This is a genomic window from Citrobacter sp. RHBSTW-00671, assembly GCF_014103415.1.
GTDB lineage: Bacteria > Pseudomonadota > Gammaproteobacteria > Enterobacterales > Enterobacteriaceae > Citrobacter.
On record NZ_JABXPR010000001.1, the window covers coordinates 2,589,294 to 2,819,979 of the forward strand.

223 protein-coding genes, 2 tRNA genes, 1 other RNA gene, 9 pseudogenes and 2 riboswitches (1 of these 237 running past the window's edge) are annotated in these 230,686 nt (G+C 51.7%); of the genes and pseudogenes, 126 read left to right on the forward strand and 109 right to left on the reverse strand.

What is annotated here, in order from left to right; translation table 11 throughout:
* Positions 1-3 precede the first annotated feature (3 nt).
* The 3 genes from HV261_RS12425 to HV261_RS12430 all read left to right on the forward strand — a co-directional run bounded on the left by HV261_RS12425 (position 4) and on the right by HV261_RS12430 (position 1,128).
* Positions 4-177, forward strand: a complete 174-nt coding sequence (locus tag HV261_RS12425) for a GnsA/GnsB family addiction module toxin (protein WP_001100119.1) — start codon at positions 4-6, stop codon at positions 175-177.
* 441 nt (positions 178-618) lie between these two features.
* Positions 619-783 carry a YnfU family zinc-binding protein gene (locus tag HV261_RS27965; protein WP_213090494.1) on the forward strand — a complete coding sequence of 55 codons (165 nt, stop codon included), beginning with the start codon at positions 619-621 and terminating at the stop codon, positions 781-783.
* 117 nt (positions 784-900) lie between these two features.
* On the forward strand, positions 901-1,128 hold the full coding sequence (locus tag HV261_RS12430; protein ID WP_088902172.1) for a hypothetical protein: 228 nt from the start codon (positions 901-903) through the stop codon (positions 1,126-1,128).
* On the opposite strand, the gene HV261_RS12435 is transcribed toward HV261_RS12430, so the two are convergent.
* The gene (locus HV261_RS12435; protein WP_088902173.1) at positions 1,109-1,348 is read right to left on the reverse strand and encodes a DUF1883 domain-containing protein; all 240 of its coding nucleotides are present in this window, start codon (positions 1,346-1,348) and stop codon (positions 1,109-1,111) included. The genes HV261_RS12430 and HV261_RS12435 overlap by 20 nt on opposite strands.
* A gap of 177 nt (positions 1,349-1,525) precedes the next feature.
* Between HV261_RS12435 and HV261_RS12440 the strand changes: the two genes are divergently transcribed.
* A complete protein-coding gene (locus tag HV261_RS12440) occupies positions 1,526-2,164 on the forward strand; it encodes a hypothetical protein (protein WP_072667361.1) in 639 nt (212 codons plus the stop codon).
* Positions 2,165-2,174: 10 nt separating this feature from the next.
* Here the strand turns inward: HV261_RS12440 and HV261_RS12445 are convergent, their stop codons facing one another.
* On the reverse strand, positions 2,175-2,678 hold the full coding sequence (locus HV261_RS12445; RefSeq protein ID WP_032652440.1) for a hypothetical protein: 504 nt from the start codon (positions 2,676-2,678) through the stop codon (positions 2,175-2,177).
* Positions 2,679-2,968: 290 nt separating this feature from the next.
* Between HV261_RS12445 and HV261_RS12450 the strand changes: the two genes are divergently transcribed.
* From HV261_RS12450 to HV261_RS12565, 25 genes are all read left to right on the forward strand, one after another.
* Positions 2,969-3,538 (forward strand): hypothetical protein, encoded by a 570-nt coding sequence (locus HV261_RS12450; RefSeq protein WP_000210383.1) that lies wholly within the window; start codon positions 2,969-2,971, stop codon positions 3,536-3,538.
* The gene (locus HV261_RS12455) at positions 3,480-5,603 is read left to right on the forward strand and encodes a phage terminase large subunit family protein (protein WP_202038399.1); all 2,124 of its coding nucleotides are present in this window, start codon (positions 3,480-3,482) and stop codon (positions 5,601-5,603) included. The genes HV261_RS12450 and HV261_RS12455 overlap by 59 nt, the downstream gene beginning before the upstream one ends.
* Before the next feature lie 8 nt (positions 5,604-5,611).
* Positions 5,612-5,875: a gpW family head-tail joining protein gene (gene gpW, locus HV261_RS12460; RefSeq protein ID WP_202038400.1), complete on the forward strand. Its 264-nt coding sequence runs from the start codon at positions 5,612-5,614 to the stop codon at positions 5,873-5,875.
* Positions 5,875-7,512, forward strand: a complete 1,638-nt coding sequence (locus tag HV261_RS12465) for a phage portal protein (RefSeq protein ID WP_202038401.1) — start codon at positions 5,875-5,877, stop codon at positions 7,510-7,512. The genes gpW and HV261_RS12465 overlap by 1 nt, the downstream gene beginning before the upstream one ends.
* A complete protein-coding gene (locus tag HV261_RS12470) occupies positions 7,509-8,375 on the forward strand; it encodes a S49 family peptidase (protein ID WP_001052909.1) in 867 nt (288 codons plus the stop codon). The genes HV261_RS12465 and HV261_RS12470 overlap by 4 nt, the downstream gene beginning before the upstream one ends.
* A 1-nt stretch (position 8,376) precedes the next feature.
* Positions 8,377-8,967, forward strand: coding sequence for a hypothetical protein (locus HV261_RS12475; protein ID WP_171846107.1), 591 nt, complete (start codon positions 8,377-8,379; stop codon positions 8,965-8,967).
* Positions 8,967-9,371, forward strand: a complete 405-nt coding sequence (locus HV261_RS12480) for a head decoration protein (protein WP_001472189.1) — start codon at positions 8,967-8,969, stop codon at positions 9,369-9,371. The genes HV261_RS12475 and HV261_RS12480 overlap by 1 nt, the downstream gene beginning before the upstream one ends.
* A gap of 97 nt (positions 9,372-9,468) precedes the next feature.
* Entirely contained in the window at positions 9,469-10,518 is a 1,050-nt protein-coding gene (locus tag HV261_RS12485) for a major capsid protein (RefSeq protein ID WP_000427679.1), read from the forward strand.
* A gap of 1 nt (position 10,519) precedes the next feature.
* Entirely contained in the window at positions 10,520-10,900 is a 381-nt protein-coding gene (locus tag HV261_RS12490) for a hypothetical protein (protein ID WP_001118869.1), read from the forward strand.
* Positions 10,901-10,904: 4 nt separating this feature from the next.
* Positions 10,905-11,264 (forward strand): head-tail joining protein, encoded by a 360-nt coding sequence (locus HV261_RS12495; RefSeq protein ID WP_000537794.1) that lies wholly within the window; start codon positions 10,905-10,907, stop codon positions 11,262-11,264.
* Positions 11,261-11,806 (forward strand): hypothetical protein, encoded by a 546-nt coding sequence (locus tag HV261_RS12500; RefSeq protein WP_001083242.1) that lies wholly within the window; start codon positions 11,261-11,263, stop codon positions 11,804-11,806. Before HV261_RS12495 ends, HV261_RS12500 begins: the two co-directional genes overlap by 4 nt.
* Before the next feature lie 3 nt (positions 11,807-11,809).
* Positions 11,810-12,007, forward strand: a complete 198-nt coding sequence (locus tag HV261_RS12505; RefSeq protein ID WP_000497745.1) for a DUF2635 domain-containing protein — start codon at positions 11,810-11,812, stop codon at positions 12,005-12,007.
* The gene (locus tag HV261_RS12510; RefSeq protein WP_001568795.1) at positions 12,004-13,506 is read left to right on the forward strand and encodes a phage tail sheath subtilisin-like domain-containing protein; all 1,503 of its coding nucleotides are present in this window, start codon (positions 12,004-12,006) and stop codon (positions 13,504-13,506) included. Before HV261_RS12505 ends, HV261_RS12510 begins: the two co-directional genes overlap by 4 nt.
* Positions 13,507-13,509: 3 nt before the next feature.
* On the forward strand, positions 13,510-13,881 hold the full coding sequence (locus HV261_RS12515; protein WP_000896638.1) for a phage tail tube protein: 372 nt from the start codon (positions 13,510-13,512) through the stop codon (positions 13,879-13,881).
* 1 nt (position 13,882) lies between these two features.
* Positions 13,883-14,161, forward strand: a complete 279-nt coding sequence (locus tag HV261_RS12520) for a phage tail assembly protein (RefSeq protein ID WP_000807719.1) — start codon at positions 13,883-13,885, stop codon at positions 14,159-14,161.
* Between the two features lie 14 nt (positions 14,162-14,175).
* Positions 14,176-14,310 carry a hypothetical protein gene (locus HV261_RS27670; RefSeq protein ID WP_000718562.1) on the forward strand — a complete coding sequence of 45 codons (135 nt, stop codon included), beginning with the start codon at positions 14,176-14,178 and terminating at the stop codon, positions 14,308-14,310.
* On the forward strand, positions 14,303-16,240 hold the full coding sequence (locus tag HV261_RS12525) for a hypothetical protein (protein ID WP_202038402.1): 1,938 nt from the start codon (positions 14,303-14,305) through the stop codon (positions 16,238-16,240). The genes HV261_RS27670 and HV261_RS12525 overlap by 8 nt, the downstream gene beginning before the upstream one ends.
* A 67-nt stretch (positions 16,241-16,307) precedes the next feature.
* On the forward strand, positions 16,308-17,711 hold the full coding sequence (locus tag HV261_RS12530; protein WP_202038403.1) for a DNA circularization protein: 1,404 nt from the start codon (positions 16,308-16,310) through the stop codon (positions 17,709-17,711).
* A complete protein-coding gene (locus tag HV261_RS12535) occupies positions 17,708-18,793 on the forward strand; it encodes a phage baseplate assembly protein (RefSeq protein WP_202038404.1) in 1,086 nt (361 codons plus the stop codon). Before HV261_RS12530 ends, HV261_RS12535 begins: the two co-directional genes overlap by 4 nt.
* On the forward strand, positions 18,790-19,374 hold the full coding sequence (locus tag HV261_RS12540) for a phage baseplate assembly protein domain-containing protein (protein ID WP_023568807.1): 585 nt from the start codon (positions 18,790-18,792) through the stop codon (positions 19,372-19,374). The genes HV261_RS12535 and HV261_RS12540 overlap by 4 nt, the downstream gene beginning before the upstream one ends.
* Positions 19,371-19,808, forward strand: coding sequence for a phage GP46 family protein (locus HV261_RS12545; protein WP_001279799.1), 438 nt, complete (start codon positions 19,371-19,373; stop codon positions 19,806-19,808). Before HV261_RS12540 ends, HV261_RS12545 begins: the two co-directional genes overlap by 4 nt.
* Before the next feature lies 1 nt (position 19,809).
* The gene (locus HV261_RS12550; RefSeq protein ID WP_016237005.1) at positions 19,810-20,952 is read left to right on the forward strand and encodes a baseplate J/gp47 family protein; all 1,143 of its coding nucleotides are present in this window, start codon (positions 19,810-19,812) and stop codon (positions 20,950-20,952) included.
* A complete protein-coding gene (locus HV261_RS12555) occupies positions 20,949-21,542 on the forward strand; it encodes a YmfQ family protein (RefSeq protein ID WP_202038405.1) in 594 nt (197 codons plus the stop codon). The genes HV261_RS12550 and HV261_RS12555 overlap by 4 nt, the downstream gene beginning before the upstream one ends.
* Positions 21,543-21,593: 51 nt before the next feature.
* Positions 21,594-22,331: an integrase gene (locus HV261_RS12560; RefSeq protein WP_202038406.1), complete on the forward strand. Its 738-nt coding sequence runs from the start codon at positions 21,594-21,596 to the stop codon at positions 22,329-22,331.
* A complete protein-coding gene (locus HV261_RS12565; protein WP_202038407.1) occupies positions 22,331-22,924 on the forward strand; it encodes a tail fiber assembly protein in 594 nt (197 codons plus the stop codon). Before HV261_RS12560 ends, HV261_RS12565 begins: the two co-directional genes overlap by 1 nt.
* Positions 22,925-22,945: 21 nt before the next feature.
* Here the strand turns inward: HV261_RS12565 and HV261_RS12570 are convergent, their stop codons facing one another.
* Positions 22,946-23,188, reverse strand: coding sequence for a DinI family protein (locus HV261_RS12570; RefSeq protein ID WP_165712315.1), 243 nt, complete (start codon positions 23,186-23,188; stop codon positions 22,946-22,948).
* A gap of 78 nt (positions 23,189-23,266) precedes the next feature.
* Between HV261_RS12570 and HV261_RS12575 the strand changes: the two genes are divergently transcribed.
* Positions 23,267-23,656 carry a HumD family translesion DNA polymerase gene (locus HV261_RS12575; protein ID WP_202038408.1) on the forward strand — a complete coding sequence of 130 codons (390 nt, stop codon included), beginning with the start codon at positions 23,267-23,269 and terminating at the stop codon, positions 23,654-23,656.
* Positions 23,657-23,703: 47 nt separating this feature from the next.
* Here the strand turns inward: HV261_RS12575 and HV261_RS27970 are convergent, their stop codons facing one another.
* The 3 genes and pseudogenes from HV261_RS27970 to HV261_RS12580 all read right to left on the reverse strand — a co-directional run bounded on the left by HV261_RS27970 (position 23,704) and on the right by HV261_RS12580 (position 24,817).
* Complete coding sequence (locus HV261_RS27970; RefSeq protein WP_349813808.1) at positions 23,704-23,820, reverse strand: YnaM/YnfT family protein; 117 nt, start codon at positions 23,818-23,820, stop codon at positions 23,704-23,706.
* A 338-nt stretch (positions 23,821-24,158) separates the two neighbouring features.
* A pseudogene (locus HV261_RS27675) lies at positions 24,159-24,254 on the reverse strand (hypothetical protein); the annotation flags it as partial.
* Positions 24,251-24,817, reverse strand: a complete 567-nt coding sequence (locus tag HV261_RS12580; RefSeq protein ID WP_202038409.1) for a hydrolase — start codon at positions 24,815-24,817, stop codon at positions 24,251-24,253. The pseudogene HV261_RS27675 and the gene HV261_RS12580, both read right to left, overlap by 4 nt.
* A gap of 286 nt (positions 24,818-25,103) precedes the next feature.
* On the opposite strand from HV261_RS12580, the gene aspS reads away from it, so the two are divergent.
* From aspS to ruvB, 6 genes are all read left to right on the forward strand, one after another.
* Positions 25,104-26,876, forward strand: coding sequence for an aspartate--tRNA ligase (aspS, locus tag HV261_RS12585; protein WP_202038410.1), 1,773 nt, complete (start codon positions 25,104-25,106; stop codon positions 26,874-26,876).
* Position 26,877: 1 nt separating this feature from the next.
* Positions 26,878-27,321 (forward strand): dihydroneopterin triphosphate diphosphatase, encoded by a 444-nt coding sequence (nudB, locus tag HV261_RS12590; protein WP_137381568.1) that lies wholly within the window; start codon positions 26,878-26,880, stop codon positions 27,319-27,321.
* 28 nt (positions 27,322-27,349) lie between these two features.
* Positions 27,350-28,093: a YebC/PmpR family DNA-binding transcriptional regulator gene (locus HV261_RS12595; RefSeq protein WP_003833836.1), complete on the forward strand. Its 744-nt coding sequence runs from the start codon at positions 27,350-27,352 to the stop codon at positions 28,091-28,093.
* A 34-nt stretch (positions 28,094-28,127) separates the two neighbouring features.
* Positions 28,128-28,649, forward strand: coding sequence for a crossover junction endodeoxyribonuclease RuvC (ruvC, locus tag HV261_RS12600; RefSeq protein ID WP_003034867.1), 522 nt, complete (start codon positions 28,128-28,130; stop codon positions 28,647-28,649).
* 80 nt (positions 28,650-28,729) lie between these two features.
* Entirely contained in the window at positions 28,730-29,341 is a 612-nt protein-coding gene (ruvA, locus tag HV261_RS12605) for a Holliday junction branch migration protein RuvA (protein WP_137381569.1), read from the forward strand.
* Positions 29,342-29,349: 8 nt separating this feature from the next.
* Entirely contained in the window at positions 29,350-30,360 is a 1,011-nt protein-coding gene (ruvB, locus tag HV261_RS12610) for a Holliday junction branch migration DNA helicase RuvB (protein ID WP_137381570.1), read from the forward strand.
* A gap of 78 nt (positions 30,361-30,438) precedes the next feature.
* On the opposite strand, the gene znuB is transcribed toward ruvB, so the two are convergent.
* Together znuB and znuC are read right to left on the reverse strand one after the other, a co-directional pair.
* Entirely contained in the window at positions 30,439-31,224 is a 786-nt protein-coding gene (znuB, locus tag HV261_RS12615) for a zinc ABC transporter permease subunit ZnuB (RefSeq protein WP_202038411.1), read from the reverse strand.
* Positions 31,221-31,976: a zinc ABC transporter ATP-binding protein ZnuC gene (znuC, locus tag HV261_RS12620; RefSeq protein ID WP_040232396.1), complete on the reverse strand. Its 756-nt coding sequence runs from the start codon at positions 31,974-31,976 to the stop codon at positions 31,221-31,223. Before znuC ends, znuB begins: the two co-directional genes overlap by 4 nt.
* 78 nt (positions 31,977-32,054) lie before the next feature.
* Between znuC and znuA the strand changes: the two genes are divergently transcribed.
* From znuA to lpxM, 3 genes are all read left to right on the forward strand, one after another.
* Positions 32,055-32,999 carry a zinc ABC transporter substrate-binding protein ZnuA gene (znuA, locus tag HV261_RS12625; protein ID WP_005120703.1) on the forward strand — a complete coding sequence of 315 codons (945 nt, stop codon included), beginning with the start codon at positions 32,055-32,057 and terminating at the stop codon, positions 32,997-32,999.
* A 15-nt stretch (positions 33,000-33,014) separates the two neighbouring features.
* Positions 33,015-34,334, forward strand: a complete 1,320-nt coding sequence (gene mepM, locus HV261_RS12630) for a murein DD-endopeptidase MepM (RefSeq protein WP_071887356.1) — start codon at positions 33,015-33,017, stop codon at positions 34,332-34,334.
* A 121-nt stretch (positions 34,335-34,455) separates the two neighbouring features.
* Entirely contained in the window at positions 34,456-35,427 is a 972-nt protein-coding gene (lpxM, locus tag HV261_RS12635; protein ID WP_202038412.1) for a lauroyl-Kdo(2)-lipid IV(A) myristoyltransferase, read from the forward strand.
* 83 nt (positions 35,428-35,510) lie between these two features.
* Here the strand turns inward: lpxM and pyk are convergent, their stop codons facing one another.
* Positions 35,511-36,953: a pyruvate kinase gene (gene pyk / locus HV261_RS12640; protein WP_137381575.1), complete on the reverse strand. Its 1,443-nt coding sequence runs from the start codon at positions 36,951-36,953 to the stop codon at positions 35,511-35,513.
* A gap of 119 nt (positions 36,954-37,072) precedes the next feature.
* Complete coding sequence (locus HV261_RS12645) at positions 37,073-37,942, reverse strand: MurR/RpiR family transcriptional regulator (protein WP_137381864.1); 870 nt, start codon at positions 37,940-37,942, stop codon at positions 37,073-37,075.
* Positions 37,943-38,478: 536 nt separating this feature from the next.
* On the opposite strand from HV261_RS12645, the gene zwf reads away from it, so the two are divergent.
* The 3 genes from zwf to kdgA all read left to right on the forward strand — a co-directional run bounded on the left by zwf (position 38,479) and on the right by kdgA (position 42,676).
* Positions 38,479-39,954: a glucose-6-phosphate dehydrogenase gene (gene zwf, locus HV261_RS12650; protein ID WP_137381576.1), complete on the forward strand. Its 1,476-nt coding sequence runs from the start codon at positions 38,479-38,481 to the stop codon at positions 39,952-39,954.
* Positions 39,955-40,188: 234 nt separating this feature from the next.
* Positions 40,189-42,000, forward strand: a complete 1,812-nt coding sequence (gene edd / locus HV261_RS12655) for a phosphogluconate dehydratase (RefSeq protein ID WP_202038413.1) — start codon at positions 40,189-40,191, stop codon at positions 41,998-42,000.
* 34 nt (positions 42,001-42,034) lie between these two features.
* Positions 42,035-42,676, forward strand: coding sequence for a bifunctional 4-hydroxy-2-oxoglutarate aldolase/2-dehydro-3-deoxy-phosphogluconate aldolase (gene kdgA / locus HV261_RS12660; protein ID WP_005120716.1), 642 nt, complete (start codon positions 42,035-42,037; stop codon positions 42,674-42,676).
* A gap of 102 nt (positions 42,677-42,778) precedes the next feature.
* On the opposite strand, the gene purT is transcribed toward kdgA, so the two are convergent.
* Positions 42,779-43,957, reverse strand: coding sequence for a formate-dependent phosphoribosylglycinamide formyltransferase (purT, locus tag HV261_RS12665; protein WP_202038414.1), 1,179 nt, complete (start codon positions 43,955-43,957; stop codon positions 42,779-42,781).
* A gap of 132 nt (positions 43,958-44,089) precedes the next feature.
* Between purT and yebG the strand changes: the two genes are divergently transcribed.
* The 4 genes from yebG (at position 44,090) to ptrB (ending at position 47,770) form a co-directional block, all read left to right on the forward strand.
* Positions 44,090-44,380 carry a DNA damage-inducible protein YebG gene (yebG, locus tag HV261_RS12670; RefSeq protein WP_137381578.1) on the forward strand — a complete coding sequence of 97 codons (291 nt, stop codon included), beginning with the start codon at positions 44,090-44,092 and terminating at the stop codon, positions 44,378-44,380.
* A gap of 120 nt (positions 44,381-44,500) precedes the next feature.
* Positions 44,501-44,857 carry a protein YebF gene (yebF, locus tag HV261_RS12675; protein ID WP_202038415.1) on the forward strand — a complete coding sequence of 119 codons (357 nt, stop codon included), beginning with the start codon at positions 44,501-44,503 and terminating at the stop codon, positions 44,855-44,857.
* A 91-nt stretch (positions 44,858-44,948) separates the two neighbouring features.
* The gene (locus HV261_RS12680; RefSeq protein ID WP_202038416.1) at positions 44,949-45,608 is read left to right on the forward strand and encodes a tellurite resistance TerB family protein; all 660 of its coding nucleotides are present in this window, start codon (positions 44,949-44,951) and stop codon (positions 45,606-45,608) included.
* An 86-nt stretch (positions 45,609-45,694) separates the two neighbouring features.
* Positions 45,695-47,770 carry an oligopeptidase B gene (gene ptrB / locus HV261_RS12685; RefSeq protein ID WP_202038417.1) on the forward strand — a complete coding sequence of 692 codons (2,076 nt, stop codon included), beginning with the start codon at positions 45,695-45,697 and terminating at the stop codon, positions 47,768-47,770.
* On the opposite strand, the gene exoX is transcribed toward ptrB, so the two are convergent.
* The 3 genes from exoX to HV261_RS12700 form a co-directional block, all read right to left on the reverse strand.
* Positions 47,752-48,414 carry an exodeoxyribonuclease X gene (gene exoX / locus HV261_RS12690; protein ID WP_202038418.1) on the reverse strand — a complete coding sequence of 221 codons (663 nt, stop codon included), beginning with the start codon at positions 48,412-48,414 and terminating at the stop codon, positions 47,752-47,754. The two genes, ptrB and exoX, sit on opposite strands and share 19 nt — an antisense overlap.
* A 23-nt stretch (positions 48,415-48,437) precedes the next feature.
* Positions 48,438-49,094, reverse strand: a complete 657-nt coding sequence (locus tag HV261_RS12695) for a carbon-nitrogen hydrolase family protein (RefSeq protein WP_202038419.1) — start codon at positions 49,092-49,094, stop codon at positions 48,438-48,440.
* Positions 49,095-49,200: 106 nt separating this feature from the next.
* The gene (locus HV261_RS12700; RefSeq protein WP_005120732.1) at positions 49,201-49,431 is read right to left on the reverse strand and encodes a DNA polymerase III subunit theta; all 231 of its coding nucleotides are present in this window, start codon (positions 49,429-49,431) and stop codon (positions 49,201-49,203) included.
* A gap of 142 nt (positions 49,432-49,573) precedes the next feature.
* Here HV261_RS12700 and yobA point away from each other — a divergent pair, with 142 nt between their 5' ends.
* From yobA to pphA, 5 genes are all read left to right on the forward strand, one after another.
* The gene (gene yobA, locus HV261_RS12705; RefSeq protein ID WP_202038420.1) at positions 49,574-49,954 is read left to right on the forward strand and encodes a CopC domain-containing protein YobA; all 381 of its coding nucleotides are present in this window, start codon (positions 49,574-49,576) and stop codon (positions 49,952-49,954) included.
* 3 nt (positions 49,955-49,957) lie between these two features.
* A complete protein-coding gene (gene copD / locus HV261_RS12710) occupies positions 49,958-50,830 on the forward strand; it encodes a copper homeostasis membrane protein CopD (protein WP_202038421.1) in 873 nt (290 codons plus the stop codon).
* 16 nt (positions 50,831-50,846) lie between these two features.
* Entirely contained in the window at positions 50,847-51,185 is a 339-nt protein-coding gene (locus tag HV261_RS12715) for a YebY family protein (protein ID WP_040232386.1), read from the forward strand.
* 589 nt (positions 51,186-51,774) lie between these two features.
* Positions 51,775-52,557 carry an HNH endonuclease gene (locus HV261_RS12720; protein WP_202038422.1) on the forward strand — a complete coding sequence of 261 codons (783 nt, stop codon included), beginning with the start codon at positions 51,775-51,777 and terminating at the stop codon, positions 52,555-52,557.
* A 245-nt stretch (positions 52,558-52,802) separates the two neighbouring features.
* Positions 52,803-53,444 carry a protein-serine/threonine phosphatase gene (gene pphA, locus HV261_RS12725; protein ID WP_202038423.1) on the forward strand — a complete coding sequence of 214 codons (642 nt, stop codon included), beginning with the start codon at positions 52,803-52,805 and terminating at the stop codon, positions 53,442-53,444.
* On the opposite strand, the gene HV261_RS12730 is transcribed toward pphA, so the two are convergent.
* Both HV261_RS12730 and HV261_RS12735 read right to left on the reverse strand, forming a co-directional pair.
* Complete coding sequence (locus tag HV261_RS12730; RefSeq protein ID WP_005120744.1) at positions 53,445-53,636, reverse strand: YdfD/YebW family protein; 192 nt, start codon at positions 53,634-53,636, stop codon at positions 53,445-53,447.
* Positions 53,637-53,708: 72 nt separating this feature from the next.
* Positions 53,709-54,626, reverse strand: coding sequence for a LysR substrate-binding domain-containing protein (locus HV261_RS12735; RefSeq protein ID WP_202038424.1), 918 nt, complete (start codon positions 54,624-54,626; stop codon positions 53,709-53,711).
* A gap of 125 nt (positions 54,627-54,751) precedes the next feature.
* On the opposite strand from HV261_RS12735, the gene HV261_RS12740 reads away from it, so the two are divergent.
* Positions 54,752-55,933 (forward strand): MFS transporter, encoded by a 1,182-nt coding sequence (locus HV261_RS12740; RefSeq protein WP_202038425.1) that lies wholly within the window; start codon positions 54,752-54,754, stop codon positions 55,931-55,933.
* A gap of 27 nt (positions 55,934-55,960) precedes the next feature.
* On the opposite strand, the gene HV261_RS12745 is transcribed toward HV261_RS12740, so the two are convergent.
* The 4 genes from HV261_RS12745 to yebS all read right to left on the reverse strand — a co-directional run bounded on the left by HV261_RS12745 (position 55,961) and on the right by yebS (position 61,743).
* Entirely contained in the window at positions 55,961-56,197 is a 237-nt protein-coding gene (locus HV261_RS12745; protein WP_101742234.1) for a YebV family protein, read from the reverse strand.
* 100 nt (positions 56,198-56,297) lie between these two features.
* Positions 56,298-57,719 (reverse strand): 16S rRNA (cytosine(1407)-C(5))-methyltransferase RsmF, encoded by a 1,422-nt coding sequence (gene rsmF / locus HV261_RS12750; protein WP_326929143.1) that lies wholly within the window; start codon positions 57,717-57,719, stop codon positions 56,298-56,300.
* A gap of 138 nt (positions 57,720-57,857) precedes the next feature.
* On the reverse strand, positions 57,858-60,491 hold the full coding sequence (locus HV261_RS12755) for a PqiB family protein (protein ID WP_061068062.1): 2,634 nt from the start codon (positions 60,489-60,491) through the stop codon (positions 57,858-57,860).
* Positions 60,460-61,743: a membrane integrity lipid transport subunit YebS gene (gene yebS, locus HV261_RS12760; protein ID WP_121584744.1), complete on the reverse strand. Its 1,284-nt coding sequence runs from the start codon at positions 61,741-61,743 to the stop codon at positions 60,460-60,462. The genes HV261_RS12755 and yebS overlap by 32 nt, the downstream gene beginning before the upstream one ends.
* Before the next feature lie 128 nt (positions 61,744-61,871).
* Here yebS and msrC point away from each other — a divergent pair, with 128 nt between their 5' ends.
* The 4 genes from msrC to htpX all read left to right on the forward strand — a co-directional run bounded on the left by msrC (position 61,872) and on the right by htpX (position 66,294).
* Positions 61,872-62,369, forward strand: a complete 498-nt coding sequence (gene msrC / locus HV261_RS12765; protein ID WP_048211393.1) for a free L-methionine (R)-S-oxide reductase MsrC — start codon at positions 61,872-61,874, stop codon at positions 62,367-62,369.
* Between the two features lie 96 nt (positions 62,370-62,465).
* A complete protein-coding gene (proQ, locus tag HV261_RS12770; RefSeq protein ID WP_137381595.1) occupies positions 62,466-63,152 on the forward strand; it encodes an RNA chaperone ProQ in 687 nt (228 codons plus the stop codon).
* 19 nt (positions 63,153-63,171) lie between these two features.
* On the forward strand, positions 63,172-65,220 hold the full coding sequence (prc, locus tag HV261_RS12775) for a carboxy terminal-processing peptidase (protein WP_202038427.1): 2,049 nt from the start codon (positions 63,172-63,174) through the stop codon (positions 65,218-65,220).
* A 192-nt stretch (positions 65,221-65,412) separates the two neighbouring features.
* Positions 65,413-66,294 carry a protease HtpX gene (gene htpX / locus HV261_RS12780; RefSeq protein ID WP_202038428.1) on the forward strand — a complete coding sequence of 294 codons (882 nt, stop codon included), beginning with the start codon at positions 65,413-65,415 and terminating at the stop codon, positions 66,292-66,294.
* Positions 66,295-66,341: 47 nt separating this feature from the next.
* Here the strand turns inward: htpX and HV261_RS12785 are convergent, their stop codons facing one another.
* Positions 66,342-67,715 (reverse strand): MFS transporter, encoded by a 1,374-nt coding sequence (locus HV261_RS12785; RefSeq protein WP_202038429.1) that lies wholly within the window; start codon positions 67,713-67,715, stop codon positions 66,342-66,344.
* A gap of 168 nt (positions 67,716-67,883) precedes the next feature.
* Here HV261_RS12785 and HV261_RS27680 point away from each other — a divergent pair.
* Positions 67,884-67,991, forward strand: a pseudogene (locus HV261_RS27680) (hypothetical protein); the annotation flags it as partial.
* 474 nt (positions 67,992-68,465) lie between these two features.
* On the opposite strand, the gene HV261_RS12790 reads toward HV261_RS27680, so the two are convergent.
* Together HV261_RS12790 and HV261_RS12795 are read right to left on the reverse strand one after the other, a co-directional pair.
* A complete protein-coding gene (locus HV261_RS12790) occupies positions 68,466-68,873 on the reverse strand; it encodes a hypothetical protein (RefSeq protein WP_202038430.1) in 408 nt (135 codons plus the stop codon).
* A gap of 167 nt (positions 68,874-69,040) precedes the next feature.
* Positions 69,041-69,163: pseudogene (locus HV261_RS12795) on the reverse strand (hypothetical protein); the annotation flags it as partial.
* Positions 69,164-69,389: 226 nt separating this feature from the next.
* On the opposite strand from HV261_RS12795, the gene kdgR reads away from it, so the two are divergent.
* Positions 69,390-70,181 carry a DNA-binding transcriptional regulator KdgR gene (gene kdgR, locus HV261_RS12800; RefSeq protein WP_137381626.1) on the forward strand — a complete coding sequence of 264 codons (792 nt, stop codon included), beginning with the start codon at positions 69,390-69,392 and terminating at the stop codon, positions 70,179-70,181.
* Between the two features lie 105 nt (positions 70,182-70,286).
* Here the strand turns inward: kdgR and HV261_RS12805 are convergent, their stop codons facing one another.
* Positions 70,287-70,526, reverse strand: a complete 240-nt coding sequence (locus tag HV261_RS12805; RefSeq protein ID WP_061068061.1) for a YobH family protein — start codon at positions 70,524-70,526, stop codon at positions 70,287-70,289.
* A 164-nt stretch (positions 70,527-70,690) separates the two neighbouring features.
* On the opposite strand from HV261_RS12805, the gene mgrB reads away from it, so the two are divergent.
* From mgrB to rlmA, 6 genes are all read left to right on the forward strand, one after another.
* A complete protein-coding gene (mgrB, locus tag HV261_RS12810; RefSeq protein ID WP_202038431.1) occupies positions 70,691-70,834 on the forward strand; it encodes a PhoP/PhoQ regulatory lipoprotein MgrB in 144 nt (47 codons plus the stop codon).
* A gap of 74 nt (positions 70,835-70,908) precedes the next feature.
* Complete coding sequence (locus tag HV261_RS12815) at positions 70,909-71,193, forward strand: YebO family protein (RefSeq protein ID WP_202038432.1); 285 nt, start codon at positions 70,909-70,911, stop codon at positions 71,191-71,193.
* A 639-nt stretch (positions 71,194-71,832) separates the two neighbouring features.
* Positions 71,833-71,976: a DUF2627 domain-containing protein gene (locus HV261_RS12820; protein WP_003034983.1), complete on the forward strand. Its 144-nt coding sequence runs from the start codon at positions 71,833-71,835 to the stop codon at positions 71,974-71,976.
* Positions 71,977-71,988: 12 nt separating this feature from the next.
* Positions 71,989-72,198 (forward strand): transcription antiterminator/RNA stability regulator CspE, encoded by a 210-nt coding sequence (gene cspE, locus HV261_RS12825; RefSeq protein WP_001062678.1) that lies wholly within the window; start codon positions 71,989-71,991, stop codon positions 72,196-72,198.
* A 219-nt stretch (positions 72,199-72,417) separates the two neighbouring features.
* Positions 72,418-74,163: a peptidoglycan DD-transpeptidase FtsI2/PBP3(PARA) gene (ftsI2, locus tag HV261_RS12830; RefSeq protein WP_202038433.1), complete on the forward strand. Its 1,746-nt coding sequence runs from the start codon at positions 72,418-72,420 to the stop codon at positions 74,161-74,163.
* 63 nt (positions 74,164-74,226) lie between these two features.
* Positions 74,227-75,036, forward strand: coding sequence for a 23S rRNA (guanine(745)-N(1))-methyltransferase (rlmA, locus tag HV261_RS12835; protein WP_202038434.1), 810 nt, complete (start codon positions 74,227-74,229; stop codon positions 75,034-75,036).
* Here the strand turns inward: rlmA and mntP are convergent.
* From mntP to manX, 5 genes are all read right to left on the reverse strand, one after another.
* A complete protein-coding gene (gene mntP, locus HV261_RS12840; RefSeq protein WP_043016042.1) occupies positions 75,033-75,599 on the reverse strand; it encodes a manganese efflux pump MntP in 567 nt (188 codons plus the stop codon). The two genes, rlmA and mntP, sit on opposite strands and share 4 nt — an antisense overlap.
* A 131-nt stretch (positions 75,600-75,730) precedes the next feature.
* Positions 75,731-75,834, reverse strand: a riboswitch (yybP-ykoY riboswitch).
* A 196-nt stretch (positions 75,835-76,030) separates the two neighbouring features.
* A complete protein-coding gene (locus tag HV261_RS12845) occupies positions 76,031-76,489 on the reverse strand; it encodes a DUF986 family protein (RefSeq protein WP_202038435.1) in 459 nt (152 codons plus the stop codon).
* 60 nt (positions 76,490-76,549) lie between these two features.
* A complete protein-coding gene (locus tag HV261_RS12850) occupies positions 76,550-77,401 on the reverse strand; it encodes a PTS mannose transporter subunit IID (protein WP_003833769.1) in 852 nt (283 codons plus the stop codon).
* Positions 77,402-77,413: 12 nt separating this feature from the next.
* Positions 77,414-78,214 carry a PTS mannose/fructose/sorbose transporter subunit IIC gene (locus HV261_RS12855; RefSeq protein WP_005122174.1) on the reverse strand — a complete coding sequence of 267 codons (801 nt, stop codon included), beginning with the start codon at positions 78,212-78,214 and terminating at the stop codon, positions 77,414-77,416.
* Positions 78,215-78,272: 58 nt separating this feature from the next.
* Entirely contained in the window at positions 78,273-79,235 is a 963-nt protein-coding gene (gene manX / locus HV261_RS12860; protein WP_005122176.1) for a PTS mannose transporter subunit IIAB, read from the reverse strand.
* Between the two features lie 315 nt (positions 79,236-79,550).
* Between manX and HV261_RS27975 the strand changes: the two genes are divergently transcribed.
* On the forward strand, positions 79,551-79,709 hold the full coding sequence (locus HV261_RS27975) for a protein YoaL (RefSeq protein WP_442781045.1): 159 nt from the start codon (positions 79,551-79,553) through the stop codon (positions 79,707-79,709).
* Positions 79,697-81,256, forward strand: coding sequence for a CNNM family cation transport protein YoaE (yoaE, locus tag HV261_RS12865; RefSeq protein ID WP_202038436.1), 1,560 nt, complete (start codon positions 79,697-79,699; stop codon positions 81,254-81,256). The genes HV261_RS27975 and yoaE overlap by 13 nt, the downstream gene beginning before the upstream one ends.
* A 6-nt stretch (positions 81,257-81,262) precedes the next feature.
* Here yoaE and pdeD read toward each other — a convergent pair whose 3' ends face one another.
* The 4 genes from pdeD to pabB form a co-directional block, all read right to left on the reverse strand.
* A complete protein-coding gene (gene pdeD, locus HV261_RS12870) occupies positions 81,263-82,864 on the reverse strand; it encodes a cyclic di-3',5'-guanosine monophosphate phosphodiesterase PdeD (protein WP_202038437.1) in 1,602 nt (533 codons plus the stop codon).
* A 130-nt stretch (positions 82,865-82,994) separates the two neighbouring features.
* Positions 82,995-84,359: an L-serine ammonia-lyase gene (gene sdaA / locus HV261_RS12875; RefSeq protein ID WP_202038438.1), complete on the reverse strand. Its 1,365-nt coding sequence runs from the start codon at positions 84,357-84,359 to the stop codon at positions 82,995-82,997.
* 183 nt (positions 84,360-84,542) lie between these two features.
* Positions 84,543-85,121: a CoA pyrophosphatase gene (locus tag HV261_RS12880; RefSeq protein WP_137381634.1), complete on the reverse strand. Its 579-nt coding sequence runs from the start codon at positions 85,119-85,121 to the stop codon at positions 84,543-84,545.
* 3 nt (positions 85,122-85,124) lie between these two features.
* The gene (gene pabB, locus HV261_RS12885) at positions 85,125-86,486 is read right to left on the reverse strand and encodes an aminodeoxychorismate synthase component 1 (RefSeq protein ID WP_202038439.1); all 1,362 of its coding nucleotides are present in this window, start codon (positions 86,484-86,486) and stop codon (positions 85,125-85,127) included.
* 83 nt (positions 86,487-86,569) lie between these two features.
* Between pabB and HV261_RS12890 the strand changes: the two genes are divergently transcribed.
* Positions 86,570-86,749: a YoaH family protein gene (locus HV261_RS12890; protein ID WP_003020986.1), complete on the forward strand. Its 180-nt coding sequence runs from the start codon at positions 86,570-86,572 to the stop codon at positions 86,747-86,749.
* Positions 86,750-86,755: 6 nt separating this feature from the next.
* Here HV261_RS12890 and HV261_RS12895 read toward each other — a convergent pair whose 3' ends face one another.
* On the reverse strand, positions 86,756-87,100 hold the full coding sequence (locus tag HV261_RS12895) for a RidA family protein (RefSeq protein WP_042307863.1): 345 nt from the start codon (positions 87,098-87,100) through the stop codon (positions 86,756-86,758).
* Between the two features lie 141 nt (positions 87,101-87,241).
* Here HV261_RS12895 and yoaA point away from each other — a divergent pair, with 141 nt between their 5' ends.
* The 5 genes from yoaA (at position 87,242) to rnd (ending at position 93,676) form a co-directional block, all read left to right on the forward strand.
* Positions 87,242-89,152: a DNA repair helicase YoaA gene (gene yoaA / locus HV261_RS12900; RefSeq protein ID WP_202038440.1), complete on the forward strand. Its 1,911-nt coding sequence runs from the start codon at positions 87,242-87,244 to the stop codon at positions 89,150-89,152.
* Positions 89,153-89,210: 58 nt separating this feature from the next.
* Positions 89,211-89,906 carry a tRNA (adenosine(37)-N6)-threonylcarbamoyltransferase complex dimerization subunit type 1 TsaB gene (gene tsaB / locus HV261_RS12905; RefSeq protein WP_202038441.1) on the forward strand — a complete coding sequence of 232 codons (696 nt, stop codon included), beginning with the start codon at positions 89,211-89,213 and terminating at the stop codon, positions 89,904-89,906.
* 95 nt (positions 89,907-90,001) lie between these two features.
* A complete protein-coding gene (locus HV261_RS12910; protein WP_202038442.1) occupies positions 90,002-90,586 on the forward strand; it encodes a Slp family lipoprotein in 585 nt (194 codons plus the stop codon).
* Positions 90,587-90,790: 204 nt separating this feature from the next.
* Positions 90,791-92,476: a long-chain-fatty-acid--CoA ligase FadD gene (fadD, locus tag HV261_RS12915; protein ID WP_202038443.1), complete on the forward strand. Its 1,686-nt coding sequence runs from the start codon at positions 90,791-90,793 to the stop codon at positions 92,474-92,476.
* Positions 92,477-92,560: 84 nt separating this feature from the next.
* Positions 92,561-93,676 (forward strand): ribonuclease D, encoded by a 1,116-nt coding sequence (gene rnd / locus HV261_RS12920; RefSeq protein ID WP_202038444.1) that lies wholly within the window; start codon positions 92,561-92,563, stop codon positions 93,674-93,676.
* Positions 93,677-93,726: 50 nt separating this feature from the next.
* Here the strand turns inward: rnd and HV261_RS12925 are convergent, their stop codons facing one another.
* The 5 genes from HV261_RS12925 to HV261_RS12945 all read right to left on the reverse strand — a co-directional run bounded on the left by HV261_RS12925 (position 93,727) and on the right by HV261_RS12945 (position 100,330).
* Positions 93,727-94,692 carry a PDR/VanB family oxidoreductase gene (locus tag HV261_RS12925; RefSeq protein WP_202038445.1) on the reverse strand — a complete coding sequence of 322 codons (966 nt, stop codon included), beginning with the start codon at positions 94,690-94,692 and terminating at the stop codon, positions 93,727-93,729.
* A gap of 59 nt (positions 94,693-94,751) precedes the next feature.
* Positions 94,752-96,200, reverse strand: coding sequence for an NAD-dependent succinate-semialdehyde dehydrogenase (locus tag HV261_RS12930; protein WP_202038446.1), 1,449 nt, complete (start codon positions 96,198-96,200; stop codon positions 94,752-94,754).
* An 18-nt stretch (positions 96,201-96,218) separates the two neighbouring features.
* Positions 96,219-97,343, reverse strand: a complete 1,125-nt coding sequence (gene yeaW, locus HV261_RS12935; protein ID WP_061068052.1) for a carnitine monooxygenase, oxygenase subunit YeaW — start codon at positions 97,341-97,343, stop codon at positions 96,219-96,221.
* Positions 97,344-97,388: 45 nt separating this feature from the next.
* On the reverse strand, positions 97,389-98,990 hold the full coding sequence (locus tag HV261_RS12940) for a BCCT family transporter (RefSeq protein ID WP_202038447.1): 1,602 nt from the start codon (positions 98,988-98,990) through the stop codon (positions 97,389-97,391).
* Positions 98,991-99,247: 257 nt separating this feature from the next.
* Positions 99,248-100,330 carry a tartrate dehydrogenase gene (locus HV261_RS12945; protein ID WP_202038448.1) on the reverse strand — a complete coding sequence of 361 codons (1,083 nt, stop codon included), beginning with the start codon at positions 100,328-100,330 and terminating at the stop codon, positions 99,248-99,250.
* 103 nt (positions 100,331-100,433) lie between these two features.
* Here HV261_RS12945 and HV261_RS12950 point away from each other — a divergent pair, with 103 nt between their 5' ends.
* Positions 100,434-101,351, forward strand: coding sequence for a LysR family transcriptional regulator (locus HV261_RS12950; RefSeq protein ID WP_202038449.1), 918 nt, complete (start codon positions 100,434-100,436; stop codon positions 101,349-101,351).
* An 85-nt stretch (positions 101,352-101,436) separates the two neighbouring features.
* Here HV261_RS12950 and minE read toward each other — a convergent pair whose 3' ends face one another.
* Genes minE through minC form a run of 3 tightly spaced genes read right to left on the reverse strand, consistent with a single transcriptional unit; the run spans position 101,437 to position 103,250 of the window.
* Positions 101,437-101,703: a cell division topological specificity factor MinE gene (gene minE, locus HV261_RS12955; RefSeq protein ID WP_003833739.1), complete on the reverse strand. Its 267-nt coding sequence runs from the start codon at positions 101,701-101,703 to the stop codon at positions 101,437-101,439.
* 3 nt (positions 101,704-101,706) lie between these two features.
* The gene (gene minD, locus HV261_RS12960) at positions 101,707-102,519 is read right to left on the reverse strand and encodes a septum site-determining protein MinD (protein WP_005122235.1); all 813 of its coding nucleotides are present in this window, start codon (positions 102,517-102,519) and stop codon (positions 101,707-101,709) included.
* A 23-nt stretch (positions 102,520-102,542) separates the two neighbouring features.
* Positions 102,543-103,250: a septum site-determining protein MinC gene (gene minC, locus HV261_RS12965; RefSeq protein WP_202039692.1), complete on the reverse strand. Its 708-nt coding sequence runs from the start codon at positions 103,248-103,250 to the stop codon at positions 102,543-102,545.
* Positions 103,251-103,375: 125 nt separating this feature from the next.
* Here minC and HV261_RS12970 point away from each other — a divergent pair, with 125 nt between their 5' ends.
* The 3 genes from HV261_RS12970 (at position 103,376) to ycgN (ending at position 104,938) form a co-directional block, all read left to right on the forward strand.
* A complete protein-coding gene (locus tag HV261_RS12970; RefSeq protein WP_137381645.1) occupies positions 103,376-103,669 on the forward strand; it encodes a YcgL domain-containing protein in 294 nt (97 codons plus the stop codon).
* Positions 103,670-103,738: 69 nt separating this feature from the next.
* Positions 103,739-104,398: a fumarylacetoacetate hydrolase family protein gene (locus tag HV261_RS12975; RefSeq protein WP_048211422.1), complete on the forward strand. Its 660-nt coding sequence runs from the start codon at positions 103,739-103,741 to the stop codon at positions 104,396-104,398.
* Between the two features lie 93 nt (positions 104,399-104,491).
* Positions 104,492-104,938: a cysteine cluster protein YcgN gene (ycgN, locus tag HV261_RS12980; RefSeq protein ID WP_005122244.1), complete on the forward strand. Its 447-nt coding sequence runs from the start codon at positions 104,492-104,494 to the stop codon at positions 104,936-104,938.
* 26 nt (positions 104,939-104,964) lie between these two features.
* On the opposite strand, the pseudogene HV261_RS27980 reads toward ycgN, so the two are convergent.
* Positions 104,965-105,159 (reverse strand): annotated as a pseudogene (locus HV261_RS27980) (site-specific integrase); the annotation flags it as partial.
* The gene (locus HV261_RS27985; protein WP_220472505.1) at positions 105,160-105,336 is read right to left on the reverse strand and encodes a DNA methyltransferase; all 177 of its coding nucleotides are present in this window, start codon (positions 105,334-105,336) and stop codon (positions 105,160-105,162) included. It lies immediately after the preceding pseudogene.
* Positions 105,337-105,344: 8 nt separating this feature from the next.
* Here HV261_RS27985 and HV261_RS12990 point away from each other — a divergent pair.
* Positions 105,345-105,980: pseudogene (locus HV261_RS12990) on the forward strand (DNA transfer protein); the annotation flags it as partial.
* Positions 105,980-107,977: pseudogene (locus HV261_RS12995) on the forward strand (P22-gp16 family phage DNA ejection protein). The pseudogenes HV261_RS12990 and HV261_RS12995, both read left to right, overlap by 1 nt.
* Positions 107,978-108,107: 130 nt before the next feature.
* On the opposite strand, the pseudogene HV261_RS13000 reads toward HV261_RS12995, so the two are convergent.
* Positions 108,108-108,251: pseudogene (locus HV261_RS13000) on the reverse strand (phage tailspike protein); the annotation flags it as partial.
* Between the two features lie 20 nt (positions 108,252-108,271).
* Between HV261_RS13000 and HV261_RS27690 the strand changes: the two are divergent.
* Together HV261_RS27690 and HV261_RS13010 are read left to right on the forward strand one after the other, a co-directional pair.
* Positions 108,272-108,523 (forward strand): annotated as a pseudogene (locus HV261_RS27690) (phage tailspike protein); the annotation flags it as partial.
* Positions 108,524-109,006: 483 nt separating this feature from the next.
* Entirely contained in the window at positions 109,007-110,005 is a 999-nt protein-coding gene (locus HV261_RS13010) for a hypothetical protein (RefSeq protein WP_202038452.1), read from the forward strand.
* 34 nt (positions 110,006-110,039) lie between these two features.
* On the opposite strand, the gene HV261_RS13015 is transcribed toward HV261_RS13010, so the two are convergent.
* The 4 genes from HV261_RS13015 to nhaB all read right to left on the reverse strand — a co-directional run bounded on the left by HV261_RS13015 (position 110,040) and on the right by nhaB (position 114,442).
* On the reverse strand, positions 110,040-111,326 hold the full coding sequence (locus tag HV261_RS13015) for a hypothetical protein (RefSeq protein WP_326929144.1): 1,287 nt from the start codon (positions 111,324-111,326) through the stop codon (positions 110,040-110,042).
* A gap of 447 nt (positions 111,327-111,773) precedes the next feature.
* Positions 111,774-112,115 (reverse strand): TehB family protein, encoded by a 342-nt coding sequence (locus HV261_RS13020; protein WP_016153372.1) that lies wholly within the window; start codon positions 112,113-112,115, stop codon positions 111,774-111,776.
* A gap of 110 nt (positions 112,116-112,225) precedes the next feature.
* Positions 112,226-112,756, reverse strand: a complete 531-nt coding sequence (dsbB, locus tag HV261_RS13025) for a disulfide bond formation protein DsbB (RefSeq protein ID WP_005122248.1) — start codon at positions 112,754-112,756, stop codon at positions 112,226-112,228.
* A 141-nt stretch (positions 112,757-112,897) separates the two neighbouring features.
* Positions 112,898-114,442 carry a Na(+)/H(+) antiporter NhaB gene (nhaB, locus tag HV261_RS13030; protein WP_202038453.1) on the reverse strand — a complete coding sequence of 515 codons (1,545 nt, stop codon included), beginning with the start codon at positions 114,440-114,442 and terminating at the stop codon, positions 112,898-112,900.
* A 236-nt stretch (positions 114,443-114,678) separates the two neighbouring features.
* Here nhaB and fadR point away from each other — a divergent pair, with 236 nt between their 5' ends.
* The gene (gene fadR, locus HV261_RS13035) at positions 114,679-115,398 is read left to right on the forward strand and encodes a fatty acid metabolism transcriptional regulator FadR (RefSeq protein ID WP_137381648.1); all 720 of its coding nucleotides are present in this window, start codon (positions 114,679-114,681) and stop codon (positions 115,396-115,398) included.
* Positions 115,399-115,500: 102 nt separating this feature from the next.
* Here the strand turns inward: fadR and HV261_RS13040 are convergent, their stop codons facing one another.
* Positions 115,501-117,033: a SpoVR family protein gene (locus HV261_RS13040; protein WP_048211425.1), complete on the reverse strand. Its 1,533-nt coding sequence runs from the start codon at positions 117,031-117,033 to the stop codon at positions 115,501-115,503.
* A gap of 322 nt (positions 117,034-117,355) precedes the next feature.
* On the opposite strand from HV261_RS13040, the gene HV261_RS13045 reads away from it, so the two are divergent.
* Positions 117,356-118,654, forward strand: coding sequence for a D-amino acid dehydrogenase (locus tag HV261_RS13045; protein WP_005122256.1), 1,299 nt, complete (start codon positions 117,356-117,358; stop codon positions 118,652-118,654).
* 12 nt (positions 118,655-118,666) lie between these two features.
* The gene (gene dadX, locus HV261_RS13050) at positions 118,667-119,737 is read left to right on the forward strand and encodes a catabolic alanine racemase DadX (RefSeq protein WP_202038454.1); all 1,071 of its coding nucleotides are present in this window, start codon (positions 118,667-118,669) and stop codon (positions 119,735-119,737) included.
* Positions 119,738-119,840: 103 nt separating this feature from the next.
* Here dadX and HV261_RS13055 read toward each other — a convergent pair whose 3' ends face one another.
* Together HV261_RS13055 and ldcA are read right to left on the reverse strand one after the other, a co-directional pair.
* Positions 119,841-121,574 carry a potassium/proton antiporter gene (locus tag HV261_RS13055; protein WP_040232328.1) on the reverse strand — a complete coding sequence of 578 codons (1,734 nt, stop codon included), beginning with the start codon at positions 121,572-121,574 and terminating at the stop codon, positions 119,841-119,843.
* A gap of 97 nt (positions 121,575-121,671) precedes the next feature.
* The gene (gene ldcA, locus HV261_RS13060; protein WP_202038455.1) at positions 121,672-122,586 is read right to left on the reverse strand and encodes a muramoyltetrapeptide carboxypeptidase; all 915 of its coding nucleotides are present in this window, start codon (positions 122,584-122,586) and stop codon (positions 121,672-121,674) included.
* 98 nt (positions 122,587-122,684) lie between these two features.
* On the opposite strand from ldcA, the gene emtA reads away from it, so the two are divergent.
* On the forward strand, positions 122,685-123,296 hold the full coding sequence (gene emtA, locus HV261_RS13065) for a membrane-bound lytic murein transglycosylase EmtA (protein ID WP_040232326.1): 612 nt from the start codon (positions 122,685-122,687) through the stop codon (positions 123,294-123,296).
* Positions 123,297-123,307: 11 nt separating this feature from the next.
* On the opposite strand, the gene ycgR is transcribed toward emtA, so the two are convergent.
* Entirely contained in the window at positions 123,308-124,042 is a 735-nt protein-coding gene (gene ycgR, locus HV261_RS13070; RefSeq protein ID WP_202038456.1) for a flagellar brake protein YcgR, read from the reverse strand.
* Positions 124,043-124,243: 201 nt separating this feature from the next.
* On the opposite strand from ycgR, the gene HV261_RS13075 reads away from it, so the two are divergent.
* A complete protein-coding gene (locus HV261_RS13075; protein WP_114681720.1) occupies positions 124,244-124,498 on the forward strand; it encodes a GlsB/YeaQ/YmgE family stress response membrane protein in 255 nt (84 codons plus the stop codon).
* A gap of 772 nt (positions 124,499-125,270) precedes the next feature.
* Here the strand turns inward: HV261_RS13075 and HV261_RS13080 are convergent.
* The 17 genes from HV261_RS13080 to HV261_RS13160 all read right to left on the reverse strand — a co-directional run bounded on the left by HV261_RS13080 (position 125,271) and on the right by HV261_RS13160 (position 147,826).
* Entirely contained in the window at positions 125,271-127,241 is a 1,971-nt protein-coding gene (locus HV261_RS13080; protein ID WP_202038457.1) for a TonB-dependent receptor plug domain-containing protein, read from the reverse strand.
* 23 nt (positions 127,242-127,264) lie between these two features.
* Positions 127,265-128,122, reverse strand: a complete 858-nt coding sequence (gene modD, locus HV261_RS13085; protein WP_202038458.1) for a ModD protein — start codon at positions 128,120-128,122, stop codon at positions 127,265-127,267.
* The gene (locus HV261_RS13090) at positions 128,119-128,931 is read right to left on the reverse strand and encodes a class I SAM-dependent methyltransferase (protein ID WP_202038459.1); all 813 of its coding nucleotides are present in this window, start codon (positions 128,929-128,931) and stop codon (positions 128,119-128,121) included. Before HV261_RS13090 ends, modD begins: the two co-directional genes overlap by 4 nt.
* Positions 128,932-128,940: 9 nt before the next feature.
* Positions 128,941-129,702 (reverse strand): ABC transporter ATP-binding protein, encoded by a 762-nt coding sequence (locus HV261_RS13095; protein WP_202038460.1) that lies wholly within the window; start codon positions 129,700-129,702, stop codon positions 128,941-128,943.
* Positions 129,699-130,685 (reverse strand): FecCD family ABC transporter permease, encoded by a 987-nt coding sequence (locus tag HV261_RS13100; protein WP_202038461.1) that lies wholly within the window; start codon positions 130,683-130,685, stop codon positions 129,699-129,701. The genes HV261_RS13095 and HV261_RS13100 overlap by 4 nt, the downstream gene beginning before the upstream one ends.
* Complete coding sequence (locus HV261_RS13105; RefSeq protein WP_202038462.1) at positions 130,685-131,707, reverse strand: ABC transporter substrate-binding protein; 1,023 nt, start codon at positions 131,705-131,707, stop codon at positions 130,685-130,687. The genes HV261_RS13100 and HV261_RS13105 overlap by 1 nt, the downstream gene beginning before the upstream one ends.
* 208 nt (positions 131,708-131,915) lie before the next feature.
* Positions 131,916-133,628: an alpha,alpha-trehalase gene (gene treA, locus HV261_RS13110; protein WP_202038463.1), complete on the reverse strand. Its 1,713-nt coding sequence runs from the start codon at positions 133,626-133,628 to the stop codon at positions 131,916-131,918.
* 172 nt (positions 133,629-133,800) lie between these two features.
* Positions 133,801-135,231 carry a dihydroxyacetone kinase phosphoryl donor subunit DhaM gene (dhaM, locus tag HV261_RS13115; protein ID WP_202038464.1) on the reverse strand — a complete coding sequence of 477 codons (1,431 nt, stop codon included), beginning with the start codon at positions 135,229-135,231 and terminating at the stop codon, positions 133,801-133,803.
* Positions 135,232-135,241: 10 nt separating this feature from the next.
* A complete protein-coding gene (gene dhaL, locus HV261_RS13120) occupies positions 135,242-135,874 on the reverse strand; it encodes a dihydroxyacetone kinase subunit DhaL (RefSeq protein ID WP_202039694.1) in 633 nt (210 codons plus the stop codon).
* 11 nt (positions 135,875-135,885) lie between these two features.
* Positions 135,886-136,956, reverse strand: a complete 1,071-nt coding sequence (dhaK, locus tag HV261_RS13125) for a dihydroxyacetone kinase subunit DhaK (protein ID WP_137381659.1) — start codon at positions 136,954-136,956, stop codon at positions 135,886-135,888.
* Positions 136,957-137,232: 276 nt separating this feature from the next.
* Positions 137,233-139,344 (reverse strand): hypothetical protein, encoded by a 2,112-nt coding sequence (locus tag HV261_RS13130; RefSeq protein ID WP_202038465.1) that lies wholly within the window; start codon positions 139,342-139,344, stop codon positions 137,233-137,235.
* Between the two features lie 38 nt (positions 139,345-139,382).
* Positions 139,383-141,242 carry an STY4199 family HEPN domain-containing protein gene (locus HV261_RS13135; protein ID WP_202038466.1) on the reverse strand — a complete coding sequence of 620 codons (1,860 nt, stop codon included), beginning with the start codon at positions 141,240-141,242 and terminating at the stop codon, positions 139,383-139,385.
* 396 nt (positions 141,243-141,638) lie between these two features.
* On the reverse strand, positions 141,639-142,913 hold the full coding sequence (locus tag HV261_RS13140) for a Glu/Leu/Phe/Val family dehydrogenase (RefSeq protein ID WP_005122303.1): 1,275 nt from the start codon (positions 142,911-142,913) through the stop codon (positions 141,639-141,641).
* A 322-nt stretch (positions 142,914-143,235) separates the two neighbouring features.
* Positions 143,236-144,204, reverse strand: coding sequence for a Csu type fimbrial protein (locus tag HV261_RS13145; RefSeq protein WP_202038467.1), 969 nt, complete (start codon positions 144,202-144,204; stop codon positions 143,236-143,238).
* Positions 144,205-144,217: 13 nt separating this feature from the next.
* Positions 144,218-146,503, reverse strand: coding sequence for a fimbria/pilus outer membrane usher protein (locus tag HV261_RS13150; RefSeq protein WP_326929145.1), 2,286 nt, complete (start codon positions 146,501-146,503; stop codon positions 144,218-144,220).
* A 55-nt stretch (positions 146,504-146,558) separates the two neighbouring features.
* On the reverse strand, positions 146,559-147,281 hold the full coding sequence (locus HV261_RS13155; RefSeq protein WP_202038469.1) for a fimbrial biogenesis chaperone: 723 nt from the start codon (positions 147,279-147,281) through the stop codon (positions 146,559-146,561).
* Positions 147,282-147,295: 14 nt separating this feature from the next.
* Positions 147,296-147,826, reverse strand: a complete 531-nt coding sequence (locus HV261_RS13160) for a Csu type fimbrial protein (RefSeq protein WP_137381665.1) — start codon at positions 147,824-147,826, stop codon at positions 147,296-147,298.
* A gap of 330 nt (positions 147,827-148,156) precedes the next feature.
* Between HV261_RS13160 and hutC the strand changes: the two genes are divergently transcribed.
* The 9 genes from hutC to HV261_RS13205 all read left to right on the forward strand — a co-directional run bounded on the left by hutC (position 148,157) and on the right by HV261_RS13205 (position 158,968).
* A complete protein-coding gene (hutC, locus tag HV261_RS13165; RefSeq protein ID WP_413594841.1) occupies positions 148,157-148,888 on the forward strand; it encodes a histidine utilization transcriptional repressor HutC in 732 nt (243 codons plus the stop codon).
* The gene (locus tag HV261_RS13170; protein ID WP_202038470.1) at positions 148,885-149,484 is read left to right on the forward strand and encodes a HutD/Ves family protein; all 600 of its coding nucleotides are present in this window, start codon (positions 148,885-148,887) and stop codon (positions 149,482-149,484) included. The genes hutC and HV261_RS13170 overlap by 4 nt, the downstream gene beginning before the upstream one ends.
* 364 nt (positions 149,485-149,848) lie before the next feature.
* Complete coding sequence (hutU, locus tag HV261_RS13175) at positions 149,849-151,519, forward strand: urocanate hydratase (protein WP_202038471.1); 1,671 nt, start codon at positions 149,849-149,851, stop codon at positions 151,517-151,519.
* A 74-nt stretch (positions 151,520-151,593) separates the two neighbouring features.
* Positions 151,594-152,772, forward strand: a complete 1,179-nt coding sequence (locus tag HV261_RS13180) for a CaiB/BaiF CoA transferase family protein (protein ID WP_326929146.1) — start codon at positions 151,594-151,596, stop codon at positions 152,770-152,772.
* Positions 152,762-153,901: an acyl-CoA dehydrogenase family protein gene (locus tag HV261_RS13185; protein WP_202038473.1), complete on the forward strand. Its 1,140-nt coding sequence runs from the start codon at positions 152,762-152,764 to the stop codon at positions 153,899-153,901. The genes HV261_RS13180 and HV261_RS13185 overlap by 11 nt, the downstream gene beginning before the upstream one ends.
* 125 nt (positions 153,902-154,026) lie before the next feature.
* On the forward strand, positions 154,027-155,463 hold the full coding sequence (locus tag HV261_RS13190) for a purine-cytosine permease family protein (RefSeq protein WP_137381671.1): 1,437 nt from the start codon (positions 154,027-154,029) through the stop codon (positions 155,461-155,463).
* A 34-nt stretch (positions 155,464-155,497) separates the two neighbouring features.
* Positions 155,498-156,256, forward strand: coding sequence for an electron transfer flavoprotein subunit beta/FixA family protein (locus tag HV261_RS13195; protein WP_202038474.1), 759 nt, complete (start codon positions 155,498-155,500; stop codon positions 156,254-156,256).
* A gap of 18 nt (positions 156,257-156,274) precedes the next feature.
* Positions 156,275-157,228: an electron transfer flavoprotein subunit alpha/FixB family protein gene (locus tag HV261_RS13200; protein WP_202038475.1), complete on the forward strand. Its 954-nt coding sequence runs from the start codon at positions 156,275-156,277 to the stop codon at positions 157,226-157,228.
* A gap of 42 nt (positions 157,229-157,270) precedes the next feature.
* Positions 157,271-158,968, forward strand: a complete 1,698-nt coding sequence (locus HV261_RS13205) for an electron transfer flavoprotein-ubiquinone oxidoreductase (protein WP_326929147.1) — start codon at positions 157,271-157,273, stop codon at positions 158,966-158,968.
* Between the two features lie 111 nt (positions 158,969-159,079).
* On the opposite strand, the gene ychF is transcribed toward HV261_RS13205, so the two are convergent.
* Entirely contained in the window at positions 159,080-160,174 is a 1,095-nt protein-coding gene (gene ychF, locus HV261_RS13210; protein WP_005122324.1) for a redox-regulated ATPase YchF, read from the reverse strand.
* A gap of 115 nt (positions 160,175-160,289) precedes the next feature.
* Complete coding sequence (pth, locus tag HV261_RS13215; protein WP_003020814.1) at positions 160,290-160,874, reverse strand: aminoacyl-tRNA hydrolase; 585 nt, start codon at positions 160,872-160,874, stop codon at positions 160,290-160,292.
* A gap of 274 nt (positions 160,875-161,148) precedes the next feature.
* Here pth and ychH point away from each other — a divergent pair, with 274 nt between their 5' ends.
* Entirely contained in the window at positions 161,149-161,427 is a 279-nt protein-coding gene (gene ychH, locus HV261_RS13220) for a stress-induced protein YchH (protein WP_048211449.1), read from the forward strand.
* A 46-nt stretch (positions 161,428-161,473) separates the two neighbouring features.
* Here ychH and HV261_RS13225 read toward each other — a convergent pair whose 3' ends face one another.
* The 12 genes from HV261_RS13225 to lolB form a co-directional block, all read right to left on the reverse strand.
* Positions 161,474-162,283: a cytochrome c1 gene (locus HV261_RS13225; protein WP_202038476.1), complete on the reverse strand. Its 810-nt coding sequence runs from the start codon at positions 162,281-162,283 to the stop codon at positions 161,474-161,476.
* A 4-nt stretch (positions 162,284-162,287) separates the two neighbouring features.
* On the reverse strand, positions 162,288-163,460 hold the full coding sequence (locus HV261_RS13230; RefSeq protein WP_202038477.1) for a cytochrome b: 1,173 nt from the start codon (positions 163,458-163,460) through the stop codon (positions 162,288-162,290).
* A gap of 1 nt (position 163,461) precedes the next feature.
* Positions 163,462-164,013 (reverse strand): ubiquinol-cytochrome c reductase iron-sulfur subunit, encoded by a 552-nt coding sequence (gene petA / locus HV261_RS13235; RefSeq protein WP_202038478.1) that lies wholly within the window; start codon positions 164,011-164,013, stop codon positions 163,462-163,464.
* Positions 164,014-164,037: 24 nt separating this feature from the next.
* On the reverse strand, positions 164,038-164,478 hold the full coding sequence (locus HV261_RS13240) for a pseudoazurin (protein WP_202038479.1): 441 nt from the start codon (positions 164,476-164,478) through the stop codon (positions 164,038-164,040).
* 18 nt (positions 164,479-164,496) lie between these two features.
* A complete protein-coding gene (locus HV261_RS13245; RefSeq protein ID WP_202038480.1) occupies positions 164,497-165,276 on the reverse strand; it encodes an ABC transporter ATP-binding protein in 780 nt (259 codons plus the stop codon).
* A complete protein-coding gene (locus tag HV261_RS13250) occupies positions 165,273-166,337 on the reverse strand; it encodes a FecCD family ABC transporter permease (protein ID WP_202038481.1) in 1,065 nt (354 codons plus the stop codon). The genes HV261_RS13245 and HV261_RS13250 overlap by 4 nt, the downstream gene beginning before the upstream one ends.
* A gap of 65 nt (positions 166,338-166,402) precedes the next feature.
* Positions 166,403-167,455 (reverse strand): ABC transporter substrate-binding protein, encoded by a 1,053-nt coding sequence (locus HV261_RS13255; protein WP_202038482.1) that lies wholly within the window; start codon positions 167,453-167,455, stop codon positions 166,403-166,405.
* 211 nt (positions 167,456-167,666) lie between these two features.
* Positions 167,667-167,896, reverse strand: a riboswitch (cobalamin riboswitch).
* Positions 167,897-168,138: 242 nt separating this feature from the next.
* Complete coding sequence (locus HV261_RS13260) at positions 168,139-168,654, reverse strand: GNAT family N-acetyltransferase (protein ID WP_202038483.1); 516 nt, start codon at positions 168,652-168,654, stop codon at positions 168,139-168,141.
* A gap of 108 nt (positions 168,655-168,762) precedes the next feature.
* The gene (gene dauA / locus HV261_RS13265; protein ID WP_202038484.1) at positions 168,763-170,442 is read right to left on the reverse strand and encodes a C4-dicarboxylic acid transporter DauA; all 1,680 of its coding nucleotides are present in this window, start codon (positions 170,440-170,442) and stop codon (positions 168,763-168,765) included.
* A gap of 124 nt (positions 170,443-170,566) precedes the next feature.
* On the reverse strand, positions 170,567-171,514 hold the full coding sequence (gene prs, locus HV261_RS13270; protein ID WP_001518537.1) for a ribose-phosphate diphosphokinase: 948 nt from the start codon (positions 171,512-171,514) through the stop codon (positions 170,567-170,569).
* Between the two features lie 266 nt (positions 171,515-171,780).
* Positions 171,781-172,632 (reverse strand): 4-(cytidine 5'-diphospho)-2-C-methyl-D-erythritol kinase, encoded by an 852-nt coding sequence (gene ispE / locus HV261_RS13275; RefSeq protein WP_202038485.1) that lies wholly within the window; start codon positions 172,630-172,632, stop codon positions 171,781-171,783.
* The gene (lolB, locus tag HV261_RS13280; protein ID WP_202038486.1) at positions 172,629-173,252 is read right to left on the reverse strand and encodes a lipoprotein insertase outer membrane protein LolB; all 624 of its coding nucleotides are present in this window, start codon (positions 173,250-173,252) and stop codon (positions 172,629-172,631) included. Before lolB ends, ispE begins: the two co-directional genes overlap by 4 nt.
* Before the next feature lie 304 nt (positions 173,253-173,556).
* Here lolB and hemA point away from each other — a divergent pair, with 304 nt between their 5' ends.
* From hemA to kdsA, 6 genes are read left to right on the forward strand one after another with little or no spacing between them, the layout of a single operon-like run.
* Positions 173,557-174,813 carry a glutamyl-tRNA reductase gene (hemA, locus tag HV261_RS13285; protein ID WP_202038487.1) on the forward strand — a complete coding sequence of 419 codons (1,257 nt, stop codon included), beginning with the start codon at positions 173,557-173,559 and terminating at the stop codon, positions 174,811-174,813.
* 41 nt (positions 174,814-174,854) lie between these two features.
* The gene (gene prfA, locus HV261_RS13290) at positions 174,855-175,937 is read left to right on the forward strand and encodes a peptide chain release factor 1 (protein ID WP_061068026.1); all 1,083 of its coding nucleotides are present in this window, start codon (positions 174,855-174,857) and stop codon (positions 175,935-175,937) included.
* Complete coding sequence (prmC, locus tag HV261_RS13295; protein WP_202038488.1) at positions 175,937-176,770, forward strand: peptide chain release factor N(5)-glutamine methyltransferase; 834 nt, start codon at positions 175,937-175,939, stop codon at positions 176,768-176,770. The genes prfA and prmC overlap by 1 nt, the downstream gene beginning before the upstream one ends.
* A complete protein-coding gene (sirB2, locus tag HV261_RS13300; protein ID WP_202038489.1) occupies positions 176,767-177,159 on the forward strand; it encodes an invasion regulator SirB2 in 393 nt (130 codons plus the stop codon). Before prmC ends, sirB2 begins: the two co-directional genes overlap by 4 nt.
* A gap of 3 nt (positions 177,160-177,162) precedes the next feature.
* Positions 177,163-177,972 carry an invasion regulator SirB1 gene (sirB1, locus tag HV261_RS13305; RefSeq protein ID WP_202038490.1) on the forward strand — a complete coding sequence of 270 codons (810 nt, stop codon included), beginning with the start codon at positions 177,163-177,165 and terminating at the stop codon, positions 177,970-177,972.
* Between the two features lie 35 nt (positions 177,973-178,007).
* A complete protein-coding gene (gene kdsA, locus HV261_RS13310) occupies positions 178,008-178,862 on the forward strand; it encodes a 3-deoxy-8-phosphooctulonate synthase (RefSeq protein WP_048211463.1) in 855 nt (284 codons plus the stop codon).
* Between the two features lie 46 nt (positions 178,863-178,908).
* Here the strand turns inward: kdsA and bdcA are convergent, their stop codons facing one another.
* Positions 178,909-179,622, reverse strand: coding sequence for an SDR family oxidoreductase (gene bdcA, locus HV261_RS13315; protein ID WP_137381688.1), 714 nt, complete (start codon positions 179,620-179,622; stop codon positions 178,909-178,911).
* Between the two features lie 72 nt (positions 179,623-179,694).
* On the opposite strand from bdcA, the gene HV261_RS13320 reads away from it, so the two are divergent.
* Both HV261_RS13320 and HV261_RS13325 read left to right on the forward strand, forming a co-directional pair.
* Entirely contained in the window at positions 179,695-180,288 is a 594-nt protein-coding gene (locus HV261_RS13320) for a TetR/AcrR family transcriptional regulator (RefSeq protein WP_202038491.1), read from the forward strand.
* Between the two features lie 25 nt (positions 180,289-180,313).
* Positions 180,314-182,005, forward strand: coding sequence for an amidohydrolase (locus tag HV261_RS13325; protein WP_202038492.1), 1,692 nt, complete (start codon positions 180,314-180,316; stop codon positions 182,003-182,005).
* Positions 182,006-182,060: 55 nt separating this feature from the next.
* On the opposite strand, the gene chaA is transcribed toward HV261_RS13325, so the two are convergent.
* On the reverse strand, positions 182,061-183,161 hold the full coding sequence (gene chaA / locus HV261_RS13330) for a sodium-potassium/proton antiporter ChaA (RefSeq protein WP_202038493.1): 1,101 nt from the start codon (positions 183,159-183,161) through the stop codon (positions 182,061-182,063).
* A gap of 403 nt (positions 183,162-183,564) precedes the next feature.
* Here chaA and HV261_RS13335 point away from each other — a divergent pair, with 403 nt between their 5' ends.
* The gene (locus tag HV261_RS13335; protein ID WP_101743259.1) at positions 183,565-184,260 is read left to right on the forward strand and encodes a gamma-glutamylcyclotransferase; all 696 of its coding nucleotides are present in this window, start codon (positions 183,565-183,567) and stop codon (positions 184,258-184,260) included.
* 60 nt (positions 184,261-184,320) lie between these two features.
* On the opposite strand, the gene HV261_RS13340 is transcribed toward HV261_RS13335, so the two are convergent.
* Together HV261_RS13340 and HV261_RS13345 are read right to left on the reverse strand one after the other, a co-directional pair.
* Positions 184,321-184,566 carry a DUF1883 domain-containing protein gene (locus HV261_RS13340; RefSeq protein ID WP_042318612.1) on the reverse strand — a complete coding sequence of 82 codons (246 nt, stop codon included), beginning with the start codon at positions 184,564-184,566 and terminating at the stop codon, positions 184,321-184,323.
* 263 nt (positions 184,567-184,829) lie between these two features.
* Complete coding sequence (locus HV261_RS13345; protein WP_137381691.1) at positions 184,830-185,183, reverse strand: DsrE/DsrF/TusD sulfur relay family protein; 354 nt, start codon at positions 185,181-185,183, stop codon at positions 184,830-184,832.
* 223 nt (positions 185,184-185,406) lie between these two features.
* On the opposite strand from HV261_RS13345, the gene HV261_RS13350 reads away from it, so the two are divergent.
* Positions 185,407-186,792 carry a YchO/YchP family invasin gene (locus HV261_RS13350; protein ID WP_202038494.1) on the forward strand — a complete coding sequence of 462 codons (1,386 nt, stop codon included), beginning with the start codon at positions 185,407-185,409 and terminating at the stop codon, positions 186,790-186,792.
* An 11-nt stretch (positions 186,793-186,803) separates the two neighbouring features.
* Here the strand turns inward: HV261_RS13350 and narL are convergent, their stop codons facing one another.
* Positions 186,804-187,454, reverse strand: coding sequence for a two-component system response regulator NarL (gene narL / locus HV261_RS13355; RefSeq protein WP_061068018.1), 651 nt, complete (start codon positions 187,452-187,454; stop codon positions 186,804-186,806).
* Positions 187,447-189,243 carry a nitrate/nitrite two-component system sensor histidine kinase NarX gene (narX, locus tag HV261_RS13360; RefSeq protein ID WP_202038495.1) on the reverse strand — a complete coding sequence of 599 codons (1,797 nt, stop codon included), beginning with the start codon at positions 189,241-189,243 and terminating at the stop codon, positions 187,447-187,449. The genes narL and narX overlap by 8 nt, the downstream gene beginning before the upstream one ends.
* A gap of 339 nt (positions 189,244-189,582) precedes the next feature.
* Between narX and HV261_RS13365 the strand changes: the two genes are divergently transcribed.
* The 5 genes from HV261_RS13365 to narI all read left to right on the forward strand — a co-directional run bounded on the left by HV261_RS13365 (position 189,583) and on the right by narI (position 198,155).
* Entirely contained in the window at positions 189,583-190,974 is a 1,392-nt protein-coding gene (locus HV261_RS13365) for a NarK family nitrate/nitrite MFS transporter (RefSeq protein ID WP_137381694.1), read from the forward strand.
* 518 nt (positions 190,975-191,492) lie between these two features.
* Positions 191,493-195,236: a nitrate reductase subunit alpha gene (locus HV261_RS13370; protein WP_137381695.1), complete on the forward strand. Its 3,744-nt coding sequence runs from the start codon at positions 191,493-191,495 to the stop codon at positions 195,234-195,236.
* The gene (narH, locus tag HV261_RS13375) at positions 195,233-196,771 is read left to right on the forward strand and encodes a nitrate reductase subunit beta (protein ID WP_202038496.1); all 1,539 of its coding nucleotides are present in this window, start codon (positions 195,233-195,235) and stop codon (positions 196,769-196,771) included. Before HV261_RS13370 ends, narH begins: the two co-directional genes overlap by 4 nt.
* Positions 196,768-197,478 (forward strand): nitrate reductase molybdenum cofactor assembly chaperone, encoded by a 711-nt coding sequence (gene narJ / locus HV261_RS13380; protein ID WP_202038497.1) that lies wholly within the window; start codon positions 196,768-196,770, stop codon positions 197,476-197,478. The genes narH and narJ overlap by 4 nt, the downstream gene beginning before the upstream one ends.
* On the forward strand, positions 197,478-198,155 hold the full coding sequence (narI, locus tag HV261_RS13385) for a respiratory nitrate reductase subunit gamma (protein ID WP_045443634.1): 678 nt from the start codon (positions 197,478-197,480) through the stop codon (positions 198,153-198,155). The genes narJ and narI overlap by 1 nt, the downstream gene beginning before the upstream one ends.
* A 229-nt stretch (positions 198,156-198,384) precedes the next feature.
* Here the strand turns inward: narI and HV261_RS13390 are convergent.
* The 5 genes from HV261_RS13390 to HV261_RS13410 form a co-directional block, all read right to left on the reverse strand.
* Positions 198,385-198,515, reverse strand: a non-coding RNA gene (locus HV261_RS13390) — RtT sRNA.
* A 44-nt stretch (positions 198,516-198,559) separates the two neighbouring features.
* A tRNA-Tyr gene (locus tag HV261_RS13395) sits at positions 198,560-198,644 on the reverse strand.
* A 34-nt stretch (positions 198,645-198,678) separates the two neighbouring features.
* Positions 198,679-198,763, reverse strand: a tRNA-Tyr gene (locus HV261_RS13400).
* A 157-nt stretch (positions 198,764-198,920) separates the two neighbouring features.
* On the reverse strand, positions 198,921-199,763 hold the full coding sequence (gene purU, locus HV261_RS13405; protein ID WP_202038498.1) for a formyltetrahydrofolate deformylase: 843 nt from the start codon (positions 199,761-199,763) through the stop codon (positions 198,921-198,923).
* Between the two features lie 55 nt (positions 199,764-199,818).
* A complete protein-coding gene (locus HV261_RS13410; protein WP_202038499.1) occupies positions 199,819-200,274 on the reverse strand; it encodes a YchJ family protein in 456 nt (151 codons plus the stop codon).
* A 111-nt stretch (positions 200,275-200,385) separates the two neighbouring features.
* Between HV261_RS13410 and rssA the strand changes: the two genes are divergently transcribed.
* From rssA to galU, 3 genes are all read left to right on the forward strand, one after another.
* Positions 200,386-201,294 (forward strand): patatin-like phospholipase RssA, encoded by a 909-nt coding sequence (gene rssA, locus HV261_RS13415; protein ID WP_137381699.1) that lies wholly within the window; start codon positions 200,386-200,388, stop codon positions 201,292-201,294.
* A gap of 90 nt (positions 201,295-201,384) precedes the next feature.
* Positions 201,385-202,398 (forward strand): two-component system response regulator RssB, encoded by a 1,014-nt coding sequence (rssB, locus tag HV261_RS13420; RefSeq protein ID WP_202038500.1) that lies wholly within the window; start codon positions 201,385-201,387, stop codon positions 202,396-202,398.
* A gap of 204 nt (positions 202,399-202,602) precedes the next feature.
* Entirely contained in the window at positions 202,603-203,511 is a 909-nt protein-coding gene (gene galU / locus HV261_RS13425) for a UTP--glucose-1-phosphate uridylyltransferase GalU (RefSeq protein ID WP_045443617.1), read from the forward strand.
* A 137-nt stretch (positions 203,512-203,648) separates the two neighbouring features.
* On the opposite strand, the gene hns is transcribed toward galU, so the two are convergent.
* Entirely contained in the window at positions 203,649-204,062 is a 414-nt protein-coding gene (gene hns / locus HV261_RS13430; RefSeq protein ID WP_003020723.1) for a histone-like nucleoid-structuring protein H-NS, read from the reverse strand.
* 645 nt (positions 204,063-204,707) lie between these two features.
* On the opposite strand from hns, the gene tdk reads away from it, so the two are divergent.
* Positions 204,708-205,325, forward strand: a complete 618-nt coding sequence (tdk, locus tag HV261_RS13435; protein WP_005126397.1) for a thymidine kinase — start codon at positions 204,708-204,710, stop codon at positions 205,323-205,325.
* Positions 205,326-205,547: 222 nt separating this feature from the next.
* Here the strand turns inward: tdk and adhE are convergent, their stop codons facing one another.
* Positions 205,548-208,226, reverse strand: coding sequence for a bifunctional acetaldehyde-CoA/alcohol dehydrogenase (gene adhE / locus HV261_RS13440; RefSeq protein ID WP_202038501.1), 2,679 nt, complete (start codon positions 208,224-208,226; stop codon positions 205,548-205,550).
* 487 nt (positions 208,227-208,713) lie between these two features.
* Between adhE and ychE the strand changes: the two genes are divergently transcribed.
* The 7 genes from ychE to HV261_RS13475 all read left to right on the forward strand — a co-directional run bounded on the left by ychE (position 208,714) and on the right by HV261_RS13475 (position 216,752).
* On the forward strand, positions 208,714-209,361 hold the full coding sequence (gene ychE, locus HV261_RS13445; RefSeq protein ID WP_137381703.1) for an NAAT family transporter YchE: 648 nt from the start codon (positions 208,714-208,716) through the stop codon (positions 209,359-209,361).
* A 772-nt stretch (positions 209,362-210,133) separates the two neighbouring features.
* Positions 210,134-211,765: an oligopeptide ABC transporter substrate-binding protein OppA gene (gene oppA, locus HV261_RS13450; RefSeq protein ID WP_137381704.1), complete on the forward strand. Its 1,632-nt coding sequence runs from the start codon at positions 210,134-210,136 to the stop codon at positions 211,763-211,765.
* Between the two features lie 233 nt (positions 211,766-211,998).
* The gene (gene oppB, locus HV261_RS13455; RefSeq protein ID WP_005126405.1) at positions 211,999-212,919 is read left to right on the forward strand and encodes an oligopeptide ABC transporter permease OppB; all 921 of its coding nucleotides are present in this window, start codon (positions 211,999-212,001) and stop codon (positions 212,917-212,919) included.
* 14 nt (positions 212,920-212,933) lie between these two features.
* Positions 212,934-213,842, forward strand: coding sequence for an oligopeptide ABC transporter permease OppC (gene oppC / locus HV261_RS13460; protein WP_048211481.1), 909 nt, complete (start codon positions 212,934-212,936; stop codon positions 213,840-213,842).
* Between the two features lie 11 nt (positions 213,843-213,853).
* Positions 213,854-214,867, forward strand: a complete 1,014-nt coding sequence (gene oppD / locus HV261_RS13465) for a murein tripeptide/oligopeptide ABC transporter ATP-binding protein OppD (protein WP_005126407.1) — start codon at positions 213,854-213,856, stop codon at positions 214,865-214,867.
* Positions 214,864-215,868 carry a murein tripeptide/oligopeptide ABC transporter ATP-binding protein OppF gene (oppF, locus tag HV261_RS13470; RefSeq protein WP_048211482.1) on the forward strand — a complete coding sequence of 335 codons (1,005 nt, stop codon included), beginning with the start codon at positions 214,864-214,866 and terminating at the stop codon, positions 215,866-215,868. The genes oppD and oppF overlap by 4 nt, the downstream gene beginning before the upstream one ends.
* A 47-nt stretch (positions 215,869-215,915) precedes the next feature.
* Entirely contained in the window at positions 215,916-216,752 is an 837-nt protein-coding gene (locus tag HV261_RS13475) for an ion transporter (protein WP_202038502.1), read from the forward strand.
* Positions 216,753-216,789: 37 nt separating this feature from the next.
* On the opposite strand, the gene HV261_RS13480 is transcribed toward HV261_RS13475, so the two are convergent.
* Positions 216,790-217,119 carry an HI1450 family dsDNA-mimic protein gene (locus HV261_RS13480; protein WP_137381707.1) on the reverse strand — a complete coding sequence of 110 codons (330 nt, stop codon included), beginning with the start codon at positions 217,117-217,119 and terminating at the stop codon, positions 216,790-216,792.
* 34 nt (positions 217,120-217,153) lie between these two features.
* Positions 217,154-218,614, reverse strand: a complete 1,461-nt coding sequence (gene cls / locus HV261_RS13485) for a cardiolipin synthase (protein WP_048211484.1) — start codon at positions 218,612-218,614, stop codon at positions 217,154-217,156.
* A 142-nt stretch (positions 218,615-218,756) separates the two neighbouring features.
* Here cls and HV261_RS13490 point away from each other — a divergent pair, with 142 nt between their 5' ends.
* A complete protein-coding gene (locus HV261_RS13490; RefSeq protein ID WP_202038503.1) occupies positions 218,757-218,930 on the forward strand; it encodes a YciY family protein in 174 nt (57 codons plus the stop codon).
* A gap of 53 nt (positions 218,931-218,983) precedes the next feature.
* On the opposite strand, the gene HV261_RS13495 is transcribed toward HV261_RS13490, so the two are convergent.
* Entirely contained in the window at positions 218,984-219,280 is a 297-nt protein-coding gene (locus HV261_RS13495) for a YciI family protein (protein ID WP_048211485.1), read from the reverse strand.
* 215 nt (positions 219,281-219,495) lie between these two features.
* On the opposite strand from HV261_RS13495, the gene tonB reads away from it, so the two are divergent.
* Entirely contained in the window at positions 219,496-220,224 is a 729-nt protein-coding gene (tonB, locus tag HV261_RS13500) for a TonB system transport protein TonB (RefSeq protein ID WP_212734701.1), read from the forward strand.
* A 68-nt stretch (positions 220,225-220,292) separates the two neighbouring features.
* Here tonB and yciA read toward each other — a convergent pair whose 3' ends face one another.
* The 4 genes and pseudogenes from yciA to HV261_RS27695 all read right to left on the reverse strand — a co-directional run.
* Positions 220,293-220,694: an acyl-CoA thioester hydrolase YciA gene (yciA, locus tag HV261_RS13505; RefSeq protein ID WP_048211486.1), complete on the reverse strand. Its 402-nt coding sequence runs from the start codon at positions 220,692-220,694 to the stop codon at positions 220,293-220,295.
* A gap of 164 nt (positions 220,695-220,858) precedes the next feature.
* Entirely contained in the window at positions 220,859-221,398 is a 540-nt protein-coding gene (locus HV261_RS13510) for a septation protein A (protein ID WP_202038504.1), read from the reverse strand.
* Between the two features lie 56 nt (positions 221,399-221,454).
* Positions 221,455-222,198, reverse strand: a complete 744-nt coding sequence (locus HV261_RS13515; protein ID WP_202038505.1) for a YciC family protein — start codon at positions 222,196-222,198, stop codon at positions 221,455-221,457.
* A gap of 28 nt (positions 222,199-222,226) precedes the next feature.
* A pseudogene (locus tag HV261_RS27695) lies at positions 222,227-222,313 on the reverse strand (YkgJ family cysteine cluster protein); the annotation flags it as partial.
* 281 nt (positions 222,314-222,594) lie between these two features.
* Here HV261_RS27695 and ompW point away from each other — a divergent pair.
* The 3 genes from ompW to HV261_RS13530 all read left to right on the forward strand — a co-directional run bounded on the left by ompW (position 222,595) and on the right by HV261_RS13530 (position 225,303).
* Entirely contained in the window at positions 222,595-223,233 is a 639-nt protein-coding gene (gene ompW, locus HV261_RS13520) for an outer membrane protein OmpW (RefSeq protein ID WP_040233206.1), read from the forward strand.
* A gap of 130 nt (positions 223,234-223,363) precedes the next feature.
* Positions 223,364-223,639 (forward strand): hypothetical protein, encoded by a 276-nt coding sequence (locus HV261_RS13525; protein ID WP_202039696.1) that lies wholly within the window; start codon positions 223,364-223,366, stop codon positions 223,637-223,639.
* A 191-nt stretch (positions 223,640-223,830) separates the two neighbouring features.
* Positions 223,831-225,303 carry a GGDEF domain-containing protein gene (locus tag HV261_RS13530; RefSeq protein ID WP_202038506.1) on the forward strand — a complete coding sequence of 491 codons (1,473 nt, stop codon included), beginning with the start codon at positions 223,831-223,833 and terminating at the stop codon, positions 225,301-225,303.
* Between the two features lie 32 nt (positions 225,304-225,335).
* On the opposite strand, the gene trpA is transcribed toward HV261_RS13530, so the two are convergent.
* The 5 genes in view from trpA to HV261_RS13555 are tightly spaced (at most 10 nt apart) and all read right to left on the reverse strand, a layout consistent with a single transcriptional unit that may run on beyond the window.
* Positions 225,336-226,142 (reverse strand): tryptophan synthase subunit alpha, encoded by an 807-nt coding sequence (gene trpA, locus HV261_RS13535; protein ID WP_202038507.1) that lies wholly within the window; start codon positions 226,140-226,142, stop codon positions 225,336-225,338.
* Positions 226,142-227,335 (reverse strand): tryptophan synthase subunit beta, encoded by a 1,194-nt coding sequence (gene trpB, locus HV261_RS13540; protein ID WP_202038508.1) that lies wholly within the window; start codon positions 227,333-227,335, stop codon positions 226,142-226,144. The genes trpA and trpB overlap by 1 nt, the downstream gene beginning before the upstream one ends.
* A gap of 10 nt (positions 227,336-227,345) precedes the next feature.
* Positions 227,346-228,704: a bifunctional indole-3-glycerol-phosphate synthase TrpC/phosphoribosylanthranilate isomerase TrpF gene (trpCF, locus tag HV261_RS13545; protein WP_202039697.1), complete on the reverse strand. Its 1,359-nt coding sequence runs from the start codon at positions 228,702-228,704 to the stop codon at positions 227,346-227,348.
* Positions 228,705-228,707: 3 nt separating this feature from the next.
* Positions 228,708-230,303 carry a bifunctional anthranilate synthase glutamate amidotransferase component TrpG/anthranilate phosphoribosyltransferase TrpD gene (gene trpD / locus HV261_RS13550; RefSeq protein WP_202038509.1) on the reverse strand — a complete coding sequence of 532 codons (1,596 nt, stop codon included), beginning with the start codon at positions 230,301-230,303 and terminating at the stop codon, positions 228,708-228,710.
* Positions 230,303-230,686 carry the 3' end of an anthranilate synthase component 1 gene (locus HV261_RS13555; RefSeq protein ID WP_202038510.1) on the reverse strand. 1,179 nt of this gene lie beyond the right edge of the window, so the window shows 384 of its 1,563 coding nt (coding positions 1,180-1,563); its start codon lies beyond the right edge, outside the window; the stop codon is at positions 230,303-230,305. Before HV261_RS13555 ends, trpD begins: the two co-directional genes overlap by 1 nt.

Sequence of the window (230,686 nt, forward strand, 5' to 3'; positions counted from 1 at the left end):
ACAATGAACGTCGAAGATTTAAAAAGAAAAACTGAAGCGGATATTTCTGAATTCATCACAAAAAAAATTATTGAACTCAAAAAAAAGACAGGAAAAGAAGTTTCCGATATCCAGTTTAATGCTCGTGAAAAAATGACTGGGCTTGAAAGCTATGATATTAAAATCACATTAATCTAATTGTTATAAGACTCAGTTCGAGTGAAAAAGCATTATCTTGAAAGGTAATGCTTTTTTATTTCTGTCATAAAATTTAGAACGTTGTCAAAGCCTTCACTTCTAACCACAGATTTTCTGCTTACCTTTTAACGGGTCCTCCTTGACGATTCTGACCATCGAGGGGCAGCAGCGGCGCGGGATTTGGAGCATTTTTGATTCTTCACGCAACCATTTCAGCATTTGATGCTGATGACGGAACACTATCCCCGAATACACTGGGTTTGTTGCATTCTCTGATTCAAAAGAACACGGTGTGCTTCAACTTGGCTGAGCAGGCATTACAGCAGACATTCACTGAGTGCCTGCGACAAAGTTAAATGGCATCAAGCATGCGATGATGATTGATTAATAATTGAGCTATGCATGGTATAATAAGCCCCATTCATTGAAAGGTTAACCACCATGTCATTTTTCGATTATGCAATGCAGCGTGTTGGGCTTGCAGCCAATACGACTGTCATGTGCCCGATATGCGGACATAAATCCACACACTCGACCACGAAAGTACGCCAACAACAGGCGTTACTTTGCCCTAAATGTAAATCGCTGTTTGTCATTCACAGATAACATGCGACCTGCTGAATATAACCGCCTACGGGCGGTTTTTTATTGCCATCACAAAGGCCACTTTCGAGTGGCTTTTTTAATGGTCATCACGACGGGTATTACAGCAGGAATTACTGAGTGCCTGCGATAATGCTCAATATTTTTATCGGAGTGAATATGCCACCGCGCACACCGAAGGCCGGCCTGAAAGGGGCGATACAAAAAAGGGAAAAAATGAAAAGACATAAGCGAAATAAAAAAGCCACCACATCTGCAAATGTGATGGCTGGCATTCGGATTAATTCAGGTTGGCTGAATAAGTTAGCCGCAGATATTACTAAAATAATTAATGAAGCATGTCCCTAATCTCATCTGAGATATCTCTTGGCCCTGCAGGCTGAGGCGCAACCAACCGGGTCGGAAGTCTCTCGAAGAAACCACCACCACCATGATGATGAAAACCCCGGTTATTTTTATAACTATTGAAGTTACTGTCGGTAGTGAGAAGGATGTTGCACTGGTGCGAGCAGTCAACAACAACGACATCACCTGCATTCAGGTGCATTCGTTTGTGAAGAAATTGCATAAGTCTCCTTATCAAGAGGCAATCAGCACTCCTCTCAAGGCTGGTACGCCAACGTCCCACCGCTGACGGGCTGAGCCATTACCTTACCCAGACTCAACGATAAGTAACATCCTGATATTCAGACAGTAACTGTAATCGATAATGCTGAAGAATAGGCAGTAAATACAGGTGACTGATATGGCAACACTGAAGGATTTATCAAACCAGTTAAAGCAACTGCAAAAGCAAATCCCGTTTGCCACAGCTCAGGCGATGACAAAAGTTGTACGCCAGATTGAGTTGGCTCAGAAGACGGCATTCGAACGACATCTGGAGAGCCCCACGCCGTTTACCGTTAAATCAGTTGGTTCGGTGGCGGCAAGAAAGAACAATCTGACCGCAAAGGTTTTTGTCCGTGATACCGCTGCTGGTTATCTGGAACCATTCGAGTTTGGCGGAGAGCACAAGCTCAATAGCCAGGCTCTATTAAATCCCAAGAACGTTAAGCTAAACAAATACGGCAACATGCCGCGTAATAAGCTCTCACAGCTTAAAGCAAAGGAAAATGTATTCGTAGGTGAGGTTGATGGCGTTAACGCTGTCTGGCAGCGTAAGAAGCCGATGAAAGCTAAGAAGCGACGGGCCAAACGTTCCGCTAACGGGACGCGAAGACCGAAACGCAAACAGCGTTCTCCAAAGCTTTTGATCCGGTTTGGTGATGCGCTACCTGTGACTCCAGTGCTGGGGTATATGGATAGGGCCCGTACCATGGCGAACGCACTGCTACCGTCTGCTTTAAATCAGGCGATAGCAGAAGCCATCAGGACGGCAAAATAAAAGCAGTAACTTATAAGTTAATTTCGCAAGCTTTTATGAAGCTGTTTACTGCAGTTGTCGATCCAGAAACATTGGCTGACATGGAATGCTGGTTTCCGCCATCCTTTGTTTGCACACCAACTAACACTTTGGATTTCGCCCCCTGAAGCTGCTTAAGCACTGTTTTCAGTTGGTCCGTGTCATCCGATTGAATCTGGAGGCTCTGAACATTACGTCTTGAAAGGGTAGCATCGAGCTTCACTGCGGTATTCCCGTCGACCTTCATTATCAGGTCCATTGGTACCTCTGATAGTGATTCGGTGCTTTTATCCATTTCAACGTATGCCGCCGATAGCTTTTCTTTAGTGCAGTCAAACACAATGGCGCCATTGTCGGATGAAACCTCGCCAAGCATCATTGCTTTCTTACCACCAGAGAAAAGGTCATCTTCAGTATTAGTTACCCACTGGGCATGAGCAATTGGTGATGCCAGCACTGCGGCTACGAAAGTTATTTTGATTATATTGTTACCCATTACATTCTCCTTGTATTGAATAGGAATAATCATAGTCGGAGCGAATGGTCGAAGCCATTAAAAAAATGGGTCCTTCCTGAGACTTTTGTAAGGCACGGGCATTGCGCGCCGCGGTGTTTTCCTAGCTACAACTTTCAGATTTGTGTCCCATGTCCCACCTCTGGCGATCATTACGGACACCTCGCCAGCTCTGGCTATTCCAGTTTATTCCAGTGGGACATTCTGGTGGGACATGGCAAAAATGTCCCAGGCGAATGTCCCACCCCAGAAAATGTCCCAGGTGATGTCCCATGACCACGATGAACCAGAGTCAGTACGCACAACATTCAGGTGTGGATCGCAAAACAATTGGTCGGTGGATTAAAGCCGGGCGCTTCATTGTGATGGACGGAGACCTGATTGACGTAGAGGCCAGCGATGCGGCATTGAAGAAAAACCGCGATGGCAAAGACCCGCGCGCCTCGAACGCGAAGAAAAAGAAAACTCCCGTCGTTAGCGATAACGATGATGACGGTGATGAAATCAATAAAACTGTCCGCCAGATAATGCTCACTGAAGGGGCAGATCTTTCGAGAGAGGAAGCGGGACGTATCCGCGAGAATTACATGGCCCTGCAGGCAAAGCTGCAGTATGAAAAAGACAGCGGCCAGCTTATTGAGCTGACAGCAGCCGAGGAGGTTTTATTCAACGCCTTTCGCCAACAGCGTGATGCCTGGCTTAACTGGCCGTCCAGGGTGGCGCCGCTAATGGCTGCTGATCTGGATGTACCGGCGGACAGGATGACAGAGGTGCTGATTGAACATGTCCACAAACACATCTCAGTCCTCGGAGAGCCAGAGTTTAACCCGGCAGAAGATTGAGCGTCTTGAATTAAGCGTCCGCAAAGGCTGGACACCCCCGCCGCGTATCAGTGTGCCGCAGTGGGCAGATGACTATCGTAAGCTGGCAAAAGAGGCTGGGAGCACTTCGGGAAACTGGGAAACATCGACGGTAGAAATTGCCCGCGGACCGATGCTTGCCGCGACGGAGTCCGGGGTTCATATCATCACTGTAATGTGCTGTACCCAGTTGATGAAGACAGCACTGCTGGAAAACCTTTTTGGCTATTTTGCCCACCTCGATCCTTGTCCGATACTGCTGCTGCAGCCGAAAGAAGAAGCCGCTGAACAGTTTTCGAAAGAGCGTATTAGCCCGCTGGTAAGGGTGACGCCGGTACTGCGTAAAATCATCGGTGATTCGAAACAGAAAAGCTCGAAAGAAACCATTCTTTACAAGGCGTTCACTGGCGGATTTCTGGCGCTGGCGGGTGCTGGTAGCCCTGATAACCTTGCGCGTCGTCCGATTCGTGTCCTGCTGGCGGATGAAGTGGACAAGTACCCGATAACCCGCGAAGGCGATCCAATTGCGCTGGCCGAAGAGCGTACAGCGACATTTGGCCTGACCTGGCTGTCTGTACGCGCCTGTTCGCCGACGGTGGAGGATGAGAGCCGCATTGCTGACAGCTACGCCGACTCCGATCAGCGCCGGGCATCTGTGGTTTGCCCGCACTGTGGCCACCGCCAGTTCCCCGACTTTTTCAAACACGTTCAGTGGCCGAAAGAGGGAGATAAACACCTGACTAAATCGGCGATGCTCTATTGCGAATGCTGTGGTAGTGGCTGGTCCGAAGGACAGCGCCTCAGAGCTCTGCAAACTATTCGATGGCATCAGACGCGCCCATTTGAGTGCTGCGGGGAGCGGCACTCACCGCTGATGGATTATGACCTTGTTTGGCGGGCGGCAGACGAGGGCAGCGTTGAAAAGGTCTGGCAATGGTCAGAGTCGGAACGGCATGCGGTCTATCGCGCAATCTGCCCCTCCTGTGGAAAGGAGGCAGTCGATAACCACCACGTGGGGTACCAGGCATCCAAGCTTTTCAGCCCCTGGCAAAAAGATAAGCCGTCGGATATTGCGAAAAAATATATCGATGCGAAGGGCGATCCGGATAAGGAACAGGCGTGGTGGAATACCCAGATGGGGCTTCCGCACCGACCTAATCATGGGAAACAGCTCCCTGTTGATGTTCTGCTGGCGCGCCGGGAAATATTTCCGGCCCTCGTTCCGGACGGGGTGGCATTGTTAACAGCTGGAGTTGATACCCAGGACGATCGCTTCGAAATTACGATCACCGGCTGGGGGAGAGATGAAGAATCGTGGTCGGTCGCGCATGACGTTATTTATGGTGACCTTGAGACGGAAGAACCCTGGAAGCGACTGGATGCATACCTGAAACAGATCTGGCGACGTGGTGACGGGCGCGGCCTGAATATCATGGCAACGTGCATGGACTCCGGCGGCCACCATACGCAGAAGGTATACGAATTCGCCAAAGAGCGTCTTGGCCGTCGTGTCTGGGCAATTAAGGGGGAGTCTGCACAGGGAGGCAAACGCAATCCTGTCTGGCCGACCAAACGACCATCATCGAAAAGCAAAGCCAGTTTCCGCCCTGTCATTCTGGGGGTTAACTCAGCGAAAGACGTGATACGCGGTCGCCTGCATCTTGAGCCACCCAAACCTGGCGCCGCCGCTGCGGGTTATATGCATTTTCCTGACGATCGCGATCTCGGGTACTTCAATCAGCTGCTGGCGGAGCGACTGGTTTACAAAGTCATTTCCGGGCAGCGGTACAGTATCTGGGAAGCAATACCAGGACGAGCTAACGAAGCGCTTGACTGCCTCGTTTACAGCTATGCCGCGCTGTGCGGTCTCAAACATATGGGGTTAAAACTCAACGTCCGGGCCGCCAACCTCGAAGCCGATCCGGATAAGTTCCTGCCAGCGCCAGTTGGACAGGAAGAAAAAATCAATTACGAGCTGCCGGGTGCGGTTATTGAAGAACCAGCGCCGGTCAAACGTAAGCGAATATCGCAACTCCTGCCGAAATAAGGAAAATCATGTTCAACCGGAACACCAGCCTGCTTGCCGGCGCAATGACTAACGATCAGCTCAGGGATGCGCTTGCGAAAGCTCAGCAGGCGTACATTGATTTAGCAACCGGGAGCCACGGTGTTTCGTTTTCCTATACGCAGGGAGACGGGACGCGATCAGTGTCCTATCAGCAAAGCACCCTGGCTGATCTGCTGGCCCTGATTCAACTTCTGCAGGCGCAACTGGGGATTATCTCTCGTCCCCGGAAACCAGCGAGGTTTAGATTCTGATGAATAAAGTACAGATACTGGGCTCTGATGGGCAGCCGTTGCGACAGCAGCGTCCCTCTATGCTGGTGGGGGGGAGCCGCGTACCTTATGACGCAGCTGACTCTTTCAGCGATCAACTGGCGAACTGGCAACCCGCGCTGTGGTCCCCGGACAATGAAATTAACATTTACCGGGATCGCATCGTGTCCCGCGCACGCGATCTGGTCCGTAATGACGGCTGGGCAAACGGTGCGGTCACACGTCTGCTGGATAATGCGGTTGGTGCCAACTTCCGCCCCATCATGAAACCCGATTACCGTGTTCTCAGAATGATCACCGGAAACAAGGCGTTTGATGCGTCCTGGGCGGAAGAGTACGGAAAAGCACTGGACGGGCACTGGCGGACCTGGAGTAACGATCCTGGCCGGTATTGTGATGTTGAACGAAAACTCACCGTGTCGCAGATGTTACGCCTGGGATTTCGTCACAAGCTTATTGACGGGGATGCTCTGGCCATTCTCCAGTACAGAACTGACAGGCTTGGTCCCGGAAGAGGGCGTTACGCCACCACGGTACAGATTGTCGATCCTGACCGCCTCAGTAATCCTCAGCAGAATTTCGATATGCCAAATGTCCGTGGTGGCGTTGAAATTGATGCGGACGGTGCGCCGGTTGCTTACCACATCAGGGAGGCCCATATCGGTGACTGGTGGAGCGGGGCTAAAACCATGACGTGGCAGCGTATCCCGCGTGAAACTGACTGGGGCCGCCCGCATGTGGTTCACGATTTTGATCATGAGCGTGGCGCGCAGCACCGCGGTAACGGCATCCTGACTCCGGTTATTCAGCGTCTGAAAATGCTGGTGAAGTATGACCAGAGTGAGCTTGAGGCAGCAATTCTTAATGCCATATTTGCCGCTTACATTGAGTCACCCTATGACCCTGCGATGGTTCAGTCTGCCCTGGGCGAGACCTATGACGAGTCGGAGTTAGGCACTTATCAGGACGGGCGTGTTGAGTTCCATAACGATCGGCGTCTGACACTTCAGAATGGTGCCCGAATGCCCATTCTTTATCCTGGTGAGAAAATCACGACGGTTAACGCGGCGCGGCCCTACAGCAATTTTGAAGTCTTCGAATCTGCTGTTCTCCGTAATTTTTCTTCAGGAACAGGGTTGTCCCCACAGCAGGTCACCCAGGACTGGTCTGACGTTAACTACAGTTCTGCACGCTCCTCGTTGCTGGAGGCATGGAAAACACTGACTCGCCGCCGGGACGATTTTTCTACCGGCTTCGCTCAGCCCATTCTCACCGCCTTTGTTGAAGAAGTTCACGACAATGAGGATTTACCCCTGCCCGCAGGCGCACCTGATTTTGTTGACGCCAGAGCCGCGTATTCTCGCGCGCGCTGGATGGGGCCAGGGCGCGGCTGGGTGGATCCGGTTGCAGAGAAAAAAGGCGCCATTCTTGGTCTGGATGCCGGACTTTCCTCCCTCGAGATTGAGGTGGGTGAAAACGTCGGTGAAGACTGGGAAGAAGTGCTTGATCAGCGCCAGAGAGAAATTGAGTCATGTCTTAAACGCGGATTACCGCTTCCGAGCTGGGCACAGGCTGACCAGTTTGCGAGCCAGACCATTACCGATCCGGAGGAAAAGTGAATCTACCCCATCTGGCCCAGCGATTATTTAACACCCCGCTGGCGCTGCACCCGAGTAAAGCCGAAGTCATCATGGCATCCGTAATGGACCGATTTGGTATCAGTAAAATCGAATCTTCTCTTGCCATGGAGGATGACTGGTACGGATATGACGATAACCGGGGACGTGAATCCCGTAGTGATCCGGGTTATGACAATGTGCTGGGTGTCGCCGTCATCCCGATATGCGGAACGCTGGTGCAAAAACTGGGCAGTCTGCGTCCGTACAGTGGAATGACAGGGTATGACGGCATTCGTCAGGCGTTTCTTACTGCGATGGAAGATCCCGACATTTCGGGCATTTGCCTGGATATCGACTCACCCGGCGGCGAGGTCGCTGGATGCTTCGATCTGGTTGATGTCATTTACGGCTCCCGGGGGAAAAAGCCTATCCATGCCATTCTGACGGAAAGCGCTTATTCCGCTGCGTATGCCATTGCCAGTGCAGCGGACCGGATTTCTGTTCCGCGCACCGGCGGAGTGGGTTCTGTGGGTGTGATCACCATGCACCTTGACTGGACGCAGCGGATTAAAGATGACGGTCTTAAAGTTACGATCATCACCTATGGATCCCGCAAGGCTGAAGGTTCGCCGCTGAGAGAGTTGTCAGATGAAGCGCTGGCCGCCATCCAGCAGGACATTAACACCATGGGCGAATTGTTTGTGAACACTGTTGCCAGAAACCGGGGGATTAGCGCAAAGGTTATAAAAAGTACCCAGGCCGCCTGTTTTATGGCTGCTGATGGCGTTGAAATTGGACTGGCTGATGAGGTGTGTCCTCCTGACGCTGCGTTCAAAAACTTACTTGAAAAAACAGGAGCCTGAAATGGCAAAGAAAAAGACGTTTAGTTTTGCTCACCTCATTGGTCTTGGCCCTTCCGCTTCTGAGGAAGAAGAGGATAAAAAAGCCAAAAAAGCGAAAGCCCGTCGCGCGGAAGAGGACGAGCGCGAAGATGATGCCGATGATGATGAGCGCGACGACGACGCGGAAGAAGACGAACGCGACGATGATGCTGAAGATGACGGCGATGATCCGGATGCGTCAGAAGATGATGATTCTGAAGACGACGGCGACGACGATCGCAAAGAGAGTAAGGCGGTAAAAAATGCACGCGCTGCTGAGCGTAAACGCTGCGCCCGTATTTTCGGCAGTAAGCATGCAGCTGCGAATCCTTCACTGGCCGCGTCACTGGCTTTCAATACCGGGATGAGTTCTGCGGCAGCAATTAATGTCCTAGCCTCTTCGGCTCCGGCCGCAGCCGCATCTCAGCCATCCCGTAAACGCTCTCTCGATCAGCGTATGCAGGAAAGCCACCAGGTCCGGCTTAATCCGGATAGCGGACAGAAAGAGACCGGAAAGTCTGCGCTGGTAAGTAAAATGACCGTCCTCTACAACTCCACAAGAGGAGAGAAATAATGGATCAGTTTGGTCAGAATGCGTTTGCGCCTGGCATGAAGAGCGCGCTGTTTGTTCCGGATCAGCTTGTCGCTGGCACGCTCCAGCTGGTGACTGACACCGGGATCATTACGGGCGGTGCCTTTAAGCGTGGTACTGTCCTGGGCCTGGTGGCTGCCAGCGGGAAATACACGCAATGTGTGAAAACGGCTGAAGATGGCAGTCAGTTACCCGTTGCTATTCTGGTTGATGATGTTGATGCATCGTCTTCCGATCAGAACGGCGGCCTGTATCTGATGGGGGAATTCAACCAGCACCGAATTATTTTTGATAACTCCTGGACGACCGCTGACCTGAAAAAAGCGCTCCGACCGCTGGCTATCTTCCTGAAAGACAGTGACCAGGCACCTGTAACCACCTCCTGATTTCCCCCACGGCTCTCCTGACGAATGCTTTAACCGGCAGGGGCTGGCTCGTTTAAATTTTTTGCCAGCTGCGGCTGGCACTATCAAGAGACTGAATATGGAAAATATTTTTGATACCAGCGTGCTGGTGCAGGTTGTTCCTAACCTGAAAACCAGTCAGAACTGGCTGCTCGATCGCTTCTTCCCGAATGTCGTGACTTACGAGACTGAAGAAGTGGCGATTGATGTTGATGTCGGCCTGCGTCGTATGGCGCCGTTCGTCTCCCCGCTGGTGGAAGGTAAGCTGGTCGAATCCCGTAAATACCAGACCAATACCTTCAAACCGGCATACATCAAAGATAAGCGCGCGCCGGACCTGCGCAAACCTATCCGCCGCCAGATTGGTGAGCGTATTGGCGGGGAATATACCGCTGCCGAGCGCGAAATGCTGAACCTTCAGTTTGAAATGACTGACCAGATTGACATGATCAACCGTCGTCTGGAATGGATGGCGGCGAGTGCGCTGGTGTCCGGGACCGTAACCGTCGCCGGGGAGGGCTATGAAACTCAGGTGGTGGATTTCGGGCGTGCTTCGGATCTGACCATCACTCTTAGCGGCTCGGATAAATGGCCACTGACCGTTGCAGCTGGCGCTACCAATACCCAGCCATCAGATGACATTGAAATCTGGCAGACTACTTTCCTGAAAGAGTCCGGCTCTGTCGCCACGGATCTGGTCTTTACGAATAAGTCATGGCGTGCATTCCGACTGGATACCACCATCAAGGATAACGCCATTACATTCCCGGCGCTGAGCCCGTTTGGTAACCAGATTAACGCCGGCCCACAGGTAATGAAGGGCGCAATTTATAAAGGGCGCTGGGGTAACTTTGACCTCTGGTTATATAACGACTGGTTTATTGACCCGCTGGATAACGTCGAGAAGCCTATGATCCCCGATGGCGCTGTCATTATGAGTGGTGCCGATCTGATGGGTACCCGCGCCTTTGGCGTTATCCTGGACCCGGCTTTCAACTACGGTCCGCTGGCTTATGCGCCAAAATCCTGGGTGAAAGAAGATCCAGCCCAGCGTCTTATCCTGATGCAATCCTCCCCGCTGGTTATTCCGAGCCGGGTAAATGCATCCCTCTGCGCAACGGTGGTCTGATATGGCAAAACAACCTAATACCGGGCTGGCTGATGATCTGAATGCAGAAGGATCTGCCAAAGACGGCCTGAGCGTTGACGACCTGAATGCTGGCGATAACACCCAGGAAAAACAGCCTTTGAGCAAAACAGATGATGCCGAATTGTCTGTTGATGACGATGGTGGTGACGAAAAATCCGGAGACACTGAATCGCAGGAGTATGTGGTGTTGAAAGGGAATTGCATTCGTCATGACGGGGAGATGTACCGCGAAAATATGCGCATCCCTGTAACCGGCAAAGATGCTGAGCGTCTTCTGCAGTCCGGCGTTATTGCTGATGTTGATGTGCTTCGTAAGCGAGTTCTTGCTTCTCAGCCATCAGTTTCAGTTACGACAGGGTAATGACATGGGCGTGGACTGGGATTCTCATCTTCTGAGTCCGCTGCATGATGTCTTTGGCGATGAGCACGAGTACCGTCCACGTAACGGTACTCCTTTTACAATTAACGGGATTTTTGACCGTGGTTATGCGCAGGTTGCTGAAAACCTTGATGGCGATTCAGAAATTAACACCTCCAGCCCGATGTTGGGTGTGCGCGATGCTGAATTTCGCAAGCTGGGTAAATCGCAACCTGCTGTATCTGACCGGGTATTTATAAAGACGGTCGGTGGTCACATCATCAATCAGTTATTTGTTGTGTCAAACGTCGAACCCGACAGTCATGGCGGATCTCGTCTTGTCCTCAATGTGGTAAAACCGCGATGAATTCAGCAGCGATACGGCAAATGGTTGTCACTGCACTAACCGGGACAACCAGCGCGGGCGACCGCGTATTCTCTCCACGCGACTGGTCAACTTCACCAGATATGTATCCTGTGTTGTTGGTTCAGACGCCTTTTGAACAGAAAAAATCACAGGGGCGTAATACCCCTGCTTTTACCACCCTCACCACTGTCAGGATCACTGGGCGCGTTCAGGAGTATGACGGCGATACAGTGGATGATGGAGCCATGCGGGCAGAGCTGGCGCTTGAAAGCCTTCGCGAGCAGGTGGAGCGCGCGGTGATCAACAGCTACGAACTGACGCGGAATATTCAGAAATACGCGGAAGTTCGTTCAACCATCAATGTTGATTCAGAAGGAGAGGCCCATATGGGGCAGCTTCTTTTCGAGATCGACATAGAGCATTACCAGGGGCCGGAAGATTTTTATCCTGTCCAGTCGGTTCCCCTTGAGGGCATGGATATTGCGGTCGACATGCCAGACGGCACAGTTAAACCGGGTATCAGCCTCAATCTTCAGGAGTAATCCATGTTTGTTAAGCCGAACAACGGGCTCAGCGTTCGCTGCCCCGTCAAGGGCATCCCATTGCCTAAAGAGGGTGCTGAAGTACCTGACAATATTTTCTGGCGTCGCCGTCTGAGCGATGGGGACGTGATCCTCTCTAAAAAGGATGAGGGCGCGCCAGAGAAACAATCATTACCTAAAAAAGCGGGAGAAAATGAATGACCGTACCTTTCGCTCGTGTTCCCGATAACCTGCGGGTAGGGCTTTTCTTCGTTGAGTTTGATAACTCAATGGCGAATAACGCCACTGCCACGCAGCGCACCCTGCTTATCGGTGGGATGCTCAGTACCGGCTCAACCCTCCCTGGTATTCCGCAGCGAGTTTCCTCTTCGGATACCGTCGGTGAGCTGACAGGAAAAGGGGGAATTCTGCAGGCCATGATGGCGGCGTATCAGAAAAATGATACCGCAGCCGAAGTCTGGATCCTGCCGCTGGAGGAAGACTCCGATTCCATGGTGGCTGCAACCGGCACCATTAAAGTGAGCAGCGCACCGACGGCAACCGGAGTGATCTCCCTTTATATTGCTGGTGAGCGCATTCAGTTGACCGTTGTAGCAACAGATACGGTGGCAGCGATCGCCACCTCTCTGGCCGCGGCGATTAACGCAAAAACCACGCTACCTGTAACCGCCAGTGCGACTACGGATACCGTAACCCTGACCGCGAAGAATCTTGGTGCTACGGGTAATGGGATCGACATTCGCCTGAACTTCCTCGGCTTACCTGGAGGCGAGTCCACACCTGCAGGCCTGGAACTGACGATTACTGCTATGTCTAACGGAGTCGGGGCTCCGGATATTACCGGCGCGCTGGCAAACCTGCAGGATCGAACATTCGATTTCATCATCAACCCTTACGACGATACAACCTCGTTGAATGTGATGAAGGAGTTCCTGTCAGACACTGGCGGTCGCTGGGCATGGGACAAGCAGCTTTATGGCCATTCCTTTGGTACCACCACCGGGACTTACGCCCAGCTCGGTACCAAAGGTGAGCTGCGCAATAACCAGCATGAGACCCTGCTGGGCGTAAATAAATCGCCGTCCCCTTCCTGGGCATGGTCTGCAGCTTACACCGGCGCAGCTGCGGTGAGTCTGCGTAATGACCCCGGCCGCCCGCTACAGTCGCTCGCTGTTCAGGGGGTGCTTGCGCCAGAACTGCAGGATCGCTTTGAGCTGACCGAGCGTAACAATCTGCTGTACAGCGGCATTTCGACATTTACGGTCGATGACGATGGCACGGTGCGCATTGAAAACCTGATCACCACCTACCAGAAAAACAGCTATGGCGATGCAGATGACAGTTATCTGGAAGTGGAGACGCTGTTCAGCCTGATGTTTGTGACCCGCTACCTGCGCACAGCGGTGACCAGCAAGTTTGGCCGTATGAAGCTTGCTGCGGATGGAACCCGATTTGCACCTGGCGCGGCGATCGTCACGCCAAACATTATCAAGGCCGATCAGATTGCCGAGTACCAGACTCTGGTATGGAACGGTTATGCGCAGGATGCGGAGGCATTCGCAAAAAATATCATCGTCGAGCAGAACGCCAAAAATCCGAACCGCGTCGATGTGCTGTGGCCGGGAACCCTCATGAACCAGTTGCGCATTTTCGCGCTGCTCAATCAGTTCCGCACTCGGGCTGAATCAACAGGAGCTTAAACGATGGCAGGTGATACTACTAACCGCCTGGCGGGAACCGCCTATGTCACTGTTAACGGTGTGACGGTAATGGTGGAGGGCTCGTTTAAATACCAGGCTGCCACCGTAAACCGTACCACCCTGACAGGGATGGATGGTGTGCACGGATATAAGGAAAAACCTGTGGCGCCATACATTTCTGCCCGACTGCGTGACAGTGGCGGAACGAATGTGCAGGGCTTTAACCAGCAGACGAACGTCAACGTGATCGCCGAGCTGGCTAACGGGAAAACTATCATTGGCCGTTCACTCTGGACGGTCAACGTCCAGGAAGTGGAAAGCGAAGATGCAGTATTTGATGTTCGCTGGGAAGGCCGCGACGTAACGGAGAACTAAGATGGCTGAGATTGAACGCGTTAAAACCATTCCATTAACCGTAGCGCTGGATGATGCTGCGGAGAAGACCACTTATACGCAGCTGGAGCTGAAAGCACCCACGCTAAGCCAGGCTGAGCAGTTTTATGAGAAACAGGCTGCGTCAACGTCGCTCGCGGCGATGCGCCTGCTTATTGCGCTGGTTTCCGGTACGCGTGAAAGCGTACTGCAGCCGATGGATTTTCTCGACTTCCGTAAGTGTGAGGAGTATCTGCTCAGTTTTTTGACCTGGAAGCCCTGACAACCTGGCAGGAAATGGCCGCTGACGTCACCTTCTATTTCCGCTGGTCTGAGGACAGGGCGTGGGGAATGACCCGCGCCCGGCTGAAATGGTGGGTGGCGCAGGCATCCCGGATAAACAAGCTTAGGAAACCTGAAGACGATGAGTAATTCTTTTGATTTTGAGCTGGTGGCCAGCGACCAGGTTAGCGAGGCTATAGACCGCATTAATGAGGCTGTCCGTGACCTGGAGCCGAAGCTAGATAAAACTAAAGAAGGGCTCAAGTTAGGCGGTCAGGAAGCAGCCGACGGACTGAGCGGTTTTATTTCTCGCCTCGAGAATATGTCGAAGAGCGCGCGGGATAACGTGCAGTTTATTGGCGACATGGTTCCCCCACTGAAAATGGTGGGGGAGCTCACGGGGAAGATGGGGGCGCTGGGGTTAGCCGGTGCTGCCGGCTACGGACTGAAACAGGTCGCTTATGGATTTCGGGAGGCATCCCGTCAGGCCTATAATCTTGATGTCTCGGCAAAAAATGCGGGAATGCGCGTTGACGATTTTTCCCGTCTTGCTGGAGCGATGCGCATCCTTGGCGCTGATAGTGAAAGTGCCAATGCTTCTATCGATGGTATGGCGAAAACGCTGAAAGAAGCCGCCAGTGGCGCGAATGGGCAGGTACTTGGTGCGCTCGCACAGATCGGTGTTCAGATACAGAAAAATAATGATGGTTCTGTTGATACGCTAAAAACATTACAGGAGATTGCTCGTGTCTTCCCTTCGTTGCGGCCTGAGCAACAAAAGTCCGTAGCGGATGCTCTTGGGCTGACGCCAGAAATGTTGGCGTTAATGCGTGAAGGTGAGCGCATGAAAACGCTGCTGGCTAAATCTGATGAGTTTGGGCTAACAATTGATCCTGAACTTAATAAAGAACTAAGCGACATCAATGGAACGATGAATGAACTTAGCGCCTCCTGGGATGGGCTGTGGCAACGTTCAAAAAACAAGGCGCTTAAGACCATTCTATCGGATGGTTCAGTCAAAGACGGACTTGAAGGTGTTACCGATCTGTTCACTAATGGTGATTTTACTGGGCTGTCTCATGCTCTCGGTTTTATCAACAGCAATGATGCTGAGAAACTACGGCGCATTCAGAACGATAAGGAACTTTATAACAGCTTACCCCGCAGTGAACGTGGGCAGGTTGACGCGGGTTTCATGACTGATGCTGTAAGAAAGCGGTACGATGCGAATTACCGCGCGACCGATTCTGCGATTCAATTGCAGAATGACTTATCCGCTATCAGCCAGCCACAATCCAACGTTGCACGCGGCAATGTTCCTTACGGGGAAACAAGGAATAACGCAATTGGCTTCAGAAATAATAATCCCGGTAATTTGAGGGTTGCAGCAAACGCAACGGGTAAAAATGGCGGATTTTCTACTTTTGCGAATGATGCCGACGGAAGAACTGCAATGGCGAGACAGCTGATGTTGTATGGTGACAGGGGGAATAATACTCTGGATGGGATTATTCATACCTATGCTCCGCAATCAGAGAATAATACTCGTGCATATATTGACTCCGTCTCAAAAGCCACTGGATATGGAGCCAAAGAGCAAGTAAATCTGCACGATCCGGAAACATTAAAAACGATAATGGCAGCCATGATTAAACATGAGAATGGCGCACAACCTTATACTGAGGAACAACTGCTAAACGCCATCCAGACCGCCATTACTGATGATCGGTGGTCAGGGAAGAGAAATCCGGATGTGCTGGCCCAGCAGCGGTATGACATTATCTCTGGATCACGCGGCGTGGATCAAGAACCCACGATACTCAGAACACAACAAGGGAAAAGTGATGCTTTCCCTGACAGTCCGGTGAACGAACAATCCTCTGGAGACGGAATCATTCAGCCAGAGTTGCAGCGTTCGGGACCAGATAAGACCCTTACCGATAATATTACGCGCTCCTTCATGAGTGCGATGGCTGAGCAAAAATTGAAACTTGAGATCACCATGATCGACGGGAAGGGAGGGCGAAGGGAATACAGCGCCGAAGATGGCGGAAGAATAACGTTACCCATGTCTTACTGATCATTTTCAACTGTCATTGTATATACGGTAACCGCCAGGTGGCGGTTTTTTTATTTCCGGAGGCGTGATGCCGTCAATTATCCAGGACGCAATAACTTCTCTTTTGGGGGGAGATACCAGCGATGACTGGCAGGGGCAGTTACGGCCCAGCTCATTCAGAGGTGTGCCATTTGCAATTGTTGCTGAGGAAGGGAGCCACGGCCGACGCCAGGCGGTACATGAATATCCCTACCGTGATACAGCCTGGATAGAGGATATCGGGCGGGCAACACGGCGATTTGTTATTCGCGGTTTCTTGATCCAGAACAGCCAGGTTTACGGCGGCGGCGATGCTATCACGCAGCGCCAGTCACTGATTGAAGCCTGTGAACAAAAAGGTAGCGGTACGCTTGTCCATCCGACACTGGGCGAATTAACGGTTTCCATCCCTGAGAATGGTTTGCGTATTTCCGGTTCGATGGAGAACGGGCGAGTATTTGAATTTACCCTGATGGCAATTGAATCAGGGCTTAAAGTGTTTGCTGTCACGGGCAGTACCGTTGCAGGCGCCACGGTGAAAACCAACTATCTGAAACTGGTCAGCACTGCTGTGCTGAGCACGATTGCCAGGGTTAAGAGTGAAATCCGCGGTGTCACACAGGCTATAAACACCATCAGAGGCACGGTCACGTTCTGGACTAACATGGTTGACAGCACCATCAGTCAGGTCACGAATCTCAGCAATGTCCTGAACTCCACGTTCGGGAATACCCGGTACGGACGTTACAGTAAAGGCTCTGTGGGCGGTAGTTCCTCTGCTGTTGCTGGCAAATCGTCAGTTGCTGATGTGGATGATGAGAGAGCACTGGCTGACAAGGTAACAGCCCAGTCGGTAATGGACCGGAAAAATGTTACCGACAGGTCGAGCCAGCTTAGCAGCTCCAACACACCTGATGAGTTTGTCCAGGGCGTCGCCGACGTGGTAAACGCAATTCTTAACAGCGCCGGCAGCGTTAATGACCGAATCACAGCGCTGGAAAAACTGGCTAATTCAATCAGCACGGAGTACCAGCAGTCCGACAGCAGCAAAGCGATTTCGGCGACCATGAACACGCTGATTGTTGTGCTATGTACTGGTGCCATGACCAGTGCCGCTGCGGACTCCAGACCAGCCAGTACAGACGAGGCAGAAGAGTTAACTCAACGAGTTTCTGTGCAACTTGATACGGCGCTGGTTCTGGCTGGAGACCGCGCGGACGATGATATGTATAACGCGCTTCTCGCCGTCAGATCGGCATTCCTTTCTACGATGAGTGAGCGTGCTTCTGGTCTGAGCGAGCTTCTGCAGGTTACTACCGCTCAGCCGCTTCCGGCGCTGACGCTGGCAAACCGATTATACCAGGATGTCACCCGTGCAGATGAACTGGTACAGGAAGCGCGCGTACCGCATCCGGCGTTTATGCCGACAACCATGAAGGTACTGAGGCAATGAATGCAGACAGCGATCTGGATGTTGTTTCTTTGACGGTCGACGGCAAAATCATCGAGGGGTGGGATTCTGTCCGGGTAACGCGGGGTATTGAGCGTTTTCCCTCTGATTTCGATCTTGGGCTAATGGATTACTTCCCTGGCAACGAAGATCGTCAACTCGTTGAAGAGGGAATGTCTTGTGAAGTTCGTATCGGAGATGATCTGACACTGACGGGATATGTTGATGACTGGGAACCAGCGATATCACGCTCTCGGCATGAAGTAAGAGCCACGGGGCGCAGTAAATGTCAGGACCTTGTGGATTGTTCTGCGGAGTGGCCCAATAACGTTATTAATGCCAGTAATGCGCTTGAAATTGCTCAGCGCCTGGCATCGTACTATGACATTCAGGTTTCGACTGATGTCGATGACTTGATTAAGGTACCTCAATTCACAATTAACTGGGGTGAATCACCACAGGAAATTATTGAAAGGGTGGCCCGTTGGTCAGCATTGCTCTATTACGACCAGCCTGATGGAAATTTGCTTCTGACTCGTGTTGGTACACGACGGGCCGCAAGCGGTATTGCAGAAGGCGTAAATGTTGAACAGGCATACTATCGTAGGTCAATGGCGGATCGGTTCTCGGACTATGTTGGCGTGTCTATGGGAATATCACCGATAGCCGGATTTTCACCTGATACAGCATATGACGCGGTAACGCTGGCGACGGCAAGGGACCCTGAAGCTGCCAAAATGCGTTATAGAAAGCATATTTCTATTATCGAAAGTACGTTGATGGCCTCGCATCAGGCACAGCGTGCAATAGATTGGGAAATGAATCGTCGATATGGCCGCTCAAAACAATTATCTGTAACCATCGACTCCTGGCGGGACAGGGATGGGAAACTTTGGGAGCCCAATACTCTGATCCCGGTTGACCTTCCAACACTGCAACTTCCTGATACTGAATTACTCATTGCTGAAGTCACTTATATGCGAGACGACAACGGCACACATGCGCGTCTAGCGCTGATGCCGCCGGAAGCTTTCGCCGTTCAGCCATATGCCTTCTACCAGAACCTGGCGGGATTCAATACATGAAGCAACTATTTAAACATGCAGCGACTAGGATCGCCGGCATGCTGGGGATTGGCCGGATCACGGCTATGAAAGATGGTGGGGTGGTGCAGTCAATCCAGTACCAGACTCCGCTGGAGGTGGCCAGCGCACCGCGGATGGCTGAATTTGGTTTTTCATCCGGCCTGCCGTCAGGGACTGACGTGGTTCTGGCTTTTATTGGCGGTGATCGTTCCAGCGCGGTGGTAATTGCGTCCAACCATCAGGGGTTCCGTCATACAGGCCTGAAAGCGGGCGAAACGGTCATGTATAACCAGTGGGGTCTTAATATTCTCCTGACGGAGAAGGGGATCTTCCTGGATGCAAAGGGCCAGAATGTTGAGGTCAATAACGCCACTAACGTGACCATCAATGCCAGCCAGGGGATTCTTGCAAATACCCCGATCCTGAGGTGCACGGGTGACATTGTTGATAACTGTGAAACCAATACCCGAACACTGAAAGAGCTGCGGGATGCACATAATGACCATGATCATGTGGTTAAAAATGCCCAGAGTGGCAATGACAATATCCGCAGCCAAAAAACAGAGGATCAGGTGACATGAGTGACATCGCTTCATTCTGGAATGTGGATGAGATGTTTGCTGACTGGCAGAAAGGGCTGGGTGAACTCACCACGGGGAACGATTTACAGACTGCAATACTGGACAGCCTGTTTACCGACAGGCTGGCGCGCGCTGACGATGATTATGAGGATAGCGATCGCCGCGGCTGGTGGGGGGATTCCGGGGAGGAATCCCAACTGGGATCCCGGCTTTGGCTGCTACGGCGGAAAAAACTGACCCCGGATGTAGCAAAAAAAGCGGAGGAATACTCGAGTGAAGCGCTCAACTGGTTAAAGGTTGATGGCGTTGTCAGCGAGGTTATTCCTGTTGCAAGGATCGTCCTGCCTGACCGGCTCAATCTCATTATCCGCTATCAGGCACCGGGGAAGGACTGGCAGGAATTCAGGTTTTACTGGATATGGGAGCAACGTTAATATGCCGTTTAAACGACCGACGCTGAGCGAACTCCGCGACGGAAACCGGAAATTTATGCAGGCGGAGCTTGAGGATGTTGGTGCGCTCCTGCGCTTCGCGAACCTGAAGGTACTGGCTGACATGGATGCGGGGATGGGGCATCTGCATTACGCCTACCTTGACTATATTGCCCTGCAGACAAACCCGTTTACCTCTACCGATGAGTATCTCGCCGGGTGGATGGCCCTTAAGCAGGTATTCAGAAAACCAGCTGCAGCGGCGAAGTCGCCTGCGGTACAGGCTAGTGGCAGTGTTGACAGTATTATCCCTGTTGGCTCGATCATTAACCGCGGGGACGGATACCAGTACCGGACGGATGCAGATCTTAAAATTCAGGCAGATGGATTTGGTATCGTCGCGGTGACGGCCATCCTGCCGGATATTACCAGTGATGTAACGGGTGGAGGCGCGCGCGGTAACGCTGATGCCGGGACCATAATGACCCTGGACGCGAATATTGCTGGCGTGGATCCACAGGTAACGTTACTGTCCGCTGCGACCGGCGGAGCCGATATTGAAACGGAAGAGGACTTTCGCAGTCGTGGCTTGCTGGCATGGCAGAATCCGCCTCAGGGTGGAAGCGACGCCGATTATAAAAAATGGGCGCTTGAGGTTTCGGGCGTCACCCGCGCGTGGGTAAAGCGGCGTCTGAACGGGGCCGGGACCGTTGGCGTGTATATCATGTGTGATCGGAATGACAATGGTGGGTTTCCGGTCGGTACCGATGGAATATCCCAACTTGAGGACTGGGGGGCTGTTAAAGCCACCGGAGACCAGCTCGCTGTCGCCGACCACATCTATCCGCAGCAGACAGACACTGCCATTGTTTTCGTATGTTCCCCGATCAAGAAAGTCATCAATATTGAAATCTCTGGTATCAAAAATGCCGACAGCACCACAGTTCAGGGTATAAAAGACGCGCTGACGGCGCTGTTTTTTGATGAGGCTAACCCTGATGGTTCCGGGAAAGTTTACCTCTCTGATATTAACGGGAGTATCGGCGGTGTTAGTGGCACGACGGGCTATATCCTTAACTCTCCGATGGCCAATATCACCTTTGCTGTTGGCGAAATTCCGGTGCTTGGCGGGGTGAATTTTGTATGAGCCTCTTTTCAAAAAATGATTATGCCGGTGCGCTTGGCGCGTTGCTGCCGACGGGCAGGGCGTGGCCCAGATCGCAAAAAACGGTACAGGCTGCGGTATTACGGGCACTGGGCAGCGTGTTTCAGCGTTCTGACAACGATGCGCAAAGCCTGATTACTGGTGCTTTTCCCCCTACAGCGACGGTAATGTTGTCAGAATGGGAAAGCTCTCTGGGGTTACCAGATGATTGTGCGATTGGTGAATCCGGTGGCGTCAGCGATCGCCAGCGCGCCGTGGTGGCAAAGTTAATCAGCACCGGCGGCCTGAACCGCGATTATTACATCCGGGTGGCTGCAGCTCTTGGTTATACCATCACTATCACACAGTTCCGGCCCGCTATGAGTGGCATGTCAGTATGCGGTGATGCGCTTAACGGTGACGAGTGGCCATTTACCTGGCGGATAAATGCGCCACAAACAACGATCAAGTATTCGCTTGCTGGCGCGTCCTACTGCGGAGATCCGCTCGCATCGTGGGGCAATAAACAACTGGAGTGTTCAATCAACAAAATTGCCCCATCCCATCTGAACATCATTTTCAATTATTCATAACTGATATTTCCCCCTCTGATTTTATCGCTTAACACTAAGTGAGGATTAACTATGCTCCGAATCGGGCAAGTCGAAGCCACTGCAACGCAGGATGGCAAATATACTGATGGAAGTGTTGCTGGTGGTATTGCCGCAACGAGGCTGCGGGCAGCAGCGTTTAACGCCATGCAGGAAGAGTTAGCGCATATCGTAGAGTCAGCAGGATTGGCGCTCGACATTAACGATATGACTCAGGTTTTAAAAGCCATTCAAAAACTCACACTGAGCCGTGCAAACCCATTTGCCGATATCAAATCAGATGGTGCAGCGGCGATTTCTACGGCTCTCACAAACCTTGGTTTGGGAGCAGGCGCTCCCCCTATTGGAATCCCGTTTTACTGGTCATTGGCTGCAATGCCAAATACGGTCGTGCCGGAATGGTCAAACATGGTATTTCTGAAAACCAATAATACGTCGTTCTCTGCCGCCGAATATCCAAAACTGGCGCTGATGTGGCCGGGTCTGTTTATTCCTGATATGCGGGGGGATTTTATTCGTATTTTTGACGATGGGCGCGGCGTGAACCCGACACAGCCATTACTGGGGTGGGCGGACTCACGCCTCAAGGAGCATACGCATGTGTTACCAACAGGCAGGATGAATGTTGGCGTGGACAATTTCTCTTCTACCTGGGTCACGGTAGAAAATGATGTGGCCACGCCAAAAATATATACAAAAACGCAGAGCGGTGGCGCCGGTGAAACCGCACCACGCTCAATAGCATTTAACTGTCTGGTGAGGGCAAAATAATGAAACCTGTTTTTGATGAAAATGGACTGGCTATTGAGCCGGGGAATGTCGTCTGCTTTTACTATGATGCAGCCACGGGAGAATACTGCGGGCACTCTGATGAATTTATTCATCCAGGTGTCAGCATGCCAGGGTATTCAACGGATATCAATCCGGGAGAGAAACGGTCGGGATTTGTAGCTGTATTCAACGGTACTGGATGGGAGCAACAGCCAGACCATCGCGGCATTACGGTCTATTCAACTATGGACAGAACCACGGAGTTCGTTGATTACATAGGGGAGATTCGTTCAGGTTACACAACCGTTGCTCCATCCACTCAGTATGATAAATGGGATGGCAGCAAGTGGGTTACAGATGCTGACGCGCAGCGAAATGCGGCGATAGCCAGCGCCGAAAAACTGCGTAGTCAGTTGCTGGCCAGTGCCGATAAAGTAATGCTCGACTGGCGAACAGAGCTGATGCTGGGTGAAATAAGCGACGTCAATAAAGCTAAACTGTCGGCGTGGATGGGTTACAAAAACAAGGTTAAGGCGGTGGATGTGACAACCGATCCTGAGAATGTTAACTGGCCCGCTCTCCCGCCTGCGTAGGCTGTGCAGGATTGCAGAACATTATTCATTTGCCAGCCACATATCAGCCTCTTCAAACATTTCCTGAACAGTACGGCTTATTTGTTCTTTCTCATGCTTGCTGGCGTCAGTGTTGATCGCCGGCAGTGTCATCATCGGTTTTACCCGGACATCAGCATCCGGGAAAATCCGGTGAACTCTCTTACTCAGTTCGCCAAGAATGATGTCTTTTGCACCGGGCAGCCCATCAAAATTCCGTTTGTCATAAACGAGTTCCACGAACATTGCGCATTACCTCTTTACTGGATAGATATACACTATTTATACTGTATTTCTATCCGGCATTCAAGAGAGGGCACTGACATGGGATTCCCATCACCTGCGGCAGATTATGTTGAAACACGAATCTCCCTCGACCAGCAGTTTATTCGTCATCCATCAGCAACGTATTTTATGCGGGCTGCGGCTTCATATTATCGTGAAGGGATACTGAACGGTGCGCTGCTGGTTATCGACTCATCCTTATCGCCATGCGATGGTTCGTTGCTGATATGTGCGATGGATGGAGAATTCAGGATTAAGCGTTACCGGGCGCACCCGAAGCCGCACCTGATAAACCTGGAGAACGGGAGAAGGGAAGCGATACCAGCCGAAAAGGAAGGATACGGCACTTCGCTCCCGGTGTTCGGGGTGATCACGTACATCATTAATGATGCCAGGAATGCGGAGCTTGATGACTGCCCGGTGATGTGAGCACATCACTGTTAAGTGAAGTATGAAGTGTGGTTACGTGGTTGAGGTTAATTATCATTTCTGTCTGGATTGTTAGACAAACCAATCCCTACCTTTACGGTAGCGAACACCATGATACATAGAGTGACTATTACAGAAGATATCAATGAGAGGCTAGTGATCATAACGCTTCTTAATGTTAGATGGATTCGACTATTAGACTACTACATTGTGGAAAGGTTCCTGGTAATTCTCGCACACTCAATAAAGTAGGTATTGTCGACACGCCGGATGCAAGAATGTAACTCGGTGTGCTATGGATATAGACGACTTGAAGACGTGACTTGTGGGGCATACTTGGGGCAAAAATGTCTGCTTTGGGGCATTTTGGGGCATAATTGGGACGTTATAACACGTATGAACTTTGCCGAATTTCACATGATGTTAATTTTTAATGCGTTGAATATACTAAAGAAAACACATGCTCTTGGGCGTTCTTTAGTGATTTTTAAAATACCCGCGTCACGCAGTTGAAGTGGCGGGCATACTCTTCAAGGCTGGTGATCCCCAGACGCAGCCATTTCGGGTGTGACCACTGGGGTAAGCCGATATAGATCATAACGCTTGCAGGATCTCGTCAACGCGACGTATACGGGCAATGCGTGGGAAAATATGCGTCATGCTGCCCTGATGCTGGTCGGAGCTGGCGGCACTGCAGGCGTCTTCGGCAACGATCAGGCTAAAACCCAGCTCCCAGGCGTTACGCGCGGTGGATTCGACACCGATATTGGTGGAGATCCCGCAAAGGACGATGGTGTCGATACCACGACGGCGCAGCTGTAGTTCCAGGTCAGTACCGTAGAATGCTCCCCACTGGCGCTTGGTAACCTCCAGGTCTGTTGCACATTTTCCCAGCGCTTGCGGGTATTCCCACCAGTTGTCGGGTAATGCTTTGGCTGGCGCGGGGGCATCAACCGGTTGTTTTAGCGCTTCGGCATAATCCGCAGACCAGCCGACGCGAACCATCACCACTGGTGAACCGTGAGTACGGAATTTTTCCGCCAATTGTGCCGTACGGGCGACCACGTCGTTTGCCGAATGAGGCCCACCTGCGAAAGGCAGGATCCCTTCCTGTAGATCGATGACGACAAGCGCGGTTGTTTTTGCGTTCAGTTCCAGCATGGTGACTCCAGTAAAAAAGATTTCCGTTACACCTTAATCGCGAATCTGTGTGAAAGGGGCGACAATTTTTGTTATTTTTTGTGAGATTACGCAATACCCGCTTAGGAAACACGCGTACAGTCAGTACCGGACTGAGAGTCTACCCCAGTAGGCTCTTATCGTGCGGCAGAATTTCCAGTATAATAGCCGCCTTTTTTCATTCAGTTGTGACATTCAGCTAAAGCTGCGACTTCGTCATCTGCCGGGCAGGTGACAATCCGCCTGCGGCAAAGTTAAGGGATATCTCATGCGTACAGAATATTGCGGACAGCTACGTCTGTCCCACGAGGGGCAGCAGGTGACTCTGTGTGGTTGGGTCAACCGTCGTCGTGATCTTGGTAGCCTGATCTTTATCGATATGCGCGACCGCGAAGGTATCGTGCAGGTATTTTTCGATCCGGACCGTGCGGACGCGTTAAAGCTGGCCTCCGAACTGCGTAATGAGTTCTGCATTCAGGTAACGGGCACCGTGCGTGCGCGTGATGCGAAAAACGTCAACGCCGATATGGCGACGGGCGAAATTGAAGTGCTGGCATCCGATCTGGTCATTATCAACCGTTCAGATTCACTGCCGCTCGACTCTAACCATGTCAATACTGAAGAAGCTCGTCTGAAGTATCGCTACCTCGATCTGCGTCGTCCTGAAATGGCGCAGCGTCTGAAAACACGTGCCAAAATTACCAGCCTGGTGCGTCGTTTCATGGACGACCACGGCTTCCTCGACATCGAAACGCCGATGCTGACGAAAGCGACGCCAGAAGGTGCGCGTGACTACCTGGTACCGTCTCGCGTACATAAAGGTAAATTCTACGCGCTGCCTCAGTCTCCTCAGTTGTTCAAACAGCTGCTGATGATGTCTGGCTTCGACCGTTACTACCAGATCGTAAAATGCTTCCGTGACGAAGACTTACGTGCTGACCGCCAGCCTGAATTTACGCAGATCGATGTTGAGACCTCCTTCATGACCGCACCGCAGGTGCGTGAAGTGATGGAAGCGCTGGTGCGTAATCTGTGGCTGGAAGTAAAAGGTGTGGATCTGGGCGATTTCCCGATCATGACCTTTGCCGAAGCAGAGCGTCGTTACGGTTCCGATAAGCCGGATCTGCGTAACCCGATGGAGCTGGTAGACGTCGCTGATCTGCTGAAATCTGTTGAATTCGCCGTATTCTCTGGTCCGGCTAACGATCCGAAAGGGCGTGTAGCGGCTCTGCGCGTCCCTGGCGGCGCTGCACTGAGCCGTAAGCAGATCGACGATTACGGTAACTTCATTAAGATCTACGGCGCGAAAGGTTTGGCTTACATCAAAGTCACCGAGCGTGCGAAAGGCCTGGAAGGTATCACCAGCCCGGTTGCTAAGTTCCTGAATGCTGAAATCATTGAAGCCATTCTGGAACGTACTGGCGCACAAGACGGCGATATGATCTTCTTCGGTGCCGACAACAAGAAAGTGGTTGCCGATGCGATGGGCGCGCTGCGTCTGAAACTGGGTAAAGACCTGAGCATTACCGACGAAGCCAAATGGGCGCCGTTGTGGGTTATCGACTTCCCGATGTTTGAAGACGATGGTGAAGGCGGTCTGACCGCGATGCACCACCCGTTCACCGCGCCGAAAGACATGACGGCGGCTGAGCTGAAAGCTGCGCCGGAAGATGCGGTTGCCAATGCGTACGATATGGTTATCAACGGCTACGAAGTAGGCGGCGGTTCTGTACGTATCCATAACGGTGATATGCAGCAGACCGTATTCGGTATTCTGGGTATCAACGAACAAGAGCAGCGCGAGAAATTCGGCTTCCTGCTGGATGCGCTAAAATACGGTACACCGCCGCACGCGGGCCTGGCGTTTGGTCTGGATCGTCTGACCATGCTGCTGACCGGTACGGATAACATCCGTGACGTTATTGCTTTCCCGAAAACGACAGCTGCCGCATGTCTGATGACCGAAGCGCCGAGCTTTGCCAACGAAGCTGCGCTGGCGGAACTGAGCATTCAGGTTGTTAAGAAGGCCGAGAATAACTGATATGGCATATAAGCAGCCTGTCTCGGTGTTAGTCGTGATTTATGCAAAGGACACCGGGAGAGTGCTGATGTTACAGCGACGCGACGATCCTGATTTTTGGCAGTCGGTCACCGGCAGCCTTGAAGAAGGTGAAACCGCGTCGCAAGCCGCCCTGCGCGAAGTAAAGGAAGAGGTCGCCATTGATGTTGCGCGTGAGCAACTGACCTTAATTGACTGCCAGCGCACGGTGGAGTTTGAGATTTTTAGTCATTTACGTCATCGCTATGCGCCAGGAATTATACGTAATACGGAGTCCTGGTTTTGCCTGGCACTGCCCACTGAACGAGAGATCGTGTTCACCGAACATTTGACCTACCGTTGGGTTAATGCGCACGAGGCTGCACAGTTAACCAAGTCGTGGAGTAACCGGCAGGCGATTGAAGAGTTTGTAATTAACGTCGCCTGAGAAGGCGCGCTTTTTGGAGAGATTATTTATGGCAGGTCATAGTAAATGGGCCAACACCAGACATCGTAAAGCAGCGCAGGATGCTAAGCGCGGTAAGATCTTCACCAAAATCATTCGTGAGCTGGTAACGGCGGCTAAATTGGGTGGTGGCGATCCGGATGCTAACCCGCGTCTGCGTGCAGCGGTTGATAAAGCGCTGGCAAACAACATGACCCGTGACACCCTGAACCGTGCGATTGCGCGCGGTGTGGGTGGTGATGAAGATTCCAACATGGAAACCATCATCTATGAAGGTTACGGTCCTGGCGGTACAGCCGTGATGATTGAATGTCTGTCTGATAACCGTAACCGTACCGTTGCGGAAGTGCGCCACGCATTCACTAAAACAGGCGGCAACCTCGGTACCGACGGTTCCGTCGCATACCTGTTCAGCAAGAAAGGCGTGATCTCCTTTGAGCAAGGCGACGAAGACGCCATCATGGAAGCGGCACTGGAAGCCGGTGCTGAAGATGTTGTAACCTTCGACGACGGCGCGATTGACGTTTACACCGCGTGGGAAGAGATGGGGAAAGTTCGTGATGCGCTGGAAGCGGCAGGTCTGAAAGCGGACGCGGCTGAAGTTTCTATGATCCCATCCACCAAAGCGGATATGGATGCAGAAACAGCGCCGAAGCTGATGCGTCTGATCGATATGCTGGAAGATTGCGATGACGTGCAGGAAGTTTACCACAACGGCGAAATCTCCGATGAGGTTGCAGCTACGTTAGAATGATGTGGTTAAGCCATAAAATAACAGGAGATGCGTGATGTCTATCATTCTCGGCATTGATCCGGGGTCGCGCATTACCGGTTATGGCGTAATCCGTCAGGTCGGCAGACAGCTGACCTACCTCGGCAGTGGTTGTATTCGCACCAAAGTTGATGATCTCCCGTCACGCCTGAAATTGATATACGCGGGGGTGACGGAAATCATCACCCAGTTCCAGCCGGATTATTTTGCCATCGAGCAGGTCTTTATGGCGAAAAATGCCGATTCGGCGCTGAAGCTGGGACAGGCGCGCGGCGTAGCGATTGTTGCTGCGACCAATCAGGATCTTCCGGTGTTTGAGTATGCTGCCCGACAGGTTAAACAGACAGTCGTCGGTATCGGCAGCGCGGAAAAAAGCCAGGTACAGCACATGGTGCGTACGCTGCTCAAGCTCCCGGCTAACCCTCAGGCGGATGCTGCGGATGCGCTGGCGATTGCCATTACCCACTGCCATGTCAGCCAGAACGCTATGCAAATGAGTGAGTCGAGGTTGAATTTAGCACGCGGTAGGTTACGTTAGTGACAAATGAGGCTGGATATCTATCCAGCCTTTTTTTATGATAGCGCATTACCTTTTAGCCCTTAACGCAGGAGCGTCATGTGATAGGCAGACTCAGAGGCATCATTCTTGAAAAACAACCCCCACTGGTCCTTCTGGAAACGGGCGGGGTAGGCTATGAAGTACATATGCCGATGACCTGTTTCTACGAGCTGCCGGAAGCCGGGCAGGAAGCGATCATCTTCACGCATTTTGTGGTGCGCGAAGACGCACAGCTACTGTATGGCTTCAACAATAAGCAAGAACGCACGCTGTTTAAAGAGCTAATTAAAACCAACGGCGTGGGGCCAAAGCTGGCGCTGGCGATCCTCTCCGGCATGTCTGCGCAGCAGTTCGTGAATGCTGTTGAGCGCGAAGAGCTTGGCGCGTTAGTGAAATTACCGGGCATTGGTAAGAAAACCGCAGAGCGTTTGATTGTCGAAATGAAAGACCGCTTTAAAGGACTGCATGGCGATCTCTTTACGCCGGCTGCCGATCTGGTGCTGACATCACCTGCCGGTCCGGTAAGCGATGATGCCGAGCAGGAAGCGGTTGCTGCGCTGGTAGCGTTAGGCTATAAACCACAAGAAGCCAGCCGCATGGTAAGCAAAATTGCTCGCCCTGATGCCAGCAGTGAAACCCTGATTCGCGAAGCGCTTCGCGCGGCATTGTGAGGTAAAGGATGATTGAAGCAGATCGCCTGATTTCGGCTGCCAGCACTACCCCTGAAGACCTGGTGGATCGTGCGATCCGCCCCAGGCTGCTGGAAGAGTATATTGGCCAGCCTCAGGTACGTTCGCAGATGGAAATTTTTATCCAGGCGGCGAAGCTGCGCGGTGATGCCCTCGATCACCTGCTGATTTTTGGTCCTCCGGGTCTGGGTAAAACCACGCTTGCCAATATTGTTGCCAATGAAATGGGCGTCAACCTGCGCACTACATCCGGCCCGGTACTGGAAAAAGCAGGCGATCTGGCGGCCATGCTCACCAATCTCGAACCCCATGATGTGCTGTTTATTGATGAAATCCATCGCTTGTCACCGGTAGTGGAAGAGGTGTTGTATCCGGCAATGGAAGACTATCAGCTGGATATCATGATTGGCGAAGGCCCGGCAGCACGTTCAATTAAAATCGATCTGCCGCCGTTTACCCTGATTGGCGCTACAACGCGTGCGGGTTCGTTAACCTCTCCACTGCGTGATCGCTTTGGCATTGTGCAGCGCCTGGAGTTCTATCAGGTGGCTGATCTTCAGCACATTGTTGGACGCAGTGCCCGCTTTATGGGGCTGGAGATGAGTGACGAAGGGGCGCTGGAAGTAGCGCGCCGGGCACGCGGTACGCCGCGTATTGCCAACCGTTTACTGCGTCGTGTGCGTGATTTCGCCGAAGTGAAGCATGACGGCACCATCTCGGCGGATATCGCGGCCCAGGCGCTGGATATGCTCAATGTCGATGCTGAAGGCTTCGATTATATGGACCGCAAGCTGCTGCTGGCGGTGATCGATAAATTCTTTGGTGGTCCGGTCGGGTTGGATAACCTGGCGGCGGCAATCGGCGAAGAACGTGAAACTATTGAGGACGTGCTGGAACCGTATTTGATTCAGCAAGGTTTTCTACAACGTACCCCACGCGGACGTATGGCAACCGTGCGGGCGTGGAACCACTTTGGCATTACACCGCCACAGATGCCTTAGTGCCTGATGTCGCTACGCTCATCAGGCCTGGGCGATTTTGCAGGCCCGGTAAGCGTAGCGCCACCGGGCAACGCATGCTCAGCTCGCTTGCTTCTTCATCATACTGAAGATAAACAGCAGCGCAGCGCAAAGCACCACGGATGGCCCTGCCGGTGTGTCATAGAACGCTGAGAAGGTCAGTCCGCCTGTAACCGCTATCATTCCCACACCAACGGCAACCCCTGCCATCTGTTCCGGCGTACGGGCAAAGCGACGGGCGGTCGCCGCAGGGATAATAAGCAGTGAGGTGATAATCAGTGCCCCGACGAATTTCATCGCCACACCAATAGTGAGTGCTGTGACCAGCATCAGCAGCAGCTTCACGCGTTGCAGCTTCACGCCATCAACAAAGGCCAGATCCGGGCTGATAGTCATCGACAGCAGGTTACGCCACTGCCAGAACAGAATAGCCAGTACAACCACGACACCAATGGCAATAGCCACCAGATCTTCAGGCGTTACGGCGAGCAAATCACCAAACAGGTAAGCCATCAGATCCACACGAATATTCGACATCAGGCTGACAACCACCAGGCCTAATGACAGCGCGCTGTGTGCCATAATACCGAGCAGGGTATCAATCGCGAGATGCGGGCGTTTCTCCAGCCATACCAGGCCTGCGGCCAGCATCAGGGTGACGACGATAACAGCATAGAAGGGATTTACATCCAGCAGCAGACCAAACGCAACGCCCAGCAGTGATGCGTGCGCCAGCGTATCGCCAAAATAAGACATCCGACGCCAGACCACAAACGAGCCAAGCGGGCCAGCAGCGCAGGCCAGCATGATCCCGGCTAACCAGCCGGGTAATAATAATTCAATCATGAGTGACCATTTCCCCGGCGTAAAACAATGCGACCCTGTAAATCGTGGCGATGATTATGGTTGTGACGGTAAATTCCGAGTTGTTCAGCGCCGCGTTGCCCGAACATAGAGATGAATTCAGGGTGCATTGAAACCACCTCCGGCGTGCCGGAGCAGCAAATGTGGTGGTTCAGACACAGGACTTCGTCGGTTTTTGCCATGACCAGATGCAGGTCATGGGAGACCATCAGCACGGCGCAATCCAGTTCACGTCGCAACTGATCGATAAGATCGTACAGTGCAACCTGACCATTCACATCCACTCCCTGAGTCGGTTCATCGAGCACCAGGAGCTGTGGTTTATTTAGCAATGCTCGGGCCAGCAAGACACGCTGCGTTTCCCCGCCGGACAGTTTTTGCATCGGAGCATCCATCAGATGCCCGGCCTGAACACGTTTCAGCGCAGGGAGAATGTCGGCTTTCTTTGTGCCAGGACGTAAGCGCAAAAAGCGGCTCACCGTCAGCGGGAGTGTTGTATCGAGGTACAGTTTTTGCGGTACATAGCCAATCCGCAAATGCCCGTTGCGCTTGATCACCCCTTCATCAGCCGCTACCAGTCCCAATACAACGCGCACCAGCGTAGACTTTCCGGCCCCATTCGGGCCAAGAAGCGTTAAAATTTTGCCGGGTCGAAGTTCAAGCGATACGTCAGAAAGGACGCGGCGTTGACCATAAGAGACCGAGACATTTTCCAGTGAAACCAAAGTCGTCATATCAATTTTAGTCTTGCAGAAGTTATAGAATGTTATAATATCACATTTCTCACATTCGTTACGATGATTGGTCGCATTATGTTACATAAAAATACGCTTCTTTTCGCAGCATTATCCGCTGCTCTTTGGGGTAGTGCAACTCAGGCTGCAAATGCCGCTGTAGTGGCGTCACTTAAGCCGCTGGGCTTTATTGCCTCAGCGATTGCAGATGGGGTTACAGACACCCAGGTTCTGCTGCCTGACGGGGCTTCCGAACACGATTATTCGCTGCGCCCTTCCGATGTAAAACGCTTACAGAACGCGGACTTAGTCGTTTGGATCGGTCCGGAAATGGAGGCGTTTATGGAAAAGTCAGTCAAGAATATTCCTAACGCAAAACAGGTAACGATTGCGCAGCTCAATGACGTGAAACCGTTACTCATGAAAGGCGCTGACGATGATGATGACGATCATGGGCATAACGACGCTCACGGCGAAAAAAGTGACGAGCATCACCATCATGGTGATTACAACATGCATCTTTGGCTTTCCCCAGAGATAGCGCGGGCCTCAGCGGTTGCAATCCATGATAAATTAGTGGAACTTATGCCGCAAAGTCGAGCCAAACTTGACGCCAACCTGAAGGATTTTGAGGCACAATTAGCCGCAACCGATAAGCAGGTAGGTAACGAGCTCGCACCGCTCAAGGGTAAAGGGTATTTCGTTTTTCATGACGCCTATGGCTACTACGAAAAACACTACGGGCTAACACCGCTTGGTCACTTTACCGTGAACCCTGAGATTCAACCTGGTGCGCAGCGTTTACATGAAATAAGAACACAGTTGGTTGAGCAAAAAGCAACCTGCGTTTTTGCTGAGCCACAGTTCAGGCCAGCGGTCGTTGAAGCCGTAGCGAGAGGGACATCCGTTCGAATGGGAACGTTGGATCCCCTCGGAACGAATATCAAACTGGGTAAAACAAGCTATTCAGCGTTTCTGAACCAATTAGCCAACCAGTATGCGAGCTGCCTGAAAGGAGATTAATGAGGAAGTGAATACGTGCAACAGATAGCCCGCTCTGTCGCTCTGGCATTTAATAATTTGCCGCGACCCCATCGTGTAATGTTGGGGTCGCTTACTGTTCTGACATTGGCCGTCGCAGTCTGGCGGCCTTATGTATACCATCCCGACTCTGCACCTATCGTTAAAACCATTGAGCTGGAAAAAAGCGAGATCCGTTCACTGTTGCCAGAAGCCAGCGAACCTATCGATCAAGCCGCTCAGGAAGATGAAGCTATCCCTCAGGACGAACTCGATGACAAGACCTCTGGCGAAGCCGGGGTTCACGAGTATGTTGTCTCTACCGGCGATACGCTGAGCAGTATCCTGAACCAGTACGGCATTGATATGGGCGATATCAGCCAGCTTGCCGCATCTGATAAAGATCTACGTAATCTGAAAATTGGCCAGCAACTTTCCTGGACGCTGTCTTCGGAAGGTGATTTGCAGCGCCTGACCTGGGAAGTTTCCCGCCGTGAAACCCGTACTTATGATCGTACGGCAACGGGTTTCAAAATGAGCAGCGAAATGCAGCAGGGCGACTGGGTTAACAGCCGAATCAACGGTACGGTGGGCGGTAGTTTCGTCGCCAGTGCAAGAGATGCTGGCCTGACCAGCTCTGAAATCAGCGCGGTGATTAAAGCGATGCAATGGCAGATGGACTTTCGCAAGCTGAAGAAAGGCGATGAGTTCTCCGTTTTGATGTCTCGCGAGATGCTGGACGGTAAACGCGAACAAAGCCAACTGCTGGGCGTTCGTTTGCGCTCTGAAGGCAAAGATTATTACGCGATCCGTGCTGAAGACGGTAAATTCTATGACCGTAACGGGACCGGGCTAGCTAAAGGGTTTATGCGTTTCCCTACGGCGAAGCAGTTCCGTATTTCGTCAAACTTCAATCCACGTCGCCTGAATCCGGTAACCGGACGCGTTGCACCGCACAAAGGTGTCGACTTTGCGATGCCGCAAGGTACGCCGGTGCTGTCAGTCGGTGATGGTGAAGTGGTGGTCGCGAAACGGAGTGGCGCGGCCGGATACTATGTTGCTGTTCGTCACGGTCGCACTTACACCACCCGTTACATGCACCTGCGTAAGCTGCTGGTTAAACCGGGACAAAAAGTGAAACGTGGCGATCGTATTGCGCTGTCAGGTAACACCGGGCGTTCTACTGGCCCGCACCTGCACTACGAAGTATGGGTCAACCAGCAGGCTGTGAACCCGTTGACGGCAAAATTGCCGCGTACGGAAGGGCTGAGCGGTTCGGATCGTACCGAGTACCTGGCACAGGTGAAAGAGGTTCTGCCTCAGCTACGCTTCGATTAATAAATACACTGACAGAGCCGGTACGCTATGCGTGCCGGCTTTTTTTATTTTGTACGGGACACGGTGCGCCGCTACACTATCAGCAGATTTACTTTTTCGCGGCCCCCGATACTGGAAGAGCATGGAAACGAAAAAAAAGAGTATTGAGTATATCCCTGAGTTTCAAAAATCATTCCGTCACCCGCGCTACTGGGGCGCCTGGCTTGGCGTGGCAGCGATTGCAGGGATTGCATTAACACCCGCGTCATTTCGCGATCCCGTTCTGGCGAAACTGGGACGGCTTGCCGGACGGCTGGGGAAAAGTTCGCGTCGCAGAGCGCTTATCAATTTATCCCTCTGTTTTCCTGAGCGCAGCGAAGCCGAGCGCGAGGCCATCGTTGATGAGATGTTTGCGACTGCGCCTCAGGCGATGGTTATGATGGCAGAATTGGCCATGCGCGGTCCGGAGAAAATTCAGCACCGCGTTGACTGGCAGGGCCTGGAAATTATCGATGAGATGCGACGTAATGAGGAAAAGGTGATTTTTCTCGTCCCTCACGGCTGGGGTGTTGATATTCCGGCAATGCTGATGGCATCCCAAGGCCAGAAAATGGCAGCGATGTTCCATAACCAGGGCAATCCGGTATTTGACTATGTCTGGAACACGGTACGTCGACGTTTCGGCGGTCGTTTACATGCACGTAACGACGGTATTAAACCTTTTATTCAGTCGGTACGGCAGGGATACTGGGGATATTACTTACCGGATCAGGACCACGGCCCGGAGCACAGCGAATTTGTCGATTTCTTCGCGACCTATAAGGCAACGTTACCGGCAATTGGCCGCCTGATGAAGGTTTGTCATGCGCGCGTAGTACCGCTGTTCCCGGTGTACGATGGCAAAACGCATCGTCTGACGATTCAGGTACGCCCACCCATGGATGACATTCTGACGGCCGATGACCATACCATTGCCAGACGGATGAATGAAGAAGTGGAGATTTTTGTCACCCCGCATCTCGAACAATACACCTGGATTCTGAAACTGCTAAAGACCCGCAAACCCGGTGAAATTGAACCGTATAAACGCAAAGATCTTTATCCTAAGAAATAGAAAAAGCCTCTCGTTCGAGAGGCTTTTTTGTATCAGCTGACCCGTCCTGAATAGCGAGTAATATCAGGCAGTAAGCAGAGTCGTTATTCTACAGTCAGAATACGTGTGGTGTTGGTGGAACCGATGGTGCTCATGACATCACCCTGGGTCACAATCACCAGATCGCCTGACACCAGGTAACCTTTGTCGCGCAGCAGATTGACCGCTTCGTTGGCAGCCACGACACCGTCAGTTTCACTGTCAAAGTGAACCGGCGTAACGCCACGATACAGAGAGGTCAGGTTCAGCGTACGCTCATGACGAGACATCGCGAAAATCGGCAGGCCAGAACTGATGCGGGATGTCATCAGCGCAGTACGACCGGACTCGGTCATGGCGATGATAGCGGTAACGCCTTTCAGATGGTTCGCGGCATACATCGCTGACATGGCGATAGCTTCTTCGACATTATCAAACTGTACGTCCAGGCGGTGTTTAGAAACGTTGATGCTCGGGATTTTCTCTGCACCCAGACAGACGCGAGCCATCGCTGCGACGGTTTCCGCCGGGTACTGGCCTGCGGCAGTTTCGGCAGACAGCATGACGGCATCAGTCCCATCCAGCACGGCGTTTGCCACGTCCATGACTTCCGCACGGGTCGGCATTGGGTTAGTGATCATCGACTCCATCATCTGCGTTGCGGTAATTACCGCACGGTTCAGCTGACGTGCGCGACGGATCAACGCTTTCTGAATACCGACCAGCTCCGGGTCACCGATTTCCACGCCCAGGTCACCACGCGCAACCATTACCACGTCAGAGGCAAGGATGATGTCATCCATCGCATTCTGGTCGCAGACGGCTTCAGCACGCTCTACCTTGGCAACAATTTTCGCATCGCAGCCAGCGTCGCGCGCCAGGCGGCGGGCATAATTCAGATCTTCGCCGCAGCGAGGGAAGGAGACCGCCAGATAGTCAACGCTGATTTGCGCTGCAGTAATGATGTCTGCTTTGTCTTTTTCCGTCAGCGCTTCAGCAGAAAGGCCGCCGCCAAGTTTGTTGATGCCTTTGTTGTTGGAGAGCGGGCCACCGACAGTGACTTCGGTGAAGACTTTCATACCCTGAACTTCCAGCACTTTGAGCTGTACGCGACCATCATCCAGCAGCAGGATATCGCCCGGCACGACGTCAGCAGGCAGGCCTTTGTAATCGATGCCGACTTTTTCTTTGTCGCCTTCACCTTTACCGAGGTTGGCGTCTAACAGGAATTTGTCGCCAACATTGAGAAATACTTTGCCTTCTTTAAAGGTCGATACGCGGATTTTAGGTCCCTGCAGGTCACCCAAAATAGCTACATGACGTCCCAGTTTGGCGGCAATCTCACGGACTTTATCCGCCCGCATTTTGTGATCTTCTGGAGAGCCGTGCGAAAAGTTCATACGTACAACATTCGCCCCAGCGGCGATAATTTTTTCAAGGTTGTTATCGCGGTCAGTTGCCGGGCCTAACGTGGTAACGATTTTGGTTCTGCGAAGCCTTCTGGACATGTAATACTCCGTTGACTGAAACAACTAGGTGTTGCGTGAACATTGATCCGGCCGTTCTCGAACATAAACGGTAAAATGAACGACCCGGATGATAAAAGGGTAGAACATTGTTATTGCTTTTAGCGGTCATCACTCTTGATGAGTAATTCTTTATCAAAACGCGATTCCTTGAGCGCTTCCTTGACACGCTTCAAGTTATCTCTAAATTTTGCCCCACGGCGCAAAGTAAATCCCGTAGCCAGCACATCTATCACGGTAAGTTGAGCAAGTCGAGAGACCATGGGCATATAAATGTCAGTATCTTCCGGTACATCGAGGGTAATTGCCAGCGTTGCTTCACGTGCCAGCGGAGTACCAGGAGATGTCAGGGCAATCACCATGGCATCGTTTTCTCTTGCCAGTTGTGCCAGTTCCACCAGACTTTTGGTTCTTCCGGTGTGTGAAATGAGCACAATGACATCATCATCACTACAATTCATACAGCTCATGCGTTGCAGAACGATGTCGTCGGAATAGATAACCGGAACGTTAAAACGGAAAAATTTATTCATGGCGTCATGCGCCACCGCGGCGGAGGAACCGAGCCCAAAAAAGGCAATTTTCTTCGCCTGAGTGAGTAAATCAACCGCACGATTTACTGCCACGTTATCCAGAGACTGACGAACATGGTCAAGGCTCGCCATTGCAGACTCGAAGATTTTCCCCGTGTAGGATTCAACGCTGTCATCCTCATCCACATTGCGATTAACATATGGGGTACCATTTGCCAGGCTTTGCGCCAGATGCAGTTTAAAATCAGGAAAGCCACGCGTATCCATGCTGCGGCAGAAACGGTTAACGGTCGGTTCGCTGACATTGGCTTCCAGCGCCAGCGCAGCAATGCTCGAATGGATCGCCTGATCTGGTGAGGTAAGAATAACGTCAGCAACCTTACGTTCTGACTTGCTCAAATGTTCCAGTTTTAACTGGATTTTTTCCAGCATATTCATGATGTAGGTAGACTCATGGGTCATGGGCAAAAGCGATTTCAGCAATATGGGGAAATCGGCGCATAATTTTGTTATACACGTCATACGTCGAGCCGCAGGGGGGCTACGTTAAATCACCTGAATCGCTTACTTGAGTAAGCCCATCGGGATGAAATGAGAGACATCCTTCGGTTGGAAAGATTCGTTCCTGGCGAATTTGTCACTCGCTTGCCGCTTTCCTGCAACGCGAATTATTTTGTGTGTAGATACTACCCCTGAGAGTGAAGGAACGGGGCAAAATGGAGAGAATAGTTGTTGTTTTTTTTCATTACATGATCGAAGTCCGGTTTTCATACTTCTTCATGGGTACGAAAAAAAGCGACTTTTTTATCCATTTTGAGCCCGACTGGCGTCTGTTTAGCCGCTGTTTTCGGTAACAGCACGGCTGGATAAGCGTTTACGGTTCACGGAATCACGTAAAAGCAGTACAGTGCATTGTAATAAAATTACAACCAGTGTCTGGCAAAAGCACCAGGCACTCAATTGAGGAGAATGACATGGCGGTAACGCAAACAGCCCAGGCATGTGACCTGGTCATTTTCGGCGCGAAGGGCGACCTGGCGCGACGGAAATTGCTGCCTTCCCTGTATCAACTGGAAAAGGCCGGTCAGATTAACCCGGATACCCGCATCATTGGGGTAGGGCGTGCTGATTGGGACAAAGCTGCCTATACCAAGGTTGTACGCGAAGCGCTCGAAACTTTCATGAAAGAAAAAATTGATGAGAGTTTATGGGAAACCCTCAGCGGCCGTCTGGATTTTTGTAACCTGGACGTCAATGACACCGCCGCATTTAGCCGTCTGGGCGAGATGCTGGATCAAAAATCACGTACCACGATTAACTATTTCGCTATGCCGCCAAGCACCTTTGGCGCGATCTGCAAAGGTTTGGGTGAAGCAAAACTTAACGCGAAGCCTGCGCGTGTCGTGATGGAAAAACCGCTGGGTACTTCGCTCGCGACATCCCGTGAAATCAACGACCAGGTGGGGGAGTATTTCGAAGAATGCCAGGTTTACCGTATCGACCACTATCTTGGTAAAGAGACGGTTCTGAACCTGCTGGCGTTGCGTTTCGCTAACTCCCTGTTTGTAAATAACTGGGATAATCGCACTATCGACCACGTAGAAATTACGGTGGCGGAAGAAGTGGGTATTGAAGGGCGCTGGGGCTATTTTGACCAGGCAGGTCAAATGCGCGATATGATCCAGAACCACCTGCTGCAGATCCTATGCATGATCGCAATGTCCCCTCCGGCTGATCTGAGCGCCGACAGCATTCGCGATGAGAAAGTAAAGGTACTGAAATCGCTGCGTCGCATCGATCGCTCGAACGTGCGTGAAAAAACGGTGCGCGGTCAGTACACCACCGGTTTTGCCCAGGGTAAAAAGGTACCGGGTTACCTGGAAGAAGAGGGCGCGAATAAGAGCAGCAACACGGAAACGTTTGTGGCGATTCGCGTCGATATCGATAACTGGCGCTGGACGGGTGTACCGTTCTACCTGCGTACCGGTAAACGTTTACCAACCAAGTGCTCTGAAGTGGTGGTTTACTTCAAAACACCTGAGCTGAATCTGTTTAAAGAATCCTGGCAGGATCTGCCGCAGAACAAGTTGACTATTCGTTTGCAGCCTGATGAAGGGGTTGATATCCAGGTACTGAACAAAGTGCCAGGTCTGGACCACAAACATAATCTGCAAATCACTAAGCTGGATCTGAGCTACTCAGAAACCTTCAACCAAACGCACCTGGCCGACGCCTATGAGCGCCTGCTGTTGGAAACCATGCGCGGTATTCAGGCGCTGTTTGTGCGTCGCGATGAGGTCGAGGAAGCCTGGAAATGGGTGGATTCAATTACCGAAGCCTGGGCGATGGATAACGAGTCGCCGAAGCCTTATCAGGCAGGAACCTGGGGACCGGTTGCGTCTGTGGCCATGATCACCCGTGACGGTCGTTCCTGGAACGAATTCGAGTAAAAGATCATCTAGCCATTAGGTGTTATTTTACCGGTAACATGATCTAACACAGATTGTAGAATAATTTTTGCACTTTTAAACCTCGCGTGGATTCACCCGCGAGGTTTTTTTTATTACACTGCCTGAAACGATTTTGCCCCTGAGCTACGGCTAACAAGCGATTCAGCAATATTTAGTGATGCTGAGTAACACTGTTTACCCAACCGCTCTGACAGATAAATTTTAGGAGCCTCTATGAATCCGAATTTGTTACGCGTAACACAACGTATCGTCGAACGTTCCCGGGACACGCGTTCCGCCTACCTCGCTCGAATCGAACAGGCTAAAACGACTACCGTCCATCGTTCACAACTGGCGTGCGGTAATCTGGCGCATGGTTTTGCCGCCTGTCAGCCGGAGGACAAAGCCTCGCTAAAAAGCATGTTGCGTAACAATATCGCGATCATTACCTCCTATAACGACATGCTTTCCGCACACCAGCCGTATGAACACTATCCGGCCATTATTCGCAAAGCACTGCATGAAGCCAATGCGGTGGGCCAGGTTGCTGGTGGCGTACCAGCGATGTGCGACGGAGTGACCCAGGGTCAGGACGGCATGGAGCTTTCTCTGCTCAGTCGTGAAGTCATTGCGATGTCGGCGGCCGTGGGGCTCTCACACAATATGTTCGATGGTGCGCTGTTCCTAGGCGTATGTGACAAGATTGTCCCAGGCCTGGTCATGGCGGCGCTTTCCTTCGGCCATCTGCCTTCAATCTTCATCCCTTCTGGCCCGATGGCGAGCGGTCTGGCGAACAAAGAGAAAGTGCGTATTCGTCAACTGTATGCCGAAGGCAAAGTAGATCGTATGGCACTGCTCGAATCCGAGGCTGCGTCTTATCATGCACCGGGTACCTGTACGTTCTACGGCACCGCTAACACCAACCAGATGGTCGTGGAGTTTATGGGCATGCAGTTGCCAGGCTCCTCTTTTGTGCACCCGGATGCACCACTGCGCGAAGCATTGACCGCCGCGGCGGCCCGTCAGGTAACACGTCTGACCGGTAACGGTAACGAGTGGATGCCGATCGGTAAAATGATCGATGAAAAAGTGGTAGTGAACGGTATTGTGGCACTGCTGGCGACCGGCGGTTCAACCAACCATACGATGCACCTGGTCGCCATGGCGCGTGCAGCCGGTATTCTGATTAACTGGGATGACTTCTCCGACCTGTCAGATGTGGTCCCGCTGATGGCCCGACTCTACCCGAATGGCCCGGCAGACATTAACCATTTCCAGGCTGCTGGTGGTGTGCCTGTATTAATGCGTGAACTGCTGAACGCGGGTCTGTTACATGAAGATGTGAATACCGTGGCCGGATTCGGTTTATCGCGTTATACCCTGGAGCCGTGGCTGAATAACGGTGAACTGGACTGGCGCGAAGGCGCGGAAAAATCGCTGGACAGCAATGTGATTGCCGCCTTTGACCAGCCATTCTCCCATCATGGCGGCACTAAAGTACTGAGTGGCAATCTGGGGCGTGCGGTGATGAAAACCTCAGCTGTTCCAGTTGAAAATCAGGTGATTGAAGCGCCTGCCGTGGTCTTCGAAAGTCAACATGATGTGTTACCGGCGTTTGATGCGGGTCTGCTTGACCGGGATTGTGTGGTTGTTGTGCGTCATCAGGGACCAAAAGCGAACGGAATGCCAGAATTACATAAACTCATGCCACCACTTGGTGTATTATTGGACCGTTGTTTCAAAATTGCGTTAGTTACTGATGGACGACTTTCAGGTGCTTCAGGTAAAGTGCCTTCAGCAATCCATGTAACCCCAGAAGCCTACGATGGCGGGCTGCTGGCGAAAGTGCGCGATGGCGACATCATTCGTGTGAATGGACAGACAGGTGAATTGACGCTGCTGGTTGATGAAGAGGAACTTGCCTCTCGTCAGCCTCACATTCCTGACCTTAGCGCTTCGCGCGTGGGTACCGGGCGTGAAATGTTCAGCGCGTTGCGTGAAAAGCTGTCCGGTGCGGAGCAGGGCGCAACCTGTATCACTTTTTAAGACTTAATTTGTAATCAGGCGAGAGAAAACTCTGATGAAAAACTGGAAGACAAGTGCAGAAGCAATCCTGACCACTGGCCCGGTTGTACCGGTTATTGTGGTTAACAAACTGGAACACGCTGTGCCGATGGCAAAAGCGTTAGTTGCAGGGGGCGTGCGCGTTCTGGAAGTGACGTTACGTACCGCATGTGCGATGGATGCTATTCGTGCAATCGCGAAAGAAGTACCGGATGCTATCGTCGGTGCGGGTACTGTGCTGAATCCACAGCAACTGGCTGAAGTTACTGCGGCTGGTGCTCAGTTTGCGATTAGCCCGGGTCTGACCGAGCCGCTGTTGAAAGCAGCAACCGAAGGGACGATTCCGCTGATCCCTGGCATCAGCACCGTTTCTGAACTGATGCTGGGTATGGACTACGGTTTGAAAGAGTTCAAATTCTTCCCGGCTGAAGCGAACGGCGGTACGAAAGCACTGCAGGCAATCGCGGGTCCGTTCTCTCAGGTTCGTTTCTGCCCGACTGGCGGTATCTCCCCGGCGAACTACCGTGATTACCTGGCCCTGAAAAGCGTGCTGTGTATTGGCGGTTCCTGGCTGGTTCCGGCGGATGCGCTGGAAGCGGGTGATTACGATCGTATCACCAAACTGGCTCGCGAAGCGGTTGAAGGCGCGAAGCAGTAAGCTATCAATGTGTAAACCGAAGGCCCGATAATAGGCGTTAGCGCCGATATCGGGCTTTGCCGGATGGGGGGTTACTGCCTCATCCGGTCTACGGGTCCGGTTTTAACCTGCCACTTTTACCTGTGCAGCCGCGTTTTTCGCACGATCAACCGCTTCTTCAACACTTTCTGCCGTTGCCAGCACGACACCTAAACGACGCGTACCGTCGATCTCGGGTTTACCAAACAGACGTATCTGCAAACCCGCGCCAACGGCAGCATCCACATTATCAAAGGTAACGTTTTGACTGCTTAGCTGCGGCAGGATCACCGCTGACGCTGACGGACCATACTGGCGGATTGCGCCAACGGGAAGACCAAGGAATGCACGCACGTGCAGGGCAAACTCAGACAGATCCTGAGAAATCAGCGTCACCATACCCGTGTCGTGCGGGCGAGGGGAGACTTCGCTGAAAATGACGTCGTCACCGCAGACAAACAGCTCCACACCAAATAATCCGTGGCCGCCCAATGCCAGTACCACTTTCCGGGCAATCTCCTGCGCCCGGGCTAACGCCAGTTCGCTCATCTGCTGTGGCTGCCAGGATTCGCGATAGTCGCCGTCTTCCTGGCGATGACCTACCGGTGCGCAAAAATGTACGCCGTCAATGGCGCTGACGGTAAGCAGTGTGATTTCAAAATCGAAATTCACCACGCCTTCGACGATAACACGCCCGGCGCCCGCTCGCCCGCCCTGTTGGGCATAGTTCCAGGCTTCGGTTAGCTGTTCGGCGGAGCGGATAAAGCTCTGGCCTTTACCGGAAGAACTCATTACCGGTTTTACGATGCAGGGATAACCGATTTCGTCTACGGCCTCGCGAAAACGCATTTCACTGTCGGCGAAGCGAAAAGATGATGTCGGTAAAGATAACTCGTCGGCGGCGAGGCGACGGATGCCTTCCCGGTTCATGGTCAGTTGAGTCGCGCGTGCGCAAGGCACTACGTTCAGGCCTTCCTGCTCCAGTTTTACCAGCATATCTGTGGCGATGGCTTCAATTTCTGGCACGATAAAATGCGGTTTTTCATGCTCGACAACCTGGCGCAATGCATCGCCATCCAACATGTTGATGACGTAGGAGCGATGAGCAACGTGCATCGCTGGTGCGTCGGGGTAACGATCCACGGCAATGACTTCCACGCCCAGGCGTTGGCATTCAATCGCCACCTCTTTACCCAGTTCACCTGAACCTAATAACATCACACGCGTTGCTGCAGGACGCAGTGCTGTGCCTAATAACGTCATAAATTAATCCCCTGTTTTAACTGGGGGCAGTATATACGAAAACGTTTGCGTCTGTCTTTATTACCAGGTTGATTTCAGGGATGAAAAAGAATATGCTGTATATAAATACAGGTAATTTAAGAGGCTGCAAAAATGGCGGTTGAAGTTAAATACGTAGTCATTCGGGAAGGTGAGGAAAAAATGTCGTTTACCAGCAAAAAGGAAGCCGATGCGTATGACAAAATGCTCGATACAGCCGATCTGCTCGACACATGGCTGGAACAATCACCGGTAGCGCTGGAAGATGAGCAGCGTGAAGCGCTTTCTCTGTGGCTGGCTGAACAAAAAGAGGTGCTGAGCGCCATCCTGAAAAACGGCAAGCTGCCTTCTCCACAGGTGGTCGACAACAACGCATCTGCTGAGGATGATACCCAGGCGGCCTGAAGCGACTTGCGCTCCTGATATTTTGTACCATGCTTTTCCCTGAATCATTGTGCAATCTCTGACAGCCTTCACACCGCGGGTCTGCGGCCTGAAGGACGAAAGGGAGATAAGGAGAAAAGAATGTATAAAAAAAGAGCGTTGTTGAGCCTGCTGTTGTTATCTGCCAGCGTATCAGTATTTGCGGCGAATACGGAAAGTAAGTCAGTTCAGTTTCCAAACTGTGAAGGTCTGGACGCTGATGGCATTGCAGCCAGCGTCAAACGTGATTACCTGCAGAATCGCATTGTGCGCTGGGCCGACGATCAAAAGAAACTCGGTCAGCTTGACCCGGTAGCATGGGCCAATCCACAGGATATTGTCGGTAAAGACGGGCAGTGGACAGTCCCCCTGACCGTGCGCGGCAAAAGCAGCGACATTCACTATCAGGTAAAGCTTGATTGCAAAGCCGGCACAGCAGAGTATCAGGTGCGCCAGTAGCTGAATTTGCACATCTTTTGATGACCTGAACACTTCCTGACATCCCCTCGGGTACGCTTTGATAATTATTCGTCTGTACTTGAGGGGCAAAATGGCTAACTGGCTGAATCAACTACAATCTCTTCTTGGGCAAAAAGCATCATCTGCGTCATCTTCCGGTGAACAAGGGCTCAGCAAACTGCTGGTGCCTGGCGCGCTAGGCGGTCTGGCAGGATTACTGGTTGCCAACAAATCCTCACGTAAATTACTCAGTAAATACGGCACCAGCGCGCTTTTGGTTGGCGGTGGGGCGGTTGCCGGGACGGTGTTATGGAACAAGTACAAAGATAAGGTCCGTGCGGCGCATCAGGATGAACCACAATTTGGTGCGCAGAGCTCGCCGCTGGATCAGCGAACCGAGCGTCTGATCATGGCGCTGGTCTTTGCGGCGAAAAGCGATGGGCATATTGATGCTAAAGAGCGTGCTGCCATTGAACACCAACTCCGTGAAGCGGGAGTCGAAGAGCAGGGGCGTGTTCTGATTGAGCGTGCGATTGAACAACCACTCGACCCGCAGCGTCTGGCTCAGGGGGTCCGTAATGAAGAAGAAGCACTGGAAATCTACTTCCTGAGCTGTGCGGCAATTGATATCGACCACTTTATGGAGCGCAGTTATCTGAATGCGTTGGGTGATGCGTTGAAGATCCCGCAGGATGTTCGCGAAGGGATTGAGCAGGATCTTAAGCAACAAAAACAGGCACTGCCAGACTAAATAGTTACTGCTAAGGCGCATGTTTCGCTTGCATCATTGCTGACTTTTGCCACCCTTATAGAATGTTTAAGCAAAAGAACAATGACATGCTATCTAAAGCTCCTCGTATTCCTCACGCCATGACGCAGCATGGCGATACGCGTGTTGATAATTATTACTGGTTGCGAGATGACACCCGCTCGCAGCCAGAAGTACTGAATTACCTGCAACAAGAAAATGCGTATGGCCGCCAGGTGATGGCTTCGCAGCAAGCTTTGCAGGATCGTGTTCTGAAAGAGATTATCGACCGTATTCCCCCTCAGGATGTGTCCGCACCGTATGTGAAAAATGGGTACCGCTATCGCCATCTCTATGAACCGGGGTGTGAATATGCCATTTATCAGCGCCAGTCTGCTCTCAGTGAAGAGTGGGATGAATGGGATACCTTGCTGGATGGAAACCAGCGCGCAGCCCATAGCGAATTCTATACGTTAGGTGGTCTGGCAATATCACCGGACAATACCATTATGGCACTGGCGGAGGATTACCTTTCCCGTCGGCAATATGGTGTGCGCTTTCGCAACTTACAAACGGGCAACTGGTACCCGGAGGTACTTGAAAACGTCGAGCCGGAATTAGTCTGGGCCAACGACTCGCAGACTTTCTATTATGTCCGCAAGCATGAAACCACATTGCTGCCGTATCAGGTCTGGCGGCATACTGTCGGTTCACCATCCACTGATGATGAGCTGGTGTATGAAGAGGCTGATGATATGTTTTATGTCAGTCTGCATAAAACCACCTCACAGCACTATGTTGTTATTCATATTGCGAGTGCAACCACCAGTGAGGTTTTGCTCATTGATGCAGAACTGGCTGATGCCGAGCCACTGGTCTTTTTGGCGCGTCGAAAAGACCATGAATACAGTCTCGATCACTATCAACACGCCTTTTATCTGCGCTCAAACCGTCAGGGTAAAAACTTCAGCCTGTACCGTACCCGTGTACGAGATGAACACGCCTGGGAGACGCTAATCCCAGCGCGTGACAGTGTCATGCTGGAGGGTTTTACGCTGTTCACCGACTGGCTGGTGGTGGAAGAACGACAGCAGGGGTTAACCAGCCTGCGACAAATCAATCGCAAAACGCGTGAAGTAATCGGGATTGCCTTTGACGATCCCGCCTATGTGACGTGGCTGGCTTATAATCCTGAGCCGGAGACATCGCGCCTGCGCTATGGCTATTCCTCCATGACTACGCCGGACACGCTGTTCGAACTGGATATGGATACTGGCGAGCGCCGCGTACTTAAGCAGACTACTGTCCCCGGCTTCGACGCCGCAAATTACCGCAGTGAACATGTGTGGATAACCGCACGCGATGGGACAGAGGTACCTGTCTCGCTGGTCTACCACAAGCAGCATTTCCGTAAAGGGAAAAATCCATTATTGGTGTATGGCTATGGTTCATATGGCGCAAGCATGGACGCTGATTTCAGCAGCAGCCGCTTAAGCTTATTGGATCGCGGCTTTGTGTACGCGATCGCCCACGTGCGTGGTGGTGGTGAGTTGGGGCAGCAATGGTATGAAGAGGGTAAATTTCTGCGTAAGAAAAATACCTTCAATGACTATCTCGACGTCTGCGATGCACTGCTCAAACTCGGTTATGGCTCACCTTCATTGTGTTATGGGATGGGAGGAAGCGCCGGAGGGATGCTGATGGGTGTTGCCATCAACGAGCGTCCGACACTTTTTCACGGCGTTATTGCCCAGGTGCCGTTTGTCGATGTGGTGACCACCATGCTGGATGAGTCAATTCCGCTGACAACCGGTGAGTTTGAAGAGTGGGGCAATCCGCAGGACAAAGAGTATTACACCTACATGAAAAGCTACAGCCCATACGATAACGTCACCGCACAGGATTATCCGCATCTGTTGGTAACCACAGGGTTACACGATTCCCAGGTGCAATACTGGGAACCGGCGAAGTGGGTGGCGAAACTGCGTGAAATGAAAACAGACGATCATCTGCTGCTATTGTGTACGGATATGGACTCCGGACACGGTGGTAAATCCGGGCGCTATAAATCCTATGAAGGTGTGGCCCTCGAGTTCGCTTTTTTAATTGGTCTTGCGCAGGGAACACTGCCCGGTCAGGCGGCAACTCAGGCGTTATCCAGATAGTGTTTCAGCGTCAGGCGCAATTCCGGGCTCATATTGTCAAGGTTATTAAACAGCCAGCGCAAATAGCCCGGATCGCGTTCAGCGACTTCAGATACCGGTTTCCCGCGGTATTTACCGAAGGTAAAGGTAGTTAGCAGCGCAGGACGGCCGGTGACATCGGCCATTTGCTCCGGGGTCCAGCCGGACGTCTGCATGATGTCTATCAGCAGTGCCGCCGTGATGTAGCAATCATAAAGCGCGCGGTGGTGGTGCAGACCAGACGGCGTCTGGACGTTCAGCTTGCGGGACTTATAGAGCGCCATATTGCTGTATTTGATCCCCGGCCACAGGCGGCGGGAAAGCTTCATGGTGCAAATCCATTCCCCCGGCATTTCGGGCAGCACACGCCGATCAAAACTGGCGTTATGCGCCACGTACCACTCGCTGCCGTAATAGTGCGGGATGACATCTTCAATCCACGGTTTATCCGCTACCATCGCTTCAGTGATGTGATGGATAGCCATGGCTTGTGGGCTGATGGGACGGTCAGGACGCACCAGATGGCTCATGGGATTGACGATCGTTCCGTCAACGACATCGACCGATGCAATCTCAACAATGCCTCCCTGCAGACCACAGGTTTCTGTATCTATTATGCGCAACATGCCGGGCTCCGAGCCAAAAACGACTAGCGTAATGGAATGATATCACCTTGCCAACCCCGTGGCGTGCGTTGCCCGGTTAACAGTAATGAACCGCTGTCGGCGCGGACAATTAACCGACCACGTTCATCCCACAATGCGCTGCTGCCACGGGCATTGGCCATCAGTACCGCAATGGCGAATTTATGCGAAAAACTTTGCAGACGCGAAGCGGAAGAGAGCAGTTCTGGTTCTTTGACGGACTGACAGGTTGTGAACAGCGAAAATGTCGGGTCGATATCAATACCTTCCGGCTGGCTGTCGACCACGCTGATGGCATTTCGTTGCCTGGCGATACAGGCGCCATGGCTTTGATGAAACATTAACGGCGAGGTCATCCAGGGAGAGAAAAGCGCTATTCCCTTCACAAAGCGATCGTTATGCTCTACCGACAACCCGGCAATGATGGTCATACGATACGTGACTGCGGCGTGGGCGAGGGGTTGCAGTAACTCTTGATCGGGCGGGGCGGGGAGGGCGTCGTCTTCGTCCACACATCCCAACAGGGACAATGATGGAAAAACCAACAATTCGCATTGGCATTTAGCCGCTGCCTGAATGAACTGTAAATGATGGGCGACGTGTTCGCTTAATGATCTCTGAAGTGGTTCGTACTGCGCTGCAGCAATTTTCCAGTGTGACATAATGATTTCCTTTTCATAGTGTCTACAACCATCCTTAAATAGTAGGTTAAGAATGTACTTATACTGTAGCAGGCATCATGTAAGGAACTGTAACTTAATATAAGGTTTATTTAACTTTAGGCTCGTAAGGTAAACGTGAGAGGGAAACGGAAGCTAAACGGTGTGCGATCAGGCGTTCACGGAACCAGTCGCGTAAATGTGCAGGCTGTTCACGCTCGACAACTTCAGCAACGACAGGCATGTTGTAGCGCTCTTTAAATGCGACGCCTGCCGCAGCCAGATCGACGTTAACCTTATCCATTTCTGCTTGCTCAAGTTTGGCCAGATTAATATTCATACGTTTTTCCTCATCTCTCCATTGGCGCGCAAAAGTTACTAAGAGTGCGCATTAATGGCAAGCCTGAAATGATGATTCTCGACTCGATCATTGTAGAAGGTTATTCTCTACAGACTAGACATAACAAAAAGGAATAGTTGATATGGCTTCATCTGCATCTGCATCTTCACTTCGCTTTGCTCTCATCGCTCTTGCCGGCATACTGGCGACACCCGCGGCCCTGGCGCATGCGCATCTGACACAACAAAATCCCGCGGCTAATGCGCAAGTCACAGCATCACCCCAGGCATTGACGCTCAATTTTTCTGAAGGTGTCGAACCTGCATTCAGCGGGGCAACGCTGACAGGCCCGCAAAACGAACAGATCAAAACGGGTAAGGCAACGCGTAATGAGCAGGATAAAACGCAGCTGATTATTCCGCTCGCTCAGTCACTGGAAACAGGAAAATACACGGTCGATTGGCACGTTGTGTCAGTGGATGGGCACAAGACGAAAGGGCAATATAGCTTTAGCGTGAAATAACCGATGCTGGCGTTTACCTGGGTTGCACTGCGTTTTATCCATTTTACCACGCTGATGCTGGTGTTTGGCTGTGCGCTCTATGGCGCATGGCTGGCACCTGTTTCGCTCCGTCGTTTGATGATGCGTCGCTTCTTGCATCTACAACGCCACGCCGCGGCGTGGAGCTTTATCAGCGCGACGCTGATGCTGGCGGTTCAGGGGGGGTTAATGGGCGCGGGTTGGCAGGATGTCCTCTCCATCACTGTTTGGGGAGCCGTCCTGCAAACACAATTCGGGGGCGTCTGGCTGTGGCAGATTATCCTTGCGCTGGTCACACTGGCGGTGTCCATTATCGTACCGCGTAGTATGCCGCGACGACTGCTAATGCTGACGATTGCGCAGTTTATTCTGCTGGCGGGCGTTGGGCATGCGACACTGCACGATGGCGTAACCGGCACACTTCATCAGATTAACCATGCGCTGCATCTGATATGCGCTGCAGCGTGGTTTGGCGGCTTGCTGCCGGTGCTCTACTGTATGAAAATGGCGCAAGGACGCTGGCGCGATCAAGCCATCAGTACCATGATGCGTTTCTCCCGCTATGGGCATCTTTTTGTGATTGGCGTGTTGCTTACCGGCATCATGAATGCGCTGTTTATTGTCGGTTTCGCTGTTCCCTGGCATGCGGCTTATGGGAGACTGCTGTTGTTAAAATGTGCCCTGGTCATGCTAATGGTGGCGATTGCGCTGGTGAATCGGTATGTTCTTGTTCCACGTATGCAGCAGGATAACCGCTGCATGACCCTCTATTTTATTTGGATGACGAAGCTGGAATGGGGTATAGGCGCTGTTGTGCTGGCAATTGTCAGCCTGTTTGCGACCCTCGAACCGTTCTGATGGACTGGCAAAACGTATGAAAAAAATCATTATCTCTTTATTGCTACTGGCAAGTTCGGGAGCGGCACTGGCTGCGCCGCAGGTTATTACCGTCAGTCGTTTTGAGGTTGGCAAAGATAAATGGGCGTTTAATCGTGAAGAGGTGATGCTGACCTGCCGTCCGGGCAACGCGCTGTATGTCATCAACCCCAGTACGCTGGTGCAATACCCGCTGAATGATGTAGCCAGACAGCAGGTTGAGAGCGGTAAAACCACGGCAAAACCGATCGACATTATCCAGATTGACGATCCGGCTAAACCTGGCGAAAAAATGAGCCTTGCTCCGTTTATCGAGCGTGCAGAAAAACTCTGTTAATTGTCAGATGTAGTGCTCTGATTTCCAATAAAAAACCGCAAGGATCTCACAGGAGAACTTGCGGTTTTTACATTGTAGCGTGTGACAATCCCCCTTTTTTTCAGACCACTTTAGTCGCGGACTGGAAAACCTGGCGCTGTCATCTATTCTTAAATGGCAGGGTAACTTAGCCTGCATTAATGCCAACTTTTAGCGCACGGCTCTCTCCCAAGAGCCATTTCCCTGGACCGAATACAGGAATCGTATTCGGTCTCTTTTTATATCTTTGTTTTCTTATGGTGTTTTTCGATGCGGCCACGAAACACCACGAAAATTGCTCGAAATTTCCATATCCTGTCCAAACCATAACATATTCTGCACCGTGTGCGTCCAGCTATTTTTGGTTATTGTTAAATTTTTATACCCCAGCAATCTCCGAGCAAAATCCTCTGCGTGTTCTCTTTTCTGACGCGAAGACGTGAGACCATGCTTTCCTACTGACGGTCACCTGCAGCATGAAATAACAGTCCACTGTACCGTATTTATACGTTAAGTTTTCTCGCGGGATTGTCGATATTACTCTTTATTGGCTCTTCAAAAGGAATAAAAGATGAAATATTTCTATGCTTATCATGGACCCAAAAATACAAAAGATTTTGACTACAGTAATGGGTATGGGGTTGGGCAGGAATGGAAAACCCGTCAAGTGACTCCTGGTGACCGCCTTTTTGTGATTCAAAAACTCTCTGGAAAGCGAGACTTCCAGTTGTGTGGCGTGTTCGAAATTATTGATACTTTTGTGGACCCAAACAACGTTTATCCATATCGAGTTCAACTGAAAGACCTATCCACTCTTGATACTTTCCTTCCGATGGATGAATTGCTCGTTGGTGAACAACTCCCTCCCAGCAAGCGAAAAGAGGAGTGGACTAATTTTAAACGACATTTTTGTCATCAGGGAGCTTCATTTGAAGCACCTTTGTGCGAAGAAATTGTGTCGGTTCTCAGTTTATTGATTGCAATACCTGATTATCAAATAGGAACGCCTGCTCGCAGGGAAGACGGTCTACGCATGGTTAAAATTCGCCGGGAGCAGGCAAAATTTCGTAAAGCGGTGATGTCGAATTGGGGCAATAAATGCGCAATTACCGGCAGTACTTTGGCAGTTGAAGCTTGCCACATAATTAGCCACGCCAATAAAGGCTTACCGAGTGTAGAAAATGGCATCGCGCTTGCTGCTGATTTTCATAAGTTATTTGATAGTGACCATCTGAGCTTTCGGGATAATAGAGTTATTCTTTCAGAATCTGCCCGTCTCGAACCACGATATAAAGATTTTCATGGTACTGAATTGAGGAAGCCACTGAAACCCGTTGATCTATCAGTGAAATAACGGATGAACCAGGCAGAATAATAGTAACACTATTAAAAAGTGAAGAAGCCCTATCGCAAAGGCGACTTGTGGGCAGCATCAACAGCATAGTTATTCTGGGCGGCATGACATCGACGGCAGAGAGTTTGTCGTGATGTCAAATCGCACCCTGCGCAAATCATCGCGTGTCGTATGCGGTTTTCTCCTCGTCTCATGCCGCTATTGCTAAAGTTATAGGCAGGGAATATCCGAGTGCAGAAGGTCATATGGGGCAGCCTGATAACGTCTACCAGAGGGTAGAAGGAACAAACTGGCGTCACATCTGGGTCGTGGGGGATCTTCACGGCTGTTTTTCTATGCTGATGGATAAACTGCGCCAGTGTCGGTTTGATCCGTGGCGCGATTTGCTGGTTTCTGTCGGTGATGTTACCGATCGTGGGCCTGATAGTCTGCGCTGTCTACAGTTGCTGCGCCGGAACTGGATCGTGGCGGTCAGGGGGAATCACGAGCAGATGGCGCTGGATGCGCTGATGACGGGGGATCTGCAGTTGTGGTTTATGAATGGGGGTTCGTGGTTTGCACAGGCCGCACAACCCGCGGCAAGATTTGCTCTTGAAGCCTGTCAGCAATTACCGTGGATTCTGGAACTGCATTGTCAGAACGGCGTACACGTGATTGCCCACGCCGATTACCCGGATGATGATTATCTGTGGCGAAAAGAGGTCGATTTGCAACGGGTGTTGTGGGATCGTGCGCGATTAATGAACAAAGGCAGTGGAATTCATGGCGCAGATCACTTTTGGTTTGGCCATACGCCCCTGCGCCATCGGCTTGATCGCGATAATCTGCACTATATTGATACCGGCGCGGTATTTGGCGGTGAGCTAACGTTGGTGCAGTTACAATAATTAGAAATCGCTATATTCCTGAGCAGGACGCCAGAAGCTGTCGATATAGTCTTCGGCAGGCAAGCATCCGCCGTTGCGAATGCGCTGATCGTCCATCGAAATTAGGCACTGCTGTTCCGTATTGTAGACATCAACCACGATATCTTCACAACCGCCATCCAGGTAGCAAACAAAAAGAATCAGCGTGAACATTCCATCCTCAAATTGTGTTGCCGTATCAATAGTGTAGAAGAAATTGCAGTTAATGGGGCGGGGAGAAAGACGTTAACGCGTCACAGTGTGCTCACGAGTGAAGGGCTGAGGCGTTTCAGTGGGCAGTTCAAAAGATTGCAACCAGTGGGTAAATTTTCTTACGGCCTCATCTTGTCTGTCGTTCCACAGCAGAGAATAGGTTCCGCTATCGATAGTCAAATCGCCAAATGGCGCAACCAGCCTTCCTGTTTTCAGGTGTTTTTCACAGAATAAATAGGGCATCACGGCCAAGCCTAAACCATCTTCAGCCGCCTGCATTGCCGCAAACGTATGATCCAGCGTGATAATCTGGTTGCTTTCATGATGATCATTTGGGAAATGGCTATGCCAGCGTTTCCAGAGATCGTTACGCGCACGAATTTGAATTTTTATATGATCGTCCAGTTGACCTGGCGAGATCAGCGGTCGGCTGTGCAGGTACTGCTGGCTGCAAACCAGCAGGCTTGATTCGTGAAGAAATGGCACAGGTTTAAGTCCGGAAAAATGCGCCGGATCCCGGCGAATAGCGATATCAAAGGGAGAGGCAAAGCTAACGGGACCGATGCTGGTGGTGACATCGACGGTGAGTTCAGGGTGGATTTCATTCAGCTCAGCCAGTCTTGGCATTAGCCAGTGCATGGCGAATGTGGGTAAGCACTGGATGGTTAATCTTCCCGAAAAAACGTTAGCGTTGACCTCTTTTTCTGCCTGGGCAAGTTCATCGAGTAACCGTGTTGCGACACGGGAAAAGGTCTCTCCGGCACTCGTCAACCTGACAGATTTGTGTGCACGATAAAACAGTTGTACGCCCAGTTGTTCTTCCAGTGTGCGGATGTGTCGGCTGACTGCTCCTGTGGTGATAAACAGTTCATCAGCAGCCGCACTGAAGCTGCTTCTGCGTGCAGCAGCTTCGAATGCCGGCAAATGGGGGAGCGAGAGTAATCGTGTCATTGGTTGAGTCTAACTCAACCAATGGACGCAATAAAGATCGTTTGTCAGCGTCTCCCCCTTGCTCATAACATGGCCCGCAACGTTCTGATTCACTATTGATATCCACTTTTCTGCAGGCAATTTTAGTGAAAGCATTCAATTTGTTTTGCCTTGGCCGGGCGGGGACATGCCTGGGGACAATGGCTTTTGCTGGTGCACTTCCGGTAATACGCGATGAGTGGCATATCGACGCCGCCGCTGCGGGAACAGTACAGACGGTATTTAGTATTGCAAACGCCTGTGCCTTATTTGCTGCCTCCTGGCTGTGTGACTATCTGGGGGCGCGCAAGGTGTATCTCATTTTCTCGTGGTTAGGTGTGTGCGCTTTATTGCTTTTTGCCTGTGTTGCCCGCTCTTACTCTTCCGCTCTGGTCATGATGGCCTTTGTTGGATTGACCCAGGGTGGGGCCTACACGCCAGCGATGATGTTGGCGATGGGTATGAACAGCGTGTCCAAACGTGGACTTGCCGTTGGGATGATCCTGGCCGCAGGTTCGTTTGGCTACCTGCTGTCAGTATTTATCTCCGCCTGGGGAGCATTGCGCTGGGGAGCGTCCTTTGCGTTCTATTTATGTGCCGCAGGCGCATTGGTTGGCGCGGTATCCGGTTCAGTGGCGCTATCCAGCTATCAGGAAGACAAGCACAGGATGCGGAACCCGGGAGGAGCGGCAAAGAGCCATGCTCTGTCGGCCGGCGCAATACTGCTGATGGTGGGCTATATTGCGCATTGCTGGGAGTTACTGGGGAGCTGGGCATGGACCCCCAGCCTGGTGGCGAATGCGCTGCAAGTCTGGCAGATGGAGCCGATGACTACCGGGTTGATCGTCGCCTGTGCTGTACATTTATCGGGGATGTTCTCGACGCTGATTGTAGGGGCAATCTCCGATTATTTTAATCGCGCATCGGTGTTGATTTTTATGGGCGCTGCCGGCGCGTTGAGTTCACTCCTGATGGGATTATCGGTTTCCTGGGGGGCGGGGTGGACGTTGCTGTTTGCGTTTATGGGGAGTTTTTTCATTCTTGGCGATTCAGGCGTTTTATCTGCCGCGATTGCCGATAATGTGCCTCAGGCAAAGCTGGGGAGTGTGATGGGATTGCGGTCGCTGCTTGGATTTGGCGTAGGGTCTCTTGCACCGTTATCATTTGGTGTGGTGATGGATTCAACGCAAAGCTGGGAACTCGCTTATAGTGTGCTGGCTGCGGGGGGAACCATCGCTTTCTTCTGTGCCTGCGTACTTAGAGTCAATTGTTTTAACGCCAATAAATAACCCGTCTGGCGACGGGTTCTTTTTGAATCAGGCAAAACGCATGACCCAGGCATCTGACTTACGGTCGTAGTGCTCGCGGAATAGAACGGAATGTTCTCCATTGAGAAGGGCCGGGACGCTGGTATCGGCATCCCAGGCGTCCAGTTGCATGCATAAATCCGGATCGGATTTACAAGGAATGGTTAACGTTCGGTCCCCCGGCGATTCGCCATGTAACTCGGCGTCGTCGATTTCAAAAGCGCCAATGCGCACACTGGTTTTCATCATCGTGCTCTCCGTTGATTTGCGGGTTGTGGTACGACCAGTTAAGCCGTCCATTTTTCAGCGTAGTCAACGTGAGCAAAAGCGCCAGTAAAAACGTGCGTTATCCTGTAAAGAGTTTACCATCCCGGACAAGATCGCGTGGATAACTGTTCTTCAACCGTGATCCAATACGTTTTGCCAGTCCAAGCGGCTGACGCTGGAACGTGACCAGTACATCGTCGGCTGTTGGTGAGGTTTGTGGGTAGACATCTCTGCCGCGATACCACTCTTCCGCTTCTTCGAGCGTCAGTTCAAACGCATTGCGATGTTCTGGGTTAGCAAGGGCGATAACCGCCTCATGCTGCCAGCGATAACCCTTATTGTGGGTTTCAGCGAGTTTAATCCCGAGGCGGGAAAAACGAACTTTACCAATCAGCGGTTCAATATCTGTCGGGAATAACCAAATTTCTTTATCACGCTGCCAAAGGCGCAGATTGTCTTGCCACTGCAATCCACAGGCGGTAGCGGCCTGGGTGATTTGTGCGGCTTCCCTGCTTTTCAGCGGGCTGAAGGGGAAATTTCCCACCTTATATTTCGGCGCGGGCAGGGCAGGGATAGGGGCAGTTTTTCGCAAACGCGCGACAAAGAATCCTTCACAGTCATAAATTTGCGGGAAGACGTGCAGGAATCCTTCCGGTGTCAGGGCGCGTCCGGCCTCCGGAAATAAATCACCCAGTGGCAGAAATTCGACGGCGTCCGGGTAAGTCTCTATCAGCCACTGCATGATGGCTTCATTTTCATCACGGTTAAGTGTGCAGGTGGAATAGACCAATGTGCCGCCGGGACGCAGGGCGTGGAAGGCGCTGTCGAGCAGTTCGCGCTGGGTGGCGGCAATGTCCAGATTACTTTCTGGCGACCAGTTTTTCAGCGCATCGGGATCTTTACGCACGACGCCTTCACCGGAACATGGTGCGTCCAGCAAAATGGCATCAAAGGCTTCTGGCAACGCGGCGCCAAACACGCGGCCATCAAAATGAGTGAGTGCGACGTTCGCAATCCCGCAACGACTGATATTGGCATGCAGAACTTTGACGCGGCTGGCAGAAAATTCATTCGCCAGAATTGCACCCTGATTATTCATTTTGGCAGCAATTTGCGTGGTTTTAGAGCCAGGCGCGGCGGCAACATCCATCACCCGCTCCGGGATATTGCCATCGGCAAATAATGCAGCAACAGGCAACATCGAACTGGCTTCCTGAATATAAAACAGGCCGCTTAAATGCTCAGCAGTACTGCCGAGAGGTACAGACTCTTCATCGTTGCGCTCAATCCAAAAGCCTTCAGCACACCAGGGAACCGGAGTGAGTGACCAGCCATAAGGCGCGGTTAAGTCGATAAAATCAGCAACGGAGATTTTCAGCGTATTGATGCGGATACTGCGGCGTAATGGACGCTGGCAGGCTGCGAGAAAATCGTCAAAAGAGAGCGTGGAAGGCATTGCTTCACGCATTTGTGTCAGAAAGGCGTCAGGAAAATAAGCCACTTGGTACCACCGGCAAAAAAACAAGTGCGCAGTGTAGCATATACCCTCAATAATTCGAGTTACAGGGCAACAACGCACCTACGTGAAGTATGACGAGGCTAACCGCTCCAGCGCGAGTACGCCGGAGCGCGGGAAAGATTAGCGTGGCAGGGCGGTTCCCCATTGACGCCATTCTTTCGGTTCACTCTCCAGCAGCAGGAAGTGTTTACCCGCCTGCGCTTTCGGCGCCAGTGGCGTACCAGGTGGGGTGGCAAACGCGATACCACCGCGAATGAACTGATTGAAGGTCCCGGTTTTCACCACGCCGCCGGTGAGGCCGAAGTCGAGATTGTAGCCAGATGCCAGCCAGAACACAGAGTTGTTACGCACCAGGTGCTGATAGCGTTGACTGATGCGCATGGCCACCATCACGCGATCGGACAGTGAACCCAGCGTCAGACCCGTGACGGTCCCCACCTCAATACCTCTGAACAGAACCGGAGTACCGATATTCAGCGAACCAGCTTCTGGCGCTTCTACCACGATACTCAAACCATCAAGGTAACGTGAATCAGTAATTGTCGCTTCCTGCAGTTCAAAATCACGGCGCGGATTACCGCGTCCTGGTTCGACGTTAATATAGGGCTGTAAGATGGTATCCAGATGCTCTACACCTGCCGCTGAAATTTGCGGGGTAATCACCGAGAAACGTGTACCGCTGCGCGCAAAGGTCTGGACATACTCCGGATACAACACCGCTTTGGCCTGAACTTCGTTACGGCTGGTGAGCAGTTCAAGGGTCTGGATCTGACCTATATCGATCCCCAGGTAGCGAATGGGCATGCCTGCGGCGAGTTTCCCGGCGTCAAAGGCGTGCAGCGTAATCTGTCCACCTACCGCGCGTGCAGCGGTTTCTGAGGCGTACAAGATCCGCTTGTCCCCTTTGCGCTGGCTGGCGCTGGCACCGCTCAGGTTATCGAAGCTAATCGCCCCTTTTAGCGCCCGCGACAGGGGAGAGGCCTGTACGGTCAGGCCGCTGCCGTTAAGCTGAACTTTTGCGCCACCTTCAGCCCAGAACACGCTGTTGCTGGTTAGCAGATTGCGGTATTCCGGTTTGATATGCAGATCGATATCAAACGCATCGGCACGAGGGCGTACGCTAATGACTTCACCGACGTCGAATTTACGGTACAGCACCACCGACCCGGCCTGCACATCGGGTAGCGTCTCGGCACTCAGGCTGACGGTGGTGGTGGGCAGATCGCTCAGGCTGTTCTCAATGGCTTTTTCGAGGTTTGCATACAGCGGATAGCTTTTTTTCATTTCACCTTTGGTACCCGGCAAAATGCGAATACCGCCGCTTATCCATTCGCTGGCGCTGGCGCCAAGGAACTCAACGCCATCAATGCCCACTTTGACATCTACTCGACTATTAACCACGAATTTGCTGTCACCTTGCACCAGTGCACGATGCTGCGGTTCGATAGCCACGATAAATGAAACGCCATCGCTTGATAGCTTCCGCTCGATAACCTGACCGACCTGCACGCCATGAAGGATCAGCGGCTGGCCGGCATCGATACCGTAACTTTCCGGGGCGGTCAGCGTAAGCGTCATAACACCGGGATCATGAAGCAGGGACTGTTCACCGGGGATCACCACAAACTGGCTACGTGGTTCGCCTTCGCCGGGCACCAGTTCAAACGTTTTTCCTGTTAACAGCGAGCTCAGGCTCATATCGTTTAATGATAATTTAGGGCTTTGTAACTCAATGCGCGTGCCGTCGCGCAGTAGCGTTACAACGCTGGGGTCGACGGTCATTTCACCGGTGACTTTACCGCCTGGATTCAAATCCAGCCTGGTCAGTTGACCAACCTCCAGGCCCTGATACATCAGCGGGGTTGAACCAGCCTTCAGGCCATCGCCGCTGGGCAGCTCCAGTTTGACGATCACGCCACGTTGGCTGTGGGCGAGATCCTGATATAACCCAAACGTGTCATCGGCGGCGGCAGGTTGTGAATCCTCTGGGGAGTCAAAGGCGATGGCGCCATTGACCAGCGCGGCCAGACTTTCCAGTTTTACTTTTGCGCCGCTCAGGCTGACATCCGCATTCACCCCGGACACATTCCAGAAACGACTGCCTTTTTTCACCAGATTGGTAAAGCGACGCTCAATCAGGACATCGATGGTTACCCCCTGATGATTGGGGTTGATGGTATAGTCATAGACCCGGCCTACCGGGATCTTGCGGAAATAAACCAGTGAACCGCTGTTGAGAGAACCGAGGTCGGATGCTTGCAGATGCAACATCAAATCGCCATTATTCAGCCGATATTTTGGCTGCGTGTCGAGCGCGACGAAATGATCTTCCGGCTCGCCGGTGCCCGGCATCATGCCGATATAGTTCCCGCCAACCAGCGCATCGAGGCCAGAAACCCCCGCCAGTGATGCCTTCGGCGTCACCAGCCAGAATTGCGTGTCTTTGCGCAGGGCATCTTTCATGGTGGACTTGATGCTGACGCGAACTTCAATTTTGCGCAGATCTTTACTCAGGCTGATATCCTGCACGGTGCCAACTTCGACACCCTGATAGCGCACGGGAGTGCGGCCTGGGACAATACCGTCCGCGGACATAAAGTCGATGGTCACGGTATTGCCACGATCTTCATAGCTGCCCCAGATGAGCCATCCTGCAATCATCAGCGCGATGAACGGCAGCAGCCAGAACGGAGAGATACGGCGTTTTGTTTTAATCTGCGCTTCAATCTGCGAAGCGGGCGTTTCCTGACTCATGTGCATCCCAAAGTAAGCGGCTGTCCAGCCATTCCACTGCAAGAATAGTCAATATTACCGCTGCACCGAAATAAAACGCAGCCGGTCCCATAGTAAAAGCAAGTATCTGATCGCGATTTATCAGCGACATGGTTAAGGCGATAACAAACAGGTCCAGCATCGACCAGCGACCAATCCAGGTCACCATACGGAGTAGCAGGATGCGGGTGCGCAACCCTTGTTCACATTTAAACTGGATACTGAACAACAACGTAAACATCACTATCACTTTGGTGAAGGGCACCAGGATACTGGCGATAAAAACAATGGCTGCTACGCCAACGTTGCTGTTCGCCAGGGACATGATGCCGGTCAGAATTGTGTCTTCCTGACGGGCACCGTTAACGTAAATTACCGAGATAGGCAGCAGATTAGCAGGCAGCAACAGGACAATCGAGGCCAGCAGAGCTGCCCAGCACTTTTGGATGCTCTGATTTCTGCGCCAGCGTAATGGAATATGGCAACGGGGACAACGGCCTCGGGCATCAGGATAACCTGTAAAGTGACAGCCGAGGCAAACACGAAGCTGTCCGTCGGGGCGACGTGCGGGCCTTTGTGGATAAAAGCGTTCCCACAATTGCTCAACATTGAGGTGCGACAGCGTCAAAATGCTCAGGATCACCAGTGCGATAAAGGCATAGAGTCCCACTCCAGGCAGCAGAAAAGCATAGTCCTGCACTTTGATCGAGGCGACGCCGATACCAACAAGATAGATATCAAGCATGACCCACTCTTTAAGCCTTTCCAGCATCAATAATACCGGGCGCAGGTTCATACCGAGAATATTGCCAAACCACAGATAAGCGATTGATGACACGAGTATCACGGGAGCGCCAATGACGCAAAACATCACAAAGGATGCTGTCAGCGGATCGCCTTGCCGGGTCATCTGCCAGATGCCCTGTACTACATTCGCGTCAATGCGTATGCCTAATAAATAGATGTGCAGCAGCGGCTCTCCCCATGCAAAGGGCATCAGTAACAGCATGGTGAAAGCCATTGCCGCCAGTCGCGTTAACGACCAGTCACGGCCGTCACGAATTTTGGCCTGACAGCGTGGGCAGAATGCACTTTGGTGCGAACGCATTTTCGGCAAGCTAAACAGCAGGTCACATTCAGGGCATCGTTGGTAATGCGCACGGGGTAGCGCTTCACCAATGGACCTGATCGCTATTTTTTTAGTCGGCGTGATGCGTGGATGAGTAAGGGCCATGTATCGCGAATCAAAGTGTTGAAGTAATGTTATCTTAACCCATGATGGGAATGATCTTGAGCATTTACGCATTTAATGTTTATTTTAGTAGGCTGCAGTTTTAAGTAAGACAACTAAGTGATTACATAATGAACAAAATAGAGCTATACACGGATCTGAACCGTGATTTTCAGGCATTAATGGCAGGTGAAACCAGTTTTCTGGCAACGTTGGCGAATACCAGCGCGTTATTGTACGAACGTCTTGCAGAAGTGAACTGGGCGGGTTTTTACCTGCTTGAGAACACTACGCTGGTGCTCGGTCCCTTCCAGGGGAAAATTGCCTGCGTTCGCATCCCGGTAGGGCGCGGCGTGTGCGGTACTGCGGTGGCGCAGAACCAGGTTCAGCGTATAGAGGACGTGCATGCCTTTGATGGTCACATCGCTTGCGATGCCGCCAGCAATGCGGAAATCGTTCTGCCGATTACGGTTGAGAATCAAATTATCGGCGTGCTGGACATTGATAGCACGGCGTTTGGACGCTTTACTGAAGAAGATGAACAGGGTCTGCGGACGCTTGTGGCACAGCTTGAAACCGTGCTTGCAACGACGGATTACAAAAAATTCTTTGCGACCGTCGCAGGATAATCAACGGATAACGTAGCAATTACTGATGACGTCATTATAATGACGCCTGTTCATGCCTGCGCTTGTTGGCTACGTCCGTTGTAATCAGGAAATTTCATGGAAAATCAACCTAAGTTGAATAGCAGTAAAGAAGTCATCGCGTTTCTGGCCGAACGCTTCCCGCAGTGTTTTAGTGCGGAAGGCGAAGCGCGCCCGCTGAAAATTGGCATTTTTCAGGATTTGGTAGAGCGTGTTGAGGGCGAAATGAACCTCAGTAAAACACAGCTCCGTTCGGCCTTACGTCTCTATACTTCAAGCTGGCGTTATCTGTACGGCGTTAAGCTGGGCGCAACGCGTGTCGACCTCGACGGCAACCCATGTGGTGAGCTGGATGAGCAACACGTTGAACATGCGCGTAAACAGCTTGAAGAAGCTAAAGCCCGCGTTCAGGCGCAACGTGCAGAGCAACAGGCGAAAAAACGCGAAGCGGCGGCTGCTGCTGGTGAAAAAGAAGACGCACCGCGTCGTGAGCGCAAGCCGCGTCCTGCACCGCGTCGTAAAGAAAGTGCTGAGCGTAAACCTCGCGCTGAAAAACCAGTGGCAAAAGCACCGCGTGCTCCTCGTGAAGAACAGCATACCCCAGTATCTGATATTTCAGTGCTGACGGTAGGGCAGTCTCTGAAGGTGAAAGCAGGTAATAATGCGATGGATGCCACCGTATTAGAAATCACCAAAGATGGTGTCCGTGTACAGCTGAATTCGGGTATGTCTTTGATTGTACGCGCAGAACACCTGGTGTTCTGAAACGGAGGCCAGGCCTGGCATGAACACTTTTTTTAGGCTTACTGCGTTAGCTGGTCTGCTTGCATTTGCAGGCCAGGCACTCGCTGTGGAAGACATCACGCGAGCCGATCAAATCCCCGTTTTAAAGGAAGAAACCCAGCATGCGACGGTGAGTGAACGTGTGACATCACGCTTTACGCGTTCACATTATCGCCAGTTCGATCTGGATCAGGCGTTTTCGGCAAAAATTTTTGACCGCTATCTGAATCTGCTCGACTACAGCCATAACGTGCTGTTGGCGAGCGATATCGAGCAGTTTGCCAAAAAGAAAACCGTCCTCGGTGATGAACTGCGTTCGGGCAAGCTCGATGTCTTTTACGATCTCTATAATCTGGCGCAAAAGCGCCGGTTTGAACGCTACCAGTACGCATTAAGCGTACTGGCACGTCCAATGGATTTCACCGGTAACGACAACTTTAACCTCGATCGGAGTAAAGCGCCGTGGCCGAAAAGCGAAGCAGAGCTGAATGCGCTGTGGGACGGCAAGGTTAAATTTGACGAACTCAGCCTGAAGTTGGCTGGTAAAACCGACGCTGAAATCCGTGAAACGCTGACACGTCGTTACAAATTCGCCATCCGCCGTCTGGCGCAGACAAACAGTGAAGATGTGTTCTCACTGGCGATGACCGCGTTTGCACGTGAAATCGATCCACATACTAACTACCTGTCTCCACGTAATACTGAGCAGTTCAATACTGAAATGAGCCTGTCTCTGGAAGGTATTGGCGCGGTTCTGCAAATGGATGATGACTACACCGTCATTAATTCCATGGTTGCAGGTGGCCCGGCAGCGAAGAGCAAAGCGATAAGCGTTGGCGATCGTATTGTTGGCGTCGGTCAGACCGGTAAAGGCATGGTCGATGTGATTGGCTGGCGTCTGGATGATGTTGTCGCGCTGATCAAAGGACCAAAAGGCAGCAAAGTTCGCCTTGAGATCCTGCCTGCGGGTAAGGGCACCAAGACACGTACCGTTACGCTGACGCGTGAGCGTATTCGTCTGGAAGACCGTGCCGTTAAAATGTCGGTGAAAACCGTTGGCAAAGAAAAAGTCGGCGTACTGGATATTCCTGGTTTCTATGTTGGCCTGACGGATGACGTCAAAGTTCAGCTGCAGAAACTGGAAAAACAGAATGTCAGCAGCGTGATTATCGATCTGCGTACCAACGGTGGTGGCGCACTGACCGAAGCGGTCTCGCTTTCCGGTCTGTTTATCCCTTCTGGTCCGGTTGTCCAGGTTCGTGATAACAACGGCAAGGTGCGCGAAGACAGCGATACCGATGGCGTTGTTTACTACAAAGGTCCGCTGGTGGTGCTGGTTGACCGCTTCAGTGCCTCGGCATCAGAGATTTTTGCCGCGGCAATGCAGGATTACGGCCGTGCACTGATTGTTGGTGAACCGACGTTTGGTAAGGGCACCGTACAACAGTATCGCTCCCTGAACCGTATTTACGATCAGATGCTGCGCCCGGAATGGCCGGCACTGGGTTCTGTTCAGTACACCATTCAGAAGTTCTACCGCGTTAATGGTGGCAGTACGCAGCGTAAGGGCGTAACGCCGGACATCATCATGCCGACAGGTAATGAAGAAACCGAAACCGGTGAGAAGTTCGAAGATAACGCGCTGCCGTGGGACAGCATTGATGCTGCAACCTACACCAGGTCCGATAACCTGGCGCCGTTTGGACCGGAATTGCTGAAAGAGCACAATGCACGTATTGCCAACGATCCTGAGTTCCAGTACATCATGAAGGACATTGCGCGTTTCAACGCAATGAAGGATAAGCGCAACATCGCTTCTCTCAATTACGCCCAGCGTGAGAAAGAGAATAACGAAGATGACGCAATGCGTCTGGCGCGTATCAACGATCGGTTTAAGCGAGAAGGTAAACCGCCGCTGAAGAAACTGGACGATCTGCCGAAGGATTATCAGGAACCCGATCCGTACCTGGATGAAACGGTAAAAATTGCGCTCGACCTGGCGCATCTTGAAAAAGAAAAGCCAGCGGAACAGCCCGCGACCAGTCAATAACGTCAAACAGGCACAAGAAATTGTGCCTGTTTTTTTAACAAACGCATGAAGACGTCAGTCTGATACGATAAAATGTAAAGTTGTGTCTTTCTGGTGACTTAGCACCTATGGATGCTTGAAAATAGCCGTAAGACCCATACGATATGGGTAATCGCATAGTGCGTTTTGTTAAATTGAGGTTAAAAGAAAATTATGATGCGAATCGCGCTCTTCCTGCTGACGAACCTGGCTGTGATGGTCGTTTTCGGGCTGGTATTGAGCCTGACAGGGATTCAGTCAAGCAGCGTTCAAGGCTTGTTGATCATGGCACTGCTGTTTGGTTTTGGTGGTTCCTTCATTTCGCTGCTGATGTCCAAATGGATGGCATTAAAGTCCGTTGGCGGAGAAGTTATTGAGCAGCCGCGTAATGAGAGAGAACGCTGGCTGATGAATACGGTAGCGACTCAGGCCCGTCAGGCCGGTATCGCTATGCCGCAGGTTGCCATCTACCATGCGCCTGATATTAACGCGTTTGCTACCGGCGCACGCCGGGATGCTTCGCTGGTAGCGGTCAGTACTGGCCTGCTGCAAAACATGAGCCCGGACGAAGCCGAAGCGGTTATTGCGCATGAAATTAGCCACATTGCCAATGGCGATATGGTGACCATGACCCTCATTCAGGGGGTGGTGAACACCTTCGTTATCTTCATTTCACGTATTCTTGCGCAAATTGCCGCCGGATTTATGGGCGGGAACCGCGATGAGGGCGAGGGCAGCAACGGCAACCCATTAATCTATTTTGCCGTGGCGACGGTGCTGGAGCTGGTGTTCGGCATTCTGGCGAGCATTATTACCATGTGGTTCTCACGCCATCGTGAATTCCATGCGGATGCAGGTTCTGCAAAGCTGGTTGGTCGTGAGAAGATGATTGCCGCATTGCAGCGTCTGAAAACCAGTTATGAGCCGCAGGAAGCGACCAGCATGATGGCGTTCTGCATCAACGGTAAATCCAAATCGTTGAGTGAGCTGTTTATGACTCACCCACCGTTGGATAAACGTATTGAAGCGCTGCGCAGTGGTGAATACCTGAAGTAATCCGTGGTAAACGAAAAAGAGAAAGCGCGTCGAGAGACGCGCTTTTTTTATGCTTTGATCCGGGGCTGGGTAATGCGTAATCCGCTAACGATTGCCGCAACCGTTGCCAGAATGCCCGCAGTAATCAACGAGACGTGTGTTCCGCTGTCACCAAACTGATTGAGCATTAACGCCACCAGCGCCGCGCCGGTACTTTGCCCTAATAAACGCGCAGTCCCCAGCATCCCGCTCGCCCCGCCGCTGCGTTCACGCGGTGCGGAGGTGATGATGGTGTGGTTATTCGGTGACTGGAACAAGCCAAAACCCGCACCGCATAAAATCATCGGCCAGATGATATTAAAATCGGAGGGCGCAGAGGGGAGTAACACCAGTGCAAATAACCCGCTTGCCATGACGGCCATACCCAGCGCACCTAAAAGACCCGCATGAACGCGTTCAATCAGATAACCAGCCAGCGGTGCCATCACCATGGTGGCCAGTGGCCATGGGGTCAGTAGTAGTCCTGTTTCAACTTCGCTACGACCCAGTACGGTTTGCAAAAAGAAGGGCAGGGAAACCATCGCCAGCATTTGTGCACTAAATGAACAGATTGACGTGCAGATTGAGAGCGAAAACAGCGGAATGCGCAGCAGGTCAACCGGTAGTAATGGTACTGGCAGTGCGAGCTGACGGCGGATAAAGAAGAAACCGACCACGATGAGACCTACGAGCTCAGCACCAATTAACTTAAGCGATTGCCCTTGTGCAAAACCGCTAAGTGCGGTGATTAGCAAACCGAAGGTTAGCGCATTCATCACCGCGCTGGGTAGATCAAAACGTGGCTTATTGCTACGCGGTGTATTAGGTGGCAGGAAGCGCATGGCCAGCAGCAGCGCGATAATCCCCAGCGGGACGTTAATCAGAAACAACCATTTCCACGAGGCAATCGAGAGGATCGCTGCTGCAATAGTCGGGCCTGCTGCTGAGGAAACCGCCACGATAAAGGAGTTGATCCCCATGCCTCGCCCAAGCTGGCGCTGCGGATAAATCAGGCGAATGAGTGCGGTATTCACGCTCATCAAGGCCGCGCCGCCGAAACCCTGAGCCACTCGCGCCAGTGTGAGCATGTGCAGCGAATCGGAGAGGGCACAGAAGAGTGATGCGAGCAGAAATACCACCAGTCCGCACTTGTATATGCGTCGGTAGCCAAACATATCACCCAAAAATGAGAGAGACAGGAGTGATACGACAATCGCGATTTGGTAGGCGTTAACGACCCAGATTGAGCTGGCTGCGGAGGCCTGAAGATCGGTGGCAATCGTCGGCAGGGCAACGTTAGCAATTGCGCCGTCCAGTACTGCCATAGAGATGCCAATAACAATGGTTAAAATTGCACCATATCGCTGGGGCAATGGCAGGCCATCGGCCTGAATTTTTTCCATAGGAAGTCAATTTTGTCGGAAATTATGATGAGAATAATAATTTTAGCATTGATATTCAGGCGTTAGGTCGCAGATTTGTAACTAAGTGAGCAAAGACAGATTGCGACGGCTGGTACGTGAAATTATAATAAAAACCGGTTCTGATTTTTATAAAACACTCGCAATGAGGTGCTAAATAGCCATCGCGCTCAGGGTAAACAACCCGATTCTCTATCTTCCGTGCTGAAGGTTTTTGGCATCCTGCGGACGCAGGGTGAAGAGTGCGAAATGGGTATTCTTCCATGTGATAAAGAATAAACGCTCCTAAGCCGAAGATGTTACCAAAGAGGGATTGCTTTGTGCTCCGATAGGTGCGATATATCCACGGAAGTGGTTGTAGTTGCAGGCTCAGGTTACCAGTATGAAGCCTTGTGACATTCCTGATGGGTGTATGCCGTACATGTATAAAAAGAAAACCTCCTTGACCTCAGTTTCAACGCTGGAGTATTAGAGGTTTTTTCACATCTGCTCTCTGGTTAAATTTCTCTCTTAACCAGACAATACGATGATCGATGGATCGAGTGCTGGCGATGTTCTGCACCAACTTTGGAAGAATGAACGTGAGTCAGCCAGCGTTCGATTTCGCCTTTGTGTCAAATACACCATTAATGAAGACGGTCAGTCCTTCCTGTATCGCGTAGCCGTATTTCCCGAACAACGGAAACATCCTCTTCATTGGGATTGTCTGCACCTCGAGGGGACTTTCCTTCATTACTTCACTGCGGTGACAGCTGCACAGTTTTTGCTTACCCAAAACTGAGCAGCCATAGCTTGCCAGGACTCAGGTGCAAGAGGTAGGCCTTGTGCATTGATAGCTTTAAACATGTCATCTTCTGTATCTGACACTGACTGCTGGAAGAACAGCGCATAGTCAGTGGCCAGATCGCCAGGAGATGGGTTATAACCGCCAGGGCGCATTCTCGCTGTTATGTCTACATACTTTTTGAGTGACAACTCCATCACCTGAGCAGTGTTGTCAGCAATCATTGTGTTGGCAATATACCCACATTGCGCGATGTTCTGCACCTGCTGGTATTCACCATACTGCACACCCACTGCATGAGCAGCACCAGAGAACGAAGCCATCAATGCCATGACAGCCAAAATTTTAGTTTTCATCGTTTGGAACAACCTCAGAGTCCAGAACGTTGAAAGAGCTGTGTCCAGATAAGCCAACGTTCAAATAATAGTCGTGGAAGTGTGCGTTATGAACGCAGATACGATCTTGGTTAGCGTCAATAAACTGTTCTTTTAAAGTGTCAGCTTTGACAGAAATGACAGCGCTGATTAATGATCAGCCCGAAACTGGCCGCGGAGGCCTGAAGATTGGTGGTAATCGTCGGCAGGGCAACGTTAGCAATTGCGCCGTCCAGTACTGCCATAGAGATGCCAATAACAATGGTTAAAATTGCACCCTATCGCTGGGGCAATGGCAGGCCATCGGCCTGAATTTTTTCCATAGGAAGTCAATTTTGTCGGAAATTATGATGAGAATAATAATTTTAGCATTGATATTCAGGCGTTAGGTCGCAGATTTGTAACTAAGTGAGCAAAGACAGATTGCGACGGCTGGTACGTGAAATTATAATAAAAACCGGTTCTGATTTTTATAAAACACTCGCAATGAGGTGGTAAATGGCTATCGCAGATCTGGATAAACAACCCGATTCTGTATCTTCCGTGCTGAAGGTTTTTGGCATCCTGCAGGCGCTGGGTGAAGAGCGCGAAATTGGTATTACCGAATTGTCGCAACGCGTCATGATGTCGAAAAGCACCGTTTATCGCTTTTTGCAGACCATGAAAACGCTGGGTTATGTGGCACAAGAAGGCGAGTCTGAGAAGTATTCCCTGACCCTGAAATTATTTGAACTGGGCGCGCGTGCGTTACAGAACGTTGATCTGATCCGTAGCGCTGACATCCAGATGCGCGAACTTTCGCGTCTGACCAAAGAAACCGTACACCTCGGTGCGCTGGATGAAGACAGCATTGTCTACATCCATAAAATCGACTCGATGTACAATTTGCGCATGTATTCCCGCGTCGGTCGTCGTAATCCGCTGTACAGCACCGCCATTGGTAAAGTGCTGCTGGCATGGCGCGACCGCGAAGAAGTGAAGGAAATTCTTGACGGCATCGAGTACAAACGTAGTACAGATCGTACAATCACGAATACTGATGAATTGCTGGTACTGTTGGATAAAGTCCGTGAACAGGGCTATGGCGAAGACAACGAAGAGCAGGAAGAAGGCCTGCGCTGCATCGGGGTACCGGTGTTTGATCGTTTCGGCGTGGTTATTGCGGGTCTGAGCATCTCATTCCCGACGCTGCGTTTTTCTGAAGAACGTTTGCACGAATATGTCGAAATGCTGCACACCGCAGCGCGTAAGATTTCAGAGCAAATGGGTTATAACGATTACCCGTTCTGATTTTAACGTGTTGCGATACGCGAAAACCCGATACAGCGTATCGGGTTTTTTTATGACCTGTCGTCGTAGCCGGAGCAAATAACGTACTGACTTTTTGCTGCTATATTAACCGTTATCGATAACGACGGTGCTTTTCCTCAAAAGGGGACAATCTGACAGGCCAATGATGCCGCTGTTGGTATGGACGTATTGCGCGGTGCTGGTCCCGCGGGCAGTCAGATATTGACATTGCAGGCCCAGACCTGCTGCAGTCTCCTTACTTCCTATCAAAACGCCGTAGCCACTCAATAATAAACCGATCCAAACCAGAGCGAGCAACACAATAGCGCGGATAATCAGACGCATTACAACCTCTTATCTTTTCTCGTTATGAGTAGATTAGCCCGTACATGGGATGAAACAAGTGAATCATTCCTAAAAACATTTAATGCCGTTACAGTTAACTTAGGGTTTAGGTAACTCATGATAATTTATCAACATAAGCTGTAGGTTTGGAGAGTGGAGTTGGAGTGAAAAAAATTCGATGGGTGGTCCTGATAGTTGTCGTGCTGGTATGCATGCTGATGTGGGCGCAGGTGTTCAACATCATGTGCGATCAGGACGTACAATTTTTCAGCGGAATTTGCGCCATCAATAAATTTATTCCCTGGTAAGCGCATTTCAGTAACAGTTGATTACCTTCTCGTGCGGCAATGGTAAACTACGCTGTCTACATTGAGGTGGTGAAATGAACGAAGTTTTGAATTCTGGCGCGTTGAGTTTAGCGTCTTTAGCGGTATCGGTGGTGGTTCTGGTTGTCGGGCTTGTATTGTGGTTTTTCATCAATCGGGCAAGTTCGCGTACTAACGAGCAGATTGAACTGCTTGAGGCGTTGTTGGATCAGCAAAAACGACAGAACGCATTGCTCCGTCGTCTTTGTGAAGCTAACGAACCGGAAAAAGCAGAAGAGCCTGCTGCGGTGCCAACTCAGGATGAAGATGATGACATCATTCGCCTGGTAGCCGAACGGTAGTAAACAGAAAGACAGGGTGAGAGTCTGTAGATGCTATTCTCAGATGCTTCATCCTGTCGTCAACGATATCAGATTATTTTCTTCTGCAACAATCCGGCAATTACTGCGCTGCCACACGTGGAACCTGCGCTTTTCCAGATGCTCTGACCAATTAATATCTTATCTCTGGTTCGACATAAATATAATTATCCATAGATTAATAATATGATTGTGTCATTTTTGTGATACCGATCGTTTTATTATCAGCGAAACGTTTCTCTTACTTTTTTTTGTGCATTGTCATCATTCTTTCATTATTTTGGTGCAAAACCAGAATGCCGGTCTCATTTTTATGCTTGTGATATTTTATGCATTACTAAGCATAAAAAATGATATCCGGCAGAGGCTGTGACAGATAACCTGGAACAGTTCAACCTGATGAGCTATGGTAGAAAAGTCCCTGCTACGGCGCAGGCCAGCCGGGGGAAGGGGAGAGAGGCGAGGATATATCTCTACTTGGTCTGGCGCATAACTGTGCAGTTGTTGTTTGATGAACTGCGGGATTTGTGCGACCGATCGAGACACGTTTAAAAATGGCTTGCCATTATTAACGTTGTATGTGATAACACGGTTTGGGTTAAACGAGGTACAGTTCTGTTTATGTGTGGCATTTTCAGTAAAGAAGTCCTGAGTAAACACGTTGACGTTGAATACCGCTTCTCTGCCGAACCTTATATTAGTGCCTCAAGCAGTAATGTCTCAGTTTTATCTATGTTATGCCTGCGGGCGAAGAAAATACTCTAAGGAATTTTGCAAATGGCAAAGATTAAAGGTCAAGTTAAGTGGTTCAACGAGTCTAAAGGTTTTGGTTTCATTACTCCGGCTGATGGCAGCAAAGACGTGTTCGTACACTTCTCCGCTATCCAGGGTAACGGCTTCAAAACTCTGGCTGAAGGCCAGAACGTTGAGTTCGAAATTCAGGACGGCCAGAAAGGTCCGGCTGCTGTTAACGTAACAGCTATCTGATCGATACCACTGATTTGAAGCGCTCAGGCGCAACCAATTCAGATATAAAGCCTCGCTTATGCGGGGCTTTTTAATTCAAATTACGTCAAAATATTTCTGAATGCCTCTCCATTAGCGCTTTGTTGCAAAGGCGTGATGTTCGTAGCATTGTTTTCCCCGCTTTCTCCCGGCAATTCCCGTTAAATCAGTCACCTGAAAAACTATCTTGCTGGAGCCCCGGTGAAAAAGAAAAACGACGGCGATGCGCGCAGTTTTACTCCCGTACGTTTTGCCCTGCTTTGTGTGGCAATACTGTTGAGTCTGGGATTGTTGCTTGGTCGGGTTGCGTGGTTACAAATCGTCACCCCAACGAGTCTGGTCAAGCAGGAGGATATGCGTTCGTTACGTGAAGTCACAACCGCCTCACCACGCGGGATGATTACCGACAGAGAAGGACGTCCCCTCGCAGTAAGCGTGCCGGTGAATGCAGTTTGGGCCGATCCCAAGACCATTATTAGCAAGGGGGGCGTGGGTTATAACGAACGTTGGCAAGCACTGGCCAGAACCCTGCATCTGTCACTCAGTTCACTGGCGGAACGTGTAAACAGTAACCCTGCTGGACGTTTTATCTATCTGGCACGACAGATTTCTCCACAGCAGGCAGAGTGGGTTGATGATCTGAATCTCCCGGGGATCAATCTGCGCGAAGAATCCCGCCGTTTCTATCCCGCAGGTCATGTGGCGGCGAATCTCATCGGCTTTACCAACATTGATGGACAAGGTATTGAAGGCCTGGAGAAAAGTTTCAACAGCCAGTTGATGGGTAAACCCGGCTCTCGTCTTGTGCGCAAAGACAAGTTCGGGCATGTGATTGAAAATATCACGGAAGTGATGCCGGTCCCCGCGCACGAATTGCAGCTCAGTATTGATGAGCGTTTGCAGACGGTGACTGAAGATGCGCTGGACAATGCCGTGACATGGAATAAAGCGGATTCTGGTGCGGCGGTGCTGGTAAGTATTGCCACCGGTGAAATCCTGTCGATGGCGAGTTTTCCCGATTTTAACCCTAATAACCGTGAAGGCGCGGTACTGGATGATTTCCGCAACCGTGCAATAAGTGACACCTTTGAGCCTGGCTCAACCGTCAAACCATTAGTGATCATGACTGCTCTGCAGCAGGGGATTGTACAGCCTGACAGCGTGATTGATACCCACCCCTTTAATGTTGATGGCCATCGTATCCGCGACGTCGGGTTTTACCCTGAGCTATCGCTTACCGGTATTTTGCAGAAATCGAGCGATACCGGTGTGTCGCACCTTTCGCTGGCAATGCCGGTACAGAAACTGCTGGATACCTATAAAAGCTTTGGCTTTGGCGACCCAACCGGCTTGGGTCTCACCGGGGAAAGTAGCGGCTTAATGCCTCAGCGACGTTACTGGAGCGATTTGGACCGCGCGACCTTTGCATTCGGCTACGGGTTAATGGTGACACCGCTCCAACTGGCACATGTCTATGCCACTATCGGCAGTTTTGGCGTCTACCGACCGCTTTCAATTACCCGTATCGACCCACCGGTGATAGGAACTCGTGTAATGCCAGAAGCGCTGGTGCATCAGGTTGAACATATGATGGAGAGCGTTGCGCTACCCGGCGGCGGTGGGACCAAGGCTGCGGTGAGGGATTATCGTGTTGCGGTGAAAACCGGGACGGCAAAAAAAATAGGCGATGACGGTAAGTACGTCGATAAATACGTGGCGTATACGGCAGGGGTTGCCCCTGCCAGTGATCCGAAATTCGCGCTGGTGGTGGTGATAAATAACCCACAAAACGGCGCTTACTACGGCGGTGCGGTATCGGCCCCGGTGTTCAGCCAGATAATGGGCGATGTCCTGCGTCTGGAAAACGTGAAACCCGACGGGATGCCAGCCGATTCAGACCATCTGTTGGTGATGCACGGTAATAGCCTGGCCTCGCCGTCGCTGTAAGTTATTTTCGCGGGGCGCAAATCGCGTTACACTTGCGCCCTTAAATCACCAGCCGGAGTTGTCATGTCGTTTTCCTGTCCCCTTTGTCATCAGCCTCTTACTCAAGCGAATAACAGTTTTGTGTGCCCTGGACGGCATCAGTTTGACGTGGCGAAAGAGGGATATGTCAACCTGATGCCGGTTCAGCATAAGCGGTCGCGTGATCCGGGTGACAGTGCGGAAATGATGCAGGCTCGCCGGGCATTTCTGGATGCCGGGCACTATCAACCGCTGCGTGATGCGATTGTGAATGTACTCAGCGAGACGCTGGGAACAAACGAGGCGTCGATTCTGGATATCGGCTGTGGGGAAGGGTACTACACCCACGCTTTCGCGGATGCGATAGCGGGCTGTACAACGTTTGGCCTTGATGTCTCCAAAGTGGCAATTAAAGCCGCGGCACGGCGCTATCCGCAGGTAACCTTTTGCGTTGCCTCCAGCCATCGTCTGCCGTTTGCCGATGCGTCAATGGACGCCATTATCAGGATCTACGCCCCCTGCAAAGCGCAAGAGCTGGCTCGCGTGGTAAAACCGGGTGGATGGGTCATCACCGCCACGCCGGGTCCGCGTCATTTGCTGGAGCTGAAAGGGCTGATTTATGATGAGGTGCGTTTACATGCGCCACACACAGAGCAACTGGACGGTTTTGTTCTGCAACAGAGTATTGCGCTGGGGTATCAGATGCAGCTTAAGGGCAGCGAGGCCGTTGCGTTATTGCAAATGACGCCGTTCGCCTGGCGGGCAAAGCCGGAAGTGTGGGAAACGTTAGCAGGGGAAACGAAGTTTGACTGCCAGACTGACTTTAGTATTCATATCTGGCAGCGCCTGAATTAACCGTGGAAGTGTGCCCAGAGGATCTGGGCGCCGATACCAATCAGTACCACCCCGCCTAAAATTTCCGCACGTTTGCCCAGCATCGGGCCTATGAAACGACCGATCATCATCCCGAGAGTAGACATAATCAACGTGGCGCAGCCGATGGCCAGCGCAGTGGCAATAATGTTGACCTGCAGGAAAGCCAGACCGACCCCGACGGCCATCGCGTCCAGACTGGTCGCAATGGCGGTGGTGACCAGCAGCCAGAAACCGTGACGGCGCTGCGGCTCTTCATCTTCATCATCGTTGTCACGAAAGCCTTCGATTATCATTCGCCCACCGAGGAAAATCAGCAGAATGAAGGCGATCCAGTGGTTCCACTCCAGCACGAATTTGCTGGCAAGCATGCCCATTCCCCAGCCAATCAGTGGCGTAAGGGTCTCGACTGCGCCAAAGATAAGGCCGGTACGCAGAGCTTCAGAGAATTTAGGTTTATGTAAGGTGGCGCCTTTGCCAATTGATGCCGCGAAAGCATCCATCGACATGCCGAAAGCGAGAAGAACGGTAGCGGTGAGATTCATAACAGCGTCCTGACCGGGGTATTCCATAAAACACATCACTGCCCCCAGTAACCATGCACATAAGCTGGAATCACTGTAAATACAGCGCCGTTCAAATATGCATTGCAGTTGATGTGCCTATGGTCTCGCCTGACTAAACGTGATGTTCAGTCCGTACGTGCCACGTTTTTCAACGAGTATGTTGACACGTACATTTCCGGAGTCTGGAAATCGGCTACTCCCCAACGACGGGCGCAACCTTAACATATTTTTGGAATATAAAACAAGAAACGCAGAAATATTATTTGACTTCTAAATGAAAACAATTTTCATTTAGATTTATTTATAGATAAAACGTTAAATTAAATAACATGTGGGAGGGGGGATATAGCCTTAGCTATGTTTGTTTTTCACTGAGATATAAAAAACATAGTTCAGGCTATATTTGTAATCTATTGATTTGAAATGAGAAGTTTATATATCCTCTCCAGGTCGTCTATATTTCGTACGCGAATAAGCAATCGTCTCTGTTCTAATTGCATCACCAGTACACCATCTTCTGATAAATTCATCTCTTTAATCCGGTTATATTCAATCCAGACATTGGCGAAGAAAAAACCTTTTTGTTTGAAAATAATTTTGGGCGTACGGATCCAGAACAGATACAACCCCATTAACACCAGTGCACATAATAACCATGTGGTGAATTGTGCTCCGTGGCTGGTGATGTTGTTGTAGATCAGAATAACAATCAAACCGATGAAGATAACGCTGTCGACTCGACTGCGTGGAAGCAGGGCAACAGTCAGTAGAGTGGGGCCATTACGGCGGGGCATGATGAACTGATCGTAAATGGCATACGCCAGCAGCGATAAGATAAAAAGAACCAGCACCAGGTCCGTGATAGTCATGAATCCTCAACCCTCTAAATAGAAAAACCGGGGGCAAGCCCCCGGTGATGTACAACAGTCTTACAGGCCGAGCAGGCCGACAGCGTAGCCCGCGATACCGATGACGAAGAAGCCAACGATAATCCACAGCGGGTTCACTTTTTTACGCAGAAGCCACATGCAGGCGAAGGTCAGCAGCAGAGGAACCAGGCCCGGCATCAGCTGGTCAAGGATTGTCTGCACGGTGGTCACGCGTGTCTGGCCATCCTGACCGGTGATAGTGGAAACCACCAGCGGGATGTTTACGTGCGTCCACTTGTTAACCAAGGCCCCCATAACAAACAGGCCGAGGATTGACGCCCCCTCAGTCAGTTTCTGCAGGAAGCCGCCGCCCATATCTTTAACGATATCGACACCTTTACGGTAGCCGTAGGCCACACCGTAATAGCGGGTTGCCAGACGTACCAGGTTGAACAGGATAAAGAACAGCAGTGGCCCAAGCAGGCTACCGCTCATTGCGATACCCGCGCCGAGCGCGGCAAAAACCGGACGCACTGTACCCCAGAATATCGGGTCACCCACGCCTGCCAGCGGCCCCATCAGACCCACTTTGATACCGTTGATGGCACCATCGTCAATCTCTGCGCCGTTTGCACGCTGTTCTTCCATTGCCAGCGTAACGCCCAGAACCGGTGCCGCTACATAGGGATGGGTGTTAAAGAATTCCAGGTGACGCTTAATAGCCTGCTTACGTGCGTCGTTGTTTTCCGGGTACAAGCGGCGGATAGCCGGCACCATGGAGAAACAGAAACCCAGCGCCTGCATACGTTCGAAGTTCCATGAACCCTGAAACAGGTTAGAACGAATGAACACGCCACGAATGTCACTCGGAGTGAGTTTTTTCTCGGTGGTAGTTTTAGTCATATCAACCATTTCGCTCACCTGCTAGTCCAGTTCGTTATCAAGATCGTTGTTACCCGCCGCCTGTACTGGCGCACCGGCTACGCGGTTATATTTCGGGCTCAACTGAATGTAGAGGATGGCCATTACGGCACCAATCACACCCAGAGCAACCAGGTTGAAGTTAGTAAATGCCGCGGTGACGAAGCCAAGGTAGAAGAACGGCATCAGGTAGCCTGCGCGCATCATATTGATGACCATCGCATAACCGACCACGACGATCATGCCACCCGCAATATTCAGGCCGCCGGTAACGACTTCCGGAATCGCGTTCAGCATGCTCTGAACTTCACTGGTACCGACAGAAATCGCTACGATTACCGCTGGGATAGCAATACGCATAGCCTGCAGGAACAGGGAGGACACGTGCAGCCAGGAGAGCGCCGTCAGGTTGCCGTTTTCGGCCGCCTTATCCGCCGCGTGCTGGAAGGCTACGGTGATGGTACGAACGATAATGGTCAGAACCTGGCCTGCTGCTGCCAGCGGGATAGCCAGCGCGATACCAGCACCGATACTTTGGTGACCGGCAATAACCAGAACGGTAGAGATAATGGAAGCCAGCGCGGCATCAGGCGCAACCGCAGCACCGATGTTCATCCAGCCCAGAGCGATCATTTCCAGGGTACCACCGATGATAATACCGGTTTTCATATCCCCGAGAACGGCACCAATCAGCGTACAGGCCACCAATGGACGGTGGAACTGAAATTCATCGAGTACCGACTCCATACCCGCGATACATGCGACGATGAACACCAGCACAATCTGAAGAGTGGTAATCTCCATTGTACTTCTCCTATTGCTATACAGACTTAAGTGTGAAAACTAAGTAAATGCCAGGTGGTTATTTCGCCTTGGCAATCAAATCCATCATTTTCAGTTTCTGATCGGTAGAAACCTTACGGGCTTCGAGTTCAATACCGCGTTCGTTGAGTTTCTTGAAGGCTTCGATGTCTTTTTCATCCACCGAAATCGCGTTGTTTACCTGCGTTTTACCCTGGCGGAATGCCATGCCGCCAATGTTAACAGAGGTAATTTTTACGCCACCTTCAACGATGCGTTCTACATCGGTAGGGTTGGTGAACAGCAGCATTACACGCTCACCGGCGTATTTCGGGTTGTTATAGACGCGGATCATTTTCGCGACATCAACCACGTGTGCTGTAACGCCTGGCGGTGCGACCTGGGTCAGCAACGTTTTACGCACGGTATCAGCGGCGACTTCATCGCTGACGACAATAATGCGCGTTACGTTGGTTTCTTTGGTCCAGCGGGTTGCCACCTGACCGTGGATTAAACGGTCATCGATACGCGCGAGGCCGATCTGCATATAGTCGTTCGGGCCCATCGGTTTCGCGGGTGCCGCTGCCTTAGGTGCTGCGACGGGGGCAGGTGCGGCTTTTTCAACAGGTTTTGCTTTCAGCGCTTTTACGCCTTCGCTACCCGTTTCAACCGCCAGTGCGACTAATTCATCGAAGCTGGGGTTGTCGTCACGCGCCATGAAGGTTTCGACCAGCATGGGAATGTTCACGCCTGCGATAACTTCGTAATGCTCTTTATCGACGACAATGCGGCTCGCAGCGTTAAACGGGCTGCCTCCCCATGTGTCAACGAGAAACAGCACGCCTTTACTGGTATCCAGTTTTGCCAACTGAGCGTTATACTTTTCAATCAGCGTTTCGGCATTTTCGCCTGGAACGAAATCGATCCAGCCGACGTTTTCCTGCTCGCCTAACAACATCTCTGCTGTTTTAAGTAACTGCTCTGCAGCCCAACCATGTGTGCCTATTACAATAGCAATGGTCACTTGCTACCTCCTTTATTATCGTTAACACATCAACGTGAAGATGCATTTTGAATCGCTCGTCCGCAATCGAATCGATTCAGATAAGGGTTACAAAGAAAAACCTATGATTTTCGTGAATTATTTTAGATATCGAAAAAAATATTTTATGTGATGAAGATCCGTAATTTAACTTCCGATCATAAGAAATTTCGAAGGGTGAAATATCTCCGAAACAACTTATTGCAAAGGAAGGTAAATCTTTGCTAAAAACCGGTTGTCTCTGTTATGTTTAGCATCTGTTTAATTACTCAGGAGTATAGGGCAGTAGCCCACCATATGGATCGTCACCGACGTCATTTCACCTTCAGGCCGCTTTGCGCCTGTCAGATTGGCACTTTTTGCCACAAATTTTCTCTGCATATCGCTTTAACGCCTGAGATGTTCAGGGCGCAGTTTGGTCATTCCTTAAGCAGGAGCTTGTCATGGAACTCTTAATGGACCCGCAGATTTGGGTGGGTTTGCTCACGCTTGTCGTTCTCGAAATTGTTTTGGGTATCGATAACCTGGTCTTCATTGCGATCCTGGCTGATAAGCTGCCGCCGAAACAGCGAGATAAAGCGCGTTTAATCGGTTTGTCACTGGCACTGATTATGCGTCTGGGCTTGTTGTCCGTGATTTCGTGGATGGTAACGCTGACGAAACCGCTGTTTACGGTAATGGACTATGCGTTCTCAGGGCGCGATCTGATTATGCTGCTGGGGGGTATCTTCCTCTTGTTCAAGGCTACGACAGAGCTGCATGAGCGGCTGGAAAACCGTGAACATGATACCGGCCAGACAAAAGGCTATGCGAGTTTCTGGGTCGTGGTGACGCAGATTGTTATCCTCGATGCGGTGTTCTCGCTGGATGCGGTCATTACTGCAGTCGGTATGGTCAACCATCTGCCGGTGATGATGGCGGCGGTGGTTATTGCGATGGCGGTGATGCTGCTGGCGTCGAAGCCGCTGACGCGATTTGTGAACCAACATCCGACGGTGGTGGTGCTGTGTCTGAGCTTCCTGCTGATGATTGGTCTGAGCCTGGTTGCCGAAGGCTTTGGCTTCCATATTCCGAAAGGTTATCTGTACGCGGCGATTGGCTTCTCCATTATTATCGAACTGTTTAACCAGATTGCCCGTCGTAACTTTATTCGCCACCAGTCGACACTGCCGCTGCGTGCGCGTACTGCGGATGCAATCTTGCGTCTGATGGGCGGTAAACGTCAGGCCAGCGTGCAGATGGAATCTGACAATCAAGTGCCCGTACCGGTCCCGGAAGGCGCGTTTGTGGAAGAAGAGCGCTATATGATCAACGGTGTTCTCTCACTGGCATCCCGTTCATTACGCGGCATCATGACTCCTCGTGGTGAAATTAGCTGGGTTGACGCCGATCTGAGCGTAGCGGAAATTCGCGAACAGTTGCTTTCTTCTCCACACAGCCTGTTCCCGGTGTGTCGTGGCGAGCTTGATGAAATTATCGGTATCGTGCGTGCTAAAGAGCTGCTGGTGGCGCTGGAAGACGGTGTGGATGTTGCAGCGATTGCGTCTGCCTCGCCGGCAATTGTCGTCCCGGAAACGCTGGACCCGATTAATCTGTTAGGCGTACTGCGTCGTGCCCGCGGTAGTTTTGTCATCGTCACTAACGAATTTGGTGTGGTGCAGGGGCTGGTAACACCGCTGGACGTATTAGAAGCGATTGCGGGTGAGTTCCCGGATGCCGATGAAACCCCTGAAATCATTGCTGACGCCGGTGGCTGGTTGGTGAAAGGGGGAACCGACCTGCACGCGCTGCAACAGGCGCTGGACGTGGATACGCTGGTGGATGAGGACGAAGACATCGCCACCGTAGCAGGGCTGGTGATTGCGGCTAACGGTCACATCCCGCGTGTCGGTGATGTTATTGAGGTCGCACCGCTGAGCATTACGATTGTCGAAGCCAATGACTATCGTGTGGATTTAGTTCGCATTGTTAAAGAACAACCCGCTCACGACGAAGACGAGTAAACGGGGTTAGCGAAACGGCATAATGGGCATGATATGGCGCCCGTTATGCCTGGCGGGTGGTGGTGTACTGCCCGCCAGCCATTTGGGAAAATCGCGCAGCGGCATCGGCTTCGCATACAAAAAACCTTGCAATAAATGTACGCCATGACGGCGTAAATGCTGCGCCTGTGCCTGCGTTTCTACGCCTTCAGCCACCAGTTCGATATTCAGTCTTTTTCCCAGCGCGATAATGATGTCTGTGACGGTTGAATTCACGGCGTCGGTTCCGATCGCCGAAGTAAATGATTTATCAATTTTCAACACATCCGGGCGCAATTTTTCCAGCCAGGAGAGTGAACTGTTTCCGGTACCAAAATCGTCAATCGCCAGCTTAACGCCGAGGCGATTCAACTCGCGCACGATCCGATAATCCACATCCAGTAAGGCATCGCGTTCGGTCAATTCAATAACCAGTTGCTGGATGGGATGCTGGCTGAACCAGTACTGATTGAGGTCTTTTAACAGCGTACCGTGGCGGAAATGGCTGGCGGCAACATTGATACCGATATGAAACTGGCTACTCATCGGAAAAACGTGTCGTTGCTGAATGGTTTCTGCGATGACATGACGGGTAAGAGGGACAATCAGGTTGTGCTCTTCGGCGATAGGAATAAATACTTCCGGCGAAATCCAGCCCTGGCGTGGGTTGTTCCAGCGTAACAGAATTTCTACACCCATACATTGCTGGGTCTGCGCGTTCAGCAGTGGCTGACAAAACAACTCGAACTCGTGTGCCGCGAGAGCCAGATTAATCTCCCAGGAAAAACTCATCCTGCTGGCGGTTGCCAGCCAGGCAAGGTATCCCACCAACAGGCTCAGGATCACTGCCAGCGGTAGTTGTGTAGGCAGATGTTTCATCGCTAATTCACTGGCGCCTGGGCCGGTGACGCTGATCGTGAAGGGGAAATGTTGCGATGAAAGCTGATAACGTTTTTCATCGTTCAGTGCAGGCAAGGTCTCGACAACACCTTGTCCGTAGAGCAGGTGGCGGTTACCGACGGTTAAACTGGCGTTGGTGATTTGCGGTGGCTGGGGTTCCAGCAGCATGGTCGACAATAAATCAATATTGACGATTTCCAGCACCCCATTTTCGCCATCCGCGGAGGCCGGATACCACTGCGTCAGAATGGGGCTACCTTTAATCAGCGAATGGTCGGTGGACAACAGCAGTTGTGCCTCCCGGCTTGGTAATTCAGGTTGAATTTGGCGGATAGGCACATTGCGATAGCCAAAGATACTGGAGCAATAAAGAATCCCCCCCTGAATCAGACTGATGGAGCGCACTGTTTGTAGTCTGGCAGCATGCTTGCTCAAGGGTAAACGCGCCACCGAGCAGGGAAGACCAATCAACGGGAGCAGCATATCGCGCCCGGCCTGCAGTGGGAGCAGCACATCATCTAGTGCTTCAACGGCATGATTAGCAAAAGTGACGGTGTAACGGTGATTTATATTACGCTCCGAAATAAATCGGACCGTTAATGTGAGGATGAGCGTCAGTAGTGCACATATTGTGCAGACGATTAAGCGATTACGGCGATAGTTTTGAATGATCCGTTGTGCTGTTTGCATGCGGGCCGCCCGATAAGCCGTTGGTCCCAGAAGCCAACAGCAACAGAGCAAGTGTAGTGGGGAAAATTACAGTAGACGAGCGAGAAGGGGTAAATTCGCCCATCCGTCGCAGATGGGCGAAAATTAAGTATTAGTCACACTGGACTTTGATTGCCAGACCGCCGCGTGATGTTTCGCGGTATTTGGCGTTCATATCTTTGCCTGTTTCGTACATGGTTTCGATGACTTTATCCAGCGAGACGCGCGGTGCGCTGGTACGACGCATCGCCATACGTGCGGCGTTAATCGCCTTCACGGACGCAATAGCGTTACGTTCGATGCACGGAACCTGCACCTGTCCGGCAACCGGGTCGCAGGTTAAGCCCAGGTTGTGCTCCATACCGATTTCGGCAGCAATACACACCTGTTCAGGGCTCGCGCCTAACAGTTCTGCCAGACCTGCAGCAGCCATGGAACATGCCACGCCGACTTCACCCTGGCAGCCTACTTCGGCGCCAGAGATAGAGGCGTTCATCTTGTACAACGCACCAATTGCCCCCGCCGCCAGGAAATAACGGGTGTAGATATCCGGGCTGACAGATTCAATAAAGTGATCGTAGTAAGCCAGAACGGCAGGCACGATCCCGCAGGCACCGTTAGTAGGTGCTGTTACTACGCGGCCACCTGCAGCGTTTTCTTCGTTAACGGCCAGCGCAAACATGTTCACCCAGTCGATCACGTTCATCGGATCGTTGGAGAGCTTGTCGCTGGAGACCAACATACGACGCAGGGCGGAGGCACGACGAGGAACGCGCAGCGGTCCAGGCAGAACGCCTTCGGTGTTCATCCCACGATCGATACAGGCCTGCATGGTTTGCCAGACGTTGCCAAAGTACTCTTCAATCTCTTTCTTGCTGTGCAGTGCGAGTTCGTTCTGCATCACCATGCCAGAGAGAGACAGACCGGTGCTGTTGCAGTATTCCAGCATTTCGGTCGCGGATTTGAACGGATAAGGTACGCTGACCTCGTTCGCTGCATCCTGGCCAAAATGTTCTTCATCAACGATGAATCCACCGCCAATGGAATAGTACGTTTTGCTGTAAATGACGGTTTCGCCGTTGTACGCATGGATCTGCATCCCGTTTTCATGCAACGGCAAATTGCCGTTGTGAAAACGCATGCCGTCATTCTGTGGGAAATCCACTTCGTGTTGACCCTGCGCAAGCAGCAGGCGGCCACGCGCTTCTACATCGCGGATAAATCCGGGAATGCTGTCAATGTCCACGGTAGCAGGCTCATTGCCCGCCAGACCCATAATAATGGCGATATCGGTGTGGTGACCTTTACCCGTGAGCGACAGTGAACCATACACGTCGACGGCAACACGGGTAACGCTGTCCAGTAATCCTTTTTCGACCAGGTCATCGACGAACTGTTTACCCGCCTTCATAGGCCCTACGGTATGGGAAGATGAGGGACCAATCCCCACCTTAAACATGTCGAATAGACTAATCACGATAATACTCCTACAGGGCGACTGGGCTTTCCAGTAACGATGTTATAACTGCGCATAGTGTAAGAGGGAACGCGGCGATCGGCTTAACTATTCACATGAATTAAACTAATAGATAACCGCGATTTTACTAATGTTGTGACCTGAGTTTCAAGTTGTCTATGGCGTGCGTAAAGATAAGTATAGTCAGGGCTTCACGCCAATTTGCAGCGCCAGCTCACGAATTATTCCGGCGGTCATTCCCCAGACGAAATAGTGTTCATACCAGGAAAGCCACACACGATGTGAATCGCCACGACGGTAGATATCGAGGGGATGGTAACGACCTAAATGCAGGGCTTGCGCCAACGGCATTTCAAACACCGCTGAAACCTCATCTTCACTGGCTCGATACGGTAAATTGGGCGGGATGATGCCCACCACCGGTGTGACCTGGAACCCGGTCACACTATCGACCGGCGGCAGCACGCCAATGACCTCAACGGATGAAGGCGGAATTGCCACTTCTTCCTGGGCTTCGCGCAGTGCGGCGGCAATCAGCGAAGCATCGCTGCTGTCCACCGCGCCCCCAGGAAAGGCGACCTGCCCGGCATGTTTTCGCAAATGAACGGAGCGCTGAGTCAATAGCAACCCCGGCTGTGGACGACGGACGATAGGGATCAGTACGGCGGCCTGGCGTTGGTTTAGCGCATCATGATTTACCTGCGGGCGCAGGAGTTGAAAACGTGATAAAAAATCATCAAGCGTCAGGCTGCTGTTTTCCACGTGTCAGTTCTCCAGTTGATGCAAAATACGATTCACTTTATCAAATGTTTCCTGATATTCCGCGTCTTCCTGACTGTCCGCTACAATGCCGCCGCCAGCTGAACAGTACAACTGCCCGCCGGTCGCTGTCAGGGTGCGAATGGTGATACTGGTATCCATATTGCCGCAAAAGCTCAGATAACCGATGCTGCCGCACCAGGCGTTACGACGATGCGGCTCCAGCTCATCAATAATTTCCATTGCCCGCACTTTTGGTGCGCCCGTAATGGAGCCACCTGGGAAGGCGGCACGTAATAGATCGGTCGCGTGCAGCGTCTGCGGCAAACGTGCGGTGATGGTACTGACCAGATGATGTACGGCCGGGAAGGGTTCAACCACAAACAGTTCCGGAACCTTAACCGAGCCTGGAACGGCGACGCGTCCGATATCGTTACGCATCAAATCGACGATCATCAGGTTTTCCGCCCGATCCTTTGGCGAATTGGCCAGCGTGTCGGCTTGCTGGCGATCGGCATCAGGATCGTCCAGTCTGGGTAGCGTGCCTTTGATGGGGCGCGTCTGGATATGCTGATTTTCCAGTTGGATAAAGCGCTCCGGTGACAGGCTGAGGATCGCCCCGTCTTCCAGACGTATAAACGCACTGAATGGCGCGCGGTTGGCACGATTGAGCTGGACAAACGCTTGCCATTCATCGCCCTGATACTGCGCCTGAAAACGTTGGGCCAGGTTGACCTGATAGCAGTCCCCGCTGTGCAGATACTGCTGCACCTGACGAAACTTTTCGCCGTATTGCTCACGGCTCATATTCGAGCGCCATGCCGACGTTAATGTAAAGGGCTCGCGTACCGGCGGCAGTTGATTTTCAAGCCAGGCCAGACGGGCATGCACATCGCTATGGCTAAGTAGTGATATAGTCTGTAGCTGGTGATCGACAATCAACGCCCAGTCATAGATACCGACGGCCATATCCGGCAGGGCGATATCGCATTCGGCGATATTCGGCAGCGATTCAAAGCGGCGGCCCAGATCGTAGCCAAACAGGCCCAGTGCGCCGCCCTGGAACGGGAGGTCGGGATGATAATCGGGCTGAATAGCCAGGGCGGTTAGCGTTGACTGTAATACTGCCATCGGGTCATCAGGCGTGCGCAAAATGCCTTGCCTGTCCTTGACCACCGTCTCCAGAGCACGCGTGACCAGTGTCGCTAAGGGGTCGGCGACCAGAATATCAAAACGGTTATGCGGATGATCGGCATCACCTGAATGTAACAGCATCGCCCAAGGGAGATGGCTTAAGGTCGAAAAATAGCGTTCAGCGGCGTTTTGACACCAGGGTAATGTGATTACTGCGGGAGATAACGTCTTCATCAGTCCTGACTCGTTGCTACTCTACTGGCTAACTGCCCGGTAGCATGAAATAATTAGCGCAGACAATTTAGCAGGAGTTAACAATGTTTGCAGGTTTACCTTCACTCAGTCATGAGCAGCAGCAAAAAGCGGTAGAGCGTATTCAGGAACTGATGTCGCAGGGGATGAGCAGCGGACAAGCGATTGCTCTGGTTGCTGAAGAGCTACGCGCCAGCCATACCGGTGAACGGATCGTGGCGCGTTTTGAAGATGAAGACGAGTAACGTTGCTTAAACCGCAGCGATAATCTTGATCTCGACTTTGTATTTCGGGTTCATCAATCCGGCCTGTACCGTACAACGTACCGGCGCGTGACCGGCAACGACCCACGCATCCCAGGCTTTATTCATTGCGGCAAAATCACTTTTGTCTGCCAGAAAAAGGGTGGCATCAAGGATTCGTGACTTGTTGCTACCCTGTTTTTCCAGCACCGCATCAATTTGTGCCAGCGTATTTGCAGTTTGTTCAAAGGCATCTGCGTCCAGGTTCTCCGGTACGCCGGTGTAGTACAACGTGTTGTTATGGATAACCACGTCAGACCAACGTGCTTCGGCATCAATGCGCACAATCGTCATAAATCATTCCTTATTTACATTTTTCTTCATGGGCTTCAGATTGCGCCAAGACTGCCATAATGTTGCGCCTGCGTCACCTCTTCAACTGGCGAAAGACCCGCTGGCCTGACATAATCCCTGTTCAAATGAACAGGGGGCAGTGTGACGGACGATTTTGCAGCAGACGGTCAATTGGCTAAAGCGATACCGGGTTTTAAACCGCGTGAACCACAGCGACAGATGGCGATTGCTGTCAGTCATGCCATTGAAAAATCACAACCGCTTGTTGTAGAAGCCGGCACTGGCACAGGTAAAACCTACGCTTATCTCGCCCCGGCGCTTCGCGCTGGCAAGAAAGTGATCGTGTCGACGGGTTCAAAAGCGTTGCAGGATCAGCTTTACAGCCGCGACCTCCCGACCGTCGCAAAAGCCCTGAAGTTCACCGGTAAACTGGCGCTGCTAAAAGGGCGCTCCAACTACCTGTGTCTGGAACGCCTCGAACAGCAGGCGCTGGCGGGTGGCGATCTGCCGGTACAAACGTTAAGCGACGTCATCCTTCTGCGTTCATGGTCAAATCAAACCCTTGATGGCGACATCAGCACCTGCGTCAGCGTGGCGGAAGATTCACAGGCCTGGCCACTGGTGACCAGCACTAACGACAACTGTCTTGGCAGCGACTGCCCGCTGTATAAAGAGTGTTTCGTCGTCAAAGCCCGTAAAAAAGCGATGGATGCCGATGTGGTGGTGGTCAACCATCATCTGTTTCTCGCCGATATGGTGGTGAAAGAGAGTGGATTTGGTGAATTAATCCCCGAGGCAGATGTGATGATCTTCGATGAAGCCCATCAGCTACCGGATATCGCCAGCCAGTACTTTGGTCAATCACTCTCCAGCCGGCAACTACTCGATCTGGCGAAAGACATTACGATTGCGTATCGCACAGAATTGAAAGACACCCAGCAGCTACAAAAATGCGCCGATCGTCTGGCGCAAAGCGCACAGGACTTTCGCTTACAGCTCGGCGAGCCCGGCTATCGTGGAAACCTACGAGAACTGTTGGCTGACCAACGTGTGCAACGGGCGTTTCTACTGCTTGATGACACCCTGGAGCTGTGCTACGACGTGGCGAAATTGTCCCTTGGGCGTTCTGCGCTGCTGGATGCCGCGTTTGAGCGCGCCACGCTGTACCGTGCCCGATTAAAACGCCTGAAAGAGATCAACCAGCCAGGATTCAGCTACTGGTATGAATGTACCTCCCGGCATTTTACGCTCGCATTAACGCCGCTTACCGTGGCTGACAAATTCAAAGAAGTGATGGAACAAAAGCCGGGGTGCTGGATATTCACCTCCGCGACATTGTCGGTAAACGACGATCTCCACCATTTTACGGCGCGGTTGGGCATTGATGAAGCCGAGTCGATGCTGCTGCCGAGCCCCTTTGATTACACGCGTCAGGCACTGCTGTGCGTACCACGCAATCTGCCGCAAACCAACCAGCCTGGTGCGGCGCGTCAACTGGCTGCTATGTTGCGCCCTATTATTGAAGCGAACAACGGGCGCTGCTTTATGCTGTGTACCTCGCACGCGATGATGCGCGATTTGGCGGAGCAATTCCGCGCCACCATGACGCTTCCCGTACTTTTACAGGGCGAAACCAGTAAAGGGCAACTGCTACAGCAGTTTGTCAGCGCAGGGAATGCCTTGCTGGTTGCTACCAGTAGTTTCTGGGAAGGGGTGGACGTGCGTGGCGATACGCTGTCGCTGGTGATTATCGATAAATTGCCGTTTACCTCCCCGGACGATCCGCTGTTAAAAGCGCGGATGGAAGACTGCCGCCTGCGTGGCGGCGATCCTTTCGAAGAGGTTCAGCTCCCGGATGCGGTTATCACGCTGAAACAGGGGGTAGGGCGACTGATCCGTGATGCTGACGACCGTGGTGTGCTGGTGATTTGTGATAACCGTCTGGTGATGCGCCCTTATGGCGCGACCTTCCTGGCAAGCCTTCCGCCTGCGCCCCGTACGCGTGATATTGCGCGTGCTGTTCGCTTTCTTGCGATACCATCGGCTGAGTAATTTGTTACGGAGTGTGGTAAGATGCGCGCCAAATTTATTGATCTGATCACAAATACCCATGCGAATTCTGGCTATCGATACCGCCACAGAGGCGTGCTCTGTTGCCCTGTGGAATGACGGTACTATTAAGGCTCACTTCGAGCTTTGCCCACGAGAACATACCCAACGAATTTTGCCGATGGTCCAGGATATCCTGGCCGCTGGCGATTTAACGCTCACCGATATTGATGCCCTGGCATTTGGTCGCGGTCCCGGCAGTTTCACCGGTGTACGCATCGGTATTGGTATCGCTCAGGGGCTGGCGTTAGGGGCGAATTTACCGATGATCGGGGTTTCTACTCTGGCGACAATGGCACAGGGTGCCTGGCGTAAATCCGGTGCGACACGCGTGCTGGCAGCGATTGATGCGCGTATGGGTGAAGTGTACTGGGCTGAATATCAGCGTGATGAAGATGGTGTCTGGCGCGGCGAAGAGACAGAAGCGGTGTTAACGCCGGAGCAGGTACACGATCGCCTGCTGCAGCTTTCTGGCGACTGGGTAACCGTTGGCACGGGCTGGCCAGCCTGGCCTGAACTCGGCAAAGACAGTGGTCTGACGCTGAACGATGGCGACGTATTGCTGCCAGCGGCAGAAGATATGCTGCCTGTCGCGACGCAAATGCTGGCATGCGGCAAGACCGTGGCTGTTGAACATGCTGAACCGGTTTATTTACGTAACACCGTGGCGTGGAAGAAACTTCCTGGTAAAGAATGAATCTTAGTAGTAAATCCCCCGGTTAATACGAACAGCCGCCGATGTGCAGTTGTCTGAACGTGCCGGGGCAGGCGCTAAGAAAAGGGAGTCGCAACATGGTGGTCCAAAAGCAGTTAATGAAAGGTGTACTGGCAGGCGTATTAGCGTTATCGCTAAGCGGCTGTGTCACCATCCCGGATGCGATTAAAGGTTCGAGCCCGACACCGCAGCAGGATCTGGTGCGGGTGATGAATGCGCCGCAGTTGTACGTCGGACAAGAAGCACGTTTTGGCGATAAAGTGGTGGATATTCAAAACCAGCAAGGGAAATCCCGACTGGAGATCGCCACCATGCCGCTCGACAGCGGGGCACGACCGATTCTGGGCGAAGCGTCACGCGGGCGAATTTATGCCGATGTTAACGGCTTCCTCGACCCGGTAGATTTTCGTGGTCAACTGGTCACCGTAGTCGGACCGATTAGCGGAACAGTGGACGGAAAAATTGGTAGTACACCGTATAAGTTCATGCTGATGCAGGTAACCGGTTATAAACGCTGGCATATTACCCAGCAGATTGTGATGCCTCCGCAGCCGATTGACCCCTGGTTCTACGGTGCGCGTGGCTGGCCTTACGGTGGCTACGGCGGATGGGGATGGTACAATCCCGGTCCCGCACAGGTTCAGACCATAGTAACAGAGTAACTCATTGTTTTAATGGTAAAAGAAACAGCGGCTCGTCCGCTGTTTCTGCATTAACGTGGATATAAGAAAAATAAATAGTGACGTGCTTCGCAACCTTGTCGTTGTGTAATAAACAAACTGGTACGCTGAGTTAATATTATGTTAACAGTTTGTTTATTGCCTGGGGTTGTGATGACGACGAATACGCATTTTAGAGGTGATGTATTGAAAAAGGTTTGGCTTAACCGTTATCCCGCAGGTGTTCCCGCGGAGATCAATCCTGACCGTTATCAATCCCTGGTGGAACTCTTCGAACACTCAGTAAGGCGCTATGCCGATCAGCCTGCGTTTATGAACATGGGGGAGGTGATGACCTTTCGCAAGCTCGAAGAGCGCAGTCGGGCATTTGCGGCTTATTTGCAACAAGGACTTGGACTGAAAAAGGGCGATCGCGTGGCGCTGATGATGCCCAACCTGTTGCAATATCCCGTTGCACTGTTTGGGATTTTACGTGCCGGCATGATTGTGGTGAACGTTAACCCGCTGTACACGCCCCGCGAGCTGGAACATCAGCTCAACGATAGCGGTGCCTCGGCGATCGTCATCGTCTCTAACTTTGCTCACACGCTGGAGAAAGTGGTCGATAAGACCTCGGTTCAACACGTGATCCTCACGCGTATGGGCGATCAGTTGTCGACCGCGAAAGGGACGCTGGTTAACTTCGTCGTGAAGTATATCAAGCGTCTGGTGCCAAAATATCACCTGCCGGATGCCATCTCATTTCGCAGTGCGCTGCAAAACGGTTACCGCATGCAGTATGTGAAGCCGGAAGTCGTGTCTGAGGATTTGGCTTTCCTGCAGTATACCGGTGGTACCACCGGTGTGGCGAAAGGCGCAATGCTCACGCACCGTAACATGCTGGCTAACCTGGAACAGGTTAATGCCACATACGGACCGTTGCTGCATCCGGGTAAAGAGCTGGTGGTGACGGCGCTACCGCTGTACCACATTTTCGCGCTCACCATGAACTGCCTGCTGTTTATTGAACTGGGTGGACAAAACCTGCTGATCACTAACCCGCGTGATATTCCGGGGTTGGTGAAAGAGCTGGCAAAATACCCGTTTACCGCGATGACCGGCGTCAATACGTTGTTTAACGCATTGCTGAATAACAAGGAGTTCCAGCAACTGGACTTTTCGTCGTTGCACCTGTCTGCTGGGGGCGGTATGCCCGTTCAGCAGGCGGTGGCAGAACGCTGGGTGAAGCTGACCGGCCAATATCTGCTGGAAGGTTATGGTCTGACCGAGTGTGCTCCACTGGTAAGCGTTAACCCGCACGATATCGACTATCATAGCGGCAGTATCGGGTTACCGGTTCCGTCTACCGAGGTCAAACTGGTTGACGATGACGATAATGAAGTTCCGCCGGGAGAGCCGGGCGAACTGTGTGTTAAAGGGCCACAGGTGATGCTGGGCTACTGGCAGCGCCCGGATGCGACCGATGAAATTGTCAAAAATGGCTGGTTGCACACGGGTGATATCGCAGTGATGGACGACGAAGGCTTCCTGCGTATTGTCGATCGTAAGAAAGATATGATCCTGGTGTCGGGTTTTAACGTTTATCCGAACGAAATTGAAGATGTCGTCATGCAGCACCCCGGCGTTCAGGAAGTGGCTGCCGTCGGCGTACCGTCAGGCAGTAGCGGTGAGGCGGTAAAAATCTTTGTGGTGAAGAAGGATGCTTCGTTAACCGATGAAGCGCTGGTTACTTTTTGCCGTCGTCAACTGACGGGCTACAAAGTTCCGAAACTGGTGGAATTCCGTGATGAGTTGCCGAAATCTAACGTCGGTAAAATTTTGCGACGAGAATTACGTGACGAAGCCCGCGTCAAAGTGGACAATAAAGGCTGAGCGTTAAGACAGCCAGCAGAAAGCGCCGGATAATCCGGCGTTTTTTTTGGCGAAAACCTAAGAGAGCACGATTTGAATTATCAAATGATCACTACGGACGACGCGTTAGCCACGCTGTGCGAAGCCGTCCGTGAATTTCCGGCGATAGCCCTGGATACAGAATTTGTTCGCACGCGTACCTACTACCCGCAGTTGGGGCTGATCCAGCTGTTTGATGGCAAACACGTTGCTCTGATTGACCCGCTTGGGATCACCGACTGGTCGCCGCTGCGCGATATCCTGCGTGACACTACGATCACTAAATTTCTGCATGCCGGAAGTGAAGACCTGGAAGTGTTTCTCAACACGTTTGGTGAACTCCCGCAACCACTGATCGATACCCAGATTCTGGCCGCCTTTTGTGGACGCCCGCTGTCGTGGGGCTTTGCTGCGATGGTGGAAGAGTTCACCGGGGTGGCGCTGGATAAAAGTGAATCGCGCACCGACTGGCTGGCCAGACCGCTGACCGAGCGGCAGTGCGAGTATGCGGCGGCAGATGTCTGGTATTTATTACCGATCACCACAAAACTGATGGCAGAAACCGATGCGTCCGGCTGGTTGCCCGCTGCGCTGGACGAATGTCGTTTGATGCAACAGCGTCGTCAGGAAATTCTGGCGCCTGAAGATGCGTGGCGAGAAATTACCAATGCCTGGCAGTTGCGTACCCGTCAGCTCGCTTGCCTGCAACTCCTGGCCGACTGGCGGTTGCGCAAAGCGCGTGAGCGTGATTTGGCAGTGAACTTCGTGGTGCGCGAAGAACATCTGTGGGCGGTTGCCCGCTATATGCCGGGAAGTCTGGGGGAACTGGATAGTCTGGGTCTCTCAGGTAGTGAAATTCGTTTCCATGGCAAGACGCTGATTTCACTGGTCGAGAAAGCGCAGGCAATGCCGGAAGAAGCCTTGCCGCAACCGTTGCTGAATCTGATGGATATGCCGGGTTATCGCAAGGCATTCAAAGCCATTAAAGCCCTGGTGGCCGACGTGAGTGCGGAGCACAATCTTAGCGTGGAACTCCTTGCTTCGCGTCGTCAAATCAACCAGTTGCTCAACTGGCACTGGAAATTAAAGCCGCAGGCGTCCCTGCCGGAGCTGATTTCCGGTTGGCGTGGCGAACTGATGGCCGACCGCCTCAGGGCGCTGCTGCTGGACTATCCGCAGTAAGCGAGCAGGCCGACCGGGTATAGTCCATCGCTTATCCGGTCGGTTAAATTCTACAAATCAAGCACCAGGCGTTTGCCTTTGGCGCGTGAACAGCAGATAAGCATGCTCTGCTGACTGGCTTTTTCGTCGTCGCTAAAGTATTGATCGCGGTGATCCGCTTCCCCTTCAAGAATCGCCGTCTCACAGGTACCGCACACGCCTTCACGGCACAGACACTCGACTCTGGCAGCTTTGTTATTTTCGATAACCTGCAGAATAGTCATCTCTTGCGGAACGACAAACTCACGTCCGGAACGTGCCAGCACGAGGGTGAACGCATCACCGCTCTTATCCTCTAGCGCAAATTGCTCAAAATGCAGCGTATTGTTATCCAGACCGTGGCGGGCGGCCTCGCGTCTTACGGCATCGTTAAGCACGGCCGGGCCGCAGGTATAAATGTGGGTGCCGGGTTCTACATCGGCCAGCAGACGAGCCAGGTCGAGGCGAGTGCCTTCGCTCGAAAGATGCAGATGAATGCGATCGGCCTGGTGGTGCTGTTTCAGTTCATCATGAAACGCGCAGTTTTCCAGGCTGGGTGAACAGTAATGTAGCTGCCACTGTGCCTGGGCGTTTTCGAGTTCCGGGATCTGCGACAGGAAGGGCGTAATACCAATGCCGCCAGCAATTAACAGATGCTTTTGCGCCTGCGGTTCGAGGGCAAAAAGATTATTGGGCGTGGAAATCGTCAGCGTATCGCCGGGTTTGACCTGCTGATGCAGGTATCGTGAACCGCCTTTGGAATTCTCCTCCAGGCGCACAGCAATTTGCCAGGTGCGGGTATCCAACGGCGAGCTCATCAGCGAGTACGCGTTGCTATAGAGATTTTCGCCATCGCGCATTTGCACGATAATATGGCTGCCGCCCTGGAACGCAGGCAACAGATCGCCTGAGGCAGCCGTTAGGGTGAAGCGCTTTACATGCGCGGTAATCGTTTCAATCTGACTGACCTGAACTTCTCGCATTTGATATTCAGACATTGCGGCACTCCCTAAAAAATCTGTCCGGCGCGGGTTACCCTCCACGCCGGAATCTGTCGTTACAGCCCCTGGCAGAGATATTTCATTTCCAGGTAATCTTCGATACCGTGTTCGGAACCTTCTCGCCCCAGCCCTGATTGCTTCACACCACCGAACGGGGCGACTTCATTCGAGATCAGTCCGGTATTAATCCCGACCATGCCATACTCCAGTTGCTCAGAAACACGCCAGATGCGCGCGGCATCATTGCTGTAGAAGTAGGATGCCAGTCCATAAATGGTGTCATTTGCCTGGCGGATCACATCCTGTTCATCTTCAAACTTCACCAGCGCGGCGACCGGTCCGAATATCTCTTCCTGGAGCAACTGCGTGCCCGGCTGCACGTTGCCGATGACGGTGGGCGTAAAATAGTTTCCTCCCAGCGCATGGCGTTGCCCCCCGGTTAACAGCGTGGCGCCCCGCGTCAGCGCGTCGTCGAGAAGCGCTTGCACTTTGTCGACGGCAGCGGTATTGATCAGCGGACCGGTTTGTACGCCGGGTTGCTCACCGTTGCCGACTTTCAGCGTAGCGACCCGGGCCACGAATTTCTCACAAAACGCGTCATAAACAGCCTGATGAATGTAAAAACGGTTCACGCAAACGCAGGTTTGCCCGGCATTGCGGAATTTAGCCACCAGCGCGCCTTCAACGGCTTTGTCGAGATCCGCGTCCTCAAATACGATAAACGGCGCGTTGCCGCCCAGCTCCAGTGAGACCTTTTTGATAGAATCGGAACACTGACGCATCAGTACGCGCCCTACCTCGGTAGAGCCGGTAAACGACAGTTTGCGTACGCGATCGTCAGCGGTAAACATTGCACCAATTTCGCGAGACTTTCCGGTCACGACATTGATAACACCCGCCGGAATACCGGCCTGACGTGCGAGTTCTGCCAGCGCCAGCGCGGTAAACGGTGTTTCGTTGGCCGGTTTGACGACCATCGTACAACCTGCGGCCAGCGCGGGACCGGCTTTGCGGGTGATCATTGCCGCAGGGAAGTTCCATGGCGTAATTGCCGCGCAGACTCCGATACCCTGACGGATCACCATCAACCGCTTATCCGTCGTAGGCGAGGGGATTATCTCGCCATTAGTACGTTTAGCCTGCTCGGCAAACCACTCAATAAACGACGCGGCATAGACAATCTCTCCTTCCGCCTCAGCCAGCGGCTTGCCCTGCTCGGCGGTCATGATTTGCGCCAGCGCCGTTTTGTTGTCGAGAATTAAATGATGCCAGGCTTTAAGCAACGTGGAACGTTGGGCTGCGGTCATTGCCCGCCAGGCCGGTAGCGCCTGAGATGCGGCATCAATGGCGCGTTGCGCCTCTGACGTTCCCATGTTGGGAATTTGCCCCAGAACGGCCCCTGTTGCCGGGTTGCTGACTGACAACGTGTTACTGTCATCGGCATCACACCAGTGTCCGGCGATAAACGCCTGCTGGCGAAAAAGTGAAGTCTGAAAAACGGTCATGACGAACTCCTTCGCGGATTAATCCTGAAACACCTGAGCGACCAGATTATGGAAATGGGCAATGCCATGTTCGGAGATTCCGCTACCGCTGGTGTCGGCCATAATGCGTCCCTGTCCACGATAGCCACGTGATTTCAGACCTTTTTGTACGCTCTCAACCAGGCGTAAATCCTCAGGGCGGAAGACATTGCGATACCATTCGATCAGTGCTTTTTGCTCTTCGGTCAGCTCTTCATTAGTGAAATAGATGTCGTAGTTTTGCAGCGTGGTTTCTGCATCCACCGGGAATTCATAAATAACGGTCATCATGCCTTTGATTGGCGTGACGTTGAGCATGGTGCACGGCCACAACCAGAAGCCGTGGAACGCAGCATCAACACCTTCTTCGAACTTAAATGACTGTTCAGAGGGTTTGGCAAAACCGTATTGCAGCGTCCAGTTGCCGTGCATGGTATGCCAGTAACGGTCAACCTGTACTGAGTCGGAAAAACCAGGGTGGGCCGGACCGCAGTGGTAGCACTCCAGATAGTTATCAACGATATTTTTCCAGTTGGCCGGCGTGCGGGTAGTGAAACGCGCGGCGAGTTTCAGATCGTGCACGTCAGGGCAGGCCTCGACGACTTTGGCTGCCAGTCCCGGAAGCTGATCTTCAACGCTACCGGCGTTCGGGTCCATATTGATGAAGACAAAACCGGCATATTCTTCGAGTCGTACTGGTGTCAGATGCGCCTTTTCACTGTCAAAGTTGGCGACGTTTTCACAGTTACGCGCATGCGCCAGATTGCCATCAAGTTTGAACGCCCACGCGTGGTAGGGGCAGGTAATCACGTTTTTGGCTTTCCCTTCGCCGCTCAGCAGTTGATGACCACGATGCGGGCAGACGTTGTAGAATGCGCGCAGTACATTATCGCGACCACGCACCAGCACGATGTTCTCACCAATCACTTCACGCGTGACATAGTCATTTGGCTTTGCCAGTTCGCTGCTGTGGGCAACACAAATCCAGCTTTTGGCAAACACGTTCTCTTGTTCGTGTTCAAAAGCCTGCTGGTCGGTATAGAACCGTGCCGGGATAGTCCAGGCGTCCTGCGGATTAGCACAAAAATTTTGCGGCAGAATAAACTCAGGGCTCAGATTGCTCATTGGATTACCTTTAATTTGTGAGTAAGAGGATTCTTTTACTGGCGCTTAATTGCCGCCTTTGAGTAGTGTCCCAGCCGGTGGCGTGACAGGCGCGTCGACCGGTGCTTCGGGAAGATAACTTTCAATTTGGTGAGCAGGTACATGGGCATAGTCCTGACGTACCCAGCGCAGAAAACCGCCGACCTTCACCAACAGGATGGCGAGGAAGGGAAGGGCGGTCAGAACCACCGTGGTCTTCATTGTTTCCAGAGACGCACCGGTGAATAAAATGGATAATGGAATCAATGTGATGACTACACACCAGAACAAACGTAAGCTTCGTTCAGGATCTTCCCCTTCCTGTAGGTTACGTGTGCTGGTGGCTGCCATGGTGTAGGCCACGGCATCCATATGCGAGGCAAGGAAAATAATCATGATGGCCAGATACGCGACCAGGAACAGCTTCCCGGCAGGCAGTGACATCAGTACCTGCTGCACCGCCGTTTCGCCGCCCTGCGTTGCCATGATCTGCGGGATATCAATCACGCCATTGACAAACTGATGGATAGAGTAGCTCTCCATCACCCCGAAGAAGAACCAACAGCCGACGGTGCTGCCAAGGATTAACGCCCAGATAACCTCTTTGATTTTGCGCCCGCGAGAAACGCGCGTCACAAACATAGCAACACCCGGGGTGTAGGAGATCCACCACAGCCAGTAGAACACCGTCCAGTTGCGGGTAAACTCACCGTTACCGAGCGGGTCGGTAAACAGGCTCATCTGCAAAAAGTTTTGTGTCGTCAGGCCGATAGCGTTGATGATGTTATTGGTGATGAACTCGGTTGGGCCGACAATCAGTACCACCAAAGGCAGTAAAAATGCCCCCCAGCCCACCATCTTGCTCAGACGTTGCAGACCATTGTTGATGCCAATCCAGGAGCTGAGGCAGAAGATGCCGCCAGAGAACAGGATCACAAAGGCTTGTACCGTAAAGTTATCCGGTAAACCGGTAAGTGCTGATAAACCACGGGTGAAGGTTGCAGCGGTAACGACCAGGGAGATGGTTAACGCGCCGACGGTGGCGATCAGGAACATCAAATCGACCAGTCTTCCCCATACGCCCTGTGGATGAACGCCGGTGATAGCGGCAATTATCCCGGACAGGCTCAAACCTTTATTTTTACGCACATGGAAATGGTAGGCCATGGTTAACGAGGCCAGTGTGTAGGTCGCCCACGCGCTGATCCCCCAATGGAAAAAGGAGTAGGGCAGACTAAATTCCAGCGCTTTTTGTGAATGTGGGGCGATGTTCAGACCCGGCGTTTGGTAGTAATAGGCCCATTCAGCAACACCCCAGTAGAGGGTGGAGGAGCCTAATCCGGCGCAAATAAACATAAACAGCCAGGAAAGGGTACTGTATTCTGCTTTACCTTCACCGAGGCGAATATTGCCGTATTTGCTGGTGGCCAGCCAGACAACCAGCCCCATAGCCATGAGGACCAGGATCTGCACGGCGGAACCCAGCATGCGAGTGACGCCGTTAAAAATGGTATTCGCTACTTGTGCAGACTGCTGAGGGAAGAGACTGAGTGTGGCGGCGATAAAAAGAATAGCCACCAGGCTGATGGCTATCAGTGGCACATCTTTTTTCTTTACGTTGCTCAACATGGATGATCTCCTGGGCATAGTCGCCCGCGTTTGGCATTAGCCTGTCGTTGTTATCATGCTGTAGGGTAAGATTTTGTCGCTTCGTATTTAACAATTTTATTATTTGTTCTTTACATGAATTAAACAATTGCCTGATGCGTGAAGCAATAAAACACGGAACGGAAATAATAAAAAGTGAATTCACGCAGGTTATTTGACGCACAGGACACATAAAAAAACCGCGTCAGTGACGCGGTTCATATTTCGTGGTTTGACCTCTAACGTAGTGCCCGGCAGATAGCGTCACCTACCTGTTGCGTGGTGGCATTGCCTTTCATGTCCGGCGTTTTAGGGCCGCTGGCAATCACCTGTTCAATCGCAGCCAGAATGCCATCGTGGGCGGCCTGATAATTCGCATCGCCGTTGCCAAGGAAATCCAGCATCATCGCACCAGCCCAGATGGTGGCAATTGGGTTCGCAATATTCTTGCCGTAGATATCAGGGGCCGAACCGTGGACCGGTTCGAACAACGATGGGAAGGTTCGTTGCGGATTTAAGTTTGCCGAGGGGGCAATGCCAATCGTGCCAGTGCAGGCTGGCCCTAAATCGGACAGGATGTCGCCAAACAGGTTAGAGGCGACCACCACATCAAAACGCTCCGGTTGCATGACAAAACGGGCGCACAGAATATCGATATGCTGTTTATCCCAGCGGATTTCAGGGTACTGGGCGGCCATTGCTTCAACGCGTTCATCCCAGTAAGGCATGCTGATGGCCAGGCCGTTTGATTTAGTGGCCGAGGTCAGCGTTTTACGCGGACGGCTCTGTGCCAGTTCAAACGCGTAACGCAAAATGCGATCAACGCCACGACGCGTGAAGACCGACTCCTGAATGACCACTTCATGTTCGGTACCCTCGCTTACGCGCCCGCCCAGTGATGAATACTCGCCTTCGGTATTTTCACGCACAACGTAGAAATCAATGTCGCCGGGTTTCTTGCCCGCCAATGGGCAAGGAACACCAGGAAACAGGCGTACCGGACGCAGGTTGACGTATTGATCGAACTCACGACGAAACTTGAGTAACGAGCCCCATAGTGAGATGTGATCCGGTACAGTGTCCGGCCAGCCGACGGCACCAAAGTAGATAGCGTCGAAGGATTTCAACTGTTCATGCCAGTCATCCGGCATCATCTTGCCGTGATGCGTATAGTACTCGCAGCTGGCCCATTCCATTTGCTCAAAGCTGAGCGACAGGTCCCAGCGTTCGGCGGCTGCCTGTAACACATGAATGCCTTCAGGCAGGACTTCTTTACCAATGCCATCTCCGGGGATAGCGGCAATACGACAGGTTTTCTTCATAGCAGCTCTCACTTGTACGCCATCAAAATTGACTTTCCCCTTATCCTATAATTGACTGATTAATAGTTAATCCCTCCAACTGGTGAAACATAAAACACAGATCATGAATAATCTGCCGCTGTTAAATGATTTACGCGTCTTTATGCTGGTTGCCCGCCGCGCGGGTTTTGCCGCGGTTGCTGAGGAGCTAGGCGTTTCACCCGCTTTTATCAGCAAGCGTGTTGCGTTGCTGGAACAGACACTGAACGTGGTGTTGTTACACCGTACAACACGGCGTGTCACCATCACGGAGGAAGGGGAACGGATCTACGAATGGGCCCAGCGGATCCTGCAGGATGTGGATCAGATGATGGATGAGCTGTCTGATGTCCGGCAGATCCCGCAGGGGATGTTACGTATTATCAGCAGCTTTGGATTTGGTCGCCGTGTCGTGGCTCCAGCGTTGTCAGCGCTGGCAAAAGAGTATCCGCAGCTGGAGTTGCGGTTTGACGTTGAGGATCGGTTAGTCGATCTGGTTAATGAAGGTGTCGATCTTGATATTCGTATCGGGGATGATATTGCACCCAATTTGATTGCACGTAAGCTGGCGACCAATTATCGAATATTATGCGCATCACCCGAGTTTGTGGCGCAGCACGGTACACCGAAACAACTGAACGATCTGTCCACGTTGCCCTGCCTGGTGATTAAAGAGCGCGATCATCCATTTGGCATCTGGCAAATGCGTAACAAAGAGGGCGTGCACTCGATCAAGGTGACGGGGCCGCTCTCCTCCAATCATGGCGAAGTTGTTCACCAATGGTGTGTGGATGGTCAGGGGATTGCGCTACGTTCATGGTGGGATGTCTGCGATAACATCGCCAGTGGGCATCTGGTTCATATATTGCCTGACTATTATCAACCAGCAAATATTTGGGCTGTTTATGTGTCACGTCTGGCGACGTCAGCAAAGATCCGTATTACCGTGGAGTACTTACGTCGCTATTTTGCTGAGAACTACCCGAAGTTCGGTTTGGAATAAATGGGGCGCAGCCTGGACTACGATCAAAAATAAAAAAGGCAGAATAATCTGCCTTTTTTCAACCATGACTCATTTACAAAAGACGCTATTTAGACTCTTCTGCTTCAGGTAAAGTCACGTTAAGTTCGAGGATAGAAATATCGCCGTCTTTTTGTTCAAGCTGTACGGTGACCATTTCAGGATCAATTTGTACATACTTACAGATAACGTCGAGAATATCTTTCCTCAACTGCGGTAAATAATGCGGCTCTGCGTCACTACGACGACGTTCCGCAACAATAATCTGCAGTCGCTCTTTAGCGATGTTCGCTGTGCTCTTTTTCCGCGAGAGAAAAAAATCCAGTAATGCCATAACTTATCCTCCGAACAGGCGTTTGAGGAAACCTTTCTTCTCTTCTTCAATGAAGCGGAAAGGACGTTCTTCTCCCAACAGACGGTCTACGGTATCAGCATAGGCTTTGCCGGCATCAGCATTGATGTCGAGAATAACCGGCTCACCCTGGTTAGACGCGCGCAGGACTGACTGATCTTCAGGAATCACGCCAACCAGCTTGATTCGCAGAATTTCCAGTACGTCTTCCATGCTGAGCATGTCACCTTTATTTACGCGGCCAGGGTTATAGCGCGTAAGCAGCAGATGCTCTTTAATCGGATCTTCGCCATTTTCAGCGCGACGAGATTTCGACGCCAGAATACCCAGAATACGGTCAGAGTCACGTACAGAAGACACTTCCGGGTTGGTGGTAATAATGGCTTCGTCGGCAAAATACAGGGCCATCAGCGCGCCGGTCTCAATACCCGCCGGGGAGTCGCAGACGATGAAGTCAAAATCCATCGCTTTCAGATCGTCCAGAACTTTCGCGACGCCTTCACGGGTCAGCGCGTCTTTATCACGAGTCTGTGAGGCCGGAAGAATAAAGAGATTTTCGGTACGTTTATCTTTGATCAACGCCTGATTTAACGACGCATCGCCCTGAATAACGTTGACGAAGTCATAAACGACGCGACGTTCACAACCCATAATCAAATCAAGGTTACGCAGGCCGATATCAAAATCAATAACGACTGTTTTCTTTCCCTTCTGGGCCAAACCTGTAGCGATGGCCGCGCTGGAGGTGGTTTTGCCAACGCCCCCTTTACCCGAAGTAACAACAATAATGCGTGCCATAGAAATTCCTTGTTAAAAAGGGATCAATTCAACGGTTGAACTGTCAAAGCGTTCTCTGCCAATTGCAGACGTGCCGCTTTGCCATAAAATTCTGCTGGGATTTTATCACTCAGCCAATAAACACCTGCGATAGACACCAGTTCTGCCGTCAGGTGGGTACAGAAAATTTGCGCTTCCCGATCGCCGCTTGCGCCCGCCAGAGCACGGCCTCTCATCATGCCATAAACGTGAATATTGCCATCAGCGATAAGCTCTGCGCCCGCACTGACGTGACTTGTAACAATCAGATCACATTGTGGAGCATAAATGCGCTGACCGGAACGAACCGGTACATTTATTAATCGTGTTTTTGTGATGGGAGTAACGTTTTGCGGCGGTGCGGCAGGTGCCGGAGCTTCAACAGGTGCGGAACGAATGGCTTTTTCTTTACCTTCTGTCAGTAAAGGAAGCCCCATTTCGTCGATTTCTGCCTTAAGTTTTGCATCCTTGCATCCGCTAACACCAATAATGCGCAGACCCGTGGACGTGATGACTTTTTGCAGCGCCGACCAGTTTACCGGGCTTTCAAGGCCACTCACGTTGATCACCACGGGAGCATGTTTTAAAAATGCAGGTGCCTGCGCGATTTTGTCTTCCAACGCCTGACGAATAACCTCGGGTTCTGCTTCATGTAAGTGAACCACTGATAAGGTGAAGCTACTGCCTTTAAGCTCGATTGGCGTGTTTGACATCCTGGCCTTACTCAATTTGCTATTATCATCCCCAGTGCGGGGTGATATTCCGAAGACTATAAGGCATGTTATAGTCAGTATTATATTGAGGCAAGCCACCATTCCGTGAATTCAGAGTAAAAGATATGTTTTGTGTGATCTACCGAAGCAGCAAACGTGACCAGACCTATTTATATGTCGAAAAAAAAGACGATTTCTCGCGTGTTCCTGAAGAACTGATGAAAGGATTTGGTCAGCCAAAGCTGGCAATGATTTTACCGCTTGATGGTCGTAAAAAACTGGTTAATGCCGATCTTGAAAAAGTAAAACAGGCACTAACCGAGCAGGGCTATTATTTACAAATACCACCGCCGCCTGAGGATTTACTCAAACAGCATTTATCTGCGGTAAAACAAAATACACCAGACGCTAAACGTTAAACTGCATCCGGCAGCAGCATGTCTCATCGATGCAGTACCTGAAATCTATGACTACGTTAGGGGAAAGTAATGTATCAACATCACAACTGGCATGGTGCTCTGCTGGATTATCCGGTGAGCAAAGTGGTTTGCGTAGGTAGCAATTATGCAAACCATATTAAAGAGATGGGGGGAGCAACGCCGGAAGAGCCGGTGTTGTTTATTAAGCCTGAAACTGCGCTGTGTGATTTGCGCCAACCGCTGGTTATTCCGGCGGATATGGGTTCCGTTCATCACGAAGTTGAACTGGCCGTGCTGATCGGGGCAACCCTGCGCCAGGCGACAGAAGAGCATGTGCGCAAAGCCATCGCTGGCTATGGTGTGGCGCTGGACCTGACCCTGCGTGATATCCAGGGCAAAATGAAAAAAGCGGGTCAGCCGTGGGAAAAAGCGAAGGGTTTTGACAACTCTTGTCCGCTGTCCGGGTTTATTCCGGTCGCGGAATTTAACGGTGATCCGCAGGATACTCAGCTCGGATTAACGGTGAATGGCGAAGTACGCCAGCAGGGCACTACGGCGGATATGATCCATCATATTGTTCCATTGATTGCTTACATGAGCCGATTCTTCACGCTTAAAGCCGGTGATGTGGTATTGACCGGGACGCCAGCAGGCGTTGGGCCGTTACACAGCGGTGATGAACTGGCTATCAGTTTCCATGGTCAGACGCTAACCACCCGGGTGTTGTAATCTCTGCTTGCCGCCTATTTCGGGCGGCAAAACTTGCATCAACGTGCCAGACTGGTTATAAGGTGCAGCTTTAGTGAAATAGCGGATACCCTGATGAGCGACATACCTTTCTGGCAAAGTAAAACCCTTGATGAAATGACCGATGCCGAGTGGGAGTCATTATGTGATGGGTGCGGCCAATGCTGCCTGCATAAGCTGATGGATGAAGACACCGACGAAATCTACTTTACCAACGTCGCGTGCAAGCAACTCAATATCAAAACCTGCCAGTGCCGTAATTATGAACGTCGATTTGAATACGAGCCCGATTGCATCAAACTCACGCGTGATAACCTGCCAACCTTTGAATGGTTGCCGATGACCTGCGCCTATCGTTTATTAGCGGAAGGGAAAGGGTTACCGGACTGGCACCCATTGCTGACGGGGTCAAAGGCGGCAATGCACGGTGAGCGTATTTCAGTACGCCATATCGCGGTGAAGGAATCAGAAGTGCGTGACTGGCAGGACCATATTCTGAACAAACCTTCATGGGCGGACTAACGTCATGATGTTAAAGGAGTTTGTGTTTACTCGTTTTGGGCATGGGGCGCCTGTGGGGCATCACCTTCGAAATTAGCATTCAATATTGCCAGTTGATTGTCATTGTTGTCGGACATCCATTTACCGTAAATGCTGTAAACCATCTGTGCCGATGTATGCCCCATTTGAGCTGCAATGAAGTTGGGATTGACTCCGGCGCTTAATGCCCAACAAGCATAGCTTCATACGGCCTCCGTCGTCTTTTTGAAGGAGTGAGCTATTCGCGCCGATGCGATTGTCGCGTAGTCAGGATTCATGTCTATTCTGATGAAGCTGAAACCTTCTTCTATGGCTGCTCGACCCGTGCTCCCGCTACCCATCCATGGATCAAGAACGGTACCGCCATGCGGGGTAATCAACCTGCATAGGTAGCCGAGTAGTTCAGTTAGCTGACGGGCGCACTGTAAATATTGGAGGAAAGCTCCACGGAGCGGGTGCTAATGCATTCTATGAGGGCGTTGATGACTATGGGAATATGGTCAGAGTTCCTGCCAATGCCATCGCTGCACCTCCTACATCGGCCGCCAGTGCGCAAAATTACGGGATGAAGAAAGACCTTGATGCAATATTCAAAGCATCACCAGATCAATTGGGGTTTATGACGGGGATTACTGGAGGTAGTGGCACTCCATCATGGGATGCAGAAGCTAGAAGCCGGTGGAGTGGTGGTGACCAGCGCCAACTTTTCAATGCTACCAAGCGCATTCAGGGAAAAATGCAAAATCAGGGCATTGCCGCAGCTCGTGATATGGGCGCATCAGGCATCAACACCGTTGCAGAGGCGAAGATGTACTTTCAGGGCATGCCGCAGGTTGACTATTCAAGCCCTCAAGCTATGCAGAAGTCTATTCGAGAAATTAAGCAGTACACCGACAACTACAACCAGCAGTATCAGGTTGATGTTGGTAATGGTGGGCAGCGGCAACAGCAAACATCACTGACGGCAGCACAACAACCAACGCAATCGAAAACATCGGGTTACCAGTCTCTATGGGGTGATTAATGGCTAAGGCATGGAAAGACGTTATTGCCTCTCAACAGTACTAGGCATTAGCACCAGAGCAGAAAGCACAGGCGCAGGAGCAATACTTCAATGAAGTAGTCTCCCCACAAGCAGGAAGCGATGCAGAGCAGGCCAAGCAGGCTTTCTACGCTGCTTACCCGCCCCCAACAACTCAACAACCTGTACAGCAGACGCAGGAATCGGTTCAACCACAGCAAGAAGATGGATTCATGTCTGACCTTGGCAATGCTGCTGCAGAGACTGGGCGCGGATTGCTTCAGGCTGGCGTTAATCTGGCGAATATTCCGGCATCATGGCTGATGCAGTAGCCAGTGCCGGGGCATGGGCTGGTCAGAAGCTTGGTATAGGAGATGGAACTTATCAACCAGCTCCACGCGTCACGACCCAAGGGCTTGAGCAGGACTTCGGTTTGCAGCAGGGGGCGCTTACTCCTCAGACAACAGAAGGTAAAATCTTCTCAGAAGCGCTTCCATACCTGACTCCAGTAGGAGCAGAACGAATTGCAGCACAGGCTCCATCTATTGCAGGACGTGTTGCTCAGGGCGCATCACGTTTGCTTGCAGAGAACGCTGTTGGTTCTCTGGCTGCAAATAGTGAACGTGATAATCCTGAAGCTCTGGCAGCAGATCTAGGTACTGGTGTTGCACTTGGTGGGGCTATTAACCAGTTGGGCCGTGCCGCAGGGGCTGTCTATCGTGGAATCCGCGGTACGATAGCACCAGAAGCGCAACAGGCTATTCAGTTCGCTAATGCTGCTGACGTTCCTCTGCATACGACTGACGTTTTGCAGCCAAATTCCCGTGTCGGTCGCATGGCGCAAACCGCAGCTGAAAACATCCCGTTCGCCGGCACAAGCTCAATGCGAGCTGGACAGCAGGAAGCTCGCAGCCAGTTGGTAGATGAGTTTGCATCGCGATTTGGTGAGTATGAACCGTCGATTGTGGTTGGTAGCCTGAAGGCTAAATCATCTGGAATTCGCAGAGCTGCTGGAAATCGTCTGGAACAGGTACAGAACGCCATGGCAGGAGTTAACATCCAGCCAGGTCGTGCTATTCAGCAAATTGATAATGAAATCGCTGATTTGCAGAAGCTTGGAGGCGCTGCCGATAACGAAACCATCTCAAAGCTTAAAATATACAGGGACGAGTTATCTCGCAATGCCGGGGCAAGCGGACCAATGGCTATGGATCTGCAGCAACTAAGTGCATTGCGCAGCCAATTCAGACAGGACGTGAAGGGAGAGCGTCAGGCTCTAATTAACAGATCTGAGGCTGCAGTTTATCGAGTCTACAACGCAATTACCGGAGATATCGACAGCGCTATAGGGCAGAATCATTGGTAATGACAGCCTGCGTCGTTATAAGCAAGCTAACTCCATCTACGCTGACGAAGCCAACAAACTACAGAATACTCGCCTCAAGAATGTGATCATGAAAGGAGACCTAACTCCTGAAGTGGTAAACAACATGCTTTTCAGCAAGAACAAATCAGAGGTTCAGAATCTGTATCGGTCTGTCGGACAGGTGGGGCGAGCTCAAATGCGTAATGGCATCATCGGAAAGGCTATGGAGAAATCAGGTGGTTCTCCAGACCAATTCCTGCGCCAGGTTAACTTGATGTCAAACCAGACGGGAATCGCTTTTAAAGGACGAGATGCTGCATATCTGAAAGGACTGAAGAACTACCTTGAGTCAACCAAGCGAGCAGGTCAGGCCGGGGTAACAACGCCAACAGGTCAGCAGACAATCCCGTTCATTTTAGGTATCGGATCTGCAACGAACCCGGCACTCGTTGGGGTTGGTGGTGGTTATGGATTGCTGGCGAGAATGTATGAGAGTGAACCGGCACGTAACGCAATGCTTCGTCTTGCCAACACGCCTCGTGGATCTACGGCATTTGAGAAGGCGTTAGCAGATGTTGAGCAAGTTGTTAACTCTGTTGCTCAGGGCGCTAAGTCAGAAACGTTAAGCGAATAGCAACTTTCCTACAACAACACCGCAGAGTAACAAAGCAAAGTTCAGCAAATCACGTTCCATAAATCCTCCTGAATTTCAAATCATTATAATCCAAATTCACCGCAACGTTGCGCAAGTTTTAGCTTGTGCAGTTATCAGGATCAGTCATCTCACCAGGAGGTGTATCTATTTTTGAAATGTATATTTTGCCATTAAAGTTAGCTTTAAATGAGCGTGCCAAGGTAAACAATTGAGCTGGCATGCTTACAACAATATTGGCTGTAATGTCTGACATTTGCTATGCTCCGGGCGCAGCAAAACTATGTGCAGGTTTATCTGGAGAATGAGGATGGGTCACACGTCCCAGTTTCTCAGCCAATTATCATCAATGCAGGCGGATATCCTGTTTACAACGGACAGATTTCAAAGTTTGTTACCGTTGAAGGTTATGCAATGTCTGTATATGACGCCGCGGGTGTTCAGCAACACTACTTCCCAAACATACTGAAATACGCCCCGGATCAGTTAAGACAGGGTTTGGCTGGGCAAGGCGGTGCAGATTTAATTGGTATAGGTAATAGCACGGTAGCAGAAAGGCTCAACAACTCTATGATTCAGGCAGTGCACAATCTCTATGGTTTCACACCAGACAGGAAAGTAACTGTAAACGTGATATCAATGTTTGATGGATGGTCAGTTGATGCTACTGGAAATTACCGGCCATATGGAGGTGGGCATTTCGTTTTCGATCCTGACATGGAAAAGAGCAAGCATGATGGAGCATTCATAGTAAGCTCCACAGTACCTTGGGATGGCTCTCTGGCTGGTCGTGATGACTGGCTGGATAAAGTTGGTGAAACATCACCTACCGGGAAGGGTGCTTGGGTTCGTTGCGCTTCAGGAAGGAAGGTAAATATCCTATGATATGGTGCTACACGAGTTAATGCTGATGATAATACGAAGCCTATTAAAAAATTCGTAAACAAAATGCTGTCTGAGAACATGAATGGGTATGTTCCGAGAGGCAATTACCGATCTGTTGAGCGCATATTGTTTGATTTGAATATATCACCCACCAGAAACTTTGGTGAACTTTCTGGCGATGGAGCATATGAAAACATACTGTTCTCCAGTGCAACCGATGCCAATGCAATTCATTTTTACAATTCGAAAGGTGCTGAAGGACCAGACTGTTTCCAGGGTAAAATTAGCAGAATAGGGTTCTCAGCATCCCCTCTTTCTGGTGCTGCCATTATATTTGGACTTGAGGACTTCACTGATAACTTCGGAAACTGGAGTTTTGATCAGGTTCACTTCGCATCTGATACCAGAGTTGGAACTGTTACAGATGACAGGATCGTTCTGAAACTTAACTGGCTTTTTGATTGCACTTTTAATAACGTTGTTGTTACAGGATATCCTAACTATGGAAAATCTGTAGAAATGGATAAGGTTCAGTTCACAACATGGAATGGTGGCAGTATATCAAATGCTAAGTATGGGCTGTATTTTGGAGCGGTATCAGCAAATAACCACAGCATAGTGTTTACATCTCTGGACATGGAGAATATTCATTATGGTGTCTATAGCAGAGATATTCACCTCGAAAAGATTAGATTTATTTCTCCATTTGTCGATATTCGAGATCCCTATGCTGATGACGAACCGGCAGACAACTATGTAATAAATATTGAACAAGGTGACAGAAAGGCTGTTTTAATTGATGACATCAGGCTAGGTCGTGTTTATTCAAATCTTTATACTGGTAAATTTTTTGGACCAACGCATAGTCATGAAAAATTAATGGTTACTGGTTTTTATCCAGACCAACCAAATCCAGCGGTTCCCGCTACTGATATAGCCTGTCAAAACAAAACAGGTCAATTGCAGAGGGTTCTTGTTTACCTTGCGCTTGGCACTACCAGTATCTTCATCAATGGAGAGGACACAGGTTTTAAAAGTGGTGAGTTCACCATCGATGTTGGAGAGCAAATTGCCATTAGATATACGGAAACTGCTCCGGCGTGGAGATGGAAAGCCATTCGCTGAGTAATATGAAAAGCGGCCATCAGGCCGCTTTCAATCACTTCCAGTATCTTGGGTAATATTCAAGGTATTGGTTAAGACTGAACATTGATGCCAGAACGCAGATGATAGCAATAAGAATCAATGCAGACCTACCTGCTTTTTCCATTCTCATTGCCGACAACGCGAAAAGAAGTGCTATCAAAAACCCTATCTTAAGCCTGTCGAATGTGTAAATTATCGCGTGCTCAAACATGGCTACGTTCTCTATCAGCAGAATACCAACAACAGCAATAAGAATGTATGCAGTTATATAGTTATCTTTACTGAAAGAATCGCTTTTTTTGACAAAAAGTGATGCAACAACCATGAGGATTGATGATATCAACCATGGACCATATGACTGATAAACTGACAGCCACCAGTCATTCCATCCAACATACGCAACCTCTAATCCCCTGGATGCTGCTCTGTTAGAAAGCTCTTTGAAGTAAGGACCAAGTCCTACCATGAACGAGTAGTACCACAACAGAGTCAGACCGCCAAGAATGGCTATACCAGAATAGATAATGGTGTTTTTATAGCCAGATTTATTTTTTATATCGCTAATAAGCACCACAAAAAATACCGCTACGCACATCAGGTATGCTGTCCACTCAACCCAGCAAGCTACTGCAGACAACACCCCTAGCGCTATAACAGTTTTTCTGTTTATCCCGATAGCCAATAAAAGCAATGCCGCCGATGCAAATATCTGGAATGTTTGATGGGCCCACATTGATATCTGGTGTGAGTGCATTGGCTCTACAGCGTATATCATCGGAATGACTGAAAGAAAAGAAATTACAGCACTGTATTTTGATTTTTGTGTAAAAATAGAAATGGCAAAATACGTCAGGATTACTGAGATAATCCAGAACAGCATGTTAACCCATTGCAGCATCTCCCATGAAATAGGTATGCCAGACAATAATGATGCAGGTTTTATTACTCCATAAGCTATAATCATAGCTCCAGGTGGAAATGATGAGTATACGGCGTCATTATTTATTCTAGGTGATGGGATAATGGCTGACTCGTGTACTGATGGGCCTTTTGTTTCAACGCAAGGGGTGCTAAGAACAGTGCATGGGCGACCAACTGCAAAGTAATGTTTACTAAAAGGCAACGTATCATATCGCTTCAACGTGTTGAAAAAATGACTCGCTGCTTCATTGTTCTCCCACCGCAGGTTCCAGTGGCTCTTGTCTGATGGTGATCCGTAGTTGTAATTATATAAAGTTATTGCCGTTACCATCCATAGAGCAACAATGGCTATTGCTCCTATGATTGTAGACCTGCGCATCGTGCGTCCTTTTTCTTGCTAATACCCAGCGGTTGGAGGATATGATTTTGTTATAGAGGGTGTCGATTATACACTTTTTGATATAGGAGTATTCCTTGATTAGAGCCAATAGGTGATGTGATCAGGGATAAATGAAATTTATCAGAGCCAATAAATACAGATTTGGAAGTTTTTAATTGAGAAAAAGATGGATGCACAAAGCTTTGCATCGGTTTGCAAGGCTTTGCATGTTTTTCGAAGATGGGTGTGTGATGTGGCATGGATGGGGCAAAAAATTAGCGCAAAACAACTCAAAACCTCGGAAGGTGGTGATTCGTCTTGCGCTAACACTCTGCTTTACGACTGCTTTCTGCTCACTTCGACGCACTATAAATTAATAGTGCCGCCTATTCTGAACAAACCTTCATGGGCGGACTAAGCCGCCCATCGATTAACAGGCGTTAAGGATTAAGACTTTTTCGCCTGATACATCTCATCACTATGGTTGTCATCTTCAACCCAGAAATTAATGTTGAACTGCGCATCGTCGCTTAATTCAACGCGATGCCAGTACTGCGGTGGGCTGGTCGCGAACTGTCCGGCATTAATGACCACTTTTACTTCAGGTTCTTTTGCGTCTTCATTGGCAAAACCGTAATACGTTACAGTGCCTTCCATCACGCAGAGTTGTCCAAAAACGCCCGCTGCAGTGTTGTGGTGAGAAAGCAGAGCGGCCGGGACATTGTCTTTCGTAAAGAAGGGAGTGGAGCGTTTAACTTTCCAGTTTGCCGGGATGCGTAAATGGGACATAAGACATCTCCTTTGTGGGGCATCTATAAGATGTATTTAATATACATCTTATAGATGCCAGCAGGCAATGAATTTAAGGCAAAAAAAACGCTCCCGAAGGAGCGTCTCTGTTAGCGACCGAAGAGGTCACGTTTTTTCGGTTTGAACGGCTGTGCTATCAGCACCAACACGGCAACGACCAGATAGGCGGCAAAAATCCCCAGCAGCCACTGCGGCATCTCCAGGGTTAAAAATGACCACTGACGCTCAGCACAGTCACCGGAAGCCATAAATACCTGCGGCAGCCATTTATCCAGCGGTAACCAACTCGGGAAGCGCGCAGCAAAATCACAGGTCATGAACGGTGACGGGTGCAGCTGAATCATCGTGTGTTCATACGCTAACTGAAGTCCGCGCCAGGCGCTGTAAATCCAGATAAGCATCGCCACATAACGCAGCGGCGTTTTTGGGGCGATGGCGCCCACCAGACCAGCACCCATCACGCCAAATAATGCGCTACGTTCGTAAATACACAACACGCAAGGTTTAAGCAGCATGACATGCTGGAACCACAAGGCAACAAGTTCCAACGCCAGGGCGGTGAGCGCCAGCAATAACCATGCTCCACGCCCACGGGAGCACTGGTTTAAAAATCGCAACATAATAATTTCCCTGCAACATGCGTAGAGACCGCAGTTTAAACCAATTCAATTTATGCGCCACTAGCGGCAATTGAAATATTGTGTAATCGGATAATTATCATGCAAAAAGTCAAACCGGGCAGTGATTTACCCGGTTTATTGTTATGAAAGTGTAGCTAACCAGCCTGTTTGCATCATCCATTCGGTCACGGGGACCAGCGTGAACTCTACGCACAACAGACCCACCAGCGTCAGGACGATCGTATACGGCAATGCCATCCACACCATACGGCCATAGGAGAGGCGAATCAGTGGTGCCAGTGCGGAGGTAAGCAGGAACAAGAATGCCGCCTGACCATTTGGTGTCGCCACGGAAGGCAGGTTGGTTCCGGTATTAATCGCCACCGCTAACAGTTCATATTGATTCAGGCTAATCGTCCCGTGCTCCAGCGCCGCTTTCGCTTCGTTGATGTAAATTGTGCCAACAAAGACGTTGTCTGAAATTGACGACAGCAGGCCGTTGAAAAGATAGAACAGGGTCAGCTGTGCATGTTCAGAAGACTGCAAAACAAACTGAATAATCGGCGCAAAGAGTTGCTGATCGATAATCACCGCAACCACGGAGAAAAATACGGTAAGCAGCGCGGTGAAGGGCAGCGATTCGGTGAAGGCTTTACCAATAGCGTGTTCGTCAGTGACACCGGTTAACGAAGTCGCCAGAATAATCACCGAGAGGCCAATTAATCCGACTTCTGCCAGATGCAGCGCGAGGGCGACGACCAGCCATACGCCGATAACAGCCTGAATAATCAGCTTGATTTTATCCTGGCGGGTACGTTGTTGACGGCTTTCATCGTCAAACTGTTGCAGAACGCCACGGACCGCTTCCGGTAATGTTTCTCCGTAGCCAAACCAACGTAACTTTTCAACCAGCAGGCAGGTGAGCAGACCGCAAATCAACACCGGAACGGTGACCGGTGACATGCGCAGGAAAAAATCACCAAAATGCCAGCCAGCCGCTTTGGCGATAATCAGGTTCTGCGGTTCGCCAACCATGGTCATCACACCGCCTAACGCGGTGCCGACTCCCGCGTGCATCATCAGGCTGCGCAGAAAACCGCGGAACTGCTCGAGTACGGCTTTATTGTGCTGGTCGATATGGCTGTCATCCAGCAAATTGTTATCTTCCGGGCGGGACGAGGCGACGCGATGGTAGATACCGTAAAAACCGACCGCCACGCTGATCACGACCGCGACCACGGTCAGTGCGTCGAGGAACGCAGAAAGGAAGGCAGCAGCAACACAAAAGGCCAGCGACAGCAGCATCTTGGAGCGAATACTGAGCAGCAGTCGGGTAAAAATAAACAGCAGCAGTTGCTTCATAAAGTAGATGCCCGCCACCATAAACATCAGCAGCAAGAGCACTTCAAGGTTGGCGGCAACTTCTTCACGAACATGTGCGGCGCTGGTCATGCCGATGACGACTGCTTCGATGGCTAACAGCCCGCCCGGCAACAGTGGATAACATTTAAGCGCCATTGCCAGCGTAAAAATGAATTCGGCCACCAGCAACCAACCGGCGATAAAAGGGTTGATGAAAAAAATAATCGGGTTAACAACTAAGAAGACAAGCAGTGCAAGTTTGTACCAGTCTGGTGATTGACCTAAAAAATTGCGCCACATCGCGCGGCCCCATGATAGCTCCATGGTGATTTCCCTACCTTTAAAAATGAAATCATGTTTTTATGTTTGACCGCAAAGCTTAGCGGGAGGTGGGAGTACAGGCAAGCTATTCACGAGACTGGCAAGGTTGGCTGTACTGTAGCGTTATTTGGAAAATGAAGCCTTGATCCACTTTTTCTTCATTGCGTCAGCTATCAGCTAAGATACCCATCTGGTATGATGTGTATAACTATGTTTTGCTGTGTAATGGAATTTTTACTATGGTCATTAAGGCGCAAAGCCCGGCTGGGTTCGCGGAAGAGTACATCATTGAGAGTATCTGGAATAACCGCTTCCCACCTGGCACTATTTTGCCCGCTGAACGTGAACTCTCCGAACTTATTGGAGTAACACGTACCACGTTACGCGAAGTATTGCAGCGTCTGGCGCGGGACGGCTGGTTGACCATTCAACACGGCAAACCGACGAAAGTGAATAACTTCTGGGAAACCTCCGGACTGAATATTCTGGAAACGTTGGCGCGTCTCGATCACGAAAGCGTTCCGCAGTTGATTGATAATCTGCTGTCTGTGCGTACCAACATCTCGACGATCTTTATTCGCACCGCATTCCGCCAACATCCTGATAAAGCCCAGGACGTTTTGGCCACGGCGAATCAGGTTGCTGACCATGCTGACGCGTTTGCCGATCTGGACTACAACATTTTCCGCGGTCTGGCATTTGCGTCGGGCAATCCGATTTACGGTTTGATCCTCAACGGCATGAAAGGACTTTATACGCGTATTGGCCGTCATTACTTTGCCAACCCGGAAGCGCGCGGCCTGGCGCTGAACTTCTACCGTAAGCTGTCAGAGCTGTGTGAGCAGGGCGCTCATGATTCGGTCTATGAAACGGTGCGCCGTTATGGTCACGACAGTGGCGAGATTTGGCACCGTATGCAGAAGAATTTACCGGGCGATTTAGCTATTCAGGGACGCTAATCGCGCAATGCCGGATGGTGACGCCAAAGTGTCTTATCCGGCCTACAATGCGTCTGCGTCGTAGGCCGGATAAGGTGTTTACACCGCCTCCGGCAATCAGCTTTACAGGCCGTTCATCCTTGGCGGGCAACGCTCCAGCAGCTCAACGCTGCCGTCCTCATTTTGCTGCTCCAGCATCACATCAAATCCCCACAGCCGATGAACATGCTTCAACACTTCTTTGCGTCCTTTATCCAACGGCGCGCGGTTATGTGGGATGTAACGCAAGGTCAGTGAACGGTCGCCGCGCAGATCGACATTCCAGATTTGAATATTCGGCTCCAGGTTGCTCAGGTTATATTGCGATGATAGCCTGTTACGGATCTCGCGATACCCCTCCTCATTGTGAATCGCTGAAATTTCCAGGTAATTATGGCGGTCATCATCCAGCACCGTGAACAGGCGGAAATCACGCATCACTTTCGGTGACAGGAACTGGCTGATAAAGCTCTCATCTTTAAAATCGCGCATTGCGAAATGCAGCGTTTCCAGCCAGTCGGAACCCGCAATATTGGGGAACCAGTATTTGTCCTCCTCGGTGGGCGACTGACAAATACGTTTGATATCCTGGAACATAGCAAAACCCAGCGCATAAGGGTTTATCCCGCTATACCATGGACTGTTATACGGTGGCTGGAATACCACGTTGGTATGGCTATGCAGAAACTCCAGCATAAAGCGCTCGGTGACTTTGCCTTCATCATAAAGATGATTGAGGATAGTGTAGTGCCAGAAGGTTGCCCATCCCTCGTTCATCACCTGAGTCTGTTTCTGCGGATAAAAATACTGGCTTACCTTGCGCACAATACGCAGGACCTCTCGCTGCCAGGACTCAAGCAGTGGGGCGTTTTTCTCCATAAAATACAGCAGGTTTTCCTGCGGCTCAGAAGGATAACGCCGTGCGGTAGAGATGGTCTTCTCTTCCTCTTTCTTCGGCAACGTACGCCACAGCATATTCACCTGACTTTGCAGATACTCCTCACGGCTTTTCTGCCGGGCCTTCTCTTCCTGTAGTGAGATTTTTTGCGGGCGTTTATAGCGGTCAACGCCGTAATTCATCAGCGCATGGCAGGAGTCGAGGAGTTTCTCAACTTCATCAACACCGTAACGCTCTTCACACTGGGTAATGTAGTTTCGTGCGAAGATCAGGTAATCGACGATGGAGCTGGCGTCCGTCCAACTGCGGAACAGGTAGTTATTCTTGAAGAACGAGTTATGTCCATAGCAGGCATGCGCCATGACCAGTGCCTGCATGGTGATGGTGTTCTCTTCCATCAGGTACGCGATACACGGGTTGGAGTTAATAACAATCTCATAGGCCAGTCCTTGCTGACCGTGCTTGTACAGGCGTTCGGTTTCAATAAACTTTTTACCAAACGACCAGTGCGGATAGTTGATTGGCATCCCGACGCTGGAGTAGGCGTCCATCATTTGCTCAGAGGTGATCACCTCGATTTGGTGCGGGTAGGTATCCAGCCTGTAGAGTTTCGCCACGCGGTCTATCTCTGCCAGATAGACATCCAGCAGATCAAACGTCCAGTCGGGTCCATCGCTTAACCGTGTGCTGTCCTTGTTCATGGAATCAATCGTAGCCATTCGCGCACCCTCATTGTTGGCGGCACTCTCTGTCTGGAGTACCTCATTTCAAGCATAGATCATGGTGTTAAAAAGCGTGCTGCAGGAGAAGTTTTTTCTTTGCGATTTCACGTCAGCGAAGCGTCGAAAAACGTCGAGGTAATAAAATTTTATGCTGGATAAAATTTACGCGCAGCAGGAGATGCCAAAGCAGAGACTTCCCTGCAATCACTGCTATGTGTGAGATACATCACCATAAAAAAGCCATATGTTGAATAATATTTTCAACTGAGTTATCAAGATGTAATTAGAAGATTGTTCTTTTACTGTTAACGGAGTGGCTATGCGAGTTGTCATACTGGGAAGTGGCGTCGTTGGCGTGACCAGCGCCTGGTATTTAAGTCAGGCTGGACACGATGTCACCGTCATCGATCGTGAGCCGGGTCCGGCACTGGAAACCAGTGCGGCGAATGCCGGGCAAATCTCTCCTGGTTATGCCGCGCCGTGGGCGGCGCCAGGCGTACCGCTAAAAGCGATTAAATGGATGTTTCAGCGCCACGCGCCGTTGGCTGTACGCCTCGACGGCACGCAGTTCCAACTGAAGTGGATGTGGCAAATGCTGCGCAACTGCGACACCAGCCACTACATGGAAAACAAAGGGCGTATGGTGCGTCTGGCGGAATACAGCCGTGATTGTCTGAAGGCGCTGCGAGCCACCACGGGGATCGAGTATGAGGGTCGTCAGGGCGGTACGTTACAACTGTTTAGAACTGCTCAACAGTATGAGAACGCCACGCGTGATATTGCCGTGCTGGAAGATGCCGGTGTGCCGTACCAACTTCTGGAGGCAAATCGTCTGGCGGAAGTCGAACCTGCGCTGGCAGAGGTCGCGCACAAACTAACAGGCGGGTTACGGTTACCGAATGACGAAACCGGTGACTGTCAGCTGTTTACCCAGCGTCTGGCGCAAATGGCCGAGCAGGCGGGGGTAAAATTCCGTTTTAACACTCCTGTCGATAAGCTACTCAGCGAAGGCGAGCAAATATATGGTGTCCAGTGTGGCGACGAAGTTATCAAAGCCGATGCCTATGTTATGGCCTTTGGCTCGTACTCCACGGCGATGCTCAAAGGGATCGTTGATATTCCGGTGTATCCGCTTAAGGGCTACTCATTAACCATTCCGGTGGCAGAAGATGATGGTGCGCCGGTTTCCACTATTCTTGATGAAACCTACAAAATCGCCATTACCCGTTTTGATGAGCGTATTCGTGTTGGCGGTATGGCAGAGATTGTTGGTTTTAATACCGAGCTACTACAACCACGTCGTGAAACGCTGGAGATGGTGGTGCGCGATCTCTTTCCGCGCGGCGGTCATGTTGAACAAGCCACCTTCTGGACCGGGCTGCGTCCGATGACGCCAGACGGAACGCCAGTGGTGGGGCGTACCCGCTTTAAGAATCTGCTGCTCAATACGGGTCATGGCACATTGGGTTGGACAATGGCCTGTGGATCGGGTCAGTTACTGAGCGATATTCTCTCTGGTCGCACGCCAGCCATACCTTATGACGATCTGAGCGTGGCGCGTTACAGTCCGGGATTTACTCCGTCTCGCCCGCGGCATTTACACGGTGTACATAACTAATAAGGACGCGAGATGACCCGCCCGATACTGGCCAGCATTGACCTGCAGGCGTTGAAACAAAATCTGACCATTACGCGTCAGGCTGCGCCGGACTCCCGCGTCTGGTCGGTCGTAAAAGCCAATGCCTACGGACACGGTATAGAACGTGTCTGGAATGCACTGGGAGCGACCGATGGTTTCGCTATGCTCAATCTCGAGGAGGCGATCACCCTGCGGGAGCGGGGATGGAAAGGACCGATTTTAATGCTGGAGGGTTTTTTCCATGCCGCAGACCTGACGGTGTATGACACATATCGTCTGACCACCAGTGTCCACAGTAACTGGCAGCTCAAAGCGTTGCAAAATGCCCGCCTGAACGCGCCGCTGGATATTTACCTGAAGGTGAATAGCGGCATGAACCGGCTGGGTTTCTTACCAGAGAGAGTAGCGACCGTCTGGCAACAGTTGCGGGCAATGCCTAACGTGGGTGAGATGACGCTGATGTCGCATTTTGCTGATGCTGAACATCCGGATGGCATCAAGGACGCGATGGCGCGTATTGCGCAGGCAACGGAAGGGCTGGAGTGTCGACGTTCGCTGTCGAATTCGGCTGCGACGCTGTGGCACCCACAAGCGCATTATGACTGGGTTCGTCCGGGTATTATTCTGTACGGCGCGTCGCCGTCGGGACAATGGCGGGATATTGCCAACACCGGACTTAAGCCAGTGATGACGCTGAGCAGTGAGATTATCGGCGTGCAAACGCTGAAAGCGGGTGACCGGGTGGGTTACGGCGGTCGTTACACTGCCAGCGGTGAACAGCGCATAGGGATTGTGGCGACAGGCTATGCCGATGGTTATCCGCGCCATGCGCCAAGTGGGACACCGGTGCTGGTGGACGGTGTACGGACCGGGACGGTCGGCACGGTATCCATGGATATGCTGGCGGTAGACCTGACGCCATGCCCACAGGCGGGGATAGGAACGCCTGTGGAACTGTGGGGCAAAGAGATTAAAATCGACGATGTGGCGACAGCGGCGGGCACGGTGGGCTATGAATTAATGTGCTCGCTGGCGCTGCGCGTGCCGGTAGTGACGGTGTAACTTTTGTAGAGTTGCCTGATGGCGCGCAGCTTTCAGGCCTACAGAAGCAGTACATTTGTAGGCCGGGTAAGGCGCAGCCGCCACCCGGCAAAAAATATCCGCGTTATTCATCCTCATCTTCTGCTACGCGGACACCCACTTTCAGCACGGCATTATCTTCTTTCTCGGCGACCGTCCAGATCATACCGGCAAATTCCACCTGGTCACCGACGACCGGCGCAGCACCCAACAGCTGCTGAACAATTTCCCCCAGCGTTTGCTGCTTATCGCGATACCCGGTGCCATCTTCCAGACCATAAATCAGAGCCACATCGGCATATTTCGCGCTGGCTTCGAGAATAAAATCACCAAAGAAGCGCTGGTCTAACGACACTGGCGGCGACTGGCTGAACAGCTTGCCTAAGGCGGGCAGGTCGCGTTCGCGACCAATGACGCACAGCACATCGCCTTCACGCAGGCGGGTACTGCCTGAGGGGTGAAACAGCACGTTGTCACGAAACAGTGCGGCAATACGCGTTTCCTCAGGCATATGCAGGTCACGCAATGCGGCCCCTACGCACCATTTATCGGCACTCAACTGGTAAACGAACTGCTCCCAGGGATTATCCGGGTGAATATCAAGACCAATGCGCGACACCGGCCAGCCAACGGGAGGTACCACGACTTTGGCTTTTTTGGCGGCCCACGACAGCGACGTTCCCTGGAACAGCAGCGAGATCAGTACCACAAAGAATGCGACGTTAAAGAACAAACGCGCATTTTCCAGACCCGCCATCATCGGGAAGACGGCAAGGATAATGGGTACCGCGCCGCGCAAGCCAACCCAGCTAATGAAAATGCGCTCGCGCAGATTGAAACCACGAAATGGCAGCAATCCGGCGAACACCGACAACGGACGCGCGAAGAAAATCATCCAGGCAGACAAAATCAGCGCCGGAATCGCAATAGGCAACAGGTCAGACGGCGTCACCAGCAATCCCAGCACCAGGAACATGGCAATTTGCGCCAGCCAGGCCAGTCCGTCAAAGTTTTGCAGAATACCGAATCGGTTGCGGATGGGGCGATTACCCAGCAGGAAACCACACAGATAAACCGCCAGAATACCGCTGCCTTCAAGCGCGGTAGTTAGGGCAAAAATGAGGATACCGCCGCTTAAGGCCAGCAGCGGATACAGCCCGGCAGGCAGAGAAATACGGTTAATCATCTGCTGGAGCAGGTATCCACCGCCGAGACCGATAGCGATACCTAAGCCAAACTGCTGGATAATATGCACGGCGAACATCCAGCTTAAACCGGTCTCGTGGTTCTGGATCATTTCGATAAGCGTAATGGTCAGAAATACGGCCATCGGGTCATTACTACCTGACTCAATTTCCAGCGTCGAACCCACACGTTCGTTCAGCCCCTTCCCGCCGAGCAGCGAAAATACCGCTGCGGCATCGGTTGAGCCGACAATCGCGCCAATCAGCAGCCCTTCGATGAGATCCAGATGAAACAGCCATGCCGCCATCATGCCGGTTAAACCAGAGGTAATCAGTACGCCCACGGTCGCCAGCGATAATGCCGGGCCTAGCGCAACACGAAAGGAGCTGGCCTGAGTTCGCATCCCGCCGTCAAGCAGGATCACGGCCAACGCCAGGTTACTGACCATGTAGGCAAACGGGTAGTTATCAAAAGGAATGCCGCCAACACCGTCCACGCCCGCTAACATGCCAATAGCGAGGAAAATCACCAGAATCGGGATACCAAGACGTGATGAGAATGAACTAAGCAAGATACTGCAGGTGACGAGAACGGAACCCAAAATAAAAAGGCTAATGATTGCTGCGGCATCCAACGTTCGGTTACTCCTGAATTACGCTGTTTCGTATTAATAAACCCTAACATAATAACGACAGAAACAGCGTTTTACTTAGCCCTGAGGCAGGCTTTTTTTACGATTTAAGCACCGGATGTCCGGAGATTGTGAGTTGACTGCCGTTTTTATCATTTTTCAGCACGGCTTTGGCCCCTAAAGGTAAGGTGACGGTGCGTTGTTCATGGCCAAAATCGAGGCCGCTTAACAGTGGAACCGATAATTTGGCACGCAAAAACGCGCAGACTGAATCAAGACTATAACCGGCATCATAATCATTAGGTGCACTGCCGCTAAAACTGCCGAGAATGATGGCATTCTGGCGGGCGAGGACCCCAGCATGATAAAGTTGCAGCAGCATGCGCTCGATGCGAAACGGGTGCTCGTTGATGTCTTCCAGCACCAGAATACCGTTCTCAATGGCGGGCATCCACGGCGTCCCCATCAGCGAAATGAGCATCGCCAGATTTCCGCCCCACAGCGTGCCTTCGGTAGCGCAATCCGGGCCATGACCTTGCCAGTCGAGGGTAAATTCGGCATTGCGCAAAGCCTGCCAAAAATGATGCTCGGTAAAGGCGTTCATTTCCTCGGCACCGAAGTTAGCCGCCAGCATCGGGCCACTAAACGAGATGACATGACTCTTCGCCAGCAGCCCGCACTGAATAGCCGTGAAATCGCTGTGACCACACAGCAGGAGTGGGTTCTGTTGCTGGCGAACGGCCAGCGCCTGCCAGTCAATATCTGCCAGCAAACGGCTTGCACCGTAGCCGCCGCGCACCGCCATCACAATAGTATCAGGCGTTTTTAGCTCAACGAGTGAGTTCACATCCGCCAGACGCTCGGCTTCGGTACCGGCAAAACGCTGACAGCGACGGGCAATGACGACAGTGTTATCGACCTGATGACCGGCCTCGGTAAGACGCGCAAGCCCACGTAATGCTGCCTGCTGGTTGATACAGTAGCCCGACGGGGCAATTAAGTGAAACCGGGACATGGCATTTCCTTGCTACAACTAAAACCAAATGTATATCATGCCGCGTAGGTATGTCGTTGTCACCTCAGCGACAGGTTCCGGCTATAAGGATAGATGACGTGAAATTGAGATGGTTTGCTTTTTTGGTTGTAATACTTGCGGGCTGTAGTTCAAAACAGGATTACAAAAATCCGCCATGGAATGCAGAAGTTCCGGTTAAACGCGCGATGCAATGGATGCCTATCAGTGAAAAAGCCGGTGCGGCCTGGGGCGTTAGCCCACAATTGATTACGGCGATTATCGCTATTGAATCAGGGGGTAACCCCAATGCAGTCAGTAAATCTAATGCCATCGGTCTGATGCAGCTTAAAGCCTCTACCTCCGGGCGGGATGTGTATCGTCGCATGGGATGGAGCGGAGAGCCGTCGACCAGCGAGCTGAAAAATCCAGAGCGCAATATCTCCATGGGGGCGGCGTATCTGAGCATTCTTGAAACCGGTCCGCTGGCGGGAATTGAAGACCCACAGGTGATGCAATATGCGCTGGTGGTGTCATATGCGAACGGTGCCGGGGCGCTGCTGCGGACGTTCTCCTCTGACAGGAAAAAAGCCATCAGCAAAATCAACGATCTGAGTGCCGATGAGTTTTTTGAGCATGTTGTCGATAACCATCCTGCGCCGCAGGCTCCCCGTTATATCTGGAAGCTTCAGCGAGCGCTGGATGCGATGTAACGCACGTGATATTACTCGCGTACTTTATTCGACTTTTCCCGAGCCTCACGCTCAAGTGAAAAAATAATCCGCTGTAAATTCCGCTCCACCGCCGGGCCGACGTTGAGAAAACGAAAGCTCAGGCGGGGAGTGGTGATGGTCTCATTTTTCCCGTCGATCACTTTTCGCTCGGTAATCGAGATGAGCTGGGCATCAACGTGGTACACGCCCCATTGTTCCATATTCAGCTCAACCTGCGAGAAGCGTATACCTTCGACCAGCCCCTCCGGTGTAGCCCCTTCTAATAGCGCGCCCATGCCGCCAAGAGACAAATCGAATAAGCGGAAATGCAGGATACTGTTGTCCGGCATCTTCGCCTTGCAGTGATAGGGCGGATGTAACGGCGCACCGATGCGGAAGTATTCCCGGCGCTGGACGAACCACAGCGAAGGTGGCAACGATGAGACAAAGGCTGGCAATCGTTGATACTCGCCTTTTGTCAGTTGCGGGAGGGTAAACTCCACCTTGGCACCCTGTGTTTCGGCGATAATTGAGATCTGGCTGGCGCGTTGCACGGCCTGGTTTTCATACTCCTGACTGCCAAAATCCATGATCAATTCGTCCGGGCTGACAGCAAGAATTTTGCTGATGAACTGACCTCCCGACCAGGAGATACGCAGTGGAACCTGCTGTGAATTTAAGTCCCGGAGAACCCCTAATACTGCGAGCGGGTTTTGCTTCAGGAACTGCTCATTGTAGTTACTCACACCTAATGACTCCTGGATACCTGGCTTATCGTTGGGTTATCGGCATCGCGAGACGGAACTTAATACAAATGGATGAAATTTTTTACTCACGCCAATGAATTAAGTCTGAGTGCAAACAGCAGGTAGCGATGGCTTGCCTATACTTAACGTGCTGGCGCAGGAATGTCTTGCGTATGCGTTCACTGGAAAGAGGGCCTGAAAATGGGAATTATTACCTGGATTATTTTTGGTCTGATTGCGGGGGTTATCGCCAAGCTGATTATGCCGGGGCGTGATGGCGGCGGATTTATCCTGACCTGCATTCTCGGTATTGTCGGTGCTGTGGTCGGTGGGTGGTTGGCAACGATGTTTGGTATCGGCGGTGATGTCAGTGGGTTTAATCTCCACAGCTTCCTGGTGGCCGTGGTCGGCGCGATTGTGGTACTGGGTGTTTTCCGACTGGTACGACGAGATTAATCAAACGGCCCCCGAGCAGTAATGCCGTTCAGTTAAGCATGTCTGGTGAACATGTGATTCTTGCTCAGAGTTCCGTTCACCTTAGTTGTGTCATTTCTCTGAAGCGCAGATACCCGTGAACGTGCAAGGGAGGCTCACCGCCGCCTCCCTTGCATCCCAGGCTCCCGGCGGGAAAATCGTCGCTACGCGAGCTATTCGTCTTATGCCGTCTGCCTGTCGGGTCGGGGCCGAGCCTGCATCCATGCAGGCCGTCCCCTCTGTCCGCATCCCTGCGGACAGCCCCGGTCAGCCGTCAACGCCTCATCGATTTTCAGCCGGAACCAGAGTCATCGCTTCAACTCTCTGGCTTCCAGTTAAATCTGTTTTGCTGTTTAAACAAAAACGCAGAAGGTGAGGTGCGGGCTGGTCCGGCTGAAAATTGCCGACGTGTTTCCGTAAGGCCGGGAGAGCCAGCATGGATGCTGGCTCAGGGCGCGTTTTGCAGGGATGCTACCTCGCGCCCGACCCGGTAGCCTGAAGGAATAAGCGGAGGGTATTGCGCAGCAACAATTTTCCCGCCGGGAGCCGGGATTGTAAAGGGCGTGGCGGAGAACGCCCTTTACACGTTCACAGGAGCCGGCGTTTCAGAGAAGCGATGAACATGAGGTGAACGGAACCCTTTCTCTGAGAGTGCATATTCATAACTTCTACCCTCACAGGCGATACTTTCTGAAACTGAGGCGTTAACTGAACAGCATTACCCTGAACGGGGCCGTTTCTCTGCATCGCTATATCAGAATTGATACTCAACCCCGGCCCAGTAATTGCGACCTTCTTCGATAAACCCTTCGCTGTAGACGTACTGTGTATCAAACAGGTTGTTGACCGACGCGTTAACGCTAAAGCCATGTCCGATGGTGTAATCTGCCCGGAGGTGGGTAATGGCGAACCCGGCCGCTTTTTGTGAGCCATCAGAATTGCTATAGCTTGAAGAGCGGGCTTCTTCGGACAGCGTAATGCTGAGTGGGTCCCACGGTTTCAGCGTCATCCAGGCGGTCAGGGTTTGCGTTGGCAGGTCGGTAATCTTGCCGATGTCGCTGCGTTTAACGTCAGCATGGATAAGACCGTAGCTCAGCCCCATATCCAGCATGTCAAAGACCTTACCTTTGACGCCTGCATCCAGGCCGGTGTAATCCACCCGACCACTGTTTTGGTTCTGAATCGTGTCGGCATCAATATTGTGGGACAGAATCGCATCGGTAATGCGGTTGTAATACACGCTGGCTTCGAATCCCCAGTTCTGGGTGAACGAACCGTTCCACGTGAGATCGACGCTACGGGCGCGTTCCGGTTTTAGCTGCGGGTTGACCAGCGCTATCTGGTTATAAGCCGGTTTTGACGTGGTGTAGCGCTCTTTCAGCGTGGGGAAGCGCGTTCTGTCAGAGTAGGACAGCGCTAACGTGTCAGAATTTTCAAAGTGGTATTTGGTCATTACCTGCCAGTTAAAGGCGGACTGGTCGTTGTCATCATAATGGGTAACGCTGCCGTTTTTCTCGTGCTTCATCCCCTCTACGCTGTCACGCCAGTCGTAGCTGATACCTGCCACCACATCGACATTATCCGCAGCCGCCCATTGATATTCACTGGCGACAGACCAGGTACGATCTTCGTAGCGGTCATAAGCGGCATTCGGAGCCCCTTTTTCGCGATGAACGTCGTCTTTCCAGTTTACGGCGAAAGAGAGCAGGTCGTTTTCCCGCATATCAGCGGAAAGCTGCAGACCTGCGCCGTCGCTGTAGTCAGAATAATGGCTGTAGCTGCCTTTCTTATTTTTCAGATCGGCAAGGGAATTGTACATCATCAGCGTATTTTCAAAGGTGTCGCGATACAGGCGGCTTTTCAATGTAAAGCGATCGCCCAAATGCGTGGTGCCCTGATAGTAGTAACTTTCTTTATCATATTGCGGCCATTGCCAATAACGCGATTTCTGGCTGCTGGTTCCGGCATACGGCGGGTTATCTTTTTCGCCGTCCTGATTAATGTAGGTCAGAACATACTCATCATCGCCGCGTGGCGTGAACCCCAGTTTCACGATGCCGCGTTTATCATCGGCTGATGAGTTAATCATCTTGCCATTGCTGCCCGCTACCGGGTTATCAACACCATGAGGTAATCCGAGGAAATCCTGTTTTAGCTGGCTACCACTGAGCTGGATATAGCCGAGATCGTTGCTGGCACCGAACGACGCGTGCATATCATGGGCATTGTCTTTACTACGGCTCCAGCCCTGACGATACCCCAGAGAACCCTCAATCGGCTTGGTGGGCTTTTTGGTCGTGATGTTGATAGCGCCGCCCATCTGGTTCGGCCCCTGTAGCAAAGATGAGTAGCCTTTAGAGACTTCGACAGAAGCGATATCGGATGTCAGAAAACGGCCTAAATCAAGGTTGCCATCGTAGGGGATGTACACCGGAACACCGTCGAAAAAGGCCGGGACCTGACGGCTGTCAAAACCGCGGACCTTCACTTGTTGCTCATTACGGTTACCGGATTTTTGCAGCACGACGCCGGGAACGACGCTTAGCGCCTGCGCCACGTTTTGTTTATCCAGTTGCTGCATCGTTTCCTGGCCGAGAACCGTCGTGGTTGCGGCGGAGGCCGGACTAGACCAGACGGTCATGGTTTCGCTTTCCTGCCCAGCAAAAGCACCTTGCGCGAAAGCAAACGACAGGGCTGTGTAAAGACAACTTTTGTTGAAATTCATTATTTATAGTCCATTTATAAATGTTATATGCCACGTGCGTCCGGGCTCAGGCTAACTTTGATATCCGCCGGTGGGGCGTAGTAAGGCGCGGAGGTGATAAAGAGCCTGATGCCACAGTCGAGATAACTCGCCAGTGAGGCGAGGGTAATGCCGCCAGTCAGCGCCAGCGTGCAATGGGGGGCCAGAGAAGGAGCCAGGCGAGCGATGTCTGCTGCCTGCTCAGGGGTAAACTTATCGAGTTGCAGCACATCAGGGGCTGCATGTAGCGCGGCCAGCGCCTCATCGGGGGTATCGGCTTCGACGACAATCTTTTTTTCTGGCGCATGGGCGCGGAGTTGCGCGATTGCCGCAGCCCAGTCGTGCGGATCGGCAAGAAAACGGCGATGATTCGCAAACAGCAGCACGGTTTCGGCGCATCCTCCGCGATGGATAATGCCTCCGGCGGCAAGGATCGCCTGGGTCGCCAGCATACGGGTGCTAGGGATAGCTTTACGGGTGCAGGCAATCTGGCCATCCGGATAGCGCTGACGCAGGATGCTCAGCATCTCGTCGAGATAGCGCGAGACGCCGCAGCTCCATTCCAGTACGTTCTGTACCGCTTTCCAGCCCTGGTGTAACGCCGCCGCGTTACCGTGTGCGCGCAGAAGTAACTGTCCGCTGTTCGCCCGTTCGCCATCGGGCACAAGGTCGGTAACGGTCAAACCCAGTGATGTCAGCATTTGTCTGGCCACAGCGGTTCCGCTCACGCACCCGCCCTGGCGGTGATAAAAATCCATATTCCCCGGCTGTTCGCCGATACCTAACGCCCGGGTTGTTAAATCGCCGCCCTGAATATCCTCCAGCAGCAGCGCATCGACTTGCGCCTGTGAGACGTAGATCATTGCAGCGCCTCCCGCGGTACGCTGTCCCACCAGATAAGCGCCCAGTCGCGACTGGCGGGCGCGATGGTGCGAGGGTCCTGCTGATGGTACCAGTGTTCCAGACGCTCAATTTCGTCTGTGCTCAGTTCCCCCATGCTCCAGCGCACGTTCTCCAGAAAACGTGCCCAGGTGCTGTTGTCCTGCTGGCAGTTGGGTCCACGGATAAAATCAACATGTGCGTGAATGCCCATCTGATACAAAACATTCAGTGCATAGATATAGTTGGGAAGATCAATCACCTCGCGCCCCAACGCACGCTGAATCGTAGGTGATACAAATGAGGAACTGACGAGATGGGTGGTGTAAACCCGTAGCCGTGCCTGATTATTCAGTTTGGTCATGGCCTGGCGCATATCGGCAACCAGCGTCGAACGTGAGGCAACGGCAATATCACATTGGGGTAGGTCGTCCCAGTGTGCTTCCCATGCGCGCTGCACCCACTGTACGTGGCGCGCGCCCATCTGCCCGGCACGGCGAGCGGCAACGCTCAGCATTCCCTGGCTGTAGTCAACGCCGTAAACGATCGGCATTTTTTTGGCCAGCGCCAGCGCAACCGTTCCGGGGCCGCAACCCATATCAAACAGTGACTCCGCGCCTTTCAGGTCAATCTTGCTCAATAACTGGAGCAGGTAGCTGTCGGTTAATGAGGCGCAATTCTCTGCCATCTTTTCCGCGCGTTTGTCCCAGTGTTCTGGTTTTTTCTCGGTTCGCTTCGCCAGAAGTAACTGTTTGCGGTACAGGTCAGCAAAATCAATGTCGTCAATGAGCATCGTGATTCCTTAATCGTGTGAGCCAAAGAGGTGATGGGCTATTTGTGAGGGGGTGACCCGATACAGGGTGGCAAGACGTTCAGCAGCCAGTTGGTGTTCTGGCCCCCCCTGTGACACCAGACCGTCTGGCTCGACGCGCACCACGCTGTCGGCAATGGCACGCGCATGCAACGGATGGTGGGTCGACATCAGCAGCGCCATGCCAGAATCTTTTAGCGTGACCAGTGTGTCGAGCAGTCGGATCTGGTGACCAAAATCGAGGCTGGAAGCGGGTTCATCCAGCAGTAAAAGACGTGGACGTTGCGCCAGCGCACGGGCAATCAACACCAGTTGGCGTTCACCACCGCTAAGAGTGTTCCAGCGCCGTTGCGCGAGATGAGGGATTGCCAGCACGTCCAGTTGTTCAAGGGCGATGTCGCGTTCTTTGACGCCGGGAACGGCAAATGCCGCCATTTGCGGGGCCAGCCCCATCATCACCATGTCCAGAGCCGTGAAGGCAAACGCACCGTCATGTGCCTGAGGAACCCAGGCGATGGCGGCGGCGCGTTCACGGTCGCTGAGATGATTCACCGCGATACCGTCAAGCGTAATCTGGCCAGCAAGCGGTTGAAGAACGCCAAGAATGGTACGCATCAGGGTGGTTTTCCCGCTGCCATTGGCGCCAATCAGGCAACAGATTGACCCTGGCGCGACGCTAAACGAGACATCGCGCAAGACAGGGTGCCGGGAATGGTAGCCGAGAGACGCATGTTGTACGGTCAGCAGCGTCATTGTCGGCCTCCCCGGAGCAGAAGTAACAGGAAGAAGGGGGCACCAATAAATGCGGTCAGGATACCCAGCGGGATTTCCGTGCGGCTCAGGGTGCGGGCAAGGGTGTCTGTCAGCAGCAGTAAAATAGCGCCGATCCCCATTGAAACGGGCAGTAGCCGTTGGTGGTTGTTCCCACAAAGCAGTCTGCCAATGTGTGGCACCACCAGCCCAATCCAGCCAATGATTCCGGCAATCGCCACAGTACAGGCGGTGATAAGCGTGGCGCAGATAATCAGCCAGAGCCGCAGCCGGGATACGTTGATGCCCAGAGAACGGGCTTCATCATCCGAGAGGGTGAGCAAATTCATGCGCCAGCGTAGCAGCAACAGCGGCACCAAACCGGCCACAATCAGCGGTGCGGACAACCACAGGTCGTGGGCGGTGATGGTCGACAGACCACCGAGTAGCCAGAAGGTAATCGACGGTAGTTGGGTATACGGGTCAGCCAGCGTTTTGATGAGCGAAATCCCTGCGCCGCACACCGTACCCAGCGCAATGCCGACCAGTACAAGGGTGAGTACCGGATCGTGGCGTTTTACCCGCTGGGTAATGAGCCACACGCCCGCTACCACGAACAGACCGCCGACAAACGCATACAGTTGAATAAACAGGATCGGTAAACCCAGCAGGATGGCGGTACAGGCCCCTAAACCCGCCCCGGCCGCTACGCCGAGAATATCCGGCGACACCAGTGGGTTGCGGAACATACCCTGATAAGTGGTCCCTGCGCCCGCCAGTGCCGCACCCAGCAGCAATGCAGCCAGAATGCGCGGCAAGCGAATCTGCCAGAAGACGATTTTGTCCTGTGTCGGCACGTCTGGATGGCCAGCAATGAGGTTCATCACCTGCTGGGCATCCAGGCGGTATGCACCTGAAACCGTTGCGACGATGACACACGCGGCAATGGCTGCGATCATCAGGATACTCAGCGTTGTCATTCTCATCAGCGTGTCACCAGCTTCTGAAACTGTGCATCGCTTAATGAGGTGTGCCAGAACAACTCCGCGTAACGCTGCATATCGGTCTTAAAGTGGGTTTCAATTTGGGGGTCAAGCCAGGCGTGCAGGCGACGCAATCCCAGCAACCGGTTGATGCCCGGCGGGGCGTCCAGCCAGCCAAACGGCAGTCCGCTGAGAAACAGAATACGTTGCTCAGCAACGGCTTTGACCCCTTGCCAGACGGGATCGTCTCGCAGGTACTGTGCGGTAACTGCATCCTGAACCAGAATAATATCGGGCTGCCAGCTCAACAGATTTTCCATGGATACCTGGGTCAATCCATGTCGTCCCGGGATTTGCGCGACATTGTGTAATCCCAGTAACTCTGGTGCCTCGGTATGCAGTGAACCCTGCAAGCCGGTTTCCAGCCCTCTGGCACCGCGTGCGGCATAAAAGCGCAGTTTTGCTGCGGGGGAGTGCGAAAACGCATCTGCGTCATCAATAAACCGACGGGCCAGTGCGGCCTGTGCAGAGGCCCGTGTTGCCATACCCAGCGCGGCCCCTGCAGCTTGCAGTTGCGCCGGGGTTTGTCGGAGCTCGCCGTTAATCAGCAGCCACGGAACGCGCGTTTGCGCGTTGACCTGCCGGGCTTGAGAAAGCCAGGTTTCATCAGCATTGCCGCAGTCAACCACCAGATCGGGTTTCAGCGCTAACAAGGCCTCCAGTGACAGGGTGCTGGCGCGTCCTGCCAGTCTTCCCAACTTCGGTAACGCCAATATGTCATGATGGAATGGCACTGCGGCCTGGTGAGAAAAATCAAAGGATGAAAAGCCCACCAGTTTTTCCGGGGCGACAGCCAGCAATAGCATATCGGCAGGTGCTCCGGCACTGACGACGCGCTGGATTGTATCGGGGGACGGCGGCGAACCGACAGCAACGGTAAGCGGCGTTTGGGCAAGGGCCGGAAAATGGCGTAACAGCAGCGCAGATGCCACGAGCTGGGCAAACATCCTTCTTGTCAGTGGCATTATGTTGATCCTGAACAGTGATAAAATCGCTATATATTTACATATACAGCGAATAAAAACATGTTCAGAATCAATTTCACACGGATGAAAACAGGGGCTACCCCATAAGGGCTAGACGCAATGGATACACCTGAAATGGAGATCTATGGCACCAAAAAATCCGCGCCAAGGCGCGGGTTTAGAGGACGCTTAAGACATCAGAAGAAGATTAGGACGTCGGTTGAGTCTGCTTTTGGGCCTCGGAAGGCGTGTGACTGGCGGGGGCGGGGCGCGTTGCCGGTACGCTGTCGCAGGGGTTATCTTTAGCGCATATCAGATCGAGCATTTTTAACGTTACGCCGTTGGTCCAGCCGAAACCATCCTGTAGCGGGTACTCGCCACCACCGCCGCCGGTTCCTGTGCTGCTCACGTCATACTTCTCAACCAGTTTTTTCTCACGATCGTAGGTGTGCTGCACATTGGTGAGGAATCGCCAGGTGACATCCATGGCGACATCATTTTGGCCATAGTTCTGTAATCCCGATGCAGCGACCCACTGTAACGGCGCCCAGCCGTTGGGGGCATCCCACTGCTGGCCGCTTTTCACCGACGTGGTGGCAAGGCCGCCAGGTTGCAACAGATGCGCCTGAGTTGCTGCTGCCACCTTGCTGGCGCGATCTTTCGCTGCCGCATTCACAAATAAGGGGAACAGCGCGGCGGCAGTTAACTGATTACGGACTTTGTGGCTCTTCAGATCATAGTCGGCATACCAGCCTTCTTTGTCATTCCATAACCAGGTTTCAATCCCTTTTTGGCGGGCATTGGCAAAGCCCTCATACTGCGCGGCTTTGGCATCGTCACCTGCGGCTTTGCTGGCGAGAGCGATCATTTTCTCCATCTTGTATAACAATGCATTGAGATCGACGGGCACGATGCTGGTGGTGCGCAGGGTACTTAGCTGGTTGGGGTTATCCATCCAGCGTGAACTAAAGTCCCAGCCGGATGCGGCGGCTGAGCGCAGGTCGCGATAAATTTCAGTGGCAGGGCGGTTCGGGTTACTTTTCGCGGTGGCAATATCTTCAACCCAGGATTCAGGTCTTGGCGTATCTCTGTCATCCCAGTAGCGGTTTAAAAGGGTGCCATCAGCCAGTTTGACCACCCGTTTATGCTGTTGACCGGGCTGAAGCGCTTCGCCTCCTTCCATCCAGTAGCTGTACTCTTTTTGCATCTGCGGGAGATATTTTTTCAGCGCGTCGTTACCGTCATGCTGTGCCAGCAGTTCAACCATAAAGGCAAAGAACGGCGGCTGCGAACGGCTCAGGTAGTAGCTTCGGTTGCCGTTAGGAATGTGCCCCCACGAATCAATTTCGTAAGCGAAGTTGGCCACCATATCAGAGACCTTGTCCCAGCGATTGCTCTCGGCCAGCCCCAGCATAGTAAAATAGCTATCCCAGTAATAAATCTCACGAAAACGCCCACCCGGCACCACATAGGGTTCTGGTAGCGGCAGCAGAGAGTCCCATTTTTCGACATCGGTCGTTGAGCGAGTGAGTACCGGCCACAGTCCGTCAATATGCTCGCGGAGTGATTGCCCGGCCGGGGGGACGTATTTCTCTCCCTCTTTTCGCAACGTGAAATTCACTTCCACAAAATGGCGTAAATCAAAGCCGGACTGATTTTTCTGCATCCGATAATCAGCGAGGATCATCAGCGGATCGCTGTTAGGCACTGCGTCGGCAAAGGTTTTCTGATCGGGAAATAGCTTTGCTGTCTGTACATCATTGAACAATGGGCCAAGCAGAATATCAGGAGGAGAAGGCGTAGCGGCAGGTGAATCCTCGGCGTGCGCAGTAAAAGAGGCCAGAGCAAAAAAGGTGCTTGCGAGCGTCAGTTTTATCGCCACTGACAGCAGGCCTGGATGGCGAATGGCGGGCGTTATCATCGGTTAATCTCCTTAGCGGCGTGCCGAAGCTGCGGCATTTACCATGAGAAAACCTTAGTTCAGGATCGACCGTTGCGCGTGATCCGCCCCCCATTTTGCGATTAAACAGACATTTCCTGACGGAGGAAGTGAAATAGCCCACCTTTTACAGATAACGGGTGGGCTGCGGGTATCAGACTGCGAGGATCACCCGATTTGCTGCACCGTCCAGAGTCAGAGCGTCACCCATCTTGATAGCATCGAGGGTTTCGCCTTGTTGGCATACCCAGCACAAGCCCATCTCGCGGGCGATAATCGCCGAGTGCGAGGCTTCACTACCGGCTCGCAGGCAGATCCCTTTGATCGTGAGCGGGTCGAGTTGCAGCACGGTAGACGGATAGATGACATCGGCGACCAGAATGGTCGGTCGAATAAACGCGGGGATATGTGCACTTTCGCCGGTTAAATGTTGCAGCGTACGGGACAGCAAATCTTCAATATCAATGTATCGCGCCTGTAAATAAGGATCGTCGAGTTGCAGATACTGCTGACTCAGATCGCTCAGTACGTTATGCCAGGCATAGGCTGCGCTACACTGCTCTTCGCGCATCAAATCACAGGCCATATCGAAAAGCTCAGGATCGTCGAGCAGCGTGTGATGACCAGAGAAAATGGCGGCGATATCAGCGGAATATTTCTCCTCTGCCAGCGCGGTTAAATCACTCAGGTCGTCGAGTGTGCGTTGAATGGCCGCTTTTAGCCGCTGCTGCTCGTTCTGTACATCCGCGGTGGGTCGATGGGTGACTTCCGGTGAGAACGGCGTATAGCAAAAGGCCGTACCCGTTGCCAGCGCTGGCACCGGTACTACGACACTTTCAGCGCGTGCTTCTGCGACGGACTCGCCAAAATTCTCAGCCGCCAGCTGTTTAAACGCAGCCAGCGCCGCATCTGCCTGTTCACCTTTGGCAATCAGGCGCAGCGTGTCATTACAGCGCACCTGCAGCAGGGCTATCTGATTCAGGCTGTCAGGAACGACGCACTTGCCGTTTTTTTCCAGCCACATGTCGGCATTAAAGCCAGACAATGTGGAGACCAGCCGTGATGCCGGGCGAACATGTATACCGTTGGGGTTTTTTACGGTCACGGCAACCGAACGGGCATCCGCGTCGGGTGACAATTCAGCTGGTGTGGTCTTCGCGACAGAAGACGAAGGTAAACCCAGTTGCTCACGCTTGGCGTCGAGGGCATTCATGGCATCATTGATGACCCGATCGATATCCGCGCCCGCCGCAGCACTGACGGTTGCCGCCAGCGTACCTTCAACCAGCGGGGCGGCGCACAGACGCACCTTGGCGGCGATCGCCGGGTCGAGCAGATCCAACGCGGTTTCCGCACTCAGTAGCGCGCTGCCAATATCCATCATCACCAGCACGTGATCCGTGTCTGCCACTGACTCAATGGCCTCCATCACTTTGATGGGGTCGGTGCCAATGGGGTTCTCAGGATCGTCAATGCCTGCGGCAATAGCGAGTTTACAACCATCACCCATTAACATCTGTCGGGCTAACGCACCGACGCCTTCGCCCAGTTGGGCGCTGTGAGACACAATAACCAGGTTTACCATCGTTTTATCCTTACTCTCTGGAAGCCTGCGCCAACATTTGCATCATAAACATAACGGATGTTGCGCCGGGGTCCTGATGCCCAATGCTGCGCTCACCGAGGTAGCTGGCACGGCCTTTGCGCGCCTGCATGGTGATGGTACTTTGCGCCGCGGTTTCTGCCTGGGCGCTTGCCGCCTCCAGTGCGGCCTGTACGCTCAGCTTTTGCTCGCTGGACTGGCGCAAAGATTCGACGACGGGTACCCAAACGTCGCACATGGTTTTGTCACCCGGTTCGGCTTTACCACGACTAATGACACCTTCCGCGCCATCACGCATCATCTGATACAACTCGTCAACCGTCAGGCTTTGATGGGCCTGAGTGACCTGCGCGGCGCGGATGAAAAAGGTGCCGAACAGCGGGCCACTGGCGCCACCGACGCTTGAGAGCAGTACCATCCCGGTATTTTTCAAAATAAAACCGATGTCTTTATCCGCAATAGACGGGAGCTTTTCGACCACTTTACTGAAGCCGCGGTGCATATTCAGACCGTGGTCGGCATCGCCGATTTCCCGGTCAAGACCGGTAAGAAAATCGCTTTCGGTGGTGAATATTTCGCCGCAGCGATAGAGCCAGTTAACAATTTGTGTTCTGGTGAGGGACATCATGAATCTCCTTATTTACCCCAGTTAAGTGCAGGGGTGTGAACCGGTGCATCCCATAAGCTCAGCGTTTCGTCATCCACTTGTAGCAGGGTGATTGAGAAACCGGTCATGTCCAGAGAGGTGCAGTAAGAGCCAATCAGGTTACGCTCGATGACAATACCGGCATCCTGGCAACGGCTTTCAAGGCGGTTATACACGCCGAAGAGTTCAGACAGCGGTGTCGCACCGAGATTATTGACCAGCGCAATCACGCGATCGCCGCTTTGTAGCGCGCGTTTGCTTTCTTTCCCTTCCTGCCATGCGCCCTGAAGGTGATCCCAGTGACGCAGCGTACGACTGTAGTGGCCGTTTTCCAGCAGGGTGTCAAACATTTCATCGACAGTTTGATCAAGCGAAGAGAATGGACGGCGGTCAATGCCGGGTTCGCCGTGGATACCGACGCCAAACTCCATTTCGTTGTCCTGCAGGGTGAATGACGGTTGACCGGCCGCCGGCACGGTACAGGCGCCAATGGCAATCCCGATGGAATGGCCCTGGTTGTTCAACTGGCGTCCCAGCGCTGCGCAGGCATCCAGTGAGTCACCGCGTTCTGCGGCCGCACCGACCAGTTTTTCAATCAATACCGTATTTGCCACACCGCGACGACCGGCGGTGTACAGACTGTCTTTCACCGCCACGTCATCATCCACGACCATCGTGGTGACTTTGACGCCGCTTTCATGCAACAACTCGGTTGCCGTTTCGAAGTTAAGAATGTCGCCGGTGTAATTTTTGATTATCAGCAGTACGCCTTCGCCGCCGTCAATTTGCATGGCACATTCAAACATTTTATCCGGCGTTGGCGAGGTGAAAATTTCACCCGGACAGGCACCGGAGAGCATACCCTGGCCAATGTAGCCGCAGTGCATTGGCTCATGGCCGCTACCCCCGCCGGAAAGCAGCGCCACTTTGCCCATCACTGGCGCATCTGCGCGAGTCACGTACACCGGGTCCTGATGCAGTGCCAGAGAGGGGTAGGCTTTTGCCAGCCCGGCGAGTTGTTCGTTCAGTACGTCTTCAACACGGTTGATCAATTTTTTCATTGTTTATGCTCCGCAGACAGTCCTGAGATGGCTGCACATATCAGGCAGACATCTGATGTAGGGTATCGGTTTGTACAGCGTCACGGCGACCTCTCGCTGCCGATAAGGTAATTTTGCACACGGGTAGTCAAAAGAAAATTGATGTGATTGGCGTTTCAATAAGGAACATTAGCATCTGGTAATGTTCCGTATTGAAACGTATTGGTGCATAAAACAGCGGAAGTGAGAGATGCGGCAAGGTTTATGCTGACGGCATCGTGAATAAAACGTTATTTCTTACTCCTCCTTGCCATTAAAATCGAAAAACCAGAACAAGATAAAACCAATGAAACCAAAAATGAGCAGAATAGCCAGGGTATAGACTTCATATCGTGCGGCATCTGCAGCAATCGCCTGTAACGTGTCGATTGCCGGGGCTGGCTGCTCTTTGAATAGCATGAGTTGCCATTCATAAAGGTTTGTCGTTTTTATCTCTTTAATCGGTTCCCAAATATGGTTAGCCGCCGCGCCGAGTGCTAAAGCGGAAAACAGTGCGCCGTATACGCGTTGACGTTTTTCCTGACGCTGACTAATCGCCTGGCGCATGAGCTGATCCAATTGCTCTATCTGCGCCATGAGCTCCTGGCGTTGCTCAGACAATCCCCACTGCCGCGAGAGATCGTCACTCAGTTGGTTATGTAGGGCATCGTTGCCGACCAAAGCACCTTTATTCATGGCTTTTAGCGCCCGGGCCTTGGTTTCCAGCATCATTTCGGACCAGTCAGATAGACGACGAATTTTGCCCTTTCGGTTGTGCATTTGCTGCGATTCGAGCAGATCCTTGAGCCACTGTTCAATCTGTTGGCCAGAGTTCGCCAGAAAATTTTCATACTCATGGCTGACATCCGCGACTGAACTGGCCGCTTTAATCAGTATCGCCAGATGTTTATTCTCTTCTTCGCGACAGAAGAACGTGACGCCATGACGGTGAGCGACGACCAGAATATTGCTGTACCACTGGCTACTGTACTCGCTGGCGGGGGGCAGATCCGCAGGGCTACGGACGACGTGCGTGCTATCGCTCTGTGCTGCCAGCCAGGCATGGAAGGTGGGGGTATCGATCATACGCATCAGCGGTACTATCGTAATATCACCACCCTCCGGGATGCGATGCTGATAGACACGAATGCATTTGCCCTTTGTGCGGCAATCCAGTTCGGGTAAAACTATTGGCACAATGGCGTTATCAAGGTAACGGGTAAAATAATTTTCCCAGATTGCGGGCAAAACGTCTTGTTGCCAGGTCAGTTTCGAGCCGGGCTCTCCGGGTGCAAGCTGCTTCGGTGCCGCAATGAGCGTCATTCTGCCTTGATCGTCGTACCAGGGTTGGTTCGGTGCTCCAGGGATTAATTTATCGCTTCCGGCCAGGCGATAACTTTCGAGAAAACGCGGCCTATCGTGCGGGCGTAACCCTTGCCAGGCCGCATCTTCACGTTGTTCCAGAGCGGACCACAGGGCATCAAGGCGCGTCCCCTGAATGGGGTTGAGTGAAATAACGATATCATTGCCCGTGCCCACTTCTTGCGGGCGATAAATGGCCAGTAACCCAAATCCATTGTGCGTCCAACTGCGTTCTTTGTCGCAGCGTGCGAGAATTTTCAGCATCCCGGAAGGGAGCGTTTCGGTGATAAACAGTGCATCAACCACCGTTTGCCGCCGGCCTGTGCCGAGATCCAGCAGGAGCTGGCAGGTCACCGAGCGCTTGATCACGTGTTGGTAAATCTGTTGCTCATACGCCAGACTTGCGACCGCACTTGCATAACATTGCGTGTGCATGGGCATAATGCCTGCGGTGGGGTCTGGGTTGGCTATTATCATATCGCTCAACAGGCGCAGGCAGGCCAACATGTTGTGGCGAACAACGGCAGTATCATCCAGGGATTGCTCGCACAGGCTGCTATGCGCGAGTGCGGATAACAAGCACGCGGCAGAACGCGCCGTATCATCACCGTCCAGGTAAATACCGCTTTCCCATGCGGTGACGTATTCCAGCCACGGATGTGTTGATAGCGACAGCGAACCAGCGGCATCGAGATGGTTCAAAAACAGCAATAGCGTAAAACAGGTATCCAGAGAGAAATCTTCAATAACGACTCGTTGTATTCCCTGGACACTTGAGAGTTTGCTGCGCCATATAGTCCATTGACGATCGTCGGCATTTGCCACCAGTTCACTCACCGAATTGTAGTGACCTGCACGGTATCCTTTGTTATTGAGCGCGACACCCTTATGGCTTTCCGTATCATTGCCGTCGCCCAATCCGATCAGCAGGCTGCCTGCCGGTGCATCACGCTGTGACGGATTGAACTCGAAAGTAAACTGCGGCCATGCATTGTTGAATGCGAACATATAATTCTCTGTCGATGAATGTGTTGGTGTATCGCTCATTATTTGACTACGTTATAAATGACCCGTTGTGAGCGACTCCAGTTATCGCCAATCGCAATATTGGGTTCATGGTTTTCTTGTTTTACGCAGTAGTTCTTAACCAGGCTTTTTAACTCTGCCCCGTTGAGCGTGCCGAACATCAGACGCGTATTCAGTTCTTTCAATAACACATCGTGGAGTGAATAGGTGGTAGGTCTTTGCAGTGAAAACTGCGCCGCGTCAGCCAGTAAGTCACGCGCATTATCGGCCATCAAACGGCGTTCACAGCGACCCGCAGGTTCATTTTTGGCCATTTCTTCATCGTAAGCTTTCTTCTGGGCTTTCTCAAAATTAAGCGCGCTGTCCAGTTCCGCTTTAATACCCTGAACATCTCTGGCAGAAGAACAGAATGTTTTTAAATAACGAATCTGTATGGGGGTCAGCGTGCCATTGTGGTTCGCTTGCTGACGTAATTTACCGGCCATTCTGAGACAACCGTTTTTTTCATCCATCAACGATGCTGATTGTAATAGGGCATCCAACGTTTCCTGGCGATCTTCCTGTAATGCGGCTTCGGCATAATACAGTTTCCAGCGCATGCCTCCGGCAAGAAACAAATTGACAACCTGGGTATCACCGCGGTCGATAGCGGCGCGAAGATTTTTTTCATCCCAGGCTATGCCGATATTCGCCAGTTCTTTACGCGGATCGTTACTGGTTTCTTTTTTCGCACCGGCAACCGTTTTACCCACTTCCCCGAGATCGCTACGGATGGACTCCGTATTCACCAGCGTCTTGGTTGAGGTTCCGAAAGTCAGCACCGAGCCAATAATAAGGACGGCGATACCGCCCAGCACCCAGGCGACTCGATTGCGAATGATGCCCGTTTCAATTTTGATTTTACCAATATCCTGAGCCTGAGCCGCCAGGTCATCCTTTATTCCCTGAACGTCGCCGCCGAGATCTTCAATCTTTTGGGCGGTCCGTTCGAAATAACGAGCAACCTCAGCATTGCTGTCATCAAAAAAGCGATCAGGGTTAACTTTTACGCGGCCTTCATCGAAGGCCTCCTGTACCGGCTCAGTAATTTCTCGGTAATAGTAATTCACCAATGTTGTTTGGACGGAGGTTACCCGCTTATGATGTGCAAGACGGTTGCGAATTACGCGAATATCGTCAAGAAAGGTGTTCAGTGTTGTCCGTTTATCGTTAACAAAGCTGAGCAAAGGGGTATATTGATAAAGTGGAGAATAGTGGATGGGATATTCGTTTTTATCAATAAACAGTGAGGCGAGTTCACTGAAAAGGGTCCCACTCAATACGTCATCACGATCGGCAACGTTTAGCCATTTTTTTACCCGTTCCTGACCAAATAATTTGTTTAGGTGCTCAAGTAGAGCTTGTTGGTTATTGTACGCTTCATTAATTAAACTACGAATGGTCAGCTCTAATGCCCGTACCTGCTGCAAACTACGTAACTGCTTTTCTTCGCCTTCGTTATGCAGCGTCGTTGAATAAGTTAATTGAGGCTGTTTTTCTCGTAAATATTCGAGCTGCCACAAAAAACGCAACGCGGCAATGGTCAGATTTCTGTCCGCAGGCTGGCCATCTGTATTTCTGACGAGCCATTTTTTCAAGGTTCTAAGTGCCGCAAGAAAGCTCGCCATTTCCTGCTCGTTATAGTTAAATCGAGCCGCTACACTGTTCCAGTTGCCCAATTTCTCTCGGGCTTTATCAAGTGAATAATAAAACGTATCAGGCGAGAGCTGCGTGGGGGCTGGCATACCCAGCAGGGATAAGATTTGTGGAAATGCGCTGTCGAAAAGATACAGGCAACGAGTAAAATTGTTGTGCTCAGAAGCAGATGAATGATCGACCATTATATTCTCACGTGGTTATTCGCTGAGTTTTCCCGGCCCGATCTAATCGCACTGTGTCAGGCAACTTTCCCTGCAGCCAGAATGCCATAATTCGACAATTATTCGGGATTTTTAATCAGTTCGTCAATATATATGCGGGGCGTAATATTGGTAGTAGACATTGCAATCAATAATGCGTTGTCACGCGTTCTTAACGCAAATTATGGTTGCTGCTCTGGGATTTAATGTTTATTGGCTAACAAAATGCGCAGATATTGGGTAAGTAAAACGCAGAAAGCGGGGCGGATGAATCAGGCGACTATGCGCCAATAATGCCACAAATAATGCCGCATTATTGGCGTAACTCACGACTGGCGTTTATCGTCGGTCAAAAACGTTGGCGTATCGGCCTTCGTATTATCCCGGATAAATACCACGGTCTTTACGTGCCAGCAGGATACGCTCGCAGGCCACAATATAGGCGGCAGTGCGCAATGAGCAGGATTTCTCCGCCGCTTTCTCCCACACATGAACCATCGCATCGGTCATGATTTTATCCATGCGATTGTTGATCTCTTCTTCGCTCCAGAAGAAGCTGGCCATGTCCTGAACCCATTCGAAGTAGCTGACGGTGACGCCGCCTGCGTTACATACGACGTCAGGAACCACGATGATACCGCGGCTTGCCAGCATATCATCGGCATCCGGGTAAGTTGGGCCATTAGCGCCCTCAAGCACCAGTTTGCAGGTCAGTATTTCTGCGCGTTGACGGGTAATCTGTCCTTCCAGCGCGGCAGGGATCAGGATATCCATCTCCACGCTCCAGAAGGCTTCGCTGGCGATCGTTTCCGCCCCCGGGAAACCGGCAATCTGTTTGTGCTCCAACTGCCAGGCGGTCAACGCGGTCATGTCGATCCCGGTGGTGTTAAACAGGGTGGCAGTATGATCCTGAATGGCAACGACGCGTGCGCCCGCACTGGCGAACAGGCGAGCAGCTTCACTGCCGACATTACCAAAACCTTGTACCGCAACGCGCGCGCCTTCAACGTCGATGTTGGCACGACGAGCCACTTCCAGACCGCTGACGAACACGCCACGACCCGTTGCTTTATCACGACCCAACGAACCGCCAAGGTGGATAGGTTTACCGGTGACCACGCTGGTTACGGTGGTGCCGTGGTTCATGGAGTAGGTATCCATCATCCATGCCATCACTTTGCCGTTGGTGCCGACATCCGGCGCAGGAATATCTTTTTGCGGCCCAATGATAATGCCGATTTCGCTGGTATAGCGGCGGGTCAAACGCTCCAGTTCACCTTCAGACAGCGAGAATGGGTCGACGCGAACGCCACCTTTGGCACCGCCGTACGGCAGGTTCAGTGCGGCACATTTGATGGTCATCCAGGCGGAAAGGGCCATCACTTCATTAAGATCAACATCAGGATGATAACGCACACCGCCTTTTCCCGGGCCGCGGGAGAGGTTGTGCTGTACACGATATCCTTCGAAATGGCGAATAGTGCCGTCATCCATCTGCACCGGAATATCGACAATTAGGGCGCGTTTCGGGTGGCGCAGGGTATCCACCCAATGGGAAAGTTCGCCCAGGTAAGGGGCCACACGCTCGATTTGTTGCAGGTAGGTATTCCAGGCAGATGTGCTGCTATCTGAAGCGTAAGATAACTTATCCATGATAAACCTTAGTTATAAAAGTAATATGTTCTTAATTTGGCCGTGGTATACAGTGTATCTCACCATATAAACTTAAATTTAACATTTTTTTCAAGAAACGGCCTGCCCTCCAGCCCCTCAATAGCCATAGTAAAAACGTGTGAATTAAGCGGTAAGTGAATAATTATCTATTGATTTTGCGAATATTTGCAATCAAGTCGCGATTCAGGCATTTAATATGCATGGTGCATGAGAATGACTATTTGTCAGATTTATGATGCACCTCTAAAAGTAAACAATATGATAATTATTTGTGTTTTCTTGATTGCATTTTAGCGGCGCGTCAGTAGGTTACTGAGATAGTGACGGTGTCTGCATAGTTGTCGGGCGTGTAGTTCGCGCTGGGAACGGTGGCATACACCGAATATGGCGTAGCTGAGCCGGTGCCAGTGCCTGTAACGGTATTGAGCGGGGTGTTGCCCCACACGGTACCGGAAGGCCCTGGCGTTGAGCTGAGCTGATAAGGGACTTTATCGCTGTTTGCCCCCGTTCCGCTCATCACACCGCTGCCTGCCGTATTGCCGTTGGAGGGTTGTAGTCCAAGGGTATAAGGGGTGTTATTGGTGCATGCCACCCCGATGGTATTTGATGCTGTCGCATTGCGCTGAGTTGCCTTCACCGGGGTGAAACTAATGTTAGTGGCCGAGGTGATATTGCACTGTTTGCTGACAGTGGCTGATACGGTGAAGGGGAGTCTGGCGGCAACGGTATCACCACACGTGGTGGGCGGAATAACTAATCCAGGGTTGAGGGTGATAAGCGCCGTGGCTGCCGTATAGCTGTCCTGATAGCTTCCAGGGACTGCAGAGGTTTGCGGAGTGACGAGCTGAGCGGATACGGTCAGTGAACCGGTCACCGGGAGCAAATTGAGCAAGTTAAGTTGTACCATGGGAACCGAGGTTCCGCTCTGATACTGACTCCCCCAGATTTTACTGTGCCCGGCGTCCTGATATAGCTGGTAGCTCAACGTTCTGGCAGGTGTTCCGCTTAACGACATATTCCGTGTTGCCACCTGACCGCTGACGGCTGATGCGCCAATATTAAAACAGAGGTTAATCCCCGCCAGTACGTCGGTCACTTCTTTTGCACAGGTCCAGGTAAAGGTCATTGAGGTCGTTGCGCCTGATGATGACAACGGGTCCACTGTACCAAAACTGATGGGTTGGACGTTACTTACGGAGCAGGTTACCGCATGGCTTATCCCTGGACAGGCGAGGAGTGCAGCGATAAACAGCAACTGTCTTAATCTCATGAATGAACTCCTGCTATTGTGACCGACATTCCAGCGGGCCTATTTGTACGATCCCCTTTGCATTGGCGGGATAATCGAATTGTGCGTTACAGCTACCGGTATCTGTGTCAACGCGTAATCTGTTGTGCTGTTCCAGGGTGTCGAACCAGGCCATACCATCGAATCCGACCACGGATGACTGGCCCGTGCCGTTAGTGATAGATGCCATGCTGCCCTCGGAAATGGCCTTACCCTGTTCATTAACGAGAGTAACCTGCGCGGCGCGTACGGGAGTGATACCAAAACTGACCAGGGTTCCGGAGCGATCCGCCGGTGTCGCATTGGCTTCAACGCGGGCGATCCGCATATTGGCGGGGAGATCCATGGGGTCAATACTGATTTGATTGTTTTGATAGCTGTTGAGTGACGTGACCAGCAGCAGACCCTGATCGTCGCTGCGACCGACAAGGTTATTTTGCAGCTTGACGGGTACGTCCGGAATGCCGTCTGTAGATACGACGGCAAAACCATTGTTGATCTCCCGAGCCGCGAACAAACCTCCCCCCATCGCAACCAGGGAGCCGGTCGCGCCCGCATAACCGTAGTGGTTGTCGGGCAGGCGGCTAAATCCGGTGTAGGCTTTTCCGAAACGGCCCAAATACCCGACTTCCCCCTGGCCGCTTTGCCGGGAGGCTTGTTGGCTGGCAGCGACGTTCCATCCCCAGCCGCCGTCACCGGGTGGCGTTTGGCTGGCATTGATCTGGTAGCCGGTTTCATTATTGGTACGTTGCACGGTGCTGCTGGCGCTCAGATTACCGCTGGTGGTGACCGTCACCATCAGGTAAACGCTGCGATCGCGGGTGTCGTCAATATTCTGGTTAAAGCCGGCATTGAGTGAAACGTTATCGGTGACGGATTTGAACCAACTGGCGTTGGCGTAGCGCACCGCGCTATCGTGCGGATAGCGAAACTGCAGGTAGCTCAGGCTGACATTGCCGGCAGACGGCATTGCATAACCTATCACCGTATTGCTGCTCAGCGAGGGCGGCGGCTCACCATAATGGGTCGCGACATCCCGGTAGTCACCCGACGTCGCCGTTGTGCTGGTGCTGAAATTAAACTGTTCACCTGACCAACGATAACCCACACTGTACAAAAATCCGCTTTTCCCTGCGTCCGTACTGGCTGCCAATGCGGTGGATACTGTGCCGCTGCGTGGGCCGGGAACCCAGTCATTGCTGAAACCTGCGTTGATCAGCCCATCGCTGGTTTCCGCGTGCGTACCTGCAGTAAAGGTATTACTGAATCCCCGACGCCAGGTCCCGCTAAACACAGGGGCGCTGGCATAATCAAATGAGGCGTAACCGTAATTCTCTCTTACTGCGCCTAATTCCGCTGACCAGGCTGTTAGCCCTTCGCGCAGCAGTTGCTGATCGTTGTAGAACGCGAAATTTTGTACTGTCGTTCTGCCCAGCGCGTCGGTCATCATCACCTGACCAGTCCCTGCGCCACTGATATTCGGCATGGTGTTGATTTGAAAACTCCCGGCCGGAACCTCCCCGTTGTAGTACTTAACCCCATTGACGTACAACTCAACGTTTGAAGGAAGCGTGGCAGAACCAAGATAGGAGGGCAGCGGGGTGGTTGGCATATACGGCTGTAAACCAAAATCGGTTCCTATCTGGATGCCGCCAATGCGGGTCGGTCGGGACCAGGTGAGCGAGCTTGTCAGGGTATCGCCAACGTTTATCGCCACCATATTATCCGGAAATGACGTGCGCCAACGGGTGTCCATGCGGTAGAAGGCATTATCTGCGTTGGGCGCGGTGGAATATTGCGTCAGTTGGGTTGTGCTTAATACCCCCAGGCTATTAAACATGCGCAACTCGCTAAATGTGTTGGCGCTGGTTTCATCTCCCTGCTGAGCATAGACATCGTAATTGAGTAGCGCCCCACGTGAGTTTGATGCTATTGGCGTCGCTTCGCCGGTCGGGTTCACCTGCGTGGTGACAAGATCAAGGGAACTGAGCGGCACAGTAAGCGCCAGGGTTTGTTGTTCGACGTTGTAGTCAAGGCTCAGTTGGGCAATATCGTTCAGGCTGACGGTGGCAGCCGTATTTTGCGGTAAGCGAAAGCCCAACTGGCGTAGGGTATTTGCGCCAGCATAGAGTTTTTCATTCTGATAGCCAAAATGAACCAATCCGACAGGGTTTCCATTCAGGGTCACGTCGAGATATAAATCGATACCCGCAAGAGGTGTTGCGTCATCAATAATTCCACTGTTTGTCGGGTTATTATTGTTCTCGTGAGCTGAAACCATTCCAGATAATAATGCTCCATTGAGTAAGCAACATTTCACCAGAAGCCAGGATCTCTTAGAGATCTTGTACTGTTTTTTGGCCATTAATTGTTACTTCAACTTTACCGCCATAATGGGTATCGCTGGCGGACGGGGATAATATCCACCGCATTGTTGAGCCCGGAAGAACGTAGCCTAATAGTCCCGGCGTAATGACCTTTTTCGCGCCATTATGGTTTATAAAGGTTGCCGCTGATAATTGCGCATGACCATTTCCCTGATTACTGACTTCAAGAAATTTTTTGCCGTCAAGTTGCTGTAATTTCCATTGCAATTTGGCCTGAGTTTCAACCTGCGCCGTGGGTTGAATAAACACAGGTACGGAATAATGCAGCACAAACTGAAGTTTATTTTTTTGTAACTTTGCTGGCGGTAATTCGTCAATTGATAACCGATATGCATCTTCGGTATGTGTCGAGGGCGGGCCGGTGCGAATAACACGAATCAGCTGGCGTTCACCAGGGGCTAGCGCCAGCATCGGCGGGCTGATAACCAGTCCCTGAGAGGGAGACAGCTTGTCGCCGTAAGCGCTTTGGCTCCAGCGAAAGACCCGAACCTGGGCATTCAGCACGTTTTCTCCGGCATTGCTTAGCCAGATCCCATCGGCATTTTGCGACGCTTGCAGCGTTAATGTGACTGGGGCAACCTGCAATCCGCTGGCTGTCGCCGGATTTACGCTCACAGCCGCGCCTAACAGGCATGCGCAGGCATACTGCGGTACAGGCAGTTTTACTGTCATCTGTGTTCCTGAATTTAGTAGTTAACGTTTACCGTTACGGTGTCGGCATAGTCGTCAGGTGTGAAGTTCGCGCTTGGCGCGGTGGCATAAACGGTAAAACTCTGTAGAAGCCCAGTTCCCTGAGATGCAACGCCATTTCCTACCGTGGTGGCGGTGGCCGTATTCCCCCAGACCGGTCCTGTTGCTGATGTTTGGTTCAGCTGGTAAGGCACTTTATCGGTATTGTTTGCTGCATTTGCGACAGAGGACATGGCGCCGGACCCCGTGGGTGTCCCGCCGTTGGCCGCTGAGGGTGCCAGGCCAATAAAGTAGGGGGTGGTTTTTGAGCAATTAATTGAAATTGTGTTGCTTGCGCTGGTATTTGTCGCAGTGGTATTCACGGGACCGAGAGTAATATTTGAAGCCGACCCCGCAGTGACGGTACACGCTTTTTGTATCGTCATTAGTACCTGAAATGTCCCGCTGGTGGACGCTGCATTTGCCGCCGGAATTATGGAAAAGGCGTAGCAAAAAAGAATTAAGCGTTTGTCGAAGACTAGAGCCATATCCTTCACCTTTTTCAAATAACCACATTTTTTGCTTTAAAAAAACAATAATGTGACACAAGAAGACATGATTTAACCCTAGAATAAGTATTAGACGTACGCCAGTTGATCTCATGAATTTTACTTAGAGAAAAGGTGATGCCGTCGACAAAAAAATAATACCAACGGGTGAGTATGTCGTTTCTTTTTTGTGCTACCCAAAAGTATGCCCAGGGGCTTCAGGACGGAATTAAAAACGACGTGGGCTATACAGTGTGCATAACTCTCTCTAAGATTGAGGGTAAGTCGCTCTCTTTTTGCCAGATAAAGGAAATTCAGGTAATGACGTTGATGTCGCATAAACTTGCAGTTGAGCACTCCGTTCCGCTCCCACTGTATGCCAAAGTCAAGGCGATGGTCGCGGATAGAATCAACAGCGGTGAGTGGCGGCCCAACGATCGTGTTCCTTCGGAATCTGAACTGGTTCAATTGCTCGGCTTTAGTCGAATGACGATTAATCGCGCCCTGCGGGAACTGACAGCAGAAGGGTTATTGGTCAGATTGCAGGGGGTCGGAACATTTGTGGCTGAACCGAAAAGGCAGTCAGCGCTGTTCGAGATCCAGAATATTGCCGATGAGATACAGGCGAGAAATCATCAGCATCGTAGCTCTGTGATGCTGTTGCAGACAGTGAGTGCCACGAGAGAGCAGGCGATGGCACTAAATATGCAGCCGGGAAGTGAAATCTTTCACTCTTCGATCATTCACTATGAAAATGATGTCCCTATTCAGATTGAAGATCGTTTTGTTAATCCCGACGTAGCGCCGGAGTACCTTCAGCAGGATTTCACGCAGTTAACACCGAATATTTACCTGAACAGGCTGGCACCGCTTACTGAAGGGGAGCATGTTGTTGAAGCTGTGTCGGCCACTGCGCTGCAAAGCAAGTGGCTTCAGCTGGCGCCTCATGAGCCTTGCCTGCTTATTTGCCGCCGGACCTGGTCACAACAGGTTAATGTCAGCTATGCCCGACTGCTGTATCCGGGAACTCGCCATCGTTTAAAAGGACATTTCACGTCATGAATGGATGGCACGTGCTGCGTTACGACGATTACAGGCTGATGCCGTGGAAAAACGGGGCCGGAATGACCCGGGAAATTCAGCGTTTTCCGCCAGAAGATGACAATTTTCAGTGGCGACTTTCAATGGCGGAGGTGGCACAGGCCGGTGAGTTTTCACGCTATCAGGGATACCAGCGGCTGCTGTCGGTACTGCGTGGCCGTGGGATGACATTGCACATTGATGCGGCTTTCGGCGTGACGCTTTATGCTTTCGACACCGGGGCATTCTCCGGTAATAGCCGCGTGGACAGCGAACTGGTGGATGGGCCGATTCTGGATTTTAATCTTATTTATCAGCCAGAACGTTTTGATGCAACGCTAAGTTGGCAGACGGTCGACACGCAAGCGCAATACCGGCTCCGTCCCGGCGTTACGACACTCATTTTCTGTGCCGCGTCGAATTTGATCCTCTCTTCAAGCGCAATGCAGCCATTACAACTGCATTGTTATGATTGCGCAGTGCTTCCACCTCAACCTCAACACTCTGACGTTCTGGACCTTGGCATTCATGGTTCCGGTTACTGGGCATTCATCGAGTTGCGCAGTATCGAAGAGTGATCCTCATCCTGCTTCACCCCCCCCCCTGAAAATGTTAATTAATTGTGTTTTTTGTTTGTGACTGATGCCGCAAATTTAATCAGTAGTTTGTGGCTATTTTGTGAACAAGATCAACGCCATTCATCTCCCCATTCTTTTTTACTTTAACTTAACGTATTGTATTTGTTGATTTAAATCGCATTTTTGTTTTTTTCTGTTTTGCAAATCCATCTTGTTTTTGTGAATAAATATTTTATTGAGTGTACATGTATATACAAGTATATATTGATCACATGTTACTCATGTTGCGTAAATGTTGAGCGATATGGGTTGGGCCAACCAGATGTTGATGACCTTATTCATCCGAACACTCAAGGATATCGCTATGACCGCTGAAAATCGTATTCGTCATGTTGATGTACGCGCCTCCCGGGGGACTAAACTCACGGCAAAGAGCTGGCTAACCGAGGCTCCGCTACGGATGCTGATGAATAACCTCGACCCGGAGGTGGCTGAAAATCCTCATGAACTCGTGGTTTATGGCGGAATTGGGCGTGCGGCACGTAACTGGGCGTGCTATGACAAAATCGTAGAAACCCTGACTCAGCTAAACGATGATGAGACGCTGCTGATCCAGTCCGGCAAGCCTGTGGGTGTGTTTAAAACCCACAGCCATGCGCCACGGGTCCTGATCGCCAACTCCAACATTGTTCCGCATTGGGCGAACTGGGAATACTTTAACGAACTTGATGCGAAGGGCCTGGCGATGTACGGCCAGATGACTGCGGGTAGTTGGATCTACATCGGTAGTCAGGGCATCGTTCAGGGCACCTATGAAACCTTCGTTGAAGCCGCTCGCCAGCATTACAACGGTAGCCTTAAGGGGCGCTGGGTCCTCACCGCGGGCCTGGGGGGGATGGGAGGAGCGCAACCGCTGGCGGCAACGCTTGCGGGTGCTTGTTCTCTGAACATTGAGTGCCAGCAAAGCCGCATCGATTTCCGCCTTAAGACGCGCTATGTCGATGAACAGGCGACCTCGCTTGACGATGCGTTGGCACGCATCAAACGTTACACCGAACAGGGCAAAGCAATTTCTATCGCGCTGTGTGCTAACGCCGCCGACATTCTTCCTGAACTGGTTCGTCGTAACGTGCGTCCGGATTTAGTCACCGACCAGACCAGCGCACATGACCCATTGAATGGCTATTTACCACAGGGGTGGCAGTGGTCCGATTATGTCGCACGTGCGAAAACTGAACCTTCCGTTGTTGTTCAGGCAGCCAAACGCTCAATGGCTGAACATGTCAATGCGATGCTGGCGTTCCAGCAACAAGGGATTCCTGTTTTTGACTATGGCAACAACATCCGCCAGATGGCGCTGGAGATGGGGGTGAATAACGCGTTTGATTTCCCTGGATTTGTCCCTGCCTATATTCGTCCGCTGTTCTGCCGCGGAATTGGTCCCTTCCGCTGGGTGGCGCTCTCTGGCGACCCGGAAGACATTTACAAAACCGACGCCATGGTCAAAGAACTCATCCCGGATGACGAGCATCTGCACCGGTGGCTGGATATGGCTCGCGAACGTATCAGCTTCCAGGGCTTACCGTCACGTATCTGCTGGGTTGGCCTCGGACAGCGCGCCAAATTAGGTCTGGCATTCAATGAAATGGTGCGCAGTGGTGCGCTTTCTGCGCCTATCGTCATCGGCCGCGATCACCTGGACTCAGGTTCCGTTGCCAGCCCAAACCGTGAAACGGAAGCCATGAAGGATGGTTCTGATGCGGTATCCGACTGGCCGCTACTCAACGCGCTGTTGAATACAGCCAGTGGCGCGACCTGGGTTTCTTTGCATCATGGCGGCGGCGTCGGCATGGGCTTCTCGCAACATTCAGGCATGGTGATTGTGTGTGACGGCACAGACGAAGCGGCTGAGCGTATTGCGCGGGTTCTGCACAACGATCCGGCTACGGGCGTGATGCGCCATGCTGATGCCGGCTACGAAATAGCGCAACGCTGCGCCCGTGAGCAGGGGCTGAACCTGCCAATGGAAAAATAGTGACGTATTTCCCGGTCTGGGCGGAAGTATAAAACGTCCGTTGGAAGCCTCTAACCCATAGGATGCACAGTGATATGAGCAAACAAACACATTATCAGCCGTTATGCGGTGTTCGTGTTCTCGACCTGAGTCGGGTACTGGCTGGCCCTTATTGTACGGCGATGCTGGCCGATCTCGGCGCTGAGGTGATTAAAATTGAAGCACCTGGACACGGTGACGATAGCCGCCACCTTGGCCCCTTTGTGAAGGGTGAAAGCGTCTATTACGGCCTGATTAACCGCGGCAAGCGCAGTATTGAGCTGGATTTTAAATGTCCGGAGCACCGGCAGCATTTCTATCAACTGGTCGAAGAAGCGGACGTGGTGGTGGAGAACTTTCGTCCAAGCGTAACACAGCGCCTTGGGATCGATTTTGACACGCTCAAAAAGTATAACGACCGGCTGATCTACGCCAGTATTTCAGGTTTTGGCCAGCACAGCCCGTTGGCCAAACATCCTGCTTACGACATTGTCGCCCAGGCGATGTCCGGCTTGATGAGCGTGACGGGATTTGCGCAAAGCGGCCCCACACGCAGTGGTGAATCTCTCGGTGATGTCTGTGCCGGGATCTACGCCGCCTGGGCCGTCAGCAGCGCGTTATTTGCCCGCGAGCGGCATCATCCCGAGGCGCAATACATCGATGTTGCCATGCTGGACGTGTTGGTCAGCATGCAGGTAACAGGGCTATCGAATTTGTTTGCCCACGGGAAAGCGCCGGGATTGATTGGCAATCGCCATCCTGTTTCCACGCCGTTTGATACCTATCGAGCCGCAGATGGGCTGGTGGTGATCGCGGTAGCCAGTCAGCGTCTTTATGCGCGGTTGTGCGAATGCATGGGGCAACCCGCGTTGGCAACGGATAGCCGCTTCATTGATGACATGAGCCGTACGCGAAATGAGCAGCAATTAAAAGCAGCCATTGAGCGCTGGAGCATGACGTTTAGCGTAGACGAACTTTGCGATCTCCTGCTGGAGGCCGGTGTTCCGGCTTCGCCGATTCATAACCTGGAGCAGGTGACACAAAGCGAACATGCACAGGCTCGCCAGTTACTGATACAGCCATCTGATGAGAGCAACCCTTTAGTTGTGCAGCCGGTGTTCTTCAATGGCCATAAACCCCATGCGATCGATAGGGCTCCTGCATTAGGAGAAGCCAACGCGCTCTATGGCGTAGATACCCACTCATTACCAACAGGAGCAGTGCATGAGCTTTGAAATTAATGAAACTGAGCGCGCGATTGTCGACGCGGTGACAAGCGTCGCCCGGGATGTCCTGCAACCACGCGCCCAGCACTATGATGAAACGGAGGCTTTCTGCCAGGAGAGTCTTACTGCGCTGGGCGAACTCGGCTGCATGGGCATTAACTTACCCGAAGCTTATGGCGGCTTCGGGGTGGGTAGCGTCGCCATGAGCCAGGCGGTAGAAGCGATTGCTGGCGCCTGTGCCTCCACCGCTTCTGCGCTGACCGCCCATTTCCTGGCCACCGACTCTATTCTGATTGGCGGAACCGAAGAACAAAAGCTGCACTGGCTCCCACGGGCAGCCAGTGGGGAATTGTTGGGGGCGTTTGCGCTAACGGAACCTGCCGCTGGCTCAAACCCCGCCGATATGCGAACGGTTGCAAAGCGTGAGGCTGATGGATGGCGAATCCAGGGCAATAAACACTACATCACGAATGCCCGGGAAGCAGACTTCATTGTGCTGTATGCGAAAACGGCTCCGGCAGAGGGGCATAACGGTATCAGCGCGTTCATTATCCCTAAAGACACCGGCGGCGTCGTGTTCTCCAGCCCGGAAAAAACCATGGGGCTACGTGGCAGCACTATTTATGAACTGTCCTTAGATTGCTGGCTTCCTCAGTCCGCGCTGCTGGGTAAAGAAGGCCAGGGATTCGCAACGGCGATGGAAGTGCTTGATCGTGGGCGTGTTGAAGTTGCTGCAATGTCACTGGGTATTGCCAGCGCGGCAATGGAGAGTTGTTTGCAGTGGGTGCATGACCGACAGATTGGTCCGAAACCATTGATGGCCTATCAGGGAACGCAATGGCGACTGGCGGATATGCATACCCAGTTACAGGCCGCACGGATGCTGACCTGGCAAGCGGCGGAAAAGCGCGATAGCGGGCAACGTTTTAGCCTTGATTCAGCGACCGCCAAATTGTTTGCCGCAGAATGTGCCGGTTTTGTCACGGATGCCGCACTGCAGTTACACGGTGGCTATGGCTACATCCGCGATCTTCCCCTGGAACGTTATGTCCGGGATGCCCGCATCCTGCGCATCTTCGAAGGCACGTCGGAAATACAAAAAATCATTATCTCAAGAAGCTTGCTGAACAACCGTTAGGCATGACCAAACGGTAGAGCAAAGTGCGTGCGGGATTGCATGCTCCAGGCTGTTCCCGGCCTGGAAATTCGATGGGTAAAAGCACCATTTCCAGGTTCGTTCTATAACGTGAGGAAGCATGCATCATGAACATTGACGACAGTACACAACAACATGTAAAGCCTGCAGCCGTGGCTCCGTTAATTGAGTCACGCTCTATTGACTACATTCCTGAGGCTGAACGACACGGCAGTTTGTTCAGTCAGTTTACGCTGTGGTTTGGCGCCAACCTGCAAATTACAGCAATTGTTACCGGCGCATTGGCCGTGGTGTTGGGCGGTGATGTGTTCTGGTCGCTGATTGGATTATTCGTCGGACAGGTACTCGGTGGCGCAGTGATGGCGCTCCATGCTGCGCAGGGACCTAAACTGGGTCTTCCACAGATGATATCGAGCCGGGTACAGTTTGGCGTATACGGTGCAGTGTTGCCGATAATCCTGGTCTGCATGATGTACGTGGGTTTTTCCGCGGGGGGGACGGTACTCGCTGGCCAGGCCATCGCGCAGCTCGTCAACGTGAGTGACTGGTTTGGTATTCTGATATTTGGTGTCGTGATTATCACCATTACGGTTTGCGGTTACCGCGTGATCCACGGGCTGGGTAAACTGGCGAGTGTGGTGGGTATCGTCATCTTCTTTTACCTCTTTTTTAAAATTCTCTATGGCTATGATGTTCAGACGTTGCTGGAAAATCGCCACTTTACACTGACCAATTTCTTGCTGGCTATGTCCCTTTCAGCATCATGGCAGATAGCGTTTGGTCCCTATGTTGCCGACTATTCGCGCTATTTACCGAGCAACACGTCTACCGCAAAAGCATTTTTCGCTGTCGGACTGGGTAGCGTCGTGGGGACTCAGGCATCCATGGTGCTGGGGGTTTTTGCTGCCGCAATCGCAGGGAAACAGTTTGCGGGTCATGAAGTTGCCTACATCGTCGGCCTGGGCAGTACAGGGGTTATTGCCGGTCTGTTATTCCTCGGCATCTTCTTTGGTAAGGTCACCATTACTGCACTGAATGCCTATGGCAGTTTTATGTCACTCGCCACTATTGTCAGCGGCTTCCGTGGAAAACATAGCGTATCACCCGGTATGCGTCTGTTTTTCATCATTCTCATGGTGGGGTTCTCTACGCTGATCGGTTTGTTAGGACAGCATGAATTTCTGAAGTTGTTTACCGCATTCTTATTGTTTTTATTGGCCTTCTTCACCCCGTGGAGTGCGATTAACCTGGTGGATTACTACCTCGTCACCAAAGGGCGCTATGACTTGCCCGCACTCTCTGATCCTAACGGGCGCTATGGTCGCTGGAACATGACCGGCATCCTCACTTATCTGTTCGGTATTGTCGTCCAGTTACCGTTTATCGCGACCAGCTTTTATACCGGCTCACTCGTTGAAAGCCTGGGCGGGACTGATATCTCCTGGATTGTTGGCCTGCTGGCAACCGGGGTGGTCTATTTTGTGGCAACGCGGTTCTGGCCGCCCTCTATCGCACCGGCACTGATTTTGCCTGAAGAGCGCTAGTTTTCTCGCTCATACAAAACAGAAGGAATACGAAATGAAAATCTTAGTGGGCGTGAAACGTGTTATCGACCATAACGTCAAAATACGCATCAAAGCTGATGGAACCGGTGCTGAGCTGGAAAACGTCAAAATGTCGATGAACCCTTTTGACGAAATTGCACTGGAGGAGGCGGTGCGTCTGAAAGAAGCCGGCGTGGCAAGTGAAGTCGTTGTTGTTTCAGTCGGGGATAATTCCTCTCAGGAAACGCTACGCAATGCGCTGGCCCGCGGCGCTGACAAGGCGCTGTTGGTGGAAACCGAACAGGGGGCAGCATTCGGGTCATTGGACATCGCGAAAATACTCCAGCGACTTGTCGCCCAGCTAGAACCTCAGCTCATCCTGCTGGGCAAGCAAGCGATTGATAATGACGCCAACCAGACCGGGCAAATGCTGGCCGGATTGCTGGCGTGCAGTCAGGCAACCTTTGCATCGGCGCTGGATGTGACCGATGACGGTCGTATTACGGTTACCCGGGAAATTGACGGCGGTTTAGAGGTGCTCTCCCTGGCACTACCTGCGGTGGTAACTGCCGATTTGCGCCTGAATCAACCTCGTTACCCGAGCCTGCCGAATATTTTGAAAGCGAAGAATAAACCTCTGGAGATTATCTCATTGGCATCTATGGGTTTTCTACCCTCGAAGCAGTTAACCACCCTCAATATCACCGAGCCGAAAAAACGCAATACCCGCTGTCAGTGGCTGGAAAATGCGGCCCAACTGGTTGCGGTGCTGAAAGAACACAAAGCCATTTAATTCTCAGAGGATGCCGAAATGAGTCAGACATTAATTCTTGTTATTGCCGAACACGATAATCAGACGCTGAAAAGCAGTACCCTGACTACCCTCACTGCGGCGCAGCACATTGCTGCCGGCGGCGAGGGGAGGGTTCACTTGCTGATTGTGGGCCATCAGTGCCAACAAGTTGTGGATGCCGCGCGAAATCTCAGTGGGATCACGGAAATACTGGTTTGTGATGCACCTCATTACGCCAGCCTTCTGGCGGAAGAGGTGTGCGCAGCGGTTGTTCCCCTGGTGACTGATTTCACCCATGTACTTTTACCGGCGACCGGATACGGCAAAAATATCGCACCGCGGTTGGCGGCAATGCTGGATGTCGCACAAATTTCTGATATCACCGAAGTCTGTGATGCAAATACGTTTGTGCGTCCAATTTATGCAGGTAATGCCCTGGAAACGGTGCGCAATAATGGCGGACAACTGGTCATTACCGTGCGCGGTTCAGCCTTCACGCCATCACAACATACCGGGAACGACGTACGGGTAACGCCGGTTCAACCAACCGCCGCGCTGGCATTGTCACGCCATGTGAGCCAATCACTTACGCCGTTTTCTCGTCCGGAACTGAGTACCTCAAAAATCGTCATTTCGGGGGGGCGCGGACTGAGTGCGAAAGAGAATTTTCAACTTATTGAGACCATTGCCGACAAGCTTGGCGCAGCAATTGGCGCATCCCGTGCAGCCGTTGACGCCGGTTTTGTGCCTAATGATTATCAGGTTGGGCAGACCGGTAAAATTATTGCCCCCGACCTCTATATCGCCGTAGGTATTTCCGGTGCGATACAACATTTGGCGGGCATGAAAGAAAGCAAATTGATTGTCGCCATTAATAAAGATAAAGAGGCGCCGATTTTCCAGATTGCAGATTACGGTATCGAAGGCGATCTGTTCCAGATTTTACCCGAGCTGGAGAAAGCGCTGGCGTAACCCGCCAGACCCCATAACGTTTTTTCTTTCTCAGGAGGACATATGCATCCAGACAGGTCAGCGCTCGACACCCAAAAGAACCGTGAGGCAATGGAGTTTGATGTCCTGATTGTAGGGGGCGGTCCATCGGGGCTGGCGGCGGCGATTCATCTGCAGCAACTGGCGGGACAGCGCCAGCAAACGCTTTCCGTTTGCCTGATCGACAAAGGAGCCAGCATTGGTGCACATATATTGTCCGGAGCGGTCATCGATCCTGTTGGATTGAATGAACTGCTGCCGGGCTGGCAACAAAAGCTGTCATTACCGCTAACGCCAGTGACGGAAGATCGTTTTTTGTTTTTGGGTGCCCAAAAGCAGATTCGTGTACCGCAAGCATTGTTACCTGAATGCTTTAAAAATCATGGCAATGTGATTGGGAGCCTTGGCCTGGTGTGCCAGACCCTTGCCCAGCAGGCAGAACAACTGGGCGTCGAAGTCTTTGCCGGATTTACGGGGACTGAAGTGCTTTATGATGAACAGGGTGCAGTAATCGGTGTCGCTACCGGTGATAGGGGGCTGGATAAATCAGGCCAGCCAACCGCGCAGTATCAGCAAGGGATCAACCTGCTCGCCAGAACCACGCTTTTTGCTGAAGGATGCCGCGGACAGCTAGGAAAAACAGTAATTGAGCAGTTCGCACTGGACCGGGATAGCGCCCCCCAGACCTACGGACTGGGGTTGAAAGAAGTGTGGCAAGTTCCCCCAGAACAGCATCAACCGGGGCTGGTGGTGCATTGTGCCGGTTGGCCGTTGGGCACTGCAACCTACGGCGGTGGCTTTGTCTACCATTATGGCGAGAACCTGGTCGCGGTGGGATTGGTTGTTGGGCTGAATTACAGTAATCCGTGGTTGTCACCGTTTGAAGAGTTTCAACGTTTGAAAACGCATCCGGCCATTTCTGCGCATCTGCAACAGGGGAAGCGCCTCAGCTATGGCGCCAGAACGATGGTTGCGGGAGGATTGTCATCACTGCCGATACTGAGCTTTAAAGGGGGGGCGCTTCTCGGTGATAACGCTGGGTTTTTAAACGCCGCACGAATCAAAGGCAGCCACTGCGCGATTAAAAGTGGAATGCTGGCTGCCCGGGCGACTCTCGAGGCTTTAGATATCGCGCAGGTTCAGGGGCAGTATCTGGCAGATGAAGCGACTCTGACCGCGGTTTATCAGCAGGGCTTCCAGGACAGTTGGCTGTACCGCGAACTATACCAAACGCGTAATTTTAAACCCTATATGAAGAAGGGGCTGTATACAGGCTCTCTCTTATTTGGTGCGGAACAACTGTTATTGAAAGGCCATACACCGTGGACGTTAACACTGAAACAAAGCGATCATCAGGCACTCAAATCCGCTTCCAGCGAAGCGAAGATTAACTATCCAAAGCCTGACGGCGTGCTGACATTCGACCGCTCTTCATCGGTGTTTTTGTCGAATACTAACCATGAAGAAGATCAGCCCTGTCATTTGAGGTTGAAAGATGAGCGTATCCCGCTCACGGTCAATCTGCCGTTGTACGCGGCCCCGGAGACACGTTACTGTCCGGCGGGTGTCTATGAAATTGTTGAGCTTGAGCAGCAACCTCATCTGCAAATTAATGCGCAGAACTGCCTGCACTGTAAGGCCTGTGATATTAAAGACCCAACGCAAAATATCACCTGGACGGCTCCTCAGGGAGGCGAAGGTCCTTTGTATCAGGGAATGTAATACGGCTGTTCTGAGTAAACCAGAGAGACAAAAAAACCACGCAATCGCGTGGTTTTTTGTCTCTCTGGACTGATGAGGTTCGATGGAGCCTCATCAGACAACAGAAATGATTTAGACGTTAAACAGGAAGTTCATCACATCGCCATCTTTAACGATGTAATCTTTACCTTCTGCACGCATCTTGCCGGCTTCTTTCGCGCCTTGCTCACCTTTATAGGTGATGAAGTCTTCAAACGCGATAGTTTGTGCACGGATAAAGCCTTTTTCGAAGTCAGTGTGGATCTTACCGGCTGCCTGCGGAGCGGTTGCGCCGACAGGGATGGTCCACGCACGGACTTCTTTCACGCCCGCGGTGAAGTAGGTCTGCAGGTTCAGCAGTTCGTAGCCTGCGCGGATAACGCGGTTCAGGCCAGGCTCTTCCAGACCCAGTTCAGCCATAAATTCGTCACGGTCAGCATCGTCGAGTTCAGCGATGTCCGCTTCAACAGCGGCACAAACGGCAACCACGACAGAACCTTCTGCGTCGGCGATTTCGCGAACTTTATCGAGGTACGGGTTGTTTTCAAAACCGTCTTCGTTCACGTTGGCGATATACATGGTTGGCTTCAGAGTCAGGAAGCTCAGGTATTTGATGGCTGCCTTGTCTTCGTCAGTAAGGTTTTTCAGCGCACGCAGCATACCGGCGTTTTCCAACTGCGGCAGGCATTTTTCCAGTGCAGCCAGTTCAGCTTTAGCGTCTTTATCACCGCCTTTGGCTTTCTTCTGTACGCGGTGGATAGCACGCTCGCAGGTGTCGAGGTCGGACAGCGCCAGTTCGGTGTTGATAACGTCGATGTCGTCAGCCGGGTCCACTTTGTTGTTCACGTGGATGATGTTGTCGTTTTCGAAGCAGCGAACAACGTGACCGATAGCTTCGGTTTCACGAATGTTGGTCAGGAACTGGTTACCCAGACCTTCACCTTTGGATGCGCCTTTTACCAGGCCCGCGATATCCACAAATTCCATTGTGGTTGGCAGGATACGCTGTGGTTTGACGATTTCGGCCAGTTGATCCAAGCGAGGATCGGGCATCGGGACAACACCCGTGTTCGGCTCGATAGTACAGAACGGGAAGTTTGCCGCTTCAATACCCGCTTTTGTGAGCGCGTTGAACAGGGTGGATTTGCCTACGTTTGGCAAACCGACGATACCGCATTTGAATCCCATGTTTAAATCACCTTAATCTTTTGATATTCAACCTGTTATGGAAAACAGATTGTAGAAATGTAAATAACTCTGCCTATTATACACAGCACGCGAGAAAAATGCCGCACATCGCTGCTTATTGCGCTTTAAAGGTGTGTAACCGGCTCGTTGCTTTGGTCAGTCCATCTTTGAATAAAATCTCGGTACAACGTGCCGCTTCGTCAATGGCTTCATCAATTAACTTCTGTTCTGAAACAGGCGGTTTGCCTAAAACAAAACCGACAACTTTATTTTTATCGCCCGGATGGCCGATTCCAACGCGTAAACGATGAAAGTTAGGGTTATTGCCTAACTTGCTTATGATGTCTTTCAGGCCGTTATGTCCGCCATGGCCGCCGCCGAGCTTAAATTTGGCGACGCCGGGCGGCAGATCTAATTCATCGTGGGCGACCAGAATTTCATCAGGGTTAATGCGATAAAAGCTGGCCATCGCGCCAACGGCTTTACCGCTCAGATTCATAAATGTGGTCGGTACCAGCAAGCGGACATCTTCACCTTCGAGCGTGACTCTGGAGGTGTAACCGAAGAATTTCGGCTCATCGCGCAGGGGGGCCCGGAGTCTCTCTGCCAGTAAATCGACGTACCATGCGCCTGCATTATGTCGCGTTGCCGCATACTCTGCGCCGGGATTCGCCAGGCCGACAATCAATTTAATCGCCACGTAATTTGTCCTGAGTGTGTCTATAACCGGCGTGTAGTTTACTGTTTGCCGACGCGCTTGACAAAAAACTGCGAGGGGCGCACCGAAAACAGAATAATTGCGGGAATGGACTATTAGAAATCGAGGGTGTTCAGTAGCTTATTTGTAAAGTTTTGTTGCGTTGGTGTTTGTATTTGTGATCACAGGCGCACTTGCGAATGGCAGTGTTGTCTATACTTTACACATAAGGATTAGGGGTATTCCCTGTAACAACCCAAAGTTCCGGAGGTGACACATGAAACGCAAAAACGCTTCGTTACTCGGTAACGTGCTCATGGCTTTAGGGTTGGTGGTGATGGTCGGCGGTGTTGGTTACTCTATTTTAAACCAGTTACCGCAATTTAATCTGCCACAGTTTTTCGCACATGGTGCCGTGCTCAGTATTTTTGTTGGCGGCGTCCTCTGGCTGGCGGGTGCCCGCGTCGGGGGACATGAGCAAATCAGTGACCGCTACTGGTGGGTTCGCCATTACGACAAACGCTGCCGTCGTAATGATAGCCAACGCCACAGCTAAGAGCTGACATAACCTGCAGACCAGCCAGCGTTTCGCTGACTGGTCGTTAGTTTTTCTCGTTGCTGCGCGAGCGGGATCGCCTGCGCTGTAACAGTGCTAATAACGCCAGCATACTCGCCAGATATCCCATAACGACCGCTCCCTGATGTTTTCTACTTTCAAGTTGCGGGTCAGCGGCCCACGCCAGAAACGCGGTGACATCTCGTGCGTACTGTTCTTCCGTTTGGGGAACATGCGTTTGCATAGCCCAGGTGATGTCATTGTCAGCCAACGGTTTGGGCATATTAATCATCCCGCCAGGGAAAAAACGGTTGGTTTTCATCTCAGGGTCATCGGTTGTATACCCGGTCAGCAGCGCATAAACGTAATCAGCGCCTTGCTCGGTGTAGGGGGTGAACGCATCCAGTAAAAATCGCGGAAACCCGCGGTCGTAGGTCCGTGCTCGAACGATATAGCTCAGGTCAACCGGCAGCGCGCCATTATTAAGGTATTTTGCTTCCTGTTCATTCAGATAAGGTGACGCGAAAACATCGTTCAGATTGCCTTCCCGTTCGCCGGGTTGACCGTCGTCTTCAATTGTCGCAAAGACGTAGCCGCTGGCCAGTGTTTTGGCCTCCGCCTCACTGAGTTGTGGCCCTCCAGCTTTAGTTAACGTTTTGAAAGTGAGATATTTCATACCGTGGCAGGCCCGGCATTTCTCTTCATAGACCTGCAGCCCGCGTCGCAGTTGTTCGCTATCGTGTTTACCGTTCATGCCGCTAAACGACCATGTCTGCGCGGTGGGTAGCTGTGCACAAATCGCGTTGCTCAAGAAAAGAGCCAGAGTCAGAGTTACAGTGGTTAGAAATCGCGCCATGATGTCAGTCCTGTCGTTCCAGTAAACGTCGGCACGGCAGCACAAGCAGAAACCATGCAAAATAAATAACTGTTGAAAGCTGAGACGCCGCGCGTGTCCAGCCATCGTCATCGCTAAAACCCTCAACTAAGTCCGGCCCAACCAATGCTTTTGAACCCAACCAACCCAAAAAGAGCGCATTGGCGACCCAAAGCCAAAAAAAGGTTTTAACCAGCCGACTGTTATTGCGAAACCGCGCGTGTGACGTATCCAGCCAGGGGAGAAAATAGAAAATCAGTACCGCAGCGCACATCGCAGTGATGCCTGCCAGTTCATTGGGGAAGCAGCGCAAAATGGAGAAGAAAGGCAGGAAGTACCATTCAGGTGCGACGATAGCCGGTGTGAGTGTCGGGTCTGCTGGAATAAAGTTATCGGCGCTGCTGAGATAGTGCGGCGCGAAAAACAGAAACCAGGCGAACAGCATTAAAAAGAGGGTGAGTTTGATAGCATCGCTTTCGGTGATGCGAAAATCGAACAACAAACTCTGAGACTCTTTGGGCGAAAATGTTTTCTTCCGCGCGTGGGCAAACGCCGACTGGACGGTACGGATGTGCCATATCGTGACCACGACAATGGCGAAGGGAATGATAAAGTGAAGGACATAAAAACGGCCTAATGTCGGCGTGCCGGGCATATAGCCACCGACTAAAAAGGTATATAGCGTATCGCCAATAAACGGTATCGCCCGGGCGAAACTGGTGATGACCGTAGCGGCCCAGTAGCTTTTTTGCCCCCAAATCAGGCTATAGCCGAGAAATGCAGTGATCATCAACAGCACATACAGCGTCACGCTGATTGCCCACATCTTCAGATAGGGTTTGCGGTAAACGTTGTAATACATTGCCCGGAAAATATGCAGATAACAGGCGAAGAAAAAAAGCGATGCGCCAATAGCATGCAGATTGCGCACCAGCTCACCGTGTCTGACCGCGCGCAGAATATGAACAATAGAGTCAAAAGCGGATCCCGCTGTAGGCACATAGAACATAGCCAGCACGATACCGGAGAGCATTTGCACGCCCAGCATGACCAGCAATATGAGACCGATAGCAAAGATCCACACGCCAGCGACCGAGCGGGGGACGGGAAGACGAAACTGCAGGTGATACCAGGGGGGTGACGGATAAGCGGATTTCATCTCAGGCATCCTTCGTACCAATTCGCAGACTCAGGCCGTCAGCTGACACGCTAAAGTCAGGGATGGCCAGATTCGCCGTCGCCGGGCCTCGCGTTACGCGCCCGGAGGTATCGAACTCGGAACCATGACACGGGCAGACCCAGCCTTGTCCGTTGGGGTTGGAATTGGGTACACAACCAGCGTGGGGGCAGTAACCTTGTACTACCAGCCACTGGGGATGTGCCGCTGCCACCCGCTCGCTATCCGCCTGTGGATCGGCCAGTAGACGCAGGTCAGCTTGCCGCGCCGCGGCGATCTCCTCCGCCGTGCGGTGGCGAATCAGGATCAGTTTTCCCTGCCAGATACGCTTCACCGTCTGGCCTGCTGTTACGCCAGCGAGGGAGACATCAACAGGTTCATTTTCCGCCACCGTTTTATCATCCGGACCCAGCGCGGAAATGAGTGGCCAGACGGCGGCGGTCACGCCCGCTGCGCCGACAAATTTCGTCAGCTTGCACAGGCAATCGCGTCGCTGAGTTTGGATTGTTTCGCTAAGCGTTTTTTTATCCACCACCGTTATTCTCCCTTTATGACCGCGTTACTGTTTATCGAGGCGGGTATAAATTTCCTGAAAACGCTTATCGGCAAGACCAGGGGCTTTGAACGCGCGGTAGCTGTCGGGTAACACGGCGTCGCCGACTTTAATCAGCATGATCATGCCCTGCGCGTAGTGCGGTGAACATTTGATGCCGTAGAAACCAGCGTTGTCGTATTTCACTTCAATCTCTTCATCGATTTTGCCGATAAAACCGGGGTATCCGGCGGGAGAGAGTTCGGCAATCGACGCGGCATTGTGGCTCTTATGTTTGCGGATAAACTTCACGCTATCACCAGGCTGGATAGCCAGATAGTCAGGCTCATAAACCATCGGGCCGCCTGTACCGCGGTTTTTCATCAGCACTTCGTAGGTTTGTGCAAAAGCCGTCGAGGTGAAGGCTAACAGGCATAAGATTTGCAAACTTTGCTTAACACGTTTCATTGCGGTTCCTTTCAGTGTTTACGCGGGGCGTTGGTAACGGATAAAACAGCTCGTGTCGTCGGGGGCGTGTTCGATAATCGCGTCGATGCCAAACCAGCTGTTAAGATTTTCACGGGTAAAAATGGCGGCAGGACGCCCCTGCATCGCCAGTTGTCCAGCCTTCATCACCATGATGCGGTCGCAGAACATCGCCGCATGATTCAGGTCGTGTAGGGCGGCGATGACGGTGAGTTTTTCACGTTTAACCAGATTGAGCAGACCAATCTGATGCTGGATATCAAGATGGTTTGTCGGCTCATCCATCAGCAGTACCTGCGGCTGCTGTGCCAGCGCTCTGGCGATGTGCAGACGTTGACGCTCTCCGCCGGAGAAGGTATGCCAGCAGCGATGCTGCATGTTTTGTAGGGAGACTTTTTCCAGCATCGTCTGCACAATATCGTCGTCTTTCCTCGACCACGGCGACAGCAGGCTCAGCCATGGCGTGCGACCAAGCGAAACCGCCTGAATGGCGGTAAGACGCTCGCTGGTTTCAGCCTGTTGTTCAACCAGTGCCACCTTTTGCGCCAGATGGCGGCGTGAATAGCGACGAATATCCTGGTGATTTAGCGTAACGTGCCCGGAAGACGGTTTCAGTAAACCCGCCAGGAGCGAAATCAGCGACGTTTTCCCGGAACCATTGGGGCCGATAATACCGACAAACTCACCGTGCGAGACCTGAAAAGAGACATCATTGACGATGGCTTTGCCTTTGACCTCCCAGTACAGATGCTGGGCGTTTACCACAGGATTAGCGGTCATTTCCCCGGATTCCCTCGTATCAAAATGATGGCAAATGCAGGTGCGCCGACCAGTGCGGTAATCACGCCGATCGGCAAGACCTGTCCTGGAAGCAAGGTGCGTGAAATAACATCCGCGACGATAAGGAAAATGGCGCCAATAAGAGCGCTGATGGGCAATAGGCGATGGTGCTGATTTCCCACCAGTAACCGCGCAGCATGGGGAATGACCAGTCCGACAAAGCCAATGGCGCCGACGATTGACACCATGATGGCCGTCATCCCTGTCACGGCGGCAATCAGTACGCCACGGGTGCGTTTAACGGGAATGCCCAGCGATGCCGCCGATTCTGCGCCAAACGAGAAAGCATCCAGATGGCGGGCGTAGCAAAAGCAAACGACGACGCCAATCAGCGCAGTAGGGATGGCCAGTACGACATCCGGCCAGCGTACCCCGCTGAGATTGCCCAGCAGCCAGAACATGATGCCCCGAGCTTGTTCGGCATTGGCTGAACGCGTAATGATGAGCGAAGTAATGGCATTGAACAGCTGCGAACTGGCAATCCCGGCGAGAATGATTTGCGTGGTGGCCGAGCCGCTTTTGCCCCTTGCCGCCATGGCTAGTAGCGCGACAAACAGAAATGCCGTCAGCGCGCCAATAAACGCGCCAAGCGACATGGAAATGATCCCTGCGCCAAGTCCGGTCAGAGCAATGAGCACCGCGCCTGTTGAGGCTCCGGCAGAAATACCCAGCAGGTAAGGTTCGGCCAGCGCATTGCGCAGCAGCGACTGGAGAACCACGCCTGAAACCGCCAGACAGGCTCCGCAGCAGGCGGAAACCAGCGCACGGGTCAGGCGGTAGTTCCAGATAATCCCGGCATCAAGCGCATCCACCGTATACTGTGTATCAAACAAGCGGTTTGCCAGCGTATGGCTGACATGCCGCCATGGGATAACCGTCTCACCGATTGAAATGCCCGCCAGAAGGACGCCGCACATCACCATGCTGACCCACAGCGTGTGGAACAGCGTCCGGCCAGCAAGCTGGCTCATGGCATGGCGCGTCCTGCGTAATTCGCTCATTATTTACGACTTCCCGGGATACGAAAGGGCGCTATGCCCGCATAAGGCATAGCGCGCGACGAGAGTTAGTGAGTCGCCTGAGGGTGCGCAAGGCCATATTGCACCAGCGCATCAGAGAGTTTTTCCAGCCCGTCAATGGTTCTGATACCCGCGTTCATGGTCTGCACGTCGATCACCGGCAGGTGGTTTTCTTTCACTGCCGGGATCAGCCGGGTAACAGGATCGGATGTGAGGTATTCCATTTTGACTTTCCAGTCATCGGCCGGGAAGCGGCGGCGGCCCATCTCGCCGAGGACGATGACCGATGGGTTGGCTTTGGCGATGGTTTCCCAACCTACCGTTGGCCACTCCTCAGCGGAATCAATGACATTTTTCACCCCAAGAGATTGCGCTATCCACGCCGCGGGGCCAAATTTCCCGGCGACATAGGGGTCAAGCTGCAGGTCGGCGCTGGAGAACCAAAAGACGGCAGATACGTTGTTGTCCATACCGGCAATCTTCGCTTTCGCGGCGGCTTCACGTGCTTTCAGGCTGGCAATTAGCTCATCGCCTTTATCCTGTACATCAAAAATTTTCGCCAGGTCGGCAATTTCCTGATAGACCATGGCGATATCAAACATGCTCTTACGCACGCCGTCACCGCCGTCTTCGTTGTCTTTGGCGCAATCGGCTGGGGCGGTATAAACCGGAACGTGTAATTCGCTAAATTGTTCGTAAGAGGCAACTGTGCCCGCAGGGCCAATCTGCCATTCAAACTGACTGGCCACCAGATCCGGTTTTTTCGCAATAATCCCTTCGAAACTCGGGATGTTTTGCGCAATGACCGCAATCTTGTCATTCGCCGCTTTGTACTGTTCAGGTACCGGACCAAACCACAGTGATGTCCCAACAACACGATCGGCAAGACCCAGGGAATAGAGGATTTCAGTACTGTTTTGTCCAACGGTAGTCACGCGTTTTGGCGCATGATTAAACGTAATATCCCTACCACAGTTTTTGATCGTCAGTGGATATTCTGTTTTAGCCGCAGAAGCCATATTGCTGGTCAGGAAGAGTGCTGCGCCAGTCAGTGCCAGAAGTGAAAGTTTGCAATAAGCAGAAGTTATTTTTGCGTGCATTAGTGTTGTCCCGTTCATGCCAGAATCTGAACGTCTGGTCATGGTTCATTTCGTTCCATAAATTCGGGACAGGCACATGACGATAGATGACATCTAATCGTGAACTGCGGGCAAGATAATATGAAAATAAAGCATATTGTTGCCAATTTGTTCAGACATTATATTATACATTCGTCAAATAAATCACCCCATGGACCATCCCGTCCACTCAATGTATACAACCTTGACAGCAGGTCTCCTGGCTCGCGGCAATCTGAATATCGGCCTTCCCATAAATGCGTTCTTTACAGTGACCTGTCGTGGATAATCCACGACACAGTGATATTCAGTTTCCGCTTACAGTTGCGGGGGCAGCTATGGCATAAGATTAAAATAATCCGCACCATATTCCGTTTCAAAATAATCAATAGATTCTGAAATACTGTCGGTGGGGACTTTATCGGTATCGAATAGCCCCGTCAACCGCTTGAATAAGTAGGGTTGATATCACTTTTAGTTTTTAATTCAATAAAATCAATGCGTTGATTTTATGCTTGTGACATTAATTATGTGGAAAGCACAAATGTCGATAAACTAAATGAGAATTGTTTGATGTTGATCAATTAATATTTTCTTTGCCGAGAAGACAACGATTAATAACGAAATTAATTGTGGTATTTAATTATTTGCGCGGCGTCACATTTTTATTGGTATTTTTCCATGTGCACGATTTGCTGTTCGCCACCTTCATCAAAATAGACGGTAAAGTGATTTCGTAACCAAAATTGATAGCCGCCAGGTAAAAAATGATGGGTGTGCAGATAGCGTGTTTTATATTGTTGTCGGTCGCAAAATTGTTCCGCCAGCAGAACAAGTTGGCTGCCTATGCCTTGCCGACGATATTCCTGTGCGACATAGCAGCGACAAATTTCAGCGGTTGAGGATAATTGATAGCGTCCACGCAGTGCCGGTATTCGGTCATCGTACTGGCAGACCGCCAGCGTAGCGATAAGTTGCTGTCGGTTATTCCATGCACCGATCAACAGATTTCGCGGTTGATGGAGGTAGTGTGAGCGCAGATTCAATACATCTGTATGCGGTTCAGGTGCCGGTCGGTTAGCGTTAAAATAGAGATTTAAATGGTGGATAATAAACGACTGAACGGCCGAAATATCAGCCTCGGTTATCTCACGGAATATAAATGTAGTATCAGCGTTCATCGTTGCAGATATCATCAGAACCAGGGAAACTGGATAATAGCAACTCAGACACGTTTACAGAAGAGAAGTGTTACCGGCAAGCCTGCGCAAGCCGGTAACATAGTATGATTAAATATCTGCCAGCGCGGCATCACGGTTCGGGAAGAACGTCAGACGACCAGGGATGGGTTGGATACCCGCGCGCGCCATGGTGCGTAGCGGCTGGAACTCCAGGTTACTGATACGCAGCTCACAACCTTCCGGCAGGCGTTTAACAAAACGCTGGAAGGCGTCCAGACCGCCGGCATCCAGCACCGGTACCGCGTCCCACTTCAGCACTACAATGCGTTTGCCTGCAATACGCGTTTCGAGATCGGTAAACAATCCCTCTGCGGCGGCAAAGAACAGCGGGCCAATAACGCGTAGTACCAGTACATCGTTTGGTACGTCTACGTTGACCGGTGCCAGACGCGTCATGCGCGCAATACGGCGCATAAACAGCAGCGAAGCGAGAACAATACCGACGCTGATGGCGATAACCATATCGAACAGCACCGTCAAAGACATACACATCAGCATGACGATGATGTCGTCTTTTGGCGCGTGGCGCAGCAGATCCACCACTTTATGCGCTTCGCTCATGTTCCATGCCACCATTAGCAGCAGAGCAGCCATCGCCGAAAGAGGGAGCCAGGAGAGCAGCGGGGCCAGCACCAGCAGTGCGAGGATCACCAGAATCGCGTGAATAACCGCAGAAATTGGCGACGTTGCGCCGGCACGAACGTTAGCCGCTGAACGGGCAATCGCGGCGGTGGCGGTAATACCACCAAAGAACGGGGCGACAATATTACCCAGGCCCTGACCAATCAGTTCGCTATTGGCTTTATGCTTCGTACCGGTCATTCCATCGAGCACGACGGCACACAGCAGGGATTCAATCGCCCCCAGCATCGCCATCGAGAAGGCGGCAGGTAGCAGCGCCTGCAGTGAACTCCAGCTCAGCGTAAAGTTTGATTCCGGCATATTCCACGGCAATACCAGTTGGGGTAGCAACTGTGGAATACCGTTGCCTTGCGAACCATCAGCCAGAATGTAGTGGAACTGGGAACCGATAGTGGCGACATGCCCACCGCTCAGGTTAACAATCCCCATTACCGCACAGCCTGCCAGCAGCGCCGGAAGGTGGCCTGGCAGACGGATCCCCAGCCGCGGCCAGAAAATCAGGATACCCAGCGTGACCACGCCAATGGCGGCATCGCCAACGTTAATGGTTGGCAGAGCCATAAACAGCGCGCCGACCTTCTGCAGGTAGTGCTCCGGGACATGAGCCATTTGCAGGCCAAGAAAATCTTTAATCTGCATGGTACCGATGGTGATACCAATACCCGATGTAAAGCCTAACGTAACGGACACCGGGATATATTCGATCAGGCGGCCAAAGCGAGCGAGGCCGAAAAGGATCAGGAATATTCCCGACATTAGCGTGGCGACCAGCAGGCCTGCCAGCCCAAACTGTTGCGACACCGGATACAAAATCACCACGAAGGCAGCGGTAGGGCCTGATACGCTAAAGCGTGAGCCCCCGGTGAGGGCGATAACAATCCCAGCCACGGCCGAGGTGTACAGGCCGTACTGTGGTGCAACGCCACTGCCGATTGCCAGCGCCATTGCCAGCGGAATCGCAATGATCCCAACGGTAATCCCGGCTATCAGGTCACGTGTAAAACGTGAGGCGGTATACTTTTCTTTCCAACAAGCGTCGATGAGGGCGCGGAAAGGCATCACATGTGAGGAAAATAGTCTGTTCACAATAATGTTTCATCCATGAGCGCATCATCTATCTAAAAAACGATAGTTGAAGTTGGCATAAATCATACAAATAAATAAAACGGATAAAAAAACCCGCCGCAGCGGGTTTTTGAGCCGGGCTCGATTAATGCTCGAACATAGCAGAGATGGATTCTTCGTTGCTGATACGACGAATCGCTTCGGCCAGCATACCCGACAGAGTCAACGTACGCACGTTTGGCAGTGCTTTGATTTCGTCGGTCAGTGGAATGGTGTCACAGACAACGACTTCATCAATTACTGAGTTGCGCAGGTTGTTTGCCGCATTACCTGAGAAGATCGGGTGCGTTGCATAAGCAAATACGCGTTTGGCACCACGTTCTTTCAGCGCTTCAGCTGCTTTACACAGCGTACCGCCAGTATCGATCATGTCATCAACCAGCACGCAGTCACGGCCCGCAACGTCACCAATGATGTGCATCACCTGAGAAACGTTCGCACGTGGGCGACGTTTATCGATGATAGCCATATCGGTATCGTTCAGCAGTTTAGCGATAGCGCGGGCACGCACGACGCCACCGATGTCTGGAGAAACCACAATCGGGTTGTCCAGATTCAACTGCAGCATGTCTTCTAACAGAATCGGGCTACCGAATACGTTATCAACCGGCACATCAAAGAAGCCCTGGATCTGTTCAGCATGCAGGTCAACGGTGAGGACGCGGTCAACGCCAACGCTGGACAGGAAGTCCGCGACGACTTTAGCGGTAATCGGAACACGAGCAGAACGTACGCGACGATCCTGACGTGCATAGCCGAAGTAAGGGATAACTGCGGTGATACGGCCTGCGGAAGCACGGCGCAGCGCATCAACCATAACGACCAATTCCATCAGGTTGTCGTTAGTCGGGGCACAAGTGGACTGGATGATGAAAATATCACCACCGCGTACATTTTCATTAATTTGTACGCTGACTTCGCCGTCGCTAAAGCGACCTACAGCGGCGTCGCCGAGTGAAGTGTACAGGCGGTTGGCAATACGTTGTGCTAGTTCCGGGGTGGCGTTACCAGCAAAAAGCTTCATATCAGGCACGAGAAGAACCTCAGGCATGCGTCCATTGGTGGAAAGAATCTGCCGAAAACTGTGCGGGCCAGGCAGTATCCTCTCCAGGCGGTGTATTAAAGAGCGCGATGCAACGTCTGGAACAGGGTGACGTTGTCACCGCAACTCAGCTTGCCCGGCTTACTCGTCATCATTCACGTTTCATTTGTGCTGGCATCAATTTCCCACCCCAGTCACATACTTTTGTATATGTCTGGCGATTCGTCATCTCGCCATCTTCCTGAAACCCAAATGATTTAGAGTAGCGCTCTGTGCAATGGGGAGAGGTTTACACCTTTCGCCACAAAGCCTTTGAGCCAATCCGGGGCTTGCTCAAGCACCTGGCGAGCACGGGACTCTGTGTCAAATTCAGCAAAGACACAAGCCCCTGTACCAGTCAGGCGCGACGGCGCGTATTCTAACAGCCAGGAAAGCGCTGCATCAACCTCGCGAAAACGTTTTCTTGCGATAACCTCGCAATCATTGCCGAATTCACATTTTAGTAACGTTTCTATTGACCTTTTTGGCGTGTTACGCGGGAGGTCAGGATCGTTAAAAATCAGCGGCGTTGGAATACTGACTCCCGGATGGGCGACCAGGTACCACTTTTCTGCTGGATTGACCGGCGTCAGGATTTCTCCTACGCCTTCAGCAAAGGCTGCGTGACCGCGTACGAATACCGGTACGTCAGCACCCAGCGTTAAGCCCATTATTGCCAGTTCATCTACAGATAACCCACACTGCCACAGATGATTCAGTGCCACTAAAACGGTGGCGGCATTCGATGAGCCACCGCCCAGACCACCGCCCATCGGCAGACGCTTGAGAATGCTGATGTCTGCGCCGCTGCCGGCAGGCAGGCGACCGCGTTCCGCGGCGGTTTTCATGAGCAGACGGGCGGCGCGCACAATCAGGTTGTCTTCATGCTCAACGCCATCAACGGGCGTTAACAGGTGAATTTCACCGTCGCTGCGTACGTTGATACTCATCTCGTCGCCATAATCGAGAAACTGGAACAGCGTTTGAAGCGTGTGATAACCATCCGCACGTTGTCCGGTGATGTATAAAAACAGATTCAGTTTCGCCGGAGAGGGCCAGTGGGTCATCATTTCACAATCCAGTTATCCATTTTCAGCTTAATGCGCTGGTCGCCGTCGGACAGCTCCATATTTGCCGGCATCGCTGGCTGCGTTTTACTGTCGTAGGCGCTGTACACGACTTTCCAGCTTTTACCGTCTTTACTGTAATTCACTTCGCTCAGGCGGTATTGATCGTCGAGTTTGTAATCGGTGGCGTCACCCGGCAGACCAAGGATCCACTGGCGCAGGCTGTTCAGCGGGATGGGCATCCCGGTCAGTTTGCCGATCATTTCTTCAGCGTCGTCAGCGGTGTAGTGCTTCCCTTTGTTGTCGACGAGTTCCACGTTGCCGGGTTGCGCGTTCAGTTCCAGTTCGGTACTACCCAACGGATTGGTCAGCAGAAGACGATAGCGATCCTGGCCAGTTTGCTGCCAGAAAAAGCGGGCATACACTTTCTGCTGGTCGGAAATATAGGCAAACGCACCGCGTGTCTGATATTGGTTCAGTGCGCGCACTTCCTGCTGGTGCTGACGCCACTGCGGCGAGTCGGGGCTTTTGCCGGGACCTTTCGGCGCGTTGAGCGTACAGGCGGTAAGAACCAGGGCCGCCAGCGGCAGCAGACGGATCAGGCGAAAATCAGGCAGGGTCATAATGATGACAAATCCTTGTAATACGGTGCATTAATTGCCTGATGGCGCGGCGCTTATCAGGCCTACAAACTGAATCCGCAGGTCGGAAAAGACGCGTTTTTCGCCATCCGGAAAAATAATGCCAGCGGTTGCAGTTATAACCCTTAATGCTAGCGCCGACCGTGAATATCGTCTACGGTCACGTTATCTTAATTTAAACCGTAAGCTATTACTCCAAAAGGGGGCAGTCTCTTTTATTGGCCGCACGCATCCTGTATGATGCACGCAGTCTAACCTTATCAACGCTGGTACTATTCCCGCACACATGACCCTTTTAGCGCTTGGTATTAACCATAAAACGGCACCTGTATCGCTGCGAGAACGCGTAACGTTTTCGCCGGACACGCTCGATCAGGCGCTGGACAGCCTGCTTGCGCAGCCAATGGTGCAGGGCGGGGTAGTGCTGTCGACGTGTAACCGCACGGAGCTGTATCTTAGCGTTGAAGAGCAGGATAACCTGCAGGAAGCGCTGGTTCGCTGGCTGTGTGAATACCATAACCTCAATGAAGAAGACCTGCGCAGTAGCCTGTACTGGCACCAGGACAACGATGCCGTCAGCCATCTGATGCGCGTTGCCAGTGGTCTGGATTCACTGGTGCTCGGTGAACCACAAATTCTGGGGCAGGTGAAAAAAGCGTTTGCGGATTCGCAAAAAGGTCACCTGAATGCCAGTGCGCTGGAGCGTATGTTCCAGAAATCATTCTCCGTTGCGAAACGTGTACGCACAGAAACGGATATCGGCGCCAGCGCGGTGTCCGTCGCCTTTGCTGCCTGTACGCTGGCGCGTCAGATCTTTGAATCCCTTTCCACGGTAACCGTGCTGTTAGTGGGTGCCGGCGAGACCATCGAGCTGGTGGCTCGACATCTGCGTGAACACAAAGTGAAGAAGATGATCATCGCTAACCGCACACGTGAGCGTGCGCAGGTGTTGGCCGATGAAGTCGGCGCCGAGGTGATTTCTCTGAGCGATATTGATGCCCGCTTACAGGATGCCGATATTATTATCAGTTCTACCGCCAGCCCGCTGCCTATTATTGGCAAGGGGATGGTCGAACGTGCGCTAAAAAATCGCCGTAATCAGCCTATGCTGCTGGTCGATATTGCGGTACCACGCGACGTTGAACCGGAAGTGGGCAAACTGTCCAACGCCTATTTGTACAGTGTTGACGACCTGCAAAGCATCATTTCGCATAACCTGGCGCAGCGCAAAGCGGCCGCCGTGGAAGCGGAAACCATCGTGGCGCAGGAAACCAGCGAGTTTATGGCCTGGCTGCGAGCACAAAGCGCAAGCGAGACCATCCGCGATTATCGCAGTCAGTCTGAACAAATCCGTGATGAACTGACCGCCAAAGCGTTGGCTGCTCTGGAACAGGGCGGTGATGCGCAAGCCATTATGCAGGACCTGGCGTGGAAACTGACTAACCGCCTGATCCACGCACCAACCAAATCACTTCAACAGGCCGCCCGTGACGGGGACAGTGAACGCCTGAATATTCTGCGCGACAGCCTCGGGCTGGAGTAGCGGTACACCAATCTCATTTTTTACAGGGTGCATTTACGCCTATGAAGCCTTCTATCGTTGCCAAACTGGAAGCCCTGCATGAACGCCATGAAGAAGTTCAGGCGCTGCTCGGTGATGCGGGAACTATCGCAGACCAGGAACGTTTTCGTGCATTGTCGCGCGAATATGCGCAATTAAGTGATGTTTCCCGTTGTTTTACGGACTGGCAACAGGTTCAGGAAGATATCGAAACGGCACAGATGATGCTCGACGATCCTGAAATGCGTGAAATGGCGCAGGATGAACTGCGCGAAGCAAAAGAAAAATGTGAACAACTGGAACAGCATCTGCAGGTTTTGCTGCTGCCAACCGATCCTGATGATGAACGTAACGCCTTCCTCGAAGTGCGTGCGGGAACCGGTGGTGATGAAGCTGCCCTGTTTGCGGGCGATTTGTTCCGCATGTACAGCCGTTACGCTGAATCGCGTCGCTGGCGGGTAGAGATCATGAGCGCCAACGAAGGCGAACATGGTGGCTACAAAGAAATTATTGCCAAAGTCAGCGGTGATGGCGTGTATGGTCGACTGAAATTCGAGTCCGGCGGTCATCGCGTGCAGCGTGTGCCGGCGACCGAATCTCAGGGACGTATCCATACTTCGGCCTGTACGGTCGCGGTAATGCCGGAACTGCCGGAAGCAGAACTGCCGGATATCAACCCAGCCGATCTGCGTATTGATACTTTCCGGTCATCGGGGGCAGGGGGTCAGCACGTTAACACCACCGACTCCGCAATCCGTATCACCCACTTGCCAACCGGTATCGTGGTGGAGTGTCAGGACGAACGTTCGCAGCATAAAAACAAAGCGAAAGCGATGTCGGTGCTGGGCGCGCGTATTCGTGCCGCCGAAGTGGCCAGACGTCAGCAGGCGGAAGCCTCTGAGCGTCGCAACCTGTTGGGCAGCGGCGATCGTAGCGATCGCAACCGTACCTATAACTTCCCGCAGGGGCGTGTGACCGATCACCGCATCAACCTGACGCTTTACCGTCTGGATGAAGCGATGGAAGGTAAACTGGATATGCTTATTGAGCCGATTGTCCAGGAATACCAGGCCGACCAGTTGGCGGCGTTGTCCGAGCAAGATTAATGGACTATCAGCACTGGCTGCGTGAAGCCATCAGCCAATTACAGGCAAGCGAAAGCCCGCGCCGTGATGCCGAGATCATACTTGAGTTTGTCACAGGCAAAGGGCGAACCTATATTCTGGCTTTTGGCGAAACGCAATTAACCGACGAGCAGTGTGAACAGCTGAACGCGTTGGTGGTACGCCGTCAGCGGGGGGAGCCCGTCGCGCACTTAACCGGTGTTCGTGAATTCTGGTCGCTGCCGCTGTTTGTTTCACCCGCCACGCTCATTCCGCGTCCGGATACCGAGTGCCTGGTTGAACAGGCACTGGCGCGTTTGCCTGCTTCGCCGTGCCGTATTCTTGACCTGGGCACTGGTACTGGCGCCATCGCGCTGGCGCTGGCGTCTGAGCGTCCGGATTGCACGGTGACAGCAGTTGACCGCATGCCGGATGCCGTCGACCTGGCAAACCGCAATCGACTGAATCTGGCCATCGACAATGTGCGTGTGTTGCAAAGCAACTGGTTCAGCGCCTTGTCGGGGCAACAGTTTGAGATGATCGTCAGTAATCCGCCGTACATCGATGAGCAGGACCCGCATCTGGCGCAGGGCGATGTGCGCTTTGAGCCACTGTCGGCGCTGGTCGCGGGCGCGAGCGGTCTGGCGGATATCATACTTATCATCGATCAGTCCCGCCGTGTGTTGAGTGCGGGCGGTTATCTGTTGCTGGAACATGGCTGGCAGCAGGGTGAGGCGGTGCGCGATGCGTTTACCCGCGCAGGTTACCAGGCGGTTGAAACCTGTCGTGACTATGGCGGCAACGAGCGGGTTACGCTCGGGCGCATCCCATCATGAATACGTTCAGCACGCTACTCACTATTCATCTCGTTAGCATCGTGCTTTCTGTCGGGCTATTCACGTTGCGTTTTTGGTGGCGTTCTACCAATGCACGCCTTGCATCGGCGCGCTGGACGCGTATTCTGCCACCGATCATTGATACCGTTTTACTGCTCAGCGGCGTGGCGTTGATCGCTAAAACGCACATCCTGCCATTCACCGAACAGGGGACATGGCTGACTGAAAAGCTGTTTGGGGTTATCATTTACATCGTTTTGGGTTTTATTGCGCTCGATTACCGTCGGGCGCGCAGCCAGCAGGCGCGACTAATCGCATTTCCGCTGGCGCTGGTGGTGCTGTACATCATCATTAAACTCGCCACCACAAAAATACCGTTACTGGGGTAAGTCATGAGGTCGTTAGCTGATTTCGAATTTAATAAAGCGCCGTTGTGTGATGGGATGATCCTGGCGTCGGAGTCAATCCGTCTGGATTTTCCAACACAAACTGTCTACGACGAACTGGAACGTCTGGTGAGTCAGGCGCAAGAAGAAATTAGCCAGCTCCTGTCTCAGGATGAGCAACTGGAAAAACTGCTGGCACTTTTTTATGGCGAATGGGGGTTTACGGACACCCACGGCGTCTACCGTCTTTCTGATGCACTATGGCTCGACCAGGTCCTGAAAAATCGTCAGGGCAGTGCGGTTTCACTCGGTGCCATCTTGTTGTGGATTGCTAACCGACTGGATCTGCCGTTGGTTCCGGTGATTTTCCCGACGCAGCTGATCCTGCGTATTGAATCGCTGGAAGGTGAAATGTGGTTGATCAACCCGTTCAATGGCGAAACGTTAAATGAACACACGCTGGAAGTGTGGCTGAAGGGTAACATTAGCCCGGTTGCCGAACTGTTCAACGAGGACCTTGACGAAGCGGATAACGCGGAAGTGATCCGCAAACTGCTCGACACGCTGAAATCTTCGCTAATGGAAGAGCGGCAAATGGAACTGGCGCTGCGAGCCAGCGAAGCATTACTGCAGTTTAATCCTGAGGATCCGTATGAAATACGCGATCGCGGATTGATTTACGCGCAACTGGAATGTGAACATGTTGCGCTGACAGATTTAAGTTATTTCGTTGAGCAGTGTCCGGAAGACCCGATCAGCGAAATGATCCGTGCGCAGATTAATACTATTTCGCACAAGCAAATTGTATTGCATTGATTAATAACACTTTACCTACCGTTTAAGGCGATCCTATGAAACAAAAAGTGGTTAGCATTGGCGACATCAACGTGGCAAATGACCTGCCGTTCGTGCTGTTTGGCGGAATGAACGTGCTGGAATCCCGCGATCTGGCGATGCGCATTTGTGAGCACTACGTAACCGTTACTCAAAAACTGGGTATCCCTTACGTGTTCAAAGCCTCCTTTGATAAAGCCAACCGTTCTTCCATCCACTCTTACCGTGGGCCAGGCCTTGAAGAAGGGATGAAAATCTTCCAGGAACTGAAGCAGACGTTTGGCGTAAAAGTGATCACCGACGTTCATGAAGCCAGCCAGGCACAGCCTGTTGCCGATGTGGTGGATGTGATTCAGCTTCCGGCATTCCTTGCGCGTCAGACCGATCTGGTCGAAGCGATGGCGAAAACGGGCGCTGTTATTAACGTGAAAAAACCGCAATTCGTGAGCCCGGGCCAGATGGGCAATATCGTGGATAAATTCCATGAAGGCGGTAACGACAAGGTTATCCTGTGCGACCGTGGTGCGAACTTTGGTTATGACAACCTGGTCGTCGATATGCTGGGCTTTAGCGTGATGAAGAAAGTTTCCGGTAACTCTCCGGTGATTTTTGACGTCACCCACGCGCTGCAGTGCCGCGATCCGTTTGGCGCAGCAAGCGGCGGTCGTCGTGCACAGGTTACCGAACTGGCTCGCGCCGGTATGGCGGTAGGCCTGGCGGGTCTGTTTATTGAAGCGCACCCGGATCCAGCCCATGCCAAATGCGACGGTCCGTCCGCGCTGCCGTTGGCGAAACTGGAACAGTTCCTCACGCAGATTAAAGCAATCGATGATCTGGTGAAAAGCTTCGATGAGCTGGACACTGAAAACTAAGAGCGTTGAACAGGCCGGGGGGTATTCCTCCGGCCTGTTATTCCCGTCAGGCGCCAAACGCGCCGTCAATAGTATGCATTGCGCCTGTCACAAACCCTGCTTCAGGGCCAGCAAGCCAGGCAACCATTCCGGCAACTTCTTCCGGTCGCCCATGTCGTTTTAGCGCCATAAAGCTGTGCATCAGCTCTTTCAACGGACCTTCTGCCGGATTGGCATCGGTATCAATTGGGCCGGGTTGTACAACGTTCACCGTAATACCACGTGGACCAAAATCACGAGCCAACCCTCTTGCCATTCCTTGTAGTGCCGACTTGCTTAACGCATAAGAAGCCATACCGGCGATGGGCATACGGTCACCGTTTACTGAACCGATAATGATGATTCGTCCACCCTCAGGCATCTGGCGTGCAGCCTCCACCGCGGCGTAGTAGGGGGCGTGAATATTAATGCGGAAAAGACGTTCAACTTCATCAGGGTCCTGATCCAGCGCGTCGCCGAACAGGATAATTCCAGCGTTAACGACCAGCACATCTAACGGGCCACTTTCCCGCACTCGTGCGATAACGTCCTCGCGTCTGGCACTGTCGGTTTGCGCCGTGCGGGTGCCAGTCTCATCGGCCAGCGCTTTGGCGGCGTCAGGAGAGCCGGAATATGTGAAGGTGACGGATGCCCCCTCCGCGGCAAAGCGGCGTACAATTGCCGCGCCGATCCCACGACTACCACCGAGAACCAGCACCGATTTACCCTTGAATGAAGACATCAGATACTCCTTGAACAATTATGTAGTGATCGATATATAATAGCCGCATGGTTTTCTGTCAATGGATTTATAATGATCACTACAGAATGTTCGCGTGCGCCGGGGCGACCGCGTAATTTTGACCCGGAACAGGCGGTTGCGACGGTGCAACGATTATTTCACGCCCACGGCTACGATACCGTTAGCGTGGCGGATGTCACTCAGGTTCTGGGTATCAAACCTCCCAGTTTCTACGCGGCTTTCGGGAATAAACTCGGCCTTTATCAGCGAGTATTGAGGCGTTACGTGCAAACCGACGCGATCCCTTTTGACGATATTTTACGTGCCGACAGGCCCGTTGCTGACTGTCTGGCTACGCTGCTTGAGGAGGCGGCTCGTCATTACGCTGCCGATCCTGATGCGACAGGATGTTTAGTGCTGGAAGGAACACATTGCAATGATCCACAGGCACGCAATGCCGCCCGCGCGTTCTACTCGATTGCTGAAAATAAGATCCATAACTTTATTGCCCAGCGTTACCCCGCAGAGGCGAAAAGTATGACCGATTACGTCTGTACCACGATGCTGGGTTTGTCAGGAAAAGCGCGTTGCGGACACTCGCTTGAACGACTGGTATCCAGCGCGCAACTTGCCAGCCTTGCGTTTCGGCACAGGTTTCCTGATTAGTTTTGCACACAAAAGGAAGATAAACATGATGAGTAAAATGGGCCTTTGCTTCAAAACGCCCCCTCCTGCGATGCGTAACATGGCACTGGCTGTAATGCTGATGGGGACATCCTCTTTGGCTTCTGCACAGGATAAGGCTGATGTTATTTTGTATAACGGCCAGCTTATTACCATGGACGAACAACAGCCAAATGCGCAGGCTCTGGCGGTAAAAGGGCAACACATTATTGCTGTCGGAAATAATGAAGAGATTAAAAAATGGTCGGGACAGAATACGCGAGAAATTAATCTTGCGGGTAAAACGGTGATCCCAGGATTAATTGATGCGCATCTGCATGGTATTCGCGCAGGAAGGACGTTCTCATTCGAAACCTACTGGTTTGATGCCAAAACGTTACCTGATGCCCTGCGCAAACTGTCGCAATCGGCAGAAGAGAAAAACGCGGCGCAGTGGGTGGCCGTGGTGGGATCATGGATACCTGAACAATTTGCCGAAAAGCGAGATCCAACCCTTCAGGAACTTAATCAGGCGCTGCCTGCAAACCCTGCATATGTTCAGAGCCTTTATGATTATGCGTTGTTAAATCAACATGCTATTGATGCTCTCAAGCTGAACAGCCCTACGCCAGCTATCCCCGCCGGGATAGTTATAGAGCGTAACGATAAAGGTTTTGCCACGGGGAAATTACGCGGCACCATTGGCAGTTTTAACCAACTTTTCGCTCAGATCAGTCAGGATAATAATGTAGGAGAAAACCTCAACGCCTTTATTCACTATTTAAATAAACGGGGCGTCGTGGGTTTTATTGACCCTTCAGCTGGGCAAGAACAGGCCTATCGCGATTTCTTTAAATTACAGCAACAGCAGCCAATGAGGATGCGTGTCGGGTATCGCTTATCTGCACCGCCCGGTAATGAGGCCGAGTGGTTTAAACAGCGTCTGGCGTTTCGTCCGGCAGTGCATGATGATGGGAAAATATCCTTCTTAGGTTTTGGTGAAAGCCTGGTGCTGGAAATGAATGATGGCGTGCGGATGTCATCCGGATTTAGTTCATCGCCAGATGCCAAAAATGAACAATATAAGGTGTTACAGCTGGCGGCGCAGGAAGGTGTCCCCGTTGAAATACATGCTTATACCGATAATAGCGCAGACGCGATTTTGGATGTCATTAGCGAGGTGGCGAAATCGCATGATATTACCCAGCTTCGCTGGTCAATTGCCCATTTAAATACCGGTACGGCAGAGACGATAGCCCGGATGAAGCAATTAGGTTTAGCCTATTCCGTGCAGATGGGGCCGTATTTTGAATCTCCCGCCATTGAACGCGCTAATGGTAAAACCGTTGCAGCGCAGTCATCCCCCATTCAACTCGCACTGGAGCAAGGCGTGATCGTTGCCGGGGGGACGGATGCGACAAGAATAGGCGTTGCGGGTGTGTGGCATGCCATTGAATACCATGTGACGGGGAAAGCACTCGACGGCTCTGTGCGTGATGAGGAACGCCGGGTCAGCCGGGAAGATGCGTTAAAAATGTATACGCTAAATGCCGCCTGGCTGGCATTTGCCGAACAGCAAAGAGGGAGTTTACGCGCTGGTAAGCTCGCTGATTTTGCCGTTCTGGATCAGGATATTCTGACCGTTGCGGCAGATAAACTGCACCAGACACAAGCACTATTAACGTTTGTGGATGGTCAACAGGTCTACCCAGAGCAATAAGCATGGATAAAAAAACGGCCCTGCAAAGGGCCGTGGGTTGCACCTGAGTTGATTATCAGGCGAATATCGTCATCAGGTAGGCGATAAACAGTGCCAGATGCGCTGCACCGTTGAGCACATTGGTGCGTCCGGTGGAGAAGGAGATATGGCACAGCACCAGCGAAGAAACCATGACAATCATCTCTGGTGCGCCCAGCGCGAATACCAGGTCATTCCCTGTTGCCCACGCAATCAGTGTGACGACGGGTACGGTCAGTGAGATGGTGGCAAGTACGGAGCCGAAGAATAAATTCATCGCTCGCTGCACCTGATTGTTCAGTACCGCTTTCAATGCACCTAAACCCTCTGGGGAGAGAATAAGCAACGCCACCAGGAAACCGGTAAATGCCACGGGTGCATTCAGCTCAGTGAGTAACGTCTCCAGCGGATTGGCGTTCATTTTGGTGACGGCAATAACGGCAATCAAATGGATCACAAGCCAGGCGGCGTGCCACAGATTGCTGTGCGCTGAAGGTTTACCGTGATGTGGGTCGTCGCCGTCCCCCTCATCTTCATGCTCGTAAATGAACAGGCTCTGGTGTGTTTTGGTCTGGATCAGCAAAAATACACCGTACATTGCTGCTGAAATTAAGGCTACCAGCAGTGCCTGCGCGGTGGTGAAATTCGCTCCCGGTAATGCCATCGGGAATACCAGCACGATAATGGCCAGCGGGAATAGCGCAATTAAATACTGCTTAATACCGAACAGGTTCATATACTGGGTAGCAAATTTGCGGCCACCCAACAGTAATGAAAACCCGACCAGCCCACCGGTGACGATCATAATGATGGAATAGAGCGTATCGCGCATTAGCGTGGGCGCGGCGTCACCGGTTGCCATTAATGCGGAAATTAAACTGACTTCGAGAATAACCACCGAAAGGCTGAGAATCAGCGAGCCATAGGGTTCACCAAGTCGGTGAGCTAATACGTCTGCATGACGGACAACGCTGAATGCGCTACTTAATATACCAATAAGGGCTAGTGCGTTAATGCCGATGACCACTGGTAGTGACTGACTGCTCCCCCAAAAGAACAGTACTACCAGCGCCAAAATCGGAAAGGTGAGTGAGGTCTCCTTGTGGCGGGTTTTTACCGCCTCATGTGCATGTGTCATGTCATTAATTCTCCATCTCTGCAGGTGCTTATAATTATAAATGTATTAAAGAATGTAAAAAATAACAGATCTTTCGGTATTTCCGATCTGATTTTACGTAATTTTACGGCATGGACCATTTTTTGCATCAAAGCGAACAAAATGATGTGTCTTGTTTAGAGAGCATTTAAATAACAAGATGTTAGGTTTCTGAATCAATCAAAATATCACACGATGATATGCTAACAGTCGCGCCATACCGGGACATAAAAAGAGGATATAAAGTGCCGTTGAGCCTTTGTTGCCTTGCATGCAGTCGGTGAATTGCCTATTGTCCTGGTATTGGTTTCAAAATGAGCAGTAAAAAAGCCTGGAAGGCGTCAAAAAAGTTGTCGCAGGGAAGTCGCAGTGGCGGAGGTGTAAGGTGTTAACGCGTGATTTTTTATTGAATGCTGACTGTAAGACGGCATTTGGTGATATTGAAGAATCACTACTCTGGTCGGCGGAACAACGGGCAGCCTCACTGGCCGCCACGCTTGCCTGCCGTCCAGATGATGGACCGGTGTGGATCTTTGGTTATGGATCGTTGATGTGGAACCCGGCGTTAGAGTTTGAAGAGTCCTGTACCGGGACGTTAGTCGGCTGGCATCGCGCATTTTGTTTGCGCCTGACGGCAGGGCGAGGAACGGCGTGTCAGCCGGGACGGATGTTGGCCCTGAAAGAGGGGGGGCGCACTACGGGTGTGGCATACCGTTTACCGGATGCATCGCTGGAGCAAGAGCTGTCCCTGCTGTGGAAGCGTGAAATGATCACCGGATGTTATCTTCCAACCTGGTGTCAGCTCACGCTGGATGATGGCCGAACGGTGAGTGCGCTGGTTTTTATTATGGATCCGCGACATCCATTGTTTGAGTCCGATACCCGTGCTCAGGTTATCGCGCCGCTTATTGCTTCTGCCAGTGGGCCATTGGGAACCAACGCGCAATATCTGTTCTCGCTGGAACAGGAACTGGTGAAGTTGGGAATGCAGGATGACTGTCTTAACGATCTGGTGATTACGGTCAAAAGATTGTTGGGAGAGAACCTGCCGGAAGGCGTCATGCGACCCGGATTTGCCTAAGCGTTGCCGGATTATCTGTTGTGTGCCCGATAAGCGTAGCTGCTTTCGGGCATTACATCATCAGGCTGCAATATAACTGATTGAATGCTCCAGAGACTGGCTGTGGCTGTCGATCAGCACGTTCCAGACGCCGGTATAGGGTACGGTCAGCCATGCATTATCACGATTCTGCACGCTTAAAATGTCGGTCTGCGTGTCTTTGACGTGATTTTTCTCGCTCATCAGATGGATGTGACAACGCTCCGAACAGCGTACCACCACCGTATCGCCACCAAATAATTTCAAACTTGCCTTCACTAATGCCATTTTTCACCCCGTTCTTGAAAACAACGTACTTTCTGTCGAAAGTGCTGCGTGATGTTGTTCACATTTCACTCATTGCATAACACCAAAGGGGAGGGGGCAGGATGCTGATTTTGATCAAAAAATGGCATAACGGTTAAACAAAAATGACAAAATCCCTTAAAAGGGTTGAAAGGGCGAGCTTACGTTTAACGAAACCGCGCCCATCTGAGATTAAATCGGGAAATTTCCGGCACTTTCAGTACGCTTGCCTGAAAGGGTTGGCATCAGAAGGTCAAAACCTTATCTGCTGCCAGCGTCCACTGAGCCAGTTCCACCAGCGTACCGACTTCAACGCCATCAATTAACGGCAGTGCGGTGATCCCGCGGCCATCGGTACAGGTTTTGCAGAGTTTTACCGGAACGTTTTGTGCTGTCAGGATTTCCAGCATTTGCTGAATATTATAACCTTCTGCGGGTTTCTGCCCGCGCAGCCCTGCAGTGACGGCATCCGACATTAAAAACAGACGCAGGTCGAGGCTGCCCTCCTGCTCGCGCAGAGCGATGGCCAGACGCAGACTGTTGAATAACGACTCGCTTCCATAGGCTGCACCGTTCGCGATGATCACTATCTTTTGCATTTTGACTCCTGTTGTCGAATGGGAGGGATAATTACCAGCGGCTATGTTACTCCGTGTTGTCTGCTGTGGAAAATGACGGAGGGGTAAATCGGTAAGTACCCCTTTTTTTCCGGGTCAGAATAGCCTGAAAACGGGGAAAAGGGCTGTAAATCAGGGCTGAAGGCGTTATGGTTTAGGTTAAGTACTACGCCATAATTTATTGATGTAAGAAACAACTGACGATTTGAGCCGTTATTATCACGCTTTTTGTGCTGTATTCACACTCTTGCTGCTGGCAGGAGGTACTGCCAGTGCGCAGTCTTCCTTCATGCAGCGCGCTGAAAACCCTTTCGATAACAACAATGATGGCTTGCCAGACCTCGGTATGGCGCCAGAATCCCGCGCGGGCGAAAAACAGTTTGCTGAAGTGGTCAAAGCCTTTGGTGAAGCTAGCATGATCGATAACGGACTTGATACTGGCGAGCAAGCCAAACAGTTTGCATTTGGTCAGGTTCGCGACACGGTCAGTGAGCAGGTAAATCAACAGATTGAATCCTGGCTTTCTCCGTGGGGGAATGCCAGCGTTGGGCTGCAGGTGGATAATGAAGGCAGCTTTACCGGCAGTCGGGGAAGCTGGTTTATTCCGTGGCAGGATAATCAACGCTTTCTGACCTGGAGTCAGTTGGGGCTTACGCAACGTGACGAAGGGTTGGTGAGTAATGCGGGGATTGGACAACGCTGGGTACGCGACGGTTGGTTGCTGGGCTACAACACCTTTTACGATAACCTGCTGGATGAGAATCTGCCGCGCGGCGGGTTTGGCGCCGAGGCGTGGGGAGAGTATCTGCGGCTATCTGCGAACTACTACCAGCCGTTTTCCTCGTGGCAGAATCATTCTTCAACACAGGAACAAAGGATGGCGCGGGGCTACGACCTTACCGCGTTGATGCGGCTACCCTTTTATGAGCATCTCAATACCAGCGTCAGCGTCGAGCAATATTTTGGCGATCGGGTAGACCTTTTCCACTCGGGAACGGGCTACCGCAACCCGGTAGCGGTAAATCTGGGACTAAGCTATACGCCAGTGCCGTTGATTACGGTGACCGCGCAGCATAAACAGGGCGAAAGCGGGATAAGCCAGAATAATCTGGGATTGACCCTCAATTATCGTTTTGGCGTTCCGCTAAAAAAACAGTTAATGGTGAGTGAAGTCGCAAGCAGCCGATCGCTGCGCGGGAGTCGTTATGACGATCCTCAACGTAATAGCGTGCCAACGCTGGAGTATCGCCAGCGTAAAACCTTATCTGTATTTCTGACGACACCGCCGTGGGATCTGAAACCCGGCGAGACGGTAGCGCTGAAATTACAGGTGCGTAGTCAGTACGGCATTCGTCATCTGACATGGCAGGGAGACACGCAAGCATTGAGTTTAACGGCCGGGAGTCATCCTCGCAGTGCGCAGGGCTGGACGATTATTATGCCGAAGTGGGATAGCAGTGAAGGAGCAACCAACCGTTGGCGGCTCTCCGTCGTTGTGGAAGACGAGCAGGGCCAGCGTGTCTCTTCCAATGAGATCACGCTATCACTGGCCGAACCGTTTAATGCCGTTTCGGGAAATGATCCTCGTTAATACTCGCGTTATCAGAAGATGCGTTCCTGGTGCACCCATACCGCGGCTTCAACGCGTGATTTAAGCTTCATTTTCTTCAGCATATGCTTCACATGCACTTTTACCGTGCTTTCGGTGATGTCGAGGCGGCGCGCAATCATCTTGTTAGGCAGACCCTGCGCGATGAGCTTAAGAATATCGCGTTCACGTGGCGTCAACTGAGTCACATCACGATCGGAGGTCGCACGGTTTGCACGCAGGCTGGCGGCCAGAACCGGGGTTAATGCTTCACTCAGTACCATTTCGCCGGCGGCAGCCTGTTGCAACGCTTTCAGTAGATCTTCTGGCTCCATGTCTTTCAACAGATAGCCGTCAGCACCGCGTTTCAGGGCGGTCACTACGTCTTCTTCATGGTTGGAAACACTGAAAACGACGATGCGTCCGGACAGCGATTTCTCGCGAAGCTTATCAAGCGTTTCCAGACCGTTCATACCCGGCATGTTGAGATCTAACAGGATCAGATCGGGATCAAGGGATTCAGCCAGCTCGATACCCTGCTCGCCATTACTGGCTTCGCCGACCACGGTGATATCGGACGCCATGCTGACAAGCTGTTTTACACCGGTGCGCAGCATCGGATGATCGTCGATCAACAGGATGGTTGCCGGTTCCAGATTACTCATGGGTATCTCCTTGGACTTCTGTGAAGTTTGTTTCGGGAATAAAAGTGACAGCAACTTCGGTACCGCCTGTCTCTCGACGGCGTACACGGCAATCGCCGCGCAAGCTCTGCGCACGGTCGCGCATTATAATCATGCCGTAGTGGTTACTGCGTTCGGCGTTTTCCGGTACGCCGCAGCCGTTATCTTGAACGGTCAATTTGACCTGTCTGCCATTTTGCACCACCGTCACGATCACTTCATTGGCCTGAGAGTGTTTAAGCGCATTACTTAGGGCCTCACGGGCAATCTGCAACAGGTGGATCGCCTGATGTGAAGGGACCAGGCGCGGCGGCAGCTGATAATCCAGCTTCACCGTAAAACCAAAGCGAGCGCTGTATTCCTGGCAACTGGCTTCCAGCGCAGGCCGCAACCCAGGCTCAGTCAACTGCAAACGGAAGGTCGTCAACAATTCACGTAGCTGTGCCCAGGAGGCGTTCAGCTCGTTACGAATCTGACTTAGCAACTCACGACTGTTTTCCGGGAGCGCGTCGCCCTGCATCTGCAAACAGCTGACCTGCATCTTCATACAGGAGAGCGATTGTGCAATAGAATCATGGAGTTCGCGAGCAATGGTGGCACGCTCTTCCATCACGATCAACTGCTGCTGACGTTCCTGGTGTCTGTCCAGCGCCAGTGTTGCGGTGAGTTGTTCAACCAGAGTATCGACCAGTTGCTGCTGATCGTGACTGAGATGGCGCCCGTATGGCAAGGTGGCGAGCAGAATACCGTACTGGGTATGCGCATCGGTCAGCCGCCATTTCAGCGTAATGCCACCTTCAATGGCGGGCAGCGTGCCTCGTGGGCACAGATGACAACCTTTTTCATCGCAACTGGCATTCGACTGACAGGTAAATTCCTGATGATTGTCTTCATCTTCCAGGTCATAAACCCGCAACTCAATATCGTGGAGCAGCGTTAAATTTTGCAACCCATTGAGTACCGGTGAAAGCCGCTCACACAACGGTATCTGTGAGTGCAGACGGCGGTTGGCTTGCCACAGGAAAGAGAGGATCTGGTTTTTATGTTCCAGACCTGCCGTTTTTTCCTGCACCCGCTGTTCCAGTACGGCGTAACTTTCGGCCAGTTCTTCGGACATATTGTTCAGCGCCGAACCCAGTGCCGCCATCTCATTACGCCCGCTTATACGCGCACGTTGCGTAAAATCACGCTGGCTGACGGCGCGCGCCATCGCCAGCAGTTGTTTCCACGGCTGCAGCAGACGTACGCGCAGCCAGATAATCGTAAAGACCAGCAGCAGAGCCATAAATACTGCCATCAGGCGATGCAGCATAACGACGCGTTCAATACGCAACTCCGTGGTATGGTCAAAGGCGGTAACCAGCTTATCCAGTCCGGTCACAAAGCGTGAAACGTCGTCGGCGACCGCATCACCCGTTTGTGCATGTTTAAGCCCTGGTGCCAGTTCGGTGTGCCAGTAATCCTGCAATGCCTTTAACTGGGCCTGCTGGCCGTCGCGTTTTGCGGCACGAGTCAGTTCAGGGCTAAACGCTGTTTGTTCCATTTCATCCAGCAGCGGTTGATCGCTGGCATCCAGCGGTACGGCAGCCAGCAAACGGTAGCTCTGCATACGTAGCGAGCCGGCTTTATTGATTGCGTGAGCGCTACCCTGAATGCCTTGTACCAGCCAACCGGAGACAGCCATACCCGCCACGCCAAGCGCGGTAGACAGTAAAACAATCAGCGCCACCTGGTTAACCAGCGTAAGCGGGGAAAGACAACGTTTAAACATGTGACTTCTTCCTTCGGGTTTTCAGTGCGCAGAAAACCTTATTGAATGACGATTCTGCTGCAGGCAGTGCCGCTATTCTCAGCGATACACTGGAGTATACCCATACCTCAAACGGGCTACCCCTTAATTGCCGACGGGGGGAGAGATCCCGAACGTCGGGGAGTAGGGTGCGACAGAAGCGTGAAAAACCACATCTTTTTTACCGAAGTTATGTACTCATTTAGGGTAATGATAAATTTTAGGCGTTAATAATGACACCTTTTCCTTTGATTTATATCAACTTACCCCCGGCTGTAAACCCTAATGTTGCAGGCATCGAAACAAGTATCAGAGGTGTCTATGAGTCACTCATCTGCCCCGGAAAGGGCATCTGGATCTGTAATTACAGAATGGCGGCCGGAAGATCCCGCCTTTTGGCAACAAAGAGGTCATCGTATTGCCAGCCGCAACCTGTGGATTTCCGTCCCTTGTCTGCTGCTGGCATTTTGCGTATGGATGTTATTTAGCGCCGTGGCGGTGAACTTACCGAAGGTTGGCTTCAACTTTACCACTGAGCAGCTGTTTATGCTGACGGCATTGCCTTCAGTTTCCGGCGCACTGCTGCGCGTACCGTACTCCTTTATGGTTCCCCTGTTTGGTGGACGTCGCTGGACGGCATTCAGCACCGGTATCCTGATAATCCCCTGCGTGTGGTTAGGCTTTGCGGTGCAGGATACCACCACGCCGTTCAGTACCTTTATTATCATCTCTTTGCTGTGTGGTTTTGCCGGGGCAAACTTTGCCTCCAGTATGGCGAACATCAGTTTCTTCTTCCCGAAACAGAAACAGGGCGGTGCGCTGGGCCTGAACGGTGGTTTGGGTAACATGGGCGTCAGCGTGATGCAGTTGGTTGCGCCGCTGGTGGTCTCTTTGTCCATCTTCGCCGCTTTTGGCAGCCACGGCGTTGAACAACCGGATGGCTCGCAGCTGTATCTGGCCAACGCGGCGTGGATTTGGGTGCCGTTCCTGGCGGTGATGACGCTGGCCGCGTGGTTTGGTATGAACGAACTGGCGACATCTAAAGCGTCGCTGAAAGAGCAGTTACCGGTGCTGAAACGCGGGCATCTGTGGATTATGAGCCTGCTGTATCTGGCAACCTTCGGCTCCTTTATCGGCTTCTCCGCAGGTTTCGCGATGCTGTCAAAAACGCAGTTCCCGGACGTGCAGATCCTGCATTATGCCTTCTTTGGCCCGCTGATTGGCGCACTGGCGCGTTCTGCCGGGGGAGCAATCTCCGACCGTCTGGGCGGGACACGCGTGACATTGGTTAACTTCGTGTTGATGGCCGTCTTCAGCGCCTTACTGTTCCTGACCCTGCCAACCGATGGGGTAGGTGGTAACTTTATTGCCTTCTTCGCGGTATTCCTGGCACTGTTCCTGACGGCTGGTCTGGGTAGTGGCTCAACCTTCCAGATGATCTCTGTCATCTTCCGTAAGCTGACAATGGACAGGGTGAAAGCGGAAGGCGGTTCTGAAGAGAAAGCGATGCGTGAGGCAGCGACTGACACAGCAGCGGCGCTGGGCTTTATTTCAGCGATTGGCGCGATTGGCGGCTTCTTTATTCCGAAAGCGTTTGGTACGTCTTTGGCATTAACGGGCTCGCCGGTTGATGCGATGAAAGTGTTCCTGATCTTCTATGTCGCCTGCGTGGTTATCACCTGGGTGGTATACGGACGTCATTCTAAAAAATAAAAAAGTTGTATACACAAAATCCTTCGAGCTGCATCAAGGCAGGCAAGTGAGAAATCCCCAGGCGCTAACTGAAAAGTGAGTGACTGGGGAGAACGAGCGCAGCCAACGCAGAAGCAGTTTAAAGGATGAAGTGTAGGTTGATTATCCATTGCGCGGTGTTAGACCGCGCTTTTTTTTGCCTTGAATTAGTTACAACATACTTTTGTATTGTGACATGACAACAGCCTGTGAGAACGGTGCTCACAATATGCTAAGCAGGGGGGATACCCCTTAATACCCACTTGTAAAGAATTTAACATTTGCACGAGAAGTTGTTTTGGAAATCTATATATAAATCAATAAATTATATTTAATATCAGTATCATACTTAAGGGGTATACGGAAATTAACCACCTATTTTCATCCCTGTCTGCCTTGATCGTTATCAATTATCACGCCCTTTCAGAGCGTTACCTTCACTCCCAATCAAGCAATGTCGATTTATCAGAGAGCCGTCAGGCTCCTACAGGAGAAAACCGATGAGTAAATTCCTGGACCGGTTTCGCTACTTCAAACAGAAGGGCGAAACCTTTGCCGATGGGCACGGCCAGCTTCTCAACACCAACAGGGACTGGGAGGATGGATACCGCCAGCGTTGGCAGCATGACAAAGTCGTGCGTTCAACCCACGGCGTAAACTGCACCGGCTCATGCAGCTGGAAAATCTACGTGAAAAATGGTCTGGTAACCTGGGAAACCCAGCAAACTGACTACCCGCGTACTCGTCCTGATCTGCCAAACCACGAACCTCGCGGCTGCCCGCGTGGCGCGAGCTATTCCTGGTATCTCTACAGCGCTAACCGCCTCAAATATCCGCTGATGCGCAAACGTCTGATGAAGATGTGGCGTGAAGCGAAAAGACTGCACAGCGATCCCGTTGACGCCTGGGCCTCCATCATCGAAGACGCCGATAAAGCAAAAAGCTTCAAACAAGCGCGTGGTCGTGGCGGGTTTGTCCGTTCTTCCTGGCAGGAAGTCAACGAACTGATTGCAGCATCTAACGTCTATACCGTGAAAACCTATGGTCCTGACCGCGTGGCGGGTTTCTCTCCGATCCCGGCAATGTCGATGGTTTCTTATGCTTCCGGTGCTCGTTACCTGTCACTGATTGGCGGTACCTGCCTGAGCTTCTACGACTGGTACTGCGACCTGCCGCCTGCCTCTCCGCAGACCTGGGGCGAGCAGACTGACGTACCGGAATCTGCTGACTGGTACAACTCCAGCTACATCATCGCCTGGGGTTCTAACGTACCGCAGACCCGTACACCGGATGCGCACTTCTTCACAGAAGTTCGCTACAAAGGGACCAAAACTGTCGCGATTACGCCGGACTATGCAGAAATCGCCAAGCTTTGCGACCTGTGGCTGGCACCGAAGCAGGGGACTGATGCCGCGATGGCGCTGGCGATGGGCCACGTTATGCTGCGTGAGTTCCATCTCGACAACCCAAGCCAGTATTTTACCGACTACGTGCGTCGTTACACCGACTTCCCGATGCTGGTGATGCTCGAAGAGCGTGACGGGTATTATGCGGCGGGTCGTATGCTGCGTGCGGCGGATTTGGTCGATTCTCTGGGCCAGGAAAACAACCCGGAATGGAAAACTGTCGCGATTAACAGCAACGGCGAGATGGTTGCGCCGAACGGTTCAATCGGTTTCCGCTGGGGCGAAAAAGGTAAATGGAACCTGGAGCAGCGCGACGGTACGTCTGGTGCCGAAACTGAACTGCAACTTAGCCTGCTGGGTAGCCAGGATGACATCGCGGAAGTCGGTTTCCCGTACTTCGGTGGCGAAGGAACTGAACACTTCAATAAAGTCGAACTGGAAAACGTTCTGCTGCATAAACTGCCGGTTAAACGACTGCAGTTGGCCGATGGCTCTACGGCGCTGGTGACCACCGTTTACGATCTGACTATGGCTAACTACGGCCTTGAGCGTGGTCTGAATGATGAAAACTGCGCGACCAGCTACGATGACGTAAAAGCGTATACCCCTGCGTGGGCAGAAAAAATCACCGGTGTTTCACGTTCTCAAATTGTGCGTATTGCCCGTGAATTTGCTGATAACGCCGATAAAACCCACGGACGTTCGATGATCATCGTCGGTGCGGGTCTGAACCACTGGTATCACCTCGATATGAACTATCGCGGCCTGATCAACATGCTAATTTTCTGCGGCTGTGTCGGTCAGAGCGGCGGCGGCTGGGCACACTATGTGGGCCAGGAAAAACTGCGTCCACAGACCGGCTGGCAGCCACTGGCGTTTGCACTTGACTGGCAGCGTCCTGCGCGTCACATGAACAGTACGTCCTACTTCTATAACCACTCCAGCCAGTGGCGCTATGAGACGGTAACAGCGCAAGAATTGCTGTCGCCGATGGCGGATAAATCCCGCTATAGCGGTCATCTGATCGACTTCAACGTGCGCGCCGAGCGTATGGGCTGGTTGCCGTCCGCACCGCAGTTGGGGACTAACCCGCTGTACATTGCGCGTGAGGCGGAAAAAGCGGGGATGACACCCGTCGATTACACCGTTAAATCTCTGAAAGACGGTTCTATTCGCTTTGCGGCAGAACAACCAGAAAACGGTAAAAACCATCCACGTAACCTGTTTATCTGGCGCTCTAATCTGCTGGGTTCATCCGGTAAAGGCCATGAATACATGCTGAAGTATCTGCTGGGTACTGAGCACGGTATTCAGGGACTGGATCTGGGTAAACAGGGCGGCGTGAAACCAGAAGAAGTGGAATGGCAGGATAATGGTCTTGACGGCAAGCTGGATCTGGTGGTGACGCTGGACTTCCGTCTGTCGAGCACCTGCCTGTATTCCGACATCGTGCTGCCAACGGCCACCTGGTATGAAAAAGACGACATGAATACCTCGGATATGCATCCGTTTATTCATCCGCTGTCTGCTGCTGTTGACCCGGCCTGGGAATCGAAAAGCGACTGGGAAATCTACAAAGCTATCGCTAAGAAATTCTCTGAAGTTTGTGTCGGTCACCTTGGTAAAGAAACCGACGTGGTGACACTGCCTATCCAGCACGACTCTGCTGCTGAACTGGCGCAGCCGCTGGACGTGAAAGACTGGAAAAAAGGCGAATGCGACCTGATCCCTGGCGTCACCGCACCGCACATCATGACCGTTGAGCGTGATTATCCGGCAACTTACGAGCGCTTCACCTCTATCGGCCCGTTGATGGACAAAGTCGGTAACGGTGGTAAAGGGATTGCCTGGAATACCCAGAGCGAGATGGATCTGCTGCGTAAGCTCAATTACACCAAGGCAGAAGGTCCGGCGAAAGGCCAACCTTGTCTTAATACAGCCATTGATGCCGCTGAGATGATCCTGACGCTGGCACCGGAAACGAATGGCCAGGTCGCCGTCAAAGCCTGGGCTGCGCTGAGTGAATTTACCGGCCGTGACCATACGCATCTGGCACTGAACAAAGAAGACGAGAAAATTCGCTTCCGTGATATTCAGGCGCAACCGCGCAAAATCATCTCCAGCCCGACCTGGTCAGGTCTGGAAGATGAACACGTTTCTTATAACGCCGGTTACACCAACGTTCATGAGCTAATCCCATGGCGCACGCTGTCTGGTCGCCAGCAGTTGTATCAGGATCACCAGTGGATGCGTGACTTCGGCGAAAGCCTGCTGGTCTATCGTCCGCCAATCGACACCCGTTCGGTGAAAGAGGTGATGGGCGAGAAGTCTAATGGCAACCCAGAAAAAGCGCTCAACTTCCTGACGCCACACCAGAAGTGGGGTATCCACTCTACCTACAGTGACAACCTGCTGATGCTGACGTTAGGTCGCGGCGGTCCGATTGTGTGGATGAGTGAAGCCGATGCGAAAGATTTGGGCATCGAAGATAACGACTGGATCGAAGTTTTCAACAGCAACGGTGCCTTAACTGCCCGTGCCGTTGTCAGCCAACGTGTGCCGGCCGGGATGACCATGATGTACCACGCGCAGGAACGTATTGTGAACCTGCCTGGTTCAGAAATTACCCAGCAGCGTGGTGGGATCCATAACTCGGTAACGCGTATTACGCCGAAACCGACCCACATGATCGGTGGCTATGCACATCTGGCCTACGGCTTTAACTACTACGGCACCGTAGGGTCGAACCGTGATGAGTTCGTTGTGGTACGTAAGATGAAGAACATTGACTGGTTGGATGGTGAAGGCAATGACCAGGTACAGGAGAGCGTAAAATGAAAATTCGTTCACAAGTCGGCATGGTGCTGAATCTCGATAAGTGCATCGGTTGCCACACCTGTTCAGTAACCTGCAAAAACGTCTGGACCAGCCGTGAAGGTGCCGAATATGCCTGGTTCAACAACGTTGAAACGAAGCCAGGAACGGGCTTCCCGACTGACTGGGAAAACCAGGAAAAATGGAAGGGCGGTTGGGTCCGTAAAATCAACGGCAAGCTGGTGCCGCGCATGGGTAACAAAGCGCTGCTGCTGGGTAAAATCTTTGCTAACCCGCATCTGCCGGGCATTGATGATTACTACGAGCCGTTTGATTTCGACTACCAGACACTGCACAACGCGCCCGCAGATAGCAAGGCGCAGCCGATCGCCCGTCCGCGCTCGCTGATTACCGGTCAGCGTATGGACAAAATCACCAAAGGTCCGAACTGGGAAGATGACCTGGGCGGTGAGTTTGAGAAGCTGGCGAAAGACCAGAACTTCGAAAATATGCAGAAGGCGATGTACGGGCAGTTTGAAAATACCTTCATGATGTATCTGCCCCGTCTGTGCGAGCACTGTCTGAACCCGGCGTGCGTGGCGACCTGCCCAAGTGGTGCCATCTACAAACGTGAAGAAGATGGCATCGTGCTGATTGACCAGGACAAGTGCCGCGGCTGGCGTATGTGCATCACCGGGTGTCCGTACAAGAAGATCTACTTCAACTGGAAGAGCGGTAAATCTGAGAAGTGCATCTTCTGCTATCCGCGTATCGAAGCGGGCCAACCGACGGTATGTTCTGAAACCTGTGTTGGTCGTATTCGTTACCTCGGCGTGTTGCTGTATGACGCCGATGCTATCGAAAGCGCTGCCAGCACCGAGAACGAGAAAGATCTGTATCAGAGTCAGCTGGACGTATTCCTCGATCCAAACGATCCGGCGGTGATTGAACAGGCACTGAAAGATGGCATTCCGCTGAGCGTAATCGACGCGGCCCAGCAGTCGCCGGTATACAAAATGGCGATGGACTGGAAGCTGGCGCTGCCGCTGCACCCGGAATACCGCACGTTGCCGATGGTCTGGTATGTTCCGCCTTTGTCACCAATTCAGTCTGCGGCTGACGCAGGTGAGCTGGGTAGCAACGGTATTCTGCCAGACGTGGACAGCCTGCGTATCCCGGTTCAGTACCTGGCGAACCTGCTGACTGCGGGTGATACCCAGCCGGTACTGCGGGCGCTGAAACGTATGCTGGCGATGCGTCACTACAAACGCGCAGAAACCGTAGACGGTAAAGTTGATACCCGTGCGCTGGAAGAGGTCGGGCTGACCGAAGCTCAGGCGCAAGAGATGTATCGTTACCTGGCGATTGCTAACTATGAAGATCGTTTTGTGATCCCGAGCAGCCATCGCGAACTGGCGCGTGAAGCATTCCCGGAGAAAAGTGGTTGTGGTTTCACCTTCGGTGATGGTTGCCACGGTTCTGATACGAAATTCAATCTGTTCAACAGTCGCCGCATCGATGCTGTCGATGTGACCAGCAAAACGGAGCCGCACCAATGATTGAACTCGTCATTGTTTCGCGTCTGCTCGAGTACCCGGATGCTGCCTTGTGGCAGCATCAGCAGGAACTTTTCGATGCACTCGCGTCATCTGAAAACCTGGACAAAGAGGATGCCCAGACGCTGGGCGTTTTCCTGCGCGATTTAACTGCGCAGGACATGCTGGATGCGCAGGCAAGCTATAGCGAACTGTTTGACCGTGGCCGTGCGACGTCGCTGCTGCTGTTTGAACATGTTCACGGTGAATCCCGCGATCGCGGCCAGGCGATGGTTGATCTGATGGCCCAGTATGAGCAGCACGGACTACAACTGGATAGCCGCGAATTGCCTGACCACTTGCCGCTGTATCTGGAGTACCTTGCACAGTTGCCAAAAAGCGAAGCGTTAGGTGGCTTGCAGGATATCGCTCCGATTCTGGCGCTGCTCAGTGCACGTCTGCAACAGCGCGAAAGCCGTTACGCGGTGCTGTTCGATCTGCTGTTAAAACTGGCGAATACCGCTATTGACAGTGACAAAGTGGCCGAAAAAATTGCGGATGAAGTTCGTGATGACACGCCGCAGGCATTGGATGCTGTTTGGGAAGAAGAGCAGGTGAAATTCTTTGCCGACCAGGGATGTGGTGAGTCTGAAATTTCTGCTCACCAGCGTCGTTTTGCCGGGGCCGTTGCGCCGCAGTACCTGAACATCACCACCGGAGGACAGAACTAATGCACTTCCTGAATACGTTCTTCTTTGACATCTATCCGTATATTGCGGGTTCTGTCTTTCTGATTGGCAGCTGGTTACGCTACGACTACGGTCAGTATACCTGGCGTGCGGCTTCCAGCCAGATGCTGGATCGCAAAGGGATGAACCTTGCGTCAAACCTGTTTCACATTGGGATCCTCGGCATCTTCGCGGGTCATTTCCTGGGGATGCTGACGCCGCACTGGATGTACGAAGCGTGGTTACCGCTTGAAGTGAAGCAAAAGATGGCGATGTTTGCCGGTGGTGCCAGTGGGGTGATGTGCCTGGTGGGGGGCGTGCTGCTGCTGAAACGTCGTCTGTTCAGTCCGCGCGTGCGTGCAACGACCACGGGTGCCGACATTCTGGTGCTGTCTGTTCTGGTTATCCAGTGTGCGCTGGGCCTGCTGACCATTCCGTTCTCGGCTCAGCATATGGACGGTAGCGAAATGATGAAGCTGGTGAACTGGGCGCAATCAGTGGTGACCTTCCACGGCGGGGCGTCTCAGTATCTGGATGGCGTGGCATTCATTTTCCGCATGCACCTGGTATTAGGCATGACGCTGTTCCTGCTGTTCCCGTTCTCGCGTCTGGTACATATCTGGAGCGTGCCAGTCGAGTATCTGACACGTAAATATCAGATTGTGCGCGCCCGTCATTAATATCGCATTGCAACGCACCAAACCCCGCTTCGGCGGGGTTTTTTTATGCCAGTTCGCCGGATGGCAGCGTAACCGCCTTATCCGGCCTACGCGGACACCAGCTCTCTGTCGGCCTGATAAGCGAATTGCACCGCAGATGTCAGTGATGTTTGTAGGCCTGATAAGCGTAGCGCATCAGGCAAATAAAGGGCATTGCAGTTGGATTGTGTGTTGATTCTTTATGAAATGATGGTGGTGGGGGAAGGATGACTCAGCGCTACGCGCTTCGCCCTTCGGGTCGTTGCCTGCGGCAACGCTTTCTCGCTATGCTCGAATCGAACCTTAGTCGAAGCTTCTCATCCTTCCCGCATGGGTAGAATATGGAGCATTGCGTATTGATTGGGATGTAGTGCTTTATGAAGTGATGGTGGTGGGGGAAGGATTCGAACCTTCGAAGTCGATGACGGCAGATTTACAGTCTGCTCCCTTTGGCCGCTCGGGAACCCCACCAGGGGTAATTCAAATTGTAGGCAGTGCTTGAAGATGGTGGTGGGGGAAGGATTCGAACCTTCGAAGTCGATGACGGCAGATTTACAGTCTGCTCCCTTTGGCCGCTCGGGAACCCCACCACGGGGTAATGCTATGTTACTGGCCTGCTTCCTTGGGAAGCGGGGCGCATCATATCAAATGACGCGCCGCTGTAAAGCATTCCTTTGCTTAACGTGGATCGTTTGCGTACTTTTCATCCGTAACGCAGTAAAGCTAATCAATTCATATTATTGGTGATTACAGAATAATCGTTCGGTTACCGTAAACGAAAACTCGCTGGGCCAGAACCTGATACAGCGCACGGCTTAATACGTTTTTCTCAACGTCACGGCCGGCACGCATCATATCCTCTGCGGTATAGGTATGATCCACATGAATCACGTCCTGCATGATGATCGGACCTTCGTCGAGATTGTCATTTACATAGTGGGCTGTCGCTCCGATGATCTTCACGCCGCGCTCATACGCCTGATGGTACGGGCGTGCGCCAATAAAGGCGGGCAGGAATGAGTGGTGAATGTTGATGATCTTATTTGGGAAGCGAGAAACAAATGTCGGCGTCAGGACACGCATATATTTTGCCAGTACGACATAGTCTGGCTGATGTGCGTCGATAGCGTCCGCCATTTTTTGGTCATGCTCGTCACGCGTTAATCCTTCGTGGCTGACCAGCTCAAAAGGAATGTCAAAACGCTCAACCAGGGAACGTAGCGTGTCGTGGTTGCCGATAACCGCGGCAATTTCAACATCCAGTCCGCCGTAATTGGCCTTCATTAACAGATCGCCCAAACAGTGGGCTTCTTTGGTGACTAAAATAACGATGCGGCGGCGTCCCGCTGGCGTAAGCTCGCGAATGGAACCTTCTGGTAGCGCGCTGTCCAGATCGGCCAGCAGTGTGACATCGTTAAAAATACCTTCCAGTTCGGTACGCATGAAAAAACGGCCGGTACGGTGGTCTACGAACTCATTGTTCTGCACGATGTTCAGTTCGTGCTTGTAACAGATGTTAGTAATGCGCGCGATCAGACCTTTTTGGTCCGGGCAAATAGTACGCAGCACTTTTCGTTGTAATGAATGCATTTGCAGCGGAGATCCTGTTGAGAATGTTTGCATAATTGATACTGTCGGGCGTTGATTAGCCGCAGCACTTTTTAAATTTTTTACCGGAGCCACAAGGGCAGGTATCGTTTCGTCCAATTTGCGGGCGTGTACCATCGATATAGTACCACTGACCGTTTTCTTTTAAAAAACGAGAGCGTTCGATAATTGCGCCTGTTTTTCCCTGTTCAGAAAACCGTGCGACAAAACTGACATAACCGATAGCGTCGGTTTCTGCCGTCTGCTGTTCAAAAACGGTCAGCCCCAGCCATTCGGTATGGGTAAATCCTGCAATAATGTCATCCCGGAAATCGGCGGCATGGCAATCTGGGTGCCAGGTTTTGATGAGGTAATCTGCGTCTTTCATCACAAAAGCACAGTAACGAGAACGCATGAGGTGTGACGGCGTAGGTGCTACTTGTGCACCGGACACATAACGGTAGCAACATAGGCTATACTCGACAGCGCTACCACAGGGACAAAGCTGAGACACAAAGTACTCCCTGGAATAAAAAAACGGCGTAAAAACGCCAGGGTGGCACTATGTTAACTGAGCCGTGGCGATGTTGCTACGTCTGCAAGCCAGGGGAAGTCTGTAGGTATAATGAGAAAAATAAAAATTGGGCTGGCGCTAGGTTCCGGCGCAGCACGCGGCTGGTCGCATATTGGTGTGATCAAAGCCCTGAAACACATGGGCATTGATATTGATATTGTGGCAGGGTGTTCCATTGGCTCACTGGTCGGCGCCGCCTACGCATGTAACAAACTCCCCGCGCTTGAACAGTGGGTTTGCTCCTTCAGTTACTGGGATGTTTTACGTCTGATGGATCTCTCGTGGCGCAGGGGCGGATTATTGCGCGGCGAACGGGTATTCAATCAGTATCGGAATGTCATGCCGGTAGAATCTATCGAACAATGCTCACGTCGTTTTGCCACTGTCGCAACCAATCTCAGTACGGGCCGTGAACTCTGGTTTACCGAAGGTGATTTGCACCTTGCCGTCCGTGCCTCCTGCAGTATTCCTGGCCTGATGTCACCTGTGGCACATAATGGTTATTGGTTGGTTGATGGTGCGGTGGTGAACCCTGTACCCGTCTCTCTGACGCGTGCGTTGGGGGCCGATATCGTTATTGCGGTCGACCTGCAACATGATGCGCACCTGATGCAACAGGACCTGCTCTCCTTCAACGTCAATAGTGAAACCGAAGCGAACGATGATGATGAGCTGTCATGGCATGCCCGCCTGAAAGAGCGCTTGAGCAACATTACGGCCCGGCGAGCAGTCACGGCACCTACGGCGATGGAGATCATGACGACCTCGATTCAGGTTCTGGAAAACCGACTCAAGCGCAACCGTATGGCTGGGGACCCGCCTGATATTCTGATTCAGCCGTTTTGTCCGCAAATATCCACGCTGGATTTCCATCGCGCCAGTGCAGCAATTGCTGCCGGGCAGTTAGCGGTCGAGAAGAAAATGGATGAGCTTCTGCCCCTGGTAAAAACCAACGTTTAACGCATTTTTTATCAACACTTAAGCAAATTCTGACAGGCGTGAGTTGCAATAGCATGCCACTATTTACTAAAGCCAGTCAGGGGGGAGAATATGACGCAGCCATTGGTCGGAAAACAGATTCTTATCGTTGAAGATGAGCCAGTATTTCGCTCGCTTCTGGATTCATGGTTTTCCTCTTTGGGAGCGACAACAGCAGTAGCGGAAGACGGGCTTGATGCGCTGGAGTTACTGGGGCGCTTCACCCCCGACCTGATGATTTGCGATCTCGCTATGCCGCGAATGAACGGCCTTAAACTGGTTGAGTATCTGCGTAATCGTGGCGATCAGACGCCTATTTTGGTGATCTCCGCAACGGAAAATATGGCCGATATTGCCAAAGCATTACGACTCGGTGTGGATGATGTTCTTTTAAAGCCCGTGAAGGACCTTAACCGCCTGCGAGAAACCGTTTTTGCGTGTCTTTATCCCAATATGTTTAACTCTCGCGTGGAAGAAGAAGAGCGCCTGTTTCGTGACTGGGATGCGATGGTGGGCGATCCTGCCGCAGCTGCAAAACTGTTGCAAGAATTGCAGCCCCCCGTGTCGCAGGTCATCTCGCATTGTCGGGTTAACTACCGCCAGTTGGTCGCCGCTGATCAACCTGGACTGGTACTGGATATTGCCCCATTGTCGGACCACGATCTCGCCTTCTATTGTCTGGATGTTACTCGAGCAGGGGATAATGGTGTCCTGGCTGCATTATTACTGCGCGCGCTGTTTAATGGTTTGCTGCAAGAACAGCTCACCCATCAGAATCAACGTTTGCCTGAGCTCGGTGCGCTATTGAAACAGGTGAATCATTTACTGCGTCAGGCTAATTTACCCGGACAGTTTCCACTGCTGGTGGGGTATTACCATAGCGGATTAAAAAATCTGATTCTGGTATCGGCTGGGCTGAATGCGACATTAAATACTGGTTCACATCACGTACAAATCAGTAATGGTGTTCCGCTGGGTACGTTAGGTAATACGTATTTGAATCAGCTAAGTCAGCGCTGTGAATCCTGGCAGTGCCAAATTTGGGGGGCAGGCGGTCGCCTGCGCCTGATGTTGTCTGCGGAATGAACAATCGAGAGGGGAGTGAATGAAATTGGTTTACCTCCCTTACGCTGTGAGTGCTACTATCAGCGGCAGATTTATTCGTATTTATCTTAATTATACCGACGTGCGTCCTTTTCAGACCAGAAGCTTACTGCGGTACTGATATACTCGGATGCGAAACAGATTGATGAACACGTTCAATATATGAACAGTCCAGGAGAGTTTTAAATGGCTGCCCTTAATTCAAAAGTCAAAAAGGCCGTTATCCCGGTTGCGGGATTAGGAACCAGGATGTTACCGGCTACGAAGGCAATCCCGAAAGAGATGCTACCGTTGGTTGATAAGCCATTAATTCAGTACGTCGTAAACGAATGTATTGCTGCGGGCATCACTGAAATTGTACTCGTGACTCACTCGTCTAAAAATTCAATTGAAAACCACTTTGATACCAGCTTTGAGCTTGAAGCGATGCTGGAAAAACGCGTAAAACGTCAGCTTCTGGAAGAAGTGCAATCTATTTGTCCTCCGCATGTCACTATTATGCAGGTGCGTCAGGGGCTGGCAAAAGGTCTGGGGCACGCGGTATTGTGTGCCCATCCGGTTGTTGGCGATGAACCCGTTGCGGTCATCCTGCCGGACGTTATTCTTGACGAATACGAATCTGATTTATCCCGTGACAACCTTGCTGAAATGATCCACCGTTTTGATGAAACAGGCAGCAGCCAGATTATGGTTGAGCCTGTAGCAGACGTAACGGCTTATGGTGTTGTTGATTGCAAGGGCGTTGAATTAACGCCTGGTGAAAGCGTACCGATGGTTGGCGTGGTAGAAAAACCGAAAGCAGACGTTGCGCCCTCTAATCTGGCCGTTGTGGGGCGTTATGTTCTCAGTGCGGATATCTGGCCTCTGCTGGCAAAAACACCTCCGGGAGCAGGTGATGAAATTCAGCTGACCGACGCTATCGATATGCTGATCGAAAAAGAAACGGTAGAAGCCTATCACATGAAGGGCAAAAGCCATGACTGTGGCAATAAGCTGGGCTATATGCAGGCGTTCGTTGAATATGGTATTCGCCATAATACGCTTGGCGCTGAATTTAAAGCATGGCTTGAAGATGAGATGGGTATTAAGAAGTAACCTCGCGGTATTATAAGGACAGAACGGCGCTGCTAATCCAGCGCCGTTTTTTATACCTAATTTGGGTAGGCGATGGGCGAAGTACGGGTAAAAAAAAATCCCGCCAGTGGCGGGATTTTAAGCAAACTATTTCTGAATTATTCCTTGATCAGGAAATCGTCCAGTTGTTTACCTTGTTCTTCCATCGCTTTTTTGATCACAGCCGGTGTACGACCCTGGCCAGTCCAGGTTTTAGTTTCACCGTTTTCGTCAACGTAGCTATATTTAGCCGGACGCGCTGCGCGTTTAGCTTTGGTGCCGGACTTAACCGCCGCCATGCTATTCAGCAGTTCGTTCGGATCAATACCATCAGCAATCAACATTTCACGATATTGTTGCAGTTTACGAGTACGCTCTTCAACTTCAGCAGCGGCAGCGCTTTCTTCTTCGCGACGCTCGCTAACTACAACTTCTAATTTTTCCAGCATTTCTTCAAGCGTTTCCAGAGTACATTCTCTCGCCTGCGCACGAAGAGTACGGATGTTGTTCAGAATTTTAAGTGCTTCGCTCATTGTAGTAATCTCAAACTTATATTGGGGGTGGTTTGTTGAGCTAATAATAGAGCGATAAATTCAGTTGTGCAATAGCCAGGAATGTAAGGAATTCAAAATTGCTCTTTATTTAGTGTCTGTATTAATTGTTCTGTCTTAATTTTACGACGCGGTCGGGCATAAAAAAGGCTTATTGGTATGCGAGCTTCCCGGCTGCAGCGAGTAAAAATTCAAGATTCAGGTCACATTTCATAGTGTACAAATAGTATCTCTTTGCAGTGATTTCAACCTTTTGTATTAGTTTTGCTTACGGGAATCCCCTATTACAAGGTGGCTATCGTTAGAGGCAATAACAATAAGGGCAGGGTTTCTTTATTGCACGGTGTTGATAAGTGACGTTGATGAATTTCAGGAGCACTATTTGTGAAAGAATGTGTATATACACATCATACTTCAGGTTGTGTGTGCTTTGGCTGCGTGCTTTCACTCTATCGTGCCCTTGAGAAAGTACTCAAGGGCACTTCCGCACGGCGAGGTATTTAGACGAAACAGGGCGATGTTCGCACGTTCTTTTATACATCCCGGATGTCACGCTGCACCGACATGTTTGTGAAATATGATACAATCCTGCCCATATTTATTTTCCCCGGTGAGGGCCGATACACAATGGCACAGCTTTATTTTTACTATTCTGCAATGAATGCAGGCAAGTCGACGGCATTGCTGCAATCTTCATACAATTATCAGGAACGTGGGATGCGTGCCGTTGTATATACAGCGGAAATTGATGACCGTTTTGGCGCGGGAAAAGTAAGTTCACGTATAGGCCTGTCATCACCAGCAAAATTGTTTAACCAAAATTCATCATTGTTCGAGGAGATTCGTGCGGAGAACGCGCAGCAACGAATTCACTGCGTGCTGGTTGATGAGTCTCAGTTTCTGACGCGACAGCAGGTTTATGAATTATCAGAGGTTGTTGATCAACTGGATATTCCCGTGTTGTGTTACGGCTTACGCACCGATTTTCGTGGTGAGCTATTTGGCGGTAGTGAATACCTGCTTGCATGGTCAGATAAGCTGGTTGAATTAAAAACGATTTGTTTCTGTGGCCGTAAGGCCAGCATGGTATTACGTCTTGATCAGGCCGGAAGACCTTATAACGAAGGTGAGCAGGTCGTTATCGGCGGAAATGAACGTTATGTATCGGTGTGCCGCAAGCATTATAAGGAAGCACAGTCTGAAGGCTCTCTGACGGCCATTCAGGAACGTCACAGCCACGACTAGCTCTCTGTTCTCCTGCTGAATTAAAATCGCAGGGTAGGTCTCTGCTTTAGCCAGAAGCACTACCCTGCGGCATTGCCTTCTGGTGCCACTCTCACACCTATTTCCCTTGCGCCTTTTCACCACAATGGCTGACGTCTGCATAGACTGGTTTTGGCTGAGTATGGCAAAAAAAAACGGCCCCAAAGGGCCGTTTATGAAGATACTAAAACTTATGTGAGTGCATTAAGCGGATTTTTTCGCTTTTTTCTCAGCTTTAGGCGCGGCTGCTGGCTCAGTTTTAGCAGCAGTTTCACCTTCGCTGTACTCACGACCGTAGTAAGTATCCAGCAGGATCTGTTTCAGTTCAGAAATCAGCGGGTAACGCGGGTTAGCACCGGTGCACTGGTCGTCAAACGCATCTTCCGACAGTTTGTCGACGTGTGCCAGGAAGTCAGCTTCCTGAACGCCAGCTTCACGGATAGATTTAGGAATACCCAGTTCAGCTTTGATTTCTTCCAGCCATGCCAGCAGTTTCTGGATTTTAGCCGCAGTACGGTCGCCCGGTGCGCTTAAACCCAGATGGTCTGCGATTTCAGCGTAGCGACGACGAGCCTGAGGGCGATCGTACTGGCTGAATGCAGTCTGTTTAGTCGGGTTGTCGTTCGCGTTATAACGAATGACGTTGCTGATCAGCAGGGCGTTCGCCAGACCATGAGGAATGTGGAACTGAGAACCCAGCTTGTGCGCCATTGAGTGACATACACCCAGGAAGGCGTTAGCAAACGCGATACCGGCGATGGTTGCTGCACTGTGAACACGCTCACGCGCGACCGGGTTCTTAGAACCTTCATGGTAGGACGCAGGCAGGTTTTCTTTCAGCAGTTTCAGCGCTTGCAGAGCCTGACCGTCAGAGAATTCAGAAGCCAGCACGGAAACGTAAGCTTCCAGGGCGTGAGTCACCGCATCCAGACCACCGAATGCACACAGTGATTTCGGCATATCCATAACCAGGTTGGCATCGACAATTGCCATGTCTGGGGTCAGCGCGTAGTCAGCCAGCGGATATTTCTGACCCGTTGCATCGTCGGTAACAACCGCAAACGGAGTCACTTCAGAACCGGTACCGGAAGTGGTGGTGACGGCGATCATTTTCGCTTTCACGCCCATTTTCGGGAACTTATAGATACGTTTACGGATGTCCATAAAGCGCAGTGCCAGCTCTTCGAAATGGGTTTCCGGATGTTCGTACATCACCCACATGATTTTCGCGGCGTCCATCGGGGAACCACCGCCCAGTGCGATGATAACGTCAGGTTTGAAGGAATTAGCCAGCTCAGCACCTTTACGAACAACGCTAAGAGTCGGGTCAGCTTCAACTTCAAAGAACACTTCAGTTTCAACGCCGGATGCTTTCAGCACGGAGGTGATCTGGTCAGCATAACCGTTATTGAACAGGAAGCGGTCGGTCACGATCAGAGCACGTTTGTGACCATCGGTAATCACTTCATCCAGCGCGATTGGCAGTGAGCCACGACGGAAGTAGATAGATTTCGGAAGTTTGTGCCACAACATGTTTTCAGCTCGCTTAGCAACGGTTTTCTTGTTGATCAGGTGCTTAGGACCAACGTTTTCAGAGATGGAGTTACCACCCCAGGAACCACAACCCAGAGTCAGGGAAGGTGCGAGTTTAAAGTTGTACAGGTCGCCGATACCACCCTGTGAAGCCGGGGTGTTAATCAGGATACGCGCGGTTTTCATCATCTGACCGAAGTAAGCAACGCGTTCTGGTTGGTTGTCCTGGTCAGTGTACAGGCAAGAAGTGTGGCCGATACCACCCATCGCAACCAGTTTCTCTGCTTTATCTACCGCATCTTCGAAATCTTTCGCACGGTACATCGCCAGCGTCGGGGACAGTTTTTCGTGAGCAAACGGCTCGCTTTCATCAACAACTTTCACTTCACCGATCAGGATCTTAGTTGTTTCCGGAACCGAGAAGCCTGCCAGTTCAGCAATTTTATATGCCGGCTGACCAACGATAGCGGCGTTCAGTGCGCCATTTTTCAGGATAACGTCCTGAACAGCTTTCAGCTCTTTACCCTGCAGCATGTAGCCGCCGTGGCTAGCGAAACGTTCACGAACTGCATCGTATACAGAGTCAACAACCACAACGGACTGTTCAGAAGCACAGATTACGCCGTTATCGAAGGTTTTAGACATCAGCACAGAAGCAACAGCACGCTTAATATCCGCAGTTTCGTCAATAACCACAGGGGTGTTACCTGCGCCTACGCCGATTGCTGGTTTACCGGAGCTGTATGCTGCTTTAACCATGCCTGGACCGCCGGTCGCAAGGATCAGGTTGATGTCCGGGTGATGCATCAGAGCATTAGACAGTTCAACGGAAGGTTGATCGATCCAGCCGATCAGATCTTTCGGTGCACCCGCAGCGATAGCAGCCTGCAGAACGATGTCAGCCGCTTTGTTAGTGGCATCTTTAGCACGCGGATGTGGAGAGAAGATGATTGCGTTACGCGTCTTCAGGCTGATCAGCGATTTGAAGATAGCGGTAGATGTCGGGTTAGTGGTCGGAACGATACCGCAGATGATACCAATCGGTTCAGCGATGGTGATAGTACCGAAAGTGTCGTCTTCAGACAGAACACCACAGGTCTTTTCATCTTTATAAGCGTTGTAAATGTATTCGGAAGCAAAGTGGTTTTTGATCACTTTGTCTTCGACGATGCCCATGCCGGATTCGGCAACGGCCATTTTCGCGAGAGGGATTCGAGCGTCTGCGGCTGCCAGAGCGGCGGCGCGGAAGATTTTGTCAACCTGTTCTTGAGTGAAACTGGCATATTCACGCTGGGCTTTTTTTACGCGCTCTACAAGTGCGTTAAGTTCAGCGACATTAGTAACAGCCATAATGCTCTCCTGATAATGTTAAACTTTTTTAGTAAATCATCTGCTCGATACGAGAGTATAGACAGACTGACGAAAATTTGTATAACGTTTTGAAAATCAAACGGTTAATTAACGTCCACTTTACTTTGATTTACTAAAAGAGCTTATACGTTAGCGTCATTTAACTCTAACGCGTTACCTCCAGGTGGCGTAAGCAAGATTACTCACTTCTGAGTAGTAATTGCGTGATCTGGATCAAATTTCCGCGAAGCTGACACCTTTCAGCAGGCCCTTTTAGCGTTTCTTGGTAAGTGTTAAAAAATTGATGTAATGAATGAGGTTAACATTAGCATATTTAATACATATTAATAACACCGAGTAATGGTAGCGTATTTACGTAGATATACGCAGATAGCAGGTGAAGTATGCTGACAAAAGGCGTATCTTCAGCGCGGATTTCATCAATTTTTATGACTCATTTTATCCGGCTAACGCTTCGGAGCTAACCGTGATCCATACGCTATTCGATTTTCCTGTCTATTTTAAATTTTTCATTGGGTTATTTGCCTTGGTCAACCCGGTAGGGATCATCCCTGTCTTTATCAGCATGACCAGCTACCAGACCGCTGCCGCACGTAATAAAACCAACCTTACGGCAAACCTATCGGTTGCTATCATTCTGTGGACCTCTCTGTTTCTGGGGGATGGAATTCTGCAATTGTTTGGTATCTCAATTGATTCGTTCAGGATTGCCGGTGGTATCCTGGTCGTGACTATCGCGATGTCGATGATCAGTGGAAAACTGGGGGAAGATAAGCAAAACAAGCAGGAAAAGTCGGAGACGGCAATACGCGAAAGCATTGGCGTAGTCCCGTTAGCGCTGCCGTTAATGGCGGGGCCGGGGGCGATAAGCTCGACCATCGTCTGGGGCACGCGTTATCATAGTGCCATTAATCTGTTTGGTTTTTTCGTGGCGATTGCGCTGTTTGCGCTGTGCTGTTGGGGATTGTTTCGTATGGCGCCGTGGCTGGTTCGCCTGTTGGGACAAACCGGCATCAACGTCATCACGCGTATTATGGGGTTGTTACTCATGGCGTTGGGCATTGAGTTCATTGTGACCGGAATCAAATCCATTTTCCCGGGTTTACTTGCCTGAATCCACCCATTCAATATAAACGGAGCTGCTCTCTGGCTCCGTTTCCCTCCATTATCAGTAAAACTTCTCACTAAAGTTGAAATGCGCCATAGCAATAATAAAAAATGCTGATAGCCAGCTGTATTTTTATGTATTGATTTTAAAGGCAATTGTCTTTTCAGCAGAACAGATGAAGCAGGGCAGCGTTGTTATTTTATTAACATCATACTCTTGGGCTTGCTGAAGGATTATCGAAATGTTATTAGTTATTTTAGCACCTAATTTAGATGAATGTGCTAATTAATAACCAATTGTTAAATTTATGTGCATTATGACGTCTCTTCGATGCCGAACAGGGTGATGAGCCGAACGTCTCACACAATGCATTGAATTAATTGGTATTGTTGTTAAAAAATCGCTTTTTTGCTGCTTTTGTTGTGCGGTTTTTTTTCAATAAAAGAGAATTGGTTAACAAATCTGTAAAATGTATTGGCGGTGAAGAAACGCATTTGATACTTTCCGGCCAGGTATTTGGCAGAAGATTTCACGTTGATGAGAATCATTTTCAGTTAGTTTCTCTCAACAGGGTAATAGCGTGCTTCCGGCAGGGGAGGCACGTAGATAATCGACGCAAGGCGATCAAACGAATCGCCAGAATAAATAAAGTCGGTGATAGCGAGCAGTAAACAAAAAACACCTGACGGCAGAAAATCTCCGGTGCCGTACAGGGATCCTGACAGGATTAACAGTCTGGTTATAAAACCAGCCATAATAATGAGGGAGTACAAACACAATGACTAATATCACTAAAAAAAGTTTAGTAGCTGCGGGGATCCTAACTGCGCTAATCGCTGGAAATGTTGCTACAGCAGCAGTGGTACCAGCTGGCGTACAGTTGGCAGAGAAGCAGACTCTGGTGCGTAATAATGGTTCGGAAGTTCAGTCACTCGATCCGCATAAAATCGAAGGTGTACCGGAATCCAACATTAGCCGTGATTTATTTGAAGGTTTATTAATCAGTGACGTTGATGGCAAACCATCGCCGGGCGTGGCTGATAAATGGGAAAATAAAGATTTTAAAGTCTGGACATTCCATCTGCGTAAAGATGCCAAATGGTCTGATGGCACGCCCGTTACCGCACAAGATTTCGTCTATAGCTGGCAACGTCTGGCGAACCCCAATACCGCTTCACCGTACGCCAGCTATTTACAATACGGACATATTGTCAATATTGATGACATCATCGCCGGTAAGAAGCCAGTTACCGATCTCGGTGTAAAAGCGATTGACGACCATACCTTTGAAGTCACTCTGAGCGAACCTGTTCCTTATTTCTACAAACTCCTTGTGCACTCCTCTCTTTCCCCTGTGCCTAAAGCCGTGGTGGAAAAATTCGGTGAAAAATGGACCCAGCCGGCTAACATCGTTTCTAACGGCTCTTATAAACTGAAAGACTGGGTTGTCAACGAGCGTATTGTACTTGAGCGTAATACCCAATACTGGGACAACGCGAAAACCATTATTAACCAGGTCACATACCTGCCAATTTCTTCTGAAGTGACTGACGTGAACCGTTATCGCAGCGGTGAAATCGACATGACCTATAACAACATGCCGATTGAGTTATTCCAGAAACTGAAAAAAGAGATCCCGAACGAAGTTCACGTTGATCCTTATCTGTGCACCTATTATTACGAAATTAACAACCAAAAAGCACCGTTCAACGATGTTCGTGTTCGTACCGCCCTGAAGCTGGCGCTGGATCGTGACATTATCGTCAACAAAGTGAAAAACCAGGGCGATCTGCCTGCCTATAGCTTTACCCCGCCATATACTGATGGCGCTAAACTGGTTGAGCCAGAGTGGTTCAAGTGGTCACAGGAAAAACGTAACGAAGAAGCGAAAAAACTGCTGGCCGAAGCTGGTTTTACCGCGGATAAACCGTTGACCTTTGATCTGCTGTATAACACCTCCGATCTGCATAAAAAGCTGGCTATCGCTGCGGCATCCATCTGGAAGAAAAATCTGGGTGCGAATGTGAAGCTGGAAAATCAGGAGTGGAAGACGTTCCTCGATACGCGTCATCAGGGCAACTATGATGTTTCACGCGCAGGCTGGTGTGCGGATTATAACGAACCGACGTCTTTCCTGAATATGGTGCTGTCTGACAGCTCCAACAACACCGTCCACTATAAGAGTCCTGCATTTGACAAGTTGATTGCTGATACCCTGAAAGCAACTGATGACGCTCAGCGCAGTGAACTGTACTCGCAAGCAGAACAGCTGCTGGATAAAGACTCTGCAATTGTACCGGTGTTCTACTACGTTAACGCCCGTCTGGTGAAACCTTGGGTAGGCGGATACTCCGGTAAAGACCCGATGGATAATATCCACGTTAAAGACTTGTATATTATCAAGCATTAATGGCAAGACGTGGGGTAATCATGTTTGCCCCACAGTGTCTTTTTCTTCGAACTATAAATACCTCTTTCGACAAAGAGAGGTATACCCTAAATAATTCATGTTGCAGGAAGGTGGCAACGCAGCGAATCGCCAGTAGCTAACTTAAGTAAGTGACTGGCGTGAGCGAGTAAAGCCAACGCACCTGCAGCTTGAAGTATGACGGGTATAAAGGCACACGCCAGAAGGTACGGGCAATGTTGAAATTTATATTACGCCGCTGTCTGGAAGCGATTCCGACGCTATTCATTCTTATTACGATTTCATTCTTTATGATGCGTCTCGCGCCGGGGAGCCCTTTCACCGGAGAGCGCGCGTTACCGCCAGAAGTTCTGGCGAATATTGAAGCGAAATACCATCTTAATGATCCGATCTCAACGCAGTACTTTAGCTATCTGAAACAGCTGGCGCACGGTGATTTTGGGCCATCCTTTAAATATAAAGACTACACCGTTAATGACCTGGTCGCGTCAAGCTTTCCGGTTTCCGCGAAGCTGGGGGCTGCGGCCTTTATTCTGGCGGTGGTGATCGGCGTCAGTGCGGGTGTGATCGCCGCGTTGAAGCAAAACACGCGTTGGGATTACACCGTCATGGGGGTGGCGATGACCGGGGTGGTGATCCCCAGTTTTGTCGTTGCTCCCTTATTAGTCATGATATTTGCGATCACCCTGAAATGGCTACCCGGTGGCGGCTGGAACGGTGGGGCGCTGAAATTTATGATCCTGCCCATGGTGGCACTATCCCTGGCCTACATTGCCAGTATTGCGCGTATTACCCGCGGCTCGATGATTGAAGTGCTGCACTCTAACTTTATTCGGACCGCGCGTGCTAAAGGGTTGCCGATGCGACGGATTATTTTCCGCCATGCGTTAAAACCTGCGCTGTTGCCGGTGTTGTCCTATATGGGCCCCGCGTTTGTCGGCATCATTACCGGTTCGATGGTTATTGAAACTATCTATGGTTTACCGGGTATTGGGCAGCTGTTTGTGAATGGCGCATTGAACCGCGATTACTCGCTGGTACTGAGCCTGACTATTCTGGTCGGCGCGCTGACCATCGTGTTTAACGCGATTGTCGATGTGCTGTATGCCGTAATCGACCCGAAAATCCGTTACTGATACTGGAGCTCGCTATGATGTTAAGTAAGAAAAACAGCGAAGCGCTGGAAAATTTCAGTGAGAAGCTGGAGGTCGAAGGCCGCAGCCTGTGGCAGGACGCTCGTCGACGCTTTATGCATAACCGGGCGGCAGTAGCCAGTCTCGTGGTACTGGTGATTATTGCGCTGTTTGTGACGTTGGCGCCGATGTTATCGCAGTTTACCTACTTCGATACTGACTGGGGCATGATGTCCAGCGCGCCTGATACGGAGTCCGGGCACTATTTTGGCACTGACTCATCCGGTCGTGATCTGCTGGTACGGGTGGCGATTGGGGGACGGATCTCGTTGATGGTGGGGATTGCGGCGGCGCTGGTGGCGGTGATTGTGGGCACGCTGTACGGTTCACTGTCGGGTTACCTGGGCGGCAAAATCGACTCCGTGATGATGCGTCTGCTGGAAATCCTTAACTCCTTCCCGTTTATGTTCTTCGTTATTCTGTTGGTTACCTTCTTTGGGCAAAACATCCTGCTAATCTTTGTGGCGATTGGGATGGTGTCCTGGCTTGATATGGCGCGTATCGTTCGTGGCCAGACGCTGAGCCTGAAGCGCAAAGAGTTTATTGAAGCAGCCCAGGTCGGTGGGGTGTCTACCGTGCGTATTGTTGTGCGTCACATTGTGCCAAACGTATTGGGTGTGGTGGTGGTCTACGCCTCATTGCTGGTTCCCAGCATGATCCTGTTTGAATCTTTCCTGAGCTTCCTGGGCCTTGGCACACAAGAGCCGCTAAGTAGCTGGGGTGCACTGCTCAGCGATGGTGCCAACTCGATGGAAGTATCGCCATGGTTACTGCTGTTCCCGGCAGGGTTCCTGGTGGTGACGCTATTCTGTTTTAACTTTATTGGCGATGGCTTGCGTGATGCCCTCGACCCGAAAGACCGTTAAGGAGTGCCGCCATGAGCGTAATTGAGACCTCAACCGCGCCGCTCGCGCAACAACAGGCTAACGCACTGCTGAACGTGACCGATCTGCGTGTGACGTTTGCCACCCCAGATGGTGATGTTACTGCAGTAAACGATTTAAACTTTTCACTACGTGCCGGGGAAACGCTGGGTATCGTTGGTGAGTCTGGTTCAGGTAAGTCGCAGACTGCATTTGCCTTGATGGGCCTGCTGGCCGCAAATGGCCGTATTGGCGGTTCTGCTACATTCAACGGTCGTGAGATCCTGAACTTACCGGAGCGTGAGCTGAACAAACTGCGCGCCGAGCAAATCTCGATGATCTTCCAGGACCCCATGACCTCTCTGAATCCGTATATGCGGGTCGGCGAACAGTTAATGGAAGTGCTGATGCTACACAAAGGTATGAGCAAAGCAGAAGCCTTTGAAGAGTCAGTCAGAATGCTGGATGCGGTGAAAATGCCGGAAGCGCGTAAGCGAATGAAAATGTACCCGCATGAATTCTCCGGCGGTATGCGTCAACGTGTGATGATCGCCATGGCGCTACTGTGCAGGCCAAAGTTACTGATTGCCGATGAACCCACTACGGCGCTGGATGTCACGGTTCAGGCGCAAATCATGACGCTGCTGAATGAGCTGAAAAGTGAATTCAATACCGCAATTATTATGATTACCCACGACCTCGGTGTTGTTGCCGGTATTTGCGACAAAGTGCTGGTAATGTATGCCGGACGTACGATGGAATATGGTAGTGCGCGCGATGTCTTTTATAAGCCGGTTCACCCGTATTCGATTGGCCTGCTTAATGCCGTCCCGCGTCTGGATGCCGAAGGGGAAGAAATGCTGACTATCCCGGGTAATCCGCCGAACCTGTTGCGTTTACCGAAAGGCTGCCCGTTCCAGCCCCGTTGCCCGCATGCCATGGAAATCTGTAACAGTGCTCCGCCACTGGAAGAGTTTAGTCCGGGCCGTCTGCGCGCCTGCTTTAAACCGGTGGAGGAACTGGTATGAATGCGGTAACCGAACAACGAAAAGTACTCCTCGAAATTGCCGATCTGAAAGTCCATTTCGATATCAAAGATGGTAAACAGTGGTTCTGGCAACCGTCGAAAACGCTGAAAGCCGTTGATGGCGTGACCCTGCGTCTGTATGAGGGCGAAACATTAGGCGTGGTGGGGGAATCCGGTTGCGGGAAATCGACGTTTGCGCGTGCGATTATCGGTCTGGTAAAAGCGACCGATGGTAAAGTTGCCTGGCTCGGCAAAGATTTGCTTGGCATGAAACCCGATGAGTGGCGGGCGGTGCGCAGTGACATCCAGATGATTTTCCAGGACCCGCTGGCATCGTTAAACCCGCGTATGACCATCGGTGAAATTATCGCTGAACCGCTGCGGACTTATCACCCGAATCTGCCTGGGCAGGAAGTTCGTGACCGCGTAAAGGCGATGATGATGAAAGTGGGGTTACTGCCTAACCTGATTAACCGCTACCCGCATGAGTTTTCCGGTGGGCAATGCCAGCGTATTGGTATTGCTCGCGCGTTGATCCTTGAGCCGAAGCTGATCATTTGTGATGAGCCCGTATCCGCGCTGGATGTGTCGATTCAGGCGCAGGTCGTTAACCTGTTGCAGCAATTACAGCGTGAGATGGGCTTATCATTGATCTTCATTGCCCATGACCTGGCTGTGGTTAAGCATATTTCCGATCGCGTGCTGGTGATGTATCTCGGACATGCGGTGGAGTTGGGGACCTATGACGAGGTGTACCATAATCCGCTGCATCCCTATACCAAAGCGCTAATGTCAGCGGTGCCAATTCCCGATCCTGATATGGAGAGGAACAAGGTTATCCAACTGCTGGAAGGTGAGTTACCCTCCCCAATTAATCCGCCTTCGGGGTGCGTGTTCCGCACGCGTTGTCCGATCGCCGGACCAGAATGCGCGAAAACGCGTCCTGTACTTGAAGGGAGTTTCCGACACGCGGTTTCCTGCTTAAAAGTAGACCCGCTATAATCGAGAGGGCTGACGCACTGTCAGCCCTTCTTTTTGGTGAGGTAAATGTGTCAGGCTTAGTCTCTTCTGTTCGCCGTACTCTCTATCGTACATTATTTGATTTAGACACCCGCTCGGGGCGCCGTTTTGAAGGCATGTGCGCACTGTTCGCATTGCTGAGTGTGATTGTTATCTTCATTGAGTCTGGGGTCGGGACGCAATACCATTTAACCTATGATGAATGGCATATTTTTGTCTGGCTGGAAGTCTTTATTACGCTGGTCTTTACCCTCGAATATCTGCTCAGATTGTGCTGCTGGGCCAATCCTGCAAAATATGTGTTTAGCTTTTGGGGAATTATCGATCTCGCGACGATTCTGCCACTGTATGTGATGTGGCTATGGCCGGAAATTAGTCTGAGTTATGTTTTTGCCTGGCGAGCGATGCGCGTGCTGCGTGTACTGAGAATACTCAAACTGTTGCGATTTATGCCGTCGCTGCGTGTGTTCTGGAGCGCAATTAAAAGTGCCCGTCATCAGTTGATACTGTTTTACTCGTTTATTGCCATTCTGATGATTGTCTTTGGCGCACTAATGTACCTGATTGAAGGCCCGAAATATGGTTTTACTACGCTGAATGCGTCGGTGTATTGGGCAATCGTTACGGTGACAACGGTTGGCTATGGTGATATTACCCCACATACACCGCTTGGCCGCATGGTGGCGTCAGTGCTGATCCTGATTGGTTATTCGGTTATTGCAATCCCGACAGGATTGATAACAACACACATGAGTAGTGCGTTTCAGCACCGGCAAAATCAGCGCAAATGTCCACAGTGCCAACAAAGCCAGCATGAGCACAGCGCGCAATTTTGTAATCGTTGCGGAAGTAAATTGCCTGACTAGAAATAAAAAAAGCTGCGAGAGCAGCTTTTTGTTTTCATTATTCGCGCCAGAGAATGTGGCAGAGTTTGTGGTCTTTTTCGCGACATAACAGAACACGCGCAAAAATATCGTTAATCTCGCCGTCTTCTGAGTCTGCCAGACCAATCACCACTTCGGCGAAGAAGTCAGGATTCAGGTCAAAATCAACGTGCTCCTGCCAGTCATCCGCAGGGTCGAATAACTCTGCTCCGCCACGCTCTTCAAACTGTAAATTGAACAGAAGGATGTCGGCCGGGTCGAGATTGTCCGCCGCCAGTTCGAGAAAAATGTCATAAGCCTGCTCGAGCGTTTCGTCTTCGGTCAGGCGGTTGTTCAAATCCATATCCATAATGACTACCTGTTTACTGTCTGATGGGCACGTTTTACAGCAACGGGCTAAAGAAGTAAAACAGTCGCTCAGCGATACGCTGCCAGAGTGGTCGTTTTACCCACAAACGAGCATCTAGCAGGCGGGAACGCGAAATATAATCATCCTGTACCGCGGCGAGGTCACCGCCGAATCCAGCATCGTCAATAACCAGTGTTATCTCAAAATTCAGCCACAGGCTGCGCATATCCAGGTTTACGGTACCGACCAGACTCAGTTCGCCATCGACCAGCACGCTTTTGGTATGTAACAACCCACCTTCGAACTGGTAGATTTTCACGCCTGCCGCCAGCAACTCGGTGAAAAAAGCCCGGCTTGCCCAGCCAACCAGCATTGAGTCATTCTTGCGTGGAAGAATGATGCTGACATCTACACCGCGCTGCGCCGCTGTACAGATGGCGTGCAGCAGATCGTCACTGGGGACGAAGTAGGGGGTGGTCATGATCAAATATTCACGAGCAGAATATGCGGCGGTCAATAAGGCCTGATGGATTAAGTCTTCAGGGAAGCCAGGACCTGAGGCAATAGTGTGAATGGTGTGCCCGCTGGCCTGCTCAAACGGCATGATGTTGACATCGGGAGGCGGGGGCAAAATGCGTTTACCGGTTTCAATTTCCCAGTCGCAGGAGTAGACGATCCCCATGGCAGTAGCCACCGGGCCTTCCATTCTCGCCATCAGGTCAACCCATTGTCCGACACCGGCATCCTGTTTAAAGAACCGCGGATCGACCATATTCATGCTACCGGTGTAGGCGATGTAGTTGTCGATCATGATCATTTTACGATGCTGGCGCAGGTCCATACGACGTAAAAATACACGCATCAGGTTAACTTTCAGCGCTTCGACCACCTCGATACCCGCGTTGCGCATCATCGCCGCCCACGGACTGCGGAAGAATGCCACGCTGCCGGCGGAGTCCAGCATCAAACGGCAGTGAATCCCCCGTCTGGCGGCGGCCATCAATGATTCCGCGACCTGATCGGCCATACCGCCAGGTTGCCAAATGTAGAACACCATCTCAATGTTATGACGCGCCAACTGAATATCGCGGATTAACGCCTGCATCACGTCGTCAGAGCTGGTGAGTAGCTGTAGCTGATTGCCTTTAACGCCGGCAATGCCCTGGCGACGCTCGCATAACTTAAATAATGAGGAGGCAACGCTGCTGTTTTCTTGCGCGAAAATATGTTTGCAGGCTTTGAGATCGTTCAGCCATTTAGCTGTTGATGGCCACATCGCTCTGGCACGCTCGGCGCGGCGTTTGCCCAGGTGAAGTTCACCAAAGGACAGATAAGCAATGATCCCTACCAATGGCAGTATATAGATGATCAAAAGCCAGGCCATTGCGGAGGGTACTGCGCGTCGTTTCATCAGAATGCGTAACGTTACGCCAGCAATGAGTACCCAGTAACCCAGAATGACCAGCCAACTCACCACGGTGTAGAAGGTTGTCATAAATTTAAAAATCCTTTTGAAAGCGTATTGTTAAGAGTTTACGCATCAGGAGTCATCTGGCAAATAAAAACACGGGAAAACCACTGGTCTGCATTCGGTCTGGGGGTATAATGCCCGCTCTGTGACTGGAAGAGTAGTTAACATGAAGCGTAGTAGAACGGAAGTGGGACGCTGGCGGATGCAGCGTCAGGCTAGCCGCCGTAAAGCACGTTGGCTTGAAGGGCAATCGCGCCGTAACATGCGTATCCACTCCATCAGAAAATGCATTCTCAATCATCAACGAAATTCGTTGCTGTTTGCGATCTACAGCATTTGATCCAAAAAGGGCACCGCTGGCGGTGCCCAATGTATTCCTGCCCGTTCTGTTTCTTAAAAAACCTTTTTGTACGGTTTGACCGAAACCTGCGCATAAACGCCTGCAGCCACATACGGGTCGGCATCTGCCCACGCCTGCGCTGCCTCTAAAGATTCAAATTCCGCAATCACCGTCGAGCCGGTAAATCCCGCCGCACCCGGATCGTTACTGTCGACCGCGGGCATGGGGCCAGCGGTCAGTAGACGACCTTCATCATGGAGGAGTTGCAGACGGGCCAGGTGAGCAGGGCGCACGGAAAGACGTTTTTCGAGAGAATCTGCGATATCTTGAGCATAAATAACATACAGCACGGGTAGAGCTCCTTGATCGGTATAAAGTCGCGTTTACGTTATTGGAAAGCCCTGGTAACTGCAACGTAAAGATAATAGCTTTGTTAAGGCCATATTAAGATAATGGTTTTTTTACATGAAATTGCGTTTTAAATGCGGCTTACTGTCATGGGCTTATTGAATATGATTGCTATTTGCATTTAAAATCGAGGCCTGGTTTTATAACTGAAACGATTATGACTGCAATGACCCTTGATTTACCTCGTCGCTTTCCCTGGCCGACGTTACTTTCCGTCGGCATTCACGGCGCTGTAGTGGCGGGTCTGCTGTATACCTCGGTACATCAGGTTATTGAACTGCCTGCACCCGCGCAGCCGATCTCCATCACGATGGTCGCACCTGCCGATCTTGAGCCACCTCAGGCAGTTCAACCACCGCCGGAGCCTGTCGTTGAGCCTGAACCGGAACCTGAACCTATACCGGAACCGCCAAAAGAGGCGCCGGTGGTGATTGAGAAACCGAAACCTAAGCCAAAACCGAAGCCGAAACCGGTGAAAAAGGTTGAAGAGCAGCCCAAACGTGACGTGAAACCGGTTGAGTCGCGTCCAGCATCGCCGTTTGAGAACACGGCGCCTGCTCGTCCGGCAACGACCAGTACCGCGCCGGCAACCAGTAAACCTGCGGTTAGCGCACCGTCTGGGCCACGCGCCTTAAGTCGTAATCAGCCACAGTATCCGGCGCGCGCGCAGGCTCTGCGTATTGAAGGTCGGGTGAAGGTCAAGTTTGATGTGACATCAGATGGCCGTGTGGAGAATGTTGAAGTACTTTCCGCACAGCCTGCCAATATGTTTGAGCGTGAAGTGAAAAATGCGATGCGCAGATGGCGTTATGAGGCGGGCAAACCGGGATCTGGCCTGGTGGTTAATATCGTTTTCCGTCTGAACGGTACGGCGCAGATTGAGTAACTGACGTGCCGGAGTTGGCGTCAGGCCTTCTCCGGCAAGCAGGTTTGATAACGGTGTCAACGTGGTTATCAGACCTGTGTTGGTATCGGACGAGGTTTTCCATCTTTATCTACAGCGACGTAGATAAACAGGGCTTCAGTGGCTTTGTAACGCTGGCCGATGGGTTCCGAAGCGACTTTCTTCACCCAGACTTCAATATTAATGCTGATTGACGTCGTCCCGCGTTTTACGCAGCGTGCGTAGCAACAGACCACATCACCCACGGCAACCGGGCGCAAAAAGCTCATTCCTTCAACTCGCACCGTCACCACGCGACCGTGTGCGATCTCTTTGGCCTGAATAGCGCCACCAATATCCATCTGTGACATCAGCCAGCCGCCAAAAATATCACCGTTAGCATTGGTATCGGCAGGCATGGCCAGAGTGCGTAAAACCAGTTCACCCTGGGGGGTGTTATTCGTTGTTGTCATTGTAGAACCGACTGTAGAGAAAGATTACAGGCGGGATGCTACTAGAATTTACGGGCGGAGAACAGGGGGGATGCAGTACGCGGTGGGAAGTAAGCAAGCTTGTCTGCCACGAAGAACGCAGGTGGATGAAAATTCGCCAGATCCGCAGATCTGGCGAACACATATTACGATTTATCTTCCTGCGGCAGATGGCGGTAGATATAGACGCCGCTCAGCAACGTGAAGAATAAGGTCAGGGCGGTTAATCCGAACACTTTGAAGTTGACCCAAATGTTCTGCGGCAGCCAAAACGCAATATAGATATTGGCCAGCCCACACAGGATGAAGAAGATGGCCCAGGCCAGATTCAGCTTCGACCATACCGGCTGCGGCAGCGTCAGCTCTTTTCCTAACATGCGCTGAATCAACGGCTTTTTCATCACCCACTGGCTAACCAGCAGTGCACCGGCAAACAGTCCGTAAATCACCGTAACCTTCCACTTAATGAATTCATCGTTGTGGAAGAAAATCGTCAGGCCACCGAAGACGGCAACCAGAACAAAGGTGATTAACGCCATCTTCTCGACCTTGCGATAGCGAACCCAACTGTAAATCAGTACCACAGCCGTTGCGACAATAAGCGCCGAGGTTGCCGCGTAGATGTCATAGAGCTTATAAAAAGCAAAAAAGACAACCAGCGGTAAAAAATCAAGAAACTGCTTCATTCTTCGAGTCCGTAATCAAAAAGCATCGGGTAACACGCCCGGGATGCGTTCAGGGTTTATTGACGAATCAGCATATACAGGCGGAACAAATAGATCAGCAGCACAGCAGAGATCATATTGCTCAGCGTATTCGCCAATACCGCGCCTACGTTTGGCGTTAGTACTGCAAAACTTGGCGCAAAAAGCAACAGCAGCGTTTTTGCCAGAAGCCAACCGATCACTGCCGGCGCTACCAATCGCATATTAGACCACGCCAGACGCATACTGTTGCGCATAGCGGCAAAGACGCCCATTTTATCCTGCACGACCATCACCGGCGCGAGGGCCAGCAAGATAGCCAGCAGAATACCAGGCACGACAACCAGCATAATACCGACCTGTACCAGCAGGGTAGTCAGAAAAATCAGAATAAACAATTTAGGTAATACCGGCGCGCTGGCGCCAATGGCGCGTAATGCGCTAACCCGATGACCCGCCGAAATCAGTTGAATCATCAGGATGATGCCTCCTGCAAGGATGGCATTACCAATCAGCCCTGAAAACGTCGATGCTGCAGAAGCGCGGAGCAAAATTTGCTGCTGCTCCGGCGTCATATTCTGCACCAGATCGAACAGTCCCACACTGCTGGTTAGCTGATCCCCTTCGCTCAGTTGCGCGATGTGCGCGTCGCTGGGAGAAAAGGCATGCCCTAGCACCACTGTGATAAACGCGCACAATAACGATACCAGCAAGATGGTAATAAATTGATTACGGAAAAAGTTTCCCGTGTCACGGTAAACGGATTTCGCCGTGATAGACATGCACTCTCCTTGAGTTCTGCAGGTGTTCATTTGCGCGCAATTGTACCCTGGATAACTCTACAGTGGCAGCATCGTGCGATGTATGGAAAAGCATATCTTTGTAAAGCTCCGGTAATTTTTGGCCAGGACTTCAGCAACTTGCAACATTGTTGTTTGTTCTCTGTACATCACGTTCAAATAACCAACATTTCGTGTCGGAGTCAAAGGTACTTGCATAGTGAAAATATATCAAAATTGATCTGAATTAATTTAACCAGGATTTTGAATGCAAGTTCTAACTTAATCTGGATCAATAAATGTTAAATTATCAAACTCAATGTGATCTAAGTTAGATCACTTATTACTCCATTGTGGGTATATTCGTTCCGCTTTTATAACCATAACGATGGAGCGGACATGAAAAAATTAACAGTTGCAGCATTGGCTTTAACAACTCTTCTCTCTGGGAACGCATTTGCGCATGAGGCCGGAGAGTTCTTTATTCGTGCAGGTTCGGCAACCGTCAGACCGACGGAAGGCGCGGGTGGTACGCTGGGAAGCCTGGGGGGCTTTGATGTCAGTAACAATACGCAGCTTGGCCTGACATTCACGTATATGGCAACCGACAATATTGGTGTTGAATTACTGGCAGCCACACCGTTCCGCCATAAGATCGGCACCGGGGCAACCGGTGATATTGCCACCGTTCATCATTTACCGCCGACGTTAATGGCGCAGTGGTACTTTGGCGACTCCAGCAGCAAACTGCGTCCTTACGTTGGCGTGGGTGTGAACTACACGACTTTCTTCGATGAAGGTTTTAACAACAACGGGAAAGAGGCGGGTTTATCCGATCTGAGCCTGAAAGACTCCTGGGGTGCAGCTGGACAAGTCGGTATGGACTATCTGATCAACCGCGACTGGCTGATTAACATGTCAGTCTGGTACATGGATATCGACACCACCGCGAGCTATAAAATGGGTGGCGTCCAGCAGCGCGACAGCGTACGCCTTGATCCGTGGGTGTTTATGTTCTCTGCGGGTTATCGTTTTTAAGTCAGTGATTCCAGTCTGAAAGGCTGGTCGTTTCGCGGCCAGCTTTTTCCCCTCTGTTTTTCCCTTCCCGACTTTCTCCCCTTTGATGTAATGCTACTCTTTAAGCAATCTGGCTTTGAGGGTATTGATGATGATATTGACCCGTCAGTTGCTACAACAAAAAATTTCCCTTATGGAAGCATCCATAGACGATGATACGACAGAGTTTGCCGTGTATGCTGCGCGCGAATTATTGAATTACATGAGCAGGGTGGAAGCCCTGGAAAAGGTCATCGCCACACAAATCACACTACCTTATTGCAGCGCCAGTCCGGTTTGTGAAATCGAAGCTGGGTATGCCGCAGGTGTGAGCGACTGTCGGGAAGCGATTCGGCGTGCCGGCTATCCGATTGCCGGGGATGACTAGTTTGCATTTTTGTTAACAAAAATGTTCTTTTGTTGTATAAATCTGTAACTTAGGTACACGGGAGAGACGTTATTTTCATCGATTATCAGGGCCACAGGACGATCAATATTATTTTTAATACTCAGCGCTGTTATGCAACAACATAAACGGGTAACCGGTTTGGCATCACCGTTAACTATCAGGGTGGACTCGTGAAGATTGTGCAAGATAAGCTCAGGAACAGGCAGGCACTGCTGGTATCGGGGCTGATTACGCTGATATTTACCTCGTTGTTTCTGTTTATCATCTACGAACAGCGTATGGCCACAGCCAGCGAAGGGATTAACCGCCTGCAGGCCCGTATGCTGGATATCTTTAACGATAATGAACTCATCGCCGATGCGATTGGTGAGCGCTACCATCACATTAAAAATGACGATCAATGTGATAATGCCGCGCAGTTTGTTCCGCGAAATGTGGGTGAATGGGGAATTAATGCCGACCCAAAGCGGGTGCACTCGGCGACAGGGACGATTATCGCCCGAGAAGCCAACCTTAAAGCTCTATGTATGTATACGGCAGCGGAGTTTATTCGCGGCATGGTTAATGAGTTAAACCCTGGCAGTTTTGACGCGCATCGTTACATCATTGCCAAGAATGCGGATTATTTTTACTGGTTTATGCCTTCTGATTCGCGCAATTTTACCTTCTCTGATTCTGAAATGGCGCAGGACATTACCGGATTTTTCTATCCGCCGGTCGATTTTTATACCCGTCTGCTGCAAAAAAACATCAAGAATAAAGCGCTCAGCTCAACGAATTTTTATACCGACAAAATTACCGGTGAAAAAGCCTACAGCGTGGTGAGCTATATCTATGACCTTTCCGGGAAAGAGATATCGGATCAAATCGTCGCCTATCTGGTCTATGACCATTCAAAGCCGGAGTTGCAGGAGGCGCTGGCAAATGCTTTTGACTATCAAATGCCACCGGGCCTGAATGTGGCTCTGGTGAATTTATCCAATAATGAGCGCCTCTGTTTATCCGGTAAATGTGCGGGTAAAACGCGCATTATGGTGCGGAAGTTGTCAGAAAAATATGCGCTGTACTATTCGATAGCATTAGGCCAGTTTATGGTGCGCGATACGCACGCCGGAATTGTGATACTGCTGGCAACGTTCTTCTTTATTATGATCAGTTTCTCGCTGAAGTCGTGGCTGAATCAAAGCGACCTCAAGGTCTATATTGATTCGCTGACGGGCTGCTTTAATCGGCGAATTCTCGACATTATTAAGCGTCGGGACTTATCACATTGTTCTGTGGTGCTGCTGGATTGCAATAAGTTTAAGGCAGTCAACGACACCTGGGGGCATGCCGCAGGCGATCGTGCGCTGCAAACTATTGCCAACAGAATGTTGTCAAACACTCGTACCAGCCACGATCTCGTGATTCGTACCGGTGGGGATGAATTTATGATCCTGCTGTTTCGCTCCCAGACAAGTGATGCTATCGCGATTGCGCAGCGTATCAGTGGTCAGGTCAACAATCACGTTTTTGTGGTGGATGGCCACACCGTACCGCTGTCGGTGTCATGGGGAGTCGCAGAGGTGAAGGGCGACCTGGATGTGGCAATCCAGAATGCGGATAACGCCATGTACAAAATGAAGCAGGCAAAGGAAGGGTAAAACCGCCAGAAGTCTCTGGCGGTTATTTCAGCTTACTGATGGGTCGCGGTTTTCATTGCACTGACAAAGGCTTTCAGCTCAGCCAGCATTTGCTCTGGTGCTGCAACATTCTTCTCAATGATTTTGACAATCGCCGATCCGGAAATAGCCCCCGCAGCACCTGCTTCAATGGCGCCTGTCACCTGTTCCGGTGCAGAGATACCAAAGCCCTGTAAGGAAGGCGGGGCATTAAATTCTTTCAGCTTCTCGACCAGATGATGCAACGGTAACGCTGCACGATTTTCGGCACCTGTAACACCTGCGCGTGACAATAGATAGGTATAACCGCGGCCATGAGCGGCAATCTGGCGCAGCAGTTCCTCGTCAGCGTTAGGCGGGCAAATGAAAATTGGCGCGACATTATGGCGTAATGCCGCCGTTCTGAATGGCGCAGATTCTTCTACCGGCACATCGGCGACTAATACCGAATCTACGCCGACCTTCTCGCACTGTGCGTAAAATTCGTCAATACCTTTACTGAACACCAGGTTGGCATACATCAGTAAACCAATTGGAATGGTTGGGTGTTTTTGCCGAATCAGCGCCAACATTTCAAAGCATTGTGACGGTGTGACGCCTGCCGCGAACGCACGTAATGTCGCTTCCTGAATGGTTGGACCGTCGGCCAGCGGATCGGAGAACGGAATACCCAGCTCAAGCGCATCGGCACCCGCTTCGATCAGCGTATCAATGATTTTCAGTGACTGTTCAACAGAAGGATCGCCCAGGGTCACGAAGGGGACAAAAGCGCCTTCTTTGCGGTCCTTCAGTTGTGCAAATAGGTTTTCATAACGTTCCATCAGATTTCCCCTCGCGCTTTCAGAATATCGTGTACGGTGAAAATGTCTTTGTCGCCGCGACCAGAGAGGTTGACCACCAGTAATTGTTCTTTCTCCGGGTTTTCCCGCATCATTTTCAACGCATGTGCCAGGGCGTGGGAAGACTCCAGCGCCGGGATAATCCCCTCATGCAGACACAGCGTTTTGAAGGCTTCCAGCGCTTCATCATCAGTAATCGAAACATAGTCAGCGCGTCCGATACTGTTCAGATAAGCGTGCTGTGGCCCGACTGACGGGAAGTCCAGTCCCGCAGAAATGGAGTAGGACTCTTCAATTTGCCCTTCAGTTGTCTGCATCATTGGCGACTTCATGCCGAAGTAAATCCCAACACGACCATGTTTCAACGGTGCGCCGTGCTCGCCGGATTCGATCCCGTGACCACCTGGCTCAACGCCAATCAGACCAACGCTGGTTTCATTTATAAAATCGGCGAACATGCCGATCGCGTTCGAGCCACCGCCTACACAGGCGATCACGGCATCCGGCAGACGACCTTCTTTTTCCAGAATCTGTGCTTTTGTTTCTTCACCAATCATGCGCTGGAACTCGCGTACGATAGTCGGGAAAGGATGCGGACCTGCAGCCGTACCCAGCATATAGTGCGCGGTATCGTAACTGCCAGACCAGTCGCGCAACGCCTCGTTACAGGCATCTTTCAACGTGGCAGAGCCGCTGTGTACCGGAATAACCTCAGCACCCATCAGACGCATACGGAAAACGTTCGGGGACTGACGCTCGACGTCTTTCGCACCCATATAAATGCGGCACTTTAAGCCCAGCAAGGCGCTGGCAAGGGCAGACGCCACCCCGTGCTGACCCGCGCCGGTTTCTGCGATGATTTCTGTTTTCCCCATGCGTTTCGCCAGTAACGCTTGTCCCAGTACCTGGTTCGTTTTGTGCGCGCCGCCGTGCAGCAGATCCTCACGCTTGAGATACAGCGTCGTCCGGGTGCCGTTAGTGATGTTCTGACATTTGGTCAATGCGGTAGGGCGCCCGGCATAGTTTTTCAGCAGGTCAGTAAACTGGGCCTGAAACTCAGGGTCTTTTTGTGCACTGACGAACGCTTCTTCCAGTTGGCGCAGCGCAGGCATCAGAATCTGTGGCACATACATACCGCCAAATTCACCAAAATATGGATTGAGTAATGTTGTCATGTCCTTTTCCTTAATATGCGCGCAGCGTCTGAAAGACTGAAGCCAGCAGACGTGCATCTTTGATGCCCGGCTGTGACTCTACGCCAGAATTGAAATCGAGCCCGGCGCAGCCGGTTTTAGCCGCGTCGACGCAGTTATCTGCACTGAGTCCGCCGGCCAGTAAAACGTTATCCAGCGATTGTCCGCTTAGCAGCGACCAGTCAAAGCGCTTACCGCTGCCGCCCTGGCCGTTATCAAAAACGTATTTATCAATATGTTGATAGCGGCGAGCAGGCAGTGATTCGCCAACGCTCAGTGCCTTCCAGATTTGCACCTGCGCGGGTAGCACATTGCGCAGAGCATCGACATAGGCCTGATCTTCGCTGCCGTGTAGTTGTACGGCGGCCAGCGACAGTGCGGTGACTGTTTCGTGGACGTCGGCGATGTCGGTGTTACGGAACACGCCGACATACTGTAACGGTGCTCCTGTCATAACGTCTCGCGCCTGTTCAACGCTGACAGCGCGCGGGGAGGTCGGGACAAAAATTACGCCGCCATAAATGGCCCCAGATTCGTACGCTGCTTTTGCATCCTGTGCTCGGGTCAGTCCGCAGACTTTATTTTCGCCAAGCAAAACACGACGCACGGCAGTATGCAGGTCATCATGGGACATCAGCGCAGAGCCTATCAGAAATCCGTTGGCGAAATGGCTGAGTTCGCGAACCTGGCTATAGGTGTTGATCCCGGATTCACTGATGACGGTGACACCATGGCCCAGACGAGGTGCAAGCAGGCGGGTACGATTGAGGTCAATCGACAGGTCACGTAAATCACGGTTGTTAATGCCGACGACTTTTGCACCCAGCGCAATGGCGCGCTCCAACTCTTCTTCATTGCTGACCTCAGTCAGCACGCCCATTTTCAAACTGTGGGCGACGGCAGCGAGTTGACGATACTGTTCATCATCCAAAACCGACAACATCAGCAGGCAGGCATCCGCCTGGTAGAAACGTGCCAGGTAAATCTGGTAAGGATCGATAATAAAGTCTTTACACAGAATCGGCTGTGGTGCGATGCGACTGACGATGGGCAGGAAATCAAAGCTACCCTGAAAATATTTCTCGTCCGTCAGCACGGAAATTGCGGACGCGTAATGTTTGTATACTCCCGCAATCTGTGCCGGGTCGAAGTCATCACGGATCACGCCTTTTGACGGAGAGGCTTTTTTACACTCCAGAATAAAAGCGGTTCGTGTCCCTTGCAGCGCATCGTAGAAATCACGTGTGCTGGGTTGAACATCATTTTGAAAGCTGGCCAGCGGTTGTTGCTGTTTGCGGGCTTCTACCCAAATCGCCTTGTCAGCGACAATTTTCGCTAAAACGGTTTGCATCATTTACCCTCTTGCGGCCAGTGCAGTGACACGGTCGTAAGCCGCACCGCTGCGCAGCACATTAATCACGGTTTGCGCGTTGGCTTTTAAGTCTTCTTTACCGTGCAGGCGCATTAACATGGCGACATTCGCGGCAACAGCAGCCTCATGAGCGGCCTCACCTTTACCTTGTAACAAGCGACTCAGAATGTCACGGTTTTCTTCCGGCGTGCCGCCAGCCAACTGTTCCTGATGATATGGCGTCAGGCCAAAGTCTTCCGCCGTTAGCTGGTAGCTCTTGATTTCACCATCATGCAGTTCCGCCACTATGGTCGGCGCATGCAGCGAAACTTCATCCATTCCGCCGCTGTGTACCACGGCTGCCCGTTGATATCCCAGCACGCGCAGTGTTTCGGCAATCGGTAACACCAGTTCCGGGCTGTAAACGCCGATCAGCGCCAGCGGCGGATGCGCCGGATTAATCAATGGCCCAAGCACATTAAACAACGTACGGGTTTTCAACTGCTGGCGTACCGGCATCGCATGGCGAAAACCTGTGTGATATTTCGGTGCAAACAGGAAGCACACGCCCAGGTCATCGAGCGCCTGACGGGACTTATCGGCGTTCATATCCAGATTGATACCAAATGCCGCCAGCAGATCCGAAGAGCCAGATTTACTGGAGACGCTGCGGTTGCCGTGTTTGGCCACTTTTAATCCACAGGCCGCCGCGACAAACGCGCTGGCGGTGGAAATATTGATACTGTTACTGCCGTCACCACCGGTTCCGACAATGTCGGCAAACAGATAATCCGGGCGCGGGAATGGGGCGGCATTTTCCAGCAGCGCGGTTGCCGCACCGGCGATTTCATTCGGATGTTCGCCACGAATTTTCATACTGACCAGCGCTGCAGCCAACTGTTCCGGCTTCAGTTCACCGCGAACGACAGCAGAGAACAGCTGGTGGCTTTCCTGCTGGGACAGCGTCTGAGCCTGGTACAGTTTTTCCAGGATGGGCTGCAGCGTATTGGTTTGTTCGAGCTTCTGTTGCGCCCAGGCCAGCGTTTGCTCCAGCAGGCGCGCACCCTGAGTGGTCAGAATCGATTCCGGATGGAACTGGAAGCCGCATACGCGATCGGTATCGTGACGAACTGCCATGACCATACCGTTAAAATGCGCGTTTATGGTTAATCCGGCTGGTACGTTGCTGCCAACCAGCGAGTGATAGCGCGCCACTGGCAGCGGATTTGCCAGACCGGCGAACATCGCCTGGCCATCGTGTTCAATGCTGGAGGCTTTGCCGTGTAGGATTTCCCCAGCCTGACCGACATATCCACCATAGGCTTCAACAATCGCCTGATGCCCCAGACAAATACCGATAATGGGCAGTTTGCCGCGCAGGCGGGTTAACAGTTCAGGCATGCAGCCCGCTTCACTGGGTGCACCAGGCCCAGGAGAAAGCATCAGCACAGGGTTTTTCATCGTCGCTAAACGGTCAATTAACGTCTGAGCCGGAATATGGTTACGGTAAATCACCACGTTGTGACCGTTAGTGCGCAGCTGATCTGCCAGGTTGTAGGTAAATGAGTCGATGTTATCGAGCAGCAGAATGTCAGCCATTAGAAAGTCTCCTGTGCGTGGTGCGCGGTGGCAATAGCACGCAAAACGGCACGCGCTTTATTACGGGTTTCATCGGCTTCAGACTGCGGAACAGAATCCAGAACAATCCCGGCACCGGCCTGCACGGTGGCGATGCCGTCTTCCACCAGGGCTGAACGGATCACAATGCAGGTATCCAGGTCACCATGGGCGGTAAAGTAGCCGACCGCGCCGCCATAGCTGCCCCGGCGGCGACCTTCTGCCTCGGCGATTAATTGCATAGCGCGAACTTTGGGCGCGCCGCTCAGCGTGCCCATGTTCATACAGGCGCGGTAAGCATGCAGCACATCCAGATCGCTACGCAGTTCGCCCACCACACGGGACACCAGGTGCATCACGAAAGA

Coding starts and splice junctions, on each gene's coding strand:
- HV261_RS12425 (WP_001100119.1), top strand. CDS start 4: ATGAACGTCGAAGATTTAAAAAGAAAAACTGAAGCGGATATTTCTGAA.
- HV261_RS27965 (WP_213090494.1), top strand. CDS start 619: ATGTCATTTTTCGATTATGCAATGCAGCGTGTTGGGCTTGCAGCCAAT.
- HV261_RS12435 (WP_088902173.1), bottom strand. CDS start 1,348: ATGCAATTTCTTCACAAACGAATGCACCTGAATGCAGGTGATGTCGTT.
- HV261_RS12440 (WP_072667361.1), top strand. CDS start 1,526: ATGGCAACACTGAAGGATTTATCAAACCAGTTAAAGCAACTGCAAAAG.
- HV261_RS12445 (WP_032652440.1), bottom strand. CDS start 2,678: ATGGGTAACAATATAATCAAAATAACTTTCGTAGCCGCAGTGCTGGCA.
- HV261_RS12450 (WP_000210383.1), top strand. CDS start 2,969: ATGACCACGATGAACCAGAGTCAGTACGCACAACATTCAGGTGTGGAT.
- HV261_RS12455 (WP_202038399.1), top strand. CDS start 3,480: ATGTCCACAAACACATCTCAGTCCTCGGAGAGCCAGAGTTTAACCCGG.
- gpW (WP_202038400.1), top strand. CDS start 5,612: ATGTTCAACCGGAACACCAGCCTGCTTGCCGGCGCAATGACTAACGAT.
- HV261_RS12465 (WP_202038401.1), top strand. CDS start 5,875: ATGAATAAAGTACAGATACTGGGCTCTGATGGGCAGCCGTTGCGACAG.
- HV261_RS12475 (WP_171846107.1), top strand. CDS start 8,377: ATGGCAAAGAAAAAGACGTTTAGTTTTGCTCACCTCATTGGTCTTGGC.
- HV261_RS12480 (WP_001472189.1), top strand. CDS start 8,967: ATGGATCAGTTTGGTCAGAATGCGTTTGCGCCTGGCATGAAGAGCGCG.
- HV261_RS12485 (WP_000427679.1), top strand. CDS start 9,469: ATGGAAAATATTTTTGATACCAGCGTGCTGGTGCAGGTTGTTCCTAAC.
- HV261_RS12490 (WP_001118869.1), top strand. CDS start 10,520: ATGGCAAAACAACCTAATACCGGGCTGGCTGATGATCTGAATGCAGAA.
- HV261_RS12495 (WP_000537794.1), top strand. CDS start 10,905: ATGGGCGTGGACTGGGATTCTCATCTTCTGAGTCCGCTGCATGATGTC.
- HV261_RS12500 (WP_001083242.1), top strand. CDS start 11,261: ATGAATTCAGCAGCGATACGGCAAATGGTTGTCACTGCACTAACCGGG.
- HV261_RS12505 (WP_000497745.1), top strand. CDS start 11,810: ATGTTTGTTAAGCCGAACAACGGGCTCAGCGTTCGCTGCCCCGTCAAG.
- HV261_RS12510 (WP_001568795.1), top strand. CDS start 12,004: ATGACCGTACCTTTCGCTCGTGTTCCCGATAACCTGCGGGTAGGGCTT.
- HV261_RS12515 (WP_000896638.1), top strand. CDS start 13,510: ATGGCAGGTGATACTACTAACCGCCTGGCGGGAACCGCCTATGTCACT.
- HV261_RS12520 (WP_000807719.1), top strand. CDS start 13,883: ATGGCTGAGATTGAACGCGTTAAAACCATTCCATTAACCGTAGCGCTG.
- HV261_RS27670 (WP_000718562.1), top strand. CDS start 14,176: ATGGCCGCTGACGTCACCTTCTATTTCCGCTGGTCTGAGGACAGGGCG.
- HV261_RS12525 (WP_202038402.1), top strand. CDS start 14,303: ATGAGTAATTCTTTTGATTTTGAGCTGGTGGCCAGCGACCAGGTTAGC.
- HV261_RS12530 (WP_202038403.1), top strand. CDS start 16,308: ATGCCGTCAATTATCCAGGACGCAATAACTTCTCTTTTGGGGGGAGAT.
- HV261_RS12535 (WP_202038404.1), top strand. CDS start 17,708: ATGAATGCAGACAGCGATCTGGATGTTGTTTCTTTGACGGTCGACGGC.
- HV261_RS12540 (WP_023568807.1), top strand. CDS start 18,790: ATGAAGCAACTATTTAAACATGCAGCGACTAGGATCGCCGGCATGCTG.
- HV261_RS12545 (WP_001279799.1), top strand. CDS start 19,371: ATGAGTGACATCGCTTCATTCTGGAATGTGGATGAGATGTTTGCTGAC.
- HV261_RS12550 (WP_016237005.1), top strand. CDS start 19,810: ATGCCGTTTAAACGACCGACGCTGAGCGAACTCCGCGACGGAAACCGG.
- HV261_RS12555 (WP_202038405.1), top strand. CDS start 20,949: ATGAGCCTCTTTTCAAAAAATGATTATGCCGGTGCGCTTGGCGCGTTG.
- HV261_RS12560 (WP_202038406.1), top strand. CDS start 21,594: ATGCTCCGAATCGGGCAAGTCGAAGCCACTGCAACGCAGGATGGCAAA.
- HV261_RS12565 (WP_202038407.1), top strand. CDS start 22,331: ATGAAACCTGTTTTTGATGAAAATGGACTGGCTATTGAGCCGGGGAAT.
- HV261_RS12570 (WP_165712315.1), bottom strand. CDS start 23,188: ATGTTCGTGGAACTCGTTTATGACAAACGGAATTTTGATGGGCTGCCC.
- HV261_RS12575 (WP_202038408.1), top strand. CDS start 23,267: ATGGGATTCCCATCACCTGCGGCAGATTATGTTGAAACACGAATCTCC.
- HV261_RS27970 (WP_349813808.1), bottom strand. CDS start 23,820: ATGATCACTAGCCTCTCATTGATATCTTCTGTAATAGTCACTCTATGT.
- HV261_RS12580 (WP_202038409.1), bottom strand. CDS start 24,817: ATGCTGGAACTGAACGCAAAAACAACCGCGCTTGTCGTCATCGATCTA.
- aspS (WP_202038410.1), top strand. CDS start 25,104: ATGCGTACAGAATATTGCGGACAGCTACGTCTGTCCCACGAGGGGCAG.
- nudB (WP_137381568.1), top strand. CDS start 26,878: ATGGCATATAAGCAGCCTGTCTCGGTGTTAGTCGTGATTTATGCAAAG.
- HV261_RS12595 (WP_003833836.1), top strand. CDS start 27,350: ATGGCAGGTCATAGTAAATGGGCCAACACCAGACATCGTAAAGCAGCG.
- ruvC (WP_003034867.1), top strand. CDS start 28,128: ATGTCTATCATTCTCGGCATTGATCCGGGGTCGCGCATTACCGGTTAT.
- ruvB (WP_137381570.1), top strand. CDS start 29,350: ATGATTGAAGCAGATCGCCTGATTTCGGCTGCCAGCACTACCCCTGAA.
- znuB (WP_202038411.1), bottom strand. CDS start 31,224: ATGATTGAATTATTATTACCCGGCTGGTTAGCCGGGATCATGCTGGCC.
- znuC (WP_040232396.1), bottom strand. CDS start 31,976: ATGACGACTTTGGTTTCACTGGAAAATGTCTCGGTCTCTTATGGTCAA.
- znuA (WP_005120703.1), top strand. CDS start 32,055: ATGTTACATAAAAATACGCTTCTTTTCGCAGCATTATCCGCTGCTCTT.
- lpxM (WP_202038412.1), top strand. CDS start 34,456: ATGGAAACGAAAAAAAAGAGTATTGAGTATATCCCTGAGTTTCAAAAA.
- pyk (WP_137381575.1), bottom strand. CDS start 36,953: ATGTCCAGAAGGCTTCGCAGAACCAAAATCGTTACCACGTTAGGCCCG.
- HV261_RS12645 (WP_137381864.1), bottom strand. CDS start 37,942: ATGAATATGCTGGAAAAAATCCAGTTAAAACTGGAACATTTGAGCAAG.
- zwf (WP_137381576.1), top strand. CDS start 38,479: ATGGCGGTAACGCAAACAGCCCAGGCATGTGACCTGGTCATTTTCGGC.
- edd (WP_202038413.1), top strand. CDS start 40,189: ATGAATCCGAATTTGTTACGCGTAACACAACGTATCGTCGAACGTTCC.
- kdgA (WP_005120716.1), top strand. CDS start 42,035: ATGAAAAACTGGAAGACAAGTGCAGAAGCAATCCTGACCACTGGCCCG.
- purT (WP_202038414.1), bottom strand. CDS start 43,957: ATGACGTTATTAGGCACAGCACTGCGTCCTGCAGCAACGCGTGTGATG.
- yebG (WP_137381578.1), top strand. CDS start 44,090: ATGGCGGTTGAAGTTAAATACGTAGTCATTCGGGAAGGTGAGGAAAAA.
- yebF (WP_202038415.1), top strand. CDS start 44,501: ATGTATAAAAAAAGAGCGTTGTTGAGCCTGCTGTTGTTATCTGCCAGC.
- HV261_RS12680 (WP_202038416.1), top strand. CDS start 44,949: ATGGCTAACTGGCTGAATCAACTACAATCTCTTCTTGGGCAAAAAGCA.
- ptrB (WP_202038417.1), top strand. CDS start 45,695: ATGCTATCTAAAGCTCCTCGTATTCCTCACGCCATGACGCAGCATGGC.
- exoX (WP_202038418.1), bottom strand. CDS start 48,414: ATGTTGCGCATAATAGATACAGAAACCTGTGGTCTGCAGGGAGGCATT.
- HV261_RS12695 (WP_202038419.1), bottom strand. CDS start 49,094: ATGTCACACTGGAAAATTGCTGCAGCGCAGTACGAACCACTTCAGAGA.
- HV261_RS12700 (WP_005120732.1), bottom strand. CDS start 49,431: ATGAATATTAATCTGGCCAAACTTGAGCAAGCAGAAATGGATAAGGTT.
- yobA (WP_202038420.1), top strand. CDS start 49,574: ATGGCTTCATCTGCATCTGCATCTTCACTTCGCTTTGCTCTCATCGCT.
- copD (WP_202038421.1), top strand. CDS start 49,958: ATGCTGGCGTTTACCTGGGTTGCACTGCGTTTTATCCATTTTACCACG.
- HV261_RS12715 (WP_040232386.1), top strand. CDS start 50,847: ATGAAAAAAATCATTATCTCTTTATTGCTACTGGCAAGTTCGGGAGCG.
- HV261_RS12720 (WP_202038422.1), top strand. CDS start 51,775: ATGAAATATTTCTATGCTTATCATGGACCCAAAAATACAAAAGATTTT.
- pphA (WP_202038423.1), top strand. CDS start 52,803: ATGGGGCAGCCTGATAACGTCTACCAGAGGGTAGAAGGAACAAACTGG.
- HV261_RS12730 (WP_005120744.1), bottom strand. CDS start 53,636: ATGTTCACGCTGATTCTTTTTGTTTGCTACCTGGATGGCGGTTGTGAA.
- HV261_RS12735 (WP_202038424.1), bottom strand. CDS start 54,626: ATGACACGATTACTCTCGCTCCCCCATTTGCCGGCATTCGAAGCTGCT.
- HV261_RS12745 (WP_101742234.1), bottom strand. CDS start 56,197: ATGAAAACCAGTGTGCGCATTGGCGCTTTTGAAATCGACGACGCCGAG.
- HV261_RS12755 (WP_061068062.1), bottom strand. CDS start 60,491: ATGAGTCAGGAAACGCCCGCTTCGCAGATTGAAGCGCAGATTAAAACA.
- yebS (WP_121584744.1), bottom strand. CDS start 61,743: ATGGCCCTTACTCATCCACGCATCACGCCGACTAAAAAAATAGCGATC.
- msrC (WP_048211393.1), top strand. CDS start 61,872: ATGAACAAAATAGAGCTATACACGGATCTGAACCGTGATTTTCAGGCA.
- proQ (WP_137381595.1), top strand. CDS start 62,466: ATGGAAAATCAACCTAAGTTGAATAGCAGTAAAGAAGTCATCGCGTTT.
- prc (WP_202038427.1), top strand. CDS start 63,172: ATGAACACTTTTTTTAGGCTTACTGCGTTAGCTGGTCTGCTTGCATTT.
- htpX (WP_202038428.1), top strand. CDS start 65,413: ATGATGCGAATCGCGCTCTTCCTGCTGACGAACCTGGCTGTGATGGTC.
- HV261_RS12785 (WP_202038429.1), bottom strand. CDS start 67,715: ATGGAAAAAATTCAGGCCGATGGCCTGCCATTGCCCCAGCGATATGGT.
- HV261_RS12790 (WP_202038430.1), bottom strand. CDS start 68,873: ATGAAAACTAAAATTTTGGCTGTCATGGCATTGATGGCTTCGTTCTCT.
- kdgR (WP_137381626.1), top strand. CDS start 69,390: ATGGCTATCGCAGATCTGGATAAACAACCCGATTCTGTATCTTCCGTG.
- HV261_RS12805 (WP_061068061.1), bottom strand. CDS start 70,526: ATGCGTCTGATTATCCGCGCTATTGTGTTGCTCGCTCTGGTTTGGATC.
- HV261_RS12815 (WP_202038432.1), top strand. CDS start 70,909: ATGAACGAAGTTTTGAATTCTGGCGCGTTGAGTTTAGCGTCTTTAGCG.
- HV261_RS12820 (WP_003034983.1), top strand. CDS start 71,833: ATGTGTGGCATTTTCAGTAAAGAAGTCCTGAGTAAACACGTTGACGTT.
- cspE (WP_001062678.1), top strand. CDS start 71,989: ATGGCAAAGATTAAAGGTCAAGTTAAGTGGTTCAACGAGTCTAAAGGT.
- rlmA (WP_202038434.1), top strand. CDS start 74,227: ATGTCGTTTTCCTGTCCCCTTTGTCATCAGCCTCTTACTCAAGCGAAT.
- mntP (WP_043016042.1), bottom strand. CDS start 75,599: ATGAATCTCACCGCTACCGTTCTTCTCGCTTTCGGCATGTCGATGGAT.
- HV261_RS12845 (WP_202038435.1), bottom strand. CDS start 76,489: ATGACTATCACGGACCTGGTGCTGGTTCTTTTTATCTTATCGCTGCTG.
- HV261_RS12850 (WP_003833769.1), bottom strand. CDS start 77,401: ATGGTTGATATGACTAAAACTACCACCGAGAAAAAACTCACTCCGAGT.
- HV261_RS12855 (WP_005122174.1), bottom strand. CDS start 78,214: ATGGAGATTACCACTCTTCAGATTGTGCTGGTGTTCATCGTCGCATGT.
- HV261_RS27975 (WP_442781045.1), top strand. CDS start 79,551: ATGGATCGTCACCGACGTCATTTCACCTTCAGGCCGCTTTGCGCCTGT.
- yoaE (WP_202038436.1), top strand. CDS start 79,697: ATGGAACTCTTAATGGACCCGCAGATTTGGGTGGGTTTGCTCACGCTT.
- pdeD (WP_202038437.1), bottom strand. CDS start 82,864: ATGCAAACAGCACAACGGATCATTCAAAACTATCGCCGTAATCGCTTA.
- pabB (WP_202038439.1), bottom strand. CDS start 86,486: ATGAAGACGTTATCTCCCGCAGTAATCACATTACCCTGGTGTCAAAAC.
- HV261_RS12890 (WP_003020986.1), top strand. CDS start 86,570: ATGTTTGCAGGTTTACCTTCACTCAGTCATGAGCAGCAGCAAAAAGCG.
- HV261_RS12895 (WP_042307863.1), bottom strand. CDS start 87,100: ATGACGATTGTGCGCATTGATGCCGAAGCACGTTGGTCTGACGTGGTT.
- tsaB (WP_202038441.1), top strand. CDS start 89,211: ATGCGAATTCTGGCTATCGATACCGCCACAGAGGCGTGCTCTGTTGCC.
- HV261_RS12910 (WP_202038442.1), top strand. CDS start 90,002: ATGGTGGTCCAAAAGCAGTTAATGAAAGGTGTACTGGCAGGCGTATTA.
- rnd (WP_202038444.1), top strand. CDS start 92,561: ATGATCACTACGGACGACGCGTTAGCCACGCTGTGCGAAGCCGTCCGT.
- HV261_RS12925 (WP_202038445.1), bottom strand. CDS start 94,692: ATGTCTGAATATCAAATGCGAGAAGTTCAGGTCAGTCAGATTGAAACG.
- HV261_RS12930 (WP_202038446.1), bottom strand. CDS start 96,200: ATGACCGTTTTTCAGACTTCACTTTTTCGCCAGCAGGCGTTTATCGCC.
- yeaW (WP_061068052.1), bottom strand. CDS start 97,343: ATGAGCAATCTGAGCCCTGAGTTTATTCTGCCGCAAAATTTTTGTGCT.
- HV261_RS12940 (WP_202038447.1), bottom strand. CDS start 98,990: ATGTTGAGCAACGTAAAGAAAAAAGATGTGCCACTGATAGCCATCAGC.
- HV261_RS12945 (WP_202038448.1), bottom strand. CDS start 100,330: ATGAAGAAAACCTGTCGTATTGCCGCTATCCCCGGAGATGGCATTGGT.
- HV261_RS12950 (WP_202038449.1), top strand. CDS start 100,434: ATGAATAATCTGCCGCTGTTAAATGATTTACGCGTCTTTATGCTGGTT.
- minE (WP_003833739.1), bottom strand. CDS start 101,703: ATGGCATTACTGGATTTTTTTCTCTCGCGGAAAAAGAGCACAGCGAAC.
- minD (WP_005122235.1), bottom strand. CDS start 102,519: ATGGCACGCATTATTGTTGTTACTTCGGGTAAAGGGGGCGTTGGCAAA.
- minC (WP_202039692.1), bottom strand. CDS start 103,250: ATGTCAAACACGCCAATCGAGCTTAAAGGCAGTAGCTTCACCTTATCA.
- HV261_RS12970 (WP_137381645.1), top strand. CDS start 103,376: ATGTTTTGTGTGATCTACCGAAGCAGCAAACGTGACCAGACCTATTTA.
- HV261_RS12975 (WP_048211422.1), top strand. CDS start 103,739: ATGTATCAACATCACAACTGGCATGGTGCTCTGCTGGATTATCCGGTG.
- ycgN (WP_005122244.1), top strand. CDS start 104,492: ATGAGCGACATACCTTTCTGGCAAAGTAAAACCCTTGATGAAATGACC.
- HV261_RS13015 (WP_326929144.1), bottom strand. CDS start 111,326: ATGCGCAGGTCTACAATCATAGGAGCAATAGCCATTGTTGCTCTATGG.
- HV261_RS13020 (WP_016153372.1), bottom strand. CDS start 112,115: ATGTCCCATTTACGCATCCCGGCAAACTGGAAAGTTAAACGCTCCACT.
- dsbB (WP_005122248.1), bottom strand. CDS start 112,756: ATGTTGCGATTTTTAAACCAGTGCTCCCGTGGGCGTGGAGCATGGTTA.
- nhaB (WP_202038453.1), bottom strand. CDS start 114,442: ATGGAGCTATCATGGGGCCGCGCGATGTGGCGCAATTTTTTAGGTCAA.
- fadR (WP_137381648.1), top strand. CDS start 114,679: ATGGTCATTAAGGCGCAAAGCCCGGCTGGGTTCGCGGAAGAGTACATC.
- HV261_RS13040 (WP_048211425.1), bottom strand. CDS start 117,033: ATGGCTACGATTGATTCCATGAACAAGGACAGCACACGGTTAAGCGAT.
- HV261_RS13045 (WP_005122256.1), top strand. CDS start 117,356: ATGCGAGTTGTCATACTGGGAAGTGGCGTCGTTGGCGTGACCAGCGCC.
- dadX (WP_202038454.1), top strand. CDS start 118,667: ATGACCCGCCCGATACTGGCCAGCATTGACCTGCAGGCGTTGAAACAA.
- ldcA (WP_202038455.1), bottom strand. CDS start 122,586: ATGTCCCGGTTTCACTTAATTGCCCCGTCGGGCTACTGTATCAACCAG.
- HV261_RS13075 (WP_114681720.1), top strand. CDS start 124,244: ATGGGAATTATTACCTGGATTATTTTTGGTCTGATTGCGGGGGTTATC.
- HV261_RS13080 (WP_202038457.1), bottom strand. CDS start 127,241: ATGAATTTCAACAAAAGTTGTCTTTACACAGCCCTGTCGTTTGCTTTC.
- modD (WP_202038458.1), bottom strand. CDS start 128,122: ATGATCTACGTCTCACAGGCGCAAGTCGATGCGCTGCTGCTGGAGGAT.
- HV261_RS13090 (WP_202038459.1), bottom strand. CDS start 128,931: ATGCTCATTGACGACATTGATTTTGCTGACCTGTACCGCAAACAGTTA.
- HV261_RS13095 (WP_202038460.1), bottom strand. CDS start 129,702: ATGACGCTGCTGACCGTACAACATGCGTCTCTCGGCTACCATTCCCGG.
- HV261_RS13100 (WP_202038461.1), bottom strand. CDS start 130,685: ATGAGAATGACAACGCTGAGTATCCTGATGATCGCAGCCATTGCCGCG.
- HV261_RS13105 (WP_202038462.1), bottom strand. CDS start 131,707: ATGCCACTGACAAGAAGGATGTTTGCCCAGCTCGTGGCATCTGCGCTG.
- treA (WP_202038463.1), bottom strand. CDS start 133,628: ATGATAACGCCCGCCATTCGCCATCCAGGCCTGCTGTCAGTGGCGATA.
- dhaM (WP_202038464.1), bottom strand. CDS start 135,231: ATGGTAAACCTGGTTATTGTGTCTCACAGCGCCCAACTGGGCGAAGGC.
- dhaL (WP_202039694.1), bottom strand. CDS start 135,874: ATGTCCCTCACCAGAACACAAATTGTTAACTGGCTCTATCGCTGCGGC.
- dhaK (WP_137381659.1), bottom strand. CDS start 136,956: ATGAAAAAATTGATCAACCGTGTTGAAGACGTACTGAACGAACAACTC.
- HV261_RS13130 (WP_202038465.1), bottom strand. CDS start 139,344: ATGTTCGCATTCAACAATGCATGGCCGCAGTTTACTTTCGAGTTCAAT.
- HV261_RS13135 (WP_202038466.1), bottom strand. CDS start 141,242: ATGGTCGATCATTCATCTGCTTCTGAGCACAACAATTTTACTCGTTGC.
- HV261_RS13140 (WP_005122303.1), bottom strand. CDS start 142,913: ATGGATAAGTTATCTTACGCTTCAGATAGCAGCACATCTGCCTGGAAT.
- HV261_RS13145 (WP_202038467.1), bottom strand. CDS start 144,204: ATGAGATTAAGACAGTTGCTGTTTATCGCTGCACTCCTCGCCTGTCCA.
- HV261_RS13150 (WP_326929145.1), bottom strand. CDS start 146,503: ATGGTTTCAGCTCACGAGAACAATAATAACCCGACAAACAGTGGAATT.
- HV261_RS13155 (WP_202038469.1), bottom strand. CDS start 147,281: ATGACAGTAAAACTGCCTGTACCGCAGTATGCCTGCGCATGCCTGTTA.
- HV261_RS13160 (WP_137381665.1), bottom strand. CDS start 147,826: ATGGCTCTAGTCTTCGACAAACGCTTAATTCTTTTTTGCTACGCCTTT.
- hutC (WP_413594841.1), top strand. CDS start 148,157: ATGTCGCATAAACTTGCAGTTGAGCACTCCGTTCCGCTCCCACTGTAT.
- HV261_RS13170 (WP_202038470.1), top strand. CDS start 148,885: ATGAATGGATGGCACGTGCTGCGTTACGACGATTACAGGCTGATGCCG.
- hutU (WP_202038471.1), top strand. CDS start 149,849: ATGACCGCTGAAAATCGTATTCGTCATGTTGATGTACGCGCCTCCCGG.
- HV261_RS13180 (WP_326929146.1), top strand. CDS start 151,594: ATGAGCAAACAAACACATTATCAGCCGTTATGCGGTGTTCGTGTTCTC.
- HV261_RS13185 (WP_202038473.1), top strand. CDS start 152,762: ATGAGCTTTGAAATTAATGAAACTGAGCGCGCGATTGTCGACGCGGTG.
- HV261_RS13190 (WP_137381671.1), top strand. CDS start 154,027: ATGAACATTGACGACAGTACACAACAACATGTAAAGCCTGCAGCCGTG.
- HV261_RS13195 (WP_202038474.1), top strand. CDS start 155,498: ATGAAAATCTTAGTGGGCGTGAAACGTGTTATCGACCATAACGTCAAA.
- HV261_RS13200 (WP_202038475.1), top strand. CDS start 156,275: ATGAGTCAGACATTAATTCTTGTTATTGCCGAACACGATAATCAGACG.
- HV261_RS13205 (WP_326929147.1), top strand. CDS start 157,271: ATGCATCCAGACAGGTCAGCGCTCGACACCCAAAAGAACCGTGAGGCA.
- ychF (WP_005122324.1), bottom strand. CDS start 160,174: ATGGGATTCAAATGCGGTATCGTCGGTTTGCCAAACGTAGGCAAATCC.
- ychH (WP_048211449.1), top strand. CDS start 161,149: ATGAAACGCAAAAACGCTTCGTTACTCGGTAACGTGCTCATGGCTTTA.
- HV261_RS13225 (WP_202038476.1), bottom strand. CDS start 162,283: ATGGCGCGATTTCTAACCACTGTAACTCTGACTCTGGCTCTTTTCTTG.
- HV261_RS13230 (WP_202038477.1), bottom strand. CDS start 163,460: ATGAAATCCGCTTATCCGTCACCCCCCTGGTATCACCTGCAGTTTCGT.
- HV261_RS13240 (WP_202038479.1), bottom strand. CDS start 164,478: ATGAAACGTGTTAAGCAAAGTTTGCAAATCTTATGCCTGTTAGCCTTC.
- HV261_RS13245 (WP_202038480.1), bottom strand. CDS start 165,276: ATGACCGCTAATCCTGTGGTAAACGCCCAGCATCTGTACTGGGAGGTC.
- HV261_RS13250 (WP_202038481.1), bottom strand. CDS start 166,337: ATGAGCGAATTACGCAGGACGCGCCATGCCATGAGCCAGCTTGCTGGC.
- HV261_RS13255 (WP_202038482.1), bottom strand. CDS start 167,455: ATGCACGCAAAAATAACTTCTGCTTATTGCAAACTTTCACTTCTGGCA.
- HV261_RS13260 (WP_202038483.1), bottom strand. CDS start 168,654: ATGAACGCTGATACTACATTTATATTCCGTGAGATAACCGAGGCTGAT.
- ispE (WP_202038485.1), bottom strand. CDS start 172,632: ATGATGACCCACTGGCCCTCTCCGGCGAAACTGAATCTGTTTTTATAC.
- lolB (WP_202038486.1), bottom strand. CDS start 173,252: ATGACCCTGCCTGATTTTCGCCTGATCCGTCTGCTGCCGCTGGCGGCC.
- hemA (WP_202038487.1), top strand. CDS start 173,557: ATGACCCTTTTAGCGCTTGGTATTAACCATAAAACGGCACCTGTATCG.
- prfA (WP_061068026.1), top strand. CDS start 174,855: ATGAAGCCTTCTATCGTTGCCAAACTGGAAGCCCTGCATGAACGCCAT.
- prmC (WP_202038488.1), top strand. CDS start 175,937: ATGGACTATCAGCACTGGCTGCGTGAAGCCATCAGCCAATTACAGGCA.
- sirB2 (WP_202038489.1), top strand. CDS start 176,767: ATGAATACGTTCAGCACGCTACTCACTATTCATCTCGTTAGCATCGTG.
- sirB1 (WP_202038490.1), top strand. CDS start 177,163: ATGAGGTCGTTAGCTGATTTCGAATTTAATAAAGCGCCGTTGTGTGAT.
- kdsA (WP_048211463.1), top strand. CDS start 178,008: ATGAAACAAAAAGTGGTTAGCATTGGCGACATCAACGTGGCAAATGAC.
- bdcA (WP_137381688.1), bottom strand. CDS start 179,622: ATGTCTTCATTCAAGGGTAAATCGGTGCTGGTTCTCGGTGGTAGTCGT.
- HV261_RS13320 (WP_202038491.1), top strand. CDS start 179,695: ATGATCACTACAGAATGTTCGCGTGCGCCGGGGCGACCGCGTAATTTT.
- HV261_RS13325 (WP_202038492.1), top strand. CDS start 180,314: ATGATGAGTAAAATGGGCCTTTGCTTCAAAACGCCCCCTCCTGCGATG.
- chaA (WP_202038493.1), bottom strand. CDS start 183,161: ATGACACATGCACATGAGGCGGTAAAAACCCGCCACAAGGAGACCTCA.
- HV261_RS13340 (WP_042318612.1), bottom strand. CDS start 184,566: ATGGCATTAGTGAAGGCAAGTTTGAAATTATTTGGTGGCGATACGGTG.
- HV261_RS13345 (WP_137381691.1), bottom strand. CDS start 185,183: ATGCAAAAGATAGTGATCATCGCGAACGGTGCAGCCTATGGAAGCGAG.
- narL (WP_061068018.1), bottom strand. CDS start 187,454: ATGAGTAATCTGGAACCGGCAACCATCCTGTTGATCGACGATCATCCG.
- narX (WP_202038495.1), bottom strand. CDS start 189,243: ATGTTTAAACGTTGTCTTTCCCCGCTTACGCTGGTTAACCAGGTGGCG.
- HV261_RS13365 (WP_137381694.1), top strand. CDS start 189,583: ATGAGTCACTCATCTGCCCCGGAAAGGGCATCTGGATCTGTAATTACA.
- HV261_RS13370 (WP_137381695.1), top strand. CDS start 191,493: ATGAGTAAATTCCTGGACCGGTTTCGCTACTTCAAACAGAAGGGCGAA.
- narH (WP_202038496.1), top strand. CDS start 195,233: ATGAAAATTCGTTCACAAGTCGGCATGGTGCTGAATCTCGATAAGTGC.
- narJ (WP_202038497.1), top strand. CDS start 196,768: ATGATTGAACTCGTCATTGTTTCGCGTCTGCTCGAGTACCCGGATGCT.
- narI (WP_045443634.1), top strand. CDS start 197,478: ATGCACTTCCTGAATACGTTCTTCTTTGACATCTATCCGTATATTGCG.
- purU (WP_202038498.1), bottom strand. CDS start 199,763: ATGCATTCATTACAACGAAAAGTGCTGCGTACTATTTGCCCGGACCAA.
- rssA (WP_137381699.1), top strand. CDS start 200,386: ATGAGAAAAATAAAAATTGGGCTGGCGCTAGGTTCCGGCGCAGCACGC.
- rssB (WP_202038500.1), top strand. CDS start 201,385: ATGACGCAGCCATTGGTCGGAAAACAGATTCTTATCGTTGAAGATGAG.
- galU (WP_045443617.1), top strand. CDS start 202,603: ATGGCTGCCCTTAATTCAAAAGTCAAAAAGGCCGTTATCCCGGTTGCG.
- hns (WP_003020723.1), bottom strand. CDS start 204,062: ATGAGCGAAGCACTTAAAATTCTGAACAACATCCGTACTCTTCGTGCG.
- tdk (WP_005126397.1), top strand. CDS start 204,708: ATGGCACAGCTTTATTTTTACTATTCTGCAATGAATGCAGGCAAGTCG.
- adhE (WP_202038501.1), bottom strand. CDS start 208,226: ATGGCTGTTACTAATGTCGCTGAACTTAACGCACTTGTAGAGCGCGTA.
- oppA (WP_137381704.1), top strand. CDS start 210,134: ATGACTAATATCACTAAAAAAAGTTTAGTAGCTGCGGGGATCCTAACT.
- oppB (WP_005126405.1), top strand. CDS start 211,999: ATGTTGAAATTTATATTACGCCGCTGTCTGGAAGCGATTCCGACGCTA.
- oppC (WP_048211481.1), top strand. CDS start 212,934: ATGATGTTAAGTAAGAAAAACAGCGAAGCGCTGGAAAATTTCAGTGAG.
- oppD (WP_005126407.1), top strand. CDS start 213,854: ATGAGCGTAATTGAGACCTCAACCGCGCCGCTCGCGCAACAACAGGCT.
- oppF (WP_048211482.1), top strand. CDS start 214,864: ATGAATGCGGTAACCGAACAACGAAAAGTACTCCTCGAAATTGCCGAT.
- HV261_RS13480 (WP_137381707.1), bottom strand. CDS start 217,119: ATGGATATGGATTTGAACAACCGCCTGACCGAAGACGAAACGCTCGAG.
- cls (WP_048211484.1), bottom strand. CDS start 218,614: ATGACAACCTTCTACACCGTGGTGAGTTGGCTGGTCATTCTGGGTTAC.
- HV261_RS13490 (WP_202038503.1), top strand. CDS start 218,757: ATGAAGCGTAGTAGAACGGAAGTGGGACGCTGGCGGATGCAGCGTCAG.
- tonB (WP_212734701.1), top strand. CDS start 219,496: ATGACTGCAATGACCCTTGATTTACCTCGTCGCTTTCCCTGGCCGACG.
- yciA (WP_048211486.1), bottom strand. CDS start 220,694: ATGACAACAACGAATAACACCCCCCAGGGTGAACTGGTTTTACGCACT.
- HV261_RS13510 (WP_202038504.1), bottom strand. CDS start 221,398: ATGAAGCAGTTTCTTGATTTTTTACCGCTGGTTGTCTTTTTTGCTTTT.
- HV261_RS13515 (WP_202038505.1), bottom strand. CDS start 222,198: ATGTCTATCACGGCGAAATCCGTTTACCGTGACACGGGAAACTTTTTC.
- ompW (WP_040233206.1), top strand. CDS start 222,595: ATGAAAAAATTAACAGTTGCAGCATTGGCTTTAACAACTCTTCTCTCT.
- HV261_RS13525 (WP_202039696.1), top strand. CDS start 223,364: ATGATATTGACCCGTCAGTTGCTACAACAAAAAATTTCCCTTATGGAA.
- trpA (WP_202038507.1), bottom strand. CDS start 226,142: ATGGAACGTTATGAAAACCTATTTGCACAACTGAAGGACCGCAAAGAA.
- trpB (WP_202038508.1), bottom strand. CDS start 227,335: ATGACAACATTACTCAATCCATATTTTGGTGAATTTGGCGGTATGTAT.
- trpCF (WP_202039697.1), bottom strand. CDS start 228,704: ATGCAAACCGTTTTAGCGAAAATTGTCGCTGACAAGGCGATTTGGGTA.
- trpD (WP_202038509.1), bottom strand. CDS start 230,303: ATGGCTGACATTCTGCTGCTCGATAACATCGACTCATTTACCTACAAC.